The sequence below is a fragment of the Buchnera aphidicola (Nipponaphis monzeni) genome (assembly GCF_006741185.1).
Lineage (GTDB): Bacteria > Pseudomonadota > Gammaproteobacteria > Enterobacterales > Enterobacteriaceae > Buchnera_H > Buchnera_H aphidicola_T.
In genome coordinates this window covers 57672-288357 of the sequence record NZ_AP019379.1, presented here as the reverse complement: position 1 = coordinate 288357, position 230686 = coordinate 57672, and the positions used below count along the sequence as shown (strand labels likewise).

The 230686-nt window shown below is 22.4% G+C and carries 164 protein-coding genes, 6 tRNA genes, 1 rRNA gene, 2 other RNA genes and 4 pseudogenes (2 of these 177 only partly in view); 67 read left to right on the top strand and 110 right to left on the bottom strand.

Annotated features, from left to right (window positions below; translation table 11 throughout):
- Both yciA and cls read left to right on the top strand, forming a co-directional pair.
- On the top strand, window positions 1-31 hold the end of the coding sequence (gene yciA / locus BUCNMO_RS01130; protein ID WP_158344833.1) for an acyl-CoA thioester hydrolase YciA. It extends 368 nt beyond the left edge of the window; only the last 31 of its 399 coding nucleotides appear in the window; its start codon lies beyond the left edge, outside the window; its stop codon occupies window positions 29-31.
- Window positions 32-349: 318 nt separating this feature from the next.
- Window positions 350-1815, top strand: a pseudogene (cls, locus tag BUCNMO_RS01125) (cardiolipin synthase).
- A 1265-nt stretch (window positions 1816-3080) separates the two neighbouring features.
- On the opposite strand, the gene ribA reads toward cls, so the two are convergent.
- The 8 genes from ribA to mnmA all read right to left on the bottom strand — a co-directional run bounded on the left by ribA (window position 3081) and on the right by mnmA (window position 14930).
- A complete protein-coding gene (gene ribA / locus BUCNMO_RS01120) occupies window positions 3081-3677 on the bottom strand; it encodes a GTP cyclohydrolase II (protein WP_158344831.1) in 597 nt (198 codons plus the stop codon).
- Window positions 3678-5004: 1327 nt separating this feature from the next.
- A complete protein-coding gene (gene lipA / locus BUCNMO_RS01110; RefSeq protein WP_158344827.1) occupies window positions 5005-5922 on the bottom strand; it encodes a lipoyl synthase in 918 nt (305 codons plus the stop codon).
- 173 nt (window positions 5923-6095) lie between these two features.
- Window positions 6096-6740, bottom strand: coding sequence for a lipoyl(octanoyl) transferase LipB (gene lipB, locus BUCNMO_RS01105; protein ID WP_158344824.1), 645 nt, complete (start codon window positions 6738-6740; stop codon window positions 6096-6098).
- A 114-nt stretch (window positions 6741-6854) separates the two neighbouring features.
- A complete protein-coding gene (locus tag BUCNMO_RS01100; RefSeq protein WP_158344822.1) occupies window positions 6855-7496 on the bottom strand; it encodes a YchE family NAAT transporter in 642 nt (213 codons plus the stop codon).
- Between the two features lie 298 nt (window positions 7497-7794).
- Window positions 7795-9735, bottom strand: coding sequence for an exoribonuclease II (locus BUCNMO_RS01095; RefSeq protein WP_158344820.1), 1941 nt, complete (start codon window positions 9733-9735; stop codon window positions 7795-7797).
- 425 nt (window positions 9736-10160) lie between these two features.
- Window positions 10161-10928 (bottom strand): enoyl-ACP reductase FabI, encoded by a 768-nt coding sequence (locus tag BUCNMO_RS01090; protein WP_158345276.1) that lies wholly within the window; start codon window positions 10926-10928, stop codon window positions 10161-10163.
- Between the two features lie 863 nt (window positions 10929-11791).
- Window positions 11792-13165, bottom strand: coding sequence for an adenylosuccinate lyase (purB, locus tag BUCNMO_RS01085; protein WP_158344818.1), 1374 nt, complete (start codon window positions 13163-13165; stop codon window positions 11792-11794).
- Between the two features lie 649 nt (window positions 13166-13814).
- Entirely contained in the window at window positions 13815-14930 is a 1116-nt protein-coding gene (gene mnmA / locus BUCNMO_RS01080) for a tRNA 2-thiouridine(34) synthase MnmA (protein ID WP_193554153.1), read from the bottom strand.
- A 237-nt stretch (window positions 14931-15167) separates the two neighbouring features.
- On the opposite strand from mnmA, the gene lepA reads away from it, so the two are divergent.
- The 5 genes from lepA to acpS all read left to right on the top strand — a co-directional run bounded on the left by lepA (window position 15168) and on the right by acpS (window position 19926).
- A complete protein-coding gene (gene lepA, locus BUCNMO_RS01075) occupies window positions 15168-16964 on the top strand; it encodes a translation elongation factor 4 (RefSeq protein ID WP_158344814.1) in 1797 nt (598 codons plus the stop codon).
- A gap of 21 nt (window positions 16965-16985) precedes the next feature.
- Window positions 16986-17843, top strand: a complete 858-nt coding sequence (lepB, locus tag BUCNMO_RS01070) for a signal peptidase I (RefSeq protein WP_158344812.1) — start codon at window positions 16986-16988, stop codon at window positions 17841-17843.
- A 140-nt stretch (window positions 17844-17983) separates the two neighbouring features.
- The gene (rnc, locus tag BUCNMO_RS01065; protein WP_158344810.1) at window positions 17984-18664 is read left to right on the top strand and encodes a ribonuclease III; all 681 of its coding nucleotides are present in this window, start codon (window positions 17984-17986) and stop codon (window positions 18662-18664) included.
- 3 nt (window positions 18665-18667) lie between these two features.
- A complete protein-coding gene (era, locus tag BUCNMO_RS01060; protein WP_162500959.1) occupies window positions 18668-19492 on the top strand; it encodes a GTPase Era in 825 nt (274 codons plus the stop codon).
- 53 nt (window positions 19493-19545) lie between these two features.
- On the top strand, window positions 19546-19926 hold the full coding sequence (gene acpS / locus BUCNMO_RS01055) for a holo-ACP synthase (RefSeq protein WP_158344806.1): 381 nt from the start codon (window positions 19546-19548) through the stop codon (window positions 19924-19926).
- Window positions 19927-19982: 56 nt separating this feature from the next.
- Here the strand turns inward: acpS and tadA are convergent, their stop codons facing one another.
- The 5 genes from tadA to dnaQ form a co-directional block, all read right to left on the bottom strand.
- Window positions 19983-20429 carry a tRNA adenosine(34) deaminase TadA gene (gene tadA, locus BUCNMO_RS01050; protein WP_158344805.1) on the bottom strand — a complete coding sequence of 149 codons (447 nt, stop codon included), beginning with the start codon at window positions 20427-20429 and terminating at the stop codon, window positions 19983-19985.
- 46 nt (window positions 20430-20475) lie between these two features.
- The gene (smpB, locus tag BUCNMO_RS01045) at window positions 20476-20964 is read right to left on the bottom strand and encodes an SsrA-binding protein SmpB (protein ID WP_160118320.1); all 489 of its coding nucleotides are present in this window, start codon (window positions 20962-20964) and stop codon (window positions 20476-20478) included.
- A gap of 169 nt (window positions 20965-21133) precedes the next feature.
- Window positions 21134-21700: a nucleotide exchange factor GrpE gene (gene grpE / locus BUCNMO_RS01040; protein WP_158344801.1), complete on the bottom strand. Its 567-nt coding sequence runs from the start codon at window positions 21698-21700 to the stop codon at window positions 21134-21136.
- Window positions 21701-22288: 588 nt separating this feature from the next.
- Window positions 22289-22362: transfer RNA gene (locus BUCNMO_RS01035), tRNA-Asp, on the bottom strand.
- Window positions 22363-22424: 62 nt separating this feature from the next.
- The gene (dnaQ, locus tag BUCNMO_RS01030) at window positions 22425-23153 is read right to left on the bottom strand and encodes a DNA polymerase III subunit epsilon (RefSeq protein WP_158344799.1); all 729 of its coding nucleotides are present in this window, start codon (window positions 23151-23153) and stop codon (window positions 22425-22427) included.
- A 48-nt stretch (window positions 23154-23201) separates the two neighbouring features.
- Here dnaQ and rnhA point away from each other — a divergent pair, with 48 nt between their 5' ends.
- Both rnhA and gloB read left to right on the top strand, forming a co-directional pair.
- Window positions 23202-23663 carry a ribonuclease HI gene (rnhA, locus tag BUCNMO_RS01025; RefSeq protein ID WP_158344798.1) on the top strand — a complete coding sequence of 154 codons (462 nt, stop codon included), beginning with the start codon at window positions 23202-23204 and terminating at the stop codon, window positions 23661-23663.
- Window positions 23664-23711: 48 nt separating this feature from the next.
- A complete protein-coding gene (gene gloB / locus BUCNMO_RS01020) occupies window positions 23712-24464 on the top strand; it encodes a hydroxyacylglutathione hydrolase (RefSeq protein WP_160118319.1) in 753 nt (250 codons plus the stop codon).
- A 5-nt stretch (window positions 24465-24469) separates the two neighbouring features.
- On the opposite strand, the gene BUCNMO_RS01015 is transcribed toward gloB, so the two are convergent.
- The 3 genes from BUCNMO_RS01015 to BUCNMO_RS01005 form a co-directional block, all read right to left on the bottom strand.
- Window positions 24470-24542: transfer RNA gene (locus BUCNMO_RS01015), tRNA-Ala, on the bottom strand.
- A 40-nt stretch (window positions 24543-24582) separates the two neighbouring features.
- Window positions 24583-24657, bottom strand: a tRNA-Ile gene (locus tag BUCNMO_RS01010).
- Window positions 24658-24734: 77 nt separating this feature from the next.
- Window positions 24735-26293 (bottom strand): 16S ribosomal RNA (locus BUCNMO_RS01005).
- Between the two features lie 580 nt (window positions 26294-26873).
- On the opposite strand from BUCNMO_RS01005, the gene argS reads away from it, so the two are divergent.
- Window positions 26874-28604 (top strand): arginine--tRNA ligase, encoded by a 1731-nt coding sequence (argS, locus tag BUCNMO_RS01000; protein WP_158344794.1) that lies wholly within the window; start codon window positions 26874-26876, stop codon window positions 28602-28604.
- A gap of 151 nt (window positions 28605-28755) precedes the next feature.
- Here argS and flhA read toward each other — a convergent pair whose 3' ends face one another.
- Together flhA and BUCNMO_RS00990 are read right to left on the bottom strand one after the other, a co-directional pair.
- The gene (gene flhA, locus BUCNMO_RS00995) at window positions 28756-30855 is read right to left on the bottom strand and encodes a flagellar biosynthesis protein FlhA (protein ID WP_232037631.1); all 2100 of its coding nucleotides are present in this window, start codon (window positions 30853-30855) and stop codon (window positions 28756-28758) included.
- A 33-nt stretch (window positions 30856-30888) separates the two neighbouring features.
- Entirely contained in the window at window positions 30889-31995 is a 1107-nt protein-coding gene (locus tag BUCNMO_RS00990; RefSeq protein ID WP_158344792.1) for an EscU/YscU/HrcU family type III secretion system export apparatus switch protein, read from the bottom strand.
- A gap of 304 nt (window positions 31996-32299) precedes the next feature.
- On the opposite strand from BUCNMO_RS00990, the gene BUCNMO_RS00985 reads away from it, so the two are divergent.
- The gene (locus tag BUCNMO_RS00985; protein ID WP_158344790.1) at window positions 32300-33976 is read left to right on the top strand and encodes a proline--tRNA ligase; all 1677 of its coding nucleotides are present in this window, start codon (window positions 32300-32302) and stop codon (window positions 33974-33976) included.
- 111 nt (window positions 33977-34087) lie between these two features.
- On the opposite strand, the gene dnaE is transcribed toward BUCNMO_RS00985, so the two are convergent.
- The 7 genes from dnaE to rpsB form a co-directional block, all read right to left on the bottom strand.
- Entirely contained in the window at window positions 34088-37603 is a 3516-nt protein-coding gene (dnaE, locus tag BUCNMO_RS00980; protein ID WP_158344788.1) for a DNA polymerase III subunit alpha, read from the bottom strand.
- A gap of 36 nt (window positions 37604-37639) precedes the next feature.
- Window positions 37640-38224, bottom strand: coding sequence for a ribonuclease HII (locus BUCNMO_RS00975; protein WP_158344786.1), 585 nt, complete (start codon window positions 38222-38224; stop codon window positions 37640-37642).
- A gap of 280 nt (window positions 38225-38504) precedes the next feature.
- Window positions 38505-38945, bottom strand: a complete 441-nt coding sequence (gene fabZ, locus BUCNMO_RS00970) for a 3-hydroxyacyl-ACP dehydratase FabZ (protein ID WP_158344784.1) — start codon at window positions 38943-38945, stop codon at window positions 38505-38507.
- Between the two features lie 1769 nt (window positions 38946-40714).
- On the bottom strand, window positions 40715-41461 hold the full coding sequence (gene uppS / locus BUCNMO_RS00965) for a polyprenyl diphosphate synthase (protein ID WP_232037634.1): 747 nt from the start codon (window positions 41459-41461) through the stop codon (window positions 40715-40717).
- Window positions 41462-41973: 512 nt separating this feature from the next.
- A complete protein-coding gene (gene frr, locus BUCNMO_RS00960; RefSeq protein WP_158344780.1) occupies window positions 41974-42531 on the bottom strand; it encodes a ribosome recycling factor in 558 nt (185 codons plus the stop codon).
- 896 nt (window positions 42532-43427) lie between these two features.
- Complete coding sequence (tsf, locus tag BUCNMO_RS00955; protein WP_158344778.1) at window positions 43428-44237, bottom strand: translation elongation factor Ts; 810 nt, start codon at window positions 44235-44237, stop codon at window positions 43428-43430.
- Window positions 44238-44413: 176 nt separating this feature from the next.
- Window positions 44414-45124 (bottom strand): 30S ribosomal protein S2, encoded by a 711-nt coding sequence (rpsB, locus tag BUCNMO_RS00950; RefSeq protein WP_158344776.1) that lies wholly within the window; start codon window positions 45122-45124, stop codon window positions 44414-44416.
- A 326-nt stretch (window positions 45125-45450) separates the two neighbouring features.
- Between rpsB and map the strand changes: the two genes are divergently transcribed.
- Both map and dapD read left to right on the top strand, forming a co-directional pair.
- Complete coding sequence (gene map / locus BUCNMO_RS00945; RefSeq protein WP_158344774.1) at window positions 45451-46245, top strand: type I methionyl aminopeptidase; 795 nt, start codon at window positions 45451-45453, stop codon at window positions 46243-46245.
- A gap of 119 nt (window positions 46246-46364) precedes the next feature.
- Complete coding sequence (gene dapD, locus BUCNMO_RS00940) at window positions 46365-47189, top strand: 2,3,4,5-tetrahydropyridine-2,6-dicarboxylate N-succinyltransferase (protein WP_158344772.1); 825 nt, start codon at window positions 46365-46367, stop codon at window positions 47187-47189.
- Window positions 47190-47278: 89 nt separating this feature from the next.
- Here the strand turns inward: dapD and BUCNMO_RS00935 are convergent, their stop codons facing one another.
- A complete protein-coding gene (locus BUCNMO_RS00935) occupies window positions 47279-48718 on the bottom strand; it encodes a Do family serine endopeptidase (protein WP_158344770.1) in 1440 nt (479 codons plus the stop codon).
- Window positions 48719-50060: 1342 nt separating this feature from the next.
- Here BUCNMO_RS00935 and ilvB point away from each other — a divergent pair.
- The 10 genes and pseudogenes from ilvB to erpA all read left to right on the top strand — a co-directional run bounded on the left by ilvB (window position 50061) and on the right by erpA (window position 67816).
- On the top strand, window positions 50061-51800 hold the full coding sequence (gene ilvB / locus BUCNMO_RS00930) for a biosynthetic-type acetolactate synthase large subunit (RefSeq protein WP_158344768.1): 1740 nt from the start codon (window positions 50061-50063) through the stop codon (window positions 51798-51800).
- Window positions 51785-52261 carry an acetolactate synthase small subunit gene (ilvN, locus tag BUCNMO_RS00925; RefSeq protein ID WP_158344766.1) on the top strand — a complete coding sequence of 159 codons (477 nt, stop codon included), beginning with the start codon at window positions 51785-51787 and terminating at the stop codon, window positions 52259-52261. Before ilvB ends, ilvN begins: the two co-directional genes overlap by 16 nt.
- Window positions 52262-52402: 141 nt before the next feature.
- On the top strand, window positions 52403-53344 hold the full coding sequence (gene rsmH / locus BUCNMO_RS00920) for a 16S rRNA (cytosine(1402)-N(4))-methyltransferase RsmH (RefSeq protein WP_158344765.1): 942 nt from the start codon (window positions 52403-52405) through the stop codon (window positions 53342-53344).
- A 1605-nt stretch (window positions 53345-54949) separates the two neighbouring features.
- Complete coding sequence (locus BUCNMO_RS00915) at window positions 54950-56443, top strand: UDP-N-acetylmuramoyl-L-alanyl-D-glutamate--2,6-diaminopimelate ligase (protein ID WP_158344763.1); 1494 nt, start codon at window positions 54950-54952, stop codon at window positions 56441-56443.
- Window positions 56440-57792: a UDP-N-acetylmuramoyl-tripeptide--D-alanyl-D-alanine ligase gene (locus tag BUCNMO_RS00910; protein WP_158344761.1), complete on the top strand. Its 1353-nt coding sequence runs from the start codon at window positions 56440-56442 to the stop codon at window positions 57790-57792. The genes BUCNMO_RS00915 and BUCNMO_RS00910 overlap by 4 nt, the downstream gene beginning before the upstream one ends.
- A 3-nt stretch (window positions 57793-57795) precedes the next feature.
- On the top strand, window positions 57796-58878 hold the full coding sequence (mraY, locus tag BUCNMO_RS00905; protein ID WP_232037630.1) for a phospho-N-acetylmuramoyl-pentapeptide-transferase: 1083 nt from the start codon (window positions 57796-57798) through the stop codon (window positions 58876-58878).
- Window positions 58879-58880: 2 nt separating this feature from the next.
- Entirely contained in the window at window positions 58881-60218 is a 1338-nt protein-coding gene (gene murD, locus BUCNMO_RS00900) for a UDP-N-acetylmuramoyl-L-alanine--D-glutamate ligase (protein ID WP_158344759.1), read from the top strand.
- A 1155-nt stretch (window positions 60219-61373) separates the two neighbouring features.
- On the top strand, window positions 61374-62453 hold the full coding sequence (gene murG, locus BUCNMO_RS00895) for an undecaprenyldiphospho-muramoylpentapeptide beta-N-acetylglucosaminyltransferase (protein WP_158344757.1): 1080 nt from the start codon (window positions 61374-61376) through the stop codon (window positions 62451-62453).
- Between the two features lie 90 nt (window positions 62454-62543).
- Window positions 62544-63956, top strand: coding sequence for a UDP-N-acetylmuramate--L-alanine ligase (gene murC, locus BUCNMO_RS00890; protein WP_160118318.1), 1413 nt, complete (start codon window positions 62544-62546; stop codon window positions 63954-63956).
- 3516 nt (window positions 63957-67472) lie between these two features.
- Window positions 67473-67816 (top strand): annotated as a pseudogene (erpA, locus tag BUCNMO_RS00885) (iron-sulfur cluster insertion protein ErpA).
- A 542-nt stretch (window positions 67817-68358) separates the two neighbouring features.
- On the opposite strand, the gene lpdA reads toward erpA, so the two are convergent.
- The 6 genes from lpdA to truA all read right to left on the bottom strand — a co-directional run bounded on the left by lpdA (window position 68359) and on the right by truA (window position 81621).
- The gene (gene lpdA, locus BUCNMO_RS00880; protein ID WP_158344753.1) at window positions 68359-69774 is read right to left on the bottom strand and encodes a dihydrolipoyl dehydrogenase; all 1416 of its coding nucleotides are present in this window, start codon (window positions 69772-69774) and stop codon (window positions 68359-68361) included.
- Window positions 69775-69884: 110 nt separating this feature from the next.
- A complete protein-coding gene (locus BUCNMO_RS00875; protein WP_158344751.1) occupies window positions 69885-71174 on the bottom strand; it encodes a 2-oxo acid dehydrogenase subunit E2 in 1290 nt (429 codons plus the stop codon).
- Window positions 71175-71184: 10 nt separating this feature from the next.
- The gene (aceE, locus tag BUCNMO_RS00870; RefSeq protein ID WP_158344749.1) at window positions 71185-73851 is read right to left on the bottom strand and encodes a pyruvate dehydrogenase (acetyl-transferring), homodimeric type; all 2667 of its coding nucleotides are present in this window, start codon (window positions 73849-73851) and stop codon (window positions 71185-71187) included.
- A 1625-nt stretch (window positions 73852-75476) separates the two neighbouring features.
- Window positions 75477-77978: a preprotein translocase subunit SecA gene (gene secA, locus BUCNMO_RS00865; RefSeq protein WP_158344747.1), complete on the bottom strand. Its 2502-nt coding sequence runs from the start codon at window positions 77976-77978 to the stop codon at window positions 75477-75479.
- A 286-nt stretch (window positions 77979-78264) separates the two neighbouring features.
- The gene (gene mrcB / locus BUCNMO_RS00860; protein WP_158344745.1) at window positions 78265-80496 is read right to left on the bottom strand and encodes a penicillin-binding protein 1B; all 2232 of its coding nucleotides are present in this window, start codon (window positions 80494-80496) and stop codon (window positions 78265-78267) included.
- 339 nt (window positions 80497-80835) lie between these two features.
- On the bottom strand, window positions 80836-81621 hold the full coding sequence (gene truA / locus BUCNMO_RS00855; protein ID WP_158344743.1) for a tRNA pseudouridine(38-40) synthase TruA: 786 nt from the start codon (window positions 81619-81621) through the stop codon (window positions 80836-80838).
- A gap of 303 nt (window positions 81622-81924) precedes the next feature.
- Between truA and dksA the strand changes: the two genes are divergently transcribed.
- The 5 genes from dksA (at window position 81925) to thrC (ending at window position 89780) form a co-directional block, all read left to right on the top strand.
- On the top strand, window positions 81925-82380 hold the full coding sequence (gene dksA / locus BUCNMO_RS00850) for an RNA polymerase-binding protein DksA (RefSeq protein WP_158344740.1): 456 nt from the start codon (window positions 81925-81927) through the stop codon (window positions 82378-82380).
- Between the two features lie 336 nt (window positions 82381-82716).
- Window positions 82717-83979: a polynucleotide adenylyltransferase PcnB gene (gene pcnB, locus BUCNMO_RS00845; RefSeq protein WP_158344738.1), complete on the top strand. Its 1263-nt coding sequence runs from the start codon at window positions 82717-82719 to the stop codon at window positions 83977-83979.
- 1102 nt (window positions 83980-85081) lie between these two features.
- Window positions 85082-87532, top strand: a complete 2451-nt coding sequence (gene thrA / locus BUCNMO_RS00840; protein WP_158344736.1) for a bifunctional aspartate kinase/homoserine dehydrogenase I — start codon at window positions 85082-85084, stop codon at window positions 87530-87532.
- Window positions 87533-87554: 22 nt separating this feature from the next.
- Window positions 87555-88484 carry a homoserine kinase gene (thrB, locus tag BUCNMO_RS00835; protein ID WP_158344734.1) on the top strand — a complete coding sequence of 310 codons (930 nt, stop codon included), beginning with the start codon at window positions 87555-87557 and terminating at the stop codon, window positions 88482-88484.
- 3 nt (window positions 88485-88487) lie between these two features.
- Window positions 88488-89780, top strand: coding sequence for a threonine synthase (gene thrC, locus BUCNMO_RS00830; protein ID WP_158344732.1), 1293 nt, complete (start codon window positions 88488-88490; stop codon window positions 89778-89780).
- A 156-nt stretch (window positions 89781-89936) separates the two neighbouring features.
- Here the strand turns inward: thrC and ychF are convergent, their stop codons facing one another.
- From ychF to BUCNMO_RS00815, 3 genes are all read right to left on the bottom strand, one after another.
- On the bottom strand, window positions 89937-91025 hold the full coding sequence (gene ychF / locus BUCNMO_RS00825; RefSeq protein WP_158344730.1) for a redox-regulated ATPase YchF: 1089 nt from the start codon (window positions 91023-91025) through the stop codon (window positions 89937-89939).
- Between the two features lie 138 nt (window positions 91026-91163).
- On the bottom strand, window positions 91164-91703 hold the full coding sequence (pth, locus tag BUCNMO_RS00820; protein ID WP_158344728.1) for an aminoacyl-tRNA hydrolase: 540 nt from the start codon (window positions 91701-91703) through the stop codon (window positions 91164-91166).
- Between the two features lie 303 nt (window positions 91704-92006).
- Complete coding sequence (locus tag BUCNMO_RS00815) at window positions 92007-92642, bottom strand: Fe-Mn family superoxide dismutase (RefSeq protein ID WP_158344726.1); 636 nt, start codon at window positions 92640-92642, stop codon at window positions 92007-92009.
- A gap of 398 nt (window positions 92643-93040) precedes the next feature.
- Here BUCNMO_RS00815 and rnt point away from each other — a divergent pair, with 398 nt between their 5' ends.
- Entirely contained in the window at window positions 93041-93682 is a 642-nt protein-coding gene (gene rnt / locus BUCNMO_RS00810; RefSeq protein ID WP_158344724.1) for a ribonuclease T, read from the top strand.
- A 139-nt stretch (window positions 93683-93821) separates the two neighbouring features.
- Here rnt and grxD read toward each other — a convergent pair whose 3' ends face one another.
- Window positions 93822-94157, bottom strand: a complete 336-nt coding sequence (gene grxD, locus BUCNMO_RS00805; RefSeq protein ID WP_158344722.1) for a Grx4 family monothiol glutaredoxin — start codon at window positions 94155-94157, stop codon at window positions 93822-93824.
- A 160-nt stretch (window positions 94158-94317) separates the two neighbouring features.
- Here grxD and ssrA point away from each other — a divergent pair.
- Window positions 94318-94672, top strand: a transfer-messenger RNA (tmRNA) gene (gene ssrA / locus BUCNMO_RS00800).
- A gap of 749 nt (window positions 94673-95421) precedes the next feature.
- A complete protein-coding gene (gene grpE / locus BUCNMO_RS00795) occupies window positions 95422-96009 on the top strand; it encodes a nucleotide exchange factor GrpE (RefSeq protein WP_158344720.1) in 588 nt (195 codons plus the stop codon).
- A 66-nt stretch (window positions 96010-96075) separates the two neighbouring features.
- Here grpE (BUCNMO_RS00795) and ung read toward each other — a convergent pair.
- Window positions 96076-96733 (bottom strand): annotated as a pseudogene (gene ung, locus BUCNMO_RS00790) (uracil-DNA glycosylase).
- Between the two features lie 263 nt (window positions 96734-96996).
- On the opposite strand from ung, the gene BUCNMO_RS00785 reads away from it, so the two are divergent.
- A complete protein-coding gene (locus tag BUCNMO_RS00785; protein WP_158344716.1) occupies window positions 96997-97605 on the top strand; it encodes a peroxiredoxin C in 609 nt (202 codons plus the stop codon).
- A 204-nt stretch (window positions 97606-97809) separates the two neighbouring features.
- Here the strand turns inward: BUCNMO_RS00785 and BUCNMO_RS00780 are convergent, their stop codons facing one another.
- Complete coding sequence (locus BUCNMO_RS00780; RefSeq protein WP_158344714.1) at window positions 97810-98595, bottom strand: DUF2076 domain-containing protein; 786 nt, start codon at window positions 98593-98595, stop codon at window positions 97810-97812.
- A gap of 606 nt (window positions 98596-99201) precedes the next feature.
- Between BUCNMO_RS00780 and gyrA the strand changes: the two genes are divergently transcribed.
- The 4 genes from gyrA to yfaE all read left to right on the top strand — a co-directional run bounded on the left by gyrA (window position 99202) and on the right by yfaE (window position 105815).
- On the top strand, window positions 99202-101736 hold the full coding sequence (gyrA, locus tag BUCNMO_RS00775; RefSeq protein WP_158344712.1) for a DNA gyrase subunit A: 2535 nt from the start codon (window positions 99202-99204) through the stop codon (window positions 101734-101736).
- Window positions 101737-102056: 320 nt separating this feature from the next.
- Window positions 102057-104324 (top strand): class 1a ribonucleoside-diphosphate reductase subunit alpha, encoded by a 2268-nt coding sequence (gene nrdA / locus BUCNMO_RS00770; protein WP_158344710.1) that lies wholly within the window; start codon window positions 102057-102059, stop codon window positions 104322-104324.
- A 74-nt stretch (window positions 104325-104398) separates the two neighbouring features.
- Window positions 104399-105529 (top strand): class Ia ribonucleoside-diphosphate reductase subunit beta, encoded by a 1131-nt coding sequence (nrdB, locus tag BUCNMO_RS00765; protein ID WP_158344708.1) that lies wholly within the window; start codon window positions 104399-104401, stop codon window positions 105527-105529.
- 13 nt (window positions 105530-105542) lie between these two features.
- On the top strand, window positions 105543-105815 hold the full coding sequence (gene yfaE, locus BUCNMO_RS00760) for a class I ribonucleotide reductase maintenance protein YfaE (protein ID WP_158344707.1): 273 nt from the start codon (window positions 105543-105545) through the stop codon (window positions 105813-105815).
- Between the two features lie 36 nt (window positions 105816-105851).
- Here yfaE and pta read toward each other — a convergent pair whose 3' ends face one another.
- The 5 genes from pta to prfA all read right to left on the bottom strand — a co-directional run bounded on the left by pta (window position 105852) and on the right by prfA (window position 112716).
- Window positions 105852-108005: a phosphate acetyltransferase gene (pta, locus tag BUCNMO_RS00755; protein ID WP_158344705.1), complete on the bottom strand. Its 2154-nt coding sequence runs from the start codon at window positions 108003-108005 to the stop codon at window positions 105852-105854.
- 47 nt (window positions 108006-108052) lie between these two features.
- Entirely contained in the window at window positions 108053-109267 is a 1215-nt protein-coding gene (locus BUCNMO_RS00750) for an acetate kinase (protein ID WP_158344703.1), read from the bottom strand.
- Window positions 109268-109790: 523 nt separating this feature from the next.
- Window positions 109791-110603, bottom strand: a complete 813-nt coding sequence (sirB1, locus tag BUCNMO_RS00745; RefSeq protein WP_158345269.1) for an invasion regulator SirB1 — start codon at window positions 110601-110603, stop codon at window positions 109791-109793.
- A 197-nt stretch (window positions 110604-110800) separates the two neighbouring features.
- Window positions 110801-111634 carry a peptide chain release factor N(5)-glutamine methyltransferase gene (gene prmC / locus BUCNMO_RS00740; RefSeq protein ID WP_158344701.1) on the bottom strand — a complete coding sequence of 278 codons (834 nt, stop codon included), beginning with the start codon at window positions 111632-111634 and terminating at the stop codon, window positions 110801-110803.
- The gene (gene prfA, locus BUCNMO_RS00735; RefSeq protein WP_158344699.1) at window positions 111631-112716 is read right to left on the bottom strand and encodes a peptide chain release factor 1; all 1086 of its coding nucleotides are present in this window, start codon (window positions 112714-112716) and stop codon (window positions 111631-111633) included. Before prfA ends, prmC begins: the two co-directional genes overlap by 4 nt.
- A gap of 911 nt (window positions 112717-113627) precedes the next feature.
- Between prfA and BUCNMO_RS00730 the strand changes: the two genes are divergently transcribed.
- Window positions 113628-114575, top strand: a complete 948-nt coding sequence (locus BUCNMO_RS00730; protein WP_158344697.1) for a ribose-phosphate pyrophosphokinase — start codon at window positions 113628-113630, stop codon at window positions 114573-114575.
- 959 nt (window positions 114576-115534) lie between these two features.
- Here the strand turns inward: BUCNMO_RS00730 and folC are convergent.
- The 14 genes from folC to ndhC form a co-directional block, all read right to left on the bottom strand.
- Window positions 115535-116800 (bottom strand): bifunctional tetrahydrofolate synthase/dihydrofolate synthase, encoded by a 1266-nt coding sequence (folC, locus tag BUCNMO_RS00725; protein WP_158344694.1) that lies wholly within the window; start codon window positions 116798-116800, stop codon window positions 115535-115537.
- Window positions 116801-117960: 1160 nt separating this feature from the next.
- On the bottom strand, window positions 117961-119424 hold the full coding sequence (locus BUCNMO_RS00720) for an NADH-quinone oxidoreductase subunit N (RefSeq protein ID WP_232037633.1): 1464 nt from the start codon (window positions 119422-119424) through the stop codon (window positions 117961-117963).
- 62 nt (window positions 119425-119486) lie between these two features.
- Window positions 119487-120962 carry a complex I subunit 4 family protein gene (locus BUCNMO_RS00715; protein WP_160118317.1) on the bottom strand — a complete coding sequence of 492 codons (1476 nt, stop codon included), beginning with the start codon at window positions 120960-120962 and terminating at the stop codon, window positions 119487-119489.
- A gap of 146 nt (window positions 120963-121108) precedes the next feature.
- A complete protein-coding gene (gene nuoL / locus BUCNMO_RS00710; RefSeq protein WP_158344689.1) occupies window positions 121109-122947 on the bottom strand; it encodes an NADH-quinone oxidoreductase subunit L in 1839 nt (612 codons plus the stop codon).
- The gene (nuoK, locus tag BUCNMO_RS00705; protein ID WP_158344687.1) at window positions 122944-123246 is read right to left on the bottom strand and encodes an NADH-quinone oxidoreductase subunit NuoK; all 303 of its coding nucleotides are present in this window, start codon (window positions 123244-123246) and stop codon (window positions 122944-122946) included. Before nuoK ends, nuoL begins: the two co-directional genes overlap by 4 nt.
- Window positions 123247-123324: 78 nt before the next feature.
- The gene (gene nuoJ, locus BUCNMO_RS00700; protein ID WP_158344685.1) at window positions 123325-123810 is read right to left on the bottom strand and encodes an NADH-quinone oxidoreductase subunit J; all 486 of its coding nucleotides are present in this window, start codon (window positions 123808-123810) and stop codon (window positions 123325-123327) included.
- A gap of 9 nt (window positions 123811-123819) precedes the next feature.
- On the bottom strand, window positions 123820-124359 hold the full coding sequence (nuoI, locus tag BUCNMO_RS00695; RefSeq protein WP_158344683.1) for an NADH-quinone oxidoreductase subunit NuoI: 540 nt from the start codon (window positions 124357-124359) through the stop codon (window positions 123820-123822).
- A gap of 2 nt (window positions 124360-124361) precedes the next feature.
- Window positions 124362-125342: an NADH-quinone oxidoreductase subunit NuoH gene (gene nuoH / locus BUCNMO_RS00690; RefSeq protein ID WP_158344681.1), complete on the bottom strand. Its 981-nt coding sequence runs from the start codon at window positions 125340-125342 to the stop codon at window positions 124362-124364.
- Window positions 125339-128071, bottom strand: coding sequence for an NADH-quinone oxidoreductase subunit NuoG (gene nuoG, locus BUCNMO_RS00685; protein WP_158344679.1), 2733 nt, complete (start codon window positions 128069-128071; stop codon window positions 125339-125341). The genes nuoH and nuoG overlap by 4 nt, the downstream gene beginning before the upstream one ends.
- Window positions 128072-128176: 105 nt before the next feature.
- On the bottom strand, window positions 128177-129511 hold the full coding sequence (gene nuoF / locus BUCNMO_RS00680; protein ID WP_158344677.1) for an NADH-quinone oxidoreductase subunit NuoF: 1335 nt from the start codon (window positions 129509-129511) through the stop codon (window positions 128177-128179).
- Window positions 129508-129972, bottom strand: a complete 465-nt coding sequence (gene nuoE / locus BUCNMO_RS00675; RefSeq protein WP_158344675.1) for an NADH-quinone oxidoreductase subunit NuoE — start codon at window positions 129970-129972, stop codon at window positions 129508-129510. The genes nuoF and nuoE overlap by 4 nt, the downstream gene beginning before the upstream one ends.
- A 42-nt stretch (window positions 129973-130014) precedes the next feature.
- Window positions 130015-131793 (bottom strand): NADH-quinone oxidoreductase subunit C/D, encoded by a 1779-nt coding sequence (gene nuoC / locus BUCNMO_RS00670; protein ID WP_158344673.1) that lies wholly within the window; start codon window positions 131791-131793, stop codon window positions 130015-130017.
- A 131-nt stretch (window positions 131794-131924) separates the two neighbouring features.
- On the bottom strand, window positions 131925-132596 hold the full coding sequence (locus tag BUCNMO_RS00665; protein WP_158344671.1) for a NuoB/complex I 20 kDa subunit family protein: 672 nt from the start codon (window positions 132594-132596) through the stop codon (window positions 131925-131927).
- A 134-nt stretch (window positions 132597-132730) separates the two neighbouring features.
- Window positions 132731-133129 (bottom strand): NADH-quinone oxidoreductase subunit A, encoded by a 399-nt coding sequence (ndhC, locus tag BUCNMO_RS00660; protein ID WP_158344669.1) that lies wholly within the window; start codon window positions 133127-133129, stop codon window positions 132731-132733.
- Window positions 133130-134048: 919 nt separating this feature from the next.
- Between ndhC and dnaK the strand changes: the two genes are divergently transcribed.
- A complete protein-coding gene (gene dnaK, locus BUCNMO_RS00655; protein ID WP_158344667.1) occupies window positions 134049-135965 on the top strand; it encodes a molecular chaperone DnaK in 1917 nt (638 codons plus the stop codon).
- Window positions 135966-136086: 121 nt separating this feature from the next.
- Window positions 136087-137232, top strand: a complete 1146-nt coding sequence (dnaJ, locus tag BUCNMO_RS00650) for a molecular chaperone DnaJ (protein ID WP_158344665.1) — start codon at window positions 136087-136089, stop codon at window positions 137230-137232.
- 120 nt (window positions 137233-137352) lie between these two features.
- Here the strand turns inward: dnaJ and rpsT are convergent, their stop codons facing one another.
- Window positions 137353-137616 (bottom strand): 30S ribosomal protein S20, encoded by a 264-nt coding sequence (gene rpsT / locus BUCNMO_RS00645; protein WP_158344663.1) that lies wholly within the window; start codon window positions 137614-137616, stop codon window positions 137353-137355.
- A gap of 674 nt (window positions 137617-138290) precedes the next feature.
- Here rpsT and ileS point away from each other — a divergent pair.
- From ileS to carB, 5 genes are all read left to right on the top strand, one after another.
- Window positions 138291-141110, top strand: a complete 2820-nt coding sequence (gene ileS, locus BUCNMO_RS00640; protein WP_158344661.1) for an isoleucine--tRNA ligase — start codon at window positions 138291-138293, stop codon at window positions 141108-141110.
- Between the two features lie 11 nt (window positions 141111-141121).
- Window positions 141122-141571, top strand: a complete 450-nt coding sequence (gene lspA / locus BUCNMO_RS00635) for a signal peptidase II (protein ID WP_158344659.1) — start codon at window positions 141122-141124, stop codon at window positions 141569-141571.
- 227 nt (window positions 141572-141798) lie between these two features.
- The gene (gene dapB / locus BUCNMO_RS00630) at window positions 141799-142614 is read left to right on the top strand and encodes a 4-hydroxy-tetrahydrodipicolinate reductase (protein WP_158344657.1); all 816 of its coding nucleotides are present in this window, start codon (window positions 141799-141801) and stop codon (window positions 142612-142614) included.
- 182 nt (window positions 142615-142796) lie between these two features.
- Complete coding sequence (carA, locus tag BUCNMO_RS00625; protein WP_158344655.1) at window positions 142797-143948, top strand: glutamine-hydrolyzing carbamoyl-phosphate synthase small subunit; 1152 nt, start codon at window positions 142797-142799, stop codon at window positions 143946-143948.
- A 28-nt stretch (window positions 143949-143976) separates the two neighbouring features.
- Window positions 143977-147213 (top strand): carbamoyl-phosphate synthase large subunit, encoded by a 3237-nt coding sequence (gene carB / locus BUCNMO_RS00620; protein WP_158344653.1) that lies wholly within the window; start codon window positions 143977-143979, stop codon window positions 147211-147213.
- 11 nt (window positions 147214-147224) lie between these two features.
- On the opposite strand, the gene BUCNMO_RS00615 is transcribed toward carB, so the two are convergent.
- Together BUCNMO_RS00615 and rsmA are read right to left on the bottom strand one after the other, a co-directional pair.
- Window positions 147225-148037, bottom strand: coding sequence for a symmetrical bis(5'-nucleosyl)-tetraphosphatase (locus BUCNMO_RS00615; protein ID WP_158344651.1), 813 nt, complete (start codon window positions 148035-148037; stop codon window positions 147225-147227).
- Between the two features lie 138 nt (window positions 148038-148175).
- Window positions 148176-148988 (bottom strand): 16S rRNA (adenine(1518)-N(6)/adenine(1519)-N(6))-dimethyltransferase RsmA, encoded by an 813-nt coding sequence (gene rsmA / locus BUCNMO_RS00610; RefSeq protein ID WP_232037629.1) that lies wholly within the window; start codon window positions 148986-148988, stop codon window positions 148176-148178.
- A gap of 945 nt (window positions 148989-149933) precedes the next feature.
- Between rsmA and BUCNMO_RS00605 the strand changes: the two genes are divergently transcribed.
- Window positions 149934-150698 carry a DedA family protein gene (locus tag BUCNMO_RS00605; protein WP_158344649.1) on the top strand — a complete coding sequence of 255 codons (765 nt, stop codon included), beginning with the start codon at window positions 149934-149936 and terminating at the stop codon, window positions 150696-150698.
- Window positions 150699-150986: 288 nt separating this feature from the next.
- Here the strand turns inward: BUCNMO_RS00605 and rplY are convergent, their stop codons facing one another.
- Together rplY and nfo are read right to left on the bottom strand one after the other, a co-directional pair.
- Window positions 150987-151280 (bottom strand): 50S ribosomal protein L25, encoded by a 294-nt coding sequence (gene rplY / locus BUCNMO_RS00600; protein ID WP_158344647.1) that lies wholly within the window; start codon window positions 151278-151280, stop codon window positions 150987-150989.
- Between the two features lie 256 nt (window positions 151281-151536).
- Window positions 151537-152379 (bottom strand): deoxyribonuclease IV, encoded by an 843-nt coding sequence (nfo, locus tag BUCNMO_RS00595; protein ID WP_158344645.1) that lies wholly within the window; start codon window positions 152377-152379, stop codon window positions 151537-151539.
- Between the two features lie 407 nt (window positions 152380-152786).
- Between nfo and BUCNMO_RS00590 the strand changes: the two genes are divergently transcribed.
- Together BUCNMO_RS00590 and glyS are read left to right on the top strand one after the other, a co-directional pair.
- Window positions 152787-153656 (top strand): glycine--tRNA ligase subunit alpha, encoded by an 870-nt coding sequence (locus BUCNMO_RS00590; protein ID WP_232037632.1) that lies wholly within the window; start codon window positions 152787-152789, stop codon window positions 153654-153656.
- A 34-nt stretch (window positions 153657-153690) separates the two neighbouring features.
- Complete coding sequence (gene glyS / locus BUCNMO_RS00585; protein WP_158344641.1) at window positions 153691-155784, top strand: glycine--tRNA ligase subunit beta; 2094 nt, start codon at window positions 153691-153693, stop codon at window positions 155782-155784.
- 205 nt (window positions 155785-155989) lie between these two features.
- Here the strand turns inward: glyS and tgt are convergent, their stop codons facing one another.
- The 10 genes from tgt to ydiK form a co-directional block, all read right to left on the bottom strand.
- Window positions 155990-157093: a tRNA guanosine(34) transglycosylase Tgt gene (gene tgt / locus BUCNMO_RS00580; protein ID WP_158344639.1), complete on the bottom strand. Its 1104-nt coding sequence runs from the start codon at window positions 157091-157093 to the stop codon at window positions 155990-155992.
- 837 nt (window positions 157094-157930) lie between these two features.
- Window positions 157931-158230, bottom strand: coding sequence for an integration host factor subunit alpha (locus BUCNMO_RS00575; RefSeq protein WP_158344637.1), 300 nt, complete (start codon window positions 158228-158230; stop codon window positions 157931-157933).
- A 4-nt stretch (window positions 158231-158234) separates the two neighbouring features.
- On the bottom strand, window positions 158235-160631 hold the full coding sequence (pheT, locus tag BUCNMO_RS00570) for a phenylalanine--tRNA ligase subunit beta (protein WP_158344635.1): 2397 nt from the start codon (window positions 160629-160631) through the stop codon (window positions 158235-158237).
- Window positions 160632-160647: 16 nt separating this feature from the next.
- Complete coding sequence (locus tag BUCNMO_RS00565; protein ID WP_158344633.1) at window positions 160648-161631, bottom strand: phenylalanine--tRNA ligase subunit alpha; 984 nt, start codon at window positions 161629-161631, stop codon at window positions 160648-160650.
- Window positions 161632-161812: 181 nt separating this feature from the next.
- Window positions 161813-162169 (bottom strand): 50S ribosomal protein L20, encoded by a 357-nt coding sequence (gene rplT / locus BUCNMO_RS00560; RefSeq protein WP_158344631.1) that lies wholly within the window; start codon window positions 162167-162169, stop codon window positions 161813-161815.
- Window positions 162170-162215: 46 nt separating this feature from the next.
- On the bottom strand, window positions 162216-162413 hold the full coding sequence (gene rpmI / locus BUCNMO_RS00555) for a 50S ribosomal protein L35 (protein ID WP_158344629.1): 198 nt from the start codon (window positions 162411-162413) through the stop codon (window positions 162216-162218).
- A 74-nt stretch (window positions 162414-162487) separates the two neighbouring features.
- Entirely contained in the window at window positions 162488-163039 is a 552-nt protein-coding gene (gene infC, locus BUCNMO_RS00550; protein WP_158344627.1) for a translation initiation factor IF-3, read from the bottom strand.
- A 3-nt stretch (window positions 163040-163042) separates the two neighbouring features.
- Complete coding sequence (thrS, locus tag BUCNMO_RS00545) at window positions 163043-164974, bottom strand: threonine--tRNA ligase (protein ID WP_158344625.1); 1932 nt, start codon at window positions 164972-164974, stop codon at window positions 163043-163045.
- Window positions 164975-165310: 336 nt separating this feature from the next.
- A complete protein-coding gene (locus tag BUCNMO_RS00540) occupies window positions 165311-166357 on the bottom strand; it encodes a 3-deoxy-7-phosphoheptulonate synthase (RefSeq protein WP_158344623.1) in 1047 nt (348 codons plus the stop codon).
- A gap of 628 nt (window positions 166358-166985) precedes the next feature.
- A complete protein-coding gene (ydiK, locus tag BUCNMO_RS00535; protein WP_158344621.1) occupies window positions 166986-168101 on the bottom strand; it encodes an AI-2E family transporter YdiK in 1116 nt (371 codons plus the stop codon).
- Window positions 168102-168745: 644 nt separating this feature from the next.
- On the opposite strand from ydiK, the gene BUCNMO_RS00530 reads away from it, so the two are divergent.
- On the top strand, window positions 168746-169147 hold the full coding sequence (locus BUCNMO_RS00530; protein WP_160118316.1) for an iron-sulfur cluster assembly accessory protein: 402 nt from the start codon (window positions 168746-168748) through the stop codon (window positions 169145-169147).
- 137 nt (window positions 169148-169284) lie between these two features.
- Here the strand turns inward: BUCNMO_RS00530 and tyrS are convergent.
- The 5 genes and pseudogenes from tyrS to BUCNMO_RS00505 all read right to left on the bottom strand — a co-directional run bounded on the left by tyrS (window position 169285) and on the right by BUCNMO_RS00505 (window position 174845).
- A pseudogene (tyrS, locus tag BUCNMO_RS00525) lies at window positions 169285-170554 on the bottom strand (tyrosine--tRNA ligase).
- Between the two features lie 197 nt (window positions 170555-170751).
- Entirely contained in the window at window positions 170752-172620 is a 1869-nt protein-coding gene (gene priA / locus BUCNMO_RS00520; RefSeq protein WP_158344617.1) for a replication restart helicase PriA, read from the bottom strand.
- A complete protein-coding gene (locus BUCNMO_RS00515; protein WP_158344615.1) occupies window positions 172578-172955 on the bottom strand; it encodes a hypothetical protein in 378 nt (125 codons plus the stop codon). The genes priA and BUCNMO_RS00515 overlap by 43 nt, the downstream gene beginning before the upstream one ends.
- Before the next feature lie 191 nt (window positions 172956-173146).
- A complete protein-coding gene (nth, locus tag BUCNMO_RS00510) occupies window positions 173147-173776 on the bottom strand; it encodes an endonuclease III (protein ID WP_158344613.1) in 630 nt (209 codons plus the stop codon).
- Window positions 173777-174167: 391 nt separating this feature from the next.
- Window positions 174168-174845 (bottom strand): riboflavin synthase subunit alpha, encoded by a 678-nt coding sequence (locus BUCNMO_RS00505; protein WP_158344611.1) that lies wholly within the window; start codon window positions 174843-174845, stop codon window positions 174168-174170.
- Between the two features lie 452 nt (window positions 174846-175297).
- Between BUCNMO_RS00505 and BUCNMO_RS00500 the strand changes: the two genes are divergently transcribed.
- The 3 genes from BUCNMO_RS00500 (at window position 175298) to tilS (ending at window position 178231) form a co-directional block, all read left to right on the top strand.
- On the top strand, window positions 175298-176656 hold the full coding sequence (locus BUCNMO_RS00500) for an MATE family efflux transporter (RefSeq protein WP_158344610.1): 1359 nt from the start codon (window positions 175298-175300) through the stop codon (window positions 176654-176656).
- A 141-nt stretch (window positions 176657-176797) separates the two neighbouring features.
- Window positions 176798-176872 (top strand) — tRNA-Ser (locus BUCNMO_RS00495).
- A 60-nt stretch (window positions 176873-176932) separates the two neighbouring features.
- On the top strand, window positions 176933-178231 hold the full coding sequence (gene tilS, locus BUCNMO_RS00490) for a tRNA lysidine(34) synthetase TilS (RefSeq protein WP_158344608.1): 1299 nt from the start codon (window positions 176933-176935) through the stop codon (window positions 178229-178231).
- A gap of 80 nt (window positions 178232-178311) precedes the next feature.
- Here the strand turns inward: tilS and metG are convergent, their stop codons facing one another.
- The 12 genes from metG to smrB all read right to left on the bottom strand — a co-directional run bounded on the left by metG (window position 178312) and on the right by smrB (window position 191046).
- Window positions 178312-179964, bottom strand: a complete 1653-nt coding sequence (gene metG, locus BUCNMO_RS00485; protein WP_158344606.1) for a methionine--tRNA ligase — start codon at window positions 179962-179964, stop codon at window positions 178312-178314.
- A gap of 624 nt (window positions 179965-180588) precedes the next feature.
- Entirely contained in the window at window positions 180589-182007 is a 1419-nt protein-coding gene (gene gndA / locus BUCNMO_RS00480; protein ID WP_158344604.1) for an NADP-dependent phosphogluconate dehydrogenase, read from the bottom strand.
- Between the two features lie 479 nt (window positions 182008-182486).
- Entirely contained in the window at window positions 182487-182543 is a 57-nt protein-coding gene (locus BUCNMO_RS02480; RefSeq protein ID WP_158345265.1) for a hypothetical protein, read from the bottom strand.
- A complete protein-coding gene (hisIE, locus tag BUCNMO_RS00470; RefSeq protein ID WP_158344602.1) occupies window positions 182534-183151 on the bottom strand; it encodes a bifunctional phosphoribosyl-AMP cyclohydrolase/phosphoribosyl-ATP diphosphatase HisIE in 618 nt (205 codons plus the stop codon). The genes BUCNMO_RS02480 and hisIE overlap by 10 nt, the downstream gene beginning before the upstream one ends.
- Entirely contained in the window at window positions 183145-183921 is a 777-nt protein-coding gene (gene hisF / locus BUCNMO_RS00465) for an imidazole glycerol phosphate synthase subunit HisF (protein ID WP_158344600.1), read from the bottom strand. The genes hisIE and hisF overlap by 7 nt, the downstream gene beginning before the upstream one ends.
- Window positions 183891-184640, bottom strand: coding sequence for a 1-(5-phosphoribosyl)-5-[(5-phosphoribosylamino)methylideneamino]imidazole-4-carboxamide isomerase (gene hisA / locus BUCNMO_RS00460; protein WP_158344598.1), 750 nt, complete (start codon window positions 184638-184640; stop codon window positions 183891-183893). The genes hisF and hisA overlap by 31 nt, the downstream gene beginning before the upstream one ends.
- 4 nt (window positions 184641-184644) lie before the next feature.
- Window positions 184645-185244, bottom strand: coding sequence for an imidazole glycerol phosphate synthase subunit HisH (hisH, locus tag BUCNMO_RS00455; protein ID WP_158344596.1), 600 nt, complete (start codon window positions 185242-185244; stop codon window positions 184645-184647).
- A complete protein-coding gene (hisB, locus tag BUCNMO_RS00450; protein WP_158344595.1) occupies window positions 185244-186311 on the bottom strand; it encodes a bifunctional histidinol-phosphatase/imidazoleglycerol-phosphate dehydratase HisB in 1068 nt (355 codons plus the stop codon). Before hisB ends, hisH begins: the two co-directional genes overlap by 1 nt.
- Before the next feature lie 16 nt (window positions 186312-186327).
- Window positions 186328-187401: a histidinol-phosphate transaminase gene (hisC, locus tag BUCNMO_RS00445; protein WP_158344593.1), complete on the bottom strand. Its 1074-nt coding sequence runs from the start codon at window positions 187399-187401 to the stop codon at window positions 186328-186330.
- Window positions 187401-188708: a histidinol dehydrogenase gene (gene hisD, locus BUCNMO_RS00440; protein WP_158344591.1), complete on the bottom strand. Its 1308-nt coding sequence runs from the start codon at window positions 188706-188708 to the stop codon at window positions 187401-187403. Before hisD ends, hisC begins: the two co-directional genes overlap by 1 nt.
- 6 nt (window positions 188709-188714) lie before the next feature.
- A complete protein-coding gene (gene hisG / locus BUCNMO_RS00435; protein WP_158344589.1) occupies window positions 188715-189614 on the bottom strand; it encodes an ATP phosphoribosyltransferase in 900 nt (299 codons plus the stop codon).
- 895 nt (window positions 189615-190509) lie between these two features.
- On the bottom strand, window positions 190510-191046 hold the full coding sequence (gene smrB, locus BUCNMO_RS00430; protein ID WP_158344587.1) for an endonuclease SmrB: 537 nt from the start codon (window positions 191044-191046) through the stop codon (window positions 190510-190512).
- A gap of 325 nt (window positions 191047-191371) precedes the next feature.
- On the opposite strand from smrB, the gene aroC reads away from it, so the two are divergent.
- A complete protein-coding gene (gene aroC / locus BUCNMO_RS00425; protein ID WP_158344585.1) occupies window positions 191372-192451 on the top strand; it encodes a chorismate synthase in 1080 nt (359 codons plus the stop codon).
- Window positions 192452-193255: 804 nt separating this feature from the next.
- On the top strand, window positions 193256-194140 hold the full coding sequence (dapA, locus tag BUCNMO_RS00420; RefSeq protein WP_158344583.1) for a 4-hydroxy-tetrahydrodipicolinate synthase: 885 nt from the start codon (window positions 193256-193258) through the stop codon (window positions 194138-194140).
- 406 nt (window positions 194141-194546) lie between these two features.
- On the opposite strand, the gene dapE is transcribed toward dapA, so the two are convergent.
- From dapE to BUCNMO_RS00400, 4 genes are all read right to left on the bottom strand, one after another.
- Window positions 194547-195680, bottom strand: coding sequence for a succinyl-diaminopimelate desuccinylase (dapE, locus tag BUCNMO_RS00415; RefSeq protein WP_158344581.1), 1134 nt, complete (start codon window positions 195678-195680; stop codon window positions 194547-194549).
- Between the two features lie 350 nt (window positions 195681-196030).
- Window positions 196031-198019, bottom strand: coding sequence for a transketolase (gene tkt / locus BUCNMO_RS00410; protein WP_158344579.1), 1989 nt, complete (start codon window positions 198017-198019; stop codon window positions 196031-196033).
- Between the two features lie 105 nt (window positions 198020-198124).
- Complete coding sequence (gene tal, locus BUCNMO_RS00405) at window positions 198125-199075, bottom strand: transaldolase (protein ID WP_158344577.1); 951 nt, start codon at window positions 199073-199075, stop codon at window positions 198125-198127.
- Between the two features lie 687 nt (window positions 199076-199762).
- The gene (locus BUCNMO_RS00400) at window positions 199763-200998 is read right to left on the bottom strand and encodes a beta-ketoacyl synthase N-terminal-like domain-containing protein (RefSeq protein WP_158344575.1); all 1236 of its coding nucleotides are present in this window, start codon (window positions 200996-200998) and stop codon (window positions 199763-199765) included.
- Window positions 200999-201751: 753 nt separating this feature from the next.
- On the opposite strand from BUCNMO_RS00400, the gene rnpB reads away from it, so the two are divergent.
- Window positions 201752-202125: RNase P RNA component class A (gene rnpB, locus BUCNMO_RS00395), an RNA gene on the top strand.
- A gap of 63 nt (window positions 202126-202188) precedes the next feature.
- Here rnpB and pmbA read toward each other — a convergent pair.
- Window positions 202189-203532 (bottom strand): metalloprotease PmbA, encoded by a 1344-nt coding sequence (gene pmbA / locus BUCNMO_RS00390; RefSeq protein ID WP_158344573.1) that lies wholly within the window; start codon window positions 203530-203532, stop codon window positions 202189-202191.
- Window positions 203533-203874: 342 nt separating this feature from the next.
- Here pmbA and ppa point away from each other — a divergent pair, with 342 nt between their 5' ends.
- From ppa to rpmG, 3 genes are all read left to right on the top strand, one after another.
- On the top strand, window positions 203875-204414 hold the full coding sequence (gene ppa, locus BUCNMO_RS00385) for an inorganic diphosphatase (protein ID WP_158344571.1): 540 nt from the start codon (window positions 203875-203877) through the stop codon (window positions 204412-204414).
- A gap of 747 nt (window positions 204415-205161) precedes the next feature.
- A complete protein-coding gene (rpmB, locus tag BUCNMO_RS00380; RefSeq protein ID WP_158344569.1) occupies window positions 205162-205389 on the top strand; it encodes a 50S ribosomal protein L28 in 228 nt (75 codons plus the stop codon).
- Window positions 205390-205410: 21 nt separating this feature from the next.
- Window positions 205411-205578 carry a 50S ribosomal protein L33 gene (gene rpmG / locus BUCNMO_RS00375; protein ID WP_158344567.1) on the top strand — a complete coding sequence of 56 codons (168 nt, stop codon included), beginning with the start codon at window positions 205411-205413 and terminating at the stop codon, window positions 205576-205578.
- Between the two features lie 43 nt (window positions 205579-205621).
- On the opposite strand, the gene fliR is transcribed toward rpmG, so the two are convergent.
- The 12 genes from fliR to fliF form a co-directional block, all read right to left on the bottom strand.
- Window positions 205622-206398 (bottom strand): flagellar biosynthetic protein FliR, encoded by a 777-nt coding sequence (gene fliR / locus BUCNMO_RS00370; RefSeq protein WP_158344566.1) that lies wholly within the window; start codon window positions 206396-206398, stop codon window positions 205622-205624.
- A 1-nt stretch (window position 206399) separates the two neighbouring features.
- Window positions 206400-206669: a flagellar biosynthesis protein FliQ gene (fliQ, locus tag BUCNMO_RS00365; protein ID WP_158344564.1), complete on the bottom strand. Its 270-nt coding sequence runs from the start codon at window positions 206667-206669 to the stop codon at window positions 206400-206402.
- Between the two features lie 77 nt (window positions 206670-206746).
- On the bottom strand, window positions 206747-207481 hold the full coding sequence (gene fliP, locus BUCNMO_RS00360) for a flagellar type III secretion system pore protein FliP (RefSeq protein WP_158344562.1): 735 nt from the start codon (window positions 207479-207481) through the stop codon (window positions 206747-206749).
- A 101-nt stretch (window positions 207482-207582) separates the two neighbouring features.
- Complete coding sequence (gene fliO, locus BUCNMO_RS00355) at window positions 207583-207927, bottom strand: flagellar biosynthetic protein FliO (RefSeq protein WP_158344560.1); 345 nt, start codon at window positions 207925-207927, stop codon at window positions 207583-207585.
- Between the two features lie 5 nt (window positions 207928-207932).
- A complete protein-coding gene (gene fliN / locus BUCNMO_RS00350) occupies window positions 207933-208355 on the bottom strand; it encodes a flagellar motor switch protein FliN (protein ID WP_158344558.1) in 423 nt (140 codons plus the stop codon).
- A gap of 48 nt (window positions 208356-208403) precedes the next feature.
- The gene (locus BUCNMO_RS00345; RefSeq protein WP_158344556.1) at window positions 208404-209390 is read right to left on the bottom strand and encodes a FliM/FliN family flagellar motor switch protein; all 987 of its coding nucleotides are present in this window, start codon (window positions 209388-209390) and stop codon (window positions 208404-208406) included.
- A 172-nt stretch (window positions 209391-209562) separates the two neighbouring features.
- The gene (locus BUCNMO_RS00340; protein ID WP_158344555.1) at window positions 209563-210537 is read right to left on the bottom strand and encodes a flagellar hook-length control protein FliK; all 975 of its coding nucleotides are present in this window, start codon (window positions 210535-210537) and stop codon (window positions 209563-209565) included.
- Window positions 210538-210981 (bottom strand): hypothetical protein, encoded by a 444-nt coding sequence (locus BUCNMO_RS00335; RefSeq protein WP_158344553.1) that lies wholly within the window; start codon window positions 210979-210981, stop codon window positions 210538-210540.
- A 39-nt stretch (window positions 210982-211020) separates the two neighbouring features.
- Window positions 211021-212388 carry a FliI/YscN family ATPase gene (locus BUCNMO_RS00330; protein WP_158344551.1) on the bottom strand — a complete coding sequence of 456 codons (1368 nt, stop codon included), beginning with the start codon at window positions 212386-212388 and terminating at the stop codon, window positions 211021-211023.
- A complete protein-coding gene (locus BUCNMO_RS00325; protein ID WP_158344549.1) occupies window positions 212378-213262 on the bottom strand; it encodes a FliH/SctL family protein in 885 nt (294 codons plus the stop codon). The genes BUCNMO_RS00330 and BUCNMO_RS00325 overlap by 11 nt, the downstream gene beginning before the upstream one ends.
- A gap of 6 nt (window positions 213263-213268) precedes the next feature.
- The gene (locus tag BUCNMO_RS00320; RefSeq protein ID WP_158344547.1) at window positions 213269-214255 is read right to left on the bottom strand and encodes a FliG C-terminal domain-containing protein; all 987 of its coding nucleotides are present in this window, start codon (window positions 214253-214255) and stop codon (window positions 213269-213271) included.
- Window positions 214252-215943, bottom strand: coding sequence for a flagellar basal-body MS-ring/collar protein FliF (gene fliF, locus BUCNMO_RS00315; protein ID WP_158344545.1), 1692 nt, complete (start codon window positions 215941-215943; stop codon window positions 214252-214254). Before fliF ends, BUCNMO_RS00320 begins: the two co-directional genes overlap by 4 nt.
- Before the next feature lie 281 nt (window positions 215944-216224).
- Here fliF and fliE point away from each other — a divergent pair, with 281 nt between their 5' ends.
- Window positions 216225-216539, top strand: a complete 315-nt coding sequence (gene fliE / locus BUCNMO_RS00310; RefSeq protein WP_158344543.1) for a flagellar hook-basal body complex protein FliE — start codon at window positions 216225-216227, stop codon at window positions 216537-216539.
- Between the two features lie 681 nt (window positions 216540-217220).
- On the opposite strand, the gene gltX is transcribed toward fliE, so the two are convergent.
- On the bottom strand, window positions 217221-218657 hold the full coding sequence (gltX, locus tag BUCNMO_RS00305) for a glutamate--tRNA ligase (protein WP_158344541.1): 1437 nt from the start codon (window positions 218655-218657) through the stop codon (window positions 217221-217223).
- A gap of 193 nt (window positions 218658-218850) precedes the next feature.
- On the opposite strand from gltX, the gene BUCNMO_RS00300 reads away from it, so the two are divergent.
- Window positions 218851-218926: transfer RNA gene (locus tag BUCNMO_RS00300), tRNA-Val, on the top strand.
- A 29-nt stretch (window positions 218927-218955) separates the two neighbouring features.
- Window positions 218956-219028: transfer RNA gene (locus tag BUCNMO_RS00295), tRNA-Lys, on the top strand.
- Window positions 219029-219065: 37 nt separating this feature from the next.
- Here BUCNMO_RS00295 and ligA read toward each other — a convergent pair.
- Window positions 219066-221132, bottom strand: coding sequence for an NAD-dependent DNA ligase LigA (ligA, locus tag BUCNMO_RS00290; protein ID WP_158344539.1), 2067 nt, complete (start codon window positions 221130-221132; stop codon window positions 219066-219068).
- A gap of 879 nt (window positions 221133-222011) precedes the next feature.
- Here ligA and BUCNMO_RS00285 point away from each other — a divergent pair.
- The 4 genes from BUCNMO_RS00285 (at window position 222012) to BUCNMO_RS00270 (ending at window position 225613) form a co-directional block, all read left to right on the top strand.
- Window positions 222012-222269 carry an HPr family phosphocarrier protein gene (locus BUCNMO_RS00285; protein WP_158344537.1) on the top strand — a complete coding sequence of 86 codons (258 nt, stop codon included), beginning with the start codon at window positions 222012-222014 and terminating at the stop codon, window positions 222267-222269.
- A 157-nt stretch (window positions 222270-222426) separates the two neighbouring features.
- On the top strand, window positions 222427-224139 hold the full coding sequence (gene ptsI, locus BUCNMO_RS00280; RefSeq protein ID WP_158344535.1) for a phosphoenolpyruvate-protein phosphotransferase PtsI: 1713 nt from the start codon (window positions 222427-222429) through the stop codon (window positions 224137-224139).
- Between the two features lie 34 nt (window positions 224140-224173).
- Window positions 224174-224677 carry a PTS glucose transporter subunit IIA gene (gene crr, locus BUCNMO_RS00275; protein ID WP_158344533.1) on the top strand — a complete coding sequence of 168 codons (504 nt, stop codon included), beginning with the start codon at window positions 224174-224176 and terminating at the stop codon, window positions 224675-224677.
- 114 nt (window positions 224678-224791) lie between these two features.
- The gene (locus BUCNMO_RS00270) at window positions 224792-225613 is read left to right on the top strand and encodes an undecaprenyl-diphosphate phosphatase (protein WP_158344531.1); all 822 of its coding nucleotides are present in this window, start codon (window positions 224792-224794) and stop codon (window positions 225611-225613) included.
- Here BUCNMO_RS00270 and BUCNMO_RS00265 read toward each other — a convergent pair.
- On the bottom strand, window positions 225605-226837 hold the full coding sequence (locus BUCNMO_RS00265) for a tRNA CCA-pyrophosphorylase (RefSeq protein WP_158344529.1): 1233 nt from the start codon (window positions 226835-226837) through the stop codon (window positions 225605-225607). The genes BUCNMO_RS00270 and BUCNMO_RS00265 overlap by 9 nt on opposite strands.
- A gap of 601 nt (window positions 226838-227438) precedes the next feature.
- Between BUCNMO_RS00265 and ribB the strand changes: the two genes are divergently transcribed.
- On the top strand, window positions 227439-228071 hold the full coding sequence (gene ribB / locus BUCNMO_RS00260; protein WP_158344527.1) for a 3,4-dihydroxy-2-butanone-4-phosphate synthase: 633 nt from the start codon (window positions 227439-227441) through the stop codon (window positions 228069-228071).
- Window positions 228072-228434: 363 nt separating this feature from the next.
- Here the strand turns inward: ribB and tsaD are convergent, their stop codons facing one another.
- Complete coding sequence (tsaD, locus tag BUCNMO_RS00255; protein ID WP_158344526.1) at window positions 228435-229466, bottom strand: tRNA (adenosine(37)-N6)-threonylcarbamoyltransferase complex transferase subunit TsaD; 1032 nt, start codon at window positions 229464-229466, stop codon at window positions 228435-228437.
- Window positions 229467-229693: 227 nt separating this feature from the next.
- Here tsaD and rpsU point away from each other — a divergent pair, with 227 nt between their 5' ends.
- Both rpsU and dnaG read left to right on the top strand, forming a co-directional pair.
- On the top strand, window positions 229694-229909 hold the full coding sequence (gene rpsU / locus BUCNMO_RS00250; RefSeq protein WP_158344524.1) for a 30S ribosomal protein S21: 216 nt from the start codon (window positions 229694-229696) through the stop codon (window positions 229907-229909).
- Between the two features lie 97 nt (window positions 229910-230006).
- Window positions 230007-230686, top strand: partial view of a DNA primase gene (gene dnaG, locus BUCNMO_RS00245; protein WP_158344522.1) — the beginning only. It continues 1066 nt past the right edge of the window; 680 of the gene's 1746 nt are visible here — the first part of the coding sequence; it begins with the start codon at window positions 230007-230009; its stop codon lies off the right edge, out of view.

Genomic DNA, 230686 nt, shown 5'->3' with positions numbered 1-230686 from the left:
CCTTGGAAAACCTAGAAAATATACTTGTTAAATAAATAGTTATAGAAATTTTTAAATTCTTAATAAGTATATTTACTATGAAATATAATTCATAAACTATTGTTTCAAATATATGTACAAAAAAATTTAATCGTTTTAAATGATTAAAATAGTACATATATTAAACATATTAAACAAACATTTAACATTTATATTATAAGTAATAATATTTAATAAAATGTTATTTTTTCCTAAATTTATTAAATATATAAATACATATGTATTACACATGTATATATTGAATATATTTTATATTCCAGGAATTATAAAAATTTAGCTTATATTTAAAATAAATACAGGATTTTATTAAATGACAACATCATTTTTTTTAGTAAAGTGGTTAATAATATTTAGTTATTGGTTATTAATTATTAATACTACTATTCAGATATTGGTAATACGAAAACCAGTATCTTCAGAAATTGCTTGGTTATTAATAATTTATTTATTACCTTTATTAGGCGTATTTATTTGGTTTTTTTTTGGAACATCATATTTAGGACAAAGACGTTCTGTTATTCATAATATTACACAAAAAAAAATCACTAATTGGATCAATCATTTAAAAAAATGCAATTATATGTTTATAAAAAAAACTAGCATTTTAACTAATTCATTGTTTCAATTATGCAAAAATAGACAAGGTATTGAAGCTGTTCAAGGAAATAAATTAAAATTATTAAACAACACAATAGAAACAGTAAAATTATTAATTCGAGATATACATTTAGCAAAAAAAAATATTGAAATGGTTTTTTATATTTGGAAACCTGGAGGTTTAGCTGATGAAGTGGCATCAGCACTTATAAAATCTGCAAAAAGAGGCATCAGATGTAGATTAATACTCGATTCAGTAGGAAGCACAGAGTTTTTTAGAAGTCCTTGGTTTAATATTATGAAAACTTCAGGTATTCAAATAGTAGAAGCATTAAAATTAAATCTATTTAAAATATTTTTTAGACGAATGGATTTAAGACAACATAGAAAAATAATATTAATTGATAACTATATTTCGTATACTGGAAGTATGAATCTAGTAGACCCATTTTTGTCACATTCAACTACTCAATCTCAAGAATGGGTAGATTTAATGATTAGAACAAAAGGCCCAATAACATATATTATAAGTATAATATACGCTTGTGATTGGGAAATAGAAACAAAAAATGAAATTTTTTCTGAATTATTAAATAAAAAAAAAAATATACTAACCAACTAAATAAAAACTATTCTGCAATTCAAGTTATTCCTTCTGGACCTGATTTAAAAATAAGTTTAATTCATCAAGTCTTATTAACATCAATATATTCTGCAAAAAAAAAAATAACATTTACTACTCCTTATTTTATTCCTAGCGATGAATTAGTAAATGCAATTTGTACTGCTGCTCAAAGAGGAGTACAAGTAACCATTATTATTCCAAATAAGAACAATTCTATATTTGTACAATGGGCTAGTCGCGCATTTTTTAGTGAATTATTAATAGCTGGAGTAAAAATTTATCAATTTAAAAAAGGTTTATTACATAGCAAAACTATTTTAATAGATGGACAATTAAGCTTAATAGGAACATTTAACTTAGATATGCGTAGCTTTTGGTTAAATTTTGAAATTACTTTAGCTATTGATGATAAAATATTTGCAAAAAATTTATTATTAATACATACTCAATACATAAATAATTCAATTTTATTAAATGAAAATGATTGGTCTAATAGATCCTACTGGAGATATATAATAGAAAAATTTTTTTATCTTTTAAGCCCGCTTTTATAATAAAAAAATTAAATTTGTCATCTTTATTATATTTATACATAATATAATTATATATTAATAACTAAATATAATAAATAATTCAAATTATTATCAATTAAAGTATTAAATAAGTCATAAATAGACATTTAAAAAAAATTATTTGTTTTTAATTTACTAATTAAATATAAATTTTTTTAATCTTATGTAATAGTTACAATTTTTTTTAATTTTTTCTTTATATGTAAATAAAGAATAACTTTTAAAAGAATATAAATATTAAAAAATAAAATATATTATTTATTTAAAATAATAAAATTTTTATAAAATACTCAACTGTCTATTAAATATACAAATACTTTACTGAATTGTTATACATAACATTATTATACTATTTTAAGGTTAAAATTTTAAAAATTTAACTTATTAAATAAAAAATAACATTTGTTACTAACTAATTAATATTAAAAATAAAATAAAATAATTTTTTTAAAAAAAAACTGTATAAAATATATGCGTATTATATATTTTATACATTAACGTTAATTTCATAAAAAAATTACTGCAATCTTAAATATAATTTTTATTATATTAAAATACTTAAACATTATATAAATAAAAAAATTTTATTAATACAATTTATTTATTAATAACATTTTTAATTAAAAGTAAATATATACTTAATATATATTAAAAAATTTGTCTATATATAAATATATATTTTAATCACAAAAAATAAAGATATTATTAATATATACTAATATTATTTTTTATTTTATGCATATCATATTAAAATATATTATATATAATATATATTATATAGACAATAATATTGTTATTACAATAAATAAAATATAAATTATGATGAATATTGTTATAAAAAAATAAAAAGATATATAACTTAATTTATTATATGAAATATTTTTGTTCATTGAAATTAAATATGTTACAAAACTATTTTAATATATTGAAATATAATATGTACTGTTTTATATTATAAAAAAATCATTTTTTTAAAAAAAATTATCTAAAAAATAAATACAATTTAAATAATTATTCTTAATTAAGATTTTTAAAAAAATACATATTTTAAAACATATTTATAAAAAGTAAAAAACGATTTTTTTATAAATTATTATAATTTTAATAATTATGTTAGTAATACATAAAAAATTATAACTTCATTATTATTCAAAAAATATTAAAAAAAATTGTGTATTTTTGTATAAAAAACATTACACATCTTAAATATACAATTATTTTTTTTTAAAAAAATCAATAAATATTTTTTATTTTTTTACTGATAATAAATGTCCCATTTTTTTTTCTTTAGTATTTAAATAGCGAATATTTTTAGAATTTTTACCAACTATTAACGATATTCTCTGTACAACATCAATACCATTTTTCTTTAATAATTTAATTTTAAAAGGATTATTAGTTAATAATTTTATACTTTTTATACGTAACATATTAAATATTTTAATACAAGATGTAAAATCTCTTTCATCAGCAGAAAATCCTAATTTATGATTAGCTTCAACAGTATCTAAACCTTTATCTTGTAAAGAATATGCTTGAATTTTGTTTAATAATCCAATATTTCGACCTTCTTGTCTATGATAAATTAGTATCCCACTACCTTCATTTGCTATCATGGTTAAAGCTTTTTTTAATTGAAAACCGCAATCACATCTTAAACTAAATAAAGCATCTCCAGTCACACATTCAGAATGAATTCTAGACAATATAGGAATATTAACATCAATATTTCCATATACTAAAGCTATATGATTTTTATTTTTATCTTTTTCTTCGAATCCTATTAATTTAAAATCACCCCATGGAGTTGGTAATATAGCGTTTTTTGTTTTTTTTAATTCCATAAATTCTCTTATATTAGTTGTTTTAATTTAACCTTATAGCTTTAATTTAAATTTTTTAATAGAATAAATAAGTTAAATTAATTATCTAAAATAATTTATTTTTACACTAAATATTAACGTACTTATATGATATTAATAAATATTAAATATAAAAAAATTTTATTATAATATATATTATAATATAATTTTTATTATATGTTAAATAAATTTGAAAACATTTAACATAAATAAAAAATACAAAATTCTTTTTTATACAAAAATTTATTTAATATTGAAATTATACATATACAAACATATTTAAACGTTTTTATGTTTATTAAACATAAAAACATAATTCTAACTAATTTTTACTAATAGACAATTTTAAAATGAAATATATATTAACATTATTTTTATCTTTATCACTTTTCATTACATTTGATATATTTAGCAAATATAATAATCAAACAATAATACTAAATTGTATTTTTAGAAAATTAGAATGTTCATTATCAAATTTAATAGAGTTTCTATTCTTTTTTAGTTTTTTACTTGGATGCACAATTTTTTTTGTAATTTATTTAAAACTATACTTATCATTTCACAAAATTAAAAAACAATTAAAAATGTCTAACAATAAAATTGAATTATTAAAATCATATTTAAATAAAATTAAAAAAACAAATTTAAATTAATTAACATAGTAATACATCTATACACTAAAAAATAATTTAACATTTAATATCTATATTTAAGTACATGTTTTAAAAAAAATAATTATAATAATTTATATAATATGTAAATGTACATTATTTATAATTAACGTTAATTGAAATAACTAAAAAAAATAATTTTATTAATTATCATTTATAATGAGTAATAATTACTCACAAATACAATAGTTTATTTATTTCATTTAATTTATTTATTGAAATTAACAAATATTGTTGATTGTTAAATAACAAAAATATTTTTTTTAAATGTGTAATTATAAAATTTTGTTTTTACAGTTCTATCATTTTTAAAAAAATAAATTTTATTAAAATAAACTTTATTACCTTTAGTAACAATATTACTAACAATTAACATTAATTATCTTTAAGTTTATTTAATATTTAATAACAAGTCGTTCCTTATGATATGAAAATATTTTTTATATATTTAAATTTATTAAACGTATTGTCAATTTTAAAATTAAATAAATAACAACTATATTTTTATATACACATATATATTAAAAAATATTTTTTATCAATTATTTTGACTTTTATATAGATGTTCAAATAAAATTTTTTTTTAAAAAATATAAAAAATAAAAAATAATTATTATCTTAAAAATGTATAAATATTAACCTTTTTTTCTTAAAAATTGTATATCTGCATGATATGAAGAGCGTACTAAAGGACCAGAAAAAACATTAACAAATCCTAAAGATTTAGCTTCGTTCTGAATATCTTTAAATTCTTTAGGAGTTATATATCTTTTTATTGATGTATGAGCAATACTAGGTTGTAAATATTGACCTAAAGTTAACATCGTTACCCCATGTAATCTAAGATCTTTCATTACTTGAATTATCTCTTCATCAGTTTCTCCTAATCCTAACATTAATCCTGACTTCGTTGGTACGTTTGGATTAATCATTCGAAAACGCTCTAATAATTTTAAAGATTGATAATAATTAGCACCTGGTCTTATTTTTTTATACAATCTTGGTACATTTTCTAAATTATGATTAAAAATATCTGGAGGAGAAATAGTAAGATTGTTTAATGCTATATCTACACAATTTCTAAAATCAGGTACTAATATCTCTATTTTTACATTTTTATTACTTCTAATAGCTTGAATACATTTTAAAAAATGTTTAGAACCTCCATCTTTCAAATCATCTCTATTAACTGAAGTAATAACTACAAAATTAATATTTATATCTGAAATAACTTTAGCTAACTTTTTAGGTTCAAGTACATCAGGAATATTAGGTCGACCATTAAATACAGCGCAAAATGAACATTTTCTAGTACAAACTGTACCTAAAATCATAAAAGTAACTGTTCCTTTATTAAAACATTCTGTTAAATTAGGACATAAAGCTTCTTCACACACAGAATTAAGTTTATTTTCCCGTAATATTTTTTTTATATTATTTACTCGACGCATATCTTTTGGTAATTTAATTTTAATCCAACTAGGTTTTTTCAAATCTTTTTCTTGTTGTAATAATTGTAATTGATTCAAAGGAATTTGTAGTATGTTGTTCATATTAGTATAAAAAATCCATTAATATCAGTAATTATTAAAAATTAATTATAAATAATACTAAATATTTGTCTAATAAAAAAAATTAATTTTTTTATAACAAATATTTCAATTTCTTTTATTTTTTTTATAAAAAATAAAAGAGTAAATAATTTTATGATATTATTAATGTATTATCAAGTATAATTTTTTTGCGATATATATATGTTTAAATATTTTAAAAAATATTTTATTAACATATTCCTTACCGAAATCAAAGAAACATTTAATTGAAAATTTTTTATTTGAGTCATTTGAATATTTTTAAAACCACACGGATTGATTAAACTAAAAGGATACATATTCATATTTACGTTTAATGCTATACCATGTAAAGAGCATCCATTTTTAATGCGTAACCCTATAGAACATATTTTTTTATTGTGAATATATATTCCAGGCATATTTTTTTTAGAAACTCCTTGTATATTAAACATTTTTAAAGTGCATATTAAAACATTTTCTATAATATTTAATAAATTTTTAACATTAATATTTAATCTGTTTAAATCTATTAATAAATACATTAATTGCTGTCCAGGTCCATGGTAAGTAATCTTACCTCCTCTATGACTATAAAATAAGGGTATATTTTTAAAAGTACGCATTTTTTTTTGTATAAACGTACTTTGTCCTATAGTATAAACAGGATAATGTTCTACAAACCAAATTTCATCTAATGTATTTTCATTTCTAGAACAAGTAAATTTATACATATTTAAAGATATTTCATCCCACCTTTTTAAACCTAAATTTTTAATTTTAATTATATGCTTTTCCAAAATATTTTTTAACCTTTGAAAGTAAACTTATTAATGATTATATTTTATACGATACTTTTAAAAAAAAATTAAATATACATCGATATAAATTAAATATAATACAATCACATAATATTAAAAAAATATAAATTTAATTCCAGAAACTATAAATTCTACTCCTAATGCCATTAATAATAACCCCATAATTCTTGTTATAATATTAATTCCAGTTTTTCCTAAAAAAGCCACTATTAAAGGAGATACTCTAAATAATAACCAACAAAATAAAGAAAAAAAAGCAATTACAATACTTCCGATTATTAAATTAAAAAAACTAGAATATTGAGAACTCCACATAATAATAGAGCTAATAGCTCCAGGACCAGCTATTAAAGGCATTGCAAGAGGAATAATACCTACATTTTCAGAATTCATATGAATACTACTAGAATTATTATCTCTTTTTTTTATTTTACTTATTAAATTTCCATTAATCATAGACATAGCAATACTAATTATTAGTATACCTCCAGCAATCCTAAAGGCACTAATTGAAATTCCAAAAAAATTTAAAATTTGGTTCCCTAACAATAATGCTATAGATAAAATAATAAAAACTGTAAAATTAGCAATTAAATTAGTTTTATTTCTTTGATGTGTTGATTGATGATTCGTTATACTAGTAAATATAGGGATCATTCCAATTGGATTTACTAAAATAAATAAACTAACAAAAAATTTCATATATGTCAAAAACATTATTGTTAAAAAATTCATGATTTTCCCCTTATATAAAAATAATTATAAAAAATTTATTAACATTCATTAATGTTTATTAATATTTACAAATATTTTTTATTATAAAAAATAAAATTTATAATTTTTTATAAATTGATATTATGCTATTATATAATTTGTCATTAAATAATTTATAAATATAAAAAATAAATAAATAATACATTAATTTTTTTTAAAAAAAATGCTACTTAGTATATAATTATACTATATATTTTAATTTGTATTTAATAAAAACTGAAACAGTTTGTTAAAATTTTTTTAATTAATGAATATTTATTTAAAAAAATGGACAAGCTATAATTTTTTTTTCATGTTCTTTGACATCTATTATAGATACCTTTATGATATCTGACACTCGGTATAATGGTTTGTTATGTTCATATATTATTCCATCATTTTTATGATAAACTAATTTTGAACAAATAAAATTTAATAAATAAAATGGAACAAAAGCATTAGCTCCATTATTTATTAAACAAATTCGCATTCCTGCCTTAAATATATCAATTATTTCTCCTTTAAAGATATCATTTATATTAACATTTTTTTTAAAATAAGAAATATATAACCAATCTGAAATGTCTCGTTCAGCCATACGATTTTTACGTTTACAGTTACTTATTTTAATAACAACATCACGTTTAAGTGACAAATGAGAGGTATTTGTAATAATAGATTTTAATAATCTGTGATTAATCATATCTCCATATTTTCTTATAGGAGATGTCCACGTGGCATAATATTTTACACCCAAACCAAAATGAGGTTTTGGAGTTATACTAAATTCACTATAAGCTTGAAATTTTCGAATACGATTATTTAAATAATTATTATTTAAAATATTTAATTTTTTATTTAACTTAATTACTGATGTTAAATTACAAATATCTTTTATATTTACCAAAATATTATATCTTTTTAGTATACAAATAATTTGTGCAGCATTTAATATATCATATCCGATATGCACATTGTATATACCAAATCCTATTTTTTTAGTTAGTATACCAGCCGCGCACATATTAGCAATAATCATAGATTCTTCTATAATACGATGAGCTATCCGTCTATGTACACCTGTTATTTTTATTACCTCTCCATTTTTACTAAAATTAAATTTATATTCTAACTTTTCTTTATATATTAATGTATGTTTTTTTCTCCATTGACGCCTAACTTTATATAAAGATTGTAATAAAAAAATTTGATTAGCTATAACATTACTTTGAGGTTTCCAAGTACCAATATTTTCTAACCAATTTGAAACATTTTCGTATATTAATTTTTCTTTAGATTTTATCCATGCTAAATTAAATTGTATACTATCTTCTATAATATTACCTTGATTTGAAATGTTCACCATGCATACTAATGCTGGTCTACACATTCCAGGCTTTAAAGAACACAAATTTTCCGATAATTCTTTAGGTAACATAGGAACATTAAAACCTGGTAAATAATTAGTAAAACCTCTATTTTTAGCAATTGTGTCTAATTCACTTTGATAAGGTATATACGATGTTGGATCAGCAATTGCTATTGTTAACACAAATTCATTTTTAAAATTTTTTGTGATATACACAGCATCATCTATATCTTTAGTAAAAGCATTATCTATTGTAATAAAATCTAATTTAGTTAAATCTAATCTATTATATTTAGAATCTACTATAAAATTATAATTTTTGACTTTTGGAGCACTATCATCTAAATTATATTTAGCTAATGTTATTAACCATCTAGCCAATGGATTTTTTTTTGAAGCTATTATTTTGATAATATATGCTACGAAAAATTTATTTTTTTTAAATTTATATCGTAATAATTTAGCTAATACCCAATCGTTTGATTGTATTTTATTTTTTAAATCGTTAGTACATTCACATATAATTGATTCTTTTAAAAAAAAATATTCCGGAATAATAAATATTTTTTTATTTTTTTTTTGTATGCGACCTACAAACTCTTTTAAAGATGTTTTCACTAATTTTAAAGGCATTATAACTTTTTTATTTGATTTAATATTAATTGAAGTTATATTATTACCTTCAGATAAAAGGTTTTCTATACTTGTAGAAGAAACTTGGCATTTTTTATTTTTCTCAATATTAAAAAAATTAAATTTTTGTATATTTTTTTTTACAATCTTTTTAACTGTAACAATTTTATTTTGAAACTTCTTTTTTAATTGTAATAATAACGGATGATTTTTTAACATAATATTAGTTAAGCCTAAAGTTACAATATAATTTTTTTAAAAAATAAATAATTATTATTTAATATATTGTATTATTACATGTGTTACTAAAAAAAATTCTGACAAACAAACTATAATATTTATAAATATAATTATATTAAAAATTAATATTTATTTACATAAAGATGTATTTAGTAAATAATTTTATTTGTAACAACATTTAAAAATGTTACTCAATTTTATTTGATAAAAAATTGTTTAAGTTTTAATTGTTTACTATATAAAAATAATGTTTGTTATATGATATATTTATATACTATATAGAACCTAATGAAACATTATTTATTAAATGCTCATAAATATAAATATTATTAAAATTAAAAAAATATGGTTAATATTATAATCACTGTATTATTTATAATTAATGTTATAAATAATATTTAGTTTTAAACAAAAACTGAAGATCCTCCATCAGCATAAATTACCTGTCCTGAAATAGCACTAGACAAATTTGAACATAAAAAAGCAGCAATGTTACCTATTTCAAAAATAGTAACATTTCTTTTAATCAAAGATTTAATTTGAGAAGCATTTTTTATTTTAGTAAAATCTTTAATAAAAGATGACGCTAAAGTTTTAATTGGACCAACAGAAATAGCATTAACTCTAATTTGATTATTCCTTAAACTATATGCCACATATCGCATGTTACACTCTAAAGATGCTTTAGCAATACCCATAATATTATAATTTGGTACAATTTTTTTAGAACCTATATAAGACAAAGTTATAATAGAAGAATTTTTATTTAACATATGTTTACAGTTTTTTACCATAGCAACAAAACTGTATGAATTAATTTCATGGGCTATAGTAAACGCTTTTCTATCTATTAAATCAATATAATTACCTTGAAGTTGCTTTGGATAAACGAAAGCTATTGAATGTACAAATCCATCAAATTTTTCCCAATAATTAGATAATTTATCAAATAAATTTATTACATTTTTATCATCAATAACATTACAAGGAATCACAATTTTTGAATTAAACATTTTAGCATATTTCGTTACTATAGATTTTAACCTTAAATTTTTATAAGTAAAAGCAAGTTCTGCTTCTTGTAAATACATAGATTTAGCTATTCCAAATGCAATTGATTGTTCATTAGTAATTCCAGTAATTAAAAACCTTTTATTTTTTAAAAAACCCATAAATAAACGACTCGATATAATTAAAATGTTCAATAATTATTTCTAGTGTATCGTAAATTTCTAAAACTTATAATAAATATTTACAATATTTATTGTAATAAATAATTTTTTTTGTAAATATAAATAATTAATTACTTAAAATTAACAAAATTAATTTTAAGTATTATTTTAAGATTTACTTAAAAAATATTTCTTTAAAAATGTTAAATACTTTATAGTGCAATATGATTAAAACAAATTTTAAATTTACTAATCTACTAATTTATTAATTTTATTTATTTTTTTACAAAATTTAAATATTTTTAATGTTAACATCAATACTTTTCTTTAAAAAATTTGATAAAAATTTTATAAAACAAAATCTTTTATCTATCTTTTCATAAATTTTTTTCCAAAAATATTAAATGTAACATGTATTTAGTAATTTTAAATTATTTTTTTAATTTTTAATTTAATTTAAATACATAATAAAATGCACTTAGTGCATATTATATTATAATATGTTATATTCTTAAAATACTTTTCAAGTTGTAAGATATTGCGTTACATAGATATTAATTTTCTATTTAAAACAATATAATATATAAATTAACAGATTATATCTTACGTAAATACTTAAAATGTAATAATAACACATTATTAAATACATCATTCTATTATTAGAATAAACTATGCAAGTTAATATGTTTATATATTAGTATTTTTTACTATAAAAAAAATGAATAAAATATAACAAATTTATTTAATTAAAACTTAAATATTGAAAAATTGAAACTACCGAAAATTATTTACACATTAAAAATTTTTTAAAAAACAATACAAAGCAAATTATTTATGTATTTTAAAAATTTTTTATATCTGTACTAACAATATAATTGATTTATAATATTTACAGACATACCAATATAGTTCATTGGAGTCAACTTTTTTAATTTGTTTTTTTCTTGTATTGGTAATGAAGTTTGATCAATAAAATTATGTATTATTTTACTGTCAATTTTTTTTCCTTTAGTCAATCGCATAAGTTGTTCATAAGCATTTGTTATCCCATAACGCTTCATCACAATTTGTATAGGCTCTGATAAAATTTCCCAATTTAAATTTAAAACTTCTAACATTTTACTTTCATTTATCTGTAATTTATCTATTCCAAGTAAACAAGAATCATAAGCTAATACTGAATAACTAATTGTTAACCCCATATTTCTTAAAACAGTAGAATCTGTTAAATCACGTTGCCATCGAGATATTGGAAGTTTATTTGCCATAAAATTCATTAAAGCATTAGCCATAGATAAATTACCTTCTGAATTTTCAAAATTTATTGGATTAATTTTATGGGGCATTACAGATGAACCTATTTCTCCATTTACATGTTTTTGCGAAAAATATTCCAAAGAAATATATCCCCACATATCTCTATTAAAATCTATTAAAATAGTATTAAATCGAATTATACAATGAAAAAACTCTGCAATATAATCGTGAGGTTCTATTTGTGTAGTACAAGGATTCCATGTAAGACCTAAAGATGTAACAAAATCTTCGCTAATTTTATGCCAATTTATATTAGGATAAGCAACCAACAAGGCATTATAATTTCCAGTGGATCCGTTAATTTTACCTAAAAATTCTATTTTTTTTAATTGAACATATTGTCTATGCATTCTATAATAAAAATTAGCAAATTCTTTACCTATAGTAGATGGTGTTGCTGGTTGTCCATGTGTATAAGATATTAACGCAATTTTTTTATATTTTAATGCACGTATTTTAATTTTATTTAATATTTTTTTCCAATATGGAATCAAAATAGTTCGATATGTTTTTTTTAACATTAAAGCATAAGATAAATTATTAATATCGTCAGAAGTGCAACCAAAATGAATAAATTCTGATATTGTTGATAATAATATATCATTATTACATTTTTTTTTTAAAAAATATTCTAATGCTTTAATATCATGATTAGTAGTTTTTTCAATATTTTTTATTTTTTTAGCATCTAGTTCATTAAAATTTATTAAAATGTTATCTAATGATTCATAAATTTTTACGTTTATTTTTAAATATTTTAAAATTTCTGAAATTTTTAATAACTTTTTTAGCCATAGTATTTCTATTTTAATTTTAAATTTTATAAAAGCATATTCGCTATATATATTTCTTACAACATTATTTTTATCAAAATATCGCCCATCTATAGGAGAAATAGCTGTTAAAGAAGATAATTTCATATTTTCAATTTCCTATAACTCTTATTTTTTAAACAATACACCGTTAATTTAACTGGTACTAATTTTTTTGAATAAATATTTAGTAAAATATTTTATTTTAAAACGTAAGTTATTAATTTATACTTTTTGAGCAATCAGATTATTACAATAATAATTACTTATAGTAAATATTTTAATCAAAATGTTATCTTATTAATTATTTATACTAATATTATTAATCGTTTCAATCACAAAAAACATTTATACTTATATATTCTTAGATATTTTTTTTAAAAAAAATAAAACTTACTATATTTGTTTAATGTATTTAAAAATATATATTTTATTAATTGTTAAAAAAATATTAATGAAAAATATTAATTATTTTTAAAATTTGTCTTAACTTTAATATTGATTATTATTAAATTAAGTTGTTAATAGTAGCTAGTAATTTAATATGTTTAATTAACTACATAAATATAAAAACATACAAAGTTATATTTATATTTTAAAAAATACTATTATAATAGTAACTTTATTAATAACTATTGTTAAAACATTAAAAATATTAAATATTTTATTTTACACATATCAATACAAGATTAATTTTGTAAATGATCTGATAATTATTAATATTAATAATATTAATAAAAATTGTAATACATATAGTCTAATGTTCTAAAAAAGGTATTCTATATTGAATCGCACCTCCTCCTATACAAATACTTGATTTGTAAAAAACAGCAAATTGCCCTGGTGTTACTGCAGAAACAGGATTTTTAAACATCACCTTTACTTTATTATGAGTTTTTAAAGAAACTACACAAGGAATGTCTAGTTGTTGATATCTTGTTTTAACTGAACAACAAAAATTTTTTTTAATATTATTTTTATTTATCCAATTAATATTTTTAGCTATTAAACCTATAGATTGTAAATAAGGATTATTAATACCTTGCGCAACAATTAATAAATTACTACTAATTTTTTTACTTACTACATACCATGGTAAATTACAACTACCTTTTATACCACCTATATTCAAACCTTTTCTTTGTCCTAATGTATAATACATTAAACCAATATGAGTTCCTACTATTTCTCCAGATATTGTTACAATTTTCCCTGGACTTTTTACAAAATATTTACTTAAAAAATCTTTAATTCTTTTTTTTCCAATAAAACAAATTCCCATAGAGTCTTTTTTTGTTGCCACAGGTATTTTTATTTTTTTAGCAATACGTCTAACTTGAAGTTTTTTAAAATTACCCAAAGGAAATAAACTTTTTTGTATTTGATTAGCTGTTAAACCATGTAAAAAATAACTTTGATCTTTAGAAATATCAACTCCTTTCAAAAGATACAATTGTTTATTTATCTTTTTTATTCTAGCATAATGGCCTGTTGCAATGAAATCAGCATTTAGTTTTTTTATCGAATATTGTACAAATACTGCAAATTTAATTCTCGTGTTACATAAAACATCTGGATTAGGAGTGTTTCCATTTTTTAATTCTAATAAAAAGTAAGAAAAAACATCATTCCAATATTCTATTGAAAAATTAACTTTATGCAATGGAATACCTATATGATCGCAGACATTTTGAGCATCTTGAAGATCTTGTTTAGAAGCACAAAAATTATGTGTATCATCTTCTTCCCAATTTTTCATAAATAAGCCTTCAACTTGATAATTATTTTTTTTTAATAACCAAGCAGAAACAGATGAATCTACACCTCCAGACATCCCCACTATTACTTTATATTTACTATTATTCATAATAATACTTATATGTTACGTTTTTTTTTAAAATAATTATTATTGAACGAAATTCAATTATTAAATATTTAAAAAAATTAGATTAAATATATTTAAAATATATATAATTAAATTATAAACCTTAAGTTTAATGTAATTCATTTTTTTGTTAATACATTAGTTAACAATTGTATCATATTTTATATATACTATATATTGTATAATAACATCATAATTTAAAATTAAAGTGAAATTATTTAATTAATGAAAAATATAAGAAATTTTTCTATTATTGCTCATATAGATCATGGCAAATCAACAATCTCTGATCGACTTATTCAAATTTGCGGCGGTTTAACAATAAGAGAAATGTCTGCTCAAGTTTTAGATTCTATGGATATAGAAAAAGAAAGAGGTATAACAATAAAAGCACAAAGCGTTACTATTAATTACGTTTCTAAGATTCAAAAAAAAACTTTTCAATTAAATTTTATAGATACTCCAGGTCATGTTAATTTTTCTTATGAAGTATTACGTTCTTTAAATGCTTGTGAAGGTGCTGTATTAATTATTGACTCCACTCAAGGAATTGAAGCACAAACTTTAGAAAATTGTAAAATTGCAATTGACATGAAGCTAAAAATTATTCCAGTACTAAACAAAATTGATTTGCCAACAGCAAATATATCTAATTCATTAAACCAAATTAAAAATATTATAGGTTTTTCACCTGATCAAGTATTACAATGTTCAGGTAAAACAGGTTTTGGAATTATTGATTTATTAGAAAAAATAGTTACAGATATACCAGCACCTCAAGGGAATCCTAATAAACCATTACAAGCCTTAGTTATTGATTCTTGGTTTGATAACTATTTAGGAGTTGTATCTTTAATTTGTATTAAAAATGGATCCTTACGAAAAAGAGATAAAATTAAAGTTATGAGTAATTCTAAAATATATACAATAGAATCAATAGGTTTATTTACTCCTAAAAAAATATATTGTAATATGTTAAGATGTGGACAAGTAGGATGGGTTATCTGTAACACTAAACATGTTACTGACATACTAGTAGGAGATACACTTACTTTAAATAAAAATCCTGCGGTTAATACTTTGCCTGGATTTAAAAAAATAAAACCTCAAATATATGCAGGTTTATTTCCTATTGATCTTACAGAATATCAAAATTTTAAAAATGGACTAATAAAATTAAGTTTAAATGACGCATCATTATATTATGAGAATGAACATTCTACATCTTTAGGATTCGGATTTAGATGTGGTTTTTTAGGTTTACTACATATGGAAATTGTTAAAGAAAGATTAGAAAGAGAATATCATATAGATTTAATTTCTACTGCTCCGAATGTAATCTATGAAGTAGAAACTTTAAATAATAAGATTATTTATGTAGATAATCCTTCTAAATTTCCAGCATTAAATAAAATTAAAGAAATACGAGAACCTATAGCTAAATGTAATATATTTACACCTACAAAATTTGTAGGTAGTATAATTAAACTATGTACCCAAAAAAGAGGAATTCAAATTAATCTTACTTATCATATGAATCAAGTATCTATTTTATATGAAATACCTATGTCTGAAGTCATTTTAAATTTTTTTGATGAACTTAAATCTATATCTAGTGGTTATGCTTCTTTAGAATATAATTTTTTAAATTTTAAAAAATCAGATGTAGTAAAATTAGATATATTAATTAATTCTAAAAAAATAGATGCTTTATCTTGTATAATACATAAAAAAAATTCTCAAATATATGCTAAAAAAATAGTACACAAAATACAAAGTACAATACCAAGACAGCAATTTGATGTCATCATACAATCAGTAATTAACAATATAATTATAGCACGTTCAACTGTTAAACAACTTAAAAAAAATGTTTTATCCAAATGTTATGGAGGAGATATTTCTAGAAAAAAGAAATTATTACAAAAGCAAAAAAAAGGGAAAAAAAAATTAAAAAAAATTGGTAAAATAGCAATTCCTCAAAAAACATTTTTTACTATTTTAAATAGACATTATAAATAAAACTATAAGGAGTAATTTTTAGTGTCACAATTTATCATTATCCTTTTATTCATTATTACATTAATTACTGGTTTTTTTTGGGTTGCTACAAAATTTATAAATAAACATTTAAAAAAAAATATTAAATATGAATATACAAATATTATAGCTTCATTTTTTCCTATTTTTTTGATAGTTTTTATAATTAGAGCATTTATTTATGAACCTTTTCAAATTCCTTCGGGGTCTATGATTCCTACTTTATTAATAGGAGATTTTATATTAGTTAAAAAATTCTCTTATGGATTAAAAGATCCAATTTTTCATACTAAATTGATTAACTTTAATAATCCTAAACGCGGAGACATAATAGTGTTTAGATACCCTTTAAATACTAATGTTTTATATATTAAACGTATTATTGGATTACCTGGAGATAATATAATTTATAATTACAAAAATAAACATTTACTAATTTATAATCATTGTAAAAAATATTTATTTTGTAATAAAAAAATAATAATTAATTATAAGCTACAATCTGATATTACAAAACATAATAAATTTTATTATAATCCTTATTGGTTACATCCAAAAATATTTAAAGAAAAAATAGATGACAATCTTCCATATAGAATATTATTAATAGATCAAGTTTCAGACTCTACACAGTTATATTTTAAACAATCAAATTATTTATCAGGATCATGGGTAGTTCCTAAAAACAAATATTTCGTTATGGGAGATAATAGAGACAATAGTTACGACAGCAGATACTGGGGTTTCGTTCCAGAAGAAAATATAGTAGGTAAAGCCACTATAATATGGTTTAGTTTTAAAAAAGAAGAAAATAAATGGCCTGTTGGTTTAAGATTAAATAGAATAGGTAAAATACAATAATATTATTCATAATAATAACTATATTTCTAACAGATGCTAATACCTAAAAATATATTAGTATATAATCCAATCTATTGATTAAGTATACGTATTTAATATACATACTTTATTAAATTAGTATAAATATAAATTAGTACAATATGAATTACATTGAAACAATTAAGTTACAAAAAATATTAGGGTATACATTTACTCAAAAAAATCTTTTAACACAAGCATTAACTCATAGAAGTGCTAGTAATAAACATAATGAAAGATTAGAATTTTTAGGAGATTCTATTTTAAGTTTTGTAATAGCTAATGCTTTATATAAATATTTTCCAAATGTAAATGAAGGAGACATGAGTCGCATGCGCGCTACATTAGTGCGCGGAAACACTTTAGCTAAAATAGCTCATGAATTTGCTTTAGGAAAATATTTAAAATTGGGACAAGGAGAATTAAAAAGCGGAGGATTTCATAGAGAATCAATTTTAGCTAATACAGTAGAAGCTTTAATTGGAAGTATTTTTTTAGACAGTAATATTATAACAATTGAAAAATTAATACTTAAATGGTATAAAGAAAGATTAAAAAAAATTAGTCCAGGGGATACTCAAAAAGATCCTAAAACACGACTGCAAGAATATTTACAATCTAAGCATTTACCATTACCTTCATATTTAATTATTCAAGTATATGGAGAAGCTCATAATCAACTATTTACTATTCAATGTGAAATTGTAGGAATCAAAGAATATATAGTAGGTATAGGTACCAGCAGAAGAAAAGCAGAACAAGATGCAGCTCATAGAATATTAATTCAATTAGGAATAGAATAAATAATGCTATATAAAACCTATTGTGGAACAATAGTAATTGTTGGGAAAACAAACGTTGGTAAATCTACATTATTCAATCAATTAATAAATAAAAAAATTTCTATTATTTCCAAAAAACGTAACACTACTCAAAATTATATTTTTGGTGTACATACAAAAAAAATATATCAAACAATATATTTTGATACTCCAGGAATTGATCTTATAAACAAATTCAATTTAAACAAATTAAAAAAGATTATTTATGAATCTGATATTACTATTTTTATAGTAGAAAACATTTCATGGGATCAAAACGATGAAAATACATTAAACACTATTAAAAATAGTAGTATACCAACTTTATTAATTATTAATAAAATAGATAAACTGAAAAATAAGATGCTATTATTACCTCATATAAATTTTTTGAAAAAAAAATTTAATTTTTTAGAAATACTTCCTATGTCCGGAAAAAATAAAAAAAATATTGATATTTTAATCAAAATTATTTATTCATTACTACCTGATCGGCCACATCAATATCTTAAATCTTATATTACTAATTGTTCTACAAATTTTGTAGTATCAGAATTTATTAGAGAACAATACATGATTTATTTCAACAAAGAATTACCTTATACTATAACAATTCAAATTAATTCTATTTCTATAAATACGAAAAAAGAATATATTATTAAAGCATTAATTTTAGTTAAAAAAAATAGACATAAATCAATATTAATTGGTAAAACAGGAAATAAAATAAAAAAATGTAGTATAATGGCTAAGAAAAATATATCATGTTTTTTTCAACGAAAGGTACATCTTTTTATTTGGATAAAATGATTTAATTCAATGATTGATATTTATATAATATATAACATAGATATTACAAAACAATGACTATCATTGGCATAGGTATTGACATTGTTGAGATTAAAAGAATAAAAATAATGATGCATCATTATCCTCACCAATTACCTAAAAAAATATTATCAGCTAATGAATATATGATGTATGTTCATCATCATAATAAATGTAATTTTTTAGCTAAAGTATTTGCAATTAAAGAATCAGCTTCTAAAGCTTTAGGAACAGGAATATCTCAAGGAATATCTTTTTATCATTTTGAAACTTATAACAATAATTTAGGAGCACCTAAATTAAAGTTATTAAAAAACGCCTTAAAAATTTCTAAAAAACTTCATATAAGGAAAAATCATGTCAGTGTAACTAATGAAAAAAAATATTTATGTGCAATAACTATTTTTGAAAATTAAAAATACATATAATATAATATACTCAACAAATAGTACATTTAATTAAAAACAATTTTTTAATAATCTTTTTTTTTAAAAAAATTTTTTATTAGATAAGAACATTTATTATGTAAAATATTATTAGTAACTTCTATTACATTTTTTCTTAATAGTATCTTCCAAAAATTTTTTTTATTATTTGTATTGTCACAAGCACCATAAACTAATTTTTTTATTCTACTGTTTAATATTGCTCCTAAACACATTAAACAAGGCTCTAATGTAACATACAAAGTTGTGTTAACTAATCTGTAATTATTTAAAATTTGAGCACCTTTTCTTAATGCTATTATTTCTGCATGTGCCGTTGGATCTTTACTCAAAATAGAACAATTCCATCCTTCAGATATTTTTTTGTCATTTAATACTAGAACAGCTCCTACAGGTACTTCACCTTTAGATTCTGCATGCTTAGCTAGATATAATGCATTTTTTATCCAATATATATCTTTTTTTTTATTCATTTAAATTATTAAAACTCGCATTATAACATAATATTAAATTATTAGATCAACATGTTAATTTTATTTTTTTAAATATATGGGATTGTTCTTTTTTCCAATTAGCACATTTTTCTTTATCTCTTTTGTCTTTCTTATTTTTGCCTTTAGCCAAACCTATTTTCAATTTACACCAGTTACTTTTCCAAATTAAAGATATAGGTACAATAGTATATCTATTTTGTTTTGATTCATTATACAAAAATACAATTTCTTTTCTATGCAACAACAATTTTCTATTTCTTTTAGTTTCACAAATACCACTATCTGTAATTGTACTAATAGGAAATATTGTTGATCCAAACAAATAAATATTATTTGCATAAAAAATTATATAACTACCTACTATATTTATTTTTTTTTGTCTAATAGATTTAACTTCCCAACCTTTCAATTCTATTCCACATTCAAAAATTTTTTTAATAAAAAAATCATAAAAAACTTTTTTATTAACAATAATTTCTCGCACATTATGTGATGAATTCTTAAATTTTTTCATTACCATTATTTAAAAATAATTAAATGATTACTAGCTTATAATAAATATATAAAATGTTACACAATTTTATACACTATTTTTTAATAATAAAAAATACTAGTTATTAACATAATATTTTACTATAATATACACATATTAAATTCACATTTTACATTTCTACTATGAAAAACTATTGAGAAACAATTACCATAGCAGGACGTAATAACCGATCATGAAGTAAATATCCTTTTTGTAAAATGTTAACAACATAATTGGATTGAAAATTTTTAGAATAATCAATAGACATCGCTTGATGTATTTTAGGATCAAATGGTACATGTAGTTTATTAATAATTTTCACTTTATAAACAAGTAACAAATTATTAAAACTCTCTAATATTAATTGCATATTTACGAGTAAATTTTTTACATCGTCTTTTAATGTTTTTATAATTTCTAATGACCGTTCCAAATTATCAATAGTTGGTAATATTTCTTTAATACACTCTTCTAATGAATAAAGTATATGATTATTTATATTTTTTTTAATTCTATAATTTAGTATATCTATTTCTTTTTTTGATTTTATTTCTTGTTGTAATAAATCATTATTTACTTTAGCTAATTCTTGTTTTAAAAGTACAATTTTTTCATTAACTATTGGATCATTAATAATATAATCGTCTTTTTTAACAACATCTTTTTCTAATGAACACTTTAGATTATTATTTTCTAATTTTTGATTTTGATCGTTCATAACGAATATTCCATGTATTCAAATTATTAAATAGACACAAAACACTAGGGATTATCTACAATTAAAATTTATAATCAATTTTTTACTAAAATTTCAATAAACACTAATTTTTAGTTAAAAAAACTATTTCATCAAATTATCTGAAATAAGCATATATTAAATACAAAAAAACTTTTCACAACTTTCAATTATTTTTTAATAAAAAAATTCGCTATTAAATATAAATGAAAATGCCAAAAAAATTATTTTTTTAACAACTATAATAAATTATAGTTTATTTAATTATTCAAAATTTCTAAATAAAAAAATTTTTAAATAACTTATTATTAAAATGACTGTTTATGAAAATTACAAAACACTATAATACATAACATATCAAAAACACATTTTCTATAAAAAATTTAAATAAATTAATATTTTTTCAATAACTATTTAAAAATATAAATATACAAAATATAAAAGAACTTTATCTATATCAATTATAAACTATTATGTAATTATATATTTAAGTAATAAAGATGTATCCAACTTTAATTAAAAGTAATTATTTTTAAATTTTAAATAAAATGTTTATTTGAATAATTTCTACGGTGCGGACGGGGTTCGAACCCGTGACCTCCGGCGTGACAAGCCGATATTCTAACCATCTGAACTACCGCACCTTATGTTGACATACATTTAAATTATATATTTTTATATAGAATAGTCAATACTAAAACATATTTTATTTTAATTTTTTCCAAATACATTTTTTATTATTTCTATACATTAAATCTAAATATTGTTCATGCGCAGATAATTCTTTAGTATTAGCTAATAATAAAGTTTTATTCAATTTTTTAATATTATTCACAAAATTTATTTTTTTAGATAAATAGTCAACTTTATTACTAAAAACCAATTTATCTTGTGTCCTAGTCATTCTCAAGTATACTTTAGCTAATAATTTAGCATCTAATATTGCATTATGTAACTTTCTTTCACAATTTTTAATATCTAACCTCTTACATAATTTATCTAATGTATTCTTTTTTCCAGGATACAATTTTCTAGCTATACTTAATGTATCTATAATATGACAATATTTTTCTATTGCTAAAACAGGAAACTTTACAATATTTAATTCATTATTTATAAACCGAATATCAAAAGAAGCATTATGTATAATTAATTCAGATTTGTTAACATAATTAATAAAACTATGAACTATTTCTAAAAATTTAGGTTTATTTAACAAAAAATTATCAGATATGTTATGTATTTTAAAAGCCCCTTTATCAATAGGTCGACCAGGATTAATATACACATGAAAAAAATTTTTAGTAATTTCTCGATTAATAATTTCTACGGCTCCTATTTCGATAATTCTATGAGTAGTGTTAATATTATTTGTTATATTTAAACCCGTAGTTTCAGTATCTAAAACAATTTGTCTTTTAAAATAATTTTGCATAATTATATTTATATCTTATAAATGTTACACATAATAAGGACAATTCTTATGTTAAAAACAGTAAAAATATTTGTAGATGGTTCTTGTCTAGGTAACCCAGGACCTGGTGGTTATAGTGCAATTTTACGTTATAAATCTATTGAAAAAACTATTAGTGCAGGATATCGATTTACAACTAATAATAGAATGGAACTTATGGGACCTATTGTTGCTTTAGAATCTCTTACTGAAAATTGCATAGTACAATTAACTACAGATAGTCAATATGTACGTTTAGGAATAACTTGTTGGATCCGAAGATGGATAAATAAAAAATGGAAAACAAAAAATAAAACTAAAGTAAAAAATTTAGATTTATGGCATCGATTATCTTTAGTTTTAAAAAATCATAAAACTTATTGGATTTGGACTAAAGGACATAATTTACATAAAGAAAATATTTTATGCGATTATTTAGCTAAAACAGCAGCAAAACTACCAAAATTAGAAGATTTAGGTTATATTAAATAAAATAATCTACTATATGATAGTGTATCTATAAATTTAATGAGATCAATAATGGTAATTTCTATTCCTATACTAAAAGATAACTATTCTTGGATTATACATAATAATAAAAATTGTATTATAATTGATCCAGGAGAATCTAATTCTATTTTATCTTATATAAAAGGAAATTATATTCCGATAGCAATTTTAATCACTCATAAACATAATGACCATACACAAGGTATTAAAAATATAGTTATTAATTATCCTAAAATAAAAGTTTACAGTCCATTAGAATTCAATAATCAATTCGTAACAAACATTGTACACGATAGTGAAGAAATTTACTTATTAAATCGTACCATTTTAGTAATAAATACTTCAGGACACACTAAATATCACGTTTCTTATTATATGAAACCTTATTTATTTTGTGGCGATACTTTGTTTTCTGCAGGATGTGGTAAAATATACAAAAACTTATATTTTGAAATGTATCATTCGCTCAAAAAAATTTCATCTTTTCCTGAAAACACTTTCATGTGTTGCGGTCACGAATACACTTATAATAATTTATTGTTTGCTATAAATCAATTTCCTATGGACAAAAAAATAGCTAAATTTTTAAAACATATTAAATTAATAAAAAAAAATAATAAACATATTCCTATATTATCATTACGTGAAGAAAAAAAGATTAATATTTTTTTAAGAACACATGAAATACATATGCAAAAATATAAAAAATTTGATTATAATAGATATTATCCTTGGCAATTTTTTAAACATTTAAGAAAAATTAAAAATAATTTTAAACAATAAAATATTGGAGCTAAGCGGGATCGAACCGCTGACCTCCTGCGTGCAAAGCAGGCGCTCTTCCATCTGAGCTATAGCCCCCTAAATTTTCATTTTAAATATTTTTTTTTAGATAAAATAGTAGGCCTGAGTGGACTTGAACCACCGACCTCACCCTTATCAGGGGTGCGCTCTAACCATACTGAGCTACAAGCCTGCTTGGGTATTTTAAAAAATAAAAATTGATAAATTCGTCAGATAATTTGTGTGAGCACATCCTTAAATAAATTATTTTAAGGAGGTGATCCAACCGCAGGTTCCCCTACGGTTACCTTGTTACGACTTCACCCCAGTCATGAATCACAAAGTGGTAGGCGCCCTCCAAAAAACTTCTTGGTTAAACAACCTGCTTCTTTTGCAACCCACTCCCATGGTGTGACGGGCGGTGTGTACAAGGCCCGGGAACGTATTCACCGTGGCATTCTGATCCACGATTACTAGCGATTCCGACTTCGTGGAGTCGAGTTGCAGACTCCAGTCCGAACTACGATGTACTTTATGAGGTTGGCATATCTTTGCAGACTAGCATCTCTTTGTATACACCATTGTAGCACGTGTGTAGCCCTGGTCGTAAGGGCCATGATGACTTGACGTCATCCCCGCCTTCCTCCGGTTTATAACCGGCAGTCTCTCCTGAGTTCCCAGCTTAACCTGATGGCAACAGAAGATAAGGGTTGCGCTCGTTGCGGGACTTAACCCAACATTTCACAACACGAGCTGACGACAGCCATGCAGCACCTGTCTCATAGCTCCCTAAGGCACTTTTTCGTTTCTGAAAAATTCTATGGATGTCAAGACCAGGTAAGGTTTTTCGCGTTGCATCGAATTAAACCACATGCTCCACCGCTTGTGCGGGCCCCCGTCAATTCATTTGAGTTTTAGCCTTGCGACCGTACTCCCCAGGCGGTCGACTTAATGCGTTAGCTTCAGAAGTCACTTCTCATGGAAACAACCTCTCAGTCGACATCGTTTACGGCATGGACTACCAGGGTATCTAATCCTGTTTGCTCCCCACGCTTTCGCACCTCAGTGTCAGTATTCGTTTAGGAGGCCGCTTTCGCCACTGGTATTCCTCCAGATATCTACGCATTTCACCGCTACACCTAGAATTCTACCTCCCTCTACGATACTCTAGTGAATTAGTTTCAAATGCAGTTCCTAGGTTAAGCCCAGGGATTTCACATCTGACTTAATAAACCACCTACGAGCTCTTTACGCCCAGTAATTCTGATTAACGCTAGCACCCTCCGTATTACCGCGGCTGCTGGCACGGAGTTAGCCGGTGCTTCTTCTTCGGGTAACGTCACAAAAAAAAGGTATTAACTTTTTATTTTTCTTCCCCGCTGAAAGTACTTTACAACCCTAAGGCCTTCTTCATACACGCGGCATAGCTGCATCAGGCTTTCGCCCATTGTGCAATATTCCCCACTGCTGCCTCCCGTAAGAGTCTGGACCGTGTCTCAGTTCCAGTGTGGCTGTTTGTCCTCTCAGACCAGCTAGAGATCGTTGCCATGGTAAGCCATTACCTTACCATCAAGCTAATCTCATCTGGGCTCATCTAAAAGCATGAGGTCTATATTAAAAGATCCCCCACTTTGGTTTTTCAACATTATGCGGTATTAGCCACCATTTCTAGTGGTTGTCCCCCTCTTAAAGGTAGATTCCCAGATATTACTCACCCGTTCGCTGCTCGCCGACAAAGAAAGCAAGCTTTCTTTTCGCTGCCGCTCAACTTGCATGTGTTAGGCTTGCCGCCAGCGTTCAATCTGAGCCATGATCAAACTCTTCAATTACAAACTTTTATTTTTCATAAATAAATCTTATGAAAAATTTTTTTATTTCAAACTATTTTATTTGGATGTGCCCACACAAATTATCTGATAAATTTTTAAAGAACAAAAAATCTTAACTACTATGTACCATACATTTCTTTTTTATATTTGTCAATGTTTTATTTAATTTTTTAAGAAACAATTTATTTTTTTTAAAAACATGTTAATATTAAAAATGTTAAATAACATTTAAATCAACAACATTCAATTACTTTATAAAATATTGATCATATTTTTAAATATACTATCTTTACAAAATAATAACACTAACATGAAACATTAACAAACAAAAAAATTTTGTTTAAAACATTTTTTTAATGTGCTGTATGCATTGTCACAATATATGTCATTTATTTACAATATTAAAAAAACATTTATAAAGTATTTATTAAAATAAACAATTTACAATTTAATTAATACTTTATCATCATTATAATAATGATATTAATTAGCATAAAAATAAAAAAAATGTAGACAATATACAATCTAAATGCTTTCTATTACCTTTAAATCTGTAAACATTCTAAAATAAGGAAAATATTTGAATATTAAATCTATAATCACTCAAGCAATACAACAATCACTGTTGTTACATAATATTAAAACTAATATAAACATATCAGTACAAATTTCACCTAAACATTACTCTTGGGACTATCAATGTAGTAATATTATTCAAATCTCTACAATAGAAAAAATAAACCCTTATACATTTGCAAAAAAAATTGTTTCAACAATAAATTTACACTATATGTGCTCTAAAATAGAAGCTTCTACGAAAGGTTTTATCAATTTCTTTATAAGTAATCAATGGATCGAAAACACATTCAAGGAAATTCTCTATTCTCCTAAAATAGGAGTCAATACTCAAAAGCAACAAACAATTGTTGTAGATTATTCTTCTCCAAATATTGCAAAAGAAATGCATGTTGGACATTTAAGATCTACTATTATAGGCGATTCTATAGTAAAACATTTAGAATTTTTAGGTCATAGAGTTATCAGAGCAAACCATATTGGAGATTGGGGTACTCAATTTGGTATGTTAATAGCTTTTTTTGAAGAAACATATAAAAAAAACCCAAATGATTTTAAATTAACAGATTTTAACAATTTTTATCAAAAAGCTAAAAAAAAATTTAGTATAGATTTAAATTTTGCAAATAAATCTAGAAAATATGTGCTTAAATTACAAACAGGAAACAAACATTGTACTACTATTTGGAAAAAAATAGTTAATATTACAATTAAAAAAAATCAAAAAATATATGAAGCTTTAAAAGTTAGTTTAAAAACACAACATATTATCGGTGAAAGTTTTTACCATAATATGTTAGCTGTTATTGTAAAAGATTTATTAGAAAAAAAAATAGCAGTTGTAATAAATAAATCTGTAATTGTATTTTTGAATCAATTTAAAAACAGACAAGGAGCTCCAATGGGTGTAGTTATTCAAAAAAGTGATGGAGCTTATTTATATTCTACAATAGATATCGCTTGTTTAAAATATCGATACCAGCAATTACACGCTGATCGAATTTTATATTATACTGACAGTAGACAAAAACAACATTTAGAACAAGTTATTATAATAGCTAAAAAAGCTGGTTATATACCTCTTGATTTTAAATTAGAACATCATATTTTCGGAATGGTGCTATCAAAAAATAAACGTCCATTCAAAACTAGAGACGGTAAAACAATACGCCTGAATTTATTAATTCACGAATCTAAAAAACGAGCAAAAAAAATTATTTTAGAAAAAAATCCCAAGATTACTAAGAATGAATTAAAAAAATTATCTGAAATAATAGGTATTGGAGCTATGAAATATGCAGATTTGTCAAAAAATCGTGTTACAAACTATATATTTGATTGGGATTCAATGCTAAAATTTGAAGGAAATACTGCTCCATATATACAATATGCTTATGTTCGAATAATATCTATTTTCAAAAAAATAAAAAAAATTTCTCTTTCTTCTAAATTAACTTTCACTATAACCAATGATTATGAAAGAAAACTAGCTATCAAAATTCTTCAATTTGAAGAAATCATTATACAAGTAATAAAAGATGGAACACCTCATATTATGTGTACTTATTTATACGAATTATCCGTATTATTTTCTAAACTATATACATCATATTCAATCTTGTCATCTAAAGATGATAAAGCATTGCAAAGTAAATTAAAATTATTATTTTTAATATCTAAAATATTAAAAAAAGGATTATTAATGCTAGGTATTAAAGTAATTAATCAGATGTAATATATATTACTACATATTTACAAGAATATTAAAATTATTAATATAAATATAATTAACTACATTTTAAAAAAAATTAAAAATTATAAAATTTGCACACATACAATCGATATAATAATTAATTTTTTAAATTTATTTAAATAAATTAATAACATTAATTATGTTGTTTGCCTAGTATATTCACTATATGAATTTTTTTATCATTAGGAATTTCTGCATTAGATAATACAACTAATTCATTAAAACAAGGCCTTAATAACTTAGATAAAAACATTCTTAATTTATGATTAACAATTAACACAATAGGATTATTACTTAAAATTTGTTGATTAATAACATTTTTAGTTTGTATTATTAAATTATTTAATAACCCTGGTTCAATAATTTCTTGATTCCCTTCAAACGATTGAAGTAATATATTTTCTAAACTCAGATCTAAACCTATGGCATTAATTTTTATACGATCTTTAAAAATATTTTGTACAATAATTTTCCCTAATGCAATTCTAACAACACTGGTCAGATAATCTGGATTTTTGTTTGTTGATACATGTTCTAAAATAGTTTCTAAAATAGTTTTTATATCTTTAATAAATACTTGTTCATATAACAAATTTTTTAATACTTTGTTTAAAACACTCAAACTAATTAAATTAGGTACTAATTCTTCTACAAATTTAGGTAATTCTGCATTAATTTTATCTAACAATTTTTGAGTTTCATAATATCCAAATAACTCTCCCATATTTTGATACATAATTTTATTAAAATGAGTTGAAATTACAGATACATTATCTACTACCATAAACCCCATTTTTTCAGCTTTATTTTTTAAATCTTTCTTTATCCAATAAGATTGAATACCGAAAGTTGGTTCAATAATTTCTTCTCCAGGTAATTTATCCAATACTTTATTGACATTGATAGCCAACCAATAATTTAAATTAACGATCCATGAAGTACATTCTACTCCTTTAATTAAAATACGATATTTCGAAGAAGGTAACATAAAATTATTTTTAACATGCACAACTGGAGGTACAAATCCTACTTCTTGAGCAAATTTTTTTCTAATACTTCGAATTTTTATTAATAAGTTATTCTTTTTATTTATATCAATCAATGGTAATAATTCATTACTTAATTCAATTCGTACACAATCTTCTAGTTGCACATCTTTCCAAGATACTTCTAACAAATTTTCATTTTTAATTACATTAAAATTTTGAGTTATTGAAGAAGCATTCACATTGTTTATTACTTTTCCATATGTAAACCAACTTAGTATGAATAATACTATTGCAAACAAAAAAAATATTATTTTAGGCATTCCAGGTATTAATCCCATTATCCCTAATAAACAACCAGTAAAAAATATAGCAATTGGATTACAAAAAACTTGAGTAATCAATTGTTCAGTTATATTTTGTTCAGTATTAATTCGAGTTACAATAATTCCTGCAGCTATAGATATTAACAAAGAAGGTATTTGAGCTACTAAACCATCACCTATTGTTAATAATGTATAATCTTTAGTTGCCTCAATAAAAGACATATGATGTTGCACTATTCCAACTATTAATCCCCCTGTAATATTTATTACCATCACTATAATACCAGCTATTGCATCACCTCTTATAAATTTACTAGCACCATCCATTGCACCGTAGAACTCAGATTCTTGATATACTTCTAATCTACGTTTTTTTGCCTCTTTTTCACTAATTAACCCAGCATTAAAATCAGCATCAATAGACATTTGTTTCCCTGGCATACCATCTAAAGCAAATCTAGCTCCAACTTCAGCTATTCTTCCAGCTCCTTTAGTAATGACTAAAAAATTGATCACTATTAATATAATAAATACTACTATTCCCACAGAAAAATTATTACCAACTAAAAAATGTCCAAATGCTTTTACAACATTACCGGCTGCATATGATCCTGTATGCCCTTGTAATAAAATAGTACGAGTAGAACCTATATTCAAAGACAATCGTAACAATGTACTAAACAATATTGCGATAGGAAATGATATAAAATCTAAAGTATTTTTTGTAAACATAGCTACTAACAAAACAATAATTGATAATACTATATTAAAAGTAAAAAATACATCTAAGACAAATCCTGGCAATGGAAATATCATCATTGATAACAATATTAAAAGTAATATTGGAGAAACCAACATGTTCCATTTGATACAATATGCTTTGTACATCTGAGTAAATACAGATAAAAATTTAAAAAACATTTTTTTGTCCTAAAATAACTATAATTAATTAATTTATAAATTTTGTGGTTTATCAGGATAAACCCCTCCTTTTTCTCGCCATCGCTTTATCTTCCATACCCATGCTAATATTTCCGCGATAGCAATGTATAAATCTTCAGATATAAACTCTCCTATTGCACTTTTTTGATATAATTTACGTGCTAATAAAGGAGATTGAAAAATAGGAATTAATTTTTTTTTAGCTACTTCACACATTTTTAAAGCTAAGTAACCTTTAGCTTTTTCTAAAACTTTTGGTGCAATCATTTTTTTTGCGTCGTATTGTAAAGCAATCGCGTAATGAATAGGGTTTGTAACAATTACATGTGATTTATTAACATTATACAACATTTTACTATATATTTTAGATTTCATTAATTCTCTAATACGACGTTTAATATTAGGATCACCTTCAAATTGTTTAAATTCTTCTTTTACTTCATGATGAGTCATTTTTAACTCTTTATAATATTGATTATACTGCCAAAAAATATCAAATATTAATGCAGGTAATAATCCTAACATACCTACCAAAATTGAAGTAAAAAAAATATTATATCCTATATACAAAGAACAAAAAGGTTTTTTAAGCGATAATTGCATTATTTCATAAAAATTTACATTTATATACCACATAAATAATAAAAATATTATACAAACGTTTAAAAATTTTTTAAATAGTTCTAACCATACACTTAAAGAAAAAATTTTTTTTATGCCGTTTAAAAAATTTAAATTTGTATAACTAAATTTTAATCTTTTAATACTAAATATTGTATGATTTAGTAACATTAAAAATATTAATACAAAAAGTACACAAAAAAACTCAAATATTAAAATGTATGTTAGACCATTCTTAACTAAATCATTCAAATATAAAAACAAATTGTTTTCTTGAATAATAAAAAAATAATTAAAATTTAAACCCTGAGTTATTAATTTTAAAAAATATAAGAATATAGACTTACTAAAAAACCATAAAAAAAATATATTAATTAAAAATACTAAAAAAAAATGTAATTCTTTAGAGTATTTTTTTTTACCTTCTTGGTGAGCTTGCTTAAGACGATAATGAGAAGGTTCTTCTGTTTTGTCCTCACCTGAATGATTTGACAACATTAGTAATTACCTTAAATATTTCTAGTAATATTAATACTTAATTATTAAATTAAATGTTAATTAACACTACATTTAATATATAATAAAAAATAATTTTTTTATATTAAATTTATAACAAATAATTACTTATATAACCTATCAAAAAATTTTTTACTGTTATAATTATTAATTGAATCTAATTATTAATCGTATTTTAATATATGTTAATTTTAAAAAAATGTGTTTTAAATCATAAAATAATAGAATTAACAAACAGATACACATAAATATTTTTTTATAAAATTTGAAAGGAAGAAATATATCAATGCAAACTACTAAATATTTATTATCTACTCTAAAAGAAATTCCTCATGAATCTGAAATCATTAGTCACCAACTAATGTTAAGAGCAGGAATAATTCGAAAGCTATCTTCTGGATTATATAACTGGTTACCTACTGGTACAAGAGTATTAAAAAAAATTAAGAAAATAATTAGGAAAGAAATGAATAAAATAGACGCACTAGAAATAATCATGCCAATAATGCAACCAAGTAATTTATGGAATGCAAGCAATCGTATAAAGTTATATGGTAATGAACTATTCAAAATTACAGATAGAAGTAAGAAATTATTTATACTATCTCCAACTCATGAAGAAGCTATTACACAATTAATTCGAAATGAAATATACTCATATAAACAATTACCTATTATTTTATATCAATTACAAACTAAATTTAGAGATGAAATTAGACCACAATTTGGAGTAATTAGATCTAGAGAATTTATTATGAAAGATGCATATTCATTTCATTTAAATAATCATTCTTTAGTAAAATCATACAATTTAATACAACAATGCTATATTCAAATTTTTAATAAAATACATTTAAAATTTCGTATAATAAAAGCTAATTCTGATATTATGGGAGGTCACATTTCTCACGAATTTCAAGCTATTTCTACAAATAACTATGATACTACAGAAAATTTTGAATACTCCAATATACGTAAAAAAAAACAAAATACACCTATTATTATAACTAAAAAATCTTCAACAACAAAAAGTAATCTTTGTAATAAACAAGAAAAATTTGTAAAAACAATTTTAGTGAAATCTAATAATAAATGTAAATACCCTCTAGTAATTTTATTAATTAGAAATGATCATAATCTAAATTTATCAAAAATAGAAAAAATTGACATTATTGCTAAACCTTTAAAATTTATAAACAAACAAAAAGCAAAACAATTATCAAATAAATCTATAAATATATTAAAATTTATAAATTTAAAATGCCCAATAATTGCTGATAAATCAGTATGTAATATGCAAAACTTTATTATAGAAACAAATATTGACAACAAACACTACATTGAAGTTAATTGGAAAGATCGTTTACCTGCTCCTATTATTAAAAATATTGCACACATAACTGATAATATCTATTCTAATTCTTATTCGTATTCTAAAAAAAATACACATAAATCAATTAATAATATTGAAATAGCTCACATATTTCAAATTGGAAAACAGTACTCTAAACAAATTAAAGCTCAAGTAAAAAATATAAATGGTTTACCACAATTTTTACACATGGGATGCTACGGCATTGGACTAACACGAACAATAGCAGCTATTGTAGAACAAAATCATGATTATAAAGGAATTATTTGGCCTGATTCTATAGCACCTTTTTTAATTTCCATATTACCTGTCAATATGTATAAATCACCTAAAGTAAAAAAATACTCAGAAAATTTATACAATTTACTTCAAGAAAAAAAAATAGACGTATTGATAGATGATAGGGTTTTACAACGACCAGGACCTATGTTTTCTGAAATAGAATTAATAGGTATACCTCATAATATAATAATTAGCGATAAATACATACATGATAATAAAATAGAATATAGAAATAGAAAATATAATCAAAGTTCAATTATAAATATAAAAGAAATTGATTTATTAATTTCAAAAATTATTAAAAATTAATTTTAAATATTACGTTCATAACTTATTGTATATTAATTAATATTAATACATTTAATTTTTTTTAATTACATTAATAATATTTTACTTAAAAAATATTTTCGTACATAAAAATTACTTACAAAAAAATAAATTTTTACTAATTTTTTTTAATTTTAAAAAAATTTTGTTTGCCCCAACTAATAATTTTAACTTATTAAATAGTTTATTAGTAGGAAATATTTTCCATTCATTACCTAATTGTAATGTAATTTGAATATCTAATGTAGTATATCTAATTATAATAGGAACTTTTCCAGTATTATGTTTTTGTAATATTTGTTTAAAAATAGTATAAAAATTATTATTCAATTCATTTGTATGTAAATTAATAATCACTTGTGATAAAAATTTTTCTCTAATTGTCTCAATATCAATTATATCACTAGCTATTATCTTAATAGTTCTATAAAACTTATCAAAAACCCAATGACCTACGACAATTAATATTGTACCTATATTAAGTAAAAAACTTTTTTCGTCTATTAAATTTCCAAAAATTATTATTTCTAACCTATTTGAATTATCATCTAATAATAAAATTGCCATTTTTTTTGAATTTTTTAGCAATTTAAATTTAACAGATGATATTATTCCAAATACCATAATTTTTTTATTAGTACCCATTTTATTAATTTCGTTTAAACGTAAACCACCGGTATAATACTTTAATTCTTTTAAATACTGATTAATAGGATGACCAGTTAAATATAAACCTAACACCTTGTGTTCATTTAAAAATTTATTTTTATCTAAATATTGCTTATAATTAACATTTTTTATAAATTTAACACTGTTATATTGACTAATTAAAGACCCAAATAAACTTGATTGTTTATAAATACTAACACTTAAATATTGCTTAACTGCTTGTATTATTTGTTTAGACTCTTTAGCTAATAAATATCTGTTTTGATTAAAACAATCGCAAGCTCCTGACATAATCAATTTTTCTATCATTTTTTGAGTTAAATTGAAAGATTTCATACGAACACATAAATCAAACAAATCAAAAAATTTTTTACCTTTAGTTCGAATATTTATAATAGAACTAATAGTCCCTTTACCTATACCTTTAATAGCGCCCATACCATACAATATACAATTATTACCAATTGCTATAAAATTATATACACTTTTATTTATATCAGGAGGTAATATTTTAATGTTCATTGTGTAGCACTCATTAATTAAAATAAAAATTTTATCTACATTATGTATTTCAGAAGTCATAACGGCAGCCATAAAAGCACTTGGATAATAATATTTTAACCATAATGTCTGATAAGATATTAACGCATAAGCAGCTGAATGAGACTTATTAAATCCATATCCGGCAAATTTTTCTAATAAATCAAAAATTTTTATTGACAACTGTTTATTAATCCCTAATTTTAAAGTACCTTCTACAAAAATAGAACGTTGTTTCGACATTTCAATAGGATCTTTTTTACTCATAGCTCGCCTTAAAATATCTGCTTTTCCTAAAGTAAATCCTGATAAAACTTGAGCTATTTGCATTACTTGTTCTTGATATAAAATAATACCATAAGTTGGTTCTAAAATAGGTTTTAATAACTTATGCTGCCATCTCGAATCAGGATAACAAATTAATTCTTTACCATGTTTTCTATTGATAAAATTATCCACCATTCCTGATTGTAATGGACCCGGTCTAAACAAAGCAATTAAAGCAATTAAATCTTCAAAAGTGTCTGGATGTAATCTTTTTATTAAATCCCTCATACCAATAGATTCTAATTGAAATATAGCAATAGTATTAGCTTTATTTAAATATTTAAAAATATTAATATCATTTAAATCAATAGAATTTATATTAACTAGTTCATTTTTTTTAAAAAAATTATTAGAATTTATAGAATCTACTGCCCATTTAATTATAGTTAAAGTACGTAATCCTAAAATATCAAATTTTACTAAACCTATTTTTTCAATATCAGTTTTATCAAATTGTGTAAGTGAATTTTTACTATGTTCATCATAATACAAAGGTAAATAATTAGTAATCTTTTCCGGAGATATAATTATTCCACCAGCATGTTTACCAACATTTCGAACTACTCCTTCTAACTTTTTAGCCATATTTATTAATGATCTAACACCTTGATCTTCATTATAATAATTTATTAATTCTAAATTATTAGAAAAAGCGGACTTTAATGTAATACCTGGATCATTAGGTATTAATTTAGAAATGCGGTTAATAAAACCATATGGATATCCAAATACTCTCCCGACATCTCTAATTACTGATTTAGCTGTCATAGTTCCAAAAGTAATAATTTGTGATACAGCTTCTTGCCCATATAAATTAGCAATATGTTCAATTACATTATCTCTTCCTTCCATACAAAAATCGATATCAAAATCTGGTAAATCAATACGTTCTGGATTTAAAAATCTTTCGAATAATAAATTAAATTTAATAGGATCTAATTCTGTAATACCTAACGTATATGCCACAAGAGATCCAGCACCAGATCCTCTTCCAGGACCAACTGGGATATCATTTTTCTTTGCCCAACGAACAAATTCCATAATAATAAGAAAATACCCAGAAAAACCCATTTTATTAATAATATTTAATTCTTTTAACAAACGATTTTTATATTTCAAATATGTTTCTTGTACCTGAATATTACTTAATAATATTTTATTTAATCGACGCCTTAAACCATACTTTGATTCATTTATTAAAAATTTTTCAGCAGTTATCGTACCAGTATTAAATTTAGGTAAAAAATATTTTTTAAAACATAATATTACATTACAACGTTTAGCAATTTCTACACTATTTTTTAACGCTTGAGGAACATCTTTAAATAACTCACACATCTCTTGTTCTGAACGTAAATATTGTTGGTTTGTATATTGATCTAAAGTATTTAAATTATTTAAATTTAATCCTCTATTAATTGCAATTCGTATCTGGTGAGCTTTAAAATCTCTTTGATAAATAAAACAAACATCATTTGTAGCAATTAACGGAATTTTGTTTGATAAAGCAAATTTCAATGCTCTTTTTAAATATATTTCTTCATTTATCCGACCTGTACGTGTAATTTCTAAATAGTATGATTTAGGGAACATTTTTTTATAAAAAAATAAATTTTCTAATGAAGACTTATAATCATTGCATATTAAATTTTTACCTATTTCACCATAACATCCTCCTAACAATACAATTAGTCCATTGTTATAATTAGATAACCATTCTTTCGTTATAAAAACTTTTTTGTGTGATTTTTTATTTTGATAAGATTTTGAAATTAAAAAAATTAAATTTTGATATCCAACATAATCTGTAGCCAAAAGAGTAATTTTAGTTAACTGATTTTGAAAATTATTAGAACATAAATCAAAATCTACTCCTAAAATAGGTTTAATACCATGCTTATGTGCTAAATTATAAAATTTCAATACTCCAAATAAATTATTTTTATCAGTCACACTTATTGCTGGCATATTTAAATGTTCTGCTGCTTTTATAATATCATAAGGATTTGATAATCCATCTACCATAGAATATTCTGTATGTAATTTAAGATGAATAAATTTTGGGGTCATCATATTTAATATTTAAATTAAACCTAAAAATAAAAAAACTTACTGCATTTTTGATATAGGTGCAAAGCTAGACCTATGAAATTTAGTTATACCATAATTTCTAATCATTTTTAAATGATGTGAAGTAGGGTAGCCTTTATTTTTATTAAATTTATACTTTGGAAAAATATTGTGTAATTTTAACATTTCTCTATCTCTATAATCTTTAGCAATAATCGAAGCTGCCTTTATTTCAGATATAATATTATCACCTCTAATAATTGATAAACATGGCATATTTATATTCAATTTAAATTTACCATCTAAAAATATAAAATTCGGTTGAATTGATAAATTAAAAATAGCTCTTTTCATAGCAAGTTTAGTAGCATTAGATATATTTAAAAAATCTATTTCTCTCGAACTCGCGATTCCAATACTCCAAGAAAGTGCTTTTAATTTAATAATTACTGATAACTTGGTACGTTTATTATAAGATAATTTTTTAGAATCTTTTAATCCTTGGATTAATTTACTATTATCTAAAATTACAGCACCTGCAACTACATTTCCTACTAACGCACCCCTTCCTACTTCGTCTAAACCGGCAGTTAAATACAATACAGGATATTTTTTATTTAACATATATTTGTACAATAAACTTTTTATTATATATAAATATATATACCTCAATACCTTGTTTTATGAAATATATAATTTCATATTTTATTATAAAAAACAAATAAAATTGAAACAATAAATCCTATTTTATAAAAATAGGAACTTTTATTTTAATATTTCAAATTATATATTTAATTATTTTTAAATAAAAAAAATATATGCAATTTTTATATATAAAATTACTTATAATAATTATTATAAGTACAAAAAATATTTTATTTTATATCAATATAAGTTAAATTTTTTATTTACGAATACATGTTATAATTGCTTGACAAACTACTTTTTGTTTCACTTTACTAACTGATTGAAAGTTAAAAAAATTTCTATGTTGTTTCTTTAAAAAAACTTCTATAATTATTTGATCTCCTGGTAATACTGTACGTTTAAATTTAACATTTTTTATACAAGATAAATAAAGTAACTCTCCATTTAATAAAGGACCTGAACTTTTTAATATTAAAATAGAAGCTGCTTGAACCATAGATTCTACTATTAATACCCCAGGAAAAACAAATTTTTTTGGAAAATGACCTTTAAAGAACACTTCACTTCCAGTAACATTTTTAAAAGCTCGAATAAACTTGTTTAATATTAAATTAAATACACCATCAATAAATAAAAAAGGATATTTATGCGGTAATATTTTTAAAATGTCTTTGATTGTAATAATACTATTTTTCATACATAAAAAATATTTTTCCTTGTAAATATAAAATTTTTATACAGTTATTTACAAATAACACGTTAATAAATAAACCCTAATTTTTAATAAAAAAAACAAAAAATAATGTTCAACATTAATTATTTTAAAAAATTAATTTTTTATACGACAATTATTCTTGTCTATCATTTAAAAATTAGATATCAATAACAAAGTATTTATTAATAATATTCTTACAATTATTGTTGAAATAATTATTAATTGTATTTATTAATTTTAATTATGTAAAATATCTTTGTAATTGTCATCACATAACTTTCTTAAAGAATTTATTAAAACAAAACTTTAATTTCAAATTAATTATTTAAATGAATACCTTTAATATCTTTAACATTTTAAGCACAATGTTTTGTTATAAAAATACTCAATAATAAATCGTATTATCTCTAATAATACGAATACAAATAAATTTTTTTTAAATTTATATATTTTAAAAAAAAACTGATTAAATAACTAATGATATAATTTAATAAAAAATATTTAATAATTATTAAATACTTTTAATAATTTATATAAACAAACCTAAATAACATAACATTAATACACTTATGTATTTTATCAATACTATATTCATTAAACTATTATTACTTATCTATAGATAATTTATAAATCTTTCTAATATTGTCAAACACATATTTAAAAATTAAAAAAACCAACATACTATAAAAGATGTTAAATGTACATAATTAAAATTATCAGCATAATTGTTTATTACCAATGAACATAATAATTATATAATTGTAATAGAATATCAATTTTCACTAACTAAAAAAAATTTAATAACTTTCAATATTTTAATTTATAAAATATAAAAATATTTAGTATTTTATACTTAATAATTTAATAATAATGTTTTACTAATATAAAATTTTCATTTTTAAAAAAATAAATAATTTGTGTTAAATATACCTTGTATAAAAAATTAATATTTTGCACATAAAACTTACTAAAAATTTAAAATAATAACTTTACAACTAAATAAACAATTTTTTTATTACAATATTTACACATTAAATTTATATTAATGTACAAATATATTATATTTTTGAATTTGTTTAATACAAACAACATATTTCACGTAATAAAAAATTTTATTACTCTTAGTAACATGAAAAATTTATATAAAAATCTTTAAAAAAAATTAATATATAACTACTGAAAATATACCAAAATAACATAAACTAAAAAATTAAATAAAAAAATCTTTCTATTACACATAGAAAATTAAATAAATTTTATTAATAAAAATATATTTACCAAATATGCATTTTACAAAAATATTTATAAATAAAATTGCACATTTATTGATGATTTCAAACAATAAAATTAAAATACTTAATACTTTTATCTATTATAAAATAAATAATTATTGTTATTTAATATATAAATAATTCTTAATAATTTAATAAAAAATATTACTTATTAAAATTTTTTTTAAATTATATTAAAAAATATAACAAAATTTTTTATTTAATTAATTTTATGCTACTCATTTTACATTTTTTAAATGTTACTTAAAGCTATTATTTTGTAAAAACAAAATTAAAAACACACAAATATCTTAAATAACATTGTTTATTAAAATAAACATCGTATATTTATAAATAATACTCATTATAATTAAATATTTTTATATGAACTTTATAACGAACAATTAATTATGTGATAATAAAAAGTTTTGTGTTTCATTTAAACCATAACAATAATAATAACTTTATTTAATAAAAAATTTATTGTGTTCGACTACCTCCAAAATTACGCTTCCTATTTAAAAAACAGTGAATCGCTAATTTAAAATGATATTTATCAAAATCAGGCCAAAGAACATCTGTAAAATAAAGTTCAGAATAAGAAATCTGCCAAATTAAAAAATTGCTAATTCTATATTCACCACCTGTTCTAATTACTAAGTCTACTGGTGCTAAATCACTCATACATAATTCTTTAGAAAAAGTAATATCATTTATTTCGATAAAAGAAAGTTTTTTTTGTTTTATTTTAATAACAGTTTTTTTTACAGCTTGAATTATATCCCATCGACCACCATAATTAGCAGCAATATTCAACTGTAATCCATTATTATTTGAAGTTACTAATTCAGAGTTTTTTATTTTTTCCTGTAATTCCCTAGAAAACAAAGAAATATCTCCTATAACTTTTAATTTAATATTTTTTTTATGTAAATTATCTAATTGAGTATTTAAAACATGTAAAAATAACTTCATCAAAGAAGATATTTCTGATGTAGGTCTAATCCAGTTTTCACTACTAAAAACATATAAGGTTAACGCTTCTAATTTACTAACTATTGCAAAATCAATAACTTTTATAACCGCTTTTATTCCTTCTCTATGGCCTTCAATCCGTAATTTTCCTTTATTAACTGCCCACCTTCCATTACCATCCATAATAATTGCTACATGACGAACTAATTTATTGTTTTCTTTTTTATTTTTATCGCTTTCGTAATTGTTCATTACTGACATAAAAATAACATACTCCTATTAATATTATGCCTATATGCTATTTTAACTAATATTATACTTTATAATATTAAATATAAATATGTTATTAATATACACACATACGTGTTAACTAATAATTACTTTTTCATTATTCAACACATATTCTTCATTAAGAGATGTCATTATATTTAATAATACGTTTATAATCATTATCACATAAATCTATTACTTAAAAAAATGATATCGTTTTAAATGTTTAAATCACATACAACATGTAAATTTGTTATTTAAACAGTAATATTAATTTATAAATAACAATCATATTTTCTTTAATAGCGAACTATAAAATAGTTAAAAATAAAATTAATTATTTTATTTACAAAAATAAAATAATATAAACTTTTTATTTTTTTAAAATGTTGAAAAAATTTACCTATTAAAATAAAAATGTGTATACTAATTATTGTTATAAATATTTAAAATATATTCCTTTTAAAAATTTTTATTAATACTTTACTAAAATACTAAATTTCCATAAGTGATCGTTCTTTATTTAGAAGAATATTATCTATTTTTTTTACATAATCATTTGTTAATTTTTGAACAATTGATTGTATTTCGTAATCTTTATCCTTAGTAATAATTTTATCTTTTAAACATGTTTTAGACTTAACATTTGCCTCTCTTCTAATGTTTCTTATATGTACACGATGTTTTTGAGCACTTTTTTTTACCAATTTTATTAATTCTTTTCTTCTTTCTTCTGTTAATTTAGGGACGCTAACATGAATACTATCTCCTTTTGTAAAACAATTAAAACCTAAATTAGCATTTTTAATAGATTTTTCTATCAATTTATTAATAGATGGGTCAAAAACATTAACTTTAAGCACAGATGTATCTTGTACTGTTACATTTGCAAGGGTTAATAAAGATGTTTTTTTACCATAGTAGCTAACATTAATTCCTGCTAACAATTCAGGAAATACTTTATTCGTTCTAATAGTGTTAATATCTTGCATAAATAAATTTATGCATCTATCCATTTTGTTTATAATGTCCTTTCTGATTTCATTAATCATAATTTTTCTCCAAATTATCTTGTTAAGATATTTAATAACTATAATTCGCTCAAAAATACCGATTTCATATATCTATTTTAAAAAATTTGCAAAAAAAATCATTAAAACAATATTATAAAACAAATATTATATTACCATAACTAAAATGATAATATTTAAAACACAAATACCAACTATAACAAACGAAAAAAATCATTTATTATTTACTAATAAATTATAAAAACATAGTTTTTATATATTATTTAAGGTATACGGTAACTATTATTCATGATATAAGATACTTACTAAAAAAATTATACTTAATATTTAAAATATACATTTTATCTAGCATTATTTTAACAATATATATAGATATTAATCTTAATTTTTTTTAAATTTTATTAAATAAAAATCAAAACTATAAAAGTTAAAATAATTCTTATAAAATTGTCAAACTACTGTAGTTTACTAAACATTCCATATATAATGTCACTATTAATTAAAATTAATAACATTAAATAGTTATTTAATATAATAGAAATATAAAAAGCTCTATAACCAGTCAATTAATTTTTAATAAAAAAGATTATATATATATATTATATAACTATTTATAATTAATTTTTTACATATAAAAAATTAATTATAAATGAATTATGTCACTTAATAATAAAATATTATTCAATAAAAAATATGGAACACTGCCTCGATTAATTAATCTTAATAAAAAATTCATTGTACTGAATTTATTTTTGCATACAGCTTTTATTTACTAATTTTAATTATACAATATAAATATGTTGTATTCTTGTATCAACCAAAAATTGTATAATGTTCAATGTAAATAATTCTATATTTTAGAAGACAATTAAAAAGTCTTCTAAAATATTCAGATGCTTTAAAATAATACAATTATATTATAATAATTCACCTACTTCAAATCGTTTAAAAAAACTTAAAACAAGATTATTTTCTTGTAGTACTTGTTTAATTCTTTTTTTAGGTTCCATTACAAAAAATTGTTCTAATAAAGTAATTTCTTCTTTAAATCTATTCATTTTACCTTGAATTATTTTATCAAATACTATCTTAGGTTTATTCATTTTAGTCACAATGTCTGATTGAATAGAATATTCTCTATTAATAATTTTGCTAGGTATTTCTTCTATTGTTAAAAACTCTGGTTTACTAAACGCAATATGCATAGCAATTTTTTTTATTACCGATCTATTGTCACTCATAATATTGTCAGCAATAACAAATACTCCAATACGTGTTCCATGTAAATAAGAAATAAAATTTTTGTTTTCTAAAAAAAATAAACGACGAATACAAACATTTTCATTAACTTTGTTCATAAAATTGATTATTTCATTTTTACATATATTACGTAACTCATCGATTTCCTTTATACTATTTAAAGCTGCAATACTTAATACTTGTTGACCAAATGTAATAAACTCTTTACTATTAGCTACAAAATCCGTTTCACAATTTAATTCTAACATAACTCCTTTATTATCATTTATATGTATAAATATAGAACCATGTAACATCTCGCAATGTATTCTTTTTAAAACCTTCGCATAACCCAATGTTCTCAAATAATCAATAGATTGTTCAATGTTTCCTTGAGATCTTATTAATGCCTCTTTACATTCTACAATTCCTACCCCAGTACGCTTCCTCAGTTCTCGAATTTTTAAAATATTAATTTTATCAGTCATTTTTTATATATCTCTGAAATGTAAAACATAAAGTTATAAATATATAATACATGTACTGTAAATAGTACGAAAATTATATCAATATTTAATATTGAAAATAAAAAGTGTATATTTAATAATTATTTCTAATTACTGTAATTTAATTTTTCTATTTATTAAAAATATAAATAATTAATTTACATATTTTTAATCGTTGATTTACTACTTATTTTTTTATTACTAATTGTTTGGGAAATAGCGTTTAGATACAAATTTATAGCCCTCATAGCATCATCATTACCTGGTATAATAAAATCAACACCATCTGGATTAGCATTAGTATCTACTACAGCAAATACCAAAATTCCTAAATTGTTTGCTTCTTTTATAGCAATTTCTTCATGTTTTGCATCTATAATAAACAATGCATTCGGTAACCCTCCCATATCTTTAATACCCCCTAGACTATTTTCTAATTTCAATAAATGTCTAGATCGTATTAATACTTCTTTTTTTGTTAATTTTTCAAAAGTTCCATCTTTTGACTCAGATTCTAAATCTTTAAGACGTTTAATTGATTGTCTTACTGTTTTCCAATTAGTTAACATCCCTCCTAACCATCTATGATTTACATAATATTGCCCACAACTCAAAGCCGCTTTTTTTATACTTATTTTAGCTGATTTTTTAGTTCCGATAAATAAAATTTTTTCTCTTCTATAAGCAATTTTTTTTAATTCAAAAACAGCATTATTAAATAATGGAAGAGTTTTTTCTAAATTAATAATATGTACTTTATTTTGAGATCCAAAAATAAATGGCTTCATTTTTGGGTTCCAATAACGAGTCTGATGACCAAAGTGTACACCTGCTTTTAACATATCTTTCATAGATACTATCTGATTCATAATAACCTCTATATATCTAATTAATTTTTTAGAATTACTAAAATGTTTTTATAACAAATTAATAAAAACTTAAAAAAAACGATTATAAATAAAATTCAATAAAATAATTCCATTACTATAAAATATATTACATAAAAATGTTTAATATTATTTTTAATTAACAAATATCATTTATATTATAATAAACAGTTATTAAATTATTAATTTAAAAATATAAAACATTTAATAAATTATATGTACTATCTTAATAGTACTTTAAATATAATTAAAAATGTCCTAACATTTTAATTATTAATTATATAAAATAATAATAAATGGAAACAATAATGAATAATATTTCTATCAAAAATTCTCAAGAAATTGAAAAAATGAGAATTTCTGGAAAACTGACAGCTGAAGTTTTAGAAATGATTGAACATTACCTTAGTCCTGGAATAACAACATCTGACATTGACAATATTTGTTATAACTACATTATTAACAAACAAAAAGCTATTCCTGCTTGCTTAGGGTATAATGGATTTCCTAAATCTATATGCACATCTGTAAACAATGTAGTATGTCACGGAATTCCAAATACTTCTCAAATATTAAAAAAAGGAGATATAATTAATATTGATATATCTATTATAAAAAATGGTTATCATGGAGATTCATCTAAAATGTTTTATATAGGCGATATCAGTCCTGTAGCTAATAAACTCTGTTATACTACACAACAAAGCTTATATACAGCAATAAAATTAATTAAACCTGGTATTAGATTATTTAAATTAGGTAAAAAAATACAAGAATATGTAGAAAAAAGGAAATTTTCTGTAGTAAGAGAATATTGTGGTCATGGTATTGGCAAATTATTCCATGAACCTCCTCAAATATTACATTATTTAGGAAATGATAATGGATTAACTTTAAAAACAGGTATGACTTTTACTATTGAACCTATGATTAATGCAGGTAATAAAGAAGTCGTATGTGAAAAAGATGGATGGACAATAAAAACTAAAGACCAAAGCCTTTCAGCTCAATATGAACATACTATTTTAGTAACTGAAAATGGATGTGAAATACTTACTTATCAGCACAAAGAGAAAATTCAACCTGTTCTTATTAATGAATAAAAAATTACTATAATATATATTATTAACTAATATAATATTGTTTTTTTAAATTATTTATTTAAAATGTATTTAATATGTACTAAGATTACTAACAAACAAAATAGAGTATACATCTAAACATGAAAACACTAGAAAAACAAATCAAAATAATATTTGAACAAAAAGAAACAATTCATTTAGACAACATTGATCCTGAACACAAAAGTACTATTGAAAAAACCATACAAATGTTAAATGAAGGAAAATTAAAAATATCTGAAAAAATAAATGGACAATGGACAACTCATCAATGGTTAAAAAAAGCTATACTACTGTATTACATGATTTCTGAAAATAACATTATTCACGGATTAGAAACAACTTATTATGATAAAATAAAACTTAAATATAGTGATTACAGCGAAGAAGAATTTAAAAAAGATAAAGTACGTATTGTCCCGCAAGCCACTGTACGTTATGGATCTTTTATATCAGAAAACAGTGTATTAATGCCTTGTTATGTCAATATAGGAGCACATATAGGGAAAAACAGCATGATAGATACTTGGGCTACCATTGGATCATGTGCACAAATAGGAAATAATGTACATATATCCGGAGGAGCAGGTATAGGCGGCGTATTAGAACCGCTACAATCTAACCCAACAATTATAGAAGATAACTGTTTTATAGGTGCTCGCTCTGAAATTGTAGAAGGGGTAATAATAGAAGAAAATTGCGTTATTTCTATGGGAGTATTTATTGGTCAAAGTACTAAAATTTATAATAGAAATACAGGAACAATACACTATGGAAAAGTACCTAAAAAATCTGTTGTAGTACCTGGATACTTACCATCCAAAAATAATTCTCATGGATTATATTGTGCTGTTATTGTAAAAGAAATTGATTCACAAACTTTAAGTAAAATAGAAATTAATAAAATTCTAAGAGAATACAATTAAAAAATAATTAGTAAATATTTATATAACAATTATTTTATGTTTCTGATGTCTTTAAAAAAAAGATGTCAGAAACATTTTTATTAAAAAAATTATTGCAATAATAAATAAATTACATGATTTCCTCTTTGTATACAAAATACTAATATAGAAGGCTTTTTACTTAATATTCTTCTTAAATCCTCTACACTAGAAACAGACATCTTATTTAATCCTAAAATAATGTCATTTTTTCTTAAACCAAGAGCAAAAGCAGAGGTATTTGATTTCACATCGTTAATTAAAACTCTTTTATATCCGTTAATATCGCAATTACTTAACTCAGCGCCTTCTATTATAATATCAACATTTGAAGAATCTATAGTTTCTCTCAAAATTTTTTCTAACTTTATAACAAACTTTTTAACATGACCGTCACGTAATATTCCAAGTATTATTTCTGTATTAATGGGAAAAGAAGAAATTTCAGCTCTTAATGATAGAAAACTATATATCGGTTTGTTATTTAAAAAAATAATAACATCTCCAGATTTTATTCCTGATCGATCAGCAGCAGAATTTGGATATACTTGACTAACAAAAGCACCTTTTTGTGTATTTAATTTCATAACTTTAGCTAATTCAGAATTTAATTCTGTACCTATAATACCTAACTCTCCTCTTCTAACTTGTCCAAAATTTACCATTTGTTTAGTTAAATTTTTAACCATATTAGAAGGAATAGCAAAACCAATACCTATATTACCACCATCTGGGGCTAAAATAGCAGTATTAATTCCAATTAGCTCACCTTTTAAATTTACTAAAGCTCCCCCAGAATTACCCCTATTAATAGCTGCATCAGTTTGAATAAAATTTTCATAATGTTCAATATTTAATCCACTTCTTCCAATAGCTGATATAATCCCTGAAGTTACAGTTCCTCCTAAACCATAAGGATTTCCAATAGCAATAGTATAATCACCTACTTTTATTTTATCGGAGTTAGCAATTTTAATAGCAGTTAATTTTTCTGCACCCTTAAGTTGAATTAATGCAATGTCTGAACGTACATCTTTTCCAATTACCACCGCTTGATATTTACGACCATCACTTAATTGTACTTGGATTTTATTAGCATGATTCACCACATGATTATTAGTAACTACGTAATTGTTTGAAGCATCTATAATTACACCAGATCCTAAAGCACGAAATTTATCGTATCTTGCAATACTTTCTTTTAAAAAATTACGATTAAAAGTTTTTTCCACAGGAAAAAATATTTTATTATGTAAACACAAATTTTTTCTAAAAAAACTATAAGATTGATCAGACGATTTTGGTGTATGAACAACTGTATTTCCTTCAATAATAATACTGACAACAGAAGGAATAACTTGTTCTAACATAGGTGCTAAACTTGGTAATTTATATGCTACTGGAATATTCCTAATATTCGCTATACTTGTACTACTAAAAAAAACTTTTAAAGTTAACGTTAATGTTAATGTAATTGAAATCATAATCAACATTAAAGTTGATTTTTTCATAATTTGCTCTCATGTTATAATAATCAATTTAATTTAACTGGAAATAAACTAATATCACTCATATTATTCAATACGAGTTGATTATTTTATTTTAAAAAAGTGTGAAAGATATCTTTTAATATTTTTAAATATAATACTTGTATTTTATAAACAAATTAAGTAACTTATGGATTACTTTACATATTAAAATAACATTTACTACTGAATTATATGTAACAAATACATATAAAAATATTATATAACATAACTATATGAAATTTTATCATATTCTTATTAATAATCAATTATATAAAATTTATGATTAATTCAATATTTAAGGTAATACACACGTGATAAATATGCGTAATACACATAAAATGTGTTACAAAACAATATAATTGTTACTAAAATAGTACTCTAAAATCATCTAACAAATGCAAATAAAAACTTATAAATTACGAAATATTATTAAATAATATATAAAAAAAGCAATATAAAAAATTAAAGAATATACTTAACTTTTAAAGTAATTTATATTTAAGTTGACAACTGATATTGTTACTTATAAAAAATAAACTTACTATCCTAAAAAAAATATTTTTTATTATTATAATTTATAATTAAAAAATTCATTATATAACTCAACAAAATTATACATTACATATTATATCAAACAATTTACAAAAATTAATATACACATAACATTTCTTAATATATAAATATTTTAAATATTTAAATAATATTATACATTCATAATATTCATACATATACAACATTTTTTAAGAATCGTAATTTTATTTATATATTATCAATACATAATCAACATATTCACTACTTAAAATTTGTTATTAATTTTAATTTATTAAATATGCTTGTTATTAATATTACTAACGTACTATTTATTATTTTAACTAAACTATCATAAAATAATAAATGAGTAGATGTACTAAAAAATAACTCAAATATAAATTTAAACATATTTACATTTCAAAAATTTAAACTATACTTCAAAAAAAAACAGTTATTCTTTTGTATAAAATCTTTAAATATTAAACAATACCTATAGAAAGAAAATATAAGTATTCAAAAATTTTTAAATATTTATTTAAATTCATTAAAATTACTTTCCAAGTATATAAATTTAAATATAAAATTACTAACAAAGTTAATAAAATTCATTATTAAATTGTTTTAAAAAACACATTTGTTTATTCATTTACTATAAATCATCTATACATAATACTTTTATATTTATATATAAATAATTATTTAATTCATTACACACATATAAAAAATTAACTAAATTATTTAATAATATTAAATAATTACAACAAAAAAATAACTTTTACTTAGAGAAAATAAAATGCAAAAAATATCAGGGGCTCAAATGGTAATTAGATCATTAATAGATCTACAAATAAAATATGTTTTTGGATATCCTGGAGGTGCTGTTCTAGACATTTATGATGCACTTTATACAATCAAAGGAATAAATCACATACTAGTTAGACACGAACAAGGAGCAGTACATATGGCTGACGGCTACGCTCGTACAACTGGAAAAATAGGAGTAGTACTTGTCACTTCAGGTCCAGGAGCTACAAATGCAATAACTGGCATCGCTACTGCTTATATGGACTCTATACCTATAGTTATAATTTCTGGTCAAGTAGATTCATCATTAATTGGGTTAGACGCTTTTCAAGAATGTGATATGATAGGAATTTCTAGACCTATTGTGAAACATAGTTTCTTAGTTAAAACAACAGAAGATATTCCTACTATTTTTAAAAAAGCTTTTTGGATTGCTTCAACTGGAAGGCCAGGACCAGTAGTAATTGATTTACCTAAAGATATATTAAATAATATCAGTAAAAAAGATTACTATTGGCCAGATACAATACATATAAGATCTTATAACCCTACAACAAAAGGTCATATAAAACAAATTAAACGCGCCTTAAATATATTAAGTAATGCTAAACAACCAATAATTTATGTAGGAGGAGGAGTCATATCTTCTCAAGGACACAAAGAATTGTTATTAATAGCTGAAAAACTAAATATACCTGTAACAATGTCACTTATGGGGCTAGGAGCCTTTCCAGGAAATCATCCACAAAATTTACATATGTTAGGTATGCATGGAACCTATGAAGCTAATATGGCAATACATCATGCAGATGTAATTTTAGCTATTGGAGTAAGATTTGATGATAGAACTACAAATAATTTAAACAAATATTGTCCAAACGCTACAATTTTACACATTGACATTGATCCTACTTCAATCTCAAAGACCATTTTTGCAAATATACCTATTGTGGGTAATGCTAAAAACATTTTACAGCAAATATGGTCTCTTATTAAAAATGAAAAAAAAGAGAATTCCTTAGAGCAATGGTGGAACAAAATTCAAGAATGGAAACAAAAAAATAGTTTACAATATATAAATAATCAAAAAACAATTAAACCACAAAATGTAATACAAACTATATGGAATTTGACAAAAGGAAATGCTTATATAACATCTGACGTTGGTCAACATCAAATGTTTACTGCCTTATATTATCCCTTTAAAAAACCAAGACAATGGATCAATTCAGGAGGCCTAGGAACAATGGGTTTTGGACTACCAGCAGCTTTAGGTGTTAAAATAGCACATCCTGAAGCTATTGTTATTTGTGTAACAGGAGATGGAAGTATCCAAATGAATATTCAAGAACTATCTACTGCAAAACAATACAATTTATCAATTTTAATAATTAATATTAACAATTCTGCATTAGGTATGGTAAGACAATGGCAAGACATCCACTACTCTGGAAGACATTCTTGTTCTTACATGAAATCGATTCCTAATTTCGTTCAATTAGCTGAATCATATGGACATGTAGGAATCCTTATTAATAACCCTAAAAATTTAAAAAAACAACTACAAGATGCATTACTTCAATTACAAAAAGGAAAATTAATTTTTGTAGATATAATTGTTGACTATTCAGAAAATGTATATCCAATGCAAATTAAGGGAGGAGGAATGAACAATATGCAATTAGGAAATAACGTACTATCTAAGGAACAAAAATGCAAAAAATATTAACAATACTATTAGAAAATGAATCTGGCTCATTATCCAGAGTAGTTGGCTTATTTTCTCAAAGAGGATATAATATAGAAAGTCTAAATGTAGCTCCTACTAATGATCCAACCTTATCACTTATTACTATACAAACTATAGATAATAAAAAAACTATTGAGCAAATAGAAAAACAATTACATAAATTAATAGATGTTTTGAGAGTTGTTAATATAGATCAAAAAAATTACATTCAACGCGAAATTTTACTAATAAAATTAAAAATAAAATCACAGTCAAAAAAAGATGTTCACCAAATAATCAAAGTTTTTGAAGGAAATATTATTTATATTACTATTACATTTTTTATTGTCCAATTAACAGGTACAGCTACTAAAATTAATTCTTTTATAGAAATTGTCAAAAATTTATCTGAAATTATTGAAATGTCTAGATCAGGAGTTGTAGGAATATCTTGTAATTAAAATTATTGAAAAAATTATTATTATTCCAACAATTTAAAATTGTATTCTAATAATTTTATTAAAAATAAATAAATGCAAATAACATTTTATATCAATTAAAAATTATTAAAAATAATTTATATAATTTTTACATATATCACTATGAAAAAAAAACAACATACTCCAGTATTACTGGATCAAGCAATCAAATCATTAAAAATTGTTAATAACGGTATTTACATTGACGGTACTTTCGGACACGGAGGTCATTCTAAATTAATATTACAACACTTAAATCAACATGGTATGTTATATGCTATTGATAAAGATCCTGAATCTTATACTCAAGCTAAAAAAATAACCTACACAAACTTTCAATATATACAAGGACCATTTTCAAAAATGTTACAATATACAAATCAACTTAACATTACTGGAAATGTAAACGGTGTTTTATTAGATTTAGGAACATCTTATTCTCAAATAAACGTTGCAAATAGAGGATTTTCTTTCATGATAGATGGTCCTTTAGATATGCGAATGAATCCTACCACAGGTATATCTGCTGCACAATGGCTCCAAACAAGCAATCAAAAATCTATTGCATTCGTATTAAAAAAATTTGGAGAAGAAAAATTTTCAAAAAGAATAGCAAAAGCAATTGTAAAATACAGACAAATGTATCGACCCTTAGAAAGAACAACAGAATTAGCACATGTTATTGCAAAAACAATACCTTATAATAAAAAACTTAAAAAACATCCTGCAACTAAATGTTTTCAAGCAATAAGAATTTTTATTAATAAAGAAATTGAAGAATTACAATTAATTTTGAAACATATTCTTCAAATATTAAAACCAGGAGGAATATTTTCTGTTATTACTTTTCATTCTTTAGAAGATAGAATAGTGAAACAATTCATGTTACATCATAGCAAAATAACAAATATACCTCCTGGTATTCCAATAACTGAAAAACAACTGAACACATTATTTAAAAAAAAATGTACTTTAATCAAAAAAGTTTTTCCTAGCATTAATGAAATAAACAAAAATCCTAGATCAAGAAGTGCAATTTTAAGAACAATAGAACGAAAACTTTAAATATAAACACTATCATTTTAAACAAATAACTAAAACAAAATATTTATTTGAAATAAAATAAAATTTATAATATACTCTTTAATTATATTACTTATATTGTTAACATTACCTTAATAAAAAAAGTCTAACTATATAATATATAAAAAATATTATTTATTTAAATAAAGTAAAAGTAAAAAATAAAAAAGTTTAATTTTTTGTAAAAAACATTAATTTAAAAACGAATACTAAATACACACTTATTAAAATAAGTAACATTTTTATCTAATATTATCAATAATGATACCGTCATTTTCATTTTTACAAATATGTATTTTTTAATATTATGTCAATAAAAAATCATATTATTATGATTTATTACTACTAAAAAAACTAATTTATAATAGTAATTTACATTTCTAAGAATTACAAAATATTTTAATTATTAAAAAAATATACTTATAATCGAATAGAAAATAACCAACTAATAATAAATTGGCAAAAACATATACGTTTGTCCTTAATTAATTATTTACAAATACAAAAAGTAAAACATTTATTAAACAAAAAATAAAAATATCTGTCTTAAACTATTTTAATACTTTACAAAAAATTATTATTATAATAATAACCATTATGATAACAATTAATGTTTTTTTTTAAAAATAAAAAAACAAATTAAATACATTAAGAAACAAAACATTAAAAAAATTGACATTTAAAAAAAATTTTAAAAAAATATTATTCTCTAAAAATTAATTTTTTTATTATATCGTTAATATAAAAAATATTTATTTAAAAATAAAAAAATTTAATAACGTTCTTCAAACATTATTAAAAAAGATTAATTCAAATACTTAGAAATATTATATATTTTAATATTTTAAAAAATAAATAATAGTTTAAATATTATTAAATAATAAACATATTTCTTCTAAAAATTAAATGTTCTCATCAATTAGTGTAAAACATAAAACATATACATTAATTACATATACTAACTGTAAAACATGAAATGTATCTTATTACGTGAGATATCATATATTATATCAATGCAGTACTTAAATCGTTTAATTAAAACACAAAAAGTTAAAAACTATATAATAAATTTTTTTCTAAACTCAATTTAATAATTCAACTTATAGTAATTACTTACTGTTTGACAAAAAAATTAATATCAAAAAATTATATAAATTCTTATTTGTAACTAAATTTAATTCTTCTTTAAATTATAATAAAATTTTTTTAAAATATTAAAAAATTACAAAATCACTATAACAATACACTTAATACTAAAAATAACAAAACATTAGTTATTATGCAAAATTACTAAATTATAATTAAAACTAAAATTTTAAAAAAAAAACTAAATAATTATAGAATATACGTTTCATATATTATTATGAGTGTAGATTTGTCATGTATAAATATACCTCAATTTAATTTATTAACCATTATTAATAAATTAAATATTAAAAAAATATTATAAAAATTCTTATACTTTAAGGTTTATGAATATAGCAAGTATCACTTCTAAAAATAATAAAAAAATGGGACTAAATAGTTCAATTCAATAAAATAGTATATTATACTAACAACATATAATAAAAATGTTTTACTACTTCAATGAAAACCATACATAACGTAAACAAATTATTATCTCCATGGATCCGTCATACACCTGACAAATTATTTAAGAATATAATTTCAGATAGTAGGAAAATAACTTACAACGATTTGTTTATTGCTGTAAAAGGTAATATTGTAGATGGATCAATGTTTATCTCACAAGCTATTAATAAAGGCGCATCAATCGTACTACTAGAAACTAACAAAATTAAATATCATGGATTAATTCAATTTAATAAAAAAGTACCAATCATCCATTTTTTTAATTTATCAAGATGTCTTCCTGATATATCAGGAAGGTTTTATCAAAATCCTGGAAAAAAAATTACAACTGTTGGAGTAACTGGCACTAATGGTAAAACTACAGTAACACATTTAATTGCTCAATGGGCTCATTTATTAGGTGAAAAAACAGCTATTATAGGAACCTTAGGAAATGGCTTATACAAAGCACTCAAAAAAACTCCTAATACTACTGACTCTGCTATAGTAATTCAATCTTTACTGCATAAATTTATTCAAAAAAAAGTAAATTTAGTAACTATAGAAGTTTCTTCACATGGAATTCAAGAAAATAGAATAAAAAACATTTTTTTTAAAATAGGTATACTTACTAATATATCTCAAGATCACCTTGATTACCATAAAAATATACAAGAATATACTAAAACAAAATGGAATTTTTTTAAAAAAAATAAAGTTTATCAAAAAATTTTAAATAATGATGATAAAACATTGAATAATAATTGGTATCAAAAAAATAAACATGAAAACGATATTTTAATTAATACTCAACAAAACATTAATAATCATTTTTCACGAAAACAAATATACGCTAAAAAAATTATTTTTGATAAAAATAACACTAAAATTTTTTTTCATTCTTACTGGGGCAATGGTGTTTTAATAAGCCAATTATTAGGATTATTTAACGTCAATAATATACTATTAGCATTTTCTAGCTTATTAAAATTAGGTTATCCTATGCAAGATCTTGTACAAAAATCTCACTTACTCTCTCCAATCCCTGGAAGAATGCATATAATTAATCGAGTTAATCAACCTATAATCATTATTGACTTTGCTCATACCCCAGACGCGTTAAAAAAAGTTTTACAAACATTACGTTACTATTATTATAAAAAAAAAATATGGTGTATTTTCGGATGTGGAGGAAACAAAGACGTAACAAAAAGATCCAAAATGGGAATAATTGCTGAACAGTTATCTAATCAAGTGATCGTGACTAATGATAATCCCAGAAATGAAAACCCAATAAAAATTGCCAATGATATAGTTAGATACTGTACAAAAAATGTCAAAATAATTATTGAAAGAAAAGAAGCAATAACTTATGCAATTAAATTAGCTAAAAAAAATGACATTATACTAATAGCTGGGAAAGGGATTGAAAACTACCAAATTATTGGTAATAAATTTATTCAATATTCAGATATAAACACAGTATTTAAAATATTAAATAAAAAATGATTAAAACATCCTTAAAAAATATATCAAAAATTACTAACGGGTTGTTTGTACATAAAATATGTACAACAATTGAAAAAATTGAAATAGATTCTAGAAAAATTACTTCTAAATGCTTATTCGTTGCAATCATTGGAAAAAAACTCAATGGACACAATTTTTTTCAAGAAGCTATCAATAAAGGTTGTGTAGCACTTTTAGTACAATATAAACTACCTATTATTTTCCCTCAAATCATTGTAAAAAACACAACCACAGCCTTAGGTCAGATAGCACATTGGAATAGAATACAAACTAATCCTTTAGTAATTGCTATTACAGGTAGCCTAGGAAAAACATCTGTTAAAGAAATGACCGCTTCTATTTTTTCTCAATACAACAAAACTTTATATACTAAACATAATTTTAATAATTTTATTGGAGTCCCACTAACCTTATTAAGATTAAAAAAATCTCATCGTTTTGCAATTATTGAAATAGGAGGTAATTCTCCTGGAGAAATAAGTTATTTATCAAAAATTGTACAACCATATATTGTTCTAATAAATAATATTTACCCAGTTCATTTAGAAGGATTTCATTCATTATTAGGTATTGCTAAAGCAAAACAAGAAATTTTTTCAGGATTATCTCAAAAGGGAATTGTTATAATAAATGCCGATAGTAATAATTTAAAATTATGGAAAAAATCGATACGTAATATTAAATGTTATTTTTTTTCTATAAAAAAAAATAACATTTTTGCTACTCATATTAAAATTTATCCTAACCACTCTTCTTTTATTGCACACACTCCATTTTTTAAAAAAATATTAATTAACCTACCAATTCCTGGATATCATAATGTATATAATGCACTTGCTTCTATAGCTATAGCAACAGCTGCACATGTACCTGTTAACAAAATCATCAAAGGTTTATCCATAATTAATACTCCCTCTAAAAGATTAGAATTCATTCAACTAAACAAATATATAACTATAATAGACGATAGTTATAATTCTAGTAATAATTCTATATTATCTGCAATACAAGTACTAGAAAGAATGGATGGATATAAAATACTTATTTTAGGAGATATAAAAGAATTAGGGAGAAATACTATTTCATATCATTTAAATGTAAGAAATATGATTTGCCATGCTAAAATAAATAAAATTTATAGTGTAGGCTACTACAGCAAACTAATTACAGATAACTTAATTCAAGGTAAGCATTTCAATCATCCATTTATTATGTTACCTTACTTACAAAAAAAAATACATCATATTAAAAAAAATACTTTTATTTTATTTAAAAGTTCTAGAAACCATCAATTAGACACAGTAATTAACCTTTTATTAAAGAGATAAAAAATGTTGATATATTATTTTAATAACTCTATAAATAAATTTTTTTTATATGGAACATTTCATAATATATTATTTAGATCTTTAGCTAGCTTCTTTACAACATTAATAATCATATTATCTGTAGGAATATTTGTTACTAAAAGAATAATAAAAACTCAAATTAGTCAAAATATGTATAAAAAAAACTCAATAACTTATTTTCGTAAAAGTAAAATGTCAACTATAGGAGGAATACTAATTATAATGTCTATATTAATTTCAACATTACTATGGAACGATTTACTAAACACATATGTTTGGTATATTATGTTTATATTAATTGGATATGGAATAGTTGGATTTATAGACGATAAACTTAAAATTAATAATAGCTATTCTACCGGATTAACTGTATTAAAAAAATATCTTTTACTATCTTTTATCGCTTTAAGTATCATATTTATAATATATTTTTTAGAAAACGAAGTAAATCATACTAAATTAATTATTCCTTTATTACATAATATACATCCTATTCTTAAAATCAGATATATTATATTAGCTTATTTTACTATCATCGGTACTAGCAATGCTGTAAATTTAACTGACGGGTTAGATGGATTAGCAATTGTACCAATTATACTAGTATCAATTGGATTATCTATTATTGCTTACATAACTGGAAATGTGCATTATCATCAATTATTCAACGTATTATATTTAAAAAAAACTCCTGAAATAATTGTTATATGTACGTCTATTATTGGAGCTGGTATAGGTTTTCTATGGTTCAATAGCTATCCAGCACAAATTTTCATGGGTGATACTGGTTCACTTTCATTAGGAGGTGTCTTAGGATTAATATCTGTTTTATTACGTCAAGAACTTCTACTAATTATTATAGGAGGAGTATTTGTTTTAGAAACAATATCAGTTATAATACAAATTATTGCAATAAAAACTACTGGAAAAAAATTTTTTCTAATGGCTCCATTGCATCATCATTATGAATTACTACAAAATCATGAATCTAAAATAGTAACACGATTCTGGATTATCTCAGTAATCTTAACATTCGTTGGATTAACTACTTTAATAATTTTTTAATAATGAAATATAATTATAAACATAAAAAAATACTAATTTGGGGAATAGGAATTACTGGAATATCCTGTATTAATTTTTTTGTTAAAAAAGGAATATATCCAAAAGTAATTGACACTGAAACCAATTTAAAAAGATTGAAATTCATTAATAAAATACCTAAACGTATTGCAATAAAATTAGGTAATGACATAAAATCATGGATTTTTCAGTCTGATTTAATTGTTATTAGCCCAGGTATTTCTTTGTTTCATCCTTTATTACAACAAGCTTCTACTTTAGGCATTGAAATAATAGGAGATATTGAACTATTTTGTAGAGAAACAAATAAACCTATTGTTGCAATTACTGGTTCTAATGGTAAAACTACAGTTACTTCTATATTACAAACAATAGCTAAAAAATCAAGTATCAGAGTCGCTACAGGAGGTAATATAGGTATTCCTGCTCTAAGTATACTCGAAAAACCAAGTGATATTTACATATTAGAATTGTCTAGTTTTCAATTAGAAACTATTAATTCTTTAAAAGCATATATAGCTGTAATTATTAATATTACCCCTGATCATATGGATAGATATTTTTCTAATTTTAATCTTTATAAACATACAAAATTAAAAATTTACAACAATGCTAACATATGCATCTTAAATACCAAAAACAATTTTTTTAAAAAAAATATACATAAACAACAAAAAAAAATTACTTTTGGTATTAACTATGGTGACTACCATTTAGTTAAACGCCATTCAACAACATGGGTATACCATAAATATAAAAAAGTAATAAATTTAAATAATATATTATTACGTGGGTCTCACAATTTCGAAAATGTTTTAGTTACACTTGCAATATCCGATACAATAGGGTTTTCTAGAAATATTACTCTAAAAACACTTTATAAATTTAATGGACTAAGTCATAGATTTCAAACAATCTACAAAAAAAATAATATAACATGTATTAATGATTCAAAATCAACTAATATTGGAAGTACTATTGCAGCGATAAAAAATGTACGAACAAAAGGTACATTACGATTATTATTAGGAGGTAATATTAAATCTGCAAATTTTTATGCATTAAAAAAATACCTAAAAAATAAAAAAATTAAAATATACTGTTATGGAGTAGATGGAAAGCACATTTTTAATATCTTTCCTTATATATCATCATGTACCCTAACATTAAATCAAGCAATGCATTTGATAAAATCAGAAATAACATCAAATGATGTTATACTTCTTTCTCCTGGATGTAGTAGTACTGATCAATTTACAAATTTTGAAGAAAGGGGGGAATCATTCAAAAAATTATCAAAAAAAATATTGAAGCATATATAAAAAAATTTAGGAAAATTATTACAATATAATTGTATAACAAACTTATATTAAGTATAAAAAAATTTTTTAATACTATATTATCTGAATTGATCACATATATTATATTAACATAATAACAATAACAAAATCTCAATTAATTACTATTAGTTTAAAATATACGTTAACGTTCTTTATTAAAGAAATTTTTTATACACATTATATATTAAGATATCTTATAATTTTACTTAAATACATCAACTAATACCTAAAATAATACTTATTAAACTAATTATTATAATAATTATTATTATAATAAATAATCTTAATAAACAACTCTAAATATCAAATAAAAAATTTATTTTTAAAAAAAATGTAACTAAAATTTTTTTTACACTGACATTAACCTATAATGTTACTTATTATTTTAAAAAAAATTAATAAAAGCAGTATAATTTTTTAAAATTTATAAAAAAATCTATTACTATTCCAATAACAATGTTATATTTTTAATAAAGTTTTATTTAGAAATAATTGTTATATTAAAGATTACTATTATTTACTATATCATTTATCTCTAATCATCAAACTATATTATATTTGATAATTATAGAAAGTAGTATGTTTATAATAATTAGATTAATTATTATCAAACACTACCATCTTGAAAAATAAAAGGTACTTATGAAAGTACTGAATAAGTAAATTCAACTATAAATATCAACTTAATAAATTGTAAATAACATTTAAATAAAAAAATTAATAAATATGAGATTCGTAAAATTAATTTAAAGATTAAAATGATAACTTAAAATACGTACAAATTTTATACATTCCACATTATCTAAAAAAAATTAAACGTATTCAAACAAAATTAATTTAATTAATCATTTATATAATATTATATACGTATATAATTAAAAATTTAAAATTCTATTAAATAAAAAATTTTTTTTAATTATATTCCTTTATTTATTAATTTATATTTAAATATTTATATTATAACGAACACAATGATAACTATTAATATCTAATTACTGAAAAAATTAACTTTATTACTTATCAAGTATAAAAAAAATTTATTTTACGAAAAGCAGCTCATAAAATGAATAACAAATGCTTAAAACAAATTCTAAGAAATATATAAATAAATTATAAACATATTTTCAGAGATCTCTAATGACTAATAAAAAAATAATAATTATGGCAGGAGGAACTGGTGGACATGTATTTCCAGGTATTACAATTGCTGAAGAATTATTAAAAAAAAAATGGAACATATGTTGGATAGGAACCAAAAATCATATAGAATCTTTAATTATTCCTTGTAATAAATTTCCTATATACTCTATTTCCATTACAGGTTTACATAAAACTAATTTATATTCAATCATACAAACATCATTTCAATTAATTAGAGCTTATAAACAATCTAAACTAATAATCGAAAAATATAAACCTGATTTAATATTAGGAATGGGTGGTTATATTTCAGCTCCAGGAGCACTCGTTGCATATAAACAAAAAATTCCTTTAATTATACACGAACAAAATAAAATAGCAGGATTAACTAATAAAATATTAAGCAAATTAGCTAACAAAACATTACAAGCTTTTCCTAACACACTCAAAAATGCAATTGAAGTAGGCAATCCAATTCGACCAGAACTACTTAATATTCCATCTCCTTTCGTACGATTCAAAAATAGAAAAGGACCAATAAGAATACTAGTATTGGGTGGTAGTCAAGGGTCTATGATAATTAATTATTTCATACCAAAAGTTTCATTGTTATTAAATACAAAAATTTTAATTTGGCATCAAATTGGTGATAATATTACAACAAAACTGAAAAAATTTTATAGTATAAAAAGAAAAAATATATTTAAAACATCTACGTTCATAAAAGACATAAAAAGTGCATATTTATGGGCAGATTTAATAATATCTAGAGGGGGAGCTTTAACTGTAAGTGAAATTAGCACAATTGGATTAGGAGCAATATTCATCCCATATCCTCACAAAGATAAACAACAATACTGGAATACTTTACCTTTATATAATATAGGAGCTGCAAAATTAATTGAAGAAAAAAATTTAACAACAAAAGTTCTAATAAATACTATTTTACAATTAAATAGAAAAAAATTAATCTTTATGGCAAAAAAATCTTACACAAAAATACATACTCAAAGTACACAAAAAATAATAAAAATTATTGAAAAAAATTATTTACTGTCAAAAGCACATAAAAAGTAATATTATTATAATAATATATTGTTAATACTTTTTTTAAAAAAAATGAAAAAAAATAATCATAAAGTACATTTCTTATTAAATAAGAAACATATGATACATTTTGTAGGAATAGGTGGTATTGGAATGAGTAGTATCGCCAATTTTTTAATAAAAAAAAAATATAAAATTAGTGGGTCTGATCTTAACCCAAACCTTTTTACAAAAAAACTTTCAAACATGGGTGCATTAATATCTTTCAAGCATTCATATAAAAATGTATTAAAAGCTAATATTGTTGTAATATCTAGTGCAATACCAAAAAATAATATAGAAATAATAACAGCTATAAAATTAAATATACCAATATTAAAAAGAGCTCAAATGCTTTCAATAATTTCTAAAAAAAAATACACAATAGCAATTACTGGAAGCCATGGAAAAACCACTACAACAGGAATAATATTTAATATATACAATGAAGCTAAATTATATCCTAACTTAATTAATGGAGGAATAGTAAAAGATATAAAAAGTTTTTCAAAAACCGGAAAGGGCTTATATTTTATTGTAGAAGTAGATGAAAGCGATGGATCTTTAGTGTATATACAACCAAATGTTGCAATATTAACTAATATAGAACATGAACACCTTAGAAACTACCAAAATAATTTTAATAATTTACAACAAACATACATTAAATTTTTAAATAATACACCCAATAACAAAATCTCTATTATTTGCATAGATAATCTTGGAATAAATCAAATTATAAAAAAAATTACATCAAAAGTTATAACTTATGGATTTAGCCAAAAATCTGATTTTCGTATAGTAAACTATTATCAAATAAACTTTAAATGTTACTTCACATTAGTTCGAAACAAAAAAAATATATTAAATATAACTTTAAATTTACCTGGAAAACACAATGCACTAAACGCTACAGCGTCTGTAATAACAGCATTAATACAAAAAATTCATCCTACTATTATTTTAAAAGCTTTAAAAAAATTTAAAGGTATTGAAAAAAGATTTGAATTATTAGGCCACTTTAATTTAACATTAAAAAATAATAAACATAGTAAACTAATGATAATAAGTGACTATGGACATCATCCTAATGAAATATTATATAATATTCAAACTATTAGAAATGGATGGAAAGATAAAAAGATAACAATGATTTTTCAACCACATAAATTTAGCAGAACACAAGACCTCTTTAAACAATTTATATCTGTCTTATCTTTAGTTGATAATTTATTAATGTTAAATGTATTTTCAGCTGAAGAATGTGTAATTCCAGGATACAACAGTATAGACCTTTGTAAAAAAATTATCACTGTTAGCAATTTAAAACCTACTTTAATTACAAATTATAATAATATACTAAGTATATTGAAAAAAAAATTATTTCAAAAAAACATCGTTTTAATACAAGGAGCAGGTAACGTACATGATATTATATATAAACATTTTGTTTCTAAATTAAGTCCAATACGCCAAATGTTTAATAAAAAATAATTAATTATAAATTATTAATAATATAAATTTAACTAAAAAACTGATTTAACTAAAATATTATCTACATTACAAGAATGAAAAAAATTGTCATAAAATACATCAAATATACTTAAATATTACTATTATATAAAAAAATATTATAAATTTAAATTATAAATACTGAAAAAATTACAAATTTTAATTATATTTAAATTTTAAAATATTAGAATATATGAATAATCATTATCACTAACATAAATTAATGTACAACAATATTTTTTATAAAACGTTATTAAATATCTAAAAAATCTAATAAACATGAAAATAAAAAATATATGTAATTTGTTACTTATTAATAATAAAAAATTATTAAAACTATACTTATATATTTTAAAACATTTTTTAACTAAAATTATTAATTTACATGTATAATAAATAGTTAAATACTCTAAATACTACATTTAACTTAAAACATTAACTTATAAAATGTGCTAATAATTAAATAATTTATGCAAAATGGATATCCTTAATAAAAAACATAAAAACACATTTACCATTTTTTTATAGTTATATAACCTTAAACTTTTTTTTTAAAATATAGTTATATAAAACTTATTTACAAAAATTTTAATTATTTCTTAAATATTATTAAATTTTAAATCTAATATAAAAAACTATTTTTTAGTTAATACATTTATTATATGAAATTATAAAAAATGTAATTATGTTACTATTAGCAACTTTGTTAATTAATAATCTTATATTACAAATTATAAATAACAAATAAAATTTTATTGAAAAAATAAAAAAATTAGAGTATTTAAAAAATCTATCTTAATAACATATGTATATTGTAATTAATAATATTAATATTATATATTAAAATTCTTACATTAAGAATCTGATAACTCTGATAATAATGATCTTTGACCATCTAATTAATTACATTAAGTATTTAAAATGTCAAGTAAAAACATAAGTAAAAAAATTAAATTAATTTTATTTATTTAATTACTATGCCAAATAAACATTTAAATTATAACAAATAAATATATATATATTTTATCTTTATAAAAATAATAATAAGAGATATGAAAATATAATTTACACTATTAAATAAATTTATTTAATAAATAAGTATATTTGTTGTAAATCATTCAAAAAATATTCTATTAACTAATAACATAAGACTAAAAAACATTTTAAATGTTATCAGAAATAATTGCATAAATAAAGATACACTTCATTATACATTAAAATACATATAAAAAATAAATTCAATTAATCAACAATACATAATATATAAACAAATCAATCAAGTTTTTAAAAGTTAACTTTTGATATATCTATACTAAAATAAAAAAATCATTGAATATAAAAAAAATTCATCATATTACAAAATCTCAAATAATAAACGTTAATAAATGTACGATAATAACGCTGTAACAAATTATATCTTATGTAAGATATTGTCAATAACAATATTTAATATTCTTTTATATCTTAACAAAGAATACGTTAAAATGTATCATAAAACGACTAATTCACATATAATCCATATTAGCTATAATACTAAAATAGTATATAAAAAATTTATTAATAATGTTTAAAAAAAATAAAAAAAATATAAAACACATTACAAATATACAAATCTGACAATTTATTAACTTTAAAAATATAATAAAATGTACTCACAAATAATATAATTCATAAAAGTTAAAAATATTTGATAAATTATTAACTCATAAATAGTAATATCAGTATACTCATATGTAGTATGAAAAATATTTAAAATAAAGACAAAGATACCTAATTTTTTAAAATTAAATAATTTAAAAAAAAAATTATTAAATAAATTAATTTATAATAATCTAATTATTATTTAACAATAAAAAATAAAGAATAAGATCATGAATGTAAAAATAACAAAAAAATTAAAACAAAAATAATAAAATATAATAAATTATTATAATATATAAAAAGGTATAAAAAAAATAATTTTTTACTATTGATAATAATATTGATTTAATGTCAATAAAAATAAAAAGATAAATGAACTATTGAAATAAATAAACGATCTTCATAAAAAGTAAATTGAAAGCTCCAATCTAAACATTAAAATATTTATAAAAACAATATTCTCAATAGCTAACTTCATAACAATTTAATACATTTTAGACTATTACCAAATTAGATAAATAAATATCATTAATATAAAAATATATTTTACAATTTTTAAGACAACTAAAAAATTTAAAAATTTTAAAAAAAATATTATTATTAATAATAATATTATTTTTCAGTAAAAAATATAAATTTTTCAAATTACAACATTCGTTAATTTAAATATATTAATTTTTTAAATTACTTTACCTAATAAAAAATTGTTCAAATACTAAATAACAATATTTTGTTGTTAAATACATTAATAACTATAAATACTATTTATTAAATCATTTATTTAAAAAAATTACTAATTTTATCACTAAATCTAAATTAATAAATATTATATTATCTAATATTTATACAAATATACTGAAATAAAATTTAATATCTATTAACATAAAAATATTATCTAATAATAAAACTAAAAAATTTTTTAAAAATCATCATTATATTTAATAATATAAATAAAATAAATTTATTTATAATTACAAAATTTAAATAAATATTACTAAAAAAATTTAATTTAAAATTAGATAAATTTAAAAATTGTTTAAATACTATTAACATATTCACATTTTAAATATATAACTAAAATTATTAATTTTCGCATATTTAAATACTATAATAAATGATATATTAGAATTAATAATATTACCTTACTTACAATAGAAATATATAAATCGTATAATACTATATTATTAAAAATAAATATTTTATTATCTCATTATAATATATTTTAATCATACATATTATAATTTACAAAAAATTTTAACTAATAAAAATAGTATTATTAATAATAATACTACTCATTAGACTATTTTAATAAAATTAAAAAATTTATTTATATATTTTATATTTTATCAAAAAATAAAATATACACAAAAATATCACTAATGAAAATTTCTAAAAACGTCGATAATACAATACATTAATCTAATAAATAATTTATCTATTCAACAAATAAAAATTTGAAAAAATTTAAAATACATACTATTTTTTAAAAAAATACGAATATATGAAATAATGTTTTATACAAAAAATATATAATATATATATTACACTAAAATTTAATAAATTTAAAATATTTATCTAAATAAACATATATTAATGTTATTCAAATACATGAAGAAAAAGTATAATTATTATTTATATAATACATGATAACTAACAGTTGACGACATATCAAATAACTACTAATATAACATCAGTAATAATAAATATATTTTAATACATACTATTGAAATTAATATTTATCATTATACAAAAATTATATTGCTTAAATACCAGCATTCATAAATAATAATTAGTAATTTTATTAATATTATCTAATGTAACTCATAACTATAATTTACTAAATAAAAGTATCATATAATGAAAAACAAATATAACGTTCACATCAAAATTACTAAATTCGCAATAAACAACATTATAGAAACAATTAAAAAAAAAATGAAAAAAATTTAAAATTTAGAGTTTATATTACAGGAGGAGGATGTAACGGATTTACTTACGGATTTGCTTTAGATAACCAAATAAAAAAAACTGATATTATTATACAACACTCCGAAGTTCCCATTGTTACTGATATAGTTAGTGTCCAATATTTAATTGGAGGAGAAATAGATTATATAGAAAATTTAGAAGGATCTAAGTTTGTTATAAAAAATCCTAATGCTAAAACAACATGTGGATGTGGTATGTCTTTCAGTATATAATTCGTAAAAAAAATAGTTTATAAATTATTTATTTTATCATACATAGAATATTATTAACTATAACATATTTAAAATATGACAGTGTATGTCCTATTAAAAACTAATAATTATATTTGTATATAATTTTGATAAATATAATTTAGTATAGTTATTTAATTACTAAAAAATTTTTTAATAAATAAAATTAACGTTTTAAATTTATATTCATTTACAAAAATGTTCACCATAAAATACTTAAAAACATATTTATGTTACATTTTATATAAAAAAAATTACATTCCATAATTTTGGATAGCAATAAGTATATAAATAATATTTATTATATTTCATATATATTTAAAATGATTTAATCTCAAAATTGTTTTTAATAATTTATATACTATTATTTAAAAAAACATTTTATATTAATAACGTTAATATATATATTAACATATATAATGATATATCCATTGTTTAAAAAAAATTATATATATACATATATAAATTATTTTAATAATTTTTACAAAAAAAGTTTTATTAAATGTTAATATTACTATATTCATTCAATTATTTATAAGATCTGTAGAAATTCCTTGTAAAACTTCAGAAGCGCCTCCTATTGTTTCATATAAAGTAGGATGTGCATGCATCGTTAATGAAATATCTTCAGCATAACAACCCATTTCAATCGCTAAACTAATTTCACCTAATAATTCTCCTGCATTTGGTCCCAAAATAGCCCCCCCAATGATACGTTTAGATACATCATCAAAAATTAAATTCGTTTGCCCAACATGAGCATTAGATATAATTGCTTTACCTGATACTGACCATGGAAATACCGATTTTTTATATTTTATATTTTTTTCTATAGCTTCTTTTTCAGTCACTCCTACCCAAGCTAACTCTGGATTAGTATAAGCTATTGCTGGAATTACTAATGGGTCAAAAAAAACTTGTTTACCTGCAATTATATCAGCAACTATTTTCCCTTGATAAATCCCTTTATGTGCTAACATTGGGTAACCAACAACATCTCCGATAGCATAAATATTTGGTATATTAGTACATAATTGATCATTAACACAAACATTTCCTAAATTACTAATAGAAACTCCTCCTATTTTTTTCAAATTTAAATTTTCTAAATCTATTTTACGCCCTATAGCAATCAATACTGCATCATAACAAACTAATTTATCTATATTGCTATTATTTTTTAATGTGACCCAAATACCATTATCTTTTGCTTTAATTTTTAATACTTGAGTATTTAATATAATTTTAAAATCCATACTAACAATTTTTAAAAAATTACTCACTAAGTCTTGATCTACAGATGCAAAAATTTGAGAATTTGTATCTACAACATCTACTATAGATCCTAACGCACTATATATTGTCGCCATTTCTAAACCAATAATTCCGCTTCCAATAATTAAAAAACGTTTAGGAATCATTGATAAACATAAAGCATCATTAGATGTCCATATTCTTTCATCTAAATAAGGAACATTATTTAACATGACAGGAGTTGATCCAATAGCAATAACTGCTTTCTTAAAAAATATATTAAAATCTTTAGACTGACTATTACGTACTAATAAATGATTTGCAGTAACAAATGATCCTATTCCAGTTAATACTTGAATATTCCTTTTATTAGATAAGTATGTTAACCCTTCCGACAATTTTTTTATTAAATTTTTTTTCCATAGTCTAATTTTACAAATATCAATTTGCAATGTATTAAATAATACGCCACATTTAGACAAATGCTTCACATCTTTAATTGTTTTAGCTATATGCAACAGCGCTTTAGAAGGTATACATCCTACATTTAAACATACTCCTCCTAAATTAGGATATTGTTCTACTAAAACAGTATCTAATCCTAAGTCTGCACATCTAAATCCAGCAGAATACCCAGAAGGACCACCTCCAATAACTACTACTTCAGTATAAATGTTACAACTCATTAAATTTTTTCCTTAATCAGTAATATTATGTTTTATTTATTATATTTTGATGTAAACATTCTTATATTATTTTTTATAAATGTAAATTTACTTAAAAAACAAAAAAAACTTTAAATAGACAGCAATCTAATATCTGATAAATATTCACTAATACATGTAATAAAATGAGCAGCCTCCATACCATTAATTACGCGATGATCATAACTCATAGATAATGGTAACATCAATCGTGGTACAAATTCATTGTTTTTCCAAACTAATTTTTGAGAAACTTTACTAATACCTAAAATAGCTACTTCTGGAGAATTAATTATAGGTGTAAAATAAGTACCTCCTAATTTTCCTAAATTAGATATTGTAAAACAACCTCCTTCCATATCTGATATTTTTAACATTTCTGTACGAGATTTTTCAGAAATTTTTTTTAATTCTTGAGAAATTTCATAAATATTTTTTTTATCAACATTTTTAATTACAGGAACTAATAACCCTTTAGCAGTATTAACAGCTACTCCAATATTATAATATTGTTTTAAAAAAATGTATTGTTTATTCTCTGATAAAGAACTGTTAAAAATAGGAAATTTTTTTAAAGCATAGGTAACTATTTTAATTAAAAAAATTAATAATGTTACATTTATATTTTTTTTAATTATAGTCTGCGTTGATTGTTTATTATTTATTTTTTTTCTAAAAGACTCTAAGTTAGTAACATCTACTTCATCGAAATGTGTAACATGAGGAATTTGTACCCAATAACTAGACAAATTTTTACTTACTTTTCGTTGAATATAACTCATTCGTACTTTTTTAATGGATCCAAATTTATCTAAATCGTTTTTTAACTCAGTAATTTTCTCTAAAATATTACTGCTATTTTTATTATTACATTCAATTGATTCATCTAACATACGAATATGTTTATTCAGATCTTCTTTTAAAATGCGACTATTCACACCACTGCCTTTAATGTTACTTAAATTAATATTCATGACCCTAGACATTTTTCTAACTAAAGGTGAGGCATGAACAAATTTTTTATCATAAAAACAATTATTAGGCATATAATCTACTGTATGATGCTTTTTTGGCAATATTTTACAAATATTATCTACACATAATTTGTCAATATTTTTTTTACTTGCATTTTCACTAACATAATTAATAGATTTTATATCTACTATTAACATTAAAGAATTTTTTTTAACTAAATCTCCTATTTTAACTAAAATTTTTTTTACAATACCATTGTATTTTGAAGGAATATCTATAGATGCTTTTTCTCCTTCTACAGTAACAATTTCTTGATCTTTTACTATGTAATCTCCTACCTGTACTAATATTGCAATTATTTCTACTTCTTCTAATCCAATATCAGGAACTTTAACTTCAATTTCCACAATACCCCTCTTATATTAAGCTAGGATTAACTTTTTGAGTATCAACATTATATTTTGTTACCGCTTTAAAAAATAATTGTTTATCAATTTTACCACATTTTACTAATGCACTTAAAGCATTTACTACAATATGGTATTCGTCAATTTCGAAAAAATACCTTAATTTATTTTTACTATCAGATCTTCCAAATCCATCTGTACCAAGTACATTATATGAAATAGCAGGAACATAATTTCTTACTTGTTCCGCATATAGTTTCATATAATCAGTAGAAACTACAGCAGGATCAGAATTCATTATCTGTGCAATGTAAGGGACTTTTAGAGATTTTTCAGGGTTTAAGTTATTCCAGCGTTCGCAATTTTGTCCATCTCTAGCTAATTCAGTAAAAGATGTTACACTATAAATACTTGATCCTATTCCATATTCAATTGATAATATTTCTCCAGCAATACATACATTTTTTAAAATTGCACCTGATCCCATCAGTTGTACTTTAGCACACTTACCATCTATCTCTTTTAACTTATAAATACCTTTACAAATACCCTCTTCAACATTTTCAGGCATACTAGGCATAACATAATTTTCATTTGAAGTTGTAATATAAAAATATACATTTTCTTGTAAAGAACCATACATTCTACGCAAACCATCTTCAATTATTACTGATAATTCATACGCATATGCAGGATCGTAAGAAACACAATTAGGTATGGTTAAAGCATGAATATGACTGTGTCCATCCTCATGTTGTAAACCTTCACCATTTAAAGTAGTTCGCCCAGAAGTGCCTCCTATTAAAAAACCTCTAGCTTGATGATCCCCCGCTAACCATAATAAATCTCCTATCCTTTGAAAACCAAACATAGAATAAAATACATAAAACGGAATCATTGGATAATTATTTATACTATATGATGTAGCCGCTGCTATCCAAGAAGACACAGCTCCTACTTCATTAATTCCTTCTTGTAAAATTTGTCCTTTTACACTTTCTTTATAATAAGAAATTTGATTTTTATCTTGAGGTATATACTGTTGACCACAACTATTATATATACCTAGTTTTCTAAATAACCCTTCCATTCCAAAAGTACGTGCTTCATCAGCTATAATAGGTACTATTCTATTTTTTATTGAATCTTTTCTTAACAAAATATTAATAATACGAACAAAAGCAATAGTAGTAGAAATTTGCTTACTTTGCTTTCTTAGTAAATCTTTAAAAGCATCTAACTTTGGCAGATCTAGCGTTTCTGTAAACTTAGGAAGACGTTTTGGAATATATCCTCCTAATTTGTGTCTCTGAGTATGTATGTAATTATATTCAGAAGAATTTTTTTTAAAAGAAATAAAATTAAGATTCTCTATGTCTTCTAAACTGACTGGAATATTAAATTTTTTTTGTATATATTTTAAACTATTAAAATCAATTGTTTTAATTTGATGGGCTATATTTTTACTTTCTACTAAAGGACCCATTCCATATCCTTTAACAGTATGTATCAAAACAACCACAGGTTGATTAACAACAGACTTTGCTTTCTTTAATGCACAGAAAATTTTTTTAAAATCATGCCCACCTCTATTTAGTTCCCAGATTTCTTCATCACTCATATCTTTTACTAAATTTTCAGTTTCCACATATTTTCCAAAAAAATTTTTTCTAATATAAGCTCCATTTTTCGATTTAAATCTTTGATAATCACCATCTAAAGTTTCATTCATTAACTGTATTAGTTTTCCAGTCACATCTTTTTTAAATAATTTATCCCATGCCCCTCCCCAAATAACTTTAATAACTGACCAACCAGATCCTTTAAAAATCATTTCTAATTCACTAATAATTTTTCCGTTACCGAAAACAGGACCATCTAATCTTTGTAAGTTACAATTAATTATAAATATAAGATTATCTAATTTTTCTCTAGAAGCTGTAACCAATAATCCTTTTGCTTCTACTTCATCCATTTCTCCATCGCCTAAAAAAACATATACTGTTTGATTTGTAGTATCCTTTAAACCTCTATTATGTAAGTATTTTAAAAATCTCGCTTGATAAATAGAACATACTGCAGATAAACCCATTGAAACCGTAGGAAATTGCCAAAATTCAGGCATTAACTTTGGATGAGGATAAGAAGATAAACCATTACCTTCTAATTCTTGACGAAAATTGTTTAATTGTTTCTTTGATAATCTACCTTCTAAAAAAGCCCGAGAATAAATTCCAGGTGATATATGCCCTTGAAAATAAACTAAATCACCCGTACTATCTATATTCGAAGCTTTAAAAAAATGATTAAAACATACTTCATAAATACTAGCGGAAGATTGAAAAGAAGATAAATGACCTCCTAAATCTAATTTTTTTTTAGAAGCTCGTAACACCATCATAATAGCATTCCATCGCACTGCTGCACATATTTTTTGTTCCAAAAACAAGTCACCTGGATACTCACATTCATCTACATATGATATTGTATTAATATGGTCAGTGATTAATAAAGAATGAGGTAAATATTTGTCATCTTTATTTTCGAGAATTTTTATCATTTGTTTAATCAAATACTTAGCCCGATCAGCTCCTTCTGTTTGAATTACTGAATTAATTGAATCTTTCCATTCACATGTTTCTATTGGATCTATATCATTATAGAATTTTTCTGACATAAGCTCCATTCCTATTTGTTTATATGTTTCTTATAAAGAACATTTATCTAACTTTATTTTATAAAATATGATAATTATCATTTGTAAATAAATAAATTTAATAACAAATAATACAAAACATAACAAAAAATAGTAAATGCTGTATAATTAAATTAATAATTTGTAATAAAATTATGTTTTTATAATATTTAAAACTTATATTTAATATCTTAAATATATAAAAAAATAATTAACGGCTAAATTATATTTAAAACAAATTATAAATAATATGACTATTAAAAACATTTTAAGCGTATAAAAAAATATTTTTAAAAAATTTTAATATACTACTATTTTATAAAAAATTTAATGTTTATTTTAAAAAAACCTTAAATACAAAAAATTTATTAATATATCATTATTTTATAAATATATTTTTTTTAAAAAATACAACTTTGAATTAACAATAAACTATTTTTTTTGTACATAATTAAATTTGAGCAATTTTAAAATATTAAATTATATTTTTTATTATAAATAAATGTATAAATACCTGTAAAGTATTCTAAAAAATATATATCACAAATATTTTATATATATAACGCTATAATAATCAAATTGCATTTATTCACTTAATAAATAGTAATGTTTTTTCTACAACAAAATTTGAAATTATTTAATACTATACTTTTTGATGAAAATATACTCCATTACTATTTATTACATAAAAAATATTTTGTTTTGAAAATAAATCTAATATCATACTATATACTATAAATACTTTTTTTTTAAAATAAAATAAACAACTTTTTAAAAATACTAAATATATTACTTATATATAAATCATATTCAATTTTTTTAACATTGTAATGTTACATTATTTAGTAATGCTTAAATATATTAAAACATGTTTAAAATTGCAAATACTAGTAAAATACATATAAAAAATAACTTATTTGAAATTTTCAGAACAAATAATTTATTTTATTTTATTAAAAATAATTTATTTTATTATTTAATAATACATTATTTTTTTATATAAACATATCATTGTTAATGATGACTAATAATATTATTATAATAAACATTATCTTATTTATTATTGTCAATAGCTCACTAAATACATAGTAATCCACATCATTTACTGCTACGTAAACAGCATAATTATAACAATAACAATGTAAAAGACATATTTAATAACCTTATTATATAATTATTTATATATAAAATTACATTTACGATATTAAAAGTATATAAAAAATATAATGTAAACTATTCAAAAAAATAAAAAATAACCCAAAAAATATTTTTTATAAATTTTTTTTTTAAATAATATAGAACATATAATTAACATAACCCATTAAACATGTATATTATTTTAAAAAAATTTATTACGCTATCAAAAAAATGTATATACACAAGTATTTTAATGAAATACAAACTATATTCAAACGCTATACTTATATAATTTATAAAAGATTAGCTAATAACAAAAAAATTAAATTATATTATAAATATAAGTAAATTATACTTTTATAAATTCATTTTTTCAGTTTAAGTACTATTTTAATATAATAAACATATTGAATTAATACTTATTTATTTTAGTAAAAAATTTTATTAAATTACTTTATGTCTAAATTATACTATTTCTCAATACATTCAGACGTACATAAAAAACTTAAATCTGATATTACTTTGTACTTTAAATTTTTAAGCATTTTGGAAAACATAATAAAAGATTCTCTTTCGTATTCTTGTTTAGGATCTTTTTGAGCATACCCTCTTAAATAAATACCATTTCTTAAATAATCCATAGAAGATAAATGTTCTTTCCAAAAAAAATCTAACGATTGTATCATAATTAATCTTTCAATTCTTTGTATGTTATTTAAACCAATCATACGAACTTTCTTTTTATAATGATATCGAAATTTTTTAACAATATAGTTAATAACTTGACTTTTAGACAACACAATGTTACGATCGTAATCGTTTAATATTGAAATATTAATGTTAAAATTATTTTTTATATAACGTTGTAAATTATATAAACAATCCTTATTAAGGATATCATTAAAAATGTATATACTAGTAATCGTAGAAAATACATCAAATGATATTTCCATAATTAATTTACTAATGTTTTTAGAATCAATTAATTGATTCCTTTGTTGATAAATAATGCAACGTTGATTATTAACTATATTATCATAGTCTAAAAGATTTTTACGAATATCAAAATTCCGATTTTCAATTTTTTTTTGAGCACTAAAAATAGCCCTAGTTATCCATTTATGCTGTATCGCTTCGTTTTCTTTAACTCCTAATCGTCGCATCATCATTATAATTCTATCAGAAGAAAAAAGGCGCATAAGAGGATCTTCCATTGAAAGATAAAATCTAGAAGATCCATTGTCACCTTGCCTCCCTGATCTACCTCTTAATTGATTATCAATACGTCTTGACTCATGTCTTTCTGTGCCAATTATATGTAATCCTCCTACCGATAACACAAGATCATGTTGAATTTTCCATTCTTTTTTAGCATCTTCTATGTTTTTCTTATTATTAGACGAAGTAAAGCATTCTAAACTACCTCCTAAAACAATATCTGTACCTCTTCCAGCCATGTTTGTAGCAATAGTAACTGCACTCATTTGACCAGCTTCTGCTATAATTCGAGCCTCTTGTTCATGAATCTTAGCATTTAAAACATTGTGTTTAATCCCCAATTTTTTCAATTTTTTAGATATAAACTCTGATTTATCAATAGATATCGTCCCTACTAATACTGGTTGTTTGTTGTTCATACATCTTTGAATATCTTTGATAACAGCATTAATTTTTTCTTTTTCAGTCATATATACTAAATCAGGTAAATCTTGACGAATCATTGGAAAATTAGTTGGTATTACAATAGTATCCAAATTATAAATTTGATTAAATTCAAAAGACTCAGTAATCGCAGTGCCTGTCATACCCGATAATTTATCATATAACTTAAAATAATTTTGAAAAGTAATAGATGCTAATGTTTGACTTTCATTTTTAATTTTTACCCTTTCTTTTGCTTCTATTGATTGATGAACTCCATCAGACCAACGCCTTCCTTCCATCAAACGACCAGTATGCTCATCAATAATGACAATTTTATTATCTTTAACAATATAATCTACATTTTTTATAAACAATTTATGAGCACGTAAAGAAGCTATAACACAATTCATCAGCGCAATATTTTCGGAAGAGTACAACGATTCATTAACCTTCATTAATTTTTCCTTAATTAATAATTTTTCCATTTTAACTAAACCTTGCTCTGTCAAATATATCTCACGCTGTTTTTCGTTTATATAAAAATCTCCAACATCTTTTGATGTTTCACTACTTTCATTTTTTTGCTGAATGAAATGAGGAATTAATTTATTTATTTTAAAATATAATTCCGAACGATTTTCTGAAGCACTAGATATTATTAATGGAGTTCTAGATTCATCAATTAATATAGAATCTACCTCATCTATCAATGCATAATGTAACTGTCTTTGAACTCTATCTTCTGGATTTAAAACCATGTTATCTCTAAGGTAATCAAAGCCATACTCATTATTTGTTCCATAAGTTATATCTGATAAATATGCTTGTTTTTTACATTTTAAAGACATTCCTGAAAGATTCAATCCTACTTTTAAATTGAGAAAATTAAATAATGGAGTATTTTGGTATGCATCTCTTTTTGCTAAATAATCATTCATAGTTACTATATGTACACCTTTTCCTGACAAAGCATTTAAATATGCAGGTAATGTAGACGTCAAAGTTTTACCTTCACCTGTTTTCATTTCAGCGACACAAAATTGATTTAAAATAACTCCACCTAATAATTGTACATTAAATAAATTCAATCCGAATATTCTTTTAATTACTTCTCTTACAGTTGCAAAAGCTTTAGGAAGAATATTATTTAATTTTTCCCCATGAAGTAACTGCATACGAAAATGATTAGTTTTATTTTTTAGCTGCATATCATTTAAATTAGAATAATCATGCTCTAAAGCATGAATACGATCAACAATTATTTGTGCTTTTTTTAAAACACGATCATTACGGCTCCTAAATATTTTAGATAATAATTTTATTAACATTACGGTAGTCTCAAAAATAATACAAATTTTAACAATGCACAATTATCTGCTTTTATAATATACTATTACTTAACACTATTTATATAAAACAAATTAACTAAAATTTCTAACATAATCTATATAATTTTTACAAATATAAAAATTATAAAAAATACATTTTGACAATACTGCAGTTTCATCTCTACAAAATAAAAACTTCTACTTATGAAAACCTTTTATACAAAACATTCTTACTAAAAAATATGTTTAGTAAACTATATACTTCCTATATAATAAATTGATGTTGTTAATGTTTGTAACAAAATTTATTAGATACAACACACCACATAGGTAAAAATCTATCTACTTTTTTATTTAAAAAATCTGTTATTATTTTGCCTTGTTTATCTATAGAAAAAAATTTTATAGTATTAGGAGGCAAAATTAACAAAGGTTTAGGATGTTTGTTTTTTAAATATTTTTTGTAAATCTCCATCGCTCCAGAAGCACCATAAAGTTGTGAAGATTTATTATTATCACGACCAACCCAAACAACTACCACTTGAGTACCATCAATTCCAACAAACCAACTATCTACTAAATTATTTGTAGTTCCAGTTTTACCAGCTAAATTAAAATAATTAAACATTGATCCTAAAGACTTACCAGTACCTTTAGTAACAACTTCTTGCATGCTATAAAGCATCAAAAAAGTAGATTCAACTGAAGCTAATCTTTTAGGTTTTGGAAAATTTTGATACAATAACGTTCCATCACTAGATAATATCGTTTTAATTAATGATAGCTTTAATTTATTACCACCACTAGCAATAATTTGAAAAATTTGACCTACTTCTACAGGAGTTAGATTAATAGACCCTAAAAATATTGATGGAACCATAGAAATTTGCTTTTCAGATAATCCAAAATGTTTCCATTTATCAACTATCTTTTTTAAACTTAATTTCATACTTAAAGAAACAGTAGGTATATTTACCGAATGAACAAAAGCATCTATTAACATAATTTTATCAACAAATTGATTATTATCATTCTTAGGAACCCAAAAATTTTTATTACTTAATGCCAAAGCAATTGGTTTACCCGATAACCAGGTATTTAACTGATATTTATCAGGTTCCTCTAACGCAGTCAAATATACGATTAGTTTTGCTAAAGAACCAATTGATCTTCTAGCATAATAAGCTCTGTTATATCCTAAATAATAAGGGTCAGAACCTCCTAAAACAGCTTGTATTTCTCCACTAAAACGATTAATTACAACCATAGCAGCTTCTAAATTTTTTAACCTCATCCTTCTTTTAAAAAAAAGCATACTTTCTTGAGTCGACTTATTAACACACTCTTGAGAAATAATATCTAAAGTAGTAAACACTCGAATTCCAAATAAACTTTTTGTTTTATTTTTAAAATGTTTAATTAATTTTTTTTTAATAATTTGAGTTAAAATAACATAAGATTTTTTTATTTTAGATTTATCTTGTACATTTAAAGCACGCATAACTAAAATTTTATACGTTTTTTTATTAATAATATGCCTCTTAAATAACGTATACAAAACTAAATTACGTCTATTTAATGCCTTATACGGATGTAACCAAGGATTATATAAAGATGCTCCCTTTAACATACCTATTAATAAAGCATATTGCTCTAAACTAAGTTCGTTAATAGGACATCCAAAATAGTACAAACTTGCTAAAGAAAATCCATGGACCTGTTCATTTTTTTCATGGCCTAAATATACTTCATTTAAATATGTTTCTAATATTAAATTTTTACTATAAATAAAATCCATTACTAATGCTAATAATCCTTCATTAATTTTCCTCCACATTGATCGTGTATTATCAAGAAATAAATTTTTGACTAATTGTTGTGTAATAGTACTTCCACCTTGAATATTTTTACCAACTATAACATTTATAAAAAAAGCTCGTATTATAGAATATAAATTCACACCTTCATGCATGAAAAAACGTCTATCTTCAATAGACAATAACATTGTAATAAAAATATTAGGATACTTATTGATAGGTAAATAAATTTGTTTTTTTTTACCATTAAATTGAATTAGTGCTATTAATTTAGGGTCTATACGAATAGAGCTTAAATTAAGATCACTTAACAAATTTTTTATTTCAATTAATGCATTTTTATAAAATGTAAGCCTGACATAAATAGATGATTCTACACCATCCGGAAAATAAAATGATCGGCGAAACAAATCAATACTATTTTTATTAACATGAAATTGTCCAGATTTAACTACACAATTAACATTACGATATCCATTATTAACTAACATTAAAATAATTTCTTGTTTAGAATATAAGCTATTTGGCTCTAAGTCAACTATCCGAGAAAAAACTGTAGTAGGAGTAGAATAAGGAATATTACTAAAAAAGTGCCGAATATATATATACCAATAAATAATATATATACCTATTATTAAAAAAAATAAAATTAAACATTTTATCAGTAATAACAATTTATTATTAATTAACTTATAGTACATGAATACTCTCCACCTTTTATATAATTTATAAATTTTTTTATATAAAAAGATATAAAAACATTACCTATAAAAGATAAATACTACTTTATGTTTAATGAAAAAAATATGACTCATTAATGACTTAAACCTTACATTTTTTTGTTAAAAAACAAGTTAACAAGTACCAATGCTACTTTGATTTAAATAATAATTATTTTTTAAAAATTTTATACTATCTTATATGTTAAAAAACCATTTAGAATAAAAGCATAATTCCCCTTATATCTTGTATATATTATATATATTAAATATATTAAAATAATAAACAACATTCTATATTGCAATTTTAAATATACGTGTCTATATAACAAAAAATTTTCTACAAATATTCCTTGAAAGATTGAAAACTAAAGGATAATGAACAAAAATTAAATATAAACCAGACGCTTTGGCAGTTACACCACCTAAATTTCTATTTTTATTTTTCAATAAATATTGTATCCAAGTTATTTTTTTTTTAGAGGACCCAATATCTATTAAACAGCCTACAATATTACGAACCATACGATATAAAAAAGAATTAGCTTCAATATCAATAATTACTAATCTATCCTGTCTAGATATATTAAAATAAATAATTTGCCTCCAAGGAGTTTTTGATTGGCAACCTCTTCCTCTAAAAGAACTAAAATCATGTTCCCCTATTAAATTATTACCCGCTAATTTCATTTTATTAACATCTAATCTCATTTTAGAAAAACAATAATATTGTGAATAAAAAATAGAAGATCGGCACTTATAATTATAAATGAAATAACGATAACGACGTGAAATAGCACTGTAACGAGCATTAAAAAAATTAGGTACTATTTTTGCCCATTGTACAGAAATATCATTAGGTAAATAAGAATTTACACCAAATACCCAAGAATTTTTTTTTCGAACAGAAATAGTAGTAAAATGTACTACTTGTCCTGTACTATGAACTCCTGCATCTGTCCTTCCTGCACATGTAACATTAATCTTATGATTAGCTATTTTAGATAATGCATTTTCTAATTGTTCTTGAATAGTTAATACTGTATGTTGCTTTTGCCATCCATGATAATTTGTTCCATTATACTCTACTCCAAGTGCAATCTTCATAGTATTCTAAAAAAAATAATAGTTGAAAAATATAAATATATAAGTAATATACAATAACATTACGTTTAATCAACATTAATCTCATAATGAACAAAATAAAAAATAGGTTACTATTTATAAATATACTTTTTAAAAAAACATGTATTATTAATAAATTATTTATTTTTAATTAAATATTACTAATATAAATAGACACATATATCAATAATTTAGACAAACATTAAATAACTACCTGAAAAAACTAAAAAACAAAAAAAATAAAAAATAATCTTCAATTAAAACAAATTATACACAGGAAAAAATATGCAAATTAAAAGAAAAAGAAAATCGTCATCTTTAAGTATTTTAAGTATTGCTGGAGTTAAACCTTATGAAATAAAAGACAATGAAAAATATATGAATACAACTCAAATCAATCATTTTAAAAAAATACTAAATGCATGGAAACAACAACTGACAAACAAAATTACTCAAAATTTAAATTATTCTCAAAATACTACAATTAATTATCCAGATCCTATTGATCGAGCAGTACAAGAAGAAGAATTCAGTTTAAACTTAAGGAATAGAGATAGAGAATGTAAATTAATTCATAAAATTGAACAAACTTTAAATAAAATTAAAAAAAATAATTTTGGATATTGCACAACATGTGGAATTGAAATTGGAATTAAACGATTAGAAGCTCGACCAACTGCAAATTTATGCATAGATTGTAAAACTTTATCTGAAATACGAGCAAAACAAATGACATATTAATTAAAACATAATATGTTATGATAAAAAAATCATTTAAAAAAAACATTATAAATAATAATAATACATACTATGTACATTAATGCGTAGATAATTAATTTTTTATTTACAAAATATCAATTATAAAAATATTACTTATATAAAATACAACAATATGATCATAGAAGAAAAAATTGTTACATACAGTTTTATATAACTATTAAAATGTGTTTATGTTATTATTAAATCATAATAAAAAAATAACTTTTAAATACTATTAAAATATTTTTATATATAAAATAAGCACATAGATAATAAAATATCTATTTATAATTTAATTATAATAAAGAAATTTATTTTATGATGCTGATTACTCGTAATAATCACAATATATCCAGAAAAAATATTAGCAAAAATGCTTTAAAAATATTAAACAGACTCAGCAAATTAGGATATGAAGCTTATTTAGTTGGAGGTTGTATTAGAGATCTTATAATAGGTTGTCAACCTAAAGATTTTGATATTACAACTAATGCTACTCCTCAAGAACTAAAAAAATTATTTAGAAATTCTAGAGTTATAGGACGTAGATTTAAAATAATACATATTATCTTTTATAATGAAATTATTGAAGTATCAACATTTAGAGGAAACCACAGAAATAGTAGTATACATACTAAATATAAAAATTTTAAAAAAAATAAAAATGGTTTGCTCTTGACTGATAACATCTTTGGAAAAATAGAAGAAGATGCTCAAAGAAGAGATTTAACTATTAATACCTTATATTATAGTATGAAGGATTTTTGTATACGTGATTATGTTGGAGGAATTAATGATATTAAACAAAAAATTGTTAGATTAATCGGTAATCCAGAATTAAAATATCGTGAAGACCCTGTAAGAATGTTACGAGTAATTAGATTTTCTGTACAATTGAATATGCGTATAGAAAAAGAAACAGCTCGTAAAATACCAAAATTAGCTAATTTATTAACCCATATACCATCAGCAAGATTATTTGATGAATCTGTAAAATTGTTACAAACTGGACATGGTTACAATACTTATAAAAAATTAAAACAGTTTTCTTTAATTCAATCATTAATATCATCTAATTCATTAAGTATAAACAAAAAATTACAGTCAATAACAGAAAAAATAACAATTCAAACGTTAAAAATAATAGATTTTTTTTATAAAAAAAATAGATCAGTAGTTTACTCTTCTCTTTTATTTTCTTCTATCTTATGGTATACACAGCTATATACTACTTTAAAAATAAAACATGAAAAAAAAATACGTTACATAGATGCATTTTTATTAGCAATAAATATCACACTTAATAACAAAGTATTTTTTATAAATATTCCTAAAAAAATTTCCGCTAAAATAAAAAAAATATGGATATTTCAATTACATATGAATAATCATTTACTTTATTCTCAACATCTATTTAAAAATAATAAAAATCGGACATTAATTCAAGCATTTGAACTATTTAAAATAAGATCACATATTGAAAATTATAATAAATTAAATTACATTACTATATTTTGGAAATATGTATCAAATAAGAAATCAAATTTATTTACACATTCACATAATAAAATATTTCTGTAATATAAAAATATTTATATTTTAAATGTTTATTTAAAAAAACAATAACTCATATTCATATTATAATATATAAAAAAATTTAATTTCCTATAAAAAATTAATATAAAGTTATTAAAAAAAACTATTTTTTGTTAAAAATTTTTAATAACTCTATATTAATGTAAAAATAATTATAATTATAATGTTATGAAATTTTATTGTTAACAATATTATTTAATATTTTTTAAATATATTCTTATTTTTTTTTTAAAAAAAACAACTAATAAAAATTAACAAAAATTAATACATTATTTTTTATGAACATAAAAAATGTTTTTTAAAAAATATTACATTTATTACTAATTTTGCTAATATTACATATTAAATATTGAACTGTACTATAAATATCTTATATATACTAATATTTAATATACATTATTAATAGTTAATAATTACATGTAATTCTTTAATTTCTTATAAAATACTTTATAATACAACTAAAAAATTATTAAATAAAATAAAAAAATTGTATTTAAAATTAAAAAAATTGATAATATTTTAAAATTTCTCTAAAAATTATTAAACATTAATTAATGTTAAATTAAATAATTAAAAATAACTTACTTAGTAAAAATTAAGTAATATCTTTAAAAAGATACACTCTTTACATTAATGAACAAAAAAAATGTTAATTAAATATTTATTATTAACATCTAACATTTTCTAGTCACTAAAAATAATAAGTACACAAATACTACTTAACAATTTAAAAAAAATACAACAATAGCAAATTGGTTTAATAATTAATATGTAATACATTAATTTAAAATCAATTTAAAAAAAATAAATTAAATTTACTATAAAACACTAAAAAATAAAAAAGTAATTGAATATATGCTAAAATAATAGCAATATAACATTCTATTATTCAATAATATTTAAATATACAAATTTATATATAAACTTATATAAAAATAATTTTTAAACTAATTTAATCAAAAAAAAACAACTTATACATTCAATTGTTGATACATTTGATATATAAATGTTTTTGTGTATTTTTATACAAAAACATAAACACAAAATATTTAATTTTTTTATAAATGCACTAAGGATATTTTATACTATGAGAATATTAAAATTCGGAGGAACATCATTAAAAAACGCCGAACGATTTTTAATCGTAGCAAGTATTATTGAAGAAAAGGCAAAAATAGAACAAATTTCAATTGTTTTATCAGCTCCAGAAAAAATCACTGACTATTTAACTAAATCTATTTTAGAAAAATATACTAATATAACTAATATAAATTATTTAGATAAAATTAAATCAATTTTAAATACAATTTTATACTACATTTGTGAACAACAAAAAACGTTTCCTTATAAACAATTAAAAACGTTTGTTACCAAAGAACTTTTAACAATAAGTAAATTATTAGAAAAAATTAATACAAAAAAAAAATGTCCTGATAAAATAAAAGCAATAATTATATCTAAAGGAGAAATATTTTCTATTGCTATTATGGAAGGAATTTTACAATCTAGAAAACATCATACTTCTATTATTAACCCAGTTAAAAAACTAATAGCTATTGGAAGTAACTATTTAGATTCAGATGTAAATATTGAACAATCTTCTAAAATCATCCAAAAAATGCATATACCTAAAAATCATATAATTTTAATGCCAGGATTTATAGCTGGAAATTACAACAAAGAATTAACATTACTTGGAAGAAATGGGTCTGATTATTCAGCAGCTATTCTATCAGCTTGTTTAAATGCAGTATGCTGTGAAATTTGGACTGACGTAGATGGAATTTACACCTGTGACCCTAAAATCATTCTTAAACCTTATTTACTAAAATATATCTCTTACCAAGAAGCATTAAAATTATCTTGTTTTGGAGCTAAAATTCTACATCCTAAAACTATACGTCCTATTTTAGATTACAATATACCTTGTATCATACAAAATACTTTAAACTTACAATCAAAAGGAACTATTATTAGTAATAAAACTGACACTAACTTTCATGTAAAAGGAATTACCTATATCGACAAAATTACATTAATTAAATTAATTTGTATTCAAAATGTTAATATAATACAAATTGTCACTCACATTTATAATTTATTTTTAAAAAACGAAATAAAACCTATATTAAGTATACAATCTTCTTTTCAAAAAGAAATTACTATATGTATATATAAAAAAAATTTAAACAAAATAACTAATCTCTTACAAAAAGAATTTAAACATGAAATAGAAAAACAATATATACAACCTTTACATATAATTAACAACTTATCAATTATTTCTATAATAACTTCTGATATTTATAATAGTAAAAATACTATCTCTAAAATCTTTAAAACTCTATATTTATTAAACATAAAAATATTCACAATATCTCAAGAAAATTGTGAAAACGTTTTATCTTTCATAGTAAAAACAAAAAATACTAAACAAACAATAAAAATTGCTCATTCAATTATTTACCATAACACTCAAACAATTGAATTATTCATAATTGGAATAGGAAATGTTGGAAGAACATTATTAAAACAAATTCAAACTCAAAAAAATACATTATATCTCAAATCAATAAAAATAAAAGTATGTGGAATAGCAAATTCTAAACTTATACTAATTAATTCTAATGGAATTTGTTTAAAAAATTGGTTTAAAAATCTTAATAAATTTGGTATACCTTTTCAAGACCTACACATAATTACTAACATAGTTAAAAAAAATTTTTTAATAAATCCCGTTATAGTTGACTGTACATCAAGTATTAAAATAGCTTATGAATACTCTAATTTTATTAAAAATGGACTACATATCGTAACTCCTAACAAGAAAGCAAATACCAATAGTATTGAATACTACAAAAAAATTAGACAATATTCTTTACAATATAATAAAAAATTTTTATACGAAACAAATGTAGGATCCGGACTTCCTATTATAGAAAATTTACAAAAATTAATTAATTCAGGAGACCAAATAATTAAGTTCAAAGGAATTTTATCTGGTTCATTATCATTTATCTTTGGTAAATTAGATGAAGGATTATCTTTATCTGAAGCTACCTTACAAGCTCAAACATTAGGATTTACTGAACCTAATCCGCAAGATGATTTATCTGGAATAGATGTCGCGAGAAAATTATTAATTTTAGCTAGAGAAATGGGTTTTCAAATACATTTAAAAGATATTGTAATCGATCCTATTTTAACTCATACTTTTAACACAAAAAATAATGACACAAAAACTTTTTTTAAAAATTTGTCTACAGTTAACAATATTTTTAATGCTCGTTTAAAAAATGCACAAAAATTAGGAAAAGTGCTTCGATTTGTAGGAACAATTGAAAATAAAGGACAATGTAAAGTTACAATTGAAAATATAGATTTAAACGACCCTTTATATACTGTTAAAAATGGAGAAAATGCATTAATTTTTTACACTAAATATTACAATCCTTTACCATTAGTATTAAGAGGGTATGGAGCTGGAAATGAAGTTACTGCTGCTGGAATATTTTCTGACATATTACGCATAATATAATGGAATTACGAGGATTAAATAAATGATAAAAGTATACGCTCCAGCATCTATTGGGAACGTTGGAGTCGGTTTTGATATTTTAGGAGCCGCAATATTACCTACAGATGGAACTCTATTGGGAGATTTAATACAAATCAAACAATCTAAAGAATTTCAATTAACTAACATTGGAACCTTTGCTCATCAGTTACCTAAAAATATCAAAGATAACATTGTGTGGAAATGTTGGGATCAATTTTGCAAAATAATTAAAAAAAAAATACTAGTCACTATCGTACTAGAAAAAAACATGCCCATAGGATCAGGTTTAGGATCAAGTGCATGTTCAATTGTTTCTAGTTTATTCGCAATGAATGAATTATGTAATAGACCATTATCTACTAATAAGCTTTTAAAATTAATGGGCAAATTAGAAGGAGAAATTTCAGGAAGTATTCATTACGATAATGTATCCCCTTGTTATTTAGGTGGTTTACAATTAATAATAGAAAAAAATAATAAAATCAGTCAAAAAATTCCAAATTTTAAAAATTGGTTATGGATAATAGCTTGGCCAGGAATTAAAATATCAACAGCAGATGCTAGAGCACTTCTACCATCTCAATACACCAGAACAACTTGCATTAAACATAGTCGTAATTTATCTGGATTTATTCATGCATCATATACTATGCAACCTAAATTAGCAGCTAATTTTATAACAGATGTTATTGCTGAACCATACAGAAGTAAATTGTTACCTAATTTTACACAAACTAAAACAACAATAAAAAAAATTGGAGCTTTAGCTTGTGGAATATCCGGATCTGGACCTAGTATATTCGCAATTTGTGATAATGACTTAACAGCAAAAAAAATATCAAAATATCTAGCTAATCATTATATTCAAAGCAAACAAGGATTTGTTCAAGTATGTAAATTAGACACCGTAGGCACTAGAATAATTGGATAAAATATGAAATTATATAATCTTAAAGATCCGAATGAAAAAGTTAATTTTTCTCAAGCTGTAAAATTAGGATTAGGACATAATCAAGGATTGTTTTTTCCCAAAAATCTTCCTAAAATTACGCCTAATATGCTTAAAGAATTACTTGAAATGAATTTTATTGAGCGTAGTAGCAAAATATTAGAATTATTTATAGGAGATGAAATATCAAAAAATGATTTGTTTAATAAAGTTAAGGCAGCTTTTTCATTTTATAAACCTATTATGAAACCTATTACTAAAAAAATATCTTGTTTTGAATTATTTCATGGACCAACGTTAGCATTTAAAGATTTTGGTGCTCGATTTATGGCTCAAATATTATCTTTTTTAAATCAACATGAAAATAAATTAATTACTATTTTAACAGCCACTTCCGGAGATACAGGCGCTGCAGTTGCTCATGCTTTCTATAAAATGAAAAATGTGAAAGTTATCATTTTATATCCAAAAAATAAAATTAGTAAATTACAAGAAAAAATGTTTTGTACTTTAGGACATAATATAAAAACTATTGCAATTGAAGGCAGTTTTGATGAATGCCAAACATTAGTCAAAATGGCTTTTGATGATCAAAATTTAAAAATTCATACAGGGCTAAATTCTGCTAATTCAATTAATATTAGTAGACTATTAGCACAAATTTGTTATTATTTCGAAGCTTTTTCACTTATTGAAAATAAATATCAAAAAAATTTAATTATCTCAGTACCTTGTGGAAACTTTGGAAATCTAACAGCTGGATTATTAGCTAAATCAATAGGTTTACCAATTAAATCATTTATAGCAGCAACAAATGCAAATGATACCGTTCCTAATTTTTTAAAAACAGGCGTATGGAAACCAAAAAAAACTATTTCAACTATTTCAAATGCTATGGACATTAGCCAACCAAATAACTGGTTACGAGTAGAAGAAATTTTCAAAAGAAATAATTGGAATATTCAACAACTAAATTACGGTAGCGTCACTGATATAATTACTAAACAATCTTTAAAAGAACTTTTTTCATTAAATTATATTTCCGAACCACACGCAAGTATCGCTTATACTTTATTAAAAAATAATATAAAGAATAATGAATATGGAATTTTTTTAGGTACAGCACATCCTGCAAAATTTAAACAGACCGTTGATGACATTTTACAGCAAGATATACCTCTACCAACTTCTCTTAAAAAAAGAGTACATTTAAAATTATTATCTTATCATATGAAACCTAACTTTTCAAAACTACGATCCTTCTTATTAGGAGATTAATATAAAAAAGTAATATTTGTTTCCTAACAATAAAATTGTCTACTCTTTTGTTAGGAAACAAAATTATTTAAAATAACAGCATACTATGTTTAAAAAATTAAAAAATCAAAAAACAATTTTTCTAAAAAAAATCAATTATACAACATATAGTACATATTAAACATTAAATAAAAAATGTACAATATCTCCATCCTGAATTTGATAATTTTTACCTTCACTACGATACTTCCCAAATTTTTTTGAACCAGCTTCACCATTATACTTAACAAAATTCTTATAAGAAACAATTTGAGCTCTAATGAAACCCTTTTTAAGGTCTGTGTGAATCTTTCTAGCAGCTTCAATAGCTACAATACCTTTTTTAACTACCCAGGATTTAATTTCTTTCTTACCAACAGTAAAAAAAGTATGTAATCCTAATAAATTAAATCCAGAAAGAATAACTTCATTTAATTTTTCACAATATAAATTTTCATTATTTGAAATCTGTACTTTTGTTTGCACATTCACATTTAAATTAAATTTTTTAGATAAAGCACAAAAGGAAATAATATGACATTTTTTTAATTTTAAAAACTTTAATAAATTATCTAAAATATCACTATCTTTTTTACTATCATTTATATTTACAACATACATTATAGGCTTGTATGTAATAAAATTAAATTTTTTTATAATATTTTTATCTTGTTCATTAAAAAAGAGACTATTTAACATGTAACCTTTTTTTAAATGATTTAAACAAACTTCTAAAACTAATGAATCTACACAAATTTTTTTTCTACAATGTTTATTTCTTTTTTGTAGTTGTATTATTATTTTCTCACACATTTCATAATCAGAAAAAATAAGTTCGTCATTAATTAATTGTACATCAACAATAGGATTTATTACATTATTAACATGGATAACTGAATCATCTTTAAAACAACGAACAACATGTATTAAAGCATCTACTGTTCTAATATCTTGTAGAAACTTATTACCTAGTCCTTCTCCTTTATGCGAGCCTTTAATTAAACCAGCTATATCAACAAATTTTACGAACGCTGGAACAATTCTATCAGGATTTACAATATCAGATAACTTTTTTAAACGTATATCATATATAGGCACAATACCTATGTTAGGATGAATTGTACAAAATGGAAAATTTTCAGAAGGAACTTTCAAATTAGTTAATGCATTGAATAAAGTAGATTTTCCTACGTTAGGTAATCCAATTAAACCACATTTAAAACTCATTTATATTCCTTTTTTAAACATTAAATATAAAAAAACAGTATTAAAACACATAATATCTTACACAACTTAATAAAATCTAGAGAAAAACAAATTATATAAAATTACACTTATTTACTACTATTTAACAAAATGTTTCCACTAAAAATGATTTAATACAAACATAATAGAAGAAATTGCTTTACAAATTGCCTTATTTATTAAAAGTTCTTCCGTAATAGTTGGGTTTGATAAAACAAAAGACGATACATCATTTCTATATAATGGCCGTCCTATACCTATACTCATTTTAAAAAATTTTTTTTTACTACGAAATACATTAATTATACTTCTTATACCATTATGACCTCCATGTCCTGAAGATTGTTTTAAACATATACTTCCAGGTAATAAATCTAAATCGTCATGTACTATCAAAATATTGCTAATATCAATATTATAAAAATTAGATATTAATGTTACTGATTGTCCACTCAAATTCATAAAAATGTTTGGTACAAACAATTTAACATTATAAGTCACAATATTTAAAACACCTACACTACCTAAAAATTTTTTTTGCAATATTACATTATTTTTACTAGCTAATTTTTTTACACACCGACTACCTATATTATGTCTATTTTTTTCATATTTAGGTAATGGATTGCCTAGTCCTACAATTAATTTAATACGTTTCAAAATAAGACTATCCCTCACTTACAAAAAATTTAAAAATTATTTTTTAAAAATTTTTATTAATTATGACTTTATGCAAAAAAAATCATTTTTATTTAATAAAGCAATTAATAATATACTCATTCACAATAACTATTGTATAAGTAATAATGAAATATTAATAATAACAAATCATAAAACTATAATTTAAAAGATAATCAATACATACGTATTAAATATTGATCATTATTAATTATCGTTATTAAATCTAAATGCAATATATTAAAAAAACAAATTCATAAGATAATTCTTTTTAAAATATTATATTTATATATTACTATAATTATTCATATAGTATTGCAAACGTAAAGATGCTTCATCCCAATTAATAATATTCCAAAAAGACTCAACATATTCACATCTCTTATTTTGATATTTTAAATAATAAGCATGTTCCCAAAGATCTAAACAAATGATAGGGTAACCATAAAATCCTACAATAGACGTGCCCATTAAAGGATTATCTTGATTATGTGTTAATCTTATTGATAAACAATTATTTTCAATTACTAACCAAATCCATCCAGATCCAAATAAAGAAACAGATTGTTCAATAAATTCGTTTTTAAAATTATTAATAGAATTCCATTTCTCTAGAATCATTTTTTTTAAAAGTCCACTTAACGTAGTATTCAAATTTAAACCTTTCCAAAACAAATTATGATTAAAATACCCTCCAGCATTATTTCGTATACTTTTTCTATATTCACTCGGAGTTTTATCTAAAGAAATTATTAATTTTTCAATAGATAAAAACTGGTAATTAATAGACTGTAAAATATTATTAATATTATTTAGATAACCTTGATGATGCTTAGTATAATGGAGACGCATAGTCATAGAATCAATATATGGTTCAAAATAATTATATGAATAAAGCAATGATGGTAATTTGTATTTCATAAATAAAATCCTATTATATTATAATTACACTAAAGAAAAAAACGTTACTAAAATAGTAATATACTAAAAAATTAAGTAAAAATATCATAAAGTTTTAAACATTTAATATAATTTTTATTAAAACAATATTAATCTTTTTTCTAAAAAAATATATTTTATATATATCATTATTTATTTTTTTTTAATATATAAATTTAAAAAAATAACTATAAAAAAATTTGCACAATATATACTTATATTCAACGAAAATTTTATTCATTAAACAATTTTTAGAATTTACATTATGAAAAAATTTGTATAATATAAAATAATTACTTAAAAATATAAAAAACACTTCAAAAATTTATATTCTATTGACTGTATAATATAATTTTTTGCTTTTAATAAAAGAGTTATCAATGCCTATTAGTCAAAAAAAATTCCTTCATGAACGCTTTAGAAGTTTCTATCCAGTAGTAATAGATTTAGAAACTGCCGGTTTTAATCCAAAAACTAATGCTATTTTAGAAATCGCAGCAATTACTTTAAGAATGGACGAATCAGGTTGGTTACAAAAAGAGAATACGTTACATTTTCATATCGAACCTTTTAAAGGTGCAATTTTTCAACCTGAAGCCTTAGCCTTTAACAAAATAGATCCATTCAATCCATTAAGAGGAGCGGTAAGTGAAAAAAAAGCTTTAACAACTATATTTAACCTTGTTAACAAAAGAATAAAAATACAAAACTGCACTAAAGGTATAGTAGTAGCCCATAATGCGATTTTTGATTTTAATTTTCTAATATCAGCAATAGAACGTACACAGATACAAATGAACCCATTTCATACATTTGCTACTTTTGATACAGCTGCTTTAAGTGGGCTGGTCTTAGGACAAACGGTTTTAGCTAAAGCATGTAAAGCGATAGGATTGAGCTTTGATAATAATCAAGCACACTCTGCACTTTACGATGCTTTACAAACAGCAAATTTATTTTGTAAGTTAGTTAACCGCTGGAAAAAATTAGGAGGATGGCCTCCTGAAAAACTATTAAAATAAAATTTTCTAAAAATTTTAATTAAAAATATCTTTACATTATATTTTTTAGTATATTGTTCTAAACATTATAACTATTTTAAAATTACTATAGCGTACTCAAAAAAAAATATTTTTTAAGACTAAAAATATAACAACGTTACTAAATTATATTATCTTTATTATTAATAACTACACTATCAATTTTTTCTTGTAATTGACCATTTTTAAACATTTTGACAATAATATCACACCCTCCTATTAATTCGCCATTAATCCATAATTGAGGAAACGTAGGCCAATTTGAATATTTTGGTAATTCTGTCCTAATATCTATGTTTTTTAATACATCTACATATGCAAACCTCTTACCACAAGAAGCAATTGCTTTAACTGCTTGAGCAGAAAATCCACAATTAGGACTTTCAGGAGTACCTTTCATATATATTAGTATAGAATTTTGACTAATTTGAAGTTTTATTTTATTTAAAGTTGTCATTAGAAACCTATTTCATTTTTTAATATAATTTAAAATATACATTGTTACAAAATAAAATTTTTTATAATTATACAATTATTTATTATATATTATTTATTATTTTTTTAATAAAAGTAGACTTTATAACTTTTTTTTGTAATAATCAACTAATAAAAATAAAGGGGCTGATTATGGATTCGACAAATTTACTAAGAATAAAATGCATGCCGAGAATCGGATACTCGATAAAAAACCGTATAAAAATAATCGCAAATAATAACAAATATGCTTTAGCAGCTTAAAAAACTATATAAAGCCCTTTTAACTCAAATTATTCTCTTAAAATGAGTTATTTAAAAAGGTCACAGAAAATAAGAGATAACAAGAATAGTTGTTTATATTGATTTAATAAGTATAATAAAAATTATGAAATGTGTCTTTCATTACTTAATTATATTTTTTTAAAAAGACTAAGCATGTAGATTTTTTATTAGCAAAAAATTTGGACGCGGGTTCGAATCCCGCCAGCTCCACCAAAAAATTTTAAAATTTTTAATAAGCAATACCTAATATGTTATTAATAAAAACACATTAAAAATCTATAATATTAATTATTATATTTTTAAAATAGTTTAAATAAACGTATTTATACCCTTCATATATATAATTCTATTAAAATATATATTTATAATAAATTAATAATAACTTTTGTAAAATACAAATCAATTGCTTACATATAAAATTATATTTAACTAATTTGCACTTAACAATAAAAAATACATCTTAACCAAACCATTAAATAATATTTAAATTTATTATAACAATCACTTTTTTAAGAAAAAATATAAATAATATAAAATACTAATATTCTAGTAACAAAAAAAATAACTCATTACACATAACACTATACAAGCATCACACAACTAATAAATACATTAGTAGAAAAAAATTATGTATCAAAAAAATTGTACAATTATGACAATTTATAACCACTATTTTATAACATAACCTTATAAACAACTAATCTTAAATAAACAAAACTTATAAAATATTAGTCCTAATATTATAATAAACAATTCTTATTATATATTAACATATACAGTTATTTTTAAAAATAATATACATACTCTACTTGTTAAACTAATCATATAATTTTTATATAAAACTATTTAATTATTACTAATATAATTATTCAAAAAATTTCGTAAATAAATTTCTTGCAAATCATATTACAAATCTTGTATTATTCTAACAACATTTAATATAAATCATAAAACAACTAATAATGAATATTAAAAATAAAAACATCAATACTATAAATAAAACACACAATATAGATACTGAAAAAAAAAAATCTGATACTCAAAAAAATATAGATCAAGTATACCTTGAGCAAGCAGAACAACTACAAAAAAGTATTTCCATGATTAATGGCAAAATTTTTGATCAAAAATTAAGATTACAAGCAAATATAGCAAATACTATTAAAAAATCCGACAATCAAATTCATCAAATACAAACTGAAAACTTAAAATGTTTTTTAAAACATCTAATTAAAATCATTGATCAACTAGAAGAAATGTCTAACATAGATTTTAAAAATAAAAGTATACACAAATCAATCATTGAAGGAATAAATTTAACATTAAAATCTTTAATCAAAACAACTGAAAAATTTGGACTACGTAAAATAAGCAATACAAATTTATTATTCAATCCAAATTTACACAAAATTAGCTCATACAAAAATATAAAAGAAATTCCTAACAATTATGTTATATCAATTAGATCATATGGTTACACTTTAAATAACGATGTGTTACGTAAAGCAATTGTTGAAGTGTCTAAAAACGAAAAACACCAAAAAAATTAGAAAAAATAATAGATATAATAAATTATAATATGTTACAAATATTAAAAAATGTGTATAAACAACAAACTACCATATAATTGGTTTCCTCCCTATAGATTTTAATATTTTATTTACTGAAGAAAAATGTCGGCATCCAAAAAAACCTCTATATGCAGACAGGGGTGATGGATGTGCTGATTTTAATATATAATGACGATCTGAATTTATCATTTTCATCTTATTCACGGCATATTTGCCCCACAATAAAAAAATCACTCCCCTATGATAATTATTAATCAACTTTATAACTTGATTTGTAAAACGTAACCATCCTATCTTCGCATGTGATCCTGGTTTTCCTTGTTCAACAGTTAAAATAGTGTTTAATAAAAAAACTCCTTGAGCTGACCAATTTTGTAAACACCCATTGTCAGGAACATAAAAATTAGAAATATCAGAACGTAATTCTAAAAATATATTTTTTAATGAAGGAGGAATAGGTGTATTCTCAAAAACTGAAAATGATAAACCATCTGCTTGATTACAATTATAATAAGGATCTTGACCTATAATAACCACTTTAATTTTATAAAAAGGAGTCAATTTAAATGCTTTAAACACATTTTTTTTAGAAGGGAAAATATTTTTTGTCAATCTTTCTCGATTTAAAAAATGTATTATTTGTTTAAAATAACTTTTTTTTTTCTTGATATAAAACATTTTTCCAATTAATTTTAAATTTCATATAAAGCTATATTCTTGTATTTTATAATTATAGAAACTTCATTATACTAACAAAAATTTAAATACTCAACAAACTCAATATACAATTTTGTTAATGTTAAAAAATTTAAATCACATATACATTACATATACATCATATAAAAATTTTTTTTATTATATAAACATATATTTAAAATATGTGTTTTAATAATAATATTATTGATTTTAAAATAGTAGTTAAGTAATATATATATTATTAATATATAATATATAAAGGACACAATAATGGTATTAGTTACTCAATTAGCTCCAGATTTTAGTGCACCAGCTATTTTAGGCAACGGAAAATTTGTAAATAATTTTAATTTAAAAGAATATATTCAAGGAACAATAGCAGTCTTATTTTTTTGGCCAATGGATTTTACTTTCGTTTGCCCTTCCGAAATTATAACGTTTGATAAAAACTACGAAAAATTTAAACAAAAAAATGTTAAAATAATAGGCATATCTATTGATTCTATTTTTGTACATAACGCCTGGAGAAATACTCATCCCAAAGAAGGGGGTATAGGAAAAGTTCAATATGTTATGGTATCAGATACCAAAAGAAAAATTCAAAAATCTTATGGTGTCGAACATCCACAATTAGGAGTAGCATTAAGAGCTTCTTTTATAATTGATACCCATCAAATAGTACGTCACCAAATAGTAAATGACTTACCTTTTGGAAGAAATATTAAAGAAATATTTCGAATGATAGATGCAATACAATTTCACGAATTAAACGGAGAAGTTTGTCCTGCAAACTGGAATATAGGAAAACCAGGAATGCAAGCAACTCCAGCAGGAGTAAAAAATTATTTATCTAAAAAATATTTTTCACATGAAAAATAAAATATTGTTAACATCATAGAAATACTTATAATAATTAATTTCTATACAAATAATCCATTTATAACATAAAAACTTATAAACCAGCAAAGTATTCTGCTGGTTTTTTAATTTTTAAAATATTTTTAATATTATTAATTATCATATAATAATATCAAAAAATTTTTTATTACTAATCTTAATTATTGCACAATTAACTTATATTTTCTAAATAAAATTATCGTCGTCAATATCATCTAACGTAGCATTATCAAAACTATTATTGTCACTATCATCATAATATTGATTATCAATAACGTTATTAGTATCATGCTCTGTTTCTAAAATTTCCTGATCTAACGTTTCTGTAACGCTATTTAATTGACTATCATCATGATTAACTAAAAAATCTTCGCTAGTAGATAAAAATTGATCTTTATTATTAAAATCATAACTTTCTAAATTAGAAAATGTAGCATCCTCTTGAATAGTGTCAAATATTTCTTCTTCAGGTTTATCCTTATGAAAAAGATTCATCAACATATTGCCTACAACAATACCTCCAGCTACCCCAGCAGCTGTTTGTAATGCATTACCTATAAAACTATTACCAAGACTGCTTACAGGTGATGAATTATTCAAAGCTTTTAAATTGTTATTCCCACTATTAGGTATCGCTGATGTTTCAAAATTGTTATTTTCAAAATTTTGTGTTTTTTTAGACTTTTTACTACTACCAAACAAACTAGATAAAAAACTTGGTTCCTTATGATTTTTTTGAGATATTAAATCTGATATTTTTTTTTCTAAATATAAAATTTTTTTATTTAACTTTTTAATAGCAACTTCTTGTATTAAAGTAGTTTGCGCAATATAATAAATGGAGTTTGGTTGATTTTTAACTAAACTTGAAATATATTCACTAACTAAACGATTTCTATTAGGAAACTTTTCTTCAATAACTTTCAATCTATTAAATAAACTTTCTATTAATGCTTTTTCTTCAGGTTTCATATTTGATTACCCAGTGCAATAAAATAACTATAATAACAACTTATAAAAATATTATTACCATAATTTAATTAATAAAAAATTATCTATAAATACATATTTTTATAACATTTACATATTAATATACTTATTTACTACATATTAAATATGTACTAAAATTATAAATATTTAATAAATAAAAAATAGCATTATAATAACATACTATTTAAAATTTTTAAAAACATTTTTATATTATTGATGTAATAAATACTACTATAATTAATTAGTATATAATACAATAAATAATAATTAAAAAATACTTTTATATAACAAATAAATGTAACTATTATATAATTTATTAAAAATTTATAAAAATTTTATTATACAAATAATCATTTGATTTATAATAAACATATACAAATATACTGCAATTTTTAAAAAAATATCAATAATTTATTCTTTAACATATATCCACACCATAAATGTGTAACAATGTTATTCAATTATTTTTTATATATTTATTAATAATTTAATAAAAAATTTATTCACCTCTATATTAATAGAATAAACAATTTTATGTTATAATTTTTATTTTAATAAAAAAATAAAACACAAAGAGCTAACCATTTCATGAAAAACCTTTTAAATAAAACTATAAAAGTTGATATTGAACAAGAGCTAAAAAATTCTTACTTAGATTATGCAATGTCTGTCATTGTCGGTAGAGCTTTACCTGATGTTAGAGATGGTTTAAAACCAGTACATCGTAGAATATTATTTGCTATGCATATATTAAGAAATTATTGGGATAAACCATATAAAAAATCGGCTAGAATAGTAGGAGACGTTATAGGGAAATACCATCCTCACGGAGATTCTGCTGTATATGATGCTATTGTTCGTATGGCTCAATCATTTTCTTTAAGGTATACACTAATAGATGGTCAAGGAAACTTCGGTTCTATAGATGGAGATTCTGCAGCTGCTATGCGTTATACAGAAATTCGTATGTCTAAAATTACACATGAACTATTAAGTGATTTAAATAAAAATACTGTTAATTTTACTCTAAATTATGACGAAACTCAAAAAATACCAGAAGTACTACCTACTAAGATACCTAACCTTCTAATCAATGGTTCTTCTGGAATAGCCGTTGGAATGGCTACTAATATACCACCACATAATATTGAAGAAATTATTAATGGATGTTTAGCGTACATTAATAATAACAAAATCAATTTAAATGAACTAATGAAATATATTCCCGGACCAGACTTTCCTACAGCAGGTATTATTAACGGAAATTCTGGAATAGAAAATGCATATCTTACAGGAAAAGGTAAAATTTATATTCAATCTAGAAGCAAAGTAGAAATAAACTTAAAAACTAAAAAAAAATCTATTATAATTTATGAAATACCATACCAAGTAAACAAGTCACAATTAATAGAAAAAATAGCCGAATTAATAAAATTAAAAAAAATAGAAGGAATTAGTTCTTTAAGAGATGAATCTGACAAAGATGGTATGCGAATAGTTATTGAAATTAAAAAAGAATCTATACCTAAAGTTATTTTAAACCAATTATATTTATTAACACAATTACAAATTTCTTTTGGAATAAACATGGTAGCGTTACATCATGGACAACCCAAATTAATGCCTTTAAAAAAAATTTTAAAATGTTTTATCTATCATAGACAAGAAATTGTAACACGAAGAAGTAATTTTGAATTAAAAGCGTTACTTAAAAAATCTTATTACCTCGAAGGAATTGCTATCGCTCTTGACAACATAGATGAAATTATAAAATTAATTAAATCGTCTCCCACAACTGACGATGCAAAAAAAATACTAATGTCTACTCATTGGAAATTTAAACAAATAGAATCAAGTACATTAATACAACGAAAAAATGAAATATTAAAAAAATACGAAGATAATAATTACAATACTAAAAAAAATGTTTACATTTTAACCAAAGAACAATCTCAAATAATATTAGATCTAAAATTACAACAAATTACTCATTTAGAAAGAAAAAAAATTATTAATGAACAAAAAAATATCTTAGAATCAATGAAAAAATTAGTCAAAATATTAAATGATCATGAAACGTTAATGAATGTAATTAAAAAAGAGCTGATAGTTGTACAAAAAAATTTTGGCGATGTACGAAAAACTAAAATTTTAACTAATTATAAAAATATAAATGTTGAAGACGCCATTAATCAAGAAGAAGTAGTAGTTACACTATCACATTCTGGATATGTCAAATATCAACCACTATCTGATTATAATGCACAAAGAAGAGGAGGTAAAGGAAAATCAGCTGCTAAAATTAAAGAAAAAGACTTTATAGAAAATTTATTAATTGCTAATACACATGATACTATTTTATGTTTTTCTAGTAGAGGAATCATTTACTGGATGAAAATATATCAATTACCAGAAGCTAGCCGTAATGCACGAGGTAAACCTATTGTAAATTTATTACCATTAACACCTAAAGAAAGAATTACAACTATACTTCCAGTACATAAATATTGTAATAATATTAATATATTTATGGCTACATCATATGGAAATGTTAAAAAAACTTCTTTAAAACAATTCCAAAAACAACGTAATTCAGGAATTATTGCAATTAATTTAAAAAAAGGAGATGAACTTATAGGGGTATCTTTAACTAATGGAAAAGATAATATTATGTTATTTACGTCCAAAGGTAAAGTTGTTCATTTTTCTGAAACGTCGGTTAGAAAAATGGGAAGAACTGCCTCAGGAGTTATTGGAATTAAAATTGGTAAAAATGATAAAGTAGTATCTCTTTTAGTACCTAAAGGTAATAGTAACATTTTAACAGTTACTCAAAATGGATATGGTAAAAGAACAAATATTTCTGAATTTCCGATTAAATCTAGAGCAACTAGAGGAATAATATCAATTAAAATTACTGAAAAAAATAAAATAGTAATAGGATCTATTCAAGTATTAGATAATGATCAAATAATTATTATTACTAATGCTGGAACTTTAGTTCGTATTAGAGTATCTGAAATTGGTATTTTAAGTAGGAACACTCAAGGTGTTATTCTAATAAGGACATCAAAAAAAGAAAAAGTAGTTGCATTACAAAAAGTTACAACTCCATATTGTTAAATTAACAAAATATAAAAGCACACAAAAGTAAATTTTTTGTTAAAACAATTTTTCCAAAAAATTTTACCTAAATTACTATTCAAAAATTTATTAAAAAAAATATAATTTTGTTACTTAAACAATATATTTAAAACATAATATATTAATTAATATAATATATTAACATGAATTAACGTTATTAAATTTTTTAATAAATACATTCTTTTTTAAACACATTATAATATGTAATATTCATCAACGAACGAATTACATAAAAAATTGTTTATTATTTTACTATTAAAATATATATTTTTAATATTTTATGCTGAGAACACCTAAATATGAACCAAAAAATACTTGTTACTAAACGTAATGGTAGGAAAGAATTCTTAGATTTTAGAAAAATTTATCAAACACTTAAAAAAGCAATATACAAATTACAAAAAATTTCTATTGCTAAAATAATAATATTATCAAATGCACAATTTTATTGTAATATATACACATCAAATATTCATAAAATTATTATTAAAATTACCGCTGATTTAATTTCTAAAAATTGCCCAGACTATCAATATATGGCTGCACGATTAACTATTTTTTATCTTAGAAAAAAAGCTTACGGAACATTTACTCCTCCTAATTTATATACTCATGTAAAAAAAATGGTCACTTTAAAAAAATATGACCAACATTTATTATTTGATTACACACAAAAAGAATATAACTTGATGGATTCATATATACAACATAGAAGAGATATGAATTTTTCATACGCAGCAGTCAAACAGCTAGAAGGAAAATATTTACTCCAAAATAGATCTAATGGAGAAATTTATGAAAGTGCTCAATTTTTATACATTCTTATCGCCGCCTGTTTATTTTATAAATACCCTAAAAATAATCGAATGAATTTTGTAAGACAATTCTATAACGCAATATCTACATTTAAAATATCCTTACCAACCCCAATCATGGCTGGTTTAAGAACTCCTACTCGTCAATTCAGTTCATGTGTACTAATAGAATGCGCGGATAATTTAAATTCTATTAATGCTACAGCTAGTAGTATTGTAAAATACGTTTCTCAAAGAGCAGGCATAGGAGTTAATGTTGGTCAAATTAGAGCTGTGGGTAGCCCTATTCGACAAGGTGAAGCCTATCATACTGGATGTATACCTTTTTTTAAATACTTTCAAAGTGCTGTAAAATCTTGTTCACAAGGAGGAATAAGAGGAGGAGCCGCTACATTATTTTACCCAATTTGGCACCTTGAAGTAGAAAGTTTGTTAGTTTTAAAAAATAATAGAGGTATAGAAGAAAATAGAGTACGACATGTAGATTATGCTATACAAATTAATAAGTTAATGTACCAACGCATGCTATTAAGTCAAAATATTACTTTATTTAGCCCATCTGACGTACCTAATTTATATAAATATTTTTTTTCTAATCAAAAAAAATTTAAAAAATTATATATAAAATATGAAAATGATCCAAAAATTCGTAAAAAATCTATAAAATCAATAGATTTATTTTCTTTTATTATGCGAGAACGTACATCAACTGGTAGAATATATATACAACATGTAGATCATTGTAATTCACATAGTGCATTTAATCCCGCTATAGCTCCAATAAAACAATCTAACTTATGTTTAGAAATTATGTTGCCTACGAAACCTTTAAGTGACATAAATGATAATAAAGGAGAAATAGCTCTTTGTACTTTATCTGCATTAAATTTAGGAGCTATTAAAAAAATAAAAGATATATCAAAGCTGTCTATTCTATTAGTAAGAGCTTTAGATGAATTACTTGATTACCAAAATTATCCAATTAAAGCTGCAAAAAAAAGTGCTTTAGGAAGAAGATCACTTGGTATTGGAGTAATAAATTTTGCTTACTATTTAGCAAAAAATGGAGTACGATATTCAGATGGAAGCGCTAACAACTTAACACATAAAACTTTTGAAATAATACAATATTATCTTCTTAAAGCATCCTGCTCTCTTGCTAAGGAAAAAGGTGTCTGTTCTTGGTTCCACCAAACTACCTACTTTCAAGGAAAATTACCTATTGACACATATAAAAAAAGTATCGATTCTATATGCTCCGAACCATTACATTTAAATTGGGAAAAATTACGTAAAAATATTAAAAAATACGGTTTACGCAATTCTAGTTTATCTGCTATTATGCCTTCAGAAACATCTTCCCAAATATCTAATGCAACTAACGGAATTGAGCCTCCTAGAGGATATATAAGTATTAAAGCCTCTAAAGAAGGAATGCTACGACAAGTAGTACCAGAGTTACATAAACTAAAAAACAAATATGAACTACTCTGGAAAATTCCAAATAACTCAGGATATCTACAATTAATAGGAATTATGCAGAAATTTATAGACCATAGTATTTCTGCAAATACTAACTATAACCCTGAAAGATTTAAAAATAGGAAAATACCAATGAATATATTACTAAAAGATTTACTAATGTCTTATAAGCTAGGAATAAAAACACTATACTACCAAAATACATATGATTCTTCTGGAGAAGATCAACATTTAAATGAAATTTGTAGCAATGGATCTTGCAAAATTTAATTTTTTTTACTCATTTTATTAACAAAGCTTTGTTTAAATACATTTAAAAATAATTGTAATAGGTAAAATAATAAATGACATATACTACGTTCTCTACAAAAAATAATAATCAACTTAAAGAACCTATGTTTTTCGGACAATCCGTAAACATAGCTAGATATGATCAACAAAAATATAAAATTTTTGAAAAATTAATAGAAAAACAATTATCTTTTTTTTGGAGGCCAGAAGAAATAGATTTATCTAGAGATAGAATTGATTTTGAAAAATTGTTAGAACATGAAAAACATATTTTTATAAGTAATCTACAATATCAAACATTATTAGATTCTATACAAGGTAGAAGTCCTAATGTTGCTTTGTTGCCTATAGTATCTATTCCTGAACTAGAAACTTGGATAGAAACTTGGTCTTTTTCAGAAACTATACACTCAAGATCTTATACCCATATAATTAGAAATATAGTAAACTCTCCTTCTATCATTTTTGATAATATTATTCAAAACAATTATATATTTAATAGAGCTAAAGACATTGCTTATTATTATGATGATCTTATTCAATATACTACATATTGGCATTTACTAGGAGAAGGTAAACATACTATTAGTCATAAAGAAATAATTATGGATATAAACATATTAAAAAAAAAATTATATTTATGTTTAATGAGTGTAAATGCTTTAGAAGCAATACGATTTTACGTTAGTTTTGCATGCTCCTTTGCTTTTGCTGAAAGAGAATTAATGGAAGGAAATGCTAAAATCATTCGATTAATAGCAAGAGATGAAGCTTTACACTTATCCGGTACACAAAATATTATAAATATATTCCAAAATTCTAAATATGATGAAGGAATGAACCAAATAGCCTTAGAATGTCAAAAAGAATCTACTTTACTATTCAAAAAAACAGCAGAACAAGAAAAAAATTGGGCAAAGTACCTTTTCAAAAATGGGTCAATGATTGGTCTTAATGCTAGTATTTTATGTCAATATATTGAATATATTACAAATATTCGAATGATTAACATTGGATTAAAAGCTTGTTTTCCTAAAACTTATAATCCTATACCTTGGATTAACGTATGGTTATCTTCTGAAAATGTACAAGTAGCTCCTCAAGAAGTAGAAATAAGTTCCTACTTAATAGGTCAAATAGATTCTAACATTTCTGATCATACTTTTAATAACTTTGAACTATAATAATTTAAAAAAAATGAAAATTACTGTAATACAAACAAATGTACTATTGAAGCATATTGAAATTACGAAACCTCATAATACTAGTTTATTAGAGATATTTAAAAAAAATTTTATTAATATAAATTATCAATGTAAACAAGGATATTGTGGTGCATGTCGTACTATTTTAATTAAAGGATCAGTTTATTATTTTCAACATATGTTACCAATAATTAATTACAAAAAAAACGAAATTTTTCCTTGTTGTTGTACAACAAATAAAAATATTACAATTAAAATCAATTAAAAGTAATTTATAGGTTAAATACTTTTAATTATACATTCACTTGACACTATCTGATTGAATTGCTGTTAACAATATAGTATAAACTATATCCTCTACGCTAGCTCCTCTAGATAAATCATTTACTGGTTTTCTAATACCTTGCAAAATTGGACCTACAGCAGAAATATTAGCCGATCGTTGAACCGCCTTGTATACAACGTTTCCTGTATTTAAATCAGGAAAAATAAAAATAGTAGCTTTACCTGCTACTAACGATTTAGGAAATTTTAATTTTGCAACATCTTTATCAAAAGCTGTATCATATTGCATAGGGCCATCTATGACCAAGTCAGGTCTTTTTTTATGTACTATATCAATAGACAATTTTATTTTTTCTACTGATGGTCCTTTTGCAGAATTCCCTGTAGCATACGATATCATTGCAATAATAGGCCGAATACCAAAATTTTTTGCTGTATCTGATGATTGAATTGCTATTTCAGCTAATTCTTTTGCAGTAGGAGAAATGTTAATAGCACAATCAGCAAAAATTAATACTCGCTTAGAAAATAACATAAAAAATACAGAAGAAATTAAAGAACAATTAGTATCTAATTTAATTAACTGTAACGCAGGACGTATTGTGTCCGCTGTAGTATGTGCAACACCTGATACAATTCCATTAAATTTATTTTGATCTAACATTAATGTTGCTAATATCATGTTATTCTGTAAACTTTTTTCTGCCTGCAATATATCCATACCTTGAACAAATCTTTTATCTACAAGATACTTAGTATATTTATGACGTACTTTTTCAGGATCAATAATTCGAATATTATCTCCTAAAAATATTCTAGATTGTAATGCAATATCACGTATTTTACATTCATTACCTAAAAGTATACATTTTGCTAACTTTAATTTTTCACATATTGAAGCTGACTGTAATATACGTATATCTTCACCTTCAGGTAACATAATACTTTTTTGTAATTGAATTGCTTTATTTCTTAAATTATATTTAAAGGAAACAGAATTGTTTATACCTATACTTTTTTTAAAAGTAATTAATTTATCAATATATTCATCATTTATATGTTTTAATAAACATTTCTTAATTTTTTTTAGTTCAATAACATTGTAATTAATTGATTGTACAAAAAAATTTTGTAACCTCTGCATTATTTCTAAAAAATTTAACTCAGTAAATAATATTGGAATATTAAATAAAAAAATTTTTTTAAACATTTTTTTAATATCACTAAGTAAATAAATTTCTCCTATTACTAAAATTGCTCCAAGTTTTAAACCTTTTGCTATAGCTAAACATAATTCTTGTAATACATTTTTTTGATTATTAAAAATAATTAATAAAACATCCTTATAATCATTTTCTTTAATAACACTAATATTCTTATTTAATAAATAAAAATATTTAATTTTTTTAACATATGTTTTATCTAAAAATATTTCCTTTATTCCTAGGTAATTAATAATATTTGTAATATTAACATATTTGACACTTGTAACCCATGAAATACATTTAATAAATTTGTTAAAATTGTTTTTAATAAATTTATTGTTTAATATAGATGTATATTTTTCATCAATGAAAAACGATTTATATGGAATAAGATCATTTAAAAAAAAGTTTTTATTGCTACAATTATTTAATGAATTTATTTTATTAATAATTAGACCTACAACATTACTACACTGATTATCTAAAAAATTATTTAATAATATTTTCAAATCATTATTAATATAATTTTTATCATTATTATTTAAAGATGTAATAAGTAAAATATTACTTTGAGTAATACGAGCTATATCAATATTTAATTGATCAATGATCTCCGATTTACAATCTACATCTATCCCTTCTATAAGAAGAATATTACACATTTTTTTTATTCTATAATAGTTCGTTAAAATCATGTCTAACAAATTATTATAATAAATCTTATCTCTTAAAAAAATAATACTCTCAACTACTATAGTAGTTACATTACAAAGTTTTTTAGTATCATTCATCATAAATGAAGTATTTAAGCTGCAAAAATTTTTTTTATTATTATGCATTAAAACAACTGGTTTAAAAAAAGCAATTTTAAATTTGTTTTTTTTAAACAAATGAACTAACGCTATGCTAATTCTAGATAAACAAATATTATCTTTAATCGGAATTAATGTAATGGTTTGAAACATAAGATAACCTAAATAAGTTATAAATATTTTTAAAAATTAATAAAATATTATATTTTATTAATTAAAGTAACTACTTCTTTAGCAATAGCTAAATCTTCATTAGCTTGTATTACTATTATAGGTATTGTGTTAACTTGATTAATATAATAAAAATTACTGGTAATACTCTTTAAACTATTTAATCGTTCATCTAAATACAGTCCTATACAAGACAAATTTTTTACAGTTAATTGTCTAACAAAATAAGAGTTTTCTCCTATTCCTCCTGTAAAAATAAGAGCATCTAATCGATTATCCATTAAAGTAGCATATGAACCTATATATTTTGATAATTTATAACAAAAAACATCTATCGAACGTTTAGATGCATTATCAGTAGAATAGTTATTTACAGCATATCTACAATCACTACTTTTTTCGTTTAATCCTAATAAACCTGATTTTTTATTTAAAATATTACTTATTTTATCCATTCCAAATTGTAATTGGCGATTCATAAAAAATATTATTGAAGGATCTAAATCACCACTTCTTGTACCCATAACCAAACCTTCTAACGGTGTAAATCCCATAGATGTATCAATACATTTCCCATTTTTAATAGCCGCTATAGAGGACCCATTGCCTAAATGACAACTAATTATATTTAATGAATTTATAGATTTATTTAATATTTTACTAGTTTCATATGTTATATAATTATGACTAATTCCATGAGCTCCATAACGTCTTATTTTATGTTTAGTATAAAACTCATAAGGAATAGCATATAAATACGCTTCTTCAGGAATCGTTTGATGAAATGCGGTGTCAAATACAGCTATATTTTTACTTGAAATGTCTGATAACAAACGTATAGAATGTTTAATTCCTAAATAACTATTATAGTTATGTAAAGGCGCAAGATAAGATAATTTTTTTATGCAGTTAATAACATATTGATCAACTATAACCGAATTTTTTAATTCATCTCCACCATGAACAACTCTATGCCCTATTCCAATAATTTTTCTTAAAATAGTACTAGAAACTTTTAGTAAAATATCTTTTAAAATATAATCAATCATATCACTATATGACATTTCCTTATTAAACTGTTTTGTATACTGTGTACCACAAATATTCCATTTAATTTTAAAATTGTTTGTATAGAGCATATAACTAGATCCATATAAATATTTAATACCATCTTCTACATTTAATATAGAAAATTTTATAGATGAACTTCCACAATTTAACACTAATACGAATTTTTTTGACATATTATCATTCTCTAAATTCATTTTTTTACATTGCAAATATAAATGTTTATTTTAAAACTATCAAATATAAATTTGACAAATAATAGTAAAGAATATAATAATTTTTATTATTTAAGATTTGTTATATATATTTTAAATACATATAAATTATACATATTATTATTATGTATTAACCAAACACATCACTATAAACATTATTTATACTTTACTAAAATATTTACTATAATACCTCACGTAATATAAATAAAAAGCACTTTACTAAAAAACATATCAAGAAATTAATCATTAACTTTGTATCATTTAAAAATTAATTCAAACTTTTTTTTAAAATGATAAAAATTTTTATATTTATTTATAAAATATAACTATTATATATAAATACTAAATTAATTTAATGTAAAAACTATTTGTTGTTCATTATAATTGCCATATTAATTTATTTTTTTAAGTATACTTTTTTAATAACAGTAATAAATAATATTTATATATAATGAAAAAAATGTCACATATACTACAACTTTTATTAATGTAAAATCACTTTTTTTCTTTTAATAGCATGAATTTTAATTTTAATTAATTCACTTATAGGGTCCTCTGGACAACTCTCTACAAAATGAATTAAATCTGTTAATGCAACATGATTACACTCTAATTGAGCATATATTAATCCTCTATCACGAATTTCATATGGATCATTTGGACTAATTTCTAAAAGAATTTTATTAACATTTAAAGCCAATTCTATTTTTTCTTCTTCCATTAAAGCTGTTTTCAAATTTCTAAGTACATTTTTAATAACTAATAATGATTTAGACTCATTTAAATCATCTTTATACAATTCTGCAGTAGGGCTAATATTTCCCTTTAACCAAATTTCTAATGTATGATTATCTAAAATTTCTCCATTAAAAGGATCAATAAACCAAGTTTCATTATTCTCAGTCCAATATATTTTTAAAATTAATTGTGTTGGGAAGATAACTGGTTTTAAAGGAATTTTCAACTTTTGAGCTATATGTAATAATATAATACCAAGAGAAACAGCTGCACCTTGTTTATTTTCTAAAACATAATCTATCCATAATGTGTCTGACAACTTATATATCCCACAAGCTGTTCCAAATTTCCAATGTGCATAAAATAGCTGCAATAACTTTTTTAATTGACAAACTTTAGTTAATTCTTTTGACATATATATTTTCGCTTCATTTACTTTATCATTTAATTCGTTCATAACATATTTTAGCCTAAAATCTTCCCGAATTATTTTAGATATGGCAATCATAGAATCAAAAATTGACAATTTAGATAAATTAATATTAGTAAGAGACATTATATTATTCTCGACAATAGCACTATTTTGTTTATCAACATTAACTAACAAATTATTTTTATACTGATGTATTAAAAATTTTTATTATCACTAATAACTATTTTTTAATAATCATTAAATGCTCAATTATCATTTATAACGATATAATTAAATTTACAATAACACATGAATTGCTATAAAAAAGTTATAGTAACAAATCATTATTTTTTTTGACCACATACTACACGATCTTTTTGAGCATGATCTTTAAATGATAAAATATTTTTAAAACCATTTTTTTTAAAAAGTTTTTTAACTATATCTTTTTGTTTCCAACCATGCTCAAGAAATAACCAACCTTCATTTACTAAATATTGTTTAGAACAATGTATAATATACATAATATCATATAATCCTTCGATATTAGACACCAGAGAATTTATTGGTTCATATCGAATATTTTTATTAAATAAAATGAATTCACTTTTACTCAAATAAGGAGGATTACTTACAATAAAATCAAATTGTAAATATTTAACTTTAGAAAACCAATAATTACTATATAAAAATTTTACATTATATAATTTTAAACGACTTAAATTATATTTAGATAATTTAATTGCTTTTTTATTTCTATCTATCCCTAAAATACTCCAATTAATTTTAGAAGCAGCTAATGCTAACGCTATTGCTCCACACCCAGTGCCTAAATCTAATACTTTAGAAATTTTATTTCGTTTCCAATTTAATACTAACTCAACTAATAATTCTGTTTCTGGACGAGGAATAAACACTCCTTTGTCTACTTTTAAAGATAATGACCAAAAATCTTTACGTTTTATTAAATAAGCTACAGGTTCTCCTTGCATTCTTCTTAATAATAATTTTTCAAATAACATTTGTTCCTTACTTGTAATCTGTTTATCATAATAACACATTAAATAACTACGATTTTTTTTAAGAACAAAGCTTAATAAAACTTCAGCGTCACATTGAGGAGTAGAACTAGATATTAATTTTTTTATAGACAAATTTAAACAATCTTTAATAATCATACATTTTTTTTTGATAAATTTGAAAGCATGTCTGCTTGATATTCTTGAATAATAGGATGTATTAATAAATCTAAATTTCCTTCTAATATTTCATCTAAACGATACAAAGTTAAATTAATTCTGTGATCAGTAATTCTATTTTGAGGAAAATTATATGTTCTATTCCTATCAGATCTAAAACCACTACCTAATAAATTCCTTCGTATATTTGCATTTTTTTCATGAAGTTTAGATCGTTCCATTTCTTCAATTCTAGCAGATAAAATAGATAAAGCTTTAGCTTTATTTTTATGTTGAGATCGTTCATCTTGACATTCAACTACACTACCTGTAGGTATATGTGTAATTCTAATAGCTGAATCAGTAGTGTTAACATGTTGGCCTCCTGCCCCAGAAGATCTAAAAGTATCTATTTTTAAATCACTAGCATTAATGTTAATTTTGAGAATATGTGAAGCAATAGGCATAATTGCTACTGTACAAGTAGAAGTATGCGTTCTACCTTGCGTTTCTGTCTGAGGAATTCTTTGTACTCTATGCCCTCCTGATTCAAATTTTAATCTTCCAGAAACACCTTTCCCTTTAATCTTGGCAATAATCTCTTTAAATCCCCCTTGCTCCCCCTCGCTACGGCTCATTATTTCTATTTTCCAATGACATAATTCAGAATATCTTGCATACATTTTAAATAAATCTCCTGCAAAAATAGCTGCTTCTTTACCTCCTGTAGCTGCTCTTATTTCAATAAAGCAACTTTTATTGTCATTTGGATCATTAGGTAATAACAAATTATTTAAATTATTTTCTAATATATTACTTTTTTTCAATAAAATTTTTATTTCTTCATTAGCCATTTCTGATAAATCTTTATCGTATAATAATATATTTAAAGCATTCACTTCTTTCTTATTTAATTTCCAATCTCTAAAACACATTATAATATCTGTTAATTTAGAATGTTCCTGAGATAATTTTATAAAATTGTTTTGATTTGAAGATATATCTATTTTAGAAAGTAATAACTCAAGTTCTAAATAACGCTTTTCTAAAATTTTTAACTTATTTAAAATGGAATGATTCATACTTTTATCTACTTACAAATTATAGTTATAATTATAAAAATAATAACTAATATCAATAAAATTTACTGTTTCAAAATAAATACCAAATACTTAAAAATATAATCAATATTCATTAATTTCTATAAAAAAATGTTTACTTGAAAATAAATAACTTAAAGTTATACATATAAGTATGTATGTAAAATATTAAAAATAATTAAATTTATTTTTGATATTAATAATAATTATTATATACTAAAATATATAGAATCATATTGTAATTATAAATTACTACAATAAATATTTTTATAAAACAATCAATATATAAAATACACATTACAAAAATGATGACCGAAATTATTCTTAATAATATCAAAAATTTTTTAAATACTGACAATCTTTAATAAATCATAATATAAAGTCTTATTTTTCTATTAAAAAATTAGTCTTATATAAAAAATACATGAATTTTGTATTTAATATACATAATGACAATTTAAATAAATAACAATATATTTTTAAAAAAAATCGTATATTTTAAATATCTATACAACATTAAATATATAAAAAGTTACATTTACATTAAAAAAGTTAAATATGAATAATTATTAAATTAATAATATAAACACTTTGATACTATAAAATATATATAGAAAAATTTATTATGCAATTATTATTATGTACTACTAATATAATTATATTTAAAAAATATAAAATACAAACAACATATATTGTATTGTAATATAAATACCATGCAAACACTTGCATCTTTTATAAGTATATATCAATATTCTAAAACAATTAGATAATATTACAAAAATAATAAAGAATACTCGATATAATATCGAACTATTATACACTATACATATAAATACATAACTATAATCTAACAATGTTAACGTTGACAATAAAAAAATGTCGGAAAACATATAATGTCTAATATTAAATTGTTTTGTGGTAATGCAATTCCAAAACTAGCACTATCTATAGCAAATAAATTACATATTAATTTAGGAAAAGCTTTAGTTAGTCGTTTTAGTGATGGTGAAATAAGTGTACAAATTAATGAAAATGTAAGAGGAAATGATGTATTTATTGTACAATCTACATGCTTTCCTACAAACGATAATCTGATGGAATTAGTTGTAATAGCTGATGCTTTAAGAAGAGCTTCTGCTGGAAGAATAACTGCAGTTGTACCCTATTTTGGATACTCTCGACAAGACAGAAGAGTAAGATCTTCAAGAGTACCCATTACTGCTAAAATAGTTGCTGACCTTTTATCCAATACAGGAATCGATAGATTATTAACTGTTGATTTACATGCAGAACAAATTCAAGGTTTCTTTGATATACCAGTTGATAATGTTTTTGGTAGCCTTATAATTTTAAAAGATATGTTTAAACTAAATTTAAAAAATCCAATAGTTGTCTCACCAGATATAGGTGGAGTTATACGTGCTAGAGCTATTGCTAAATTATTTAATGATACTGATATGGCTATTATTGATAAACGTAGATCCACTACAAATAAATTAAAAATTATGAATGTAATTGGAGATGTAACAAACCGTGACTGTATTTTAGTTGATGATATTATAGATACAGCTAATACATTATGCAAAGCTGCACAAGCATTAAAAAATCGTGGATCAAAAAGAATATTTGCTTATGCTACTCATCCTGTATTTTCAGGAAATTCAAAGAAAAATTTAATTCAATCAGTTATTGATGAAATAATAGTATGTGATACCATTCCTTTGTCTAAAGATATACAATCAATATCAATCGTTCGAACATTAACTCTTGCAGGTATGTTAGCTGAAGCTATTCTGAGAATTAGCCAAGAAAGATCCATATCAGAAATGTTTAAACATTAAAAATGTTTGACTTAACTATTAATAATTTAATATATTTTTTAAAAAAAAATTAGTACACTAATTTTTTAATTTTAGTGTACTTTATTATTAATTTAATTTTTTTTATTATTAATAATAACCGATAATATTATTATAATGTATGTAAATTTTGTGTAAAAATGACAATACAAAAAAATACCTATTAATTACACAATCCTATAACTATAAAATTTTAATAACAAACTATATATAAAATTAAAAAATTTTATATTTCACAAAACATATTGTAAGCTATTTAAAAAAGAAATAATTCATACTACGAATAACAAAATTTTATTAAAATAAACAAATATTATGTATACATTTATCATTGTGGAAAAATATTCATTATAAAAATTATTAAATATTTAATTTTTGAAAATAAAAAAAACATATTATACAAATATAATATCTTTAATTAAGAAAAATATAAATATATTATTAACAATATATAAAATTTGTTGCTTTTATAAACATAAAAATTTTTATTCGAAATAAAATGTTTTTAGTACTAACTAATACTATTGTAAATATTATAATTATAAAATTTTTATTGTTTCAGTTTATATCAAGTTGATAACCACCTATAAATTTATATTTGTACAAATTTAAAGTATAAAATATTAATTACTATAGTTATAGTTATAAAAATATTCGAAAAATAATAATTAAACACTTTTCGTTCATTACATTTAATTTACACTTACTCGAAAAATGTCAGTTATACTAAAAATTATTATAACTAATTACAATTAACTTATGTTAATACAAAAAAAATGAATACTAATTTATAATTATGAATACATTTTTACATATACACTATAAATATTTAGTTACTTGACTATGTAATACCTTAGAATAAATATTCTACTTTATATATTAAAGTACTTATACATATATCGTAAAAGATATGATATTTTTTTAAAAAAATATATCTAATATTATTTTTTCAAATACTTTAAATAAACATATATTTCAGAAACTGCATAAAAAGAACCGAATACTAATATTATATCTTTTTTGTTAGCACACATATAAGAATAATTAAAAGCACATTTAATACTATCAAACACAAAACAAGAATTATGAGGTAATATTTTTTTGTATTGTATTATATCAACGCTTTTCACAGTATTAAGAGGAGCACAATACCAAAAATCTACTATATCTATTAAAGTCAATAAAGTATTTCTTATATCTTTATTTTTTAACATACCTACTACTGCATGTAGTTTACCATAACTACTAATATTTTTTAACTGTTGTAACAAAAATAAAGCTGCAGGCGGATTATGAGCGACATCTAATATTACACAAGGATTTTTTAAAATAATTTGAAATCTTCCAGGAAGAGTAATTTGATTTAAAGACTTAGATATTATATCATTACTAATATTAAATCTAGAAGCAAATACAGCAGCTAATGCTGTAGCTGACCCTATTAAAGATATCTTAGGAATAGGTAAACATTTTAAATAAAAACTTTCATATCTAAAATTCCAAGTATGTGGAAAGGTTTGTAACTCCCATTCTTGACCTATTTTTTTTATTAATATTTTATTTTTCAACGCTAGTCTATAAATAGACTCAGGAAATAAACGATCACCTAAAATACCAACTTTTTTTTTTCTAAAAATGCCATATTTTTCCATTGCTATAGAATCTAATGTTGTCCCTAAAACTTCAGTATGATCTAATCCAACATTAGTAATAATTGATATATCAGGTTCCACAATATTAGTAGGATCACACCTCCCTCCTATTCCAACTTCTAAAATAATAACATCTAACACTTTTTTTTTAAAAATTATTAAAGCTGATAAAGTTATAAATTCAAAATAATTTAAAATTATACCATGTCTCACTGATTCTATTAAACTCAAAGCTTTAATATGATGAATATCATCTATAATATTTCCATTAATCCTAATACGTTCTTTGTAATTTATTAAATGAGGTGAAGTATATAGCCCAACTGTATAACCTGATAAAAGAAATAATTTTTCTAAAAAATAACAAGTACTTCCTTTACCATTAGTTCCTGAAACTATAAAAATATAAGATGATAAAGGTAGCAAATTTAACATTTTTGCAATTTTACTTACATGATCTAAACAATTATTATGTACATTATTTTCGAAATTTTTAATATATTGAATCCAATTATATAAAGAATCATTTCTTATTAAGATAACATTTTTTTTCATAACAAATACGCTTTAAAATACTAAGTAACTTAATTATACACAAATATATAAAAACCAAAAAATTGTTCTAAAAAATATTTAACATACACATATTGTTAAAACCTGAAATTAATAATTAAAGACTTAAAAAAAATAAATGATCGTTTAAAAAATTAAATATATATTAAATCTTACACATTTGTATTTAAAACATTTATTTAAAAAATTGATTAATGTTTAAACAAACATTATTTATTATGTATTACAATACATATTTTTACTTTAAAAAAATTATTCTAAAATAAAAAATTTATTATATTCATAATATCTACTATTTTTTTTGCAAAAAAAATTTACTACTAAAATAGTAATGTTTTTATAATCTATAATTGACAACGCTAAAAAAAATATATAACTTTAAAAGTTAGTTAATTCAATTTTCTACAAATTAAACTAACTAACTTATTTATTATAAGTAATTTTTAAAAAAATTTAAAAAGCAATATAAAACATGTTCACTAAAAGTAAATATAACCATATTAATGATTAAATACATATTATGAACATAAAAAATAATTTAATAAAATATTGTTATATTACATAATAATGTTGAAAATACTTTATTAATAAAAAACAGAATTAATAAGTTATTTATAAAAAAAATAAATAATACATAAATTAATTTTTAAAAAAATGTACTCTTAAAAAAGAATTAATAATATATACAATTACAAAATATAAAATATTATCTCTTCAAAAAAAATACTTCTTATATTAAAAACTGTTAAAAAATATATGTTTTTTAAAAAAAAATTTTTATAAAATATTATAATATATTTATACTTTTACTATAAATTGATGTTTATATATCCATATATAACATATAATAAAATGCATATTATTTTTTTGAAAAAAATTTTTAAAAAAAATATAAATATTTAAATTTTTCGATTATAAAATACAACTTTAGTATTATTTATACTAAATTTACATATAAAAAATATAAAAAATTTACTTTTAATGTCTATAATATATTTTTAATAAATTTTTCTTGAAATTATTCTGTATACTTGTACTTCAGTAAACGATTATTAAAACAACTTAAATCTATTGATTTTCTTATTTATAATGTTTAGAAAAATGTTTAAAAAAATGTATCTAAATAATTTTTTTAACGTTAATTAATAATTATAATATTGTAAAAATAAACTAAAAAAATTTGGATAACACCCAATTATTATTACACAACTAGAAAGTATTAATATTAACAACTCACAAAATATATAACGTATACAACAAGTATTTACATTTACTTTAACATTATTTTTTAAAACACTGTCTTTTTTTAAAAACATGTTAATTATTATTTTAAAATAAAAATAAACACTTATTATACTACCGATTAATAATCCTATAGTTAATAACCATAAATGTTCTTTAATAGATAATATAAGTAAATAAAATTTACCTATAAATCCGATAGTACCTGGAAATCCTATTAAAGATAACAAATTTATCAACATTGATATTGCAAGTACTGGACGTTTCCAAAATAATCCTTTGTAAACTAATAAATTGTTACGATCTATTCCAACAAACATATTTGATACCAAATGAATACAACCAAATATACATATATTGTTTATTAAATACCCTATTAAATATAATGTAGATGTTTTTATAGTTAAGAAATAACTATGAATACCAAATATTGTTATTAACAAATAGCCTATATGACCTATAGAAGATAATCCTATTATTCCTTTTACATCTTTTTGAAAAATTGCCATTATATTACCTATTATCATAGATAAAAAAGTCATATATTCTACAATCACAATAAAAAATTGTACATTTATTAATGTTGTATGGAAACAAAAATTCATAAGCAAACTAAACATTGCTATTTTTACTGTAGTAGATAAGAAAATTAAAACAATAGAAGGAGTATCTCTATATATCTCGAAAATCCATATATGAAAAGGAACAATAGACAATTTTAATGCAAAAGAAAACAATATTATTGCTAATCCACACAAAAAAATAATATCTTTACTAAATAAAACAGTATTTAAAAAATACTTAATCCTTAAAAAGCTTAAATCTCCAATTGATAAATATATCAAAGCCATACCTAACAATATTAAAGTAGTACCTAAAGCTGAAGAAATAAGATATTTTATTACAGCATTTAAAGAACCTTCTTCACTGTAAGAATATCTAATTAAACCAATCATAGGTACACATATTAATTCTAAACTGATAAAAACTGTTACCATATGATTAGCAATACTTAATAAAATACTACCTATTATAGTAAACAATATTAATAAATAAAATTCTTCTTGATTAAATTTAAAATTTGATAACCAAAAATAACCAAAAATACAAGCAAAAACACCTGAAAAAAGAAGCATACTTATATTCACAATAGAATGTTTATTTAAAAAAAATAACATAGATGCATTAACTGGAATAAATTGATTAACTATAAATAAAGCTAAAAAAGCTAATAATAAACTTATAATACTTAAAATAGCAGTTAAACAATGAATTCTTCTCCATGCAATTATTAACATTATTAATATTACACCAGACATTAATATAATTATTGGAAGTAATGCTATTAATTGAATAATTGTCATTTTAATCACAAAAATTTACCCTTCTTCTAAAAATTGTTATTTAAAACATAGCAATAAATCTTTTATATAACATTTATTATATTTAATATAATAGCAGGATGAATACCTATATAAATTAAAGAAGAAATTAAAAATACTATTATACTTAATTCTCGAATAGACATAACATTTGATGTACATGGTTTCGAATGTAAACCATAGTTAAAATATTGAATAACTTTAATAGAATATATGCTCGATATAATTAATCCGATTCCAATTAATATCACTATAATAGGAGATTTTTGGAAAATACCTAATAACATCAAAAATTCACCAATAAAATTTCCAGTTCCTGGAATACCCAAATTAACCATAATAAAAAATAATAAGAAACCTGATAACCACTTAATACGATTCCATAAACCTATTAACTTACGTAAATCATACGTATGCCACCTTTTATATATACACCCTGATAAAACAAACATTCCAGAAATAGATAAACCACTAGATAATATTTGAAATATGACGCCTGTATAAGATAATTGGTTATGAATATAAATACCTATTAACATAATTCCTGTATGAGATACAACCATATACGCAATTATTCGTTTGATATTAGTTTCTGAAAAAGCAATTAAGGCAGGATAAAACATAGTCAACAATCCTAAAAAAATAGCAATGTTAGAAAAATCCGAAGAGGCATTTGGGAAAAATGGTACACAAAATCGCAATAATCCATAAATTGAAGTTTTTAATATAAATCCAGATAAATCTAAAAATCCAGAAATAGGAGAAACTGCATGCACATTAATTAACCAAGTATGAAAAGGAACAATAGGTATTTTAATTGCAAAAGCAACAAATAATCCTAGCATTAATAAATATTCTAAATTAAAATTTAAAGGTACATGTATGAGTGTATTATAATCAAAAGACCAAATGTAACTCTTATTATGAAAATTGATCACTAACCCTAAAAACACCAACAACATAATTAAACTAGAAATTTGTGAAAAAATAATAAAACTATTAGCTATATGTACAGAATTTATTTTATTATTTAAATTAATACCCCATATAGAAATAATAAAATAAATAGGTAATATCACTAATTCCCAAAAACAAAAAAACAAAAATAAATCAATAGATAAAAATATACCCATAGTCGCAGCTATTAAAAACATAAAATTAAAATAAAAAAACCCTTGTTTTTTTTTTATTTTATTCCAAGAACACAAAATAGCTAATATTCCTATAACATTTGTTAATAAAACTAATAAAAAAGATAATTGGTCCATTCCTAAATGAATATCAATACCAAACTCACGAATCCAAGATACATCAAATTCCATCAACCATTTTTTTGCAACAAAAGGTATGTTCATCTTAGAAGTATGATCAAATAAAATCCATATTTTACATAAAATACTTAATGTTAATATATTAAATATTAAAGCTATTAACCGAGCGTATTTTTTGTTAAATATCTCTGATATCCAAGATACAACACCCCCTAAAAAAGACACTGCAATAAGAAAAGGTAATAACATTTTATATTCTACCTTATAAAAACATTTTTTATAAAATTTTATACATTTAACTAATGTAGGATAACAACAAACATTATTTGTTAAAATGCTACAAATATTTATCGTTTTCATAAACAAATTGTAAAACTATAAAAAATTTTAAAACATCATATTAAATATATTACAAAAATTAATATTGTTAATATATTATTTAATGATACAAAAACGTACCATTTTAAATATCCTATTTGTATTTTAGTTAATATGCAATACAAACAACCTATAAATCGAACTATACATTTTGTTAAAATTTTGAAAGGATCATTTTTTAATAAATAAGTTATATTTTGAAATGGCTTTATTAATATTACATAATATATGTTATCAAAACTATATCTTGTTAAGTAATAATTCAATAATTTATTATTATTTTTTATAATATTAAAACTTTTCATATTAATTTGTTGCGATTTCCACAAAAAATAAGCACAAAATACTCCTATAATAGATACAACACTAGAAATTATTTCCGTATATAACTTATTGTAGTTATGTAATAATTTAACTGTAGGAAAACATGATAATTTAGGAATAATAAATATACTAATAGTAGTTGAAAACAACATTAAAATAAATAAAGGAACATGATGTAATAAACTATAAGAAATATTACTTACTTTAATACTTTTTTTCCCATGAAATACATTAAAAATTAAACGAAATATATATAAAGAAGTTAAAAAAACACCTATTAAACTAATATAAAAAAATACCGTATGATTCATAGCCAAAACTCTATATAAAATTTCGTCTTTACTATAAAAACTAGAAGTAATCAGCGGTATTGATATTAAAGAAATTCCACCAAATAAAAAAGCAACATATGTCAAAGGTATTTTATTATATAATCCACCCATTTTAAAAATATTTTGTTCATTACTAGAAGAAACAATCACTGAACCAGCAGACAAGAAAAGTAATGCTTTAAAAACTGCGTGCACTAATAAATGTATAATTGAAGCACTCCATGCCTGAACACCTAATCCTAAAAACATATACCCAATTTGACTAATTGTAGAATAAGCTAATATTTTTTTTATGTTGTTTTGTATTAAAGCTAAACAACTAGCCATAATCAATGTTAAAAGTCCAATTAAAGATATTACAACTAAAATATTTGGATTTAACACAAAAAAATAATAATTTCTAGCAATTAAATAAACACCAACAGTAACCATTGTAGCCGCATGTATCAAAGCTGATACAGGAGTAGGTCCAACCATTGCGTCAATTAACCAAGTATGTAAAGAAATTTGTGCTGATTTAGACATAGCACTTAATAATAACAATATTGTAATAACGTTAATTATCGTTGTATCATATACAATGTATTTATAATTTACTAACATTTCTAATGTTTTAAAATTAAATGAACTAAATGTAACATAAATAAATAAAATACCTATTATTAAAAATATGTCACTAATTTTAGCAAATAAAAATGCTTTCATAGCCGATAAACCATTAGTTAACTTTTTATTATAAAAACCAATTAGTAAATACGAACAAATTCCTACACCTTCCCACCCTAAATACATTAATACAAAATTACTAGATAATATTAAAATTGTCATACTAAAAATAAATAAATTTGTATAAGCAAAAAAAAATGATATTTTTTCTTTAATATACCAGCAAGAAAAAAGATGTATTATGAATCCTATTGCTATTACCATAGTTAGCATTGTTAGAGATAATTGATCTATTAAAATACTTAAACTAATATTTAACTGCCCTAAATTAATCCAATTAAATAATTTCTGCTCTATACAAAAATTATATCTACTAAACAATATTTTATTTATATAAATAACTGACAATAACGCAATAAATATTGTACTCACACCTATAATGCAAGAAAACTTTCTAGAAATCCAAGTATTTAAAATTGTTAACAATATAAAACCTGCTAATGGAAAAAAAATAGTTAAATAAATAATACTCATTTTTTTATCTCACTTAAACAGTCTACATTCAACGTTTTATGAAACTTATATAATTGAAGCAATAAAGATAAAGATACACTTACTTCTACAGCTGTTGCAGTTATGATAAACATATACATTATTTGACCAAAAGAATGTCTAAAATAATTACCTACCAATATAAAAAATAATGACATAGCATTTGTTATAATCTCTATACTAATTAAAATAAAAAACAAATTACGTCGTATTATAATTCCTATTATTCCTAACGCAAATAATATAATTGATAAAGCTAATCCGTGAAATAGTGGAATCATAAAGTTTCCTGATTTTTTAATTTTAATAATTTTAACAATTTATTATTAGCAAAAAAAATTGTGTTATTCAATAATAAGCTATTGCCCTAAATGAAAAACTACAACTAACCCTGCTAGCAATAACATTGAAGACATTTCAACAATTAAAGAATAACTATTAAATAAATCAATTCCAACTGTTTTAGTATCAATAACAATATTTAATAAATTGTATTTATTCTCTGTAGAAGAAAGTATATACACCATTACAACAACAAAAGTTATGAATAGATACAAACCTCTTCCCCAACAAACAAATTGAATCCATTTAATTTTTTGTGTAATTAATTTATTTTTAAAGTTCAATAACATAATTACAAATACAAAAAGCAACATTATAGCTCCAGTATATATAATTATCTCTAAAGCAGCGGCAAAAAAAGACCCTAATAAAAAGAATATACCTGTAATAGATAAGAAAGAAATTATCAAATATAATAAAGCATACATAGGTCTATTTTGAATAATTACTAACGTTGTTGAGATAATAGATATAATACCAAAAAAGTAAAACAAATACAGCATATAAATTCCTTAAGGTAATATTGTTTTAACATCCACTTTTTTAAATTTTTTATATAATTTACCTTTACTACTACTTTCAATATTAATACCTGACCGTTCATAAAAGTTATAATCTGGGTATTTACCAGGCCCTGAAATTAACAAATCTGATTTTTCATAAACTAAATCTTTTCTTTTATATTCAGATAATTCAAAATCAGGTACTAATTGAATAGCAGTTGTTGGACATGCTTCCTCACATAAACCACAAAAAATACAACGAGAAAAATTAATGCGAAAAAACTTAGCATACCATCTTCCATTTAATTCCGTTTTTTCTAAAGATATACAGCTAGCAGGACAAACTGCAGAACATAAACCACAAGCAACACAACGTTCATTTCCTGTAGAGTCTAATGTTAAAATTATACGACCTTTATATCGAGGAGGTAATAGTACAGGTTCCTCCGGATACATTTTTGTTTCACTTTTAGCAAACAAATTTAAAATTATTAAAAAAATACTTCTAACTTGCGTTGTAATTCCAATAAAAATTTTTTTAAAAAACATATTTACATTCCTTGATATAACAAAATACCAATTGTTATTAATAAATTTAATAACGTTAAAGGTAAACAAACTTTCCAAGCAAAACTCATTATTTGATCATAACGAGGTCTAGGTAAAGACGCTCTAATTAAAATAAATACAAAAACAAAACAAACAACTTTAATTATATACCATACAATTGGATAAAAATAAGGCCCCCTCCATCCTCCAAAAAATAAGTCTACAGCTAACAATGAAATTATAATAATTGCTATATATTCAGCTATAAAAAATAACCCAAATTTCATACTAGAATATTCAATATGATAACCGTCAGAAAGTTCTTGTTCAGATTCCGGTTGATCAAAAGGGTGCCTATGACACACTGCTATGGAAGATATTAGAAATGTTATAAACCCCAAAAATTGAGGAACAACATTCCACAAATAATGTTGACTATTGATAATATCATAGACATTAAAAGACTTAGCTCTTGCTACGACTCCCATTAATGACAACCCTAAAAAAACTTCATAACTCAATGTTTGAGCAGATGCTCGAATAGCTCCTAATAATGCATATTTATTATTACTAGACCAACCAGCTAATAATACTGCGTAAATTGACAAACCCACCATCATTAAAAAAAATAAAATTCCTATTTTCAAATTAATAACTAAAAAATTTTTAGTAAATGGAATAATTATAAAAACTAATAAAAAAGAAATAAAAGTAATAACTGGAGATAACATAAAAATAAACTTTTTACTAAAAGGAGGAATCCAATCTTCTTTAAAAAATATTTTTATCATATCAGCTAAAACCTGTAATGTACCTTGCCAACCTACTCTATTAGGACCACAACGATTTTGAAAATAACCTAACAATTTTCTTTCCAATAAACTAGTCATTGCACCTAACATTACTAAAACTAAAACAACAAAAAGAACTTTTAAAAAAATATATAATAATCTATAAGTATGAATTAAAGAAATAATAGTCATAACGCTTCCTTTAAAAAATTAATTGCTTGGCCTAATAAACTTAAAGGCATCCCTATTTTACCCAAAGGTAAACCTATATAACCTACTGGAAAATTATTAGATATCTTTAATTTAATAGAAAACAAACTTCCAAAACAATTAAATTGTACTTGGGCATTATGCTTTAATTGCAACCTTTTTGAATCCTCAAAGCTAATTAAACCTATCGTTTTAGGAATTAAAGTCTTAATTAATGAAGAATATTGAGTTATTTCTTCACTACCAAAAAATAAATAATAAATTATTATTCGCAATCCATCACGTTCGTAAACTTTTTTTTGGTCAATTTTACAATCAACATTAGGTGCAATATATTTTTTATCAAATAATTGTATTCCTAAGTCATTGTTAAAACATCTCAAATTTTTTGTACTATTTAACTTATTCCATGCTTGAGGTGAGTTCCAACCAGGCATCCAAATAAATGGAATATGAGAAGAATATTTATAAAAATTAGGAAATCCTTCCATTGAAAATGCAAACATTGAATCTACGTCTGTCGGTTGTTTAATCTCATGAACATTTATATGTGACATCAATGCTGTTCGTCCACTATTTCGATTAGGTAACCGAGGAATTTTTTGATTAATAATACGAAAATAAGAATTTGGAGCTGCCTTTCGAATGTTTCTAAATTGATCAATATTATTTGCATAATCATTTATTATATCATCTAAATTGTTCCAAGTATTATTTGTAATATAGTAATTTTTTCCTATTAACTTCAACCATCTCCAACTATCCATAACAGATATATCTTTCTGATATACGTTAGGATCATAAACTTTAAAAAACCTTTGTGCTCTGCCTTCATAATTTACTATTGTACCTGAACTTTCAAAAAAACTAGTACTAGGAAACGTCAAGCTACCTTTTATCATACTCATAGTATTTTGATGATCTAAAACTATTACAGTTTTATTATTATTAAAAATAGTTTTTAATTTTGCAGTAGAAAACATTCTATATAAATCGTTTTCTACTATGATTAAAACACTATTCTTAGTTTTTTCAAAAATACTTAAAGATTTTTCAATAGAAATACTTGAAATTAAAGACACCCCCATACTATTAGCGTTATCTGATAATAAAACAACACCTATTTCTGATTCTGCATTCATTTTTTTTATTATTGTTGCTACCTTAACTACAGATTTTAATAAATTAACATTCCTAGAATGTGAACCACAAATAATTAATGGTCTTTTAGAATTTAATAATACTTCAGCAATTTCTAAAACTTTTTTTGTTAAAAATGGATCGCAAAAATCATTAGAAATCGATTGATTGTTCATTTGATTTATTAATTCTAAAAAAAATTTTACTTGATTTGGAATAGAAGTAATATAATTCCAACTAGATAATTCATCTAATTTAGTACTATTTGTATTAATGTTATATAGTATGTTTTTTTTATTTTGCGCAATATTTAAAATAGCTAAATGGTTCCATTGATCAATATTTTTATTAATAATTTCATCATTATTTACTCTTTTAATCATTTGTCTTAGAGACAAAGCCATTCTAGGAGAATTCATAGTTAAATCTTCTCCAACGACTAAAGCTACATCGTAATTGTTTTCTATTTCATATAACGTAGGAATATGAAATTCTTTGCTGTTTAAAACACTTACTATGTAATTCATACAAAGTTGTTCATCTTGTAACATTCCTGACGAAAAATTTTTACTACCAACTAGTTTTAATAAAGCATAATTACTTTCTATACTAGCCCTTGAAGAACCAATACCTATAATTTTACTCGATTTTTTCAAAACATTCTGAGCAAGTCGTATTGCTTCATTTGTTGTTAAATTTTTATACGAATTACTAGTAAAATATTTAGGTTTATAAGGTCTTGAATCTCTGTGATTAAAACCATATCCAAAACGTCCTTTATCACAAATAAAATAATGATTAACTTGAGGATTAAATCTATTTTCTATTTTCTGTACCTTACCATATCGTTCTCCAACAATAATATTACAACCTATACTACAAAAATGACATATACTTGGAGCATACTGCAAGTCCCATTTTCTATTATAATTTTTTAAACTTGTTTTATCAGTAAAAACTCCCGTAGGACAAAGTTCTATTAAATTACCAGAATGTTCATTTTCTAAAATACCATCTTCCACACGCCCAAAATAAATGTTGTTCGATATACCGTATACGTTAAAATCTGTACCTTGAGCATAATCTTTATAATATCTTACGCAACGATAACAATGTATACAACGATTCATTTCATGTGAAATAAAAGGCCCCAAATATTGGTTTTTATAAATTCTTTTGGGAAAACGATACCTCCGATACAAATGACCAGCCATTACAGTCATATCCTGTAAATGACAACTACCGCCCTCTGCACATACTGGACAATCATGGGGATGATTTAACATTAATAATTCTATTATACTTCTCCTAAATTTTTGTACATCCTTATCTTGAATAGACACTTTAATTCCATCTTTTGAAGGTGTCATACACGCCATTACTACACGACCTACTTTATCATTTTTATTACTATATAATTTAATAGCACATTGACGACAAGAACCTACACTACCTAACAATGGATGCCAACAAAAATAAGGAATATCTTTACCTAATAATAAACAATTATGCAGTACATTTTTTAAATCATCTACTTCATATTTTTTATTATCTATATAAATAATAGTCATATTAAATATACTTCCAAAAGAATAAATAAAATATTTAAAATAACAATAATATTATTATTATGTTACAGTAACTGAATTTTTTATTAAAAATTAAGTTGTAAAATATTAACCTGTTATAAAATTACACTGAATACCAGAAACAATATCTAAACGATTTTTTATATTCACGTTAATGCCTAATTCAAAATCTTTTCTAAAATATTTAATAGCACTTTGTAATGGCTCTATAGCACCTGGTGCGTGTGCACAAAATGCTTTACCAGAGCTAAGATTACTGCATAGTTCTTCTAATATTTCAATATCTCCAGATCGTCCTATACCTTGCACTATATCTTCCAATATTTTTACAATCCAAGGTAATCCTTCACGACAAGGAGTACACCATCCACACGATTCTCTAGAAAAAAAACGTTCAATATTTAATACAAGGGATACCATATTAATAGAATCATCAACTACCATTGCTAAACCAGTACCTAAACGACTACCTACTTTTTGTATATTCTCAAAATCCATAGGTGTATCTATTTCATTAAAAGTTAAAAAATCAGTACTTGCGCCTCCAGGTTGCCAAGCTTTAAAAGTAAATCCATCTTGCATTCCTCCAGCATACTTTTCTAAAATTTCTCTTGCAGTTATTCCAAAAGGTACTTCCCATACACCAGGATTATTTACTCTACCAGAAAACCCCATTAATTTTGTACCAGTATCATTACTATAAGACAACTTTTTATACCAATCAACTCCATATAACATAATTCCTGGTATATTAGATAAAGTTTCAACATTGTTTACGCAAGTAGGTTTACCCCATAAACCAGAAATACCTGGAAAAGGTGGCTTGAATCTAGGATTTGCTCTTTTACCTTCTAAAGAATTTATTAACGCAGTTTCTTCTCCGCAAATATAACGACCTGCACCTGTATGTATATAAACTTCTAAGTCAAAACCACTTCCAAGAATATTTTTACCTATATAACCTGAGTTCCTACTTTCTAAAATAGCTTTTTCTAAAATATATTCTGATTCAACATATTCCCCTCTTAAAAAAATGTAACTACAAGATGCTCCTAAAGCAAAGGAGCTTAAAATTATACCTTCAATTAATAAATGAGGAATCCGCTCCATTAAAAACCTATCTTTATACGTTCCAGGTTCCATTTCATCAGCATTGCATATTAAATAACAAATATCATTATTTTTATTGTTTAATATTAATTCCCATTTAATCCCTGTACAAAAACCACCTCCTCCTCTACCTCTAAGTTCTGATCTTCGAACAACATTTACAACATCTTTAGGTGACATATCTTTTAAAGTATTTTTTAATGCTATATATCCTAATTTATTTTTATACTCCTGAATCCACACAGTTTTAGAATTATTTCTGATCCTCCAAGTTAATGGATGTGTTTCTTCTTGTACAATTTGTTTTTTCATTTGTAAGATTCCAGTAAATTTATTATAGATACATCAGATACATTTGAATAAATATTTTGATTTATCATAATAGTCGGAGCTTTATCACAATTACCTAAACAACATACAGGCAATAAAGTAAATTGATTATCAACAGTAGTCTCTCCTATTGTAATTCCTAATGTATCTATTAAAACTTTTTTAATTTTTTCATAACCCATTACGTAACACACAACGCTATCACAGTATCGTATAATGTTTTTACCAACAGGTTTTCTAAAAATTTGATTGTAAAAAGTAGCTATACTTTCTATTTCAGAAATTGACACTTTCAAAATTTCTGATATATCAATAATAGCCTGTTTAGGAACCCATCCTATTCTTCTTTGAACAATTTTTAATGCTTCAATTGAAGCTGCTTTAGAATTAGCATAAGATTTTTTTTTACATTCTATTAACATTCGTTCTTTATTAGTTAGCATAAATATTACATTTTTTATATATATTTTATAAAGTTAAATTAATTATCTATCTACATCTGACATTACAAAATCAATACTGCCTAAATACACAATTAAATCTGATATTAAACTACCTTTAATAACATAAGGTATTTGTTGTAAATGTGGAAAACTAGGCGTTCTAATTCTAGTTCTATAGCTCATAGTGCCACCGTCACTAGTTAAATAATAACTATTAACTCCTTTAGTACCTTCTATCATTTGAAAAGATTCATTACAAGGCATTACAGGCCCCCAAGAAACTTGTAGAAAATGATGAATCATACTTTCAATATGGTTTAATACACACTCTTTAGGTGGGGGAGTAGTTAAAGGGTGATCAATCTTAAAAGGTCCTTCTGGCATATGGTTTAAACATTGGTCGAGAATAGACAAACTTTGATATATTTCTTCTACTTTTAACATTACTCTAGAATAAGCATCACTAACACCATTTCCTATTGGAACATCAAATGTAAAATGTTCATAACCTGAATAAGGTCTAGATTTTCTAATATCAAAATTTATTCCAGTAGCCCTTAAGCCTGCACCTGTAACACCCCAATTCAAAGCCTCTTTTGCAGAATATATTGCTACACCTTTAGAACGACTAACTAGAATACTATTTCTTAAAGCTACTTTTGTGTATAATTTTAAACGCTTTGGAAGCCATTTTAATAACTTTTTTAACAAAATATTCCATCCTTTAGGTAAATCATGAGCTAATCCGCCTATACGAAACCATGCTGGATGCATTCTAGCACCAGTAATTGCTTCAATTAAATCGTAAATTTTTTGACGATCTGTAAAAGCTAAAAAAACAGGAGTCATTAATCCTAAATCTTGAATAAAAGTAGAAATATACAATAAATGACTATTAATTCTAAATAATTCTGACAACATTACTCGAATAAATTTAATTCTCTCAGAAACTAATATACCTGCCAATTTTTCTACCGCTAAAATATAAGGCATTTCATTAACACATCCACCTAAATATTCTATACGATCAGTATAAGGTATAAAACTATGCCAAGATTGACGCTCTGCCATCTTTTCTGCTCCCCGATGATGATATCCAATATCAGGTACACAATCTACAATTTTATCACCATCTAATTGTAAAATTATTCTAAAAACTCCATGAGAAGACGGATGATTCGGTCCTAAATTTAAAAACATATAATCCGAATTTAATCCTTTTTTTTTCATACCCCATAATTCTGGTTTAAACTTTAAAGATTCCATCTCTGAATCTTCTTTGGTTTTAGTTAAAATATATGGATCAAACTCCGTAGCTCTAGCTGGATAATCTTTTCTTAAAGGAAAACCTTCCCACCATTTAGGCATAATGATATGCCTTAAGTATGGATGATTTGTAAAAACAATACCAAACATTTCCCATGTTTCACACTCATACCAATTTGCATTTGGAAAAATATTAGTAATAGTTGGCAACCTTAAATCATTATTACTTAAAAACACTTTTAATAATACATCCTTATTTCTATTTAAAGATATTAAATGATAAAATACTGAAAAATCAGCTTTAGGTAATTTAGAACGATGTAATCTCAAACGTTCATCTATACCATGTAAGTCAAATAACATATTGTAAGGATTTTTTAATTGTTGTAAAAAAATAATTACTGATAATAATATGTCACGATTAATCCAAAGTACTGGAAATCCAATACGAGTAGATTGAATAAAAAAATTATTCTCTTTAAATTTTAGAAATAATTCCTGAATTAACGGATCATCTAAATGTTTTTTATTACTAATTTTTTCTGATATCAACATTATCTACATACCTATTGTTAATAACGATATTGGTAATATTTCATTCCAATAGATTTTATCAATACAATCAATATTGTAATAAAAAGTAATTTAATAATATTAGAATATTTATTTCATAATAAAAACAGAAATTAAATTTTTTCTCCTGTAGAAAAATTTTTTTGAATAAATCTACTATGTTTTTTTAATTCTTTTTGAGATTGTAAATTAGCCTTATAAATACCTTGATCTCCTACTATCCAAGATAAAGGTCTTCTTTCATGATGAATTGAATTTTGTAATAATTGCAAAGCTTGTATATACGCTTCTGGTCTAGGAGGGCACCCTGGAATGTAAACATCTACTGGAAGAAATTTATCTACTCCTTGTACAACAGAATATATATCATACATACCCCCAGAATTAGCGCAGGCTCCCATAGAAATCACCCATTTGGGTTCTAGCATTTGATCATATAGTCTCTTAATTACTGGAACCATTTTAATAAAAGGAGTTCCTGCTATAACCATAAAATCAGCTTGTCGTGGAGAGGCTCTCAATACTTCTGAACCAAATCTTGCAACATCATGAACTGCTGTAAATGCAGTTACCATTTCTACATAACAACAAGATAAACCAAAATTATAAGGCCACAAAGAATTCTTTCTACCCCAGTTTACTAAGCAATGTGCCATTTTTTTTAATGTACCTAAAAATACATTTTTTTTAAACAATACTTTTAAAGGATCGACTACTTGATTGTCTTTATTTGGTAAACTATTAATATAATTGTTATTATGAATTTTAGTTAACGTATATTTCATCTACAATACTCTATAATTTAATATTTAAATATTTTTGTGTATAAATTAAATCAAAACACTTTAGCAAAATATAAAATATTTGTTACTAGTAATAATACTAAAAATAATATTAAACAGTAATTTCCCGAAAAATATTAAGTTAATTTTTTATCAACCCAATCTAAAGATCCTATCCGACTTAAATAAAATAAACCAAGTAATAATGAAAAAATAAACATAAACATTTCTGAAAATACTAACCACCCTAATTTATAATAACTGATAGACCAAATATATATATATATTGATTCTACATCAAATATTAAAAAAAACATTCCCATTAAATAAAAATGTATAGAAAATTTTAGATTGGTGTCTCCAACTGAAATTATTCCTGATTCAAATGGAACATTTTTAAATCTACCGTAAGATTTTCCACCTAACGTATAACTTATAACTAACATCCCTACACATAAACACATAGAAAATAAAAAAAAGACACCAAGAGTATAATATTCTAACATATATTGAGTACTGGTTTCTAAATTGTTCATAAATTGTATAATCCACCTATAAATTATATTAAGTAAACAAAAATACTAAAACTAATGAAATTTAACAATAACAAATTAATTAATTTAATGTACTTTAGCACACACTACTAACGATATAATTACTTTAATTTCCATTTAGACATGAAATTTTTAAATACTTTTTTTAAAATAACTAACATTTTTTAAAAAAATAAACATAATACATAAGTTTCTACAGTAAAAATTAAGATAAGAAGTAGACAATAAATTTTTTACAATTAATTTTAACAAAGCAAATTTTTTTACGTATATATACGAAATATTAAATGAAAAAATTCTATGATTAACTGTAACCTTTTATATTTCCGTCTATTCTGACAGCACTATCGCCGAGATTTCAATTTAGTATTTTTTTTGTTCTATTCCTATAGGCTATAGATACACTTAAAAGATTAATTTTCAATCTTAAAACAGAGTACCTTAGCTCATCATATAAGAATAAATATCCTCTATTTCTTTTCATACAAAAAGAAAAATTTTTAATATTTTTTTACATTAACCCTTGAGATTTTTTAAAATGACCCCAATATAATGAATATTCGAGACGTTTTATTTGAATCATAGCAATAAAAGATCATAACCGAAAACAAACCCAACCTCTGATGGCAACTGGCAGTCGAGACTGAAACAAAAACCCAATTGGGAAATAAGAAGGTCTGAGTCTTTGCTTGAGAAATATACGAAAGAACTCCTTCTATTTAGGTTGTCGGGAAAAAAACTTCTTTTTATTAGCTGTCGCTACCACTAGCTCTAGCAGAGGAAATGAGTTGATGTATAAGTGTGTTAGATGGACTATTTTTTTTAAAAAAATCTTTTTAAAATTAGCTAAAATAGATGTTTTTTGAGAAGGTACATAAAAATTTAATTAATGGAGAACTTCATGGGTAAAATAATAGGTATTGATTTAGGGACCACTAATTCTTGTGTTGCCGTAATGGACAACAATAAAGCTCGAGTTTTAGAAAATTCTGAAGGCGATAGAACGACACCTTCCATTATAGCTTATACTAAAGAAGGAGAAACATTAGTTGGCCAACCTGCTAAACGACAGGCTATTACTAATCCTCAAAATACTTTATTTGCTATTAAACGTTTGATAGGTAGAAAATTTCAAGACGAAGAAGTTCAAAGAGATATCGCAATTATGCCTTATAAAATTGTGAAATCTTCTAATGGTGATGCTTGGATTGACGTTAAAAATCAAAAAATAGCGCCTCCACAAATATCTGCTGAAGTTTTAAAAAAAATGAAAAAAACTGCAGAAGATTATTTAGGAGAATCTGTTACAGAAGCAGTGATTACCGTTCCTGCTTATTTTAATGATACTCAACGACAAGCAACAAAAGATGCTGGGAAAATTGCTGGTTTAACAGTAAAAAGAATTATTAATGAACCTACTGCTGCAGCTTTAGCTTATGGGTTAGATAAAAGTAAAGGTAATAGAACTATAGCAGTGTATGATTTGGGTGGTGGAACCTTTGATATTTCTATTATAGAAATAGATGATGTTGATAAAGAAAAAACATTTGAAGTATTAGCAACTAACGGTGATACTCATCTTGGAGGGGAAGATTTTGATAGTAGATTAATTAATTATTTAGTTTCTGAATTTAGAAAAGAACAAGGTATAAATTTAAAAAATGATCCTCTTGCTATGCAACGTTTAAAAGAAGCGTCAGAAAAATCAAAAATAGAACTTTCTTCTGCACAACAAACAGATGTAAATTTACCTTATATTACTGCTGATGCAAGTGGTCCCAAACATTTGAATATTAAAGTAACTAGGTCTAAACTAGAGTCATTAGTAGAAGATTTAGTCAATAAATCTATTAGTCCGCTTAAAGTAGCATTAAAAGATGCTAAATTATCTGCATCCGATATTGATGATATCATATTAGTAGGCGGCCAAACACGTATGCCTTTAGTACAAAAAAAAGTAGCTAATTTTTTTGGTAAAGATCCTAGAAAAGATGTAAATCCAGATGAAGCTGTAGCAGTAGGAGCAGCGGTACAAGGAGGTGTATTATCTGGAGAAGTGAAAGATGTTTTATTGCTAGATGTCACTCCTTTATCTCTTGGTATTGAAACCATGGGTAGTATTATGACCCCTCTTATTAGTAAAAATACTACTGTGCCTACAAAACATAGTCAAGTATTTTCTACTGCAGAAGATAATCAATCTGCAGTTACTATTCATATACTGCAAGGTGAACGTAAACGATCTAAAGATAATAAATCATTAGGTCAATTTAATTTGGATGGAATTCAACCTGCACCTAGAGGTATACCCCAAATAGAAGTGACTTTTGATATAGATTCTGATGGTATTTTACATGTATCAGCTAAAGATAAAAATACGAATAAAGAACAAAAAATTACTATTAAAGCATCTTCTGGTTTAGATGAAAATGAAATTAAAAAAATGATACAAGATGCAAAAGAAAATGAAATTTCTGATAAAAAATTTGAAGAATTAGTACAAATACGAAATCAAGGGGATCAAATTTCTCATAATACCAAAAAGGAATTAACAAAATTTGGGAATAAACTTGAACTACAAGATAAAAATGAAATAGAATCAGCGTTAAGTGAATTAAATGTATCTTTGCAAGGTGAGAATAAATCAGAAATAGAAAACAAAATACAATTAGTACTTAAACTTTCTTCTAAACTTATGAAGTTTAAGGATCAAGAAACTAATAACACAACAAATGAAACAAACAAATCATCTACTGTGAAAAAAGAAGATAATATTGTAGACGCTGAATTTGAAGAAGTCAAAAATTCTAAAGAGTAGTATTGTTATAGTTATTATTATTAGATCATTATGTATTTTCAAAAGGCCGCCAATAAATTATTACACGGGTATCAGGGTTTGTCTGAACCCGTGTATTCATGTAAAAGTAGGAAAGATAAGAATGGCGAAAAGAGATTATTATCAAACTTTAGGTATTCAGAAATCAGCAAGTGAAAGAGAAATAAAGAAAGCTTATAAACGTCTAGCTATAAAATATCACCCTGATCGCAACCAAGGGGATAAACAAGCAGAAGATAAATTTAAAGAAGTAAAAGAAGCATATGAAATTTTAACTGATTCTCAAAAAAAAGCAGCGTATGATCAATATGGGCATTCAGCTTTTGATTCTAATGCTACTAGTAATTCTTTTAGTGGAAGTTTCACTAATGCAACAGATTTTGGTGATATCTTTGGAGAAGTGTTTGGAGATATTTTTGGAAATAATAGTAAAAGTCAAAATGTTCGAGGTTCTGATTTACAATATAATATTAATTTAACGTTAGAAGAAGCTGTTAGAGGAATAGTTAAAGAGATAAAAATTTCTACTTATCAGAAATGTAATACTTGTTTTGGTAGTGGTTCTAATGCTACTACTAAAACTAAAAATTGTACTACTTGTCGTGGAAAAGGTAAAATACACACAAGAAAAGGATTTTTTACTGTTCAACAAACGTGTCCTAATTGTTATGGTAAAGGATATTTTATTGCTCATCCATGTCGTTCTTGTAAGGGAAATGGAAGAACAAAACAAATTAAAATTTTATCAGTTAAAATTCCTCCAGGAGTAGATACTGATGATAGAATTCGATTACAAAATGAAGGAGAGGCGGGTGAACGTAATGCTCCTTCAGGTGACTTATATGTTCAAATAACAGTAATTAAACATCCTATTTTTGAACGTGAAGAAAATAATTTATATTGTGAAGTTCCTATAAATTTTTCAATGGCTGCTTTAGGAGGGGAAATTGAAGTTCCTACATTAAATGGAAAAATTAAACTTAAAATTCCTCCTGAAACACAATCAGGAAAATTGTTTAAAATTCGTAATAAAGGAGTAAAATCTGTACGTAACAGATATACAGGAGATTTATTATGTCGAGTAATTGTAGAAACTCCGGTTAATTTGAATGATCAACAAAAACTTCTATTAAATGAATTAGAAAAAAGTTTTAATGGATTTAAAGGTGAAAAAAATACTCCTAAATCTAAAAGATTTTTTGATGGAGTTAAAAAATTTTTTGATGATTTAACACGATATACAATGTAATATTTAAAGTATTGCTTCCAAAGCATATCTACTTAATAAAGAACGGAGGCAATACTTTATAAAAAAAGTACATAATAATTTGTGTTTTGTTATTTAATACTATTACTAAATATATGATGCTTATTTTAATTGCATTATTTGTGTATTTAAGGAAGATTTATACCTTGATCCTTTATTTTTATGCATTAATCCTTTAGTTATATGTTTATCTATAAGTGATTGAAATATTTTGAAAAAATGTAATGCTTCTATTTTATTATTATTATTTATAGAATTTCGCACTTTTTTTATAAAAGTTTTAATTGTAGATCGTTTGCTAGTATTTTGTATTTTACGTTTTTTTGATGTTTTAATATGTTTTTTAGACGATTTTATATTGGCCATATACGTATGCTTCCTTTAACTATAATTATTAATTAGTTTTTTACGAATATTTATCAAATGTCGAAAAATTTTATTTTTTAATATTTATTGTTGTTACGAACATTATGTTAACTATGATAGTATTGTATATAATTTATATGTATTTATATGAATTATTAGTTCTCAATTGTTATTATTATATATATTAATATAAGTGAACATTCAATAATCATCTATTAATAGTTATTAACAAAAAATATTATATAAATTTAGTTAATTAAGCTATTTCAAAAAAATGATTTGATTTAATAAAAAAATACTTTAAAAAATCATTAAAATACAAGTAATTTACATATCAAATTGTTCCTTAACAACATAAATTAATATTATTGATAGTATTAGTTTGTCATTATACTAATGTTAACTCATTTAATAAATATTAATAACATTTAAAAATATAAATTTAAAAAAATATTAATGTATGTAGAAACATTTTAGAATATATTAAATATTGAATTAATAGACATTAATATTAAAAATGTAATTGAAAGATAATATTTATACTACTACATAAGTAATTAATTTTCTATATTGATAACTGTAATTTTAAAGTTATTAATATGTAAAAAAAATAAATTTTAAACATTTTATTAAAACAATAGTAAAATAATAACTAATTAACTATAGAGTAACTAATGATTGATTATAGAAAAACTTTAAATCTCCCATATACTAAATTTTTAATGCGCGGAAATTTGTCTGAAAATGAACTTATTACGTTAAAAAAATGGAATACTGATAATTTATACGAATTAATTCGTATAAAAAAATCAAAAAATAAAAATTTTATATTACATGATGGGCCTCCATATGCTAATGGACAAATCCATTTAGGACATGCTTTAAATAAAATATTAAAAGATATAATTATTAAATCAAAAAATTTATCAGGATATGATGCCCCATATACTCCAACTTGGGATTGCCATGGTTTACCTATTGAACATAAAGTAGAAAAAATTGTTAGTAAATACAATAATAAAATGTCGAATAAAAAATTTCGTGAAAAGTGTAGAAATTATGCTTATAAACAAGTACTTAAGCAAAAAAAAGATTTTGTACGATTAGGTATATTAGCTAATTGGAACCATTCTTATCTTACTATGGATTTTAGTAGTGAATCCGATATTATACTAAAATTATCTAAAATTATTCAAAAAAAATATGTTTATAGAGAATTTAAACCTGTTCGATGGTGTATAGAATGTCATTCATCATTAGCAGAAGCAGAATTAGAATATTTTCAAATAAATTCGGATTCAATATTTGTTAAGTTTAAATTTGTAAATGTAAGTAAAATTTTGTCAAAATTTAATTTACATTTTTATGTTAAAGATATCTATATGTTAATTTGGACTACTACTCCATGGTCTTTACCTGCTAATAGAGCTATATCTATTAATAAAGATTTTCAATATCAATTAATTGCTACTAATGATTATTTATTTATTGTAGCTAAAAAATTAGTAAATAAAGTTATGTTAGAATTAGCAATTAATAAATGGAAAATACTTGGAGAAATACTAGGTAAAGAATTAGAATTGCTAAAAGTGTTTCATCCAATATTAAATATTACAGTTCCTATCATATTTAGTGAATATGTTAATTTAGACTCTGGAACTGGAATAGTTCATACAGCTCCGGACCATGGAGAAGAAGATTTTGTAGTTTGCAAAAATTATAATATTCAACCTGTGAATATAATTGATGGTTTTGGAAAACATTTATGTCAAGAAATTCCTTTAATACAAGGGAAAAATATTTTTGAATCTAACAAGATTATTATTAAAATACTCAATAACAATAATACTTTAATGAAAATTAAAAAAATAATACATAAATATCCTCATTGTTGGAGGCATAAAAAACCTATTTTTTTTAGAGCTACACCTCAATGGTTTATTAGTATGGAAAATAATAATTTAAAAAAAGACGCTATTATTGAGTTAAAAAATATTCAATGGAAACCTTATTGGGGAAAAGAAAGGTTGCAATCAATGTTAGTTAATAGGCCTGATTGGTGTATATCTCGACAAAGAATATGGGGAGTTCCAATACCCGTTTTTGTTCATAAATCTACGGGACAAATACATCCTAATACTTGTTATTTTATGAAACAAATAGCAAACGCTGTTAGTAAAATAGGAATTGAATTTTGGTGGGATTTAAATATAAATACGATGTTAGGAAAGGATGCACAATATTATGTTAAAAATTTAGACATTTTAGATGTTTGGTTTGAATCAGGATCAGTTGATGCTCATTCAATTTATAAAAATACCAAATTTGATCAAAAACAATCAGATTTATATCTTGAAGGTTCTGATCAATATCGTGGATGGTTTATGTCTTCTTTACTTATTTCTATGGCAACAAATTATATAGCTCCATACCAAAAAATACTAACGCATGGGTTTACTGTAGATAAATCAGGTTTCAAAATGTCGAAATCACGCGGAAATATTATTAATCCCAATGATATTATAAACAAATTTGGAGCAGATGTATTACGTTTATGGGTAGCTTCAACTGATTATTTTAAAGAAATAGCTATATCTAGCATAATTTTAGACCGAGTAGTCGAAACGTATAGAAAAATTAGAAACACAGCAAGATTCATTTTATCTAATTTAAGTGATTTTAATCCTGATATAGATATCATACCTAATGATAACATGATCATGTTAGATAAATGGATTGTAGGAAAATCTAAGTTACTTCAAAATGAAATTATTCATCTATACGATACATATAATTTTCATGGAGTAATACATAGTTTAGTACAATTTTGTTCTATAGAAATGGGTTCATTTTATTTAGATATAATTAAAGATAGACTCTATACTACGAAACGTAATAGTTTAGCTAGAAGGAGTTGTCAAACTGCTTTATACTTAATAATCAATGCTTTCGTACGTTGGATAGCTCCTATATTATCTTTTACTGCAGATGAGATATGGAATTTTATACCGGGGCAACATAGTAAATATGTTTTTTTAGAAGAATGGTATGATCAATTATTTGATTTTTCAAAAGAAGAATTATTACATTATAATGATTGGAATAATTTAATTCAAATTAAAAATGAAGTGAATAAAGTATTAGAAATATTTAGAAAAAATAAATTAATAAAAAATTCTCTTAATGCATCTTTAACGTTGTACTTAAATACATCTTTAGCTACAAAATTAAAAAATCTACAAACAGAATTAAAATTTATTTTTATAACTTCTGAGGTTATTATTCAAGATTATAAAAAAGCACCTACTAATGCTTACAAAAGTAAAATATCATTTTGTTTAAAAATTGTTATTAAATCAATTAATAAGGAAAAATGTGCTAGATGTTGGCATTCTATAATGAATGATAATAAAAGTGTTAATAATACCCATAAAATTTGTGATAGATGTATTAGCAATGTATTAGGTATTGGAGAAAAACGTTTATTTTTATAAATATAAAATATATGAAGAGTGTACATTATATAATATTTTTTATAATAATTCTTTTTGACTATTTCACTAAAATTTGGGTAATAAATTATATACATTTATATGAGAAAAAATATATATTTTGTTTTTTAAATTTATATTGTACTAACAATTATGGAATTATATTAGGATTATTTAATACTTGCAATATATTAAATTGTTGGTATTTATTTATTATAAATTTTGTTTCTATTTTAATTTTGATAATAATTCAGTTTACGACTCATAATATATTTAAAAAAAAAATAAGTACTAACATTGCTTATATGTTTATACTAGGAGGAGGAATAGGTAATTTCATAGATCGAATGCAGAATGGATATGTTATCGATTTTATCGATATTCATTGTTTTAACTATCATTTTCCAACATTTAATGTAGCTGATTTTAACATTTTTTTAGGTTTTTTTTTATTATTAAAATAATTATTTTAATAATAGTATTAAAATATTAATATTGGCTAATAAAAACTTTTACAATGTAAATATGTTAAAAAATAATTTTTTATAATTATTGATATTTATAATAATTATTATAATTTACTTAAATTTAGCAACAAACAATTAAAATTAAAAACTTTAAAAAAATACGAATAACATTATTTGATGTCTAAAACATTTTTTTGCATCATTAATCACCTTGAAGAATAAAAATGAATAATCAAAATTTAAAAATAGCAGTTACTGGTGCTTTAGGTCGCATGGGTAGTTTATTAATTAAAGAAATACTTAAAAAAAAAAATATAATTTTATCTTTAGCTATTGTAAAAAATAAAAGTAGTGTATTGCACTTTCGTAAACAACTATGTATTAAAAATAAAAATGTAAATTTTATAATTTGTGATTCTTTAAAACATCAAAACAAAAAATTTGATATATTAATTGACTTTAGTCAACCATCTGCAAGTATGAAATATCTTGAATACTGTGTCCAACATAATAAACATTTAATTATTGGAACAACTGGTTTTAATACTATAGAAAATGAAACTATTAAATTAGCTTCTAAAAAAATTAGTATTATACAATCGTCTAATTTTAGTATTGGTATTAATCTAATTTTTAATTTATTAAAAGATGTAACTAGTATTATGAGCAATAATTCAGATATTGAAATTATTGAATCTCATCACCGTAACAAAGTAGATGCTCCTTCTGGAACAGCAATAGAAATGGGAAAAATTATTTCAAAAATTATGAAGATTGAATTAGACAATAATTCTATTTACCATAGAGTAGGCAATGTTGGAGTTAGACCTAACAAAAAAATTGGATTTTCTTCAATTAGAGCCGGAAATATTATAGGAGAACATACTGTTATGTTTGCTAATAATGATGAAGAAGTCCTTATTACTCATAAAGCGATAAATCGTTTATCTTTTATTAAAGGAGTTATTAAAGCAGCATTATGGCTACCTTCACAAAAAAATGGATTATTTAATATGAAACATGTTTTAAACATTCAATAATATATAAATATACTGTTAGATACAAATCTATTGTATTACTAATTTTTTAGAAATAATTATATGTATAATTAAAGTATATAACTCATTAATAATATTATATTTATAAATATAAATATTTGTTCATATTAATACTAACATTAGCATTAGTATTAATATCGAAATATATTTCGAGGAATAATATTTTGAGAAATTTAGCAACATTAGTTTTAGAAAATGGTATTATATTTCATGGGGAATCTTTGGGTATTGAAGGTTCTGTTGTAGGAGAAATAGTTTTCAATACAGCAATGACAGGTTATCAAGAAATTATTACAGATCCTTCTTATTTAAATCAAATTGTTATTCTAACTCATCCACATATCGGAAATACAGGAACTAATTTAATAGATATGGAATCTGATAAAATATATATAAAAGGATTAATTATTAAAAATGTTTCTGAAACTTCTGATCATTTTAATAATCAGAAAAATTTTATAGATTATCTTAAAGATAATAATGTAATTACTATAACTGAAATAGATACTCGAAAACTTACACGAATGTTACGTAAATTAGGTTCTTTAAAAGGATGTCTTTATACTTCGAATAAAGAAAATTATTATACTGCTTACAAAAAAGCTTTTAATTTTGATGGTTCACAAGGATTTGATTTAGTAAAAGAAGTATCAACAAAATTTATTTATCAACATATTAAACATGATTTTCCGAAAAAAATATTTAATACATCAAATATATTTCAATTAAAAGATAGTTCAAAAATTCATATTGTTGTTTATGATTTTGGAGTGAAAAGAAATATTTTAAAATTACTAATCAGCTATGGATGCAATCTTACTATTGTCCCAGCTGACACAAGAGCTAAATGTGTTTTAAAATTGTTGCCAGATGGAATATTTCTTTCTAATGGTCCAGGAGATCCTAAACCTTGTGTATACGCTATTAATGCTATCAAAATATTTTTAGAAAAAAATATACCTATGTTTGGAGTGTGTTTAGGACATCAATTATTAGCATTAGCTAATGGAGCTAGAATAATAAAAATGAAATGTGGGCATCATGGATCTAACCATCCGGTAAAAAATGTTTTGACAAATAAAGTAATAATTACTTCTCAAAATCATGGATTTACTGTAGATTTGAAAACATTACCAAAAAATATTCAAATTACTCATAAATCGTTATTTGATGGTACTTTACAAGGATTATCTTTAAAAAACAAGTTTGCGTTTAGTTTCCAAGGTCATCCAGAAAGTAGTCCTGGCCCCCATGATTCTAGATTATTGTTTAATAAATTTATAAACATGTGTATACAATTTAAACAAAATAATTAAAATTACGTTTTATAAGAGATTGTTAATTATGCCAAAAAGAACTGATATTAAATCGATTTTAATTTTAGGTGCTGGACCTATTGTTATCGGACAAGCATGTGAATTTGATTACTCTGGTACACAAGCTTGTAAAGCGTTAAAAGAAGAAGGATATAAAATTATTCTTGTAAATTCAAACCCAGCTACAATTATGACTGATCCAGATATAGCTAATGTTACATATATTGAACCAATACATTGGAAAATAATTTACGAAATTATTAAAAAAGAGCGACCGAATGCTATTTTACCTACAATGGGAGGGCAAACAGCATTAAATTGCGCATTATTGTTGGATCAAAAAGGTATTTTATCTAAATTTAATGTAGAAATGATAGGTGTTACAGTAGAAGCTATTAAAAATGCAGAAGACAGATATTTATTTCAAAAATCTATGAAAAAAATAAATTTAAAAACTGCAAAATGTGACATTGCTAATAATATGCAAGAAGCTCTAAAAATTGTTTCTATTATTGGTTTACCATGTATCATTAGACCATCTTTTACTATGGGAGGATCTGGTGGTGGGATTGCATACAATGTTGAAGAATTTAAAAATATTTGTACAAGAGGTTTTGTTTTATCTTCTAACCATCAAGTATTAATTGATGAATTTTTAATAGGATGGAAAGAGTTTGAAATGGAAGTAATTAGAGACACTCAAGATAATTGTATTATTGTATGTTCTATAGAAAATATAGATCCTATGGGAATACATACCGGAGATTCTATAACTGTTACTCCTGCTCAAACTTTAACTGATAAAGAATATCAATTAATGAGGAATTCCTCTATTGCTGTACTTAAAGAAATTGGTATTAAATCAGGAGGATCTAATGTACAGTTTGCTATAAATCCTGTAAACGGACAAATGGTAGTTATTGAAATGAATCCTAGAGTTTCTCGATCTTCTGCTTTAGCATCTAAAGCTACTGGTTTTCCAATTGCTAAAATTGTAGCTAAATTATCTATAGGTTATACGTTAGATGAACTAGTAAATGATATTACAAAAAACAGTTGTATTCCTGCTGCATTTGAACCAACTATAGATTATATAGTTACTAAAATACCTAGATTTAATTTTGAAAAATTTCCTGGATGTAATGATAGGTTAACTACTCAAATGAAATCAGTAGGCGAAGTAATGGGAATAGGTAGGACTTTTCAAGAATCAATTCAAAAAGCTATATGTAGTTTAGAAGTTGGAAAAACTGGGTTAAATTCTAAAATAATTAATTTTAATGAAAAGGCAATAAGAAAAATTATATATGAGTTAAAAGAAGCAGGTCCTGAACGTATATGGTATGTTGCTGATGCTTTTAGAAGTGGTATGTCTATTCAAGAAGTACATCAATTAACATATATTGATAAATGGTTTTTATCACAAATTTTAGAGTTAATCGTTATGGAAACAAGTATTGAAAAAATTAATTTATCTAAAATTAGTTTTACTACATTAAAAAATTTTAAAAGGAAAGGTTTTTCAGATTGTCGTTTAGGTGAACTTACTAATACAAATGAAAAAAAGATTAGAGAATTAAGGCAATCGTTTAATTTACAACCTACTTATAAACGTATAGATACTTGTGCTGCAGAATTTCCTACAAAAACTTCTTATATGTATTCTACATGGGAACAAGAATGCGAATCTAAACCTAGTAACAATAAAAATAAAATTATTATATTAGGAAGTGGACCTAATAGAATTGGGCAAGGAATAGAATTTGATTATTGTTGTATACATGCTTCGATAGCACTAAGAGAAAATGGTTTTGAAACAATTATGATTAATTGTAATCCAGAAACTATATCTACAGATTACGACATATCTGATCGTTTATATTTTGAGCCTATAATACTAGAAAACATTTTAAATATTGTTGAAATAGAACAACCATTAGGTGTTATTATTCAATATGGGGGACAAACTCCTTTAAAACTATCTAATAAACTTGAAAAATATGGAGTGCCTATCATAGGTACATCGCCGCATTCGATAGACAAAGCAGAAAATAGAGATAAATTTCAAGCAATAGTTAAAAAATTAGGTTTAAACCAACCGTTAAATGCAAGTGTCTTTACTTTTGAAGAAGCATTAGAAAAAATATCATCAATAGGTTACCCTATTATTATAAGGCCATCTTATGTATTAGGAGGACAATTTATGAAAATTATTTACGATAATCGATCTTTAAAAGATTACTTTAAAAATTTAGAATGCTATAAACAAAAACAATTAATCTTAATTGACCAATATATTACAAATGCTATTGAAATTGACGTTGATGCTATTTGCGATGGAAAGCAAGTCTTTATTGGAGGTATTATGGAACATGTTGAAGGAGCAGGTATTCATTCTGGAGATTCAGCTTGTTCTATCCCTGCATACACTATTAGTCAAAATATTCAAAATAATATTAAATCTCAAGTTAAAAAATTAGCTTTTGCGTTATCAGTTATAGGTTTAATAAATGTTCAATTTGCTATAAAAAATAAAGTAATATATATTATTGAAGTAAATCCAAGAGCATCTAGAACTATTCCTTTTATTTCTAAAGCAATAGGATTACCTTTAGCAAAAATAGCAGCATTAGTAATGTGTGGATTTAGTTTACTACAACAAAAAATTTTTAAAGAAATTATACCTTATTATTATTTTGTTAAAGAAGCAATTTTACCTTTTAATAAATTTCCAAATGTTAATCCTATATTAGGTCCAGAAATGTGTTCGACTGGAGAAGTTATGGGTATAGGAAAGAATTTTTCAGAAGCGTTTGCTAAAGCTTTATTAGCAGCTCAATCTAATATAAAAAAAAATGGTCGAGTATTGTTATCCATACATAATGATGATAAAAAAAATGTTGTTAATTTAGCAATTAAACTTAAAAAATTTGGATTTAAAATAGATGCGACGTATGGTACAGCTATGATATTGAAAAAATCAGGAATATATTCTAGAATAGTTAATAAAATTAATGAATGTAGTCCTAACGTATATGACCGGTTAAAAAACGGAGAATATAATTATATAGTGGATACTATTTCATCCCACACTGTTTCAAACAAAAAATCTTCACAATTAATATGTTATTTTGCTATTCATTATAAAGTGTATTTTAACACCACTATTAATGGTGCTTTTGCGACGTTAATGGCTATTAATGAAATAAAAACTTTTAATGTTCGATCTTTACAAAACATTTATAAAAAAAATTTAATTATTTAATTTGAGTTAAATTAACATAAAAACGGTTGTGTAAATGTTTTTTTGTCTTCCCATCTTATAATAGTTAAATGTTCTCCCCAAGAGCAACCGGTATCGAGTGCAAAAAATTTTTGAGGAGTATTTTTCCCTTGTAAGGAAGCCCAATGTCCAAAAATAATTGAAAAGTCTTTAGGTATATTATTAGCTATTAAAAACCAAGGTTTTACGTTAAATTTAACAGAAATTGGATAATCTTTATATAACATATTTAAATCTCCATTTAAAAAACAATATCTCATCCGAGTTAAAGCATTAATACTAAATTTTAGTCTATCATTTTTATTTAAGTTTTTTTTCCATATGATTCTTTGATCGTTCGTTTCTACAAGGTTTAACACATTAATAATATTAGTAGTGTTATTGAACTCTAATTCTAATTCTTTTATGCATGATTGAGCTGTTTCAACATTCCATTGAGGAGGAATTCCTGCATGGACTAATATTATTTTTTTTTCTAAATTTATTCTTAGTAAAGGTTGTTTTATTAACCAATAAATCAAATGTTCAATATCTTTAGCCTTGAATAACTCAGATATATAACCTTCTGTATAATTTTTAGTAAAATAAGATTTTATTAAATATAAATCATGATTACCTAATACTGTTTTTGCTGAATTTTTTAACGATGATATATAGCGTAATACTTGGAGTGATTCAGGACCTCTAGCTACTAAATCTCCAGTAATCCATAATTGATCCTTTACAGAATTAAATTTAACTTTTTCTAATAATAATCTCAACTGTTTATAACAACCATGAATATCACCTATGAAATAAGTACTCATCTGATTCATTCTCTCATATTTTTCTTAATACAATGATATGTATTACTTTTGTTTTTTGAATAAATTTATTTTTTTTATTAAAAAATAATTATTCACATTGTACTATTAAATGTAGTAATTTAAAATAAAAAAATTTATTTAATTATTGTTATGATTAATAAAATATTGTGTTAATTTATGATAATTTTGAATAGAAACATTCTCAGCTCGGTAACTTGGATTTATTTCTAATTGGATTAAATCGTTTACGCTAAACATTTGTGATAAACTATGACGTAACATTTTTCTTCTTTGTTGAAAAGCTAGATTAGTTATTTTACTTAATACAACAATTTCTTTTAATGTTATATTATTTTTTTGTTTTGGAATTAGTTGAATAAAACAAGATTGAACTTTAGGAATAGGAAAAAAAGATTCTGAGGTAACATCTATAATTTTCTTAACCTTACATAAATATTGTACAATTACACTTAAACGTCCATACGACTTATTATTAATTGTTGCTAATAAACGTTCAGCTACTTCTTTTTGTAGCATAAAATGCATATCTTGAAATATATTTTTTTCATATAATACTAAATTTAATATTAATTTCGTAGATATATTATACGGTAAATTTCCAAATATTCGCATTGGTTGCTTGACAATATTAAAAAAATTTATGAAATTAAAGTTAAGAACATTTTTATTAAAAAATGATATTTTTTTATTACAACAAATATGTTTTAATTTATTGATTAAATCTAAATCTATTTCTATTACAAACAATTTTTGTACTAATTGAAGAAATGGGCAAGTTAAAGATCCTAATCCAGGTCCAATTTCTATGAATATATCTTTATATGCAGGATTAATAATCTTAATTATTTTCAAAATTATAGACTGATTTATAAGAAAATTTTGCCCAAAATTTTTACGAGGAATGTGACCTTTATATTTAATGTGAATCAATTAAAAATAGTTTCCGTATATTGTTTTTTATAAAAAATGTACATTTATATATGTGTATTAAAAATAATTTTTTATATATGTTTATTAAATGTACAATAAATAAAACGTTAATAATATATTTAATTGTTTAATATTAACAAATACTAGTATAAAATCAAATATTTTATTTATATTAATGACTTTCCTTACTATGAATAAATTGTATGTAAATTTTAAATTATATGTTTATTTAGAACGTAAAATTATTGCTTTTGAAAATTTTTAATGATAACTGTTAAACATTAAAATAATAATTTTTTCAATTTCATGACAAATTTATTTATAACATGATAATAATATCAATTGTTATTTATAAAAAATGTTAACTAATTCTAAAAAATAAATAAATTTAACTTTTATTAAATTTATAATTGTTTATTGAATTAATTTTTTAATAATATTAATTATAATTATAGAAATAAAAAAATTTAATTTTTATAAATATGTTGTTAATAGGTCATATATTCAATTTTTTTTTAGAAATATAAAATAAATATAATTTGCAATTATATTTCATATTATAAAATATTTTATTAAAATATTGCATTAACTTTCTATATACCAAGCTTATTTATTATATATAAAAAATATATTAATTAATTTTTTGAAAAATTATTAATACATTTCTAAAATATTTTATATTAAAATATAGTAAAATATTATTATACTTAATAAATATGTTACTAATAGTAGTAGTTAAATAACTGAGTATAGATATGTTGTTGGTTTATTATATAATAATGTTATTACTACAAATTAATAATTTAAAAAAAATAATTGTAATTTAGAATGCTTTTATATAAATTGTTATCAACTATAATTTTTAAAAATATTTAATTATTTTTATATATTAATTTAAATTATTAATCAATTTAAAACTATTTTTTAATACAAGTAGAATAATTCATGGAATCTTGGTTAACATATTTTACAACGCAATCATTAGAATATTCTTTAATTATTATTGTCATCGTTTCATTTCTAGAATCTTTTGCGTTTGTAGGTTTATTATTGCCAGGTATTGTTTTAATGACTGCTTTAGGAACGCTTATAGGCCAAGAAAAAGTTAGTTTTTATCCTGCTTGGATATCTGGTTTTATTGGTTGTTTGTTAGGAGATTGGATTTCTTTTTATATAGGATGTGTGTTTAAAAGTTGGTTACATAATTTGTTTTTTTTTAAAAAACATTTTATTATTTTAAAAAAAATAAAAAAATCCTTATATTATTACAGTTTTCTCACAATTTTTATTGGTCGATTTATTGGACCTACTAGACCTTTAGTTCCTATTATATCAGGTATGTTACAATTACCTTTAAAAAAGTTTATTTTACCTAATATTTTAGGATGTTTATTTTGGCCTCCTGTATATTTTTTTCCTGGTATTTTTACAGGGTTACTTATGCATACTCCTTATATTAATCGTAATAATTATTTTTTACCAATTTTAATTATTGTTTTAATAGTTACATGGATAGGTTTTTGGCTTATATGGAGATGGAAACAATTAGAACATAATAAATTTAAATATTTTAATATTTCTAAAAAAAATCTTTTAGTTTTTGCTGTAATAATGTTGATTATAGGAATATCAGGATTAATATTAATTCAGTTTTGTAAAGAAATGTTCATATTGAGACAACTTATTTGGAAAATATTATTTACTATGTAAATAATATTTTGTAAAAAAACAAATTGAATTTGTAAAATATTTTTTATTAAAAAAATAATACTATTATTATGTCAAATCAATTATTACTTATTAGACAGAACAATTTATGTTTTAAATTGCTGTTATTAAATAACAGCAATTTAAAACAATATACTTAACGCCTATTTCTTAAAAAAAAGCATCAAAGTATAAATAAAAAAATAAATACTTTATATTAATATTTTCAATATTTATAATGTTTTTATAGAAATTTTTATATATTATATTTTTTATAAAAAATTAATTATTTTAATTTTTAGAATATAAAAAATCAATATGTAAAATTTTTAGTTTATAAGGATGCCTTTGTATAGATTTAATTTTAACTAAATATTTTTTATTATTTAATTTAATATTCAAATCTTTTTTATAAATTGTAGAATTAAGTTGTAAATTTATAACTTCGTTATGATCAATAGTAATATGTAACGATGGTTTTTCAGTACCATAAATAATTCCTGGAAATTTATTGTAAATTTTTCGTAATCGTCTACTAGAGCTTTTTCCTGTTTTTTTTCTAATTTCAGCGTGTAATGTCAGCATTTTATTTCCAGTAAAATAATTTTTAAATTTAAAATTATTTAATTAAATTTTAAATAAATATTATTTGTTTAAAAATATTATATATTCAATGTTTTTATCACAGTGTATACTATAAATATAGTAAATAATTATTCATCAGTTTTTTTAACAATTTTTTGTATTACTACCATTTCATCTTTTTATGTTTAATTAAAATTAAAAAAAATATAATATAAAAAAGTGAAACATTTCGTATTATATAAATAATAATATTTTTCTAAACAAAAGATTTTAACCATTTTATTTCTTTCCACCAAATATTAGGGTTAATAGTTTCTAAAATTATTGGCATATTATTAAATTGTTCATTATTCATAATCCAAATAAAAGCTTGTTTACCTATATTTCCTTTTCCTAAACTATGATGTCGATCTATTCTACTATTGAACACATTTTTTGAATCGTTTAAATGCATACCTTTTAAATAATGTATACCTACTATTTTATCAAATAAATTAAAAGTATTTTCACAAGATTCGTTAGTTCTAATATCATATCCTGATGAAAAAAGATGACATGTATCTAAACATACTCCTATTCTTGATTTATTAGTAACATTACTAATTATAAAAGCTAAATGTTCAAATTTGTAGCCTAAATTACTACCTTGACCAGATGTATTTTCTATAACAATAGTAACTCCAGTTACTGATTCTAACCCAATATTAATGGATTCAGAAATACGTTTTAAACATTCATTAATACTTATTTTTCGTAAATGGCTTCCTGGATGGAAATTTAAATAAATTAATCCTAATTGTTTACAACGTTTTAATTCATCAATGAAACATATTCTTGATTTTTCTAAATTTTCTAAATTTGGATGGCCTAAATTAATTAGGTAACTGCTATGGGGCAAAATTTGTTGTGGAGTATATTTGTATTTTATACGTTCATTTTTAAAATTTATTATCGTTTGTTCATCTAAATCAGGAGATTTCCATCGCAGTTGATTTTTTAAAAAAAAAGACATACCAGTCGCTTTTATTTTAAAAGCTCGATGTATAGTTTTATCTATTCCTCCTAAAGAACTTATATGTGCACCAATATATTTAGTCATTATAAAACTCATTTAAAATATTTATTTTAAAGAACATAATATTTAATTAGAAATGTTCATTATTAATACTATCTTAAATATTTAACAATAATTACATTTTAAATATGTTAGATATAATATTATTATAAGTAATTATTTTTTTAATAAAATATGTAGAATATATATAAAAATATAATATTTAATTATTGTAATTAATACTTTATTAAATAGATATTCTTATGTTATTCTTTTATTAAACTACAAAATAAAATTATTATAGTCAAAAAATATTATTTTTACTATTGTATTAATAATTTTCAATAGGAATTCATAAATAAATTATTTTTTTATTTTATTTCTTGATATTATAGACATAATATTTATTATTTGTATACAATTACTATTTAATAATTAGGTCATATGTGAAAATATCTAAAATAATTACTTTTTATGAAATTATTTGTATATTAAAAAAATATTGGTTGAAACAAGGATGTATTATTTTGGAACCGTTAGATTTACCAATAGGAGCTGGGACGTTCCATAAAGAAACATTTTTTAATGCAATTAAAAAAAATACAAGTGCTGCTGTTGCATATGTCCAACCTTGTAGAAGACCATCTGATGGTAGATATGCTAGTAATCCTAGTAGGTTACAACATTATTATCAATTTCAAGTAATTATTAAACCGCCTCCTGAAAACATTCAAAAAATATATATAAATTCTTTAAAAAAGTTATTAATTAATCCTAAAATTCAAGACATACGTTTTGTAGAAGATAATTGGGAAAATCCTACTTTAGGTGCATCAGGAGTAGGTTGGGAAATTCGCATTAATGGTATGGAAGTAACGCAATTTACTTATTTTCAACAAATGGGAGGGCTAGATTGTAATCCTGTCACTGTAGAAATTACTTATGGATTAGAAAGAATTGCTATGCATTTACAAAATACGAAAAATGTTTATGATGTAATATGGATGAAGAATAAGAGAAAATCTATTACTTACGGTGATTTATTTTATCAAAATGAAATCGAACAATCTTCTTTTAATTTTACATACTCTAATACTAAAATGTTATTAAAATCATTTAAACAATGTATTGAAGAAGCAACGAAACTTTTATCTTTAAATCCTCCATTAATTTTCCCAGCATATGAGTTTATATTACAAGCTACACATAATTTTAATTTATTAGAAGCTAAAAGAGAAATGTCGGTGAATGAAAGAAAACATTATATCTTTACGATACGTAATTTAGTGAAATTATTAACAATTAATTATCATAACAAATGATTAATAAAATATATTATACTATAGGATCAAATTAATGTTACATAATACTTTTTTAATAGAAATTGCTACAGAAGATCTTCCATCAAAACATTTAAAAAATATTGCAAAATCTTTTTACAAAGTCACTGAAGAAAAATTTAATAAGTTAAATATTACTTATGAAAAAATGTTTTGGTTTGCTACTTCTAGAAGGTTAGCTATTAAAATTAATAAATTAAATATACTACGAGTAACAAAAGGAATTAATAAAATAGGGCCTTCTACTTCTATTGCTTTTAACACACAAGGACAATTTACTAAAATTGTACATTTATGGATGCAACGTTTATCTATTTCTGCACATCAAATTAATCAATTAAAAACTCAATCAGGAGAATGGTTAGTGTATAAAAAAGAATCAACTGTTGAGAATATAGTATCGTTATTACCTACAATTATTGTTTCGATAATAAAAAAAATTCAAGCACCCAAAATGATGCGATGGAATGATACAAATTTTAAATTTTCTAGACCAATAAGAAATATAGTTGCTTTATTAAATAAAACAATTATTCCATTAAAATTTATGAATATAAAGTCTCATAGAATTACATATGGACATGTATTTATGAAAAATATTAAAATAAATATACTTCATGCGAATCAGTATCCTACAATTCTTAATTGTAAAGGAAAAGTTATTCCTAATTATGATGAACGAAAATTAAAAATTACAAAATTAATTAATCAAATAACATATAAACTAAAAGGCAAAATTAAAAAAAATGACGAATTGTTACAAGAAGTAACTTCTTTGGTTGAATGGCCTGTTATATTGCTTGGAAAATTTGAAAAAGACTTTTTATTATTACCTCAGGAAATAGTTATTTACATTATAGAAAATGTACAAAAATGTTTTGCATTATATAATTTAAATAATGAATTAATGCCTTACTTTATAATAATTTCAAATATTGATTCAAAAAATACAAATAAAATTATAAAAGACAATGAGCAAGTAGTTTTTTCACGTTTATCTGATGCTAATTTTTTTTATAAAATAGATAGAAAACAACCATTAGAAAGTTATTATTTAAATTTAAAAAATACTATTTTTTACGAAAAATTAGGTTCAATTTATGATAAAATTCAACGTTTAAAATTATTAATGAAATGGATATTATCATATGTTTCAATAAATTCTGTAAATGCTTTAAGAGCTGTACATTTATCTAAATGTGATTTAAAGACTAATATGGTGGCAGAATTTCCTGATGTTCAAGGTAGCGTAGGGATGCATTATGCTATGTTGGACCGTGAATCAAAAGATGTTTTTATTGCCATTAAAGAACACTACTATCCTAATTTTTCAGGAGATATTATATCAAATAATTCTATAGCTTATACTTTAGCTATTATAGATAAAGTAGATACTATTACTGGAATGTTTATAATAGGATTATATCCTGAAAAAAATAAAGATCCTTTTGCATTAAGAAGATTATCTATTGGTGTGTTACGAATATTTATAGAAAAAAATATAACTATTGATCTAATAGATATTATTAATTACAGTGTATCATTACATAAAAATGTAATGCATAAAAAAAATGTTAAGAAAAGCATTCTTAATTTTTTTTTAAATAGGATATATCATTTATATCTTTATCAAGGATTTAATACTTACGTTATACAATCTGTATTAATATTGAAATTAACTGTGCCTATTGAAATACATAAACGAATTTTTATGTTAACTAAATTTAAAAAAATGAATAAAACATATCTTATAAGTACTACTAATAAAAGGATACTAAACATAATAAATAAATATATTAATATTAAAAAATGTGTTTTAAATTTTAATTCTATAACTATTAATACAAAACTTTTCCAAAGTACTTTTGAAAAAATATTATTTAGTAAATTATTGTTTTTACAAAAAAATATAAAAAAATATATTATTTATCAAAACTACGATAGCGTTTTTTCACAGCTAATAAAATTATGTATACTAATTAATTATTTTTTTTTACATATAACTATTAGTCATCCAAATGAAGATATTCAAACTAATAGATTACTATTATTATATCAAGTAAAAAATTTATTTTTAGAAATAGCAGATTTTTCTTTATTAATATGTTAACTATAGTAATAGTTTATTATATATGATAAAAATATCAAATATTTATTTTAATTAACATTATATTTAAGTTAATAATTTAAAAAAAAATATAATTAAAAATTGATATTTTAAATGTATTTAATAAATACTTTTATTTTTTATCTAATTAAATTAGACAATGTACAATTAAAAAATTATTTATATATCATTATAGTAATTCAATTGTTCATTTGTTTTGTAGGTAAAAATTATGCTTAAAAGTTTCAAATTGTTTATTTTTTATTGCATTACGAATATTTAACATTAAATTTTGATAATAACATAAATTATGTAAAGTATTTAGACGTAATCCTAGCGTTTCATTACAGAGATATAAATGGTGTAAATAAGATTTACTATAATTTACGCAAGTATAACAGTAACATTTTGTATCTAATACAGTATCATCATTTTTGTATTGAGAATTTTTGATTCTTACAATACCATTAGTTGTAAACAAATAACCATTTCTAGCATTTCTAGTTGGTAATACACAATCAAACATATCTATACCTTTACTTACAGATTCTATTAAATCTTTAGGTTTTCCAGCACCCATTAAATACCTAGGATAATTTTTAGGAATTTGTAGGCATATATGGTCTATTAAATCATATAATTTTGATTTAGGTTCTCCCACAGCTAATCCACCCAAAGCGTATCCATCAAATCCTATTTTAATAAGATTTTTAATAGAAAAATCTCTTAAATCTTTAAATATACTACCATGTATAATTCCAAATAAAGCATTTGTATTTTTTTTAATATCAAATTGTAATCTACTTTGGATAGCCCAAGATAAAGATTTTCTAGTAGATAAATTAGCTTGATCCCAAGTAATAGGGTATTTAGGACATTCATCAAAACACATTACTATATCTGATTGTAAATCGTACTGTATATTAATTGATTGCTGAGGAGTAAATAAAAATTTTTGTCCGTTAAATGGATTCTTAAATATTATTCCATTATTTCTTTTTAAAGAAATATTTGATAAACTAAATACTTGGAATCCTCCAGAATCTGTAAGAATAGGGTACTTCCAGTGCATAAAATTATGTAATCCTCCATGTTTTTTAATCACATTTATACCAGGTTTTAAAAATAAATGTAGGGCATTACTTAAAATTAAAGAACTTCCTGTAGAATAAATTTCTTCTGGAGTCAGTCCTTTAATAACTCCATATGTACCTATTGGCATAAAAACAGGGGTTTCTACTACTATTCCTTTGTTAAAATACAACCTACCGTTTCTTGCTTTTTTATCTTTACAAAGTATTTCAAATTTCATTAAGTCCTCTTAATAGGAATTAAATTTAAATATATTTACAATATCATTTAAAATAGTTATCGATAATGTATAAATATATTGTTATTATTTTTTAATTTCAAGCAATCTATTACAATTAAATTATAAATAATTAATATTTATTAAATAAGTATTTTAATTATAAGTAGTAAAAATATTTAAAAAAACAATGTTATACAAAATTTGTATAACATTCTTTTATGTACACAAAAAAATTTAATAATATTAATTATTAATTTAATAATATTTAGATGAAACTTATTGTTATGTTTACTCTTTTAAACAATTTTTTTTATATAAAACATTTTATTTAAAATATTTTACATATTTAATAAATTTAACATTATCAAATGTTTATTTAAGAATATTATTTACGATATGTAGTAATTAATAACGTTATGTTTCATTTATTGTCATTTTTATGTCGAGACTTAAAGAATTTATGTGTAAATATTATATATTTTTATTATATAATAAAAAATTGTATCGTTGATAATTATAAATATCAATTTTTTACTTTTAAAAGTAAAGTGTTTATTTTAAATATATTTTTAATTTTTTTAAAATATTAATTTAAATTTAATATAGTAAATATTAAAAGTATTTTTTATTATAAATGACATTTTTTTATTTAAAACATAATTGATAAATTTATTTTTCTATAGTTGTAATTTGTTATTTATTTCGTTATTAATGATTAATATTTAACTTTAATTAAGTTTTAATATATAAAATTATTGGCTTAGTACAAATTAAATTAATTATTATTTTAATAATATCATCTATAATTTACATATTTTGTAATTAACTGTTTTAATATTATATTTTTTTTAGTAAATTTTGCTCAATTATTTTTTTTAATTTTTTTCCGGGTGTAAATTTTATTATTTTCCGAGCGTTAATTAAGATAGTAGATCCAGTTTTAGGATTTCTACCTAATCTTTGTTTTTTATAAAATACATAGAAATTTCCAAAACCATAAAATTTTACTGATTTTCCATTTATTAACATATTTTTAATTTCTTCAAAAAATAATGATACTATTTTTTTAGATTCATTTTTGCTTAAATTCATGTGCTCAAATAAATATTGTGATATTTCTAATCTTGTAAGAGTCATATATTTAGTACCTTAATATTGCTCGAAATTGATGTTGTAATTTTGTTATACATTTTTCAATTATTATATTAATTTCTTTTTCTTTTAACGTTTTTTTTAAATCTTGAAAAATAAAGCTTATAGTTAAACTTTTTTTACCTGGGTACTCCTTTAATTGATAGTAAACGTCAAATATTTCAACACTTAATATTTTATCTTGAGCTATATTTTTACATATTTCTATTATTTCATAATACATGACAGTATTAGATACAATAATAGAAATATCTTTTTTAATACTAGGATAATTTGAAAATTCAATTATTTTTTTAATTTTTTTTTGTTTAAAATTTTCTAAACATATTTCAAATATAATAACTTTACGTTTTAAGTTTAAAAAATCCGATATATTGGGATGTAACACTCCTATTTTCCCAATTTTATTTTTATCAACATAAATGGCAGCACTTTGTCCTGGATGTAGCGATGAAATTTTTTTGTAACAAAATTTTATGTTTTCGAGTTCAGTAAATAATGATAGAATTGTTTCTACGTCACCTTTTAAGTCATAAAAATCAATTGTTCTATTAGGAAGATTCCAAGATTTTGGGTAACATTTTCCACTAACAATACCAGATAAAAATAATTTTTGTTTAACTTTTGATTGTAATTGACTATCAGGTATAAAACATAATCCACTTTCAAAAAAACGTAAATTATTTTGTTGTCTATTTTGATTATATATTACATTATTTATTAAACCCACCCATAAAGAAAGTCGCATAGCTGACATATCGAACGAAACAGGATTTGATATCAATAAAGGTATTTTATTAGGTATAATCAAATTTTGAATTTTAGGATTGACAAAAGCATAATTTATAACTTCATAATATCCTTTGTTAACAAGTATACTTTTAGCTTTTTTTAGAAATATATGTTTGTATTCATTGTTACATACAATATTCATTGTAGTAATTAATGATTTTTTATTGATTCTAGAATATCCATAAATTCTTAAAATATCACTAATAATATCTTCTTCTATAGAAAGGTCTACTCTCCAATGAGGAGGAATTACCTTCCAACCTTTAGTATTTTTGTAAATTACGTATCCTAAACGTAATAATATTTGTTCTATTACTATACTTTCTATGTTTATTCCAATAATACGATTAATATTGCTATGTTTTATAATTATTGCTTTTTTTTTGGAAGTTTTTTGTTTTATTATCTCTTGTTTTATTAATGGTCCTACTTTACCATTACATATACTTGTAATTAGTTGTGTAGCATATTCAATTGCATATTCTTGTAAATCTGAATTAATGCTATATTGATAATAATCAATTATTTTTTTATCTAAATTATTTCTTTTAATAATTTTTTTTACTACGTTGAAATTAAAAAATAAAGATCCTAAAAATATGTTTTTAGTAAATTTATTAATGCTAGAATATTGAGTAGAGTAATTATTACCTACTACTAACAATTTAGATTCGTTACTTAATACTATAGTACCCTTTTTTACAAATACTTTTTCTTTATTGTATAAGATAATGTTTTCTTCACAGTTTATTTTTTTTAAATAAATTATATTAGTATTTATAGATTTTAAATCTATAATATGTAAAGGCTCTCCAATTTCTATATAAATAAAGTTTATAACATCTATTATAAAATTTTGAGGCATAATATGACATTTTATTAATTTTTCTTGCATCCATAATGGAGTTTGTACGTTAATATTAATATCTTTTATTACTCTTCCTAAATAAATAAAATTATCTATATCTAATTCTTGTTGTATCTTAATTTTTTTTCGAGAAGTAACTAAGGATGTTTTTTTGTTTACTATAGGAATAGGTAAATTATTTATTATAGATACCTCTCTAGCAATACCTAAAATACTAAATTCATCTAAACGATTAGTGCTAATATTTAATTTAATTATAGTATCTTTAAAAAATTTGACTTTTTGAATATCAATTCCTGTGAATGTATCAAATGGTAATTTAATTATATTTGTACTAAAAGGAAATAATCCTAAATGAAAAAATGAACAAAATATACCTTCTGATTGAATTCCTTGAACATTTATCATTTTAATTTTGATATTATTATATAATTTAGATTGAGAGTTTGCTATTATTACTTTATCTTTAATTTTACAACTATTTTTGTATGATATTATTTTTAATAATTTTGAACATCCAATATGTACTACATATATTTCATATTTTAAATCAAAAATATTATTTTGAATAGAAATAACTTCTCCTATAAAAACATTAGAAAATTGATTAATTATTTGATTTACTTCTTCGACTTCTAAACCTAAAATTGTTAATTGTTTACATAATTTTTTTGTTGTGATTAAAGGATTTACCCATTCTCTTAACCAACTTTCGCTAACATTCATTTTTTATTATCTACTTTTATTTAAATTGTTTAATAAATCTTAAATCATTTTCGTAAAAATAACGTAAATCATTAATTTCATGTTTTAACATAGTTATACGTTCTACTCCGATACCAAATGCACAAGCAGAATACTTTTTAGTATCAATATTAACATTTTTTAAAACATTAGGATGGACTATTCCGCAACCTAGTACCTCAATCCATTTACCATTAACATCTTGAATATCTATTTCAGCGGAAGGAACTGTAAACGGGAAATATGCACTTCTAAATCTAATTGGGATATTTTTATGAAAAAAATTCTTTAAAAATTTATACATAATCCATTTTAAATTTGAAAAACTGATATTTTTATCTATAATAAGACCTTCTATTTGATGAAACATTGGAGTATGAGTGATATCATAATCATGTCTATATACTTTTCCAGAAGTAATTACTTTAAATGGAGGTAAAAATTTTTCCATTGCACGTATTTGTACACTTGAAGTCTGAGTTCTTAACAAAATTTTGTTACTAAATCTAAATGTATCATGTGATTCACGTGCAGGATGATTTTTAGAAATATTTAAAGCATCAAAATTATAATAATCATTTTCAATTTCTGGTCCAGTTAAAATATTAAACCCTAATTTATAAAAAAAATTTTCTGATGCATCAATCGTTATAGTAATAGGATGCATAGATCCATTTTCAATTTTTCTACCAGGAAGTGATATATCTATACATTCTGATAATAAATCTTTTTTTAAAGATACACTCTTTAATTTTGTTTTACATTTTGTTAATAACTCTTGAATTTTTTTTTTATATTCATTAAATAAAATACTAAAGTTTTTTCTTTCATTTAATTTTAATTTTTTTAGAATATTTAATTGGATAGAAAAATATCCTTTTTTACCTAAATATTTTATACGAACTATTTCTAAGTCTTTTAAGTTTTTTATATTTTTAATAGCATGTTTTGCTGAATTAAATATCTTTAGTAAAGACAATATTATCTTCCTCTATTTTAACTTACATTAATATATTTTATATATTTTGAGAACTGATTAAACTAAAAAAGCTTCCAACAAAAGGAAGCTTTTTAAATATTTATTAAAATTATACAAATGTTATTTAATAACATACATATGATACGTTGATATTTTACATTAAATATAATTTAGAAATAACAAATTACCTTAAAGCTTCTTGTACTTTTTGAACTAATGTTAAAAAAGTTGGTTTATCAAAAATAGCAATATCTGAAATAATTTTTCGATTGATTATTATTGATAGTTTTTTTAATCCTAATATAAATTTACTATAAGAAATGTTGTAATTACGACTCGCTGCATTGATTCGAGCAATCCATAATTTACGAAATTGACGTTTTTTTTGACGTCTATCTCGATAGGCATATTGACCTGATTTAATTACAGCTTGAGCAGCTACTCTATATGTTCTAGATCGTGCACTATAATATCCTTTTGCTTTTTTTAATATTTTTTTATGACGAGCGTGTGCTGTTACTCCTCGTTTTATACGAGCCATTTATTTTACTCTCTTATCTAAATATAAAATAATTTATTAAGTACAATTATAAATAAGGTAAAAATAATTTAACTTTTTTAAAATCGTTTTTAGAAACTATAGTATGTAGTTTCATATGTCTTTTATAATTTTTATTTTTTTTGGTTAAAATATGTCTCAGATTTGCTCGTTTTCTTTTAAACTGACCAGATGAAGTTTTTTTAAATCTTTTTGAAGCACTTTTTAAAGTTTTAATTTTTGGCATAAAAAATACTTCCATTGAAATTTATAAAAATATATGGTAATTGAGTTAAAATACTTAAAATTGTGAATGAATTATTAATTTTTTATTTTATTTTTTTTAGGTCCTAATATCATTATCATTTGACGGCTTTCTATTTTAGATGGAAAGAATTCAATTGTAGATAAGTTTTTTAATTCATTTTTTATACGATGTAACAAATGAACTCCTATTTCTTGATGTGCCATTTCTCTTCCTCGAAATCTTAAAGTTATTTTAACTTTATGACCTTCTATTAAAAATTTAGTAATATTACGAACTTTAACTTGATAATCACTTTCTTCAGTACCAGGACGAAATTTTATTTCTTTTATTTGTATATTTTTTTGATTCTTTTTTTGTTTTTTATGAGATTTACTTTTTTTGTATAAAAATTTACCATAATCCATTATTTGGCATACAGGTGGACGCGCATTTGGACTAATTTCTACTAAATCTACTCCAATGCTTTTTGCTAAATTTAAAGCTTTATCTAAGCTAACAATTCCTATCGGGTCGTTTTGTATTCCCGTTAAACGCACCTCAGTTGCTCGAATTTCTCCGTTAATTCTATTAGGGCGTGTAAATTTCATTCGTTTTCCAGATTTAATACTTTATACCTCCATCTTAGGTAAAGCATATATTGAATTTTCTTTTAGTATCATTTCAATAAAATTACTAATGTTAATGTTTTTTAAAATTTTATTGTCTCTTGTACGTATAGTAATTGTTGATTTTTTTAATTCATCATTTCCACATATTATAATATATGGCACTTTATAGTTAACAAGTGTTTTAATTTTTATATTCATGTTAATTATTCGTGTATCTTTTTTTATTCTTATATTATAGATTATTAATTTATTATATAATAAATTGACATAATCAATTTGGTCTTCCGTGATATTTATAATTCCTACTTGAATCGGAGATAACCATAATGGAAAAAATCCTGAATATTCTTCTGTTAGTATTCCTATAAATCTTTCCATAGAACCTAAAATTGCTCTATGAATAATTATTGGGATCTTACGATGGTTATTCTTATCTATATAAAAAGATTGTAAACGTTTAGGTAAATAGAAATCAAGCTGTATTGTACCACATTGCCAAGTACGATTTAAAGAATCCTTTAAAGTTAATTCAATTTTAGGTCCATAGAATGCACCTTCTCCTTCTTGATGTGTAAATTTTAACTTATTTTCATTTAAAACATTAATTAAATCATTTTCGGCTGTATCCCAAGTTATATCATCACCAATTCTTTTTTTTGGTCTACTGGAAAATTTAACATTAATTTCTTTAAAACCAAAAGTTTTATAAATATCAAATGTCATTTGAATGCAATGATTTATTTCTTTTTGTACTTGATCTTTTGTACAAAATATATGTGCATCATCTTGAGTAAAAGATCGAGTACGCATTAATCCATGTAGAGAACCAGATGATTCATTTCTATGGCATATTCCAAATTCAGCTATTCGAATGGGAAGATCTTTATATGAATGTAATTTTTGATTAAAAATTTGAACATGGCCTGGGCAATTCATAGGTTTAATACAATATTTACGTTTTTCTGATGATGTTACAAATATATTATCTTTATAATTTGACCAATGACCACTTTTTTCCCACATAATTTTATTTATCATTATAGGACTTTTAACTTCTTGATAATTGTAATATCCTAATTTTGTTCTAATAAACTTTTGTAATTCTTGAAAAATTATTAAACCATGATTATGCCAGAATACCATTCCTGGAGATTCTTCTTGTATATGGTATAAATCGAGTGTTTTGGCAATTTTTCTATGATCTCTTTTTAAAGAATCATCAATATTTTTTAAAAAAAAATTTAATTTTTTGTTAGAATCCCAAACAGTCACATATATACGTTGTAATGTTTTGTTTTTAAGTTTACCTAGCCAATAAACTCCAGAAAATCTTTGTACTTTAAAATTTTTACAAAAATTAATATTATACGTTTGAATACCATTTGTTATGTCTACATGGTTATTATGATAATAAATAGTTAATATTTTCTTTTTATTAAAATTGTTATTTTTAAGTATATAATATTTATAATATTCTAATGATTTTTTAAAAATTTTTTTACATTTATCATAACTTATTATTTTTCGAGTAATTAAATATTTTCTTTTAATTAATTCTCGCATTTTTTTTTCTATGATATGTAAATCATTTTTTTTTAATTCATATTCAATATCATAATAAAAACCGTCATCAGTAATTTTGCTATTTGCTAATTTAGCATTTGGCCATAAAGTTTTAATTGCATAAGAAAATAATTGTATACAAGTACACCGGATAATTTCTAATGCAAATTTGTCATTTGTACAATTAGTGATAATTTTTAAATTACAATTTTCATTAATTATAGTACACGCATCTACTAATGTTCCATTGATTTCAGCAGCAACACACAATTTAGATAAACCTGATTTGATTGTTTCGGCAATTTCTAAAATTGAAATTTGGTCATTAAATATTTTTTTTGTTCCATCTATTAATGTAACAATGGGCATATTAAGTCCTTTCACTGCATTAACAATTAATTTAAAAGTAAATTTATATTTTATAACTACATATTTATTGGTAAAAAATTAATTATTTATTTGTTTAAATTTTTTTTATTTTTAAAAATTTAGATATATGAAATATATATACTTACTATAATTGAGTATATAACTAATATATTTTTTAATTCTAAATAAAAGATTTTTTAATTATATATTTATTATTTTTTTATAAAAAATAATAAATATAATTTTTTATATTAGTATATACGATTAAATTAAACTAAATTAGTTAATTAAACTAACAAAGTATAGTGAGTTAAAATAACTAACTGCATACAAAACTTATAATCGTGTATCTACTGCTTCAGCTAATTTGTCAATAATTATTTCACTATCTTTCCATCCTAAACAAGGATCAGTAATAGATTGGCCATATATTAATTTATCTTTATTATTAATTACTTGAGAACCTTCTTTTAAAAAACTTTCAATCATCACTCCAAAAATTGCATTGTTACCATGGCAAATTTGATCTATAATTGATTCGCATACTTTTATTTGTAAATAATGTTTTTTAAGGCAATTAGCATGACTAAAATCAATCATTAAATATTCTGGAAGATGATGTTTTCTTAAATTATCTGTTGCTTTTTTTATATCTTGCGCATGATAATTAGGTTTTTTACCACCCCTCATAATAATATGCCCAAATGGATTACCACTAGTATGATTAATAGTCATCCGTCCATTTTTATCAGGAGCTAGAAATAAATGGCGTTCTTGAGTTGCTCTAATTGCATCTATAGCAATGTGTATATTTCCATCAGTACCATTTTTAAAACCTACTGGACATGAAAGAGCAGAAGCCATTTCTCTATGAATTTGACTTTCAGTTGTTCTCGCTCCAATTGCCCCCCAACTAATTAAATCTGCGATAAATTGTCCTATTACCATATCTAAAAATTCTGTAGCAGCAGGTAATCCTAATTTATTAATATTTAATAATAGTTTTCTAGCTATAGATAATCCATGATTAACCTTGAAAGAACCATTCAGTTCAGGATCTGAAATTAATCCTTTCCAACCTACTACTGTTCTAGGTTTTTCAAAATAAGTTCTCATAACTATTTCGAGATGAGAATAATATTTTTTTCGTAATTCATATAATTTGTTAGCGTACTCCATTGCAGCTGATGGATCATGAACTGAGCAAGGACCAATAATTACAAGTAAACGTTTATCATGTCCTTTAATAATATTAGATATATTTGTTCTTGTTTGAATAACATTCTCCATAATTTCAGGAGTTAATGCATAGTGTGTAGCTAATTCAAAAGGAGTAATTAAAGGATCAATTCTTATTGTTCTTAATTCGTCTGTTTTTTTCATTATATTTTCTCTAAATAAATTAAAATTTGATAAATATTTAATAAAGACATTAATTATTATTTTCATTTATATTATTTTAAGTTTTTCAAAAAATTATTGAAGTTAATAATATTGAAAATTAAAAATAAAATAATATAAATTATATAATTCGTTATATAAACATTTTTATAAGTATAAAAATATTCGTATTTATTAAATAATAAATCTTTTTTAAAAAGGATATATATTTGATTTATTTATTTTATTTAATACATTTTTTTATTTTAATCATTTTTATATTTTTGTTTATTTATTTATATCAATCTAAATAATATAATATGTAATATGTAATTAAAAAAATTGATGTTGCTTTTTATTAAAATAATAACTTGAAATAAACTTATATTAATTAAATTTACATAATATGTCCAAATTTTTTAATAAAGATTGTATAGATGCTTTTTGTTAAAATAGTAAACAAATTATTTCAAAGTATATAAATTAATATATATCAAGTTATTAATTTTAATATAGTAAAATTTTTTAAAGTTAAGTATAAATATAAAATTATTATATAGAACATTTAATTATTATTGCGAATTTATCAATTATTTTGATAATGTAAGTTTACATATTGATGTTATTAAAATTAATATTTTGTTTTCTTTTTTTTGTGTGGTATTTTTTTTGTAGAATGTTGTACTAAAATTTTAGAAATTGGTGCTTCATACATCCAAGATGCTATCATACGATATGATATTATTAAAATTACCGGGCCTATAAATATTCCAATAATTCCGAAGGCTAATATTCCTCCTATTACTCCGGACAATATTAATAATGCTGGTAAATCAATTCCAATTTTTATGAGCATTGGTCTTAATATATTATCTAATATACATATTATACCACTCCATACTAACAAAAAGGTTCCCCAAATAATATTATTATTCCAATATAACCAAATAGCAATAGGAACTAAAATTGGTAAAGGACCTAATTGGATTAAACAAAATAAAATCGTTAATATCATAAATAGAACAGAATAAGGAATTCCAGATATAATTAATCCAAACCAACCTAACAATCCTTGTAATAGTGCAGTTACAACAACTCCTAATGCAACAGATCGAATAACTTGTCCCGTTAATAAAACAACAGCATCTCCAGATTGAGAAGCTAATTTGAATGCGACATGTCTAATTATATTAGTTACTTTTTCTCCATTCCAATAAAGAATAACACTGAATACTAACATAAAACCAAGATGGATTATAAAACGACCAAAATGACTGGCTTGTATAAAAAAAAATTCAGTAGTACGACCAATGTAAGGTTGTAATTGATTTATTATATTATTACCACCTCCATTAATAATTTTTTTATAATTATGTAATAATTTATTCCCTATTATAGGGCAATCTTGTAACCATATTAATGTAGGAAATTTAAATTTACCTGATGAAAGCAAATGTATTAAAGGTATACTATTATTAATAATAATATGTACTAATATTACAGAAGGTATGATAAATAAAAGTAACAAACTTAAAGTCATAATAATAACTGCAAATGAACGTTGTCCTCCAAACCAACTTTGTAATTTAATCATAAATGGCCAAGTAGCTATTACTATCATGCTTGCCCAAATAAACCCTAATACAAATGGACGAACTATCCAGAAACTGGCAATTATCATACAAATAACGAATACTAAAGAAAAAATTACTTTTGGTAAATCCATATTTTTTTTTGGATTTTGCATACAAAAATTATACCTCAATAGTTCCTTGATATTTTTTAATCATACGAACAAGTTGTTACTTTTATAGGCAATAGTATCTTTAGAATAAAAAATATACTAAAGATTAGTTAAGACATAAACTGAATAAAGAGATAAAAATTGAAATAAAAACGCTTAATAATGTATTACATATAAAAAAATATAATTTTTTTTAAAAAAAACAAAATTATAAATATAATGTGAATATTAGTTACAATATTGCTATTTACATTTTTTAAAACTTACTTTTATTTAGTAACTTTTTATTTTTTTTATTCAGAACAGTTGTATTTTATTGACAAAAAAGTTAACATTTAAAATATTAATAATTTCTTTACATCGAAAATATTATAATGTATATATATCAATATATATTCTAACAAACGCTTTGTTGCTAATAAGAAATATATCTAACAACACATTAACATTTATTTAAAAAATAATTAATTATAATTTAAATCTTTTGATTTATATTAAATATATTTAAAGTATGAAATACTATTTTAAATGTTTAATGATTTCTTAAGTAATGTTTACAAAATATAATTTTAAAAAAACAAATCTTAGTTTTAAAAGTGTACTTATGTTCTAAATACATATAATTGTTAGTTATGAATTCAAAACTTATGAAAATTAAAAAAAAATCTATTTTATATACTGTTATAAATAAAGAATATAATAATGTTAAAATTTATATTACTCAAAAAGCTATTGACCAGTTTTTTTATTTGCTACAAAAAAATAGTTTAAATATAGGTATAAAATTAGATATAAAAAAATCTGGATGTTCTGGTTTTCGTTATATTTGTAAATTAATAAGAAATTTATCAAATAATCATCACTTAATAGAGTTCAATTTATTACATGATAAAAAAATAAATTTTTTTATACCTATAAAAATTATTCATATAGTAAATAACATTCAAATAGATTTTGTGCAAAATGGAATAAATTTTATTTTTGTTTTTTATAACTCGAATATGAAAAACTTTTGTGGATGTGGAGAAAGTTTTAATTTTATTAAATAACTATAGATCATTTAGTGTAATGTGTAAATATTAAATTATTTTTTATAAAAAAAATTAAATCTAGTACAACAGTGCTTTTTTTTGATAAAGGTAATAAATGTATGTTTATACTAATATTTTTATTTTTAGAAACAAATTTACCAACAAATTAAACAATGATTTTTTTTTCCTCGTGACAATAAAGTATATCGTGTAAATAATTTATCATTATAAGTTAATTGATATTTCCAATTTGTTTGAATTTTTTTATTAATCCGTATAGCTTTGGAACAAATCATAGTTTTAGCATTATTTTTAGATGTAGCTAATGAAGATAAAACTAAAATGTTCTGTAAAGAATTTTCGTGTTTCAATTGTATTGATTTAACGCCATCTTTAATTAACTGTTGTATATCCGATAATGTAATATGTTGAATATTATCTGTAAATAAATAATTAGTAATACGTTGTGCACTAGATAACCCCTCTTTCCCATGAATTATTAAAGTAATATAGTCAGCTAACATTTTACGAAAATTACTAAAATTTTCAGATTTTTTGTTATTTAATTGCATGTTATGTATTTCTTTCAAACTGAATGAAGTAAACATTTTTAAATAATGAAAAACTTCAGTATCTGGAATATTAATCCAATATTGATAAAAATTAAATGGACTAGTTTTTTTAGAATCTAACCATATTGTACCAATTTCTGTTTTACCAAATTTAGATCCATTACATGTGGTTAATAATGGGGTAGTTAATCCATAAACATTTTTATGATATAATTTATCAACTAAATTTATTCCAGAAATAATATTACCCCATTGGTCTGATCCACCTATTTGTAATATTGCATTATATTTTTTATATAATAATAAAAAATCATATGCTTGTAATAAACTGTATGAAAATTCAGTAAATGAAATTCCTTTTTCTGTCCTATTAATACGTTTTTTTACAGAAGATTTATTTATCATTGTGTTAATTGAAAAACATTTTCCTATATTTCTTAAGAAATTTATTATATTAATTTTTTTAAACCAATCGTAGTTATTAACAATAATCGCTCGGTTATGACATTTAAAATCAACAAATAAAGATATTTGACAAGTAATTTTTTGTATCCATTTATGAATATTTTCTCCTGTCAAAATTTTTCGTTCTTTTTTTTTAAAGCTAGGGATCACCTATTAAACTTGTAGCTCCACCGATTAAAATTATTGGCCTATGTCCTAGTAATTGAAATTGTTTTAAACATAATAAAGGTAATAAATGTCCTAAATGTAAACTATCAGCAGTAGGATCAAATCCACAATATAATGTAATTTTATTACAAATAATTTCTTTAAACAATTTTTTTTCATTAGTAATTTTTGATATTAATCCCTTAGATTTTAAATTAGTAATAATATTATTTTCAATCATTTAAAAATCCTTAATATTTTATTAATAAAAATTTAGTACTTAATATTAATTACATTTTTATTTATGTAGAATAAATAATAAATGTTATTTTATGTAATTTAAATCATTAAATTATCAATTTATTATATTTTTTATAAAAAACTTAAATATAAAATATGATTGAAAATTTAATTTGCATATTTATATTATAAATGTATCTATATTGGATCCATATCAAATGTTAATTGTATATGTTTAAAAAAAAGTTTTGTATTAATAAAAATTATAGATTGTTTCGATAGTTTTTTTAAAAAAATTACTGAAGGATGAACTAATAATATTGTTGTATAAAAGGTGCTAAAATATTTGTTAAAATAAATAATGTCGGATTTTACAACCCATAAATTATTTTTATAATTCAAAGAATATGTAATTAAAAATTTATAATACTTTTTGAAAAACATGGTTAAAAATTCATATTTTTTGCTTTTAATAGTAATTATTATGTGACGAGTATATGGAGGTAAATCATATTTTCTTCTTATTTTTAATAATGTTGAAGAAAATTTTTCATAATTACTTGTAATTAATTTTTGAATTAATGCATTTTTAAACATTTTGGATTGTATTAAAACTTCAGTATTAATGGTGTAAAAGTTACTAACTTTTCTAAGTGTAGAATAATATTTTTGTCCAAAATATTCTGGTGATCTGAAATTATTACTTCTAAAGTATACATCGATATTTAAAAAAATTAAACATTTTATTTTGTCTAATTTATATTTTGTTAATGTATCATTATTTCCTAAAATAATACATGGATTGTTATGTTTTAATTGAAATTTATTTATTAAATGTTTATTTAAAAACATTGTAGAATCGTTAGTAATATGTATGATTGGGAAATCAAAAAAAATTTTCTTAATACTATCTTTTAGTAAACTTACATTATATTTTATAAGAATATAATTTGACGAATTACAAATAGTGCAAAAAAAAGGTTCATTTTTTTTAAAAAAACAATATTTGCAAGATAATTCTTGATAATGTTTACTATATTCATAGTATTGATGACAATATTGACATTTCATTATTACGTTGCAATTAGAACACTGCAATACAGTTATTGCATTAGATATATTATCAGTTACAAAACAAACTTGTTGATTATTAAGTAAATATTTTTGTACTTTTTCAATTAGTTCAATAGAAAAAATACCTTTACATTGTTTATGATTTATATCAATTAATGTTTGATTTATTTTTTTTACAAAAAACGATTCATATTTTGAATTAATTGTAATTAAATTAAATTTTTTTATATTTATATTATGCAATGTTTCTAAAGAAAGTTCATTTCCTTCTAAAATAATTGGTATATTTTCTTTATAAGATCTCATAATAGCTAAATTTTTAGTATTAAACGTCCATTTTTTAGTGATTTTATAAGACAAGTTACTTTCTTCATTAACTATGATTATACCTAAATTAATTATTGGAAGGAAAATTCCTTCTGAAGTAGATATAATAATTGCAGCTTCTTCAGTTTTACATTTATTCCATAAAATTAATTTTTTAGTTTCAGTAATGTGTGTGTGATAAATATCAATTGGTATTTGTAATCTTTTTTGTAAAAATTTGCTTAAATTATAAATATAATCTATATTAGGTACTAAAATTAATGTTTTTAAACCTTTTTTTAAATATTCAAATAATAAAAATATGTAAACTTCTTCTTTATCGTATATTGTATTTATTTTAATAACGAAAGATTTAAATTTAGTATTATTTTGAACAATTGGTTTTAACTTTAAAATATTATTATTAGTCAACTTGTAATATATATTTTTTGTTAAAATTAAATGTTTCCAATTTTTTTTTTTTATTAAGGATTGGTGTATATAACATAATTTTTTTCTAAGTAGTATATTTAGCACATAAGTTGATATTTTGTATTTATGTAAATTACTAATAAGAATTGATTGTTTTTTTAAAATTAATAAAGCGCGTAATTGTTTAGGTTGATTTTGTAATTTACTATTATTTAAAGAATTACCTTTTTTAGTAATTTTACATTTGTAGCACATTTTTTTTTTAAAGTTTTACCTTTTTTTAATAGGTAAGGTATAAAGTTAAATATAATAAAGCTAATATGACATTGATAATAGTCGGTACACCACAATATTAAATTCCATGTAGATGGTGTAAAAATTGATTGTTGATCTATTATAGAAATTATTTTTTTTAATTTAAATGAATATGTTTTATTGTTATTAATGGAAACAATTATTCCAATTAATTGACTATTATTGAAAGGTACTATAACTCTACTACCAATAACAGGACAAATTTCTGATTTAGGAAATGAATAAAAAAAATTATTTTTTATAGGTAAAGGTAACGCAACTTCTACAATTATCACAAATAAAATCCAATAAAAAAATATTTAATAATGTCTGAATATTTTAAGATATATAATGTATATATAGCAAGTCTATCATTCAATAAAATGTAAATAATTAAATATTTTAATAATGATTACAGATATCAAAAATAGTAATTAGTTTTGTTTAAAGTATTAATTTATTTGATAACATGTATGCTACATATATATTATTTTTTTTTATGATATTCACAATACATATTTATGTTACATATATTACATTTAGGCCATTTAGCTTGACAAATATATCGTCCATGAAGTAAAAACCAATTATGAAAATTTAGTTTAAAATTATCAGGTACCACTTTAATTAATTTATATTCTATTTCTTTTACATTACTACCTATAACGAATTTAGTTCTATTACATACTCTAAAAACATGTGTATCAACAGCAATAGTTTTCTTTTTAAAAATAGTGTTTAAAATAACATTTGCTGTTTTTCTTCCTACTCCTGGTAACATTTCTAATTGTTTTCTACTATTAGGTATTTTCCCATGATGTTTATTTATTAATATATGACAAGTTTTAATGATATTAGATGATTTTATATTATATAACCCAACACTTTTAATATATGTTCTTAAAGTATTTATTCCCATTAAAAGAATATCTTTTGGTTCTTTAATATAATTGTATAATTTTTTAGTAACTTTATTAACATTTTTATCAGTTGCTTGAGCTGATAACATTACTGATATTAATAATTGAAAGTTTGAATTAAAATATAATTCTGTTAAAGGGAATTTATTATTTAATTGAAAAATTTTTAATATTTTAATACGTTTGTTATTATTCAATAGTTTATTCTTATGTATTTTATTGTAAATATAATATATTTACTTGTTATTCATATTATTTTTAGTAAATAAAAAATAATAAGAAATGATAAAAAATTATATATTGAGTTAAAAAAATCAATTTTTCATTAAAATTTACTTACAAATAATTTTTATAAAAACATTTTTTGTATTCAAAATATTTTTTTAAGTAATTATTTAAGAATGTATGTTAAATATGTAATGATTTTTAATTAATTTAAAATATATTTATTATTTTAAAAAATTTTTTAATAATATTATGTTTTTTAGAATAATAATTTTTTTATTAAATTTTTTAAATTTATATATTTAAAAAAAATTAAATTTTTTTATTAAAATGTCAAATAATTTTGTGGATTTTTTTAGTAATTTAATTATTTTTAAAAGTTGATATTAACTTATTGATTGATTTAAAAAGATTATGTTTTATGTCAGTTATATTTTTTAATTTCAATCGTTCTATTGAATCTACTACTATTTGAGTTATATAATCAATTTCTATATTTACAAATTGATTTAAAGAAATTGTTTTAAAATTTGTTCGAGATAAAGTTTCAGGTATTAAATAAACACAAAACAAATTATTAGGTAATACTGTACTTATAGTAAGACTTACTCCATTTATACAAATGCATCCTTTATAAAAAATATATTTCATGAGTATAACGTCTATTATTTGTATCCATATTTTTGTATATTTATGATTGATGCTAATATTACATATTTTTGCTATTCCTGAAATATGCCCTAAAATTAAATGGCCTCCTATTTCGTTACCTATTTTCAATGATCTTTCGAGATTAACTAAATCATTTACTTGTAAATATTTTAAATTAGTTTTATCTAAAGATTCTTTTATAATATCAAAACTGACAAATAGATTATTAATATCAGTAATAGTTAAACAACAACCATTATTAGCTATAGAGGCTCCTAACTTTAATTTTTTTGATAAAAAAATAGGAACTTTTATTGTATAAGTAATGAAACAATTTTCTTTTTTAATTTTAAAAACTGTACCGTAACCTTCTATAATTCCAGTAAACATTATAAATCCTTAAATAAAATATTGTTAAAAATTTAATTAATTTTTTAATAAAAAAATATTATTACGTATTTTGAAAAAATATGTAAGAATGTATTTTTTATTTAAATTAATAATTTATGAATTTTTTATTTATTTTAAATATTATGAATCTACTTAATGTTTTAATAAGTATTAAACTTTTTGTTTATTCTAAATGCTAAAAATAAATTTTTTTATTTCTAAATATTAATTTACTTTTTATTTTTTAGAATTATATAAACTTACTTGAATATTGTAATATAAAATATATATATTTATAATATTAATTATTTCAGAATTATACATTTATACTTTGTGTTCAAAATAAAAAAATATTTTTTTGTTAAAAAATTAAAAAATTTTGCACTAAAATATTATATTCTTTATATAATATCAAATATATTATATATATAATTTCAAAAAAAGGTATACAAGTGTATAAATATTTTCGAGAAATTAAAGCAATAATAATTATTACAATTCCATTGATATTAGCTCAAATGACGCAAACTGGTATGGGATTTATTGATACTATAATAGCTAGTAAAGTTAGTTCAACAGATATGTCAGCTATTGTTATAGGTGCTTCGATATGGTCTCCAATTATTTTGTTTGGACACGGATTACTTTTAGCTCTAACACCTATTATTTCCCGTATGAACGGTATTAAAAATAATGAAAAGAATATAGTTCTACATGTTAAACATAGTTATTACATAGCTACTTTTACATCATTATTGATAATTTTAATACTTTGGCATTCTGAATTTTTAATTAATATTGTTCATCAGATAGATCCTATCTTAGCAAAAAAAAGTGCATCTTATTTAAAAGCATTAATGTGGGGGACTCCTGGGTACTTATATTTTCAAATTATAAAAAATAAATTTGAAGGGTTATCAAAACCTAAGCCTGCTATGATAGTAGGGTTAATAGGTCTAGTTATTAATGTTATATTAAATTATATTTTTGTATATGGGAAAGTATGTATGCCTGCATTAGGGTGTATTGGATGTGGACTTGCAACAGCAATAGTATATTGGTTGATGTATATTTTTATAAATATATGGGCATATAAAAAACTTTCAAAAATTAATTTATATTGCACAAATATTTTTTCATTACCTCATCTAAAAACGATTATATATTTGTTAAGAGTTGGTTTACCAATTGCAACTGCTTTATTTTTTGAAGTTGTTCTTTTTTCAGCGATTACTATTTCAGTTTCTTCTATGAATTTAATACAAATTGTAGCACATCAAATAGCATTAAATTTTAGTTCTTTAATATTTGTAATCCCATTATCGTTAGGAACAGCTGCTGCTATTAGAGTAGGATTACATATAGGTCAAAAGTCTATTGATAAAGTACATACTACCATTTTTTCTATACAAACACTTGGATTAGTTATATCAATTATTGAAACTATTCTTATTTTATTATTTAAAGATAAAATTGTTGCTTTATATACAAGTAATATTCTTATTGTAAAAAAAGCAGAAAATATTTTGTTAGTATCTGCTATGTATCAATGTTTAGATTTTGTACAAATTATAGGAAATGGTATTCTTAGAGGATATAAAGACACTTTTGGAATTTTTTTTATTACATTAATTTCTTATTGGATTATAGGATTTCCTTTAGGCTATATGCTTGCATTAACTAACATTTTTATTCCTTCTTTAGGATCAATTGGATTTTGGATAGGTATTATGGTTGCTTTAACATTTGGATCTATTATGATGATATGTCGTATATTATACCTTCAAAAGAGAACGTTATTATATTTATAAAATAAATTATTTTAAAAATATAGTTTTTAAAAATAATTTGTTTTATATAACATATATTAAATTGATATAAAATATTAATAAATTTATGTTGATAAAAAATAACAGTTAAAGTAATATTTTTATATATTTAACATATAAAATACGTCCGTAGCTCAGTTTGGTTAGAGCTCCATTATGACATGATGGGTGGCAGTGGTTCAAATCCACTCGGACGTATCAAATTTGTATTCTTGAAATCATATTAATAACTCTAAAAAAATTGTACTTGGTGAAATTTTGATTAAACATATATTTAAATATATTACTTTTAATAGTTCTATTTTAATAGCTTATAGTGGAGGAATAGATTCAACGGTATTATTACATCAATTTATAAATCTTAAAAAAAATAATAAAAATTTAATTATTAGAGCTATACATATTAATCATAATATGGATTATAATTCAGATAAATGGGTTCAACATTGCAAAGAAGAATGTAAAAGACATTCCATTCCAATTGTAATAGAGACTATTACTAAAAAGATAACTAGTAATATAGAATGTCAATTAAGAACAATAAGATATACATTAATTAAAAAATGTATTTTACCACAAGAAGTTCTTGTAACTGCTCATCATTTAAATGATCAAGTAGAAACGATGTTTTTAGCTTTAAAAAGAGGTAGTGGTCCTAATGGATTAAAAGGAATAACTGAATGCTCTAATTTAGGACATAACAAAATTATTAGACCTTTATTAAAGGTATCTAAAACAACTATACAAAATTGGGCTAAAAAAAAAAAATTATTATGGATAACTGATCATAGTAATAACAATATAAAATATGATAGAAATTTTTTAAGACTAAAAGTTATTCCTATAATTGATAAACGGTGGCCTAGTTTTATTAAAAGTTGTTTAACTACTGCTAATATTTGTAAAAATACAGAAGTAATCGTTAAAAATGTTGCTAAAAATCTATTATCAAAATATATTTTAAATAATTTGTCATTAAAAGTTCATGAGTTTATTTATATTGCAGAGGAGTATAGAAACCTTATTTTAAGAGAATGGATTTACAAAATTACTAAAAAATACATTTCCTATAAAAAAATACAAAAAATTTATTATGAAGTTATTAATAGCAAAAATGAAGCTAATCCTAAATTAGTATTTTATAAATATCAAATTCGTAAATACCGAAACATTATTTATTGTATACCTGATATACCATTGTCGCTTAAAAATTTAATAATTTTCTGGCACAATCCTACCCAAACATTAGTTTTGCCTTTTAATTTAGGAAAGTTGACAATCCACAAATATGGTAATCAAATGATTCAGCCAAATAAAAATGATTTGATAAATATTCGTTTTCAATATCAAGGTAAATTGTCTATTGTTGGTAGGCATAAAAAAAGAACGTTTAAAAAAATATTACAAGAATTAAGTATACCTCCTTGGAAAAGAGAAATTACTCCACTTTTGTTTTATAATAACAAATTTATATCTGCTATTGGAATATTTGTAAATAAACAAAAATTATTGAAAGAAAATAAAATGTGGACTATTTGTTGGGATCGATGTTTTTGATAATAATTTTTCATGAAAAATTATTATCAATAACAAATGTATTAATCTAACGCATATAAAATATTTTAATAAAAAGATTATTAATTTTTATTTAAATATTTTTTCATAGCTATTATTTTTTTATAATCGATTTTTTCATAAAGTGGAACGAATAAAGAAATTTTGTGATTTAAAAGAGGTATATGAATATTGCTCCATTGTAAATTCACTTTTAGGAAATTTTCTGATTTTTGTGACAAATTAGGAATTATAGGTTTTAACCAAGTCATTATTATTTTAAAAAAATTGATACCCATTGAATAAATCATATGAACGTGTTTTTTATTTTTTTTATCTTTAAAAAGTATCCAAGGAGATTTATTAGTAATATATTGATTTGCAAAATTAGTTTGTTTAATTACTTCTCGAATAGCTTTGTTGTATTCTCTATTTTTAAAAAGTTTTTCAATTATCGATGAAGAAGATACAAAATTTTTATGTATTTTATAGTCTAGTAATACATTAGATAATGTATTATCACAGTATTTATTAATAAATTTAGCACAACGAGACGCTAAATTAACTATTTTATTAACTATGTCTGAATTAATTTTTTTATAAAAATCTTCTAAATTAATTTCAATATCTTTAATATTAGAAGATAATTTAGAAGCGTAATAATAACGTAAACTATCTGAATCTAAATGTTTTAACCATTGATTAGCGTTAATAAGAGAACCTTTAGATTTAGATAATTTATTTCCATTAATTGTCACATATCCATGAACAAAAATTTTAGTTGGTTGTCTTAGAGAACAAGCTTTTAATATTGCTGGCCAGAATAAACTGTGAAAATAAATTATGTCTTTTCCTATGAAATGATATAATTCAGTTTTTGAATATTTATTCCAATATTCATTAATTTCTAACATTGTTTTATTATTACATAAGTTTTTAAATGTACTTATATAACCAATAGGAGCATCTAACCATACGTAAAAATATTTGTCTTCATATCCAGGAATTTTAAAACCAAAATATGGAGCATCTCTTGAGATATTCCATTGCTTTAAACCGATAGCAAACCATTCTTTAATTTTGTTAATTATTTGTATTTGTAATACTCCTGAAGTAATCCATAATTTCAAAAAATTACTAAATTGAGGTAAATCGAAAAATAAATGAAGAGATTTTTTTAATATTGGAGATGTTTTAGATAAAATTGATATTGGTTTAATTAAATCAATTGCGTTATAAATGGAACTACATTGATCACAATGGTCTCCATATTGATTTATAGCGTAACAAACAGGACATGAACCTTTAATAAATCTATCTGGTAAAAATATTTTTTTATTTATGTCATAAAATTGACTAATTGTTTTTGTTATAATTAATTTTTTTTTTTGTAATATTTGATAAATTTTTTTTACATAAAACTTATTTTCTTTACTATGTGTAGTATGATAATTATCATGTATTATAGAAAATTTAATAAAATCAGATTTATGTTCTTTTAAACTTTTGTTAATTAAATTTTCAGGAGAAATATTTTCTTCTTGTGCTTTTAGCATAATTGCTGTGCCATGAGAATCATCTGCACAAATAAACCATAATTCATGTCCTTTCATTCTTTGAAATCTAACCCAAATATCTGCTTGTACTTGTTCTAAAATGTGACCTAAATGAATAGATCCATTAGCATATGGAAATGCACAGGTAACTAACATTTTTTTTAAATTATTAATTGTCATTTTTAATTAAAAAATAAATAGTTATTTTTATAGAATATTAAATTGTAATTTATACATATATCATAATTATTGAAATAAATATATTGTAAATATAATGTTTAAATTTATTTATTTATGTATGGATACATTTAATAATATATATATAGATATTTTTAATAAAAAACGATAATAGATGTTATATTATTAAACAAATCTGCTTATAATAACTTTTTTTTACATGTTTACTTATTACATATTATGAGAATATATTTATTTTTTTTTAAAAAGTATTAACATTATTAACTATTTCTTAATAGTAATTTACTATTAATGTTTATTTAAACTAATGTTTCAAAAATGTTATGTAAAAAATATTAGGTTTAAATTTATTGCTTAGTTAATATCATATTTAATAAATTAATTTTATTTTAAGTATACTTTGATTATTATCATTAGTAATGATAATAATCAAAGTAATACTTATTATTTTAAACAATTTATTTATATTTATATAAGTAAAGTATTTAACGTTAGTGGTAATTTAAAAATATTGTTTTCGAATTAATTTAAATACAAAACATATAATTTTTTGTATTTAAGATACATATTTTGTGCGTATATATTTTTTTTATATTATCATATATTTTATATTGTACGTTCATTACGCCAATTTGTATGAAATAAGCCGTCCTTATCAATTCTCTGGTACATATGTGATCCAAAATAATCTCTTTGTGCTTGAATTAAATTTGATGGTAATAAATTAGATCTATAACTATCAAAATATGCAATAGCAGCTGATAATGCAGGTATAGGAATTCCATTTTCCACCGCTATAGACACAATTTTTCTTAAAGATAATTGGTATTTGTTTGAAATGTCTTTAAAATATGGATGTAATAAAATATTTATAAGATTGGTATTATCTGTATATGCTTCTATTATTTTTTGTAAAAAACTGGCACGGATAATACACCCTGAACGAAAAATTTTTGCAATATTTTTAAATTTTAAATTCCATTGATATTTATTTGAAGCTGTGTTTAGTTGTGAAAAACCTTGAGCATATGAAATAATTTTACTTAAATATAATGATTGTCTTATTTGTTCAATCAATTTATGTGAATTGTTAATTATATAATTGATATTAGGACCTTTCAAAACAGTTGATGCTATTTTTCTTTGCAATTTTAAAGAAGATAAATAACGGAAAAAAACAGATTCAGTAATTAAAGATAATGGTTCATTTAAATCCAAAGCACTTTGACTAGTCCATTTTCCTGTGCCTTTATTAGAAGCTTGATCTAATACATAATCTAATAAAAAATTTCCACAGTCATCTTTTTTTATTAAAATGTCTTTTGTAATTTCAATTAAATAGCTGTTTAGTTCTCCTTTATTCCACTCATCAAAAATTTTTGACAATTCTTGATTACCTATTTTTAATAACTTTTTTAATACAAAATATACTTCTGCAATTAATTGCATATCGCTATATTCTATTCCATTATGTACCATCTTAACATAATGTCCCGAACCATCTGGTCCAATATAATTTACACAAGGTTCTCCTTTTGATTTAGCTGATATTGTGTATAGCATTGGTTGAATTAAATCATATGCTTTTTTATTACCTCCAGGCATTATTGCAGGACCTTTGAGGGCTCCTTCTGAACCACCTGAAATACCAGCACCTATAAAATAAAATCCTTGATTTGATAATTCATAATTTCTACGAATAGTATCTTTATAAAAAGCATTACCTCCATCAATTAACATATCTTTTTTATCTAAATATGGAATTATTGATTGAATAACATTATCAGTAGCTAAACCAGCTTGAACCATAATTAAAATGCATCTTGGTTTTATTAATGAATTAACGAAATCTTTAATAGTATAAAATGGATGTAAATTTTTTTTTGGATGTTTTAGTATAATTTTTTTTGTTTTTTCAGAAGATCTATTATAAATAGATACTGTATAATTATTATTTGCAATATTTAAAGCTAAATTACGTCCCATTACAGCCATTCCTACAATACCAATTTTTTGTTTGATCATAATTTTCCCTTGTAACTGTAACATACTATAATTTTATATTATATAAAGTTTATATAATAGCTATTAATTTAAAAAGTGAAAAATTTAAATTTAATGAAAAAAATTATGTTTGAATAATGTTTAATATAGTAAAAAAAAATGTAATTTATATTGATGAAAATTTTTTTAGTTTTTTTTAAAAAAACAAAATAATTAAAATACAAATTTCATATATATATAAATTACATACTATGGTTCAGTAAATAATATAAAATATATATATGTAACACAATGTATATCAGTATATGTTTTTATACATTTTAGTTTTTTCAAAATATATGATATATTATTTAAATATTTTTAAAATATTCATTAATTTATATTTAATAATTCATGTTAAAAGTATCCGTTTTATAAAATGTGTATTTAAATATGATATGTTTATTATTATTTTTTTTAAAAAAAATATATTATCATATTGTATGTTATTCACATATGTATTATATGTGTTTATATATAAGGATAATAAAAGTTATAATTATAATTGTTAAATACAACTGCGTTTTTTTAAATTACAAATAATTTCTCTAAAACTTATATTTTTACTATGTAACAATACTAATAAATGATAAAATAAATCAGTAGTTTCATCAATTAATTCTTTATTATTATTTTTTACCATAGCTGCTAAAATCACTTCTACCGCTTCTTCTCCTACTTTTTGAGCTATTCTTTTAACACCTTTAGAAAATAAATTTGAGGTATAAGAATTAATTGAATTTGATTTCTTTTTTTCTTCTAACATTTTTTCAAAATAAAACAAAAAACTGTTATCTGTAATTTGTAAATTAAAACAACTATTTTTTAAAAAATGACAAGTTTTACCTATAGGGAAAACTTTAATTAATAAAGTATCATTATCACAATCAGAAAAAATATCGATGACTTTCAAAAAGTTTCCAGAAGTTTCCCCTTTTGTCCATAAACGTTGTTTTGTTCTGGAAAAAAATGTTACTATTTTTTTTTGAATTGTTGTTTTTAGTGCCAATTTATTCATATAGCCGTGCATTAACACTTCTCCTGAGGCATGACTTTGAATAATAACTGGAATAAGTCCTTTGATTTTTTTCCAATCTATAGTTGATAATTGTAACTTGTTTAACATAGTCTGATTGTAATTCCTTTATTGTATAAAAAATGTTTTAATTCTTTTATATTAATAGAGTTATCATGAAAAACAGATGCTGCTAATGCTCCATCGACATTAGTTTGATCAAAAACTTCATAAAAATGATTTGATAAACCTGCCCCTCCTGAAGCAATTATAGGAACATGAGAATTTTTTTTGATTTCTTTAAGTTGTGGTATATCATATCCTTTTTTAATACCATCTTGATTCATCATATTCAGTACTATTTCTCCTGCTCCTAATTTTTGCACTTTATCCACCCATTCAATAGTTTCTAAATGTGTATTGCAAATACTTTTAATGTCGCCTGTATATTGATATACTTCATATATATTCAATTTTTTATTAAACCAAGAATCTATACCTACTACTACACATTGAACTCCAAAACGATCCGCAATTCTACTTATTAAAGTTGGATTTTGTATTGCAGGTGAATTTATAGATATTTTATCTGCTCCTAATGATAAAATATTTTTTACATCTTTTAATGATTTAATACCTCCAGCAACGCAGAAAGGAATATTAATTTTTTCTGCAATTTTAGATATCCACACTTTATCAAGTAATTTTTTTTGAGAAGATGCTAAGATATCATAAAATACTATTTCATCAGCTCCTTCTTCTAAATAACGTTGAACTAGCGGTAATATATTTCCTACAATTTTATGTTTGCAAAATTTTATTCCTTTTACTACTAATCCGTCTTTAACGTCTAAACATGGAATGATGCGCTTTGCCAGCATTTAATAGCCTCTTGTAGATTAAATTTTTTTTCTAGTAATGCTTTTCCAATTATTATGTCTTGTACATTAGTTTTTTTTAAAGCAATGATATCTGTTAATGATCCAACACCTCCAGAAGCCTGGAAATGAATATGTTTAAATAGTCTAGCAATTTCATTATATAATTTTATATTAGGTCCATTTAATGTACCATCTTTAGATATGTCAGTACATAAAACATGTTTTAAACCAAATTCAGAATATTGAGAAATTAATGTTTCTAAAGTAATTCCAGTGGATTTTTTCCAAGCATGAGTATATATTTCTTTAAGATTATTTGTATTAATTTTTAAATCTAATGCTAAAACAATAGAATTACTTCCATAATAACTTAACCAATTTTTTAAATTTTGATTATTTGTTATAGCAGCAGAACTAACAACTATACGTTTTATTCCCGATAATAATAATTTTTCTATATTTGCATTTGTGCGAATTCCTCCTCCTACTTGTAAAGAAATGTTAGTGTTTTTTGCTAATTTGCTTAATAAATTAAATTGATTAGTATTAGGATTCAAAGCACCATTCAAATCAACAATATGTAAATAATTTATTTGTGATGATTTATATTTTTCTAAGAAAAATTCTATTGTATGTGAATAAAATTTCATTTTTTGATAATTACCTTTATATAACCTAACGACCTTTCCGTTAAATAAATCTAAAGCAGGAATAATCATAAATTTATGTCTCTAAAAAATTTTTTAATAAAATGGATCCACAATTTCCTGATTTTTCAGGATGAAATTGTACTCCAAAAAAATTGTTTTTTTGTATAATTGATGAAAAATATTGACCATAATAAGTTTGAGCAACGGTATATTTATTTAAATTCATAGCATAACTATGTAAAAAATAAAAATAAGATTTTTTAGTAATACCTTTGAGTAAAAAATGATTGTTTACAGTAGTAAATACTGTATTCCATCCAGTATGAGGTAAAGGTAAATTTTTTACATGTAATAATGATATTGATTCATTAATAATTTGTAACATACTTATAGTTTGTTTAGATCCTTCTGTACTGAATGTACCAAATAATTGTAATCCTAAACAAATTCCTAAAACTGGTTTTTTATAATTTTTAATAATTTCTACTAAATTATTTATTGATAAATGTTGCATTGCTGTTTTAGCAGTACCTACTCCAGGAATTAATAATTTTTGAGATTTTAAAATAGTTGAAGAATTTTTAGTAATAACAACGTCATATCCTAATTTTTGAACAGCCCATTTTACAGAAGATAAATTTGAGCAACCAACATCTAATATAGCAATATACATTATAGCATTCCCTTTGAAGTTGGTAATTTATTACCTTTAATAATAATTGCTTGTTTTAGTGATCTCCCAAAAGCTTTAAATAGGCTTTCAGCTATATGGTGATCATTTTTTCCTATAGCATTTAAATGTATTGTAATATTCATAGAGTAGGATAATGATTGAAAAAAATGTTCAATCATTTCTGTACTTAAGTCTCCTATTTTTTGATACTTAAAAGTAGCATAAAAACTAACGTGAGGTCTACCAGAAATATCTAAAATACAACTAGCTATACTTTCGTCCATGGGTAAAGTAAAAAATCCAAATCTGTTAATACCTAATTTATTTCCTATAGCTTGTTTAAGTGCTTTACCTAATACTATACCTATATCTTCTACGGTATGATGATCATCTGTTTTCCAATCGCCTTCAGAATATATTTTTAAATAAATATTACTATGTATAGCTATTTGTTCTAACATATGATCTAAAAATTTTATTTTAGTGTCAATAAAACTATTTTTATAATTATCTAAATTTAATTCTACATGTACTTTAGTTTCTTTAGTTTGTCTAAATATGCTTGATGTTCTATTTTTTTTTATTAATTTTTTTTGAATATCGTTCCAACTTATATTCTTACCATATTGTATTCCTGTAATATTCATATTTTTAGCTAATTCCATATCAGTTTGTCTATCACCTATAACATAACTATTATTTTTATCTAACAATCCTTCTTTTAACCATGATTTCAGCATTGTTATTTGAGGTTTCCTACATATACAATTATTTTGAAGTGTATGAGGGCAAATTAATATATCTTTAAATTTTATACCTTGAGATAAAAATACATCTAACATAAAGTTATGAACTAAATTAAATTTATGTAATGGAAATTGTTTGCTTCCTAATCCATCTTGATTAGTAATCATAACAAATTTATAGTGATTTTTTTTTAATATAGATAACGTTGTTATAACGTTAGGTTCAAAAATTAACTTTTTAAAATTATCAACTTGAAAACTTTTTTTAGGTTCGGATATTAGAGTACCATCACGATCTATAAACAAAATTTTTTCAAACATAGTTTATCCAAATGTGTTATGCCAAATTTTGAGAAATAATCTTTAAATTATTAATTAATTTATAACATTCATTTTTTGATCCAATAGAAATTCTTAAGCACTCTTTTAAATATTTTTTTGAATTTTGATCACGTACAATAATTCCTTCTAAAGATAATTTATTAAATATTTTATTAGCTAAATAAAACTGTACTAATATATAATTAGTATTACTAATAAAAACATTTTTTACACAATTTAATTTTTTTAGTTCTATATATATTAGATCACGATTTTTTTTAATTTGTAGTACTTTTTTTTTCATTAAATTAATATTAAAATTACTTAAAGCTTCGTTAACTATATTGATAACAGGAGTAGATATAGGGTAAGGTGAAATTACTTTATTTAATAATTTTATTATACTATTTCGAGCTAAAACAAATCCACATCTTAAGCCAGCTAATCCAAATGCTTTAGATAACGTTCTTAATATTACTAAATTTGGATACTTTTGTATCCAAGAAACTAAAGTATGTTCTATGCAAAATTCTATATAAGCTTCATCTATAACTACAATAGTATTGTTATTTACTACTTGAAGTAAATTTTTTATATCATCTTTATTTATTAAATTTCCAGTAGGATTATTTGGTCGACAAATAAAAATTATTTTTATAGTTTTTAATACTAACTGAATATTTTTTAAATCTAATTGCCAATTTTTTAACATAGGAATTTCATATATATTAATGCTATTAATTTTACCACTAATAGCGTACATATCGTATGTAGGAGGGCATACTATAATAGCATCTTGTAAAGGATTACAAAAGGCTGTAATTAGTAAATTGATACCTTCATCTGCTCCTCTAGTAATTAATATTTCATCATTTTGGACATTTGAATATGAAGAATATTTGTCAATAATTTTTACAGGTTGTGGATCAGGATAACGATTCAATTTTTGATGTTTGTATCGAGATTTAAAAGGATATGGAGACTCGTTAGCATTTATCCAAATATTTCCCGTTCCTCCAATTTTTCTAGCTGATTGATATGGAATTAATTTTAATATGCTAGAATTTGTTAATTTATAAAGATCAAACATTAATTTTTTCCTTTGATATAATCGATTCTTGATTGAACAGCATATTTATGTCCGTCTAATTTTTCAGCAGAAGCTAACATCTTTACTGTTTTAGAAATATTTAATAATCCTTTAAGTGTTAATTCTTGTACTGAAATATATTTTTGAAAATCTCTTACACTTAAACCTGATTGAGAACTAGCATATCCGTAAGTAGGTAAAACATGATTAGGTCCTGATGCATAATCACCTACAGATTCTGGAGACCATAATCCTAAAAATATTGATCCAGCATTTTTAATATATTGTAATAGATATCTTGGTTTTTTAGTTTGAATAATTAAATGTTCTGGAGCATACATATTAGAAATGGCAACAGCTTCTAATAAATTTTTTGTAATGATAAAAAAACTATTTTTTAAAGATTTTTTAACTATAGTAATTCTAGATATTTTATGAATTTGAGACTTTAAACTATTTAAAACATTGTTTGCTAACTTTATACTAGAAGTTACTAAAAAAACCTGAGAGTCTACACCATGCTCTGCTTGAGAAATTAAATCAGAAGCGATAAAATCAGCATTAGCATGTTCATCAGCAATAATCATAAGTTCTGAAGGTCCGGCTAACATATCAATACTAGTGTTATTCAGTAAATTACTTATTTGTGATTTAGCTTCTGTGACATACATATTACCAGGTCCAAAAATTTTATTTACTTTAGGAATAGTTTTTGTGCCATAAGCAAGGGCTGCTATAGCTTGAGCTCCTCCTATTTGATATATTTCACGTACATTACAAATGTAAGCGGCATATAGTATGGCGTAGTCAATATTAGGAGGAGAACATAGAACAATTTTTTTGCATCCAGATAAATATGCAGGTATAGCTAACATTAGCACGGTAGAAATTAAAGGAGCAGATCCTCCTGGAATATAAATTCCTACAGATTCTATTGGTCTAATTAATTGTTCACATGTTACTCCTATTTGTGTATTTAATTTTATAGGAGAATTTTTTTGAGATGCATGGAAAAGAGTAATGTTTTTTTTAGCAATATTAATAGATTTTTTTAAATTTTTATTGATATATGTACTAGCATTAGCGATATGATCAAATTTAACTTTAATAGATTTTAAATTAATTTTATCAAACTTATAAGTATATTTATATAATGCATCATCTCCTAAGATGCGTACATCATTTATTATTTGACTGACTGTTTTTGTAATAGTTTTTTTTTGATTTAATATTGGTCTAGATAAAACTTTTAATTTTTGTTCTGTATTAATTTGAGACCAAAACACAATATTTTTAATTATATCCATAGTAATTTATTCCATCATTTTTTCAATAGGAAGAACTAATATGGAACTAGCTCCTAGTAATTTTAATTCTTCCATTGTTTCCCAAAATAAATTTTCGCTACTGACTACATGCATAGCAACTTTTTTATTATCGTTTCCTAATTCTATAATAGTTGGCTCCTCAGCTCCTCGTAATAATTTCATAACTTTTTTTAATTGAGATCTAGGAGTATGTAACATAATATATTTAGACTCTCTGGCTTTAATTACTCCTTTAATTCTTGTTAGTAGTTTATTTATGATAGATTTTTTGAATAAGTTCATATTATTTGATTTACAAATTAAACATGCATAAGAATAACAAATAACTTCTACTTCTCGTAGTCCATTGGCTTTAAGTGTAGCTCCTGTAGATACTAAATCAAATATCCCATCAGCTAGACCTGCACTAGGAGCAACCTCAACTGATCCGTTTAATGAACAAGATTTGAATATAATATTTTTATCATCAAAATATTTTTTTAAAATATAAGGGTATGATGTTGCTATTCTAGTGTGATTAAAAAAATTAATATCAAAATAATTAGTATTTATAGGTATACTTAATGACAATTTACAATGTCCAAAATCTAAACGCATTAACTTAATATAGTTTGAATCTTCTAGTTTCGATTGTCTTTTTAATAGCTCTTCTTTTAATACATTTTCCCCTACAATTCCTAAATCAATTATTCCGTCCATAATTAAACCTGGAATGTCGTCATCTCTTACGCACATAACGTCAATTGGCATATTTTCAGAAAAAGTAATTAAACGTTTATCTTCTAAATCAATTTTCATACCACTTTGTATTAATAATTGTTTTGAATCAGTGCTTAAACGACCTGATTTTTGAATAACAATGCGTAATCGATTATTATTTTGCATTCTTTTATTGTGCCTCATCTATAAACATTTGTTAATTCAGATTTACATAATTGATAAAAAATGAATTATAAATAATAATAGACATTTTTATAATGTAAAAATATTGAATTTAATCATTTAAAAATTAAAATTAAAATATAAAATTATGTTGTTAATTACTTTATTTATTGTAAATAAAAAAAATTTATTATTGTGTTTAATATGTACTTTAAAAAAGTACAACAATGCAGTTTATTGTTATACTATTTAAAGTACATAAATTTATATATTTTTAAAATTTAAAAACATATTTTATAATTATAAAAAATAAACTTTATTATGTTAATAATTATGTCTATAAAAAATATTTTTTGTATTATTTTTTATAAAAATTGAATCTGTAATTTATTTTTTTTAAAAAAAAATATTAAATTAGTTTGAGTAATATAAATATATTTAAAACAATATAAATAGAATATTTCTATTAATAAAATATAAAAAATATTTTAAGATATTTTTAAAAAAGTTGATTATTATTTAATGTATAAAATATTACGATAACAATATATTATCTATAAAAATGGAATATGTGTAATATTATTACATAATATAACTAAAAAAAATTTAATTTAATATTATTAAATATATTTTTAAAAGTTTATATAAAATTTATTATTTATAATATAACTTTTTTATAAAAAAAGTTATTTTTTATTTAAACTTTATTAAAATTCTAATATTAATAATCCTATTATTTATTTAATAATTAATATTAATGATATAGTTATTAAAAAATTTAACAATGTTAACATTATTTTTTTTAAAATATTAATATATATCTTTTATATAAAAATTATAAAATAAATTGATTTTTTATTAATAAACTGTCTATTTTAAAAAAAAATAAATTAACATTTTATTTAGATAATTGTTTAAATAAGACAAAAATTGCTGCATTATTTCTAAAAATTTTAGGGGCTTTATAAAAAGCTAGTACATCTGGATGGTTAGAAAGCCACATTGGCACACTTTTTTTTAAAATATTTTTTCCATGCCCATGTACTATCCCAGCACAATTTAATTGTTCTTTATGACAAATTAATATTAATGTTCCTAATGCTTTTTTAGCTTCGTATTGAGTTAATCCATGTAAATCGACATATATTTCTGGTTTATATTGACCTGATTTTAATTGATTTAATTTATTTTTATAGTGTATATTTTGAACATAAGTTAATGATTTTATATTTGACAAATAAGTAGATGTTTTATAAGAAAAAAAATAACTATGAGCATCTTTTTCAAGAAACATACGCTTATCTTTGTAAAATAAAAACTTTTTTTTATGATTAGTTACGTGAATTATAGTATCTTGCACAATTTGTTTTATTCCTAAATATTTTTTTCTAAAAATCATAAATTCTTTTGAATGTGAAAATTCTTCTTTAGTCATGCGTTAATATACCAATTATTAAAATATATATAACAATAAATTGTTAAAAAAATAAAAAGTGTATTTAATTATTAATTAAATAGTTATTTTAACAAGAATATTTGTTTGGTAATATTAATCATATCAAATAATTTATATATAGAGTTAACAATTTTTTTTATTTTTTTAAGATAAAATTATGTTTTGACATGTGTTTTATTTTTATAAATTTATGTATAACTATAGATAGTTTAAAAGTAAAAAATTTTTTATTAACATAATAAATACGTTAATATAACAATGTTAATTAATATGTTTTTACAAAAACATATATAAGGAATATAAAATGGCTGGAAACTCAATTGGAAAAATTTTTAACGTAACTACTTTCGGAGAATCTCATGGAGTATCTTTAGGTTGTATAGTAGATGGGGTTCCTCCAGGTTTAAAATTGTCTTCAAGTGATTTACAGATAGAATTAAATCGTAGAAGACCAGGAAGTTCTAGATATACAACTGAACGTAAAGAATTGGATCAAGTAGAAATATTGTCGGGAATTTTTGAAGGAGTTACAACTGGAACAAGTATTGGATTAAGTATAAAAAACGTTGACCAAAGATCTCAAGATTACAAGACTATGAAACATGTTTTTAGACCTGGACATGCTGATTATACTTATACATTAAAATATGGAATAAGAGATTACAGAGGCGGAGGTAGATCTTCTGCTAGAGAAACAAGTATGCGAGTAGCAGCAGGAGCTATTGCAAAAAAATATTTAAAAGATAAATTTAATATAAAAATAAGAGGTTATTTAAAACAAATGGGTCCCATTATTTGTGATTTTCAATCATGGGATTATGTAGAAAAAAATCCTTTTTTTTGTCCAGATCCAAATAAAATATCTTTACTTAAAGAGTTTATTAAATGTTTGAAAAAAGAAGGCGATTCTATTGGTGCTCAATTGATATTAATTGCAGAAAATGTACCTGCTGGATTAGGGGAGCCTGTTTTTGATAGATTAGATGCTGAATTAGCTCATTCACTAATGAGTATTAATGCAGTTAAAGCTGTAGAAATTGGAGATGGAGTACAAGTAGCAAATTGTAAAGGTAGTCAACATAGAGATGAAATATGTAACAATGGATTTAAAACTAATCATGCTGGAGGAATTTTAGGAGGTATTAGTAATGGAGATAATATTGTTGTTAAAATAACTTTAAAACCTACTTCAAGTATTAAAAAACCTGTTAATACTATTGATGATAATAATAACAATGTTAGTATATCTATTAAAGGTCGTCATGATCCTTGTGTTGGATTAAGAGCTGTACCTATAGCGGAATCTATGATTGCTATTACTCTTATGGACCATTTACTTAGATATACAGCTCAATGTTTTCAAGTAAAAAATTTTTTAACATAATACATACGCAATATTTTTCAAATATTATATATAATTTAAATGCTACTGAATTATTTATTTTAGTAGCATTAAAAAAAATAAAAATAAATTAATAAAGTATGTGTTAACATATATAATAATTTTCAATTTTTTCTCAGTTTAAATATAATTAAACAATTATTGTTAACAATATACCACTATATTATTTGGTATTGACTTTTTTTTTTAAAAAATAATTACTAATAATATTAAATAGTCACGTTATTATATTTTAATAAATGAATTGTTTAATTATGTTTTTATAAGGATATATATTTAGAATAGTTTAGAGATACAAAGAATTGTTTTTATATAAATTGAGAATATTTTTTTGTAAAACAATAAATATATTTTTTATAAAAAATATGATTGTTTAAAGATTTACGTTTGTTAATTTATAAGATTTATTGTATATATATTAAAATATCAGTTACTGTTATTAATAAATATTATTTTATAAAAAAATGAATGATAATTTACTAATTATAGATCATATAAACATCGTTATTTTGTTTATATTCGATATTTTTATTAGTTTTTTATAATGAATAAAATATTTAATATTTTATTCATTATAAAAAATATTGCAGTATTTGTTATTATTTATAATTTAATATATTTGTAGTTTTTTATAATTTACAATTTGTATACAATTCATTATTCAACATTTTAATTAATACAATATACTATCATAAAAATAATAATTACTATTAAATATTTTTTAGTTTTTAAAATAATAATTTATTATTTAATTCATAAATAATTTTTTTATAAGAGAGAATTAAAATGTTTAAAGGAAGTATTGTTGCACTTATAACTCCTATGGATAATAAAGGAAATATTTGTCATAAAAGTTTAAAAAAATTAATTAATTATCATATTCGTAATAATACATCTGCAATTGTTTCTGTAGGTACGACTGGAGAATCTTCTACATTAAATCCAGAAGAGCATTTTAAAGTAGTTATGTTATCATTAGATTTTTCTGATGGAAATATACCAATTATTGCAGGTACAGGAGCTAATGCAACAGCAGAAAGTATCTTGTTAACTAAAAAATTTGAAAAATCTGGTATAGCAGCTTGTTTAAGTGTTACACCTTATTATAATCGACCAACTCAAGAAGGATTATACCAACATTTTAAAGCTATTTCTGAAAGTACTAATTTATTACAAATTTTATATAATGTCCCAATGAGAACAGGGTGTGATTTATTACCAAATACTATTTCTAAGTTATCTATATTAGATAATATAATAGGTGTTAAAGAAGCAACTGGAGATTTATCTAGAGTACATAAAATTAAATCTATAGTAGACAAAAATTTTTTATTAATAAGTGGAGATGATGCAACTGCATTAGATTTTATTCAATTAGGAGGTCAAGGAGTAATTTCTGTTACTGCTAACATAGCTGCAAAGCAAATGGTAAAAATGTGCTCTTTAGCGTTAAATAACCAATTTAAGGAAGCCAGGAGTATTAATGAAAAATTAATGTATTTACATAAATCTTTATTTATTGAGCCTAATCCTGTACCGGTTAAATGGGCAGCTAAGAAACTCGGGTTAATTAAAGATGCATTTGTTCGCCTACCGTTAACTTCAATTTCTAAAAAAACGCGTTTTATTATTGAAAAATATATTCAAAAAAATATTATTTGTAATGTTTAAAAACATATATGATATACGCGTAATTTTAAATACTTAATATTTCAACATATTAATATCATATTTTATAATGATTACTTTGACAAATTATTTTAAAATACTAATATACCTAGTATGCATAACATAACGTTTTATTTTTTAAAATAAAAATTTATATACTAAAAAAATTAATTTTTTGTTATTTTTGTATATTATATCTAATAATTTTTTTAATTTATAACATTTATAAAAATATCGTTTGTTTTAAAATAATTATACAGAGTGTCATTGAAGTGATGCTCTGTATATATGAAATAATCATATTTTTTAAAAGTATATTTTTTATTTTAAAAAATAAAACAATTGTATTATTATAATTATTTATTTATAAAAATTTTTGGTGAAAAATTAAATAATATTTAAATGAATATTATATTAATTGCTTAATAATTTGTAAATATATTAAAGTTAACAACTTTAAATCAGATATTTTTACATATTCATTTACTTGATGTATATTTCGATTTATTAATCCTAATTCTACTATTTCAGAACCCATTGTAGTTATAAATCTACCATCAGAAGTTCCTCCGCTTGTTGAAGTTTTTGGTAAAAATCCATGAAAATTTTTAATAACATGTTGGACAGTATCTAATAGATTACCTTTATAAGTAATAAAAGGTTTTCCAGATATAACCCATTTTATAGAATATTTTAGATGAAAAAAATTTAATAATTGATTTACTTCAAATTGCAATTGTTCAATTGTTATTTGAGAACCGAACCTAAAATTAAATTGTACAAATAAATTACCAGGTGTTATATTACTACAATTTAATCCTGAATGTATTTGAGATATTTGCATTGTTGTCTTTGAAAAAAAAGTATTAGAAACATCCCATTTTTTTTTAATTAGAGCATTTAAAAATGGTATAATGTTATGAATTGGATTGATAGACAATTTTGGATAAGCAATATGCCCTTGTTTCCCATATATTGTTAAATTTGCTGTTAACGATCCTCTTCTACCATTCTTAATAGTATCTCCAACTATATTAATACTTGTAGGTTCTCCTATAATACAATAATCTATTACTTCATTTCGTGATTTTAGAGTATTTACAACTTTAACTGTTCCATTTGTTGCTTTAGATTCTTCATCAGAGGTAATAATAACTGATAATCTTTGATTATGTATTGGATTACTAGATATAAAATGTTCAATAGCTACGATCATAGCTGCTAATGCTCCTTTCATATCTACTGCTCCTCTTCCAAACAATTTTCCTTTACTTATAGTAGGATTAAAAGGTGGAAATTTCCAATTATTTATTGTACCTGCTGGAACAATATCTGTATGCCCTAAAAAAGTAATCGTTTTTTCATTAGACGTACCTTTATGAATAGCCCATACATTTTTAGTATTTTTAAAATTCATTTTTTCTACTAAAAATCCTATAGCAGTTAATCTTTTAATAATAATATCTTGACATCCTAAATCTAATGGGCTAATAGAAGGAATAGAAATTAATTCTTTAGTAAGATTGACTACTGATTGTAACATTTTAATATTCCTTAAAAAGTATTATTTTTTTATAAAAAAATGTTTTAAATTAACTATGTTGTATATTTTTTAAAAAAAATTAATTATTATTAATTTTAGTTATTTTATTAAAAAATATTATTTTAACAATGTATTAAAGATTGTTACAAAATAATTTTTTAATAATTGATTTTTTTGTCAAAAATTGTTAGCTTGATTAATATTTTTGCTAATAGCAATTAAATAATTTTCTAATTATTAATAAATTAAATTTGTTAAATTATTAGCAACAATTAAATATGAATTAATTTTAAAAGGGTTTTAGTAACCCTTTTAAAAAATTAAAATTATATACTTTTAACAAATATTTGTTACATACTTAATGCTTGAGATACTATGTTTGTAACAGTAAAACCAAATTTTTGAAACAATTTTTCTGATGAAGCAGATTCTCCAAACGTATTTATTCCTATTACTATACCGTTTGATCCTACGTACTTATACCATAAATCAGGTACTCCTGCTTCAATAGCAATACGTTTTTTAACTGTAGCAGGTAATACGTATTCTTTATAAGCAAAAGTTTGTTTTTCAAAAACGTTAATTGAGGGTATAGATACTACTCGAACGGAATAGCCTTTTTTATTTATTTCTTGAGCAGCTTGCAATGTAATATTTAATTCAGATCCAGTAGCTATTAAAATAATTTGAGGAAATTTTCCAAAATCCTTTAGTATATACCCTCCTTTAAGAATGTTGCTAATTGATATCTGTGTATGGTACGTATTAACTAAAACTTGTCGAGATAATATTAAAGCTGAGGGTCCTTCGTTGTTTTCTAACGAATTTTTCCATGCAACAGCAGTTTCTAAAAGATTAGAAGGTCTCCATACATTTAAATTAGGAATTAGTCTAAGGTGAGCAAGTTGTTCTATAGGTTGATGAGTAGGTCCATCTTCTCCTAATCCAATTGAGTCATGCGTATATACGAAAATATGTTTAGTCTTCATTAAAGATGCCATACGGACTGCATTGTGCGCATATTCAAAAAACATTAAAAAAGTAGCTGTATAAGGGATAAATCCACCATGATGAGAAATACCATTAGCAATTGCAGTCATACCAAATTCTCTTACACCATAATGAATATAATTACCTATTTTATGAGATTTAATAGATTTAGAACCAGACCATTTCGTTAAATTACTAGGAGCTAAATCAGCTGATCCACCTATCAATTCTGGGAAAAATTTTGCCCATTCTTCAATAACTTGTTGTGAAGATTGTCTAGTAGCTGAATTTGTATTAATAAAACTAAATTTTTTTAGTGATTGTTGAGAAATATTATTCCAATTTTCTGGCATTTTTGAATTCATTCTTCGAATAAATTCTTGAGATAATTTTGGATATTCTTTTTTATATGCTTTAAAATTGTTCCACCAACATTCTTCTATTTTAGCACCTTCTTTTACATTACTCCATTGTTCATATATTTTGTTTGGAATAAAGAACGGAGGATAATTCCAATTTAATTTTTTTCGTACAAGAGACGTTTCTTTATCACCTAAAGGAGTACCATGTATTTCATGTGATCCAGATTTATTTGGAGATCCAAATCCAATAATAGTATTACAAATGATTAACGATGGTTTGTTTCGGATTTTTTTAGCTTTTTGTATAGCATTATAGATGTCTTTAAAATTATGACCATCTATTTGAGGAATAACATGCCAATTGTAAGATTTGAATCGTTGATAAGTGTCATCTGTAAACCATTCTTTAGTATTCCCATCTATTGAAATATGATTATTATCATAGAACACTATTAATTTTCCTAAACCTAATGTTCCAGCTAATGAACAGGATTCGTGAGAAATACCTTCCATCAAACATCCGTCCCCTACAAATACCCAAGTATAATGATCTACAATTTTATAATCTATTTTGTTGAAATAATTACTTAAATTATATTCTGCTATAGCCATACCTACAGCGTTTCCTAACCCTTGACCTAAAGGACCAGTAGTAATTTCTACACCTGGAGTACAATGAACTTCTGGGTGCCCAGGAGTTTTTGATTTATATTGTCTAAATTGTTTTATATCATTTATTTTTATATCATATCCAGTTAAATGTAGTAAACTATATAATAACATTGATCCATGTCCATTAGACAAGATAAAACGATCTCTATCGTACCAATTTGGATTTTTAGGATTATGTTTTAAAAAGCATTTCCATAATATTGTTGCTATATCAGCCATTCCCATAGGCATTCCTGGGTGTCCAGATTTTGATCGTTCAATAGCATCAATACTTAAAATTCTAATTACGTTAGATAATTGTTGATCAGGAAGCATAGTAATAATATCCGTTAAATTTTAAAAATTATATTTTATATATAAAAATATTGTTTATTATTAATGAAAGAATTATTATTGATTAATAATAATAACTCATATTATTCATAAATTCTTGTTTAATATTTCTTCTAATTTTTTTTGATCATTTTTAAATGTATGAATTCCCTCTGATAGTTTATCAACAGCCATTCTATCTTTATTATGTAGGTCATAAAATTCTGATTTAATAATTGGTTTAGGAGGTTTAGAAAAATTTATAGGAGTGGTTAAATTACAATTAAAATTATCATTAGCATTTATTAACTGCTCTAGAAAAATAGGAGAAATAGTTAAGTAATCACATCCTGATAATGCTATTATTTGTTCTTTTTTTCTAAAACTTGCTGCCATTACAATAGTTTTATAATTATGTTTTTTGAAATATTTGAATACTTTAGTAACAAATGTAACACCAGGATCATTATTTATCGATTTTTTATTAATTAATAATTGTTTGTTATACCAATCATAAATTCTTCCTACAAAAGGAGAGATTAAAAATACGTTCGCATCTGCACACGCTTTAGCTTGAGCAAACGAAAATAATAATGTTAAATTACATTTAATGTTTTTTTTTTCTAATATTTTAGCTGCTTGAATACCTTCCCATGTTGCTGCTAATTTAATTAGTACTCGTTTTCTATCAATACCTTCTAATTCGTATAAATAAATTAAATTTTCTGCTGCTTCTATACATTTTTCTGAATGGAATGAAAGTTTAGCATCTACTTCTGTAGATACTTTACCTGGAATGTTTTTTAAAATTTCTTTCCCAATATTTACTAAAATTTTGGTGGAAGCATTTTTTATTTTAGTCCTTCGAAGACCTCCTTTTTTATTTGCGTAATTAATAGCTTCAGTAATTAAATGTTTGTAAATATCTAATTTTATAGATTGTAGGATAATTGAAGGATTTGTTGTTGCATCTTTTGGAGAATATTTTATTATTGATTGTATATCTCCAGTGTCTGCAACAATAGTACTATATTGTTTTAATATATTTAATTGATTCATAAGTATACCTTTAAACTTTATTTCGGTATAACAACATTAAAGTTAATATAAAGTAAAATTCTAATTTTATATAATAAACATTTAAATTAAAAATTGTGATTTTAATAAATGTATTTTCTTAAAACTACATAATAAGCGTATATTAATGTTTTATTAAAATAATTAAACAATATTTTGTTAAATGATTCATTTTTTCATTTATCCTCAATAAGAATATAAAACGTATATTGAAAAAAATTAGTATTTGTTAAACATATATAAATTCATATAAATAACATTTATATTTTGTATTAACATATTGTTTTACATATATGTATTTATTTTAAAGTGGGTATCAGATTAAATTATATTTTTTAAATATTGTTTAATATTATTTTTTATATATTAATACAACATAATAATGTTGTTGTTATATTTTTTAAAAAATTAAACATTAATTATTAGTTATAAATTATATATTAGTTTATTAATTAAATAATATTAATATATTATTTATCACTTATATGTATTTTTTATATATAAATTATTTTTATTGAATACATCTTCATATATAAAAAATTATTTTATAGTTTATCTAATAAACACACTATTTCTAATGTTTGAAAATATTAATATATATGTAAAAATTAAACTGTTATAATAATTTTTTATTTTAAATATTATTAAAAAATTACTGAATATTTAATTTTATAAAGAGATTTCATAATTTTTTATTATTATTGTAGCATTAGTACCTCCGAATCCGAAACTGTTTGACATAGCAATATTTATTTTTTTTTTAATGTTTTTTACAATAATATTCATATTTTCAGCTAATGGATCAATTACATCTATATTAATACTTGGTGCAATAAAATTATTATTCATCATCAAAATAGTATAAATAATTTCTTGTACTCCTGAAGCTCCTAAAGCATGCCCGGTCATTGATTTAGTTGATGAAATCATAGGTATATTATTCTTGTTAAATACTTTTACAATTGCATGCAGTTCTCTAATATCACCTTGAAGAGTAGAAGTACCGTGTGTGTTTAAATAATCTATTTTGAAATCAGATAATTTTTGCATAGAAAGTTTCATGCAACGAATAGCTCCTTCAATAGATGGTAAAACCATATTAAATCCATCAGAACTTGCTCCATACCCTATAATTTCAGCATATATTTTAGCCCCTCTTGACAGAGCATGATTTAGTTCTTCTACTACTATTATGCCTGCGCCTCCTGATAACACAAATCCATCTCTACAAATGTCATATGCTCTAGATGCTTGTTCAGGTATATGATTATATTTTCTTGATAGTGCTTTTATTGCATCAAAATAATATGCTAATTCCCAAGTAACTTCTTCTCCACCTCCTGAAAAAATGAGATCTTGTTTACCTGATTGAATTAAATTAAAAGCATGTCCTATACAATGAGCTGAAGAAGCACATGCTGAATTAATAGAATAACTAATACCATAAATATTAAAAAAACTTGTTAAGCATGCTGATATGTTGGAAGACATAGTTCTAATAATAGTATATGGACTTAAATGTCTATTTTTTTTTTTATTTTTTATAGTATTTACGCTCATGTAATGTGTTCTAGGAGAACTAATTGAAGATCCTACTATTACTCCAATTTTAGGATTTTTTTTATATAAAGTTTCTTGTAATTTAGCACTTTTAATAGCTTGTTTCATAGATAAATATGTATACATTGATGCAATATTCATAAATCGATGATATTTTATATTAATTTTTTGTTTATAATCAATATTTTTAATATTTCCCCATATTTGACTCTTTATACCCATTTTTTTCATTTTTGAAGAAAAAGTAACTCCTGATTTTCCTTGCATGAGAGAATCTAATACTTTTGTAACATTGTTTCCTATACTAGAAATGATACCTAATCCTGTAATTACAACTCTTTTCATTATACATCTCTGTTTTATTTATATTATTAAATATTTATCTAATATGAACGTACATATTTTGTTAATTATTTATTACAAATAACGATGAATATTGTTATTAAAAAATTTAATATTTTTTTTAATTTTTTAAAGCTATATATTTAAAAATATTTTTATTAATAATTTGTTAATTTAAAATTAGTTAATATTTATATTTTTTAAATCAATTTTTTATCTACTATTTTAATAATTATTATTAATTTCATATATGTTATAAGTTGTTATTCTTTATATAAAAAATGAAAATATGAAATATATCTTAAAAGGTTTTGTTTAAATAATATTAAATAATAAAATTAAAACATTGTTTTATTTATTATAAAACAATGAAAAATTATTTTATTATTGATATTTAAAATAGATAATTTATTAATTTAAGTTTGTTTAAAAAATTGTTATAAAAATAAATACGTAATTAACTAATGTTTTCATTGTAGTTTATATTAATTAATTTTTTTATAATAAATCAATATTTGATGTATTTTTTAAAGTAACAAAACTAAAGTTATTTAACATAAATTAAATTTTAAAAAATGATTATAGTATAAAAATATATTTTACATAAAAAATGTATAAAATAACATATTATAAATAGATACTACATTTAGTAAAAATTGTTAATTTTATATTATAAATATTAATTATAAAAATAAGTTTAAATTATAGAAATAATATGATATAAATTTATTGTATAAAATATGAAGTATATTATATGAAGTTGACTATACAGTCGTTTTTTTTAATTTTTTAACTAAATTAAAAAAAGAGGAAAGTCCGGGCTCCTTAGGGTATAGTGCCAGGCAACTCCTGGGAAGCGTGAGCTTACGAAAAGTGCCACAGAAAATGAACCGCCTATTTTAAATATATATTATAATAGGTAAGGGTGAAAAGGTGACGGTAAGAGCGCACCGCATAATTGGTAACAATTATGGCAAGGTAAACTCCACTTGGAGCAAGGCTAAATAAAGGTAAATTTGTGTATAACCCGTACTTTAAAACCTGGGTAAGCTGCTTGAATTAATAAGTGATTATTAATCTAGATAAATGACTGTTTAATACAGAACCCGGCTTATTAGTCAACTTCATATATTTAAAAAAATAAATACTTGATACATTATTATTAATAATATACATACAGATTACTCTGTACATTATATACCAGAAATTACCATGTCAGATAATAGTACTGATCCACATTGAATTATTTTTTGTTTATTAATATCTTTACTAATTTTTACGACATTTAAGAACATATCTTTTAAATTACTTGAAATTGTAAATTCATGAACAGGATGTTGAATAGTACCGTTATCCACAAAAAAACCCGAAGCGCCTTTAGAGTAATCTCCGTTTGTAAAATTAATTCCTTGACCTAATAATTCTGTTATTAAAATTCCTTTATGCATATACTGTAATAATGCTTTCAAACTGTATGCTAAGTCATAAGAAACTAACCAATTATAAATACCTCCTAAATTTCCAGTAGTTTTTAAACCTAATTTTTTTGACGTATAAGTACTTAAAGACCAATTATTTAATATACCTTTTTCTATTATTATTCTTGATTGAGTGAATACACCTTCTCTATCAAATGGTTTTGAACCAATACCCTGATCTAAATGAGGTTCTTCTACAATATTTAACCAATTAGGAAAAATTTGTTTTTTTAAAGAATGAATTAAAAAACTAGATTTTGTATATATATTGTAACCATCAATAGCGTATGCAAGATTATTAAACAAACATGAGCTGATATCTGATATAAAAATAACAGGTAACTTATTTGAGTATATTTTTTTTGGATATAACTTTTTAATTGCACGTTTTGCGCTTTGGTGACCTAAATATTCTGGATTTTCTAGTTTGTTAATATCTCTAGCAATAGTATAGTAAAAAGCAGTTTGCATATTATCACTTTTACCAGCAATCATACCTGTAGATAATGAGTAAATAGTTGTTTTATAAGATTGTAACAATCCTAAATTATTTCCTAAAACAATAGTGTCAATAGAATAACAAAAATTCGTTCCTTCTGTATTAGTTATTTTTTTACTAAAACCGAAAGCACATTTTTCGATTAAAAAATTAGTTTTAATAATTTTTTTAAAATTACATAAATAAAAATTAAATAAATTTAATTTTATAGCTGAAAGAGCTAGCATATCTTTATCTGGTAATTGATTATACGGGTCTACAGAGACATGATTTGATAAATCTATTGCTTTATTTAACATTTTTTTTATGTTGTTTATGTTCATTTTTGTAAATGAAACACTTCCTTTTTTATATGCATTATATACAGTAATTGTCATATTACCTGAGTTGTTATATTCAACATTCTCTAAAGTAGTATTTCTTGTAGTAACGTTTATTCCTTTTTTTTTAATAATGTATACTTCAATAAAATCAACTTTTTTGTTTGCTAAATTCAAAACATATTGTATTAATTCTTTTAATTTTATTTCTTCTTTTTGTATTGTTTCGAGATGGTACATTGATTACCCTTAAGTTTAAAATATATTTTTTTAAAAAAAATATTTTTTGTAATATAAAATGTATATGCACTATAACTAAATATTATGTATAAACAATATTAAATAAAAAGTTATGTTAATAATTTATTTATATATAACGAATATTTTATATTAATATTTAAATTTATTTTAATATAATGTATATTATATGATAATATAAAATAATTTAAATATAAAACATCTATACATTAATATAATTTTTTTATATATTAAATAAATTAAATTTAATTTAAGAAAACCAATCATATATAATTGATTTAAATTGTTATTAGAAATAATAATTACGTTATTAGGGAAAAGTTAATGAATTTTTGTAATGTTCTTTCTGGTAAAAATATTCCTGAAGACATTTTTGTAATTATAGAAATATCATCTAATTCTAATCCTGTTAAATATGAAATTGAAAAAAAAACAGGTATTTTATTTGTAAATAGATTTATAAATACAAAGATGTTATACCCTTGTAATTATGGATATATAAATAATACTTTGTCTTTAGATAATGATCCTTTAGATGTTGTAGTAATTGCACCGTATTCTTTAAATCCTGGATCAGTAATACAATGTAATCCAATAGGCATACTTAAAATGATTGATGAGTCAGGTGATGATTTTAAAATAATTGGTGTTCCGCACTCTAGTGTTACAACAGAATACGAAACTATTAAAGATATTTTAGATTTATCTAACAATTTAAAGGATCAAATTATTCATTTTTTTACACATTATAAAGACTTAGAAAAAGGTAAATGGACCAAAATATTAGGATGGGATAATTCACATACAGCAAAAAAAGAAATTGTCAATTCTATTGAAAGATATATTAATTCTTTAAAAAAATAATTATTATTATTTTTAATGTAGATAATAATAATTAAATTTTATTAACTGATTTTAAATATATTATTATTATGTATTTAATTGATGTTTTTTATTGTGTATATAATTATATAAATTAATATTTATTATTTTTTTTAATATTTTTTAAAAAAAAATATTTAACAGAATTTACAATGAGTTACAAAATTATTTTTTAAAACAATTTATAATATGAATATAAATAATTACGTTTATATACTACAAAATAATATAAATATATTCTATAAATATTATTTTGTAATTTTAAATAACTTAAAATGTTATTTTTTAGAACGTAAAAATAACATTTTGAATATAATTACTTAAATTAAGTAAATAAATTAATTTTTCAAAGAAATAATAGTAATAATTTTTGTATTTATACATTATGATGTTTTTTTTAAAAATTTGTAATAAATTTTTTTAATATTAATAGTATTTATCAAATTAATAATTATTAAATATGTTGTTCTACGATATAAAGCTTAATGATTTTAATTTATTTTTGTATGTTATTAATATTAAAACATATAATAAATTGATTTTTTAATTGATTGCTACATATACAAACAATGTTTTGATAGTTATTTATAGCTCAAATGGATCTGAATACATATTAATATAAAAAATGTTCTTTTTGTTATAGAGAAGCAACGTAAAATATATGTAAATAATCCATATTGTATGATATATAATATTTTATAAATAAATAATAAATTTGAGAGGAATTACATGACTGGAATTTGTCAAATTACAGGGAAAAAATTTATGAAAGGCAATAAAAGATCTCATGCTATGAATGCTACTAAAAGACGATTTTTGCCAAATCTTAAACAACATAAATTTTGGATAACTAAAAATAAAAAGTTTATTAAATTAAAATTATCTACTAAAGGTATTAGAATAATAGATAAAAAAGGAATTGAATCATTTTTAAATTTAAAGCAAATAAAATCATAATAATTATAGAGAAAGAATACGATGGGAAAAAATATAAGAAAGAAAATTAAATTAGTATCCTCTGCTAATACAGGATATTATTATACTACTACTAAAAATGTAAGAAATAGTCCAGAAAAAATAGTAATGAAAAAATATGATCCTAGATTGAGAAAACATGTTTTATTTAAAGAACATAAAATAAAATAAATATATTTATATTTGTTCAAAATCGTTCATTAAATTTTTTTGGTTATAATTTAGAATATAAATTATGTGTAATTGAATTAAAATAATCTGTAAATAAATTTTTAAAAAAGATAGTATTAATAGTTAATAACTTATATAAAAAGAACATACTTATTAGTAAAGTGATAGGTAATAGTAAAGAAAAAATTGACAATTGTGGTGTCATTCTCATTAATAATGCCATCATAATATTTACTACCAAGATAACAATAATAATTGGTAAAGAAAGAATTATTCCTTTTAAAAATAGTGTTCCTAGATAATGTATTAAAATAAAAAAAATAGTTTTATTAATATGTTGACTAATAGGTAAATAATGAAAACTATCTACAATTGAAGCAATAATCCACAAATAACTATTCAAAGATAAGAAGACTAATAACATTAAATTATTAAGCAAACGAGATATAACTGAAATGTTCGAATGACTATTAAAATCAAAAAATATTGAAAATGATAAGCCCATTTGTAAACTAATAAGTTCTCCTGCTATAATTGCTATTACAAAAATAATTTTAAAACTGAAACCTAAAGATATTCCAATTAAAAATTGTTCTAAAATATCAATTATTTTGATATCATATGATGGTAGTGGTTCGATTTGGTTTATTGTAGGTAACAAAATTAATGTAATTAAAAAAGATATAATAATTTTTATTTTTCGATCTACGAAACTTTCACCTAATATAGGAGAATTTGATATTGTTGATATAATACGTACCATTGGTAAAATTAAACTATATGTTATTTGAGATATGTTTTCTTGGGAAAAATTGTACATTTTAATTAATCATCAAAGGTATGTTAATAAATAAATTATGGATATAATGTAATAGCATATTCAACATCCAAGATCCTAAAATTAGTAACACTCCTATTACAGACATCACTTTAGGAATAAATGACAAGGTTTGTTCATTAATTTGAGTAGCAGCTTGAAAAAAACTTATAATTAATCCAACAAACAAAATTGTAATTAATAATGGACCTGATATCATTAATGCAATTTTCATAGCTTCGTAAAACATTGTTTCAATCAATTGTAAATTCATAAGTTGATTAATATAATTTTATATTATACCTCTTAAATAATTAATATTTAATATATTAGTTTAAAAACTTTTTTAAATTACACATGTACACTTTGAACTAAAGCATTAATTAACAAATTCCAACCGTCAACTAGTACAAAAAGCATTAATTTAAATGGCAATGAAACAGTAGCTGGGGGAATCATCATCATTCCTAATGCCATTAATACACTTGCAACTATTAGATCAATAATTAAAAAAGGTATATAAATAATAAATCCTATTTGAAAAGCAGTTTTAAGCTCACTAATTACAAATGATGGTAATAATATTTGTAAAGGAATATCTTCTTCAGTTTGAAATGTGTTTATATTTGATAAATGTGTAAATAATTCTAAATCAGGTTTTTTAATTTGCTTTAACATAAATGATCTTATAGGCTTTAATCCTACTTGAAGTGCTTCTTCTAAATTTATTTTTTTTTCATAATATGGTACATATGATTTTTGATAGATTGTATCAAATACTGGAGACATGATAAAAAATGTTAAAAATAAACTTAATCCTAATATTATTTGATTAGGTGGAGAATATGGAGTCCCTAATGCGTTGCGTAATAAATTAAAGACAATAATAATACGCGTAAAACAAGTCATCATTAGTACCATCATGGGAATAAAACTTAAAATTATAAATAATACTAAAGTTTCTGTAGAAAAAGACCAGTTGTTTCCTATTTTTGATGAAAAGTTATCCATTAATTGATACATTGAAGAATGTACAATAGGAGGTATTAAAAGTGGAATAAACAGTAATAACTTATAATAAATCATTTTTTTCTCAACATTTTTGTATTTAATAAGTTAATTTCATTAAACGATACGAACTTTAAATATTTAAAAAATTTTTTCTGATATAAATATTTTAATCTTTGTTAAAGATTTGATTTGTTTTTAACAGGCTTTAGGTCTTTATGTACTATTGGTAATATATGTAAACAATTGATGTAATGTGATGTTTTTCCTAGTATTAATCGTACTTCTTTTAAATCTATAACAATAATTTTTTCTTTGGGTCCTAAGGGAATATTAGCTATTACTTTTATATAAAATTCATTTTTTTTTGTTTTAAGAAAATTTAATTTTTTATAAATCCATGATAATACAATTATAATTAATATTATTTGTATTAATGGGCTTATAAAAATTTTTATTATTGATTTATAATCATAAAAAATTGAAAAATAATTAGATAAACATTCTTTAAAGAAATCTTTCATATTAATTATACATTATTGTTTAAATTGTTGTAAGAATAATTATTTATTATATTTGTAATACGAATACCATATTTGTTGTGTAACATTACAATTTCTCCGTAAGCTATTAATAATCCATTTGCAAAAATATTTAACAATTCTCCAGCTAATTTATCTAATACTAGTATAGAATTTTGAGATAAAGATAATAATTCTTTGATTGTTATTTTCTTTTGCCCTAGTTCTACTGTAATATTTATTTCGATATTGTCTATAAATTTTTTGTTAAGTAGTGATTCACTTGATTCTTTACTTTTTTTTTGGAGTATTAAAGAATCGTTTGATTTATTATTATTATTTATTATTGATTGATTTTTTGAAATCTCTTTCTTATTATTCGTTTGTATAATTTCTTTTGTGTTAAGATTGATATCTTTTGTTTGATTCATTGAAAATAACCTATATTTTTGTTTAAAATATTTTATATGTTTTTTATTTTACAAATATGTACTTATACATATAGCATACTTTTTACTATAAACAACGAGATTTCCAGATAATATTGGTATATTATTTACATATAATAAAATTTTATCTGGATTTGGAATAGAGATGATATCTCCTACTTTCATTTTTAATAAATTTAGTATTGGTAATTTGAATTTATTTAATTGAGCAATTAAACATATTTCTAACATATTTAAAATATTTTTTGAAACTTTTTTTTGGAAAATACATGTATTGTCGAGATCTTGATCAATTTTATATAGTATATTTTTATTTATTATATCTTGACGTATTATTTGTAAAATATTTAAAGGTATACTAATAGTAAAAATATTGCTCCAGAAATTTGTATATACTCTAAAATAAAAGTGAATAAATATTTTTGTTATTTGAAAATTTTTTTTAATATGTTGTATTCTAATATTATATATTTTTTTTTTAAAATATATATAGTATTCATTACCCCATGCATATTTGTAGGATTTTTTTATTTTAAAAATAAAGTCGTTTATAATATATTTTGATGATAAGGATTTTAATTTTATATTTGAAGAATTTAATATCATATGATTTCCTCCAAATACTTTATTAATAATTAATTCTAATATATTTGTAGGGATAATTATATAAAAGAAACTTTCAAAATTTTTTATATTGAAAACAAAATTAAATGTTTGGTTATTAACATTTTTTGAACATTTTTCGAAAAATTGCATTGAGTTGCTTAGATATTGTATTTTTACTGTATTATTTGTTAAATTTAATAATTTTTTATTTAAATCATTAGCAAATTCTTTATGAATTACTTCTAAAATGTCTAAACTTTTTAATTGAATATTTTTAGTATTTAATTCTTCTTTTATAATAGCATGATTATTATGTTTATAATTGTTATGAACCATGAAATTGTTGTGTATATTTTCTTTATTTGAAGTGTTTGTTTTTATAAAATTTAGTATGTTTGTATTTTTTTTCATTATTTGTCTCAAATATTATAATTAAAATTTTGAATAAATTAATTATGTTTAATAATTAATAAAATATATGTCATTTATTTTATATAAACTTTTTTTTGAAGCATTTATTTTTAATAAACAAAAATAATTAATAAGCTTATTGTTAAATATCATTTTGATAAATATTAAATTATTAATTCATAGCAGTATTATTTTTAACAATACATTTTTTTATGTACATACCTTTTTCTATAAATATTTTTTTTAATTTATAAATATTATTTTGTAATAGTTTTCTAATTTTTTCTTCTTCAGAAATAATTTCTAAGCATATTGTTTTATCATTAAAATCTAATTTTATTTGGATCGTACCTAAATATGATTCATTAAGTGTTAATTTGAATTGAAAATAATTAAAAAAATGATAATGAACATTGTTTTGTTTATGCATTTTAAGTGAACTATTTTTTTTATGATATAAAGTAACGAGTTTCATATTTAACAATTTATTAATACAAAAAAATTTTTTTAAAAATATTTTTTTAAATAAATTTTTTGTATCGTTTGTTATTTCTAAGAACTTTTTATATTTATTTTGTCGACAGAATAAATGTAATGTTAATAATTTTGAAAATTTACTGCAATTGTTTATTAAAAAAAAACAAACAGAATTGTTCAAATCAATGTTTTTAAAAATAATTAGAGAATGAATGTGATAATTTAAATTATTTAAAGTACAATCATTTAACATTTTGTAAAATAGTGTTTCATAAAATTTCTTTTCAAAATTTTTAACAAACAATTTTGATATAAAAAAGTTAGTTGGTAATTTATAAATAAAATAATTGTTAATTTTTTTTAAAAAAAATAAGAAGTGTTCATCTTTTAATATACAAGAAAAACATACATCATATTTAATATTTAAATTACTTTTTTTAGAATGGCATAATAATTCACGTGGATGGATATAACAAATGTTATTAAATTGTTTTATTTGTTGTATTTTTTTTGCAAAATAATGCTTACTTTTTTTAAATTTTAATATTTTATTTTTGTATATTAATTTAAATTTTAATTTTTTATTAATTTTATTTTTGTAAATTTTTTTAGGTATATTTCGATGTAAAATTAACGGTATAACTAATTTATTGCTAATTGTTTTTAGCATTTAAATTACATCCCTTATAATACATTTTGTTTGCAAGATATCATTAAAAAATTCTTCTTCAATTGTTTCTCGTTCTATTAGTTTTTTTGTAACAATTTTAAATTTTAAATTAGTCCATACATTTATTTTATTATTTAATTGATAAATATTTTTTTTTATTTTTCGTATGTTATTAAAATATTTTTTTTCTTTTATTTTGTTATGATTTATGTTTATTTTTAACATGTTAATTAAATAATTATAATTGCTCCATTGGTAATTTGTAATACCATTTATGCACATATTTTTAAATTTATTTGTATAATCATTAAAATAATTTTTTAATAAAAACAATTTTTTATTATTTTTTTTGTTCTTTAAAATATTCTTTTTTAAAGAATTGATTAACTGTAACAATTTGTATTGTTCATTTTTTTTTAGTATAAAAATAACGTTTTTTTTCATAAAAAAATATAATTTATAGTTTATAGAGTTATTTTATATTCAATTTTCATTAAATATATTTTTTAATTCTTCATAAGATTTTTTATAGAAAATATTTTCGAAAAAATTTTGTTGTAAAAATTTTATTAACTGAGGCCATAAACGAATGGATTCGTCTAAAACAAAATCTGTTCCTGAGATATATGCACCCATATTAATTAAATCTTTATTTCGTTGATAACATGCTACTAATTTTTTGAAATGTAAAGATTGAGTATAATGATTTTTATCAACTAATCGATGCATTACACGACTTACAGATTTTTCAATGTCAATAGCAGGAAAATGACCGGAATCTGCATATTGTTTTGATAGCACGATATGTCCATCTAAAACAGAACGAGCAATGTCTGATATAGGATCGTTAAATTCATTTTGTTCTGTTAAAATAGTATAAAATGCACTAATAGATTCATTTTTTTTGACACCGTTACCTGCTCGTTCTATAAGTAATGGTAATTGTGAATAAATAGAAGAAGCATATCCTTTAGAAATCGGAAACTCTCCTATTGCTAAAGATACTTCTCTTTGAGCCATTGCATAACGAGTTAAAGAATCTATTACTAATAATACATCTTTATTTTGAGATCTAAAATATTCAGCAATTTTACTTGCATATAAAGTAGCTTGTATACGTAATATTGGTGAAACATTAGAAGGAGCTATAATAACTATAGAACGAAAGAAATTATTTTCTTTACATATAACTTCTATACATTCTTTAATTTCTCTACTCCGTTCTCCAATTAACCCAATAACTATAACATCAACATTTATAGAACGCATCATCATTTCTAATAATATACTTTTTCCAACTCCTGCAGTAGCAAATATTCCAATTTTTTGTCCTTTACCTAATGTTAATAATCCATTAATTGCTCGAATTCCAGGATCCAAGATATTAGTAATTGGTTTTCTTTCTAAAGGATTTATAGTTGTACTAGAAAGTGAAGATAAAAATTCATATTTCAATTTTCCCAATTTATCAACAGGCTGTCCGTTACCATCAAGAATTCTACCTAATAATTTTTTGCCTATTGGTAATTTTTTATCTAATACTATTCCTGATGAGTCGATTTTAGGAAATACCTTTAATCCAGGAGCCATGACTATTGGTTCATTTAATAACATTAATAAAAGTTTTTTATTTTTAAAACCTACTACTTCTGCTTCTATTTCAAAAGTTTTATTGTTAATTTTAGACTCAATAATGCACACAGCCCCAATAGGTAATTTTAAACCTATTACTTCAACAATTAATCCTATTGAACTAACTAAAATTCCATATTTAATTATATTAGGAAAAGTTTTAAGCTTAACTTCTATTTTATTTACTTTTGTTAACCAATTTTTTAATCTATTGCTCATTATTTTCCTTAACAATAATTGTTTTGCATAATTCTTTCCAATAAGTTGGTAAAGTATTATCATAATTAGCATGTTGTGAAATAATTTTGAAACCACCTCTAGAAATGTTTATATTACAAAAAATTTGCCAATGATGTAATTTTATAATTTTCCCAAAGTAATAATTTATTATATATTCGTCTTTTGGATTAATGTGCAATTGTAACTTTTTAGCAAACATTAGATCCTTGGTTAAAATTTTTTTAATTTTTTTAATTAAAATACTATTTTTTTGTATTTTTATTTCATTACAAAAGAATTTTTTTGTAATTTTAATAATAATATTTAATATGCGATTTGATATTACGCCATCAACATCCTTTAAAGATATTTTAAAATTAGTAATTAACGTTTGTAACTTTTCTTGAATATCTTTGTATTTATTTTGATATTGTAATACTCCTTTCTTTAATCCTTCAGAATATCCGATTTGTTCTCCTTTCTTTAATCCTTCAGAATATCCGATTTGTTCTCCTTTCTTTAATCCTTCAGAATATCCGATTTGTTCTCCTTTCTTTAATCCTTCAGAATATCCGATTTGTTCTCCTTTCTTTAATCCTTCAGAATATCCGATTTGTTCTCCTTTCTTTAATCCTTCAGAATATCCGATTTGTTCTCCTTTCTTAAATTTTTTTAACAAATAGATTGTTTTTGTTTGATTATTTTTTTTTAAGTATTTTCTTTCGTTTGTATTAATTTCATTATTTTTTAATAATATTTTTTTTAAAGAAGTAAATTTTGTACTATTTTTATTTGTAACATTTACATTGCTCGATGATTGTGTTTCTTGAGGAAACCATATTTGCCATTCTTTTTTAAAAAGCAAATTATTCATACAAAACTATCCTAATATATTCGTTGTTATTTTTTTTTGTTGTACAAGTAATTTTATAATTTTCATTATAAAATTTTGTTTGTTTTGTATCATTCTAGAAGAGACCTCTGAAAATGTTTTATTTTTTATAAAATTATAAAAATTATTTAATTTATTTGCAGATAAATTTTTAAGAATCTTTTTTTTAAAATCTTGAGACATATTATACATAGATAAAAATAAACTTTCTGTATCTATTTCTTGAAAAATGCATTTAATATCTTTATTTGACAATTTTATAATATCTTCAAATAAAAATACTTGATTTAATATTTTCTTTGATAAATTTTTATTCGTTTCAATAATGTTATTTATTATTTTTGTTTTAATATTTTTATTTAATATACTTAGTAAATTTTTTGCATATGAAATACCACTAAAATTATTTGCTATTGTATTTTTCTTTAATAATATTAAATTAATAATTTTTGAAAATATATCATTAGTATATTTACTTAATTTTTTAGATGATGCGATTCTTAAAATAATGTGTGCGCATTTTTTATTTTCTAATAAAGATAATATTTCAGCGCTTTTTGTAAGGTTCAAATGCATTAATAACAAGGCTGCAAATTGTGGATGTTCTTTACTTAATAAATTAGCTATTTCTTTTGAACTTGTTTTATTTAACATACAAATATGTTTTTCTAAATTTTTTTTTTGGTGTATATTTTTTAATATGTATTCGGTTTTTTTTTCGCCTAATGCTTTTTGTAATAAAGGTAAACAATAATCGTTATTGTTAATGTTTTCTAAATATATTTTTTTAAATAATAATTTATATTCAGAATATATAATTTGTATGTCTTCTGAAGAAATTTTTTTTATGTTTGTTATTGCATATATAATTTTTTCTATTTCTGTAGTATGAAGTTGTTTTATAACTTCAATACTTTTTTGATTGCCTATTAACATTAATAATTGTGCACTTTTTTTTAAACCATTTAAGTTCATAATTTTTCATTAATCCAGTGACGAATAATTTTTGTTATAATGTGTGTATCACTATTACGTAATTCTTGAATTTCTTGTGTAAAGTATTTTTTATCATAAAAATCATTGTTATTAAATATATTTTTATTAATTAAATTTTGATTTAATAATTGATCTTTTTTAATATTGTTATTTTTTTTAATATTATGTTTTTGAGAAATAAAACGTGCTATTTGTTTTTTAAAAATAATAATGATTAGTATAATTATACTTGTTAAGATAACGTAATGTATGTTGTTTGATATCTTATTGGTTAAAGTGTTATTTAAATTTTTGTTGATGTTACATTTAATAGTTGTATTTGTTAAAAAAAATAATGAATTAACTACCTCTAAAGAATCACCTCTTTGTTCAGAATAACCAATTACTTCTTTAATAAGTTTTTTTATTTTGGTAATTTTATAAGGAGTTAATGGTACTAATCGGTTATTAGATAACTTTAAATAATTAATAATTACCGCTGCTGATATTCGTTTAATAGTACCTTTATTAACTTTATTATGCAAAATTGTATGATTTAACTCATAGTTGACAGTATCTTCATAATCTGAATTTATTTTTGAATCGTTATCAAAAGGTTTTTTAATAGGGTGTATATAATGATATTTATCATAATTATAATTATTATTAACAAATATTTTGTTTTTTAAATTGTTTTTATTTTTCAATATATGTGAAGAAGTATCATTATAATTTTTATGATAGTTATCTTTATTAAGAAATTTTTTTTTGATATTTTTTGTACTAGAAACAACATGACGAGAACGAACAGATTGTCCCTGGTTTAAATAATTTGGAGAATATTTTTCTTCCATTCGATCTTTTGAATCAAAATCTACTTGAACAGTTACTTTTGCATGTATATTTTCTACTCCGAATAAAGGTATTAAAATTTCTTCAATTTTTCTACTATATTTCTCTTCTATAGTATTAGTATAATTTAAGCAAGCATTATTTAATTCATTATATCCTTGTCCAGATTGATTTAATAAATGTCCATATTGATCAATAATAGTAATTTTACTAAGCAATAATCCCGATACACTACTTGATACTAAATGGACTATAGCGCGTATTTCTTCATATTCAATTTTTTTATTATCATCTATAATTAAAGAAATCGCTGCTGATGGTTCTTTTTTTTCATATAAAAATAAAGATGATTTAGGTAACGATAAATGTACTGTTACATGTTTTATATTATTCAATTGTTGAATTGTTTTTTCTAATTCACCTTCTAATGCCCTTTGATAATTTATTTGTTCATTAAATTGGCTAATTCCAAATCTTTCTTGATCTAATAATTCATATCCAACATAAGGACTTTTAGGAAAGCCATTTTTTAACAAATTTATTCGTAAAATATATATTTTATCATTAGGTACTAAGATAGTGCCTGATTGTTTTTCTAGATGGTACGAAACGTGCATTTCTTCTAATTTTTTGATTACTTCATTTTTATCTTCTATTGATAAATTACTATAAAGTATCCCATAATTTGGACTTTTATACCAAAAAAAAATAGAAAATAACATGGTAATAATAATTATTATAGTTATAATAAGCATATAATTTCTATTATTAAATAGTATTAATAACTTTTTAAAGTTTTGATTATTTTTAAATTGTGATTTTGTATTAACATTCATATAACTGTCCTACTATTTTAATAATAAAAAAATTAATTAAAATTTTACATATAATGATTAACAAATAAATTATTTGTATTAACTTATTAATATTTTACATTCAATTTTAGATAAAATAACTTTTTGTTACAAAAAAAAGTGGATAATATAATATGCTTTGTTTATGAGGATATTTGTGTTTAATAAAATATTTGATATATATATATTGATATTAAATTATCTATTTTTTAATAATAAAAATTACAAATAAACATTTAGCAAAAAAATTATAAGGAATAATTATGTTTATCGGACCTACTACAAAATTTATTAATCATATAAACACTGATAATAATGTTATACAACCAATTAACGTTAATAAAACAAATACAACTATTAATTTTCCTGAAATATTAAAAAATGTAATAACAGAAGTTAATAACATTCAAAGTACTGCTGCTAATCATATAAAAAAGTTTGAATCTGGTGATAAAAAAATATCACTAAGTGATGTTATGATTGATATACAAAAATCATCTATAGCAGTACAAATGGTAGTACAAATAAAAAATAAAATTATTTCAGCCTATAGAGAAATTATGAATATGCAATTATGAATTAAAAAAATATTTATTTTTTAAATAAATAAAAATCTTTGTATAATATTGTTACCATATTTTAACTTTAAATATACTAATGTTTTGAGTAATATTTGGATAAATATTATTCATGATATTTAGTAAATATCATGTTAAATTTTTGTAGAAACAAATAATATCGGTTATTTATTCAACATTAATTGTTGAATATATAGTTATAATTGTTTTTAAAAAAAATAATTATTATTTTGAAACATATTTCATAAATTAAAAATGTGATTTTATTTTTTTTTTAAAAAAATTTTATTTTATACAATGACGATTTGTTTTAAATTAAGTTATTTTTACAATTTAAAATATTAATATTTTGTTTCAAAACATATACTTTAAAAAATATATTTTATATGGAGTTGGAAGAATTTAAACCGATAACCTTATGTATGCTATGCATCTGATTTACTAAACTAAGCTACAACCCCATTTTTTATAAATTTAGTGTTTTTGTAAAGACTAATAAATAATTTATATATTTTAAATATACTTCATATTCATAAATATGATGAAAAAAAATTTTTTATTTCAAATATTTCAAAAACATATTATATACATATAACATTTTAAAGTATATAAGGATACGTTTGAAAATAGATTATATAGATAATAATATAAAAAAATTTATTAAATGAAGGTTAATATTTTTTAAATATATTTACATTTTTTTAATTTTTTATTTTTATTATTAATGATAAAAATTAAAGCTTGCTTTATACGATATAAAGTTCTTTTTTTTCCAATATAGAAAATGATTTTATCAATACTAGCAGATATATTTGTACCTGTGACAGCAATTCTTAAAGGCATTCCTATTTTTTGTATCTTAATACCTAAAATTTGTGGTAAATTGAATATTATTTTATTAATTTGAATGATATTCCAATTATTCAAATTATTTAAACAACTAAATATTATTTTTAAAGGTATTATTGACTCATTAGTTAAATTTTTTTCACAATTGATTAATTTTAAATTAATATTGTCTCTATAAAAATAATTACAAACACTTATTATATCAGTCAATGTATTACATTTATTACGAACTAAATCAATTATGTCTAATAAACAAGGGCCATTTTGTACATTAATTTTATTTTTAAGTAAATAAATATTAAGATATTTAACTAAATTATTTAAAGATAAATTTTTTATATAATATCTATTTAAAGATACTAATTTTTTAATATTAAAACGACTAGATGATCCGGTAATAGATTTTAAAGAAAATAAATTTTGCATTTCTTGGAGACTGAAAATTTCTTTATTTCCATATGACCATCCTAACCTAACAATATAATTTAAAAGAGCTTCTGGTAAATATCCTTCATTATAATATTTTATTATATGTTCTGAATTTTCTCTTTTAGAAATTTTTTTACCGTTTGCATCTAAAATCATAGATAGATGTACGTATTTAGGAATAGGTTGTTTTAAAGCTTTATAAATGTTAATTTGACGAGGAGTATTACTAATATGGTCTTCTCCTCTAATAACATGAGTAATATTCATGTCTATATCATCTGCAACAACACAGAAATTATATGTTGGCATACCGTTCGATCTTTGAATAACTAAGTCATCTAGTTCATTATTATTAATTTTAATCAATCCTTTAATTTCATCTTCAAAAATAACGTAACCTACTGTTGGATTCTTAAATCTTATAATAAAAGGCAAACCCATTTTTTTCACGTTTAATATATTTCTACATTGACCATCGTAACGTGTTTTTTCCTTTTTAATTATTTGTGATTGTCTTAATTTAAGTAACCTATCAGTTGAACAATAACATTTATATGCATTGCCTGTTTTTAACATAAGATTGATTAATTTTTTATAATATTTTAATCTATCACTTTGATAAAAAGGACCTTTATCCCACGTTAATCCTAACCATTTTAAAACATTTAATATTTCTTTTTTTGACTTAGTAGTGCAACGTTTAATATCTGTATCTTCGAAACGTAAAATAAATAACCCTTTATGTTTTCGGGCAAACAACCAAGAATATAATGCAGTACGAATATTTCCAATATGTATGTTACCAGTAGGGCTTGGAGCAAACCGAGTTATTATTGTCATGATAATCCTTCAGTCTAAAAAAATAAAAAAATAATTTATTTTATAATAAATAATATATTAAATAATTAAATAAATTATAAAAAAAGAGTTCATACATAAAAAGTGATCAAATAATGAGCAAACAAACTTTTTTTGAATAAAAAAGATTGACTCATTATCTTTAACCTTTACAATGAAAGGTATAGATTTAAATAGGTGATTAACTCAGTTGGCAGAGTGCCTCCTTTACACGGAGGATGTCGGCGGTTCGAGTCCGTCATCACCTACCATTGTAATAAACTGTTATTTAACAAAATTAGGGTCGTTAGCTCAGTTGGTAGAGCAGTTGACTTTTAATCAATTGGTCGCAGGTTCGAATCCTGCACGACCCAAAATATTTCATCATTATTGGTTAATTTATATATTTTCTTAATTTAACAATTGCAACAAGTAATCTTCTTTTATTATCTTAATTTTCAATTCTAAAGCTTTTTCAAATTTTTTACCAGGTTTTCTACCAACAATTAAAAAATCTGTATTTTTAGATATATATTTTTTGATTATTGCTCCTATATTAATTAAATGTTGTTGTATTTGTATTCTGGAAAAATTTATTAAATGACCAGTTATACTAATATTTTTATTATAAAATATGTGTTTATAATTTAATCTTGGATTAATATGATACACATTGAATTTAATTTCATTTATTAGTAAATTAATTAATGTTATATTTTTTTTAATATTTTTATATTTTAAAATATTTGAGGCTATAATTTGTCCTACTTTTTTTACAGATAATAATTCTTCTTGACTTGATTCTATAAATTTTTTTAAAGAATTAAAATATGTTGCAATATTTTCAGATATAACAATTCCTACTTTAGGAATGCCTAGAGCATAAATAAATCGAGATAACGATATAGATTTAGATTGTTTTAAATTTTGAATTATTTTTTTAAAAGATTTTTCACCTAGATATTTATTTTTAAATGTTTGATTATTATTTAATTTATAAATATCAATAACATCAGTAATGTTATTCGAGATAAATTTATTAATTAATTGTTTTCCTATTCCAACAACATTTACTGCTTTTTTAGAAAAAAAGTGATATAAAAATCCTTTAGTTTGTGCAAGACATTTTATATTTCCTGTACATTTAGATTGCTTATTATTAAATGTATGTTTAATTATTGAATAACAAATAGGACATTTGTCAGGAAAATTTATTTTTTTGTTTTGAAAAGATATTTTATGGGTAGACATTACTTTTATGACATAAGGAATTACATCTCCAGATCTACGTATTAGTACTTTGTCTCCTATAGAAATATTTAACTTTTCTAATTCAGATTTGTTATGTAACGAAACATTTTGAATAGTAACACCTGATAATTGAATAGGTTTTAGTTCAGCTACTGGAGTTATCATACCAGTTCTACCTACTTTAAAATCGATATTTATTATTTCAGTTATTTTTTCTTTTGCATTAAACTTAAAAGATGCAGCCCATTTAGGGTATTGAGAAGTATTGCCTAACTTTTTCTGGTATTCTAAAGAATCTACTTTTATTACAATACCATCTATATTATAATTTAAAGTAGATTTTATTTTTTGTATTTTTTTTAAAAAAAATAATATTTCACCAAAATTATTACAAATAGTATTATATTTGCTGACAAGAAAACCCCATTCTTTTAATTTTTTAAATCTATTATAATGACTAAAAAATTTATTTTTTATACCTTTTACTACTCCACAGCCGTAACATAAAAATATTAGTTTTCTTTTTTTTAATATTTGGGAATTTGTTTGTCGTAATGATCCAGCAGCAAGATTTCTAGGATTTGAAAAATTTTTTTTACATTGATCGTTTTTTATATTATTTATTTTTTTAAAATTAGATAATGATATAAAAATTTCTCCTCTAATTTCTATTAATCTAGGAACTTCGGCACTTTTTAAAGTTAGCGGTATATTTTTAATTACTTTAGCATTAATAGTAACATCTTCTCCTAAACGACCATCACCTCTAGTTAATGCTTTTATTAATATGCCATTTTCATATATCAGATTTAAAGCTAATCCATCTATTTTCAATTCACAACAAAAAGATAAATTTTTTACATGATATAATTTGCAATAAATTGTTTGAATAAATTTATATAATTCTTTAATACTAAATATATTTTCTAAAGAAAGCATAGGTGTAAGATGCGAAAATTTATTCCATTGTGGTAACAAATTACTACCTATAATACGTGTTGGAGAATAATCAGGTTTTAATTTTAGATATTTATCTTCTAAATAACGTAATTTGTTTATTAAGTAATCATACTTTGCATCTGATAAAATAGGAGAATCTAAAGTATGATATAAATATCCATGTTTTAACATAATATTTTGTAATTTTTTAAGTTGAAGCATTATATTAGACATAATTTTAAAATCATTAATATAAAAAATTAAAATTTTATATACTTTTTGCAGCATATATTTATAAACATTATAAGATATATTATAAAATAATAAAAATTAATAAATTTAATATTTATTAATATGTAGTAAATACAACAAAAATTGTTATTTTAATATGTAAAAATCTTTTTATTATAATAGAAAAATACATTTGAATAATAAATTTGCTAATAATTTATTTTTTAAAATGTACAAATAATTTTAAAATAAAAAATTTAATAAAAGTGTTTTAAAAACATATGTTTTTTAAAATAATAGATATTATCTGTAGTGCTTTTGTAACAATTGTCAATATTATTTTATAAATATATTTAATTTACAAAAAAAAAATATTTTTTAAAAATTAAAAAATTTAAATATTATTAAATAATATATTTATTAAAACTAATAAACATGTAATAAAATAGTTTTGTTTAAACTATTAAAAAATTAACTATAATAATGTTTTGTATTATATAATAAAAATATTAATTTAAATATTATTAATTAAATAATTATTCAATTGAATAAAACAAATAAACTTTTGTTAGATTATAGCATCCAATCTATTATTAACAAATATATTATAATTTAAATATTATTGAATTTATTAATAAAGTAATACATACGCATTAAACATATATTTATTATATACATGTATGTATTTTAACTTTTAAAAAATATAAACAACAATTATTTATACTAACTAAAAAAAACAAATTTTTAAACATTAACTTTTAGTAATTTTATATTTTCATTTTTTATAAATTATGTAATTTTATATAATATATAAATATTTAATTAATTATTAAAAAATATGAGTTAAGTATAACAAAAAATAAAATTATATTAAATTTTTTTATTACTACATAAATATAGTTAAATTATATAAAAATAATTAATAAGGGGGATTAAATGCTACATAGAGATATTGTAATTAAAGCAGTTAATGGGTTACATACGAGACCAGCTGCTCAATTTGTACAAGCTGCAAAAAAATTTTCTTCAAATATTACTATAACAAATCAAGGAAAAACTACAAACGCGAAAAGTTTATTTAAATTGCAAACTCTTGAACTTGTACATAATAGCATTATTAGATTATCAGCAGAAGGTATAGATGAAAAAGAAGCAATAGAATATCTTTCAAATTTGATGACAAAATTAAAATAAATTATTATTTTTTAGAAAAAAAAATATTATCTTTAAAAAATAATTATTACCGGAAGAAGAATTTTACTTCCGGTGAATTAGATTAATAATAATTTTATTGTCTTAAGTATAGTCATTATTTATTTTAAAATAATTAAATTTACAAAAAAGGCACGTTATGATTTCAGGTATTCCAGTATCGCCGGGCATAGCTTTCGGAAAAGCATTTTTTATATATGAGCAAAAAATACTTATTAATACAAACAAAATACCTTATGAACAAACTAAAAATGAAATTAATAAATTTTTAAATGCTAGAAAAAAAACTATTTTACAGTTAGAAATAATCAAACAAAAAGCAGCACACACTGTTGGTAAAAATAAAGAAGAAATCTTTACAGGGCATATTATGCTTTTAGAAGATGAAGAATTTGAAAAAGAAATAATTTATCTTATTAAAGAAAAATATTACTCATCAGATGCCGCAACATTTTATGTTATTGAAAAACAAGCTAAAACTTTAGAAAAATTAAATAACCATTATTTAAAAGAAAGATCAGTTGATATAAGAGATATTGGTAATAGATTAATTAAAAATATATTAAATATTAAAATATGTGAGTTAGATTTAATACGTGATCAAGTAATTTTGATAGCTAAAGATTTAACACCTTCAGAAACAGCTCAAATTAACTTAAAAAAAATACTTGGATTTATCACTGATTTAGGAAGTCAAACCTCCCATACTTCTATTATGGCTCGATCATTAGAACTTCCGGCAATAGTGGGCGTTAAAAATATAACTCGAAAAGTAAAAAATGGAGATTTTATTATACTTGATAGCTTAAACAATGAAATATATATTAACCCTATAAATTCTATTATTAATACAAAAAAACATTTAAAAAAATTGTTTTTAAATAATAAATTACAATTAGATAAATTAAAAAAATTACCTGCAAAAACTATAGATAATCATTTAATAGAAATAGGTGCTAATATAGGTGCTCCTAATGATATGCTTGGAGTACAAAAATATGGAGCAGAATGTATTGGTTTATATCGTACTGAATTTTTATTTATGGGAAGAAAGTCTTTACCTTCTGAAAATGAACAATTTGAAGCTTATAAATTAGTAGCTCAATCAATGAAAGACAAATCAGTAATTATTAGAACAATGGATATTGGAGGAGATAAAGATTTACCGTATATGCAATTACCTAAAGAAGATAATCCTTTTCTCGGTTGGAGAGCAATTCGAATCTTTATGTCTCGAAAAGAAATATTATATACTCAATTAAGAGCAATTTTACGAGCGTCTGCTTTTGGAAAATTAAGAATAATGTTTCCTATGATTATTTCAGTTGAAGAAATTAAATTATTAAAAATAGAATTAAAAAATATTAAACATCAATTAAAAATTGAAAATTTAATTTTTGATGAAAATTTAGAAATTGGAATTATGATTGAAACACCTGCTGCAGCTATGATGTCTGAACATTTATCAGAAGAAGTTGATTTTTTTAGTATAGGTAGTAATGATTTAACTCAATATACTTTAGCTGTAGATAGAGGAAATAATTTAGTATCAAATTTATATGATCCAATGAGTCCTTCTGTATTAAAGTTAATTAAAATTGTAGTTGATGCTGCTCACAAAAGAGGTAAGTGGACTGGAATATGTGGAGAGCTTGCAGCAGATACTAGAGCTACAACATTATTAATAGGTATAGGTATTGATGAATTTAGTATGAATGCTCCATCTATTCCTATTATTAAAAACATTATTAGAAAGAGTAATTTTAAAAATTCAAAACAAATGGCAAAAAAAGCATTATGTCAGGCAACGTCAAAAGGTATATTGAACATAATTGATCAATTTACTGAATAGTAATTATTTAATTAATTTTTCAAGGACAAAATAAATGGGATTGTTATCTTCTTTTTTTAGTAATAAAAAAAATAATTTAAAATATACTATACAAATAGTAGCACCTATATCTGGAGAAATCATTCCTATTGAAAATGTACCAGATGAAATTTTTTCTAAGAAAATTGTAGGTGATGGAATAGCTATAAAACCTTCTGGGAAAAGTATTGTATCACCCGTAGATGGAATTATTCACAAAATTTTTAATACATTACATGCTTTTTCAATAAAATCTGATGATAATGTAGAATTATTTGTTCATTTTGGTATTGATACTGTGCAATTAAAAGGCAGGGGTTTTAAACGAAAAATAACACAACAAATGCGAGTAAAAAAAGGAGATTCAATTATAGATTATGATTTAAATTTTTTAAAAAAAAATGCTAAATCTATATTAACTCCAATTGTTATATCTAATATTGAGAAATTTAAAAGTTTAAAAAAAATGTCAGGAAAAGTTGTTGCTGGAAAAACTATAATAATGTTGATCGAAAAATAAATTTATTAATATTATAAACGGCACAATTTTAGTGCCGTTATTTATTATAATATGATAAAATTTATATTTTAAACATTGTTATAATAACAATAAATAAATTGTTTAGAGTAAAATATGATTTTTACTAATGATATTACTAGCATATTTAATATATTTATTATCGCAGTTATTGAAGCAATTACTGAAATTTTTCCTATATCTTCTACTTTGCATTTGATTTTATTTGGAAAACTAGTTAATATTAATTCTAATCAGATAATTTTTATTGAATCATTTGTACAATTAGGATCTGTTTTTTCTTTATTGATAATTTTTAAGAAAAAATGGATGGCAATATTTTATTTTTCGTTTAATAAATTAATTAAAACAAATTATCGATACAAAAATATAACAATATTACATATTTTTTTAAGTATTTTCCCTATTATTTTAATTGGTCTTTTAATTTATTCTAAAATAACATGTTTAACTAATTCAAAGAATATGTTATATTCTTTAATTATTGGTACTATGTTATTATTATTTAGTGAAATTATTGTAAAAAAAAATAAAAAAATTAAAAATCTGAAAAAGATATCTTATTTACAAGCATTTTTAATAGGTCTGATACAATGCATAGCATTATGTCCTGGGTGCTCTAGATTAGGAACTACAGTATCGGGCGCTATACTTTTAGGTGTTGAAAAATCCATTGCAGTAAATTATTCTTTTATCATTGCAATACCAATACTTTTCGGTGTATCTATTTTAAATATAATTGAATTATCAAAAGAAATATTATTTAAAAATTTTATCTTATATATTATTGGATTAATTATTTCTTTTTCAATTTCAATGTTAACAATAAGAAAAACATTATTTATAATTACAAATTATTCATTTTATCCCTTTATAATTTATAGAATTATTATTATAATATTATTTTTATTAATATAATTTAGATTTCCAAATATTAATAGCATTTATTCTATGTTGTATAAAAATTTTTCGTATAGCACATCCTTTTATATTTTTGAACATAATAATTTTTTTAATTGAAACGTTATGTGCAATATTAAATATTTCTTTTAAATAGTTTCCAGGTCTAAAAAAATTATTTCCAATATAAATGTTACTATCACGACAAATATAATTTATTAAAAAAGATAATTTGTCTATTACAATAGGTTTTCTCCAAGCATCAATTTTATAAAATAATTGCACAATAAATTCAGATGATTGATAACATAGAGTACATAAAAAATGTTGATGATTCATTATTAAGTTAGATAACTTTTTGATATAATTAGGAATGTTTAAACGTTTACATAGTTTGTTAATCATATTAATGATAAATAAATTGCGTAACAAAAGTGAATTATACGTAAAATAGTGGTTTGGTAAACTTAATTGTTGAAATAAATAAGCAAATTTGATATCAATTTCGTTAGTTACTAATGATATTTTAGCTAACGCTTTAAAACAAGTTTCATATAAATTTTGTGTAAGATTATATAAATGTATTTTTTTGTGAGTTAAAATGATTGCATGTAATTCAGGAAATAAAGATGGCAATACATGGCAATAGTGTAGAATTTGAAAAAATATGTGTGGATTATTAGTTTTCATGGCTTTTTCAGTTTCTTTCCAAATTCTATTGGGGTTTAAATATAATAATTCTTTACTATTTACTATTTTGTTCATTAATATTATTGTTTCTTCAGCAATTCTAAAACCTAAATGAAAAAATAAAGCTGCAAATCTAGCAACCCTTAATATTCTTAAAGGATCTTCTGAAAATGCAGGAGATATATGTCTTAAAATTTTTAATTTAATATCTTGAATACCATTAAATGGATCTATATAATTACCATATGTATCTTGCGCTATAGCATTAATAGTTAAATCTCTTCTTATCAAATCTTCTTTCAAAGTAACATTTGATGAGTAATTAACTTTAAATCCTTTATATCCTACTCCAAATTTTTGCTCTGTCCTAGCTAAAGCATATTCTTCATGTGTAATTGGATGTAAAAATACAGGAAAATTTTTACCTACTTGTTTAAAGTTTTTGAATAATAATTCTTCTGGAGTAGCTCCTACCACTACCCAGTCTTTATCAGTTGTTGGTATGTTAAGTAAATTATTTCTTATTGCTCCTCCAACTAGATATATTTTCAATTGTTTACTCCTTATTTAAAATTGTATTAATAATTTTATTTAGTATTATGTTTATAATAAAAAATTAATAATGTAGTCACAAAAAATTATTTATTCAGATATTGCAATATTTTTAATTATCAAATTTGAAACAACTGTTTTAGTTATTATTAACTAATTGTTAATTTTTTTTATAAAGTATTATAATGAATAACAAATTAACATTATTAAATACGTACATTTTAGTAAATAAAATTTTTTTTAAATTATTAAATTATATAATAATTTTATAGCATATAATTTATATAATATTTTTTAATAATAAGTATTGAATAATTGTAAGTGTATCATAAGAAATATAAGGTATACGAATATACAGTAAAGTAACGTCTGTTAATCATGGTTTGTTTTGTTAAATTAATTTAATCGTTAGTTATTAAAGTAATTTTCATAAAGTAATAGAATTAACTATGTATATCATAAATAAATAGAGTTACAAAAAAATAAATTTATTGAATAAATTTATTATAAATATGTTTTTAAAAATTTTATTAAAATAGTCGAAAAATTTTTTTATCAAGATGTTTTGCTGCTACTTATGTTTTATATAAAGGTTTTATTTATGAGAAAAAATTTGTTATCTAAGTTTGGAAATTCTAGTCAACGTATTAAAAATGCAATTAAATCTTTACAATTAGGGCATGGAATAATGTTATTAGATGATGAAAATAGAGAAAATGAAGGAGATTTAGTTTTTCCTAGTGAAACTATGACAATAGAGCAAATGGCATTAACTATTAGATATGGTAGTGGTATTGTATGTCTTTGCATTACAGAACGAATGCGTCAACAATTAGAATTACCAATGATGGTTGAAAAAAACACAAGTGCTTACGGTACTGGGTTTACCGTAACTATAGAATCAAAATATGGAATATCTACTGGTGTTTCAGCAAAAGATAGATTAACTACTATTACAACTGCTGTTTCTGATTGCGCTAAACCTAATGATTTAAATCGTCCTGGGCATGTTTTCCCAGTAAAAGCTCATGTAGAAGGTGTTCTTGCTAGACCTGGACATACAGAAGCATCTATTTTGTTAATGGAATTAGCAGGATTTAAATCATCTAGTGTAATTTGTGAATTAACAAATAAAGATGGATCTATGGCCAATACTCATCAAGTTATTCAATTTGCAAAATATAAAAAAATGAATGTATTAACTATTAAAGATTTAATTAATTATATTAAATAACTTTTTATTATATCATATATTAAATATGTTTGTATATTTTACATATAAAATTTTTTAAAAATATATAGTAAATTATTAATGATTAAGTAAGTAATTTTTAATGATTTATTTTTCATTAAACATGTAACTATATATTTATATAACTATATAGTACTTATAAAAAATTTATTTATATTTAAACATAATGATTAATAAATCATATTAATAAATTCGTTAATTATTTAATGTTTCAATGTTAATTAATTTTTTTTATAAGTACATCATTAAATATATTACTATATTATTTATATTAAAAATAATATACATATAAATATATACAATAATTTATTGTTATGTATATTATTTTAAATACTTATATATTATTTAAAATTTACATAAATCAGAAATGATCCAACTTGGTTTTATTACAATTTTAGGTTCTAAAAAATTACCACCTTTAAATCTTAACATTCCAGTTAAAGCTATCATTGCTGCATTATCTGTACAAAAATTAATATCAGCTAAAAATAGCTCATGGTTTTGTATTGTCGACATCATTTTTTTAAATTTATATCTTAATAGGTGATTAGCACTGACACCTCCTGCAATAATTAATCTTTTTATTTTTTTTAATTTAAGTGCTTTTTTACATTTAATTAACAATGTATCAACTATTGTTTCTTCAAATTCTTTAGCAATATCTGCACGAAATAATAAACTATAATCATTGTGTTTTTTTATTATTCGAGTAACATAGGTTTTTAAACCTGAAAAACTAAAATTAAATCCTTTGTGATGTATCATAGGTCTTGGAAAAACGAATTTTCCAGAAGTACCTTGTTTTGCTAACTCAGATAAATTTTTTCCTCCAGGGTAATTAATACCTAATAATTGAGCAATTTTATCAATAGTATCTCCTACTGAATCATCTAATGTGTTTCCTAATATTTTATATTCTCCTTTATTTTCAGATATAATTAATTGAGTATGTCCACCTGATACTAAAAGACCTAAAAATGGAAATTTAGGAAAATTAATACTTTTTCTATTTAACATGTAAGATAACAAATGTGCTTCCATATGATTCACTAAAATAATTGGAACGTTTATTGAAAATGCAAGAGAACTTGCAATAGTCGCTCCAACTATTAAAGAGCTTATTAATCCTGGCCCTGCTGTGTACGCTATAGCATCTAAATTATATTTGCTATTATAACGTACTTTTTTTAAAGCATCTTGCAACAATAACGTAATATTTTTATTGTGTTGACGAGCAGCTAATTCGGGTACTACTCCTCCATAACGAGAATGAATTTTAGATTGATTAATAACTTTGTTAAAAATTAATCCGTCGATATCATCATAAATGGCTACTCCTGTGTCATCACAAGAAGTTTCTATTCCCAATATTCGCATAATTTACATAATTTAATATACATAATAGATTTTCAAATATTAATCTAAAAAATAAAAAAATACCAACTTTGTTATTTAATTAATATTTTTTTAGGTTTAAAAATTTTCAAAATAATTTAAAACATAAAATTTATTTAAAGTATATAATAAACATTAATTATTTCTTAAAGAAAAATAACAATTTATGTTATTTAATATTTGTTAACTTAAAATAATAAAGGATGTTTATGCCTATAATTAAAATTAGAGAAAATGAACCTTTTGATGTAGCTTTAAGAAGATTTAAAAGGTCATGTGAAAAAGCAGGTATATTAGCTGAAATGAGAAAAAGAGAGTTTTATGAAAAACCGACCACGGAACGTAAAAGAGCTAAAGCTTCAGCTATTAAGCGATTAACAAAAAAATTGTCTAGAGAGAATAATAAGAGAATTCGTATGTATTAATATAATATAATTTATTATATAACTATTTAAAAACACTTACTAATATAACCGTATACGATACAAAACGGTTATATTAGAAATATTATAAAAAATTTATATGTTTAAAAAAATTTCAAAAAATATTATTTCTGAATTATTAGCTAAAACAAATATTGTAGAATTAATACAATCTAAAATAATTTTGAAAAAACGAGGTAAAGAATTTATTACCAAGTGTCCTTTTCATAATGATAATAATCCATCATTTACCGTAAGTTATGAAAAACAATTTTATTATTGTTTTGGATGTAATGCTCATGGAAATGCTATTGATTTTTTAATGCATTATGATAATCTAAGTTTTTTAGAAACTATAGAAGAACTATCTACTATACATGGTTTACAAATTTATAAAATCATACCTAATCAAATTAATAATATTAGATATACTTATAAAAATGAATTATATAATACGATGCAAAAAATATCTAAAATTTACGTAAATAATATAAATCAAAAACCTGGCAAAGTAGCATTACAATATTTGTACAATAGAGGAATTGATATTAACTTAATAAAGTTTTTTTCTATTGGGTATGTTTCTCAATTAACGTATAATTGTTTTAATGACTCTCAAAAAAAAATGTCAGTTGATAAATTAAAGTTAATTGATTCTGGTATTATTTTTGATAAAAAAGGTTGTTGTTATAATCGTTTTTATAAAAGAATTATTTTTCCTATTCGAGACAAACGTGGAAGAATTGGTGGATTTGGAGGTAGATCTTTACATAATGTTAA

Coding starts and splice junctions, on each gene's coding strand:
- grxD (WP_158344722.1), bottom strand. CDS start 94,157: ATGACAACTTTAAATAAAATAAAACTTCAAATTAGTCAAAATTCTATA.
- tsaD (WP_158344526.1), bottom strand. CDS start 229,466: ATGCGAATATTGGGAATAGAAACTTCTTGTGATGACACAGGAGTAGCC.
- grpE (WP_158344720.1), top strand. CDS start 95,422: ATGAATATTAAAAATAAAAACATCAATACTATAAATAAAACACACAAT.
- nuoF (WP_158344677.1), bottom strand. CDS start 129,511: ATGAAAAAACAAATTGTACAAGAAGAAACACATCCATTAACTTGGAGG.
- murD (WP_158344759.1), top strand. CDS start 58,881: ATGAAATATAATTATAAACATAAAAAAATACTAATTTGGGGAATAGGA.
- BUCNMO_RS00910 (WP_158344761.1), top strand. CDS start 56,440: ATGATTAAAACATCCTTAAAAAATATATCAAAAATTACTAACGGGTTG.
- nuoJ (WP_158344685.1), bottom strand. CDS start 123,810: ATGCTGTATTTGTTTTACTTTTTTGGTATTATATCTATTATCTCAACA.
- map (WP_158344774.1), top strand. CDS start 45,451: ATGAATAATATTTCTATCAAAAATTCTCAAGAAATTGAAAAAATGAGA.
- BUCNMO_RS00975 (WP_158344786.1), bottom strand. CDS start 38,224: ATGTTAAATAAAAAATATCCTGTATTGTATTTAACTGCCGGTTTAGAC.
- ydiK (WP_158344621.1), bottom strand. CDS start 168,101: ATGCAAAATCCAAAAAAAAATATGGATTTACCAAAAGTAATTTTTTCT.
- BUCNMO_RS00530 (WP_160118316.1), top strand. CDS start 168,746: ATGAAAATTAAAAAAAAATCTATTTTATATACTGTTATAAATAAAGAA.
- hisH (WP_158344596.1), bottom strand. CDS start 185,244: ATGTATATTGCTATATTAGATGTTGGTTGCTCAAATTTATCTTCTGTA.
- BUCNMO_RS00400 (WP_158344575.1), bottom strand. CDS start 200,998: ATGAAAAGAGTTGTAATTACAGGATTAGGTATCATTTCTAGTATAGGA.
- folC (WP_158344694.1), bottom strand. CDS start 116,800: ATGAAAAAAAATGTTATCTTAATAAGAAATGATTCTTTATATAATTGG.
- hisC (WP_158344593.1), bottom strand. CDS start 187,401: ATGTTTGATCTTTATAAATTAACAAATTCTAGCATATTAAAATTAATT.
- BUCNMO_RS00615 (WP_158344651.1), bottom strand. CDS start 148,037: ATGAGTACTTATTTCATAGGTGATATTCATGGTTGTTATAAACAGTTG.
- ychF (WP_158344730.1), bottom strand. CDS start 91,025: ATGAGTTTTAAATGTGGTTTAATTGGATTACCTAACGTAGGAAAATCT.
- nuoC (WP_158344673.1), bottom strand. CDS start 131,793: ATGTTGATATCAGAAAAAATTAGTAATAAAAAACATTTAGATGATCCG.
- BUCNMO_RS00715 (WP_160118317.1), bottom strand. CDS start 120,962: ATGTTATTACCTTTTCTTATTGCAGTGTCTTTTTTAGGGGGTGTTGTA.
- rnhA (WP_158344798.1), top strand. CDS start 23,202: ATGTTAAAAACAGTAAAAATATTTGTAGATGGTTCTTGTCTAGGTAAC.
- BUCNMO_RS00785 (WP_158344716.1), top strand. CDS start 96,997: ATGGTATTAGTTACTCAATTAGCTCCAGATTTTAGTGCACCAGCTATT.
- BUCNMO_RS00780 (WP_158344714.1), bottom strand. CDS start 98,595: ATGAAACCTGAAGAAAAAGCATTAATAGAAAGTTTATTTAATAGATTG.
- acpS (WP_158344806.1), top strand. CDS start 19,546: ATGACTATCATTGGCATAGGTATTGACATTGTTGAGATTAAAAGAATA.
- grpE (WP_158344801.1), bottom strand. CDS start 21,700: ATGAACGATCAAAATCAAAAATTAGAAAATAATAATCTAAAGTGTTCA.
- BUCNMO_RS00935 (WP_158344770.1), bottom strand. CDS start 48,718: ATGAAAAAATCAACTTTAATGTTGATTATGATTTCAATTACATTAACA.
- fliF (WP_158344545.1), bottom strand. CDS start 215,943: ATGAATGTTAATACAAAATCACAATTTAAAAATAATCAAAACTTTAAA.
- fabZ (WP_158344784.1), bottom strand. CDS start 38,945: ATGAAAAATAGTATTATTACAATCAAAGACATTTTAAAAATATTACCG.
- BUCNMO_RS00720 (WP_232037633.1), bottom strand. CDS start 119,424: ATGACAATTATTCAATTAATAGCATTACTTCCAATAATTATATTAATG.
- dapA (WP_158344583.1), top strand. CDS start 193,256: ATGTTTAAAGGAAGTATTGTTGCACTTATAACTCCTATGGATAATAAA.
- BUCNMO_RS01090 (WP_158345276.1), bottom strand. CDS start 10,928: ATGGGTTTTTTAAAAAATAAAAGGTTTTTAATTACTGGAATTACTAAT.
- nuoG (WP_158344679.1), bottom strand. CDS start 128,071: ATGACTATTATTTATATAGATAATAAAAAATATGAAGTAGATGATTTA.
- truA (WP_158344743.1), bottom strand. CDS start 81,621: ATGAAGATTGCACTTGGAGTAGAGTATAATGGAACAAATTATCATGGA.
- lspA (WP_158344659.1), top strand. CDS start 141,122: ATGAAGAGTGTACATTATATAATATTTTTTATAATAATTCTTTTTGAC.
- rnt (WP_158344724.1), top strand. CDS start 93,041: ATGCCTATTAGTCAAAAAAAATTCCTTCATGAACGCTTTAGAAGTTTC.
- rnc (WP_158344810.1), top strand. CDS start 17,984: ATGAATTACATTGAAACAATTAAGTTACAAAAAATATTAGGGTATACA.
- murC (WP_160118318.1), top strand. CDS start 62,544: ATGATACATTTTGTAGGAATAGGTGGTATTGGAATGAGTAGTATCGCC.
- ribB (WP_158344527.1), top strand. CDS start 227,439: ATGAGAAAAAATTTGTTATCTAAGTTTGGAAATTCTAGTCAACGTATT.
- secA (WP_158344747.1), bottom strand. CDS start 77,978: ATGTTAATAAAATTATTATCTAAAATATTTAGGAGCCGTAATGATCGT.
- pta (WP_158344705.1), bottom strand. CDS start 108,005: ATGTTTCAAACCATTACATTAATTCCGATTAAAGATAATATTTGTTTA.
- era (WP_162500959.1), top strand. CDS start 18,668: ATGCTATATAAAACCTATTGTGGAACAATAGTAATTGTTGGGAAAACA.
- fliP (WP_158344562.1), bottom strand. CDS start 207,481: ATGATTTATTATAAGTTATTACTGTTTATTCCACTTTTAATACCTCCT.
- BUCNMO_RS00325 (WP_158344549.1), bottom strand. CDS start 213,262: ATGAATAATTTGCTTTTTAAAAAAGAATGGCAAATATGGTTTCCTCAA.
- nfo (WP_158344645.1), bottom strand. CDS start 152,379: ATGACTAAATATATTGGTGCACATATAAGTTCTTTAGGAGGAATAGAT.
- hisG (WP_158344589.1), bottom strand. CDS start 189,614: ATGCAAAATAATAATCGATTACGCATTGTTATTCAAAAATCAGGTCGT.
- flhA (WP_232037631.1), bottom strand. CDS start 30,855: ATGTTTTTTAAATTTTTATCTGTATTTACTCAGATGTACAAAGCATAT.
- prmC (WP_158344701.1), bottom strand. CDS start 111,634: ATGATTATTAAAGATTGTTTAAATTTGTCTATAAAAAAATTAATATCT.
- gndA (WP_158344604.1), bottom strand. CDS start 182,007: ATGATCAAACAAAAAATTGGTATTGTAGGAATGGCTGTAATGGGACGT.
- tsf (WP_158344778.1), bottom strand. CDS start 44,237: ATGACTGATAAAATTAATATTTTAAAAATTCGAGAACTGAGGAAGCGT.
- BUCNMO_RS00665 (WP_158344671.1), bottom strand. CDS start 132,596: ATGAAATATACGTTAACTAAAATTCATAATAACAATTATATTAATAGT.
- uppS (WP_232037634.1), bottom strand. CDS start 41,461: ATGAACAATTACGAAAGCGATAAAAATAAAAAAGAAAACAATAAATTA.
- fliQ (WP_158344564.1), bottom strand. CDS start 206,669: ATGAATTTACAATTGATTGAAACAATGTTTTACGAAGCTATGAAAATT.
- ilvN (WP_158344766.1), top strand. CDS start 51,785: ATGCAAAAAATATTAACAATACTATTAGAAAATGAATCTGGCTCATTA.
- aceE (WP_158344749.1), bottom strand. CDS start 73,851: ATGTCAGAAAAATTCTATAATGATATAGATCCAATAGAAACATGTGAA.
- rpmI (WP_158344629.1), bottom strand. CDS start 162,413: ATGCCAAAAATTAAAACTTTAAAAAGTGCTTCAAAAAGATTTAAAAAA.
- BUCNMO_RS00915 (WP_158344763.1), top strand. CDS start 54,950: ATGAAAACCATACATAACGTAAACAAATTATTATCTCCATGGATCCGT.
- rpsU (WP_158344524.1), top strand. CDS start 229,694: ATGCCTATAATTAAAATTAGAGAAAATGAACCTTTTGATGTAGCTTTA.
- thrB (WP_158344734.1), top strand. CDS start 87,555: ATGATAAAAGTATACGCTCCAGCATCTATTGGGAACGTTGGAGTCGGT.
- nuoH (WP_158344681.1), bottom strand. CDS start 125,342: ATGACTATTATTTCTTTAATTCATACTTATAGATTATTATATATTTTT.
- BUCNMO_RS00345 (WP_158344556.1), bottom strand. CDS start 209,390: ATGAAAAAAAATACAAACATACTAAATTTTATAAAAACAAACACTTCA.
- mraY (WP_232037630.1), top strand. CDS start 57,796: ATGTTGATATATTATTTTAATAACTCTATAAATAAATTTTTTTTATAT.
- BUCNMO_RS00575 (WP_158344637.1), bottom strand. CDS start 158,230: ATGACTCTTACAAGATTAGAAATATCACAATATTTATTTGAGCACATG.
- dnaJ (WP_158344665.1), top strand. CDS start 136,087: ATGGCGAAAAGAGATTATTATCAAACTTTAGGTATTCAGAAATCAGCA.
- tkt (WP_158344579.1), bottom strand. CDS start 198,019: ATGCTTCCTGATCAACAATTATCTAACGTAATTAGAATTTTAAGTATT.
- priA (WP_158344617.1), bottom strand. CDS start 172,620: ATGTGCTACAAATGTAAAATTACTAAAAAAGGTAATTCTTTAAATAAT.
- BUCNMO_RS00505 (WP_158344611.1), bottom strand. CDS start 174,845: ATGTTTACTGGAATTATAGAAGGTTACGGTACAGTTTTTAAAATTAAA.
- pcnB (WP_158344738.1), top strand. CDS start 82,717: ATGATGCTGATTACTCGTAATAATCACAATATATCCAGAAAAAATATT.
- ndhC (WP_158344669.1), bottom strand. CDS start 133,129: ATGAACAATTTAGAAACCAGTACTCAATATATGTTAGAATATTATACT.
- BUCNMO_RS00815 (WP_158344726.1), bottom strand. CDS start 92,642: ATGAAATACAAATTACCATCATTGCTTTATTCATATAATTATTTTGAA.
- dnaE (WP_158344788.1), bottom strand. CDS start 37,603: ATGATGACCCCAAAATTTATTCATCTTAAATTACATACAGAATATTCT.
- purB (WP_158344818.1), bottom strand. CDS start 13,165: ATGAAATTATCTTCTTTAACAGCTATTTCTCCTATAGATGGGCGATAT.
- carB (WP_158344653.1), top strand. CDS start 143,977: ATGCCAAAAAGAACTGATATTAAATCGATTTTAATTTTAGGTGCTGGA.
- BUCNMO_RS00285 (WP_158344537.1), top strand. CDS start 222,012: ATGCTACATAGAGATATTGTAATTAAAGCAGTTAATGGGTTACATACG.
- hisA (WP_158344598.1), bottom strand. CDS start 184,640: ATGATTATTCCTGCTTTAGATTTATTTAACGGAAAGGTCGTTAGGTTA.
- ppa (WP_158344571.1), top strand. CDS start 203,875: ATGAATTTTTGTAATGTTCTTTCTGGTAAAAATATTCCTGAAGACATT.
- BUCNMO_RS00320 (WP_158344547.1), bottom strand. CDS start 214,255: ATGAACTTAAATGGTTTAAAAAAAAGTGCACAATTATTAATGTTAATA.
- dapB (WP_158344657.1), top strand. CDS start 141,799: ATGAATAATCAAAATTTAAAAATAGCAGTTACTGGTGCTTTAGGTCGC.
- frr (WP_158344780.1), bottom strand. CDS start 42,531: ATGATTAATGAAATCAGAAAGGACATTATAAACAAAATGGATAGATGC.
- BUCNMO_RS00985 (WP_158344790.1), top strand. CDS start 32,300: ATGCAAACTACTAAATATTTATTATCTACTCTAAAAGAAATTCCTCAT.
- crr (WP_158344533.1), top strand. CDS start 224,174: ATGGGATTGTTATCTTCTTTTTTTAGTAATAAAAAAAATAATTTAAAA.
- metG (WP_158344606.1), bottom strand. CDS start 179,964: ATGACAATTAATAATTTAAAAAAAATGTTAGTTACCTGTGCATTTCCA.
- dnaK (WP_158344667.1), top strand. CDS start 134,049: ATGGGTAAAATAATAGGTATTGATTTAGGGACCACTAATTCTTGTGTT.
- fliE (WP_158344543.1), top strand. CDS start 216,225: ATGTTTATCGGACCTACTACAAAATTTATTAATCATATAAACACTGAT.
- rpsT (WP_158344663.1), bottom strand. CDS start 137,616: ATGGCCAATATAAAATCGTCTAAAAAACATATTAAAACATCAAAAAAA.
- nuoL (WP_158344689.1), bottom strand. CDS start 122,947: ATGAGTATTATTTATTTAACTATTTTTTTTCCATTAGCAGGTTTTATA.
- rpmG (WP_158344567.1), top strand. CDS start 205,411: ATGGGAAAAAATATAAGAAAGAAAATTAAATTAGTATCCTCTGCTAAT.
- BUCNMO_RS00270 (WP_158344531.1), top strand. CDS start 224,792: ATGATTTTTACTAATGATATTACTAGCATATTTAATATATTTATTATC.
- BUCNMO_RS00330 (WP_158344551.1), bottom strand. CDS start 212,388: ATGAGCAATAGATTAAAAAATTGGTTAACAAAAGTAAATAAAATAGAA.
- tal (WP_158344577.1), bottom strand. CDS start 199,075: ATGAATCAATTAAATATATTAAAACAATATAGTACTATTGTTGCAGAC.
- nrdB (WP_158344708.1), top strand. CDS start 104,399: ATGACATATACTACGTTCTCTACAAAAAATAATAATCAACTTAAAGAA.
- BUCNMO_RS00335 (WP_158344553.1), bottom strand. CDS start 210,981: ATGAAAAAAAACGTTATTTTTATACTAAAAAAAAATGAACAATACAAA.
- ilvB (WP_158344768.1), top strand. CDS start 50,061: ATGCAAAAAATATCAGGGGCTCAAATGGTAATTAGATCATTAATAGAT.
- lepA (WP_158344814.1), top strand. CDS start 15,168: ATGAAAAATATAAGAAATTTTTCTATTATTGCTCATATAGATCATGGC.
- fliO (WP_158344560.1), bottom strand. CDS start 207,927: ATGAAAGATTTCTTTAAAGAATGTTTATCTAATTATTTTTCAATTTTT.
- BUCNMO_RS01100 (WP_158344822.1), bottom strand. CDS start 7,496: ATGAATTTTTTAACAATAATGTTTTTGACATATATGAAATTTTTTGTT.
- nuoI (WP_158344683.1), bottom strand. CDS start 124,359: ATGTTTTTTAAAAAAATTTTTATTGGAATTACAACGCAAGTTAGAAGT.
- smrB (WP_158344587.1), bottom strand. CDS start 191,046: ATGACTAAAGAAGAATTTTCACATTCAAAAGAATTTATGATTTTTAGA.
- ileS (WP_158344661.1), top strand. CDS start 138,291: ATGATTGATTATAGAAAAACTTTAAATCTCCCATATACTAAATTTTTA.
- gloB (WP_160118319.1), top strand. CDS start 23,712: ATGGTAATTTCTATTCCTATACTAAAAGATAACTATTCTTGGATTATA.
- ptsI (WP_158344535.1), top strand. CDS start 222,427: ATGATTTCAGGTATTCCAGTATCGCCGGGCATAGCTTTCGGAAAAGCA.
- hisD (WP_158344591.1), bottom strand. CDS start 188,708: ATGGATATAATTAAAAATATTGTGTTTTGGTCTCAAATTAATACAGAA.
- gltX (WP_158344541.1), bottom strand. CDS start 218,657: ATGACAATAATAACTCGGTTTGCTCCAAGCCCTACTGGTAACATACAT.
- tadA (WP_158344805.1), bottom strand. CDS start 20,429: ATGAATAAAAAAAAAGATATATATTGGATAAAAAATGCATTATATCTA.
- nuoK (WP_158344687.1), bottom strand. CDS start 123,246: ATGATTCCACTATTTCACGGATTAGCTTTATCAATTATATTATTTGCG.
- pheT (WP_158344635.1), bottom strand. CDS start 160,631: ATGAATGTTAGCGAAAGTTGGTTAAGAGAATGGGTAAATCCTTTAATC.
- lipA (WP_158344827.1), bottom strand. CDS start 5,922: ATGAACAACATACTACAAATTCCTTTGAATCAATTACAATTATTACAA.
- rplY (WP_158344647.1), bottom strand. CDS start 151,280: ATGCTGACATTACACGCTGAAATTAGAAAAAAAACAGGAAAAAGCTCT.
- thrC (WP_158344732.1), top strand. CDS start 88,488: ATGAAATTATATAATCTTAAAGATCCGAATGAAAAAGTTAATTTTTCT.
- yfaE (WP_158344707.1), top strand. CDS start 105,543: ATGAAAATTACTGTAATACAAACAAATGTACTATTGAAGCATATTGAA.
- fliR (WP_158344566.1), bottom strand. CDS start 206,398: ATGTACAATTTTTCCCAAGAAAACATATCTCAAATAACATATAGTTTA.
- ligA (WP_158344539.1), bottom strand. CDS start 221,132: ATGCTGCAAAAAGTATATAAAATTTTAATTTTTTATATTAATGATTTT.
- tgt (WP_158344639.1), bottom strand. CDS start 157,093: ATGAAATTTGAAATACTTTGTAAAGATAAAAAAGCAAGAAACGGTAGG.
- glyS (WP_158344641.1), top strand. CDS start 153,691: ATGTTACATAATACTTTTTTAATAGAAATTGCTACAGAAGATCTTCCA.
- mrcB (WP_158344745.1), bottom strand. CDS start 80,496: ATGTACTATAAGTTAATTAATAATAAATTGTTATTACTGATAAAATGT.
- rplT (WP_158344631.1), bottom strand. CDS start 162,169: ATGGCTCGTATAAAACGAGGAGTAACAGCACACGCTCGTCATAAAAAA.
- BUCNMO_RS00730 (WP_158344697.1), top strand. CDS start 113,628: ATGTCTAATATTAAATTGTTTTGTGGTAATGCAATTCCAAAACTAGCA.
- murG (WP_158344757.1), top strand. CDS start 61,374: ATGACTAATAAAAAAATAATAATTATGGCAGGAGGAACTGGTGGACAT.
- rsmH (WP_158344765.1), top strand. CDS start 52,403: ATGAAAAAAAAACAACATACTCCAGTATTACTGGATCAAGCAATCAAA.
- smpB (WP_160118320.1), bottom strand. CDS start 20,964: ATGAAAAAATTTAAGAATTCATCACATAATGTGCGAGAAATTATTGTT.
- BUCNMO_RS00990 (WP_158344792.1), bottom strand. CDS start 31,995: ATGTTGTCAAATCATTCAGGTGAGGACAAAACAGAAGAACCTTCTCAT.
- BUCNMO_RS00750 (WP_158344703.1), bottom strand. CDS start 109,267: ATGTCAAAAAAATTCGTATTAGTGTTAAATTGTGGAAGTTCATCTATA.
- dksA (WP_158344740.1), top strand. CDS start 81,925: ATGCAAATTAAAAGAAAAAGAAAATCGTCATCTTTAAGTATTTTAAGT.
- BUCNMO_RS00340 (WP_158344555.1), bottom strand. CDS start 210,537: ATGCTAAAAACAATTAGCAATAAATTAGTTATACCGTTAATTTTACAT.
- fliN (WP_158344558.1), bottom strand. CDS start 208,355: ATGAATCAAACAAAAGATATCAATCTTAACACAAAAGAAATTATACAA.
- rpmB (WP_158344569.1), top strand. CDS start 205,162: ATGACTGGAATTTGTCAAATTACAGGGAAAAAATTTATGAAAGGCAAT.
- ribA (WP_158344831.1), bottom strand. CDS start 3,677: ATGGAATTAAAAAAAACAAAAAACGCTATATTACCAACTCCATGGGGT.
- BUCNMO_RS00605 (WP_158344649.1), top strand. CDS start 149,934: ATGGAATCTTGGTTAACATATTTTACAACGCAATCATTAGAATATTCT.
- aroC (WP_158344585.1), top strand. CDS start 191,372: ATGGCTGGAAACTCAATTGGAAAAATTTTTAACGTAACTACTTTCGGA.
- prfA (WP_158344699.1), bottom strand. CDS start 112,716: ATGAATCATTCCATTTTAAATAAGTTAAAAATTTTAGAAAAGCGTTAT.
- hisF (WP_158344600.1), bottom strand. CDS start 183,921: ATGCTGGCAAAGCGCATCATTCCATGTTTAGACGTTAAAGACGGATTA.
- nuoE (WP_158344675.1), bottom strand. CDS start 129,972: ATGCTAACTAATAAAGAACGAATGTTAATAGAATGTAAAAAAAAATCT.
- dapD (WP_158344772.1), top strand. CDS start 46,365: ATGAAAACACTAGAAAAACAAATCAAAATAATATTTGAACAAAAAGAA.
- BUCNMO_RS01095 (WP_158344820.1), bottom strand. CDS start 9,735: ATGTTAAAAAATCATCCGTTATTATTACAATTAAAAAAGAAGTTTCAA.
- nrdA (WP_158344710.1), top strand. CDS start 102,057: ATGAACCAAAAAATACTTGTTACTAAACGTAATGGTAGGAAAGAATTC.
- thrS (WP_158344625.1), bottom strand. CDS start 164,974: ATGCCCATTGTTACATTAATAGATGGAACAAAAAAAATATTTAATGAC.
- hisIE (WP_158344602.1), bottom strand. CDS start 183,151: ATGTTAAACAAGTTACAATTATCAACTATAGATTGGAAAAAAATCAAA.
- pmbA (WP_158344573.1), bottom strand. CDS start 203,532: ATGTACCATCTCGAAACAATACAAAAAGAAGAAATAAAATTAAAAGAA.
- lpdA (WP_158344753.1), bottom strand. CDS start 69,774: ATGAGTTGTAACATTTATACTGAAGTAGTAGTTATTGGAGGTGGTCCT.
- dapE (WP_158344581.1), bottom strand. CDS start 195,680: ATGTTACAATCAGTAGTCAATCTTACTAAAGAATTAATTTCTATTCCT.
- hisB (WP_158344595.1), bottom strand. CDS start 186,311: ATGTTTGAAAAAATTTTGTTTATAGATCGTGATGGTACTCTAATATCC.
- dnaQ (WP_158344799.1), bottom strand. CDS start 23,153: ATGCAAAATTATTTTAAAAGACAAATTGTTTTAGATACTGAAACTACG.
- rpsB (WP_158344776.1), bottom strand. CDS start 45,124: ATGAATCAGATAGTATCTATGAAAGATATGTTAAAAGCAGGTGTACAC.
- gyrA (WP_158344712.1), top strand. CDS start 99,202: ATGAAAAACCTTTTAAATAAAACTATAAAAGTTGATATTGAACAAGAG.
- thrA (WP_158344736.1), top strand. CDS start 85,082: ATGAGAATATTAAAATTCGGAGGAACATCATTAAAAAACGCCGAACGA.
- BUCNMO_RS00540 (WP_158344623.1), bottom strand. CDS start 166,357: ATGAAAAAAACAGACGAATTAAGAACAATAAGAATTGATCCTTTAATT.